The sequence below is a fragment of the Leifsonia sp. Ger2509 genome, from assembly GCF_055231915.1.
The window spans coordinates 2,715,274-2,945,959 of the sequence record NZ_JBUYVB010000003.1 but is presented as its reverse complement, the minus strand read 5'-3'; the positions used below and the strand labels follow the sequence as shown (position 1 = coordinate 2,945,959).

The 230,686-nt window shown below is 67.5% G+C and carries 174 protein-coding genes, 4 tRNA genes and 2 pseudogenes (2 of these 180 running past the window's edge); 78 read left to right on the top strand and 102 right to left on the bottom strand.

Annotated elements, in window-relative coordinates:
• The 7 genes from ACV7NN_RS14265 to ACV7NN_RS14235 all read right to left on the bottom strand — a co-directional run.
• Positions 1-871, bottom strand: partial view of a phage major capsid protein gene (locus tag ACV7NN_RS14265; protein WP_463350229.1) — the 5' portion only. 263 nt of this gene lie to the left of the window's left edge; only the first 871 of its 1,134 coding nucleotides appear in the window; the start codon lies at positions 869-871; its stop codon lies off the left edge, out of view.
• A gap of 259 nt (positions 872-1,130) precedes the next feature.
• Complete coding sequence (locus tag ACV7NN_RS14260) at positions 1,131-1,277, bottom strand: hypothetical protein (RefSeq protein WP_463350228.1); 147 nt, start codon at positions 1,275-1,277, stop codon at positions 1,131-1,133.
• Positions 1,274-1,612 (bottom strand): hypothetical protein, encoded by a 339-nt coding sequence (locus tag ACV7NN_RS14255; protein ID WP_463350227.1) that lies wholly within the window; start codon positions 1,610-1,612, stop codon positions 1,274-1,276. Before ACV7NN_RS14255 ends, ACV7NN_RS14260 begins: the two co-directional genes overlap by 4 nt.
• A 33-nt stretch (positions 1,613-1,645) precedes the next feature.
• Entirely contained in the window at positions 1,646-2,140 is a 495-nt protein-coding gene (locus tag ACV7NN_RS14250) for a helix-turn-helix domain-containing protein (protein ID WP_463350226.1), read from the bottom strand.
• Between the two features lie 127 nt (positions 2,141-2,267).
• On the bottom strand, positions 2,268-2,561 hold the full coding sequence (locus ACV7NN_RS14245; RefSeq protein WP_463350225.1) for a hypothetical protein: 294 nt from the start codon (positions 2,559-2,561) through the stop codon (positions 2,268-2,270).
• Positions 2,558-2,872 (bottom strand): hypothetical protein, encoded by a 315-nt coding sequence (locus tag ACV7NN_RS14240; protein ID WP_463350224.1) that lies wholly within the window; start codon positions 2,870-2,872, stop codon positions 2,558-2,560. The genes ACV7NN_RS14245 and ACV7NN_RS14240 overlap by 4 nt, the downstream gene beginning before the upstream one ends.
• On the bottom strand, positions 2,869-3,078 hold the full coding sequence (locus ACV7NN_RS14235; protein WP_463350223.1) for a helix-turn-helix transcriptional regulator: 210 nt from the start codon (positions 3,076-3,078) through the stop codon (positions 2,869-2,871). The genes ACV7NN_RS14240 and ACV7NN_RS14235 overlap by 4 nt, the downstream gene beginning before the upstream one ends.
• A 127-nt stretch (positions 3,079-3,205) precedes the next feature.
• Between ACV7NN_RS14235 and ACV7NN_RS14230 the strand changes: the two genes are divergently transcribed.
• Together ACV7NN_RS14230 and ACV7NN_RS14225 are read left to right on the top strand one after the other, a co-directional pair.
• On the top strand, positions 3,206-3,715 hold the full coding sequence (locus ACV7NN_RS14230) for a helix-turn-helix domain-containing protein (protein WP_463350222.1): 510 nt from the start codon (positions 3,206-3,208) through the stop codon (positions 3,713-3,715).
• Entirely contained in the window at positions 3,693-4,808 is a 1,116-nt protein-coding gene (locus ACV7NN_RS14225; RefSeq protein WP_463350221.1) for a tyrosine-type recombinase/integrase, read from the top strand. Before ACV7NN_RS14230 ends, ACV7NN_RS14225 begins: the two co-directional genes overlap by 23 nt.
• Before the next feature lie 57 nt (positions 4,809-4,865).
• Here ACV7NN_RS14225 and ACV7NN_RS14220 read toward each other — a convergent pair.
• A tRNA-Ser gene (locus ACV7NN_RS14220) sits at positions 4,866-4,955 on the bottom strand.
• Between the two features lie 112 nt (positions 4,956-5,067).
• On the opposite strand from ACV7NN_RS14220, the gene ACV7NN_RS14215 reads away from it, so the two are divergent.
• A complete protein-coding gene (locus tag ACV7NN_RS14215) occupies positions 5,068-5,820 on the top strand; it encodes an SGNH/GDSL hydrolase family protein (RefSeq protein ID WP_463350220.1) in 753 nt (250 codons plus the stop codon).
• Here ACV7NN_RS14215 and ACV7NN_RS14210 read toward each other — a convergent pair.
• Positions 5,817-6,743, bottom strand: a complete 927-nt coding sequence (locus ACV7NN_RS14210; protein WP_463350219.1) for an alpha/beta fold hydrolase — start codon at positions 6,741-6,743, stop codon at positions 5,817-5,819. The two genes, ACV7NN_RS14215 and ACV7NN_RS14210, sit on opposite strands and share 4 nt — an antisense overlap.
• 143 nt (positions 6,744-6,886) lie before the next feature.
• On the opposite strand from ACV7NN_RS14210, the gene radA reads away from it, so the two are divergent.
• The 4 genes from radA to ACV7NN_RS14190 all read left to right on the top strand — a co-directional run bounded on the left by radA (position 6,887) and on the right by ACV7NN_RS14190 (position 11,247).
• On the top strand, positions 6,887-8,248 hold the full coding sequence (gene radA / locus ACV7NN_RS14205; RefSeq protein ID WP_463350218.1) for a DNA repair protein RadA: 1,362 nt from the start codon (positions 6,887-6,889) through the stop codon (positions 8,246-8,248).
• Between the two features lie 136 nt (positions 8,249-8,384).
• Entirely contained in the window at positions 8,385-9,035 is a 651-nt protein-coding gene (locus ACV7NN_RS14200) for a GntR family transcriptional regulator (protein ID WP_463350217.1), read from the top strand.
• Positions 9,036-9,160: 125 nt separating this feature from the next.
• On the top strand, positions 9,161-9,409 hold the full coding sequence (locus tag ACV7NN_RS14195) for a hypothetical protein (protein WP_463350216.1): 249 nt from the start codon (positions 9,161-9,163) through the stop codon (positions 9,407-9,409).
• 323 nt (positions 9,410-9,732) lie between these two features.
• A complete protein-coding gene (locus tag ACV7NN_RS14190; protein ID WP_463350215.1) occupies positions 9,733-11,247 on the top strand; it encodes a carbohydrate-binding protein in 1,515 nt (504 codons plus the stop codon).
• A gap of 562 nt (positions 11,248-11,809) precedes the next feature.
• Here the strand turns inward: ACV7NN_RS14190 and ACV7NN_RS14185 are convergent.
• Both ACV7NN_RS14185 and ACV7NN_RS14180 read right to left on the bottom strand, forming a co-directional pair.
• A complete protein-coding gene (locus tag ACV7NN_RS14185; RefSeq protein WP_463350214.1) occupies positions 11,810-14,017 on the bottom strand; it encodes an Ig-like domain-containing protein in 2,208 nt (735 codons plus the stop codon).
• 43 nt (positions 14,018-14,060) lie between these two features.
• Positions 14,061-14,576: a DUF6993 domain-containing protein gene (locus ACV7NN_RS14180; RefSeq protein WP_463350213.1), complete on the bottom strand. Its 516-nt coding sequence runs from the start codon at positions 14,574-14,576 to the stop codon at positions 14,061-14,063.
• A 95-nt stretch (positions 14,577-14,671) separates the two neighbouring features.
• On the opposite strand from ACV7NN_RS14180, the gene ACV7NN_RS14175 reads away from it, so the two are divergent.
• The 5 genes from ACV7NN_RS14175 (at position 14,672) to ACV7NN_RS14155 (ending at position 19,481) form a co-directional block, all read left to right on the top strand.
• Entirely contained in the window at positions 14,672-15,463 is a 792-nt protein-coding gene (locus ACV7NN_RS14175) for a class E sortase (protein WP_463350212.1), read from the top strand.
• Positions 15,460-15,624, top strand: a complete 165-nt coding sequence (locus ACV7NN_RS14170) for a hypothetical protein (protein WP_463350211.1) — start codon at positions 15,460-15,462, stop codon at positions 15,622-15,624. The genes ACV7NN_RS14175 and ACV7NN_RS14170 overlap by 4 nt, the downstream gene beginning before the upstream one ends.
• Before the next feature lie 66 nt (positions 15,625-15,690).
• Positions 15,691-16,371: a GntR family transcriptional regulator gene (locus ACV7NN_RS14165; RefSeq protein WP_463350210.1), complete on the top strand. Its 681-nt coding sequence runs from the start codon at positions 15,691-15,693 to the stop codon at positions 16,369-16,371.
• Between the two features lie 213 nt (positions 16,372-16,584).
• Positions 16,585-18,741 carry a cell wall-binding repeat-containing protein gene (locus ACV7NN_RS14160; protein ID WP_463350209.1) on the top strand — a complete coding sequence of 719 codons (2,157 nt, stop codon included), beginning with the start codon at positions 16,585-16,587 and terminating at the stop codon, positions 18,739-18,741.
• Positions 18,742-18,824: 83 nt separating this feature from the next.
• Complete coding sequence (locus tag ACV7NN_RS14155) at positions 18,825-19,481, top strand: GntR family transcriptional regulator (RefSeq protein WP_463350208.1); 657 nt, start codon at positions 18,825-18,827, stop codon at positions 19,479-19,481.
• A 19-nt stretch (positions 19,482-19,500) separates the two neighbouring features.
• Here the strand turns inward: ACV7NN_RS14155 and ACV7NN_RS14150 are convergent, their stop codons facing one another.
• From ACV7NN_RS14150 to ACV7NN_RS14130, 5 genes are all read right to left on the bottom strand, one after another.
• Positions 19,501-21,303, bottom strand: coding sequence for a lipase family protein (locus ACV7NN_RS14150; protein WP_463350207.1), 1,803 nt, complete (start codon positions 21,301-21,303; stop codon positions 19,501-19,503).
• Between the two features lie 46 nt (positions 21,304-21,349).
• Complete coding sequence (locus ACV7NN_RS14145; protein ID WP_463350206.1) at positions 21,350-21,625, bottom strand: NINE protein; 276 nt, start codon at positions 21,623-21,625, stop codon at positions 21,350-21,352.
• A gap of 50 nt (positions 21,626-21,675) precedes the next feature.
• Positions 21,676-22,047, bottom strand: coding sequence for a hypothetical protein (locus ACV7NN_RS14140; RefSeq protein WP_463350205.1), 372 nt, complete (start codon positions 22,045-22,047; stop codon positions 21,676-21,678).
• Positions 22,048-22,127: 80 nt separating this feature from the next.
• Positions 22,128-25,349 carry a DUF5979 domain-containing protein gene (locus tag ACV7NN_RS14135; RefSeq protein WP_463350204.1) on the bottom strand — a complete coding sequence of 1,074 codons (3,222 nt, stop codon included), beginning with the start codon at positions 25,347-25,349 and terminating at the stop codon, positions 22,128-22,130.
• 233 nt (positions 25,350-25,582) lie between these two features.
• Positions 25,583-28,141, bottom strand: coding sequence for a helix-turn-helix transcriptional regulator (locus ACV7NN_RS14130; protein ID WP_463350203.1), 2,559 nt, complete (start codon positions 28,139-28,141; stop codon positions 25,583-25,585).
• A gap of 116 nt (positions 28,142-28,257) precedes the next feature.
• On the opposite strand from ACV7NN_RS14130, the gene ACV7NN_RS14125 reads away from it, so the two are divergent.
• The gene (locus ACV7NN_RS14125; protein ID WP_463350202.1) at positions 28,258-30,903 is read left to right on the top strand and encodes a DUF7507 domain-containing protein; all 2,646 of its coding nucleotides are present in this window, start codon (positions 28,258-28,260) and stop codon (positions 30,901-30,903) included.
• Here ACV7NN_RS14125 and ACV7NN_RS14120 read toward each other — a convergent pair.
• From ACV7NN_RS14120 to ACV7NN_RS14095, 6 genes are all read right to left on the bottom strand, one after another.
• Positions 30,900-32,225 carry a carbohydrate-binding protein gene (locus ACV7NN_RS14120; RefSeq protein WP_463350201.1) on the bottom strand — a complete coding sequence of 442 codons (1,326 nt, stop codon included), beginning with the start codon at positions 32,223-32,225 and terminating at the stop codon, positions 30,900-30,902. The genes ACV7NN_RS14125 and ACV7NN_RS14120 overlap by 4 nt on opposite strands.
• A 181-nt stretch (positions 32,226-32,406) precedes the next feature.
• The gene (locus ACV7NN_RS14115; RefSeq protein ID WP_463350200.1) at positions 32,407-33,171 is read right to left on the bottom strand and encodes an MBL fold metallo-hydrolase; all 765 of its coding nucleotides are present in this window, start codon (positions 33,169-33,171) and stop codon (positions 32,407-32,409) included.
• Positions 33,172-33,227: 56 nt separating this feature from the next.
• The gene (locus ACV7NN_RS14110) at positions 33,228-33,869 is read right to left on the bottom strand and encodes a hypothetical protein (RefSeq protein WP_463350199.1); all 642 of its coding nucleotides are present in this window, start codon (positions 33,867-33,869) and stop codon (positions 33,228-33,230) included.
• A 60-nt stretch (positions 33,870-33,929) separates the two neighbouring features.
• Positions 33,930-34,454: an amino-acid N-acetyltransferase gene (locus ACV7NN_RS14105; RefSeq protein ID WP_463350198.1), complete on the bottom strand. Its 525-nt coding sequence runs from the start codon at positions 34,452-34,454 to the stop codon at positions 33,930-33,932.
• An 81-nt stretch (positions 34,455-34,535) separates the two neighbouring features.
• Entirely contained in the window at positions 34,536-37,064 is a 2,529-nt protein-coding gene (locus ACV7NN_RS14100) for an ATP-dependent Clp protease ATP-binding subunit (RefSeq protein WP_463350197.1), read from the bottom strand.
• A 127-nt stretch (positions 37,065-37,191) separates the two neighbouring features.
• Positions 37,192-37,626 (bottom strand): hypothetical protein, encoded by a 435-nt coding sequence (locus ACV7NN_RS14095; protein ID WP_463350196.1) that lies wholly within the window; start codon positions 37,624-37,626, stop codon positions 37,192-37,194.
• Between the two features lie 54 nt (positions 37,627-37,680).
• On the opposite strand from ACV7NN_RS14095, the gene ACV7NN_RS14090 reads away from it, so the two are divergent.
• A complete protein-coding gene (locus ACV7NN_RS14090) occupies positions 37,681-38,664 on the top strand; it encodes a pirin family protein (protein ID WP_463350195.1) in 984 nt (327 codons plus the stop codon).
• Between the two features lie 67 nt (positions 38,665-38,731).
• Here the strand turns inward: ACV7NN_RS14090 and cls are convergent, their stop codons facing one another.
• Positions 38,732-40,195 (bottom strand): cardiolipin synthase, encoded by a 1,464-nt coding sequence (gene cls, locus ACV7NN_RS14085; protein ID WP_463350194.1) that lies wholly within the window; start codon positions 40,193-40,195, stop codon positions 38,732-38,734.
• 64 nt (positions 40,196-40,259) lie between these two features.
• On the bottom strand, positions 40,260-40,433 hold the full coding sequence (locus ACV7NN_RS14080; protein WP_463350193.1) for a hypothetical protein: 174 nt from the start codon (positions 40,431-40,433) through the stop codon (positions 40,260-40,262).
• Positions 40,434-40,485: 52 nt separating this feature from the next.
• On the opposite strand from ACV7NN_RS14080, the gene ACV7NN_RS14075 reads away from it, so the two are divergent.
• Positions 40,486-41,361: a cytochrome c oxidase assembly protein gene (locus ACV7NN_RS14075; RefSeq protein WP_463351301.1), complete on the top strand. Its 876-nt coding sequence runs from the start codon at positions 40,486-40,488 to the stop codon at positions 41,359-41,361.
• A gap of 198 nt (positions 41,362-41,559) precedes the next feature.
• Here ACV7NN_RS14075 and lysS read toward each other — a convergent pair whose 3' ends face one another.
• The 3 genes from lysS to ACV7NN_RS14060 form a co-directional block, all read right to left on the bottom strand.
• Positions 41,560-43,080, bottom strand: coding sequence for a lysine--tRNA ligase (gene lysS / locus ACV7NN_RS14070; RefSeq protein ID WP_463350192.1), 1,521 nt, complete (start codon positions 43,078-43,080; stop codon positions 41,560-41,562).
• A gap of 171 nt (positions 43,081-43,251) precedes the next feature.
• Entirely contained in the window at positions 43,252-44,127 is an 876-nt protein-coding gene (panC, locus tag ACV7NN_RS14065; RefSeq protein ID WP_463350191.1) for a pantoate--beta-alanine ligase, read from the bottom strand.
• Positions 44,128-44,190: 63 nt separating this feature from the next.
• Complete coding sequence (locus tag ACV7NN_RS14060; protein ID WP_463350190.1) at positions 44,191-45,249, bottom strand: alpha/beta fold hydrolase; 1,059 nt, start codon at positions 45,247-45,249, stop codon at positions 44,191-44,193.
• A gap of 159 nt (positions 45,250-45,408) precedes the next feature.
• Here ACV7NN_RS14060 and ACV7NN_RS14055 point away from each other — a divergent pair, with 159 nt between their 5' ends.
• Positions 45,409-46,158, top strand: coding sequence for a 3-hydroxybutyrate dehydrogenase (locus ACV7NN_RS14055; RefSeq protein ID WP_463350189.1), 750 nt, complete (start codon positions 45,409-45,411; stop codon positions 46,156-46,158).
• Positions 46,155-47,069, top strand: coding sequence for an alpha/beta fold hydrolase (locus ACV7NN_RS14050; RefSeq protein ID WP_463350188.1), 915 nt, complete (start codon positions 46,155-46,157; stop codon positions 47,067-47,069). Before ACV7NN_RS14055 ends, ACV7NN_RS14050 begins: the two co-directional genes overlap by 4 nt.
• Positions 47,070-47,119: 50 nt before the next feature.
• Here the strand turns inward: ACV7NN_RS14050 and ACV7NN_RS14045 are convergent, their stop codons facing one another.
• The 11 genes from ACV7NN_RS14045 to tilS form a co-directional block, all read right to left on the bottom strand.
• Positions 47,120-47,869 (bottom strand): Rossmann-like and DUF2520 domain-containing protein, encoded by a 750-nt coding sequence (locus ACV7NN_RS14045; protein WP_463350187.1) that lies wholly within the window; start codon positions 47,867-47,869, stop codon positions 47,120-47,122.
• Complete coding sequence (locus ACV7NN_RS14040; RefSeq protein ID WP_463350186.1) at positions 47,866-49,413, bottom strand: PH domain-containing protein; 1,548 nt, start codon at positions 49,411-49,413, stop codon at positions 47,866-47,868. Before ACV7NN_RS14040 ends, ACV7NN_RS14045 begins: the two co-directional genes overlap by 4 nt.
• Complete coding sequence (locus ACV7NN_RS14035; protein WP_463350185.1) at positions 49,410-49,895, bottom strand: PH domain-containing protein; 486 nt, start codon at positions 49,893-49,895, stop codon at positions 49,410-49,412. Before ACV7NN_RS14035 ends, ACV7NN_RS14040 begins: the two co-directional genes overlap by 4 nt.
• The gene (locus ACV7NN_RS14030; protein ID WP_463350184.1) at positions 49,879-50,358 is read right to left on the bottom strand and encodes a DUF3180 domain-containing protein; all 480 of its coding nucleotides are present in this window, start codon (positions 50,356-50,358) and stop codon (positions 49,879-49,881) included. The genes ACV7NN_RS14035 and ACV7NN_RS14030 overlap by 17 nt, the downstream gene beginning before the upstream one ends.
• Positions 50,355-50,981 carry a 2-amino-4-hydroxy-6-hydroxymethyldihydropteridine diphosphokinase gene (gene folK, locus ACV7NN_RS14025; RefSeq protein ID WP_463350183.1) on the bottom strand — a complete coding sequence of 209 codons (627 nt, stop codon included), beginning with the start codon at positions 50,979-50,981 and terminating at the stop codon, positions 50,355-50,357. The genes ACV7NN_RS14030 and folK overlap by 4 nt, the downstream gene beginning before the upstream one ends.
• Entirely contained in the window at positions 50,978-51,370 is a 393-nt protein-coding gene (gene folB / locus ACV7NN_RS14020; protein ID WP_463350182.1) for a dihydroneopterin aldolase, read from the bottom strand. The genes folK and folB overlap by 4 nt, the downstream gene beginning before the upstream one ends.
• Positions 51,363-52,154: a dihydropteroate synthase gene (gene folP / locus ACV7NN_RS14015; protein WP_463351300.1), complete on the bottom strand. Its 792-nt coding sequence runs from the start codon at positions 52,152-52,154 to the stop codon at positions 51,363-51,365. The genes folB and folP overlap by 8 nt, the downstream gene beginning before the upstream one ends.
• Before the next feature lie 11 nt (positions 52,155-52,165).
• On the bottom strand, positions 52,166-52,741 hold the full coding sequence (folE, locus tag ACV7NN_RS14010; protein WP_463350181.1) for a GTP cyclohydrolase I FolE: 576 nt from the start codon (positions 52,739-52,741) through the stop codon (positions 52,166-52,168).
• Between the two features lie 18 nt (positions 52,742-52,759).
• Complete coding sequence (gene ftsH, locus ACV7NN_RS14005; protein ID WP_463350180.1) at positions 52,760-54,763, bottom strand: ATP-dependent zinc metalloprotease FtsH; 2,004 nt, start codon at positions 54,761-54,763, stop codon at positions 52,760-52,762.
• A gap of 137 nt (positions 54,764-54,900) precedes the next feature.
• Positions 54,901-55,452: a hypoxanthine phosphoribosyltransferase gene (gene hpt, locus ACV7NN_RS14000; RefSeq protein WP_463350179.1), complete on the bottom strand. Its 552-nt coding sequence runs from the start codon at positions 55,450-55,452 to the stop codon at positions 54,901-54,903.
• Positions 55,453-55,481: 29 nt separating this feature from the next.
• Positions 55,482-56,546 carry a tRNA lysidine(34) synthetase TilS gene (gene tilS / locus ACV7NN_RS13995; RefSeq protein ID WP_463350178.1) on the bottom strand — a complete coding sequence of 355 codons (1,065 nt, stop codon included), beginning with the start codon at positions 56,544-56,546 and terminating at the stop codon, positions 55,482-55,484.
• Between the two features lie 45 nt (positions 56,547-56,591).
• Between tilS and ppa the strand changes: the two genes are divergently transcribed.
• Positions 56,592-57,086 (top strand): inorganic diphosphatase, encoded by a 495-nt coding sequence (gene ppa, locus ACV7NN_RS13990; RefSeq protein ID WP_463350177.1) that lies wholly within the window; start codon positions 56,592-56,594, stop codon positions 57,084-57,086.
• 120 nt (positions 57,087-57,206) lie between these two features.
• Here the strand turns inward: ppa and ACV7NN_RS13985 are convergent, their stop codons facing one another.
• From ACV7NN_RS13985 to ACV7NN_RS13970, 4 genes are all read right to left on the bottom strand, one after another.
• On the bottom strand, positions 57,207-57,737 hold the full coding sequence (locus tag ACV7NN_RS13985; RefSeq protein ID WP_463350176.1) for a hypothetical protein: 531 nt from the start codon (positions 57,735-57,737) through the stop codon (positions 57,207-57,209).
• Positions 57,738-57,748: 11 nt separating this feature from the next.
• Positions 57,749-59,734, bottom strand: coding sequence for a DUF6777 domain-containing protein (locus tag ACV7NN_RS13980; protein ID WP_463350175.1), 1,986 nt, complete (start codon positions 59,732-59,734; stop codon positions 57,749-57,751).
• A gap of 132 nt (positions 59,735-59,866) precedes the next feature.
• Positions 59,867-61,186: a C40 family peptidase gene (locus tag ACV7NN_RS13975; protein ID WP_463350174.1), complete on the bottom strand. Its 1,320-nt coding sequence runs from the start codon at positions 61,184-61,186 to the stop codon at positions 59,867-59,869.
• Entirely contained in the window at positions 61,179-62,447 is a 1,269-nt protein-coding gene (locus ACV7NN_RS13970) for a peptidoglycan DD-metalloendopeptidase family protein (protein ID WP_463350173.1), read from the bottom strand. The genes ACV7NN_RS13975 and ACV7NN_RS13970 overlap by 8 nt, the downstream gene beginning before the upstream one ends.
• A 295-nt stretch (positions 62,448-62,742) precedes the next feature.
• Between ACV7NN_RS13970 and ACV7NN_RS13965 the strand changes: the two genes are divergently transcribed.
• From ACV7NN_RS13965 to ACV7NN_RS13955, 3 genes are all read left to right on the top strand, one after another.
• Positions 62,743-62,818, top strand: a tRNA-Glu gene (locus ACV7NN_RS13965).
• A gap of 32 nt (positions 62,819-62,850) precedes the next feature.
• Positions 62,851-62,927: transfer RNA gene (locus ACV7NN_RS13960), tRNA-Asp, on the top strand.
• A 66-nt stretch (positions 62,928-62,993) separates the two neighbouring features.
• Positions 62,994-63,066: transfer RNA gene (locus ACV7NN_RS13955), tRNA-Phe, on the top strand.
• A gap of 77 nt (positions 63,067-63,143) precedes the next feature.
• On the opposite strand, the gene ACV7NN_RS13950 is transcribed toward ACV7NN_RS13955, so the two are convergent.
• The 11 genes from ACV7NN_RS13950 to ACV7NN_RS13900 form a co-directional block, all read right to left on the bottom strand.
• Positions 63,144-63,677 (bottom strand): site-specific integrase, encoded by a 534-nt coding sequence (locus ACV7NN_RS13950; RefSeq protein WP_463351299.1) that lies wholly within the window; start codon positions 63,675-63,677, stop codon positions 63,144-63,146.
• A 591-nt stretch (positions 63,678-64,268) separates the two neighbouring features.
• The gene (gene dmpG / locus ACV7NN_RS13945; RefSeq protein WP_463350172.1) at positions 64,269-65,282 is read right to left on the bottom strand and encodes a 4-hydroxy-2-oxovalerate aldolase; all 1,014 of its coding nucleotides are present in this window, start codon (positions 65,280-65,282) and stop codon (positions 64,269-64,271) included.
• Positions 65,279-66,229 carry an acetaldehyde dehydrogenase (acetylating) gene (locus ACV7NN_RS13940; RefSeq protein ID WP_463350171.1) on the bottom strand — a complete coding sequence of 317 codons (951 nt, stop codon included), beginning with the start codon at positions 66,227-66,229 and terminating at the stop codon, positions 65,279-65,281. The genes dmpG and ACV7NN_RS13940 overlap by 4 nt, the downstream gene beginning before the upstream one ends.
• 2 nt (positions 66,230-66,231) lie before the next feature.
• A complete protein-coding gene (locus ACV7NN_RS13935) occupies positions 66,232-66,645 on the bottom strand; it encodes a GNAT family protein (RefSeq protein WP_463350170.1) in 414 nt (137 codons plus the stop codon).
• Positions 66,645-67,484 carry an SDR family NAD(P)-dependent oxidoreductase gene (locus tag ACV7NN_RS13930; RefSeq protein WP_463350169.1) on the bottom strand — a complete coding sequence of 280 codons (840 nt, stop codon included), beginning with the start codon at positions 67,482-67,484 and terminating at the stop codon, positions 66,645-66,647. Before ACV7NN_RS13930 ends, ACV7NN_RS13935 begins: the two co-directional genes overlap by 1 nt.
• The gene (locus tag ACV7NN_RS13925; protein ID WP_463350168.1) at positions 67,481-68,341 is read right to left on the bottom strand and encodes an alpha/beta fold hydrolase; all 861 of its coding nucleotides are present in this window, start codon (positions 68,339-68,341) and stop codon (positions 67,481-67,483) included. Before ACV7NN_RS13925 ends, ACV7NN_RS13930 begins: the two co-directional genes overlap by 4 nt.
• A gap of 20 nt (positions 68,342-68,361) precedes the next feature.
• Positions 68,362-68,952 carry an aromatic-ring-hydroxylating dioxygenase subunit beta gene (locus ACV7NN_RS13920; RefSeq protein WP_463350167.1) on the bottom strand — a complete coding sequence of 197 codons (591 nt, stop codon included), beginning with the start codon at positions 68,950-68,952 and terminating at the stop codon, positions 68,362-68,364.
• 61 nt (positions 68,953-69,013) lie between these two features.
• On the bottom strand, positions 69,014-70,252 hold the full coding sequence (locus tag ACV7NN_RS13915; protein ID WP_463350166.1) for an NAD(P)/FAD-dependent oxidoreductase: 1,239 nt from the start codon (positions 70,250-70,252) through the stop codon (positions 69,014-69,016).
• Complete coding sequence (locus ACV7NN_RS13910) at positions 70,249-70,614, bottom strand: non-heme iron oxygenase ferredoxin subunit (protein WP_463350165.1); 366 nt, start codon at positions 70,612-70,614, stop codon at positions 70,249-70,251. Before ACV7NN_RS13910 ends, ACV7NN_RS13915 begins: the two co-directional genes overlap by 4 nt.
• Positions 70,611-71,972, bottom strand: coding sequence for an aromatic ring-hydroxylating oxygenase subunit alpha (locus tag ACV7NN_RS13905; protein ID WP_463350164.1), 1,362 nt, complete (start codon positions 71,970-71,972; stop codon positions 70,611-70,613). The genes ACV7NN_RS13910 and ACV7NN_RS13905 overlap by 4 nt, the downstream gene beginning before the upstream one ends.
• Before the next feature lie 16 nt (positions 71,973-71,988).
• Complete coding sequence (locus ACV7NN_RS13900) at positions 71,989-72,801, bottom strand: 2-keto-4-pentenoate hydratase (RefSeq protein ID WP_463350163.1); 813 nt, start codon at positions 72,799-72,801, stop codon at positions 71,989-71,991.
• Between the two features lie 121 nt (positions 72,802-72,922).
• Here ACV7NN_RS13900 and ACV7NN_RS13895 point away from each other — a divergent pair, with 121 nt between their 5' ends.
• On the top strand, positions 72,923-73,891 hold the full coding sequence (locus ACV7NN_RS13895; protein WP_463350162.1) for a zinc-binding dehydrogenase: 969 nt from the start codon (positions 72,923-72,925) through the stop codon (positions 73,889-73,891).
• Positions 73,892-73,901: 10 nt separating this feature from the next.
• Here ACV7NN_RS13895 and ACV7NN_RS13890 read toward each other — a convergent pair whose 3' ends face one another.
• The 3 genes and pseudogenes from ACV7NN_RS13890 to ACV7NN_RS13880 form a co-directional block, all read right to left on the bottom strand.
• Positions 73,902-74,843, bottom strand: coding sequence for a 3-carboxyethylcatechol 2,3-dioxygenase (locus tag ACV7NN_RS13890; protein WP_463350161.1), 942 nt, complete (start codon positions 74,841-74,843; stop codon positions 73,902-73,904).
• A 125-nt stretch (positions 74,844-74,968) separates the two neighbouring features.
• The gene (locus tag ACV7NN_RS13885) at positions 74,969-75,274 is read right to left on the bottom strand and encodes a hypothetical protein (protein ID WP_463351337.1); all 306 of its coding nucleotides are present in this window, start codon (positions 75,272-75,274) and stop codon (positions 74,969-74,971) included.
• Between the two features lie 78 nt (positions 75,275-75,352).
• Positions 75,353-75,529, bottom strand: a pseudogene (locus ACV7NN_RS13880) (helix-turn-helix domain-containing protein); the annotation flags it as partial.
• Between the two features lie 153 nt (positions 75,530-75,682).
• Between ACV7NN_RS13880 and ACV7NN_RS13875 the strand changes: the two are divergent.
• A complete protein-coding gene (locus tag ACV7NN_RS13875) occupies positions 75,683-76,477 on the top strand; it encodes an IclR family transcriptional regulator (RefSeq protein ID WP_463350160.1) in 795 nt (264 codons plus the stop codon).
• 29 nt (positions 76,478-76,506) lie between these two features.
• On the opposite strand, the gene ACV7NN_RS13870 is transcribed toward ACV7NN_RS13875, so the two are convergent.
• Complete coding sequence (locus ACV7NN_RS13870; protein WP_463350159.1) at positions 76,507-78,156, bottom strand: acyl-CoA synthetase; 1,650 nt, start codon at positions 78,154-78,156, stop codon at positions 76,507-76,509.
• 176 nt (positions 78,157-78,332) lie between these two features.
• Here ACV7NN_RS13870 and ACV7NN_RS13865 point away from each other — a divergent pair, with 176 nt between their 5' ends.
• The 8 genes from ACV7NN_RS13865 to ACV7NN_RS13830 all read left to right on the top strand — a co-directional run bounded on the left by ACV7NN_RS13865 (position 78,333) and on the right by ACV7NN_RS13830 (position 85,849).
• Positions 78,333-79,175, top strand: coding sequence for an alpha/beta fold hydrolase (locus ACV7NN_RS13865; protein ID WP_463350158.1), 843 nt, complete (start codon positions 78,333-78,335; stop codon positions 79,173-79,175).
• A gap of 131 nt (positions 79,176-79,306) precedes the next feature.
• Positions 79,307-81,037, top strand: coding sequence for a CocE/NonD family hydrolase (locus tag ACV7NN_RS13860; protein WP_463350157.1), 1,731 nt, complete (start codon positions 79,307-79,309; stop codon positions 81,035-81,037).
• A 32-nt stretch (positions 81,038-81,069) separates the two neighbouring features.
• Positions 81,070-81,744 (top strand): flavin reductase family protein, encoded by a 675-nt coding sequence (locus ACV7NN_RS13855; protein WP_463350156.1) that lies wholly within the window; start codon positions 81,070-81,072, stop codon positions 81,742-81,744.
• A gap of 918 nt (positions 81,745-82,662) precedes the next feature.
• Positions 82,663-83,709: an IS110 family RNA-guided transposase gene (locus tag ACV7NN_RS13850; RefSeq protein ID WP_463350155.1), complete on the top strand. Its 1,047-nt coding sequence runs from the start codon at positions 82,663-82,665 to the stop codon at positions 83,707-83,709.
• 87 nt (positions 83,710-83,796) lie between these two features.
• On the top strand, positions 83,797-84,150 hold the full coding sequence (locus tag ACV7NN_RS13845) for a hypothetical protein (RefSeq protein ID WP_463350154.1): 354 nt from the start codon (positions 83,797-83,799) through the stop codon (positions 84,148-84,150).
• Positions 84,151-84,324: 174 nt separating this feature from the next.
• A complete protein-coding gene (locus ACV7NN_RS13840) occupies positions 84,325-84,600 on the top strand; it encodes a hypothetical protein (protein WP_463350153.1) in 276 nt (91 codons plus the stop codon).
• A 161-nt stretch (positions 84,601-84,761) separates the two neighbouring features.
• Positions 84,762-85,232 (top strand): DUF2000 domain-containing protein, encoded by a 471-nt coding sequence (locus ACV7NN_RS13835; RefSeq protein WP_463350152.1) that lies wholly within the window; start codon positions 84,762-84,764, stop codon positions 85,230-85,232.
• A 293-nt stretch (positions 85,233-85,525) separates the two neighbouring features.
• The gene (locus tag ACV7NN_RS13830; protein ID WP_463350151.1) at positions 85,526-85,849 is read left to right on the top strand and encodes a hypothetical protein; all 324 of its coding nucleotides are present in this window, start codon (positions 85,526-85,528) and stop codon (positions 85,847-85,849) included.
• Between the two features lie 30 nt (positions 85,850-85,879).
• Here the strand turns inward: ACV7NN_RS13830 and ACV7NN_RS13825 are convergent, their stop codons facing one another.
• Both ACV7NN_RS13825 and ACV7NN_RS13820 read right to left on the bottom strand, forming a co-directional pair.
• Positions 85,880-86,506, bottom strand: coding sequence for a TMEM175 family protein (locus ACV7NN_RS13825; protein ID WP_463350150.1), 627 nt, complete (start codon positions 86,504-86,506; stop codon positions 85,880-85,882).
• 78 nt (positions 86,507-86,584) lie between these two features.
• A complete protein-coding gene (locus ACV7NN_RS13820) occupies positions 86,585-86,719 on the bottom strand; it encodes a CGNR zinc finger domain-containing protein (RefSeq protein WP_463350149.1) in 135 nt (44 codons plus the stop codon).
• Positions 86,720-86,889: 170 nt separating this feature from the next.
• On the opposite strand from ACV7NN_RS13820, the gene ACV7NN_RS13815 reads away from it, so the two are divergent.
• From ACV7NN_RS13815 to ACV7NN_RS13805, 3 genes are all read left to right on the top strand, one after another.
• Complete coding sequence (locus ACV7NN_RS13815; protein WP_463350148.1) at positions 86,890-87,384, top strand: Lrp/AsnC family transcriptional regulator; 495 nt, start codon at positions 86,890-86,892, stop codon at positions 87,382-87,384.
• A 406-nt stretch (positions 87,385-87,790) separates the two neighbouring features.
• Positions 87,791-88,756 (top strand): LCP family protein, encoded by a 966-nt coding sequence (locus tag ACV7NN_RS13810; RefSeq protein ID WP_463350147.1) that lies wholly within the window; start codon positions 87,791-87,793, stop codon positions 88,754-88,756.
• Between the two features lie 141 nt (positions 88,757-88,897).
• Positions 88,898-89,506 (top strand): dihydrofolate reductase family protein, encoded by a 609-nt coding sequence (locus tag ACV7NN_RS13805; RefSeq protein ID WP_463350146.1) that lies wholly within the window; start codon positions 88,898-88,900, stop codon positions 89,504-89,506.
• Between the two features lie 13 nt (positions 89,507-89,519).
• Here ACV7NN_RS13805 and ACV7NN_RS13800 read toward each other — a convergent pair whose 3' ends face one another.
• From ACV7NN_RS13800 to ACV7NN_RS13770, 7 genes are all read right to left on the bottom strand, one after another.
• Positions 89,520-90,455, bottom strand: coding sequence for an NAD-dependent epimerase/dehydratase family protein (locus ACV7NN_RS13800; protein ID WP_463350145.1), 936 nt, complete (start codon positions 90,453-90,455; stop codon positions 89,520-89,522).
• 89 nt (positions 90,456-90,544) lie between these two features.
• On the bottom strand, positions 90,545-90,832 hold the full coding sequence (locus ACV7NN_RS13795) for an epoxide hydrolase N-terminal domain-containing protein (protein ID WP_463350144.1): 288 nt from the start codon (positions 90,830-90,832) through the stop codon (positions 90,545-90,547).
• Positions 90,833-90,945: 113 nt separating this feature from the next.
• Positions 90,946-93,333: a 3-keto-alpha-glucoside-1,2-lyase-like domain-containing protein gene (locus ACV7NN_RS13790; RefSeq protein ID WP_463350143.1), complete on the bottom strand. Its 2,388-nt coding sequence runs from the start codon at positions 93,331-93,333 to the stop codon at positions 90,946-90,948.
• 12 nt (positions 93,334-93,345) lie between these two features.
• Positions 93,346-95,349: a glycoside hydrolase family 43 protein gene (locus tag ACV7NN_RS13785; RefSeq protein ID WP_463350142.1), complete on the bottom strand. Its 2,004-nt coding sequence runs from the start codon at positions 95,347-95,349 to the stop codon at positions 93,346-93,348.
• 1 nt (position 95,350) lies between these two features.
• Complete coding sequence (locus tag ACV7NN_RS13780; RefSeq protein ID WP_463350141.1) at positions 95,351-96,205, bottom strand: carbohydrate ABC transporter permease; 855 nt, start codon at positions 96,203-96,205, stop codon at positions 95,351-95,353.
• Positions 96,202-97,077 carry a carbohydrate ABC transporter permease gene (locus ACV7NN_RS13775; protein WP_463350140.1) on the bottom strand — a complete coding sequence of 292 codons (876 nt, stop codon included), beginning with the start codon at positions 97,075-97,077 and terminating at the stop codon, positions 96,202-96,204. The genes ACV7NN_RS13780 and ACV7NN_RS13775 overlap by 4 nt, the downstream gene beginning before the upstream one ends.
• Positions 97,078-97,198: 121 nt before the next feature.
• Complete coding sequence (locus ACV7NN_RS13770; RefSeq protein WP_463350139.1) at positions 97,199-98,506, bottom strand: ABC transporter substrate-binding protein; 1,308 nt, start codon at positions 98,504-98,506, stop codon at positions 97,199-97,201.
• Positions 98,507-98,673: 167 nt separating this feature from the next.
• Here ACV7NN_RS13770 and ACV7NN_RS13765 point away from each other — a divergent pair, with 167 nt between their 5' ends.
• Together ACV7NN_RS13765 and ACV7NN_RS13760 are read left to right on the top strand one after the other, a co-directional pair.
• Entirely contained in the window at positions 98,674-99,693 is a 1,020-nt protein-coding gene (locus ACV7NN_RS13765) for a LacI family DNA-binding transcriptional regulator (RefSeq protein WP_463350138.1), read from the top strand.
• Between the two features lie 42 nt (positions 99,694-99,735).
• Positions 99,736-101,574 (top strand): glycoside hydrolase family 2 TIM barrel-domain containing protein, encoded by a 1,839-nt coding sequence (locus ACV7NN_RS13760; protein WP_463350137.1) that lies wholly within the window; start codon positions 99,736-99,738, stop codon positions 101,572-101,574.
• A 115-nt stretch (positions 101,575-101,689) separates the two neighbouring features.
• Here the strand turns inward: ACV7NN_RS13760 and ACV7NN_RS13755 are convergent, their stop codons facing one another.
• Genes ACV7NN_RS13755 through ACV7NN_RS13745 form a run of 3 tightly spaced genes read right to left on the bottom strand, consistent with a single transcriptional unit; the run spans position 101,690 to position 104,040 of the window.
• On the bottom strand, positions 101,690-102,523 hold the full coding sequence (locus ACV7NN_RS13755) for a transporter substrate-binding domain-containing protein (RefSeq protein WP_463350136.1): 834 nt from the start codon (positions 102,521-102,523) through the stop codon (positions 101,690-101,692).
• A 51-nt stretch (positions 102,524-102,574) separates the two neighbouring features.
• Complete coding sequence (locus ACV7NN_RS13750; protein WP_463350135.1) at positions 102,575-103,375, bottom strand: amino acid ABC transporter ATP-binding protein; 801 nt, start codon at positions 103,373-103,375, stop codon at positions 102,575-102,577.
• A complete protein-coding gene (locus ACV7NN_RS13745) occupies positions 103,327-104,040 on the bottom strand; it encodes an amino acid ABC transporter permease (protein WP_463350134.1) in 714 nt (237 codons plus the stop codon). Before ACV7NN_RS13745 ends, ACV7NN_RS13750 begins: the two co-directional genes overlap by 49 nt.
• Positions 104,041-104,227: 187 nt before the next feature.
• Between ACV7NN_RS13745 and ACV7NN_RS13740 the strand changes: the two genes are divergently transcribed.
• From ACV7NN_RS13740 to ACV7NN_RS13705, 8 genes are all read left to right on the top strand, one after another.
• Positions 104,228-104,806, top strand: coding sequence for a helix-turn-helix domain-containing protein (locus ACV7NN_RS13740; protein WP_463350133.1), 579 nt, complete (start codon positions 104,228-104,230; stop codon positions 104,804-104,806).
• A gap of 110 nt (positions 104,807-104,916) precedes the next feature.
• Positions 104,917-105,873 (top strand): agmatinase, encoded by a 957-nt coding sequence (gene speB, locus ACV7NN_RS13735; RefSeq protein ID WP_463350132.1) that lies wholly within the window; start codon positions 104,917-104,919, stop codon positions 105,871-105,873.
• 2 nt (positions 105,874-105,875) lie between these two features.
• On the top strand, positions 105,876-107,501 hold the full coding sequence (locus ACV7NN_RS13730) for a thiamine pyrophosphate-binding protein (protein WP_463351298.1): 1,626 nt from the start codon (positions 105,876-105,878) through the stop codon (positions 107,499-107,501).
• A 40-nt stretch (positions 107,502-107,541) separates the two neighbouring features.
• Positions 107,542-109,038, top strand: a complete 1,497-nt coding sequence (locus ACV7NN_RS13725) for a sodium:solute symporter family protein (RefSeq protein ID WP_463350131.1) — start codon at positions 107,542-107,544, stop codon at positions 109,036-109,038.
• Positions 109,039-109,080: 42 nt separating this feature from the next.
• Positions 109,081-110,445, top strand: a complete 1,365-nt coding sequence (locus tag ACV7NN_RS13720; protein WP_463350130.1) for an NAD-dependent succinate-semialdehyde dehydrogenase — start codon at positions 109,081-109,083, stop codon at positions 110,443-110,445.
• 237 nt (positions 110,446-110,682) lie between these two features.
• Entirely contained in the window at positions 110,683-111,114 is a 432-nt protein-coding gene (locus tag ACV7NN_RS13715) for a hypothetical protein (RefSeq protein WP_463350129.1), read from the top strand.
• Positions 111,115-111,117: 3 nt separating this feature from the next.
• Positions 111,118-111,582: a GNAT family N-acetyltransferase gene (locus tag ACV7NN_RS13710; RefSeq protein WP_463350128.1), complete on the top strand. Its 465-nt coding sequence runs from the start codon at positions 111,118-111,120 to the stop codon at positions 111,580-111,582.
• Positions 111,583-111,605: 23 nt separating this feature from the next.
• Positions 111,606-111,920 (top strand): hypothetical protein, encoded by a 315-nt coding sequence (locus tag ACV7NN_RS13705; protein ID WP_463350127.1) that lies wholly within the window; start codon positions 111,606-111,608, stop codon positions 111,918-111,920.
• A 114-nt stretch (positions 111,921-112,034) separates the two neighbouring features.
• Here the strand turns inward: ACV7NN_RS13705 and ACV7NN_RS13700 are convergent, their stop codons facing one another.
• Genes ACV7NN_RS13700 through ACV7NN_RS13680 form a run of 5 tightly spaced genes read right to left on the bottom strand, consistent with a single transcriptional unit; the run spans position 112,035 to position 117,020 of the window.
• Positions 112,035-113,432 carry an APC family permease gene (locus ACV7NN_RS13700; RefSeq protein WP_463350126.1) on the bottom strand — a complete coding sequence of 466 codons (1,398 nt, stop codon included), beginning with the start codon at positions 113,430-113,432 and terminating at the stop codon, positions 112,035-112,037.
• A gap of 10 nt (positions 113,433-113,442) precedes the next feature.
• Positions 113,443-114,639 carry a redoxin domain-containing protein gene (locus ACV7NN_RS13695; RefSeq protein ID WP_463350125.1) on the bottom strand — a complete coding sequence of 399 codons (1,197 nt, stop codon included), beginning with the start codon at positions 114,637-114,639 and terminating at the stop codon, positions 113,443-113,445.
• Positions 114,636-115,490 carry a cytochrome c biogenesis CcdA family protein gene (locus ACV7NN_RS13690; protein WP_463350124.1) on the bottom strand — a complete coding sequence of 285 codons (855 nt, stop codon included), beginning with the start codon at positions 115,488-115,490 and terminating at the stop codon, positions 114,636-114,638. Before ACV7NN_RS13690 ends, ACV7NN_RS13695 begins: the two co-directional genes overlap by 4 nt.
• On the bottom strand, positions 115,487-116,536 hold the full coding sequence (locus ACV7NN_RS13685) for a cytochrome c oxidase assembly protein (protein ID WP_463350123.1): 1,050 nt from the start codon (positions 116,534-116,536) through the stop codon (positions 115,487-115,489). Before ACV7NN_RS13685 ends, ACV7NN_RS13690 begins: the two co-directional genes overlap by 4 nt.
• Complete coding sequence (locus ACV7NN_RS13680) at positions 116,526-117,020, bottom strand: MarR family winged helix-turn-helix transcriptional regulator (protein ID WP_463350122.1); 495 nt, start codon at positions 117,018-117,020, stop codon at positions 116,526-116,528. The genes ACV7NN_RS13685 and ACV7NN_RS13680 overlap by 11 nt, the downstream gene beginning before the upstream one ends.
• 93 nt (positions 117,021-117,113) lie before the next feature.
• On the opposite strand from ACV7NN_RS13680, the gene ACV7NN_RS13675 reads away from it, so the two are divergent.
• Together ACV7NN_RS13675 and ACV7NN_RS13670 are read left to right on the top strand one after the other, a co-directional pair.
• On the top strand, positions 117,114-118,298 hold the full coding sequence (locus ACV7NN_RS13675) for an FAD-dependent monooxygenase (protein ID WP_463350121.1): 1,185 nt from the start codon (positions 117,114-117,116) through the stop codon (positions 118,296-118,298).
• A 204-nt stretch (positions 118,299-118,502) separates the two neighbouring features.
• Positions 118,503-120,083: an alkaline phosphatase family protein gene (locus tag ACV7NN_RS13670; RefSeq protein ID WP_463350120.1), complete on the top strand. Its 1,581-nt coding sequence runs from the start codon at positions 118,503-118,505 to the stop codon at positions 120,081-120,083.
• 88 nt (positions 120,084-120,171) lie between these two features.
• On the opposite strand, the gene ACV7NN_RS13665 is transcribed toward ACV7NN_RS13670, so the two are convergent.
• Both ACV7NN_RS13665 and ACV7NN_RS13660 read right to left on the bottom strand, forming a co-directional pair.
• Positions 120,172-120,531: a hypothetical protein gene (locus ACV7NN_RS13665; protein ID WP_463350119.1), complete on the bottom strand. Its 360-nt coding sequence runs from the start codon at positions 120,529-120,531 to the stop codon at positions 120,172-120,174.
• A gap of 128 nt (positions 120,532-120,659) precedes the next feature.
• On the bottom strand, positions 120,660-123,515 hold the full coding sequence (locus tag ACV7NN_RS13660; protein ID WP_463350118.1) for an AAA family ATPase: 2,856 nt from the start codon (positions 123,513-123,515) through the stop codon (positions 120,660-120,662).
• A 174-nt stretch (positions 123,516-123,689) separates the two neighbouring features.
• Between ACV7NN_RS13660 and ACV7NN_RS13655 the strand changes: the two genes are divergently transcribed.
• Positions 123,690-124,598, top strand: a complete 909-nt coding sequence (locus tag ACV7NN_RS13655; protein WP_463350117.1) for an alpha/beta fold hydrolase — start codon at positions 123,690-123,692, stop codon at positions 124,596-124,598.
• Between the two features lie 153 nt (positions 124,599-124,751).
• Here ACV7NN_RS13655 and ACV7NN_RS13650 read toward each other — a convergent pair whose 3' ends face one another.
• Entirely contained in the window at positions 124,752-126,404 is a 1,653-nt protein-coding gene (locus ACV7NN_RS13650; RefSeq protein ID WP_463350116.1) for an FAD-dependent oxidoreductase, read from the bottom strand.
• A gap of 412 nt (positions 126,405-126,816) precedes the next feature.
• Between ACV7NN_RS13650 and ACV7NN_RS13645 the strand changes: the two genes are divergently transcribed.
• A complete protein-coding gene (locus ACV7NN_RS13645) occupies positions 126,817-127,092 on the top strand; it encodes a metal-sensitive transcriptional regulator (protein ID WP_463350115.1) in 276 nt (91 codons plus the stop codon).
• Positions 127,093-127,192: 100 nt separating this feature from the next.
• Here ACV7NN_RS13645 and ACV7NN_RS13640 read toward each other — a convergent pair whose 3' ends face one another.
• Positions 127,193-129,553: a LamG-like jellyroll fold domain-containing protein gene (locus ACV7NN_RS13640; RefSeq protein WP_463350114.1), complete on the bottom strand. Its 2,361-nt coding sequence runs from the start codon at positions 129,551-129,553 to the stop codon at positions 127,193-127,195.
• A 215-nt stretch (positions 129,554-129,768) separates the two neighbouring features.
• On the opposite strand from ACV7NN_RS13640, the gene ACV7NN_RS13635 reads away from it, so the two are divergent.
• Positions 129,769-130,980: a toxic anion resistance protein gene (locus tag ACV7NN_RS13635; protein WP_463350113.1), complete on the top strand. Its 1,212-nt coding sequence runs from the start codon at positions 129,769-129,771 to the stop codon at positions 130,978-130,980.
• 51 nt (positions 130,981-131,031) lie between these two features.
• Here the strand turns inward: ACV7NN_RS13635 and ACV7NN_RS13630 are convergent, their stop codons facing one another.
• On the bottom strand, positions 131,032-131,856 hold the full coding sequence (locus ACV7NN_RS13630) for a hypothetical protein (RefSeq protein WP_463350112.1): 825 nt from the start codon (positions 131,854-131,856) through the stop codon (positions 131,032-131,034).
• 182 nt (positions 131,857-132,038) lie between these two features.
• Positions 132,039-161,999, bottom strand: a complete 29,961-nt coding sequence (locus tag ACV7NN_RS13625; protein WP_463350111.1) for a beta strand repeat-containing protein — start codon at positions 161,997-161,999, stop codon at positions 132,039-132,041.
• A gap of 25 nt (positions 162,000-162,024) precedes the next feature.
• Between ACV7NN_RS13625 and ACV7NN_RS13620 the strand changes: the two genes are divergently transcribed.
• Entirely contained in the window at positions 162,025-162,726 is a 702-nt protein-coding gene (locus ACV7NN_RS13620; RefSeq protein WP_463350110.1) for a hypothetical protein, read from the top strand.
• 481 nt (positions 162,727-163,207) lie between these two features.
• On the opposite strand, the gene ACV7NN_RS13615 is transcribed toward ACV7NN_RS13620, so the two are convergent.
• Both ACV7NN_RS13615 and ACV7NN_RS13610 read right to left on the bottom strand, forming a co-directional pair.
• Positions 163,208-164,026, bottom strand: coding sequence for an alpha/beta fold hydrolase (locus ACV7NN_RS13615; protein WP_463350109.1), 819 nt, complete (start codon positions 164,024-164,026; stop codon positions 163,208-163,210).
• A 55-nt stretch (positions 164,027-164,081) separates the two neighbouring features.
• Positions 164,082-165,488, bottom strand: a complete 1,407-nt coding sequence (locus ACV7NN_RS13610; RefSeq protein WP_463350108.1) for an FAD-binding oxidoreductase — start codon at positions 165,486-165,488, stop codon at positions 164,082-164,084.
• A gap of 195 nt (positions 165,489-165,683) precedes the next feature.
• On the opposite strand from ACV7NN_RS13610, the gene ACV7NN_RS13605 reads away from it, so the two are divergent.
• Together ACV7NN_RS13605 and mgrA are read left to right on the top strand one after the other, a co-directional pair.
• Entirely contained in the window at positions 165,684-166,307 is a 624-nt protein-coding gene (locus ACV7NN_RS13605) for an SHOCT domain-containing protein (RefSeq protein WP_463350107.1), read from the top strand.
• 195 nt (positions 166,308-166,502) lie between these two features.
• On the top strand, positions 166,503-167,543 hold the full coding sequence (gene mgrA / locus ACV7NN_RS13600) for an L-glyceraldehyde 3-phosphate reductase (protein ID WP_463350106.1): 1,041 nt from the start codon (positions 166,503-166,505) through the stop codon (positions 167,541-167,543).
• Between the two features lie 319 nt (positions 167,544-167,862).
• Here mgrA and ACV7NN_RS13595 read toward each other — a convergent pair whose 3' ends face one another.
• Entirely contained in the window at positions 167,863-168,579 is a 717-nt protein-coding gene (locus ACV7NN_RS13595; protein ID WP_463350105.1) for an SOS response-associated peptidase, read from the bottom strand.
• Between the two features lie 110 nt (positions 168,580-168,689).
• Positions 168,690-169,787, bottom strand: coding sequence for a fatty acid desaturase family protein (locus tag ACV7NN_RS13590; RefSeq protein WP_463350104.1), 1,098 nt, complete (start codon positions 169,785-169,787; stop codon positions 168,690-168,692).
• 467 nt (positions 169,788-170,254) lie between these two features.
• On the opposite strand from ACV7NN_RS13590, the gene ACV7NN_RS13585 reads away from it, so the two are divergent.
• From ACV7NN_RS13585 to ACV7NN_RS13565, 5 genes are all read left to right on the top strand, one after another.
• Complete coding sequence (locus tag ACV7NN_RS13585; protein WP_463350103.1) at positions 170,255-171,766, top strand: sugar transferase; 1,512 nt, start codon at positions 170,255-170,257, stop codon at positions 171,764-171,766.
• A gap of 43 nt (positions 171,767-171,809) precedes the next feature.
• Positions 171,810-176,243: a PKD domain-containing protein gene (locus ACV7NN_RS13580; RefSeq protein ID WP_463350102.1), complete on the top strand. Its 4,434-nt coding sequence runs from the start codon at positions 171,810-171,812 to the stop codon at positions 176,241-176,243.
• A complete protein-coding gene (locus ACV7NN_RS13575; RefSeq protein WP_463350101.1) occupies positions 176,240-177,403 on the top strand; it encodes a glycosyltransferase in 1,164 nt (387 codons plus the stop codon). The genes ACV7NN_RS13580 and ACV7NN_RS13575 overlap by 4 nt, the downstream gene beginning before the upstream one ends.
• Positions 177,404-177,540: 137 nt before the next feature.
• Positions 177,541-178,917, top strand: coding sequence for a hypothetical protein (locus ACV7NN_RS13570; RefSeq protein WP_463350100.1), 1,377 nt, complete (start codon positions 177,541-177,543; stop codon positions 178,915-178,917).
• 62 nt (positions 178,918-178,979) lie between these two features.
• Positions 178,980-180,608: a tyrosine-protein kinase domain-containing protein gene (locus ACV7NN_RS13565; protein WP_463350099.1), complete on the top strand. Its 1,629-nt coding sequence runs from the start codon at positions 178,980-178,982 to the stop codon at positions 180,606-180,608.
• A gap of 27 nt (positions 180,609-180,635) precedes the next feature.
• On the opposite strand, the gene ACV7NN_RS13560 is transcribed toward ACV7NN_RS13565, so the two are convergent.
• From ACV7NN_RS13560 to ACV7NN_RS13545, 4 genes are all read right to left on the bottom strand, one after another.
• Complete coding sequence (locus ACV7NN_RS13560) at positions 180,636-181,331, bottom strand: hypothetical protein (RefSeq protein WP_463350098.1); 696 nt, start codon at positions 181,329-181,331, stop codon at positions 180,636-180,638.
• Positions 181,331-182,122, bottom strand: coding sequence for a CDP-alcohol phosphatidyltransferase family protein (locus ACV7NN_RS13555; protein ID WP_463350097.1), 792 nt, complete (start codon positions 182,120-182,122; stop codon positions 181,331-181,333). Before ACV7NN_RS13555 ends, ACV7NN_RS13560 begins: the two co-directional genes overlap by 1 nt.
• Positions 182,119-183,321 carry a DUF1972 domain-containing protein gene (locus ACV7NN_RS13550; protein ID WP_463351297.1) on the bottom strand — a complete coding sequence of 401 codons (1,203 nt, stop codon included), beginning with the start codon at positions 183,319-183,321 and terminating at the stop codon, positions 182,119-182,121. The genes ACV7NN_RS13555 and ACV7NN_RS13550 overlap by 4 nt, the downstream gene beginning before the upstream one ends.
• 163 nt (positions 183,322-183,484) lie before the next feature.
• Entirely contained in the window at positions 183,485-184,423 is a 939-nt protein-coding gene (locus tag ACV7NN_RS13545) for a glycosyltransferase family 2 protein (protein ID WP_463351296.1), read from the bottom strand.
• A 135-nt stretch (positions 184,424-184,558) separates the two neighbouring features.
• On the opposite strand from ACV7NN_RS13545, the gene ACV7NN_RS13540 reads away from it, so the two are divergent.
• Positions 184,559-185,542, top strand: coding sequence for a glycosyltransferase family 2 protein (locus tag ACV7NN_RS13540; RefSeq protein WP_463350096.1), 984 nt, complete (start codon positions 184,559-184,561; stop codon positions 185,540-185,542).
• 20 nt (positions 185,543-185,562) lie between these two features.
• Here the strand turns inward: ACV7NN_RS13540 and ACV7NN_RS13535 are convergent, their stop codons facing one another.
• Positions 185,563-186,588, bottom strand: coding sequence for a glycosyltransferase (locus ACV7NN_RS13535; protein ID WP_463350095.1), 1,026 nt, complete (start codon positions 186,586-186,588; stop codon positions 185,563-185,565).
• A 168-nt stretch (positions 186,589-186,756) separates the two neighbouring features.
• Between ACV7NN_RS13535 and ACV7NN_RS13530 the strand changes: the two genes are divergently transcribed.
• Together ACV7NN_RS13530 and ACV7NN_RS13525 are read left to right on the top strand one after the other, a co-directional pair.
• On the top strand, positions 186,757-187,911 hold the full coding sequence (locus tag ACV7NN_RS13530) for a glycosyltransferase family 4 protein (RefSeq protein ID WP_463350094.1): 1,155 nt from the start codon (positions 186,757-186,759) through the stop codon (positions 187,909-187,911).
• A 29-nt stretch (positions 187,912-187,940) separates the two neighbouring features.
• A complete protein-coding gene (locus ACV7NN_RS13525; protein ID WP_463350093.1) occupies positions 187,941-189,284 on the top strand; it encodes a lipopolysaccharide biosynthesis protein in 1,344 nt (447 codons plus the stop codon).
• On the opposite strand, the gene ACV7NN_RS13520 is transcribed toward ACV7NN_RS13525, so the two are convergent.
• Positions 189,266-191,881 (bottom strand): right-handed parallel beta-helix repeat-containing protein, encoded by a 2,616-nt coding sequence (locus ACV7NN_RS13520; RefSeq protein WP_463350092.1) that lies wholly within the window; start codon positions 191,879-191,881, stop codon positions 189,266-189,268. The genes ACV7NN_RS13525 and ACV7NN_RS13520 overlap by 19 nt on opposite strands.
• A gap of 359 nt (positions 191,882-192,240) precedes the next feature.
• Here ACV7NN_RS13520 and ACV7NN_RS13515 point away from each other — a divergent pair, with 359 nt between their 5' ends.
• From ACV7NN_RS13515 to ACV7NN_RS13505, 3 genes are all read left to right on the top strand, one after another.
• On the top strand, positions 192,241-192,822 hold the full coding sequence (locus tag ACV7NN_RS13515; protein WP_463350091.1) for an arsenate reductase/protein-tyrosine-phosphatase family protein: 582 nt from the start codon (positions 192,241-192,243) through the stop codon (positions 192,820-192,822).
• A gap of 80 nt (positions 192,823-192,902) precedes the next feature.
• Positions 192,903-193,352 carry an adenylyltransferase/cytidyltransferase family protein gene (locus ACV7NN_RS13510; protein WP_463350090.1) on the top strand — a complete coding sequence of 150 codons (450 nt, stop codon included), beginning with the start codon at positions 192,903-192,905 and terminating at the stop codon, positions 193,350-193,352.
• A 112-nt stretch (positions 193,353-193,464) separates the two neighbouring features.
• Positions 193,465-197,097, top strand: a complete 3,633-nt coding sequence (locus ACV7NN_RS13505; protein WP_463350089.1) for a fibronectin type III domain-containing protein — start codon at positions 193,465-193,467, stop codon at positions 197,095-197,097.
• Positions 197,098-197,105: 8 nt separating this feature from the next.
• Here ACV7NN_RS13505 and ACV7NN_RS13500 read toward each other — a convergent pair whose 3' ends face one another.
• Together ACV7NN_RS13500 and pip are read right to left on the bottom strand one after the other, a co-directional pair.
• Positions 197,106-198,293 carry an amidohydrolase gene (locus ACV7NN_RS13500; protein WP_463350088.1) on the bottom strand — a complete coding sequence of 396 codons (1,188 nt, stop codon included), beginning with the start codon at positions 198,291-198,293 and terminating at the stop codon, positions 197,106-197,108.
• A gap of 49 nt (positions 198,294-198,342) precedes the next feature.
• On the bottom strand, positions 198,343-199,302 hold the full coding sequence (gene pip / locus ACV7NN_RS13495) for a prolyl aminopeptidase (RefSeq protein ID WP_463350087.1): 960 nt from the start codon (positions 199,300-199,302) through the stop codon (positions 198,343-198,345).
• A 34-nt stretch (positions 199,303-199,336) separates the two neighbouring features.
• Here pip and ACV7NN_RS13490 point away from each other — a divergent pair, with 34 nt between their 5' ends.
• Positions 199,337-200,320, top strand: coding sequence for a malate dehydrogenase (locus ACV7NN_RS13490; protein WP_463350086.1), 984 nt, complete (start codon positions 199,337-199,339; stop codon positions 200,318-200,320).
• A gap of 90 nt (positions 200,321-200,410) precedes the next feature.
• Here ACV7NN_RS13490 and ACV7NN_RS13485 read toward each other — a convergent pair whose 3' ends face one another.
• Positions 200,411-202,513: an acyl-CoA dehydrogenase family protein gene (locus ACV7NN_RS13485; protein ID WP_463350085.1), complete on the bottom strand. Its 2,103-nt coding sequence runs from the start codon at positions 202,511-202,513 to the stop codon at positions 200,411-200,413.
• Positions 202,514-202,812: 299 nt separating this feature from the next.
• On the bottom strand, positions 202,813-203,277 hold the full coding sequence (locus ACV7NN_RS13480) for a DapH/DapD/GlmU-related protein (protein ID WP_463350084.1): 465 nt from the start codon (positions 203,275-203,277) through the stop codon (positions 202,813-202,815).
• A gap of 204 nt (positions 203,278-203,481) precedes the next feature.
• On the opposite strand from ACV7NN_RS13480, the gene ACV7NN_RS13475 reads away from it, so the two are divergent.
• The gene (locus ACV7NN_RS13475) at positions 203,482-204,072 is read left to right on the top strand and encodes a YdeI/OmpD-associated family protein (protein WP_463350083.1); all 591 of its coding nucleotides are present in this window, start codon (positions 203,482-203,484) and stop codon (positions 204,070-204,072) included.
• Positions 204,073-204,156: 84 nt separating this feature from the next.
• Here ACV7NN_RS13475 and ACV7NN_RS13470 read toward each other — a convergent pair.
• A pseudogene (locus ACV7NN_RS13470) lies at positions 204,157-205,979 on the bottom strand (glycoside hydrolase family 3 protein).
• Positions 205,980-206,096: 117 nt separating this feature from the next.
• Here ACV7NN_RS13470 and ACV7NN_RS13465 point away from each other — a divergent pair.
• Positions 206,097-207,377, top strand: coding sequence for a TetR/AcrR family transcriptional regulator (locus ACV7NN_RS13465; protein ID WP_463350082.1), 1,281 nt, complete (start codon positions 206,097-206,099; stop codon positions 207,375-207,377).
• A 34-nt stretch (positions 207,378-207,411) separates the two neighbouring features.
• Here the strand turns inward: ACV7NN_RS13465 and recQ are convergent, their stop codons facing one another.
• Positions 207,412-209,460, bottom strand: coding sequence for a DNA helicase RecQ (recQ, locus tag ACV7NN_RS13460; protein WP_463350081.1), 2,049 nt, complete (start codon positions 209,458-209,460; stop codon positions 207,412-207,414).
• A 108-nt stretch (positions 209,461-209,568) separates the two neighbouring features.
• Between recQ and ACV7NN_RS13455 the strand changes: the two genes are divergently transcribed.
• From ACV7NN_RS13455 to ACV7NN_RS13445, 3 genes are all read left to right on the top strand, one after another.
• Complete coding sequence (locus ACV7NN_RS13455; RefSeq protein WP_463350080.1) at positions 209,569-210,447, top strand: EamA family transporter; 879 nt, start codon at positions 209,569-209,571, stop codon at positions 210,445-210,447.
• A gap of 65 nt (positions 210,448-210,512) precedes the next feature.
• Positions 210,513-212,252, top strand: coding sequence for an MFS transporter (locus ACV7NN_RS13450; protein ID WP_463350079.1), 1,740 nt, complete (start codon positions 210,513-210,515; stop codon positions 212,250-212,252).
• The gene (locus tag ACV7NN_RS13445; RefSeq protein WP_463350078.1) at positions 212,236-212,766 is read left to right on the top strand and encodes a MarR family winged helix-turn-helix transcriptional regulator; all 531 of its coding nucleotides are present in this window, start codon (positions 212,236-212,238) and stop codon (positions 212,764-212,766) included. Before ACV7NN_RS13450 ends, ACV7NN_RS13445 begins: the two co-directional genes overlap by 17 nt.
• A gap of 137 nt (positions 212,767-212,903) precedes the next feature.
• Here the strand turns inward: ACV7NN_RS13445 and ACV7NN_RS13440 are convergent, their stop codons facing one another.
• Together ACV7NN_RS13440 and ACV7NN_RS13435 are read right to left on the bottom strand one after the other, a co-directional pair.
• On the bottom strand, positions 212,904-215,255 hold the full coding sequence (locus ACV7NN_RS13440) for a DEAD/DEAH box helicase (RefSeq protein WP_463350077.1): 2,352 nt from the start codon (positions 215,253-215,255) through the stop codon (positions 212,904-212,906).
• 221 nt (positions 215,256-215,476) lie between these two features.
• Positions 215,477-216,595: a low temperature requirement protein A gene (locus tag ACV7NN_RS13435; RefSeq protein ID WP_463350076.1), complete on the bottom strand. Its 1,119-nt coding sequence runs from the start codon at positions 216,593-216,595 to the stop codon at positions 215,477-215,479.
• 37 nt (positions 216,596-216,632) lie between these two features.
• On the opposite strand from ACV7NN_RS13435, the gene ACV7NN_RS13430 reads away from it, so the two are divergent.
• Entirely contained in the window at positions 216,633-217,109 is a 477-nt protein-coding gene (locus ACV7NN_RS13430; RefSeq protein WP_463350075.1) for a GNAT family N-acetyltransferase, read from the top strand.
• Between the two features lie 233 nt (positions 217,110-217,342).
• Here the strand turns inward: ACV7NN_RS13430 and ACV7NN_RS13425 are convergent, their stop codons facing one another.
• Entirely contained in the window at positions 217,343-218,140 is a 798-nt protein-coding gene (locus ACV7NN_RS13425) for an IclR family transcriptional regulator (protein WP_463350074.1), read from the bottom strand.
• 57 nt (positions 218,141-218,197) lie between these two features.
• Between ACV7NN_RS13425 and hutH the strand changes: the two genes are divergently transcribed.
• The 3 genes from hutH to hutI all read left to right on the top strand — a co-directional run bounded on the left by hutH (position 218,198) and on the right by hutI (position 222,686).
• A complete protein-coding gene (hutH, locus tag ACV7NN_RS13420; RefSeq protein WP_463350073.1) occupies positions 218,198-219,751 on the top strand; it encodes a histidine ammonia-lyase in 1,554 nt (517 codons plus the stop codon).
• A gap of 65 nt (positions 219,752-219,816) precedes the next feature.
• On the top strand, positions 219,817-221,472 hold the full coding sequence (gene hutU / locus ACV7NN_RS13415; RefSeq protein WP_463350072.1) for a urocanate hydratase: 1,656 nt from the start codon (positions 219,817-219,819) through the stop codon (positions 221,470-221,472).
• A 5-nt stretch (positions 221,473-221,477) separates the two neighbouring features.
• Positions 221,478-222,686, top strand: coding sequence for an imidazolonepropionase (gene hutI, locus ACV7NN_RS13410; RefSeq protein WP_463350071.1), 1,209 nt, complete (start codon positions 221,478-221,480; stop codon positions 222,684-222,686).
• 332 nt (positions 222,687-223,018) lie between these two features.
• On the opposite strand, the gene ACV7NN_RS13405 is transcribed toward hutI, so the two are convergent.
• Entirely contained in the window at positions 223,019-223,966 is a 948-nt protein-coding gene (locus tag ACV7NN_RS13405; RefSeq protein WP_463350070.1) for an arginase family protein, read from the bottom strand.
• Between the two features lie 158 nt (positions 223,967-224,124).
• Here ACV7NN_RS13405 and ACV7NN_RS13400 point away from each other — a divergent pair, with 158 nt between their 5' ends.
• The 5 genes from ACV7NN_RS13400 (at position 224,125) to ACV7NN_RS13380 (ending at position 227,796) form a co-directional block, all read left to right on the top strand.
• Complete coding sequence (locus ACV7NN_RS13400) at positions 224,125-224,472, top strand: hypothetical protein (protein WP_463350069.1); 348 nt, start codon at positions 224,125-224,127, stop codon at positions 224,470-224,472.
• Positions 224,473-224,581: 109 nt separating this feature from the next.
• Positions 224,582-224,995 carry a hypothetical protein gene (locus tag ACV7NN_RS13395; RefSeq protein ID WP_463350068.1) on the top strand — a complete coding sequence of 138 codons (414 nt, stop codon included), beginning with the start codon at positions 224,582-224,584 and terminating at the stop codon, positions 224,993-224,995.
• Positions 224,996-224,999: 4 nt separating this feature from the next.
• The gene (locus ACV7NN_RS13390) at positions 225,000-226,070 is read left to right on the top strand and encodes a peptidoglycan-binding protein (protein WP_463350067.1); all 1,071 of its coding nucleotides are present in this window, start codon (positions 225,000-225,002) and stop codon (positions 226,068-226,070) included.
• Positions 226,070-226,702, top strand: coding sequence for an ABC transporter ATP-binding protein (locus tag ACV7NN_RS13385; protein ID WP_463350066.1), 633 nt, complete (start codon positions 226,070-226,072; stop codon positions 226,700-226,702). The genes ACV7NN_RS13390 and ACV7NN_RS13385 overlap by 1 nt, the downstream gene beginning before the upstream one ends.
• Positions 226,699-227,796 carry an ABC transporter permease gene (locus tag ACV7NN_RS13380; protein WP_463350065.1) on the top strand — a complete coding sequence of 366 codons (1,098 nt, stop codon included), beginning with the start codon at positions 226,699-226,701 and terminating at the stop codon, positions 227,794-227,796. Before ACV7NN_RS13385 ends, ACV7NN_RS13380 begins: the two co-directional genes overlap by 4 nt.
• A gap of 38 nt (positions 227,797-227,834) precedes the next feature.
• Here the strand turns inward: ACV7NN_RS13380 and ACV7NN_RS13375 are convergent, their stop codons facing one another.
• Both ACV7NN_RS13375 and ACV7NN_RS13370 read right to left on the bottom strand, forming a co-directional pair.
• Positions 227,835-228,212 (bottom strand): VOC family protein, encoded by a 378-nt coding sequence (locus ACV7NN_RS13375; protein WP_463350064.1) that lies wholly within the window; start codon positions 228,210-228,212, stop codon positions 227,835-227,837.
• 90 nt (positions 228,213-228,302) lie between these two features.
• Positions 228,303-230,686, bottom strand: partial view of an efflux RND transporter permease subunit gene (locus ACV7NN_RS13370; RefSeq protein WP_463350063.1) — the 3' portion only. 910 nt of this gene lie beyond the right edge of the window; the window shows 2,384 of its 3,294 coding nt (coding positions 911-3,294); its start codon lies off the right edge, out of view; the stop codon is at positions 228,303-228,305.

The window sequence follows — 230,686 nt, the reverse complement described above, 5'->3', positions numbered from 1 at the left end:
GGTCCCAGTCCAGCTCTCCACCGGTGCCGTGGCGGGTGGTTTGCGCGACCTCGAAGTCGGTCGGGTTGACCGCGAACACGGCGGGCGGGATGGAGACGGACTGCAGGGCGGTGATGGCTTTCCGCAGGCCGGTCACCAGGTCCACCGCGCCGGTGACGACCTGGATGCCGGACAGGTTGTTGAGGCCGAGGAAGTGTTCACCGGTTCCGTCGCCGTTGATGATTTCGTTTTCGATGGCGGCCTGGACGGCGCTGGCCAACTCGGCGGTGAGGAACTGCTGCAGGTTGATCGAGTCCTGGAGGACGTATTTGTCGATGGGCTCGCTGAGGGTGGCGATCACTTTGAGACGGGAGTCTTGGGCGGTGACGGTGAACACGGATACCGGCTTGGCGGTGCCGGGGGCGACAACGCCAGCGTTCGGAGTCCTCACGGTCTCTTGCAAAAATGTGTAGTAAGGCGACTGCCGCTGGCTGGCGGGGATCGCGTCGAGGAGGTTGGTGGGTGCGCGACCGGCAAGCTGCACGACCGGCAGGAACTCGACGGCGACAACTTCGCTGCCGGGGGTGATGAACGCTTTCGCCTGCATGGCGGCGTATGCCTTGGCTGGTACCCGTCGCAGGGACAGATGCTTGGACCCGAATTCGGCGGGGCCGTCCAGGTCGGCACCGTCCGGGTACGCATTTGTCAGCTTGTGAATGATCGCGCCGGAACGTTCGGACGCTTTGATGGACTGGTCGAGGCCTGCCACCTGGTCGAGGAGGGTGGACGCCTGGGTCTGCTCCTGGTCGGTGAGGTCGCGGTCTTTGGCACCGTCGATGATGGCGGTGGCCTGGTCCAGAAGGACGGCTCTTTGTTCTTTCAACGTGGGCATGAGGGCTCCGAGGGGATGCGAAAACGACGCGCCAGGACTGGCGCTTGAATGTCGCTTCTGCTCGCCTTGGCCCACACCAGGTTCGCGGCCTGGTCAGGCTCCTCGAAGGGCGTCTGCTGCAGAGTGCTTCCGGCCTCGACTGCTGGGGTTCCTCGGCCTTGACCCTGCGATGGGTTCCTCGGCCTTGACCTGTGACAGCGGGAGGGATGCTCTCGTGCTACCTCGAAGAATACCCGGTGTTATGTCCTGGCGGAAGGGTTCACCGCAGCGGGTGCCACCGGGCGGCATTCCAGTCATCCGCGTGCTCCCGGGGCACCCACACCCATTCCACCGGCCTGCCGTCGTCGCCGTACGCCAACGGCACCTGCACCAGGTCGCCCGCTTCGTCGCCGCCCAGGAATGTCATCCGTCTTCGCCTTCCTCCTCGACGGCAACCATCCACTCCATCTCGGCCTCCACGTCGAGCAGGCCCCGCCGCAGCGTGTCCTGCCAGCCAGTGCCGTTCCCCGCCTCCAGGAGTGCGTAGCTGGCACCCACCTCGCGGGCCAACCATCCGATCAGCTCCCGGGCGTCACCTCCCGCCTTCATGTAGGCGCGGAGTAGGCGGTCAAACTTGCTCTCGTCCTCGGCGTCAGCGGCCAGCACGAGTTGCCCACCGATGTGTCCGACGAAGATTTGCTGCGGGTCGATTCCCCTCAGGTCCATCAGAATTCCTTCCGTGCAGTTCGTGCGCTCGCGCACGTTAAAAGATCATTAATCGTTCTCTTGTGTTCTTTAAAAGATCGGGTCCCGCTCTGGGACCCCTCCAGTCCCACTCTGGGACCCCTGGGGGTCCCGCTCTGGGACCCCTGGGGTCCCAGTCTTGGACCCTGGGAGGGTCCCGCTCTGGGACCCCTCGGGGAAGTTATCCACAGGCTCAGGGATGGCTTCCCATCCGTACTTCCCTCCCTTCCGGGCGCGCACCGGAAGAACGGAGGAGGGGATCGAAAGCGGGTCGTGGTCGGGCAGGCAGTACCGGTTCGAAAGCGGCCGTCCGGTGCCGTCTACCTCCCACGGCTCCACCACGATCAGCCCTGAGCCTTTCAGCCAGGCGACGGCGCGATGGACGGTCGACTCGCCCAGCTTCGTTGCGGCGCGGATCGCATCGACGGATGGCCACGCTCGATGCTCGTCCTCGTTGTAATAGTCCGCGATGATCACGAGCACGAACGCTTGAGATGGGGTCAGGTCCGGCCAGCCCTTCGCCCAGTTGATGGCGTCGATGCTCATCACCGCACCCCTTCCGCGATGTCGGCGGCCAGGGTTACGATGCTCATGCGAGCGTCCTGATCCGTCCGTGTGCTAGCGGTGCTGGTGGGCCCCTGTTCCTGACGGGGGCCTCCCGTCTGTCTGGGGCTCATCCGTCGCCCTCCCCAACCTCAACGCGTTTCCGTGCAGGCCAGGATGACGCGCGATGGGCGGGGCCCTCGACGGTGCGCCACAGGTTCGGACGCCGCTTCGGCAGCGTCGCCACCAGCGGAGCGCAGAGCAGGCAGGGCGGGTGCTCCAACCGCCCGAACCCGACCTGGTGGCCGGTGGCGAGTTGTGCGGCGCACGCGGCGCACAGCCCGAAGCGCATGGCGTTGTTCCTCGTGCGTTCCCGCTCTTCTGCCTGCCAGTAGGTTTCCGGTGCGTCGTGGAAACGGGTCATGAGGGACTGCCCGCCGATTCTGCTTCCCATTCCGCAGCGAGCTTGAGCAGCCCGTCCGCAACTCGTCGGAACCCTTCCGGGTTGATGGTGTCGCGCACGGTCGGCGACACACCTAGACAGCCTTCCGGCCAGACCTGCAGGAACCGGTGCCGTTGCGTTTCCGCGACCGTCAACAGCTCCATCGTGCGAACCGAGGTGGCGAACGCGCGCACCTCGTCCTCGGCGATTTCGCGCGGGCTCATTAAATGCTCGTTTGGGCGCTTCGCTCGTCCGCGCGCCACCCCCGCGAGATGTGCCAGTTCCCCGGTCATACGGCACCGTCGCGCGTGCTCGTGCGGCTTCGAGCGGCAAGCCACTCCTGCAGCTTGTCCTCCGGGTAGACGACCTTCTTGTGGCTGAGCTTGACGAACTCGGGGCCGGTGCCGTGGAAGCGGTGATCTGCCCAGTAACCGGGCGTGGTACCGGGAAGACGCTCGCAGAGTTCTTCCGGCGACAGGTAGACCAGCCTGATCGGCACAACGTCGATTGATGGCTGCTTTTCCAACATCGCAAAACCTCCCTTCTTTTAGAGCGAAACATCCGAATGGGGCCACCGTACGCGTTTGATTGGAGTTTGGCAATAATGAGGTGTACCGTTTGCGATTATGGAGAACAACTACGAAACGGCGGGAACTAGTGCAGTTGCTGCCGAACGACTTCGAGGCATCCGCAACGCCCAACGGGTGACCCTTCGCGAGGTGTCCGAACGGGTGACCGCGCTGGGCCACCCCCTGTCACTGACCGCCATCAGCAAGATCGAGAGCGGCGCGCGGCGGATGGATGTGGACGACCTCACCGCGTTGGCCGCCGCGCTCGGGGTGTCACCGATCAGCTTCCTGCTGCCTGCCGTCGATGCAGCAACGACGATCACCCTCACGGGCGCGGAGGGGCGCGCCGATTCCGTCTGGGCTTGGCTGGAAGCGCGGAGGCCTCCGGTTCCTGAGCCGAGCCATGACGAGACGTTGACGTTCATCCGCTACGCCCTGCCGGAGTGGCAACTGGAACCGTTCACGAACGCGCTGGAAGCGACGTGGACCATCGATCAGGGCATCGAAGAGTTCATCGAGCTTCTCAAGACCGAGGGAAAGAGCAATGGCAACGATCACCAGCTATGAGACGAAGACGGGCAAGCGCTACAAGGCCCGTTGGTATAACCCCGAAGGGCGTCGTGAGGAGAAGTGGGGGTTCACCACGAAGCGGGACGCCGACGACTTCGTTGCGCAGCAGCGCACCAGCATCGTGCGCGGCGACTACGTGGAAGCGAACGCAGGCCGGGTGACCGTGGCGCAGTTAGGTGCCGACTGGTTGGCCGCGCAAACCCGCCACAAGCCGTCCTACCGGCGTACCGTCGAAAGCACCTGGCGCATCCACGTCCTGCCGCGCTGGGGTGACGTGCAGATCGGTCGGATTCGGCACAGCGCCGTGCGGGATTGGATCGCGGACCTGAGCGAGGAGAAGAGCCCGTCAACGGTGCTGCGTGCCCACGGCATCCTGGCCGCGATCCTCGACAACGCGATGGCCGACCGGCTGCTGAGCAGCAACCCGTCACGCGGCTTGAAGAACCTTCCCCGGAAGGAGACGCACCGTCACCCGTACCTGACGCACGCGCAGGTTGAACTGCTGGCGAGTCACAGCAGGGACCATGCGACCCTGGTGCGTTTCCTCGCCTACACCGGCCTTCGCTGGGGTGAAGCGACGGGTCTGCGGGTGCAGGACTTGGACGCGCTGCGGCGCAGGGTGTTCGTGACGGAGAACGCGGTCGCGGTCGGCGGCGAAATCGTCACCGGCTCGCCAAAGAACCACGAGCTACGCTCCGTCCCCGTCCCGGCGTTCCTGATCGAGGAGTTGAGCCGCCTCTGCATCGGCAAGCGCCGCGACCAGCTCATCTTCGGCAACGGCACCGATCACGTGCGCAGCCCGGACAGCAGGCGCGGATGGTACGTGGCTGCCATCCGTGACGCGCAGCAGGTTGACCCGCTGCTCCCCCGCCTGACCTTGCACGACCTGCGGCACACTGCTGCGTCCCTGGCGGTCAGCGCTGGGGCGAACGTGAAGGCGGTGCAGCGCATGCTGGGCCACAAGAGCGCGGCGATGACCCTCGACGTGTACGCGGACCTGTTCGATGACGACCTGGACGCCGTGGGCAGCGCCCTCGACCTGGCACGCGCTGCAGCAAACAGGGGGCAAACAGGGGGCAAAGCCGTTTGACCGACATACGAAAGGCCCTACATCCCAGTGTTTATAAGGGATGTAGGGCCTTTGCTTTGGCGGTACCGGTGGGATTTGAACCCACGGTGGGCTTTCACCCACACAACTTTTCGAGAGTTGCACCTTCGGCCGCTCGGACACGGTACCGCCGACTACTGTACGCGAACAGGTGTCGGTCGCGCCAATTCTGGCCTCGACGTCCTCCCTGTGGATAACGGGGTCCGGGCTGCCGTAACGGCGATAAAGTCGTGGGGTGGGGATGAAGACGACAGCGGCGCTAGTTGGCGCGGGCGTATCCGCAACAGTCGTCGCCCTTCTCGCCTGGCTGGGGGTCCGCTGGGCGAGGGAGCGCCTCGACCGAAACCGCACTCGGCTGAGCGAGACCCTGCCGGTGCACTCGAAGTGGTGGCGCGAGCATTCTGAGACCGAGGGCGAGCTCCTCTATGTCGCGCTCGGCGACAGCGCGGCGCAAGGCATCGGTGCCACGGCTCCTCACAAGAGCTATGTCGGACTGATCGCCGATCATATCCGTGCGGTCACCGGTCGCACGGTGCGCGTCGTCAACCTGAGCGTGTCCGGAGCTACCGTGGGCACGGCAGTCGCCGAGCAACTCCCCCGGTTTCGTCGATTCGATCCCGACCTCGTGACGGTCTCGATCGGAGCCAACGACATCCCGACCTTCGAGCCGGACGCCTTCGAGGCGGACATCCGCCTCCTCCTGGATGCGCTCCCAACCGATGCGATCGTGGCGGACCTGCCCTGCTTCTATCTGCCACACAACGAGCGAAAGGTGGCAGTTGCGAACCGCATCCTTCGGGAGGCAGCTCAGGAACGCGATCTCACCGTGGTGCCGCTGCACGAGATGATGAAACGTCAAGGCCTGAAAGGCGTGCTCACCCAGTTCGCGAACGACCTCTTCCACCCGAACGACCACGGGTACCGCATCTGGGCGTCGGCATTCCTTCCGACGGTTACAGCCCGGATGCTCGAGAAGTTCCCCGAGCCCGCCTAGCCACCACGTTTCGTGCCAGGCGCAAGGTTCGACAGCACCCGATCCCAGGCCGGAATGATCACAAGATGGCCCCGGCCGGGAACCATCTCGACCCTGGAATCAGGGATTGCCCGCTGATACCAGGTGGCGTGGGCGTTGCCGGCAAGAACATCCGCCTGCCCATTCACGATCAAGGTCTTCGCTTGGACTGCGCCGACATCGAAACCCCATGGGCGAGCGGTGTAGCTCAGGATGTCCGCTGCGACACCGCGAGTGCCCTGGCGCACCGCATCCCGCATCATGCGTTCGAGCCGGTCCCGCGCCCCGGGAAGCCCGAGTACGTCACTGTCGATCTCGGACGCCCCCACCGCATCCAACGGCACCGACGCGTCAGGCGGCGCCTGAATCACCGCGCCGAGCTGCCCGTCGAGCATCTCGCCGAGTCGCGCGATGGCGTCGTCCGGCGCGTGCTTGGCGAGTTCATCGGATGTCGCCTGGAGCGCTGGCGGAATCCAGGGCACGAACTCGTTCGGGGCGGGCGTCGCGACGATCGCGACGCGATCGACCATCTCCGGATGCCGTGCCGCGACCGCAAGAGCGACCCGGCCACCCGCCGACCAGCCGGCGATCCCGACCGGCCCCGGATGCACGCCGATGGCACCCTCATCGCGTCGCAGGACGCGCAGGTACGCGGCGATGTCATCCGCATACTGGGCGATACTCGGCCACACCCCACCGGGAAGCGGGTCGGACGAGCCGTAACCCGGACGATCGAGGGCGACGACGCGTACATTGCGGGTGTTCGTGACCAAGGGATCGGGATCGAAGACCGACGAGCCGGGCGCAGAGTGACAGAACACGACCACGCGCTCTGCGTCGGCGTCACCGAAGGTGGATACACCGATCTTCCGGCCGGACGGCTCGGTGAAAGTGAGATTTGCCATGTCCTTCATTGTCCGCCTGGCGTACGACATCGGTAGTGGTCGTCCACAAGAACAGACTCGTATCGACTGTGCACAGTCGCGGCGTCGCGCGGCCCCGGTGACAGTGGTCGCGCTTACAGTGGTGAACGACCGAGGAGGCCTTTGTGGCAAGAGCTCAACTCAGCTACCGCTGCACCGAATGCGGGTGGACGACGGCGAAATGGGCGGGCCGCTGCAGCGAATGCCAGGAGTGGGGCACGGTCGTCGAAGCGGCAGCGGAAACGGGCATCCTTCGCGCCTTGAAGCCCGTGGCCATCAGCGACGCGAAGGCGGCACGCTCGATCATGGCCATTCCGACCAGCATCGTGCGCCACTGGCCGACGGGTATCGACGAGTTCGACCGGGTTCTCGGCGGCGGCATCGTGCCGGGCGCGGCGGTGCTGCTGAGCGGAGAGCCCGGTGTCGGCAAGTCGACGCTCCTGCTCGAAGTGGCGTCGAAGGCCGCGGTCCGGCAGTCCCGGGTCCTCTATGTCAGCGCAGAGGAGTCGGTCAATCAGGTCCGGCTCCGTGCCGAGCGAACGAACGCGATGCACGAGAACCTCTTCCTCGCCTCCGAGACCGACCTGGCCACCATCGTCGGCCAGATCGATGCCGTCGATCCGCAGCTGGTGATCGTCGACTCGGTGCAGACGGTCTCGAGTGCGAACGGCGAAGGCCTCGCCGGCGGAGTCAGCCAGGTGCGTGAAGTCGCGGCGACCCTCATCCGTGTCGCAAAAGACCGCAACCTGCCGGTGCTGCTCGTGGGTCATGTGACCAAAGACGGCTCCATTGCCGGCCCGCGGCTGCTCGAACACCTCGTCGACGTGGTCTGCCAGTTCGAAGGGGACAGGCAGACCAGCCTCCGTTTCGTGCGGGCACTCAAGAACAGGTTCGGGCCGACCGACGAAGTGGGCTGCTTCGAGATGACGGCCGACGGAATCGCTGAGGTCGCCGACCCGAGCGGTCTCTTCCTCAGTCGCGCGGCGACACCCGTCTCGGGAACCTGCGTCACGGTCGCGATGGAGGGGCGCCGGCCGCTGCCGGTCGAGATCCAGGCGCTCGTCGTGCGCACTACCGCGCCCAACCCGCGCCGCGTCACCAACGGGGTCGACTCGTCCCGCGTGGCGATGCTTCTCGCCATCCTCGAACGACGCGCGGGCATCAAAGTTAGTGACCAGGATGTCTACATCTCCACGGTCGGAGGCGTACGGCTCACCGAGCCCGCGGCCGACCTCGCCATCGCGATCGCCGTCGCGTCAGCGGTGCACGACCATCCGGTCGCCCATACGCTGGCCGCCTTCGGCGAGATCAGCCTCGCGGGAGAGATCCGGCCCGTCTCCCACAGCAAGCAGCGCGCAGCCGAAGCCAAGCGCCTGGGCTTCACCGCCCGCCTCGACGACGAAACCGCGACGATCATGCAGGCGCTCCGCCACGCGTTCCGCACCGGAGCGAACCGGCGCGACCGCGAACTCGACGCCGCCTTTTGAGCCTGCATCGGCTCACCTCGACGCAGCCTTGTGAACCTGCATCGGCTCAGCTCGACGCCGCGCCCGCGCCAACCTGTCCACGAAGCGATCGTTCGTTACGCTAGAACGATTCACAGCCTCAGATCCCCGGAGTGTCATGCCGATCCCTGTCAATGAAGGCGAGCCCCGTCAACGAGTCCTCCTCCGGGAGGTCGCACTCGAGCGCATCCACGACGCGATCATGGACGGAACGCTCCGGCCCGGCGAAGACCTTCGAGACGACGAGCTGCAGGCCTGGCTGGGCATCTCCCGCCGCCCGATCCGCGAAGCACTGCAAGAACTCGCGACCACCGGCCTCGTCGAGATGGTGCCCAACCGCTACACCCGCGTCGCCACACCCAAAGAAGAGGATGCGCTCACGGCGTACCACACGCTCGCGGTGATCCTCAGTGGAGTCGTGCGCCTCGCCATCCCCCTCCTCGACACCGCGACGAAGAAAGACCTCTCCCGCGAGCTCAAGACACTCGCGACAGCAGCGCGGAAGCGCGACTTCGACACCCTCGCCCAATCGACAGTCCCGATGTTCGGCACCTACATCACCAACTGCGGCAACCCGCAGCTCATCCGGATCTGCAACCAGACCATCGACGGGCTCTCCTTCAAACTGCGCGTCGAGCGTGCCGCCACCCTGATGGACTTCGACCACTTCGCGAACGACCTCGACGCCCTCCGTGAGGCAACCACGAAGGGCGACGGTGAGGCGGGCGCCCGCGCGGTGGAGCGGCTCTACCAACTCCCGCAGGGCTAGCCCCACCCGCGCAGCGACGGCGCCACTGCTACGAGCCGCTTCGAGACAACTCTCAGATCCAACATCTAACATATTGGTGTTCCACGCTACGTGCGGAAGACGACGGGACGAGATTGGACTCAGCAATGGAAAACGGCTTCATCTTCGAAAGGGCACTCGACATCCTCTTGCGTCAGACCGACTCGGTCGTCGAGCGCGCCGAACTGCTCGAAGCGATCATCACAGCCTTCACCGAGCACGCCGCCCGGACGACCCGCCCAGACGACGCGGAGATCCTGACGCTTACGCGGTTCAGGATGGGCGCAGTCGACTACCGCAACTGGGCTGCAAAAAATGACCGCGCGCGAGGCGATCACGCACGGGTGGCCGCCTAGCGACCGTGCCGATCCGCCCACACTGGACTCGCTGTCGATGATTCGACGGCGAGTTCGCCATTTGAGGGATGCGCCGATCGGCCAGCCTCGCGAGACACATACGTGCTGAGTGCGGAACGCGCAGATTCGCGGAAGAACCCCGTAGAGAGGGCTTCCCGTCCCCAACGATTGGTCCTGAGCGACTTATGCGCTTACGTACAACATTTGGGTGTTCCGAAGGCCGCATCGCGTGAATGGATGCGACGTGGTCGGAGGCCGCCCCCGATTCACAATCCGGAGCATCACCAGTGAAATCATCGAAATCAATCCATCGGGCGCTTGCTGTGACCGCGGCGATCGGCACGACCCTCGTGGGCGTCGCGTTCGCCGGCCCCGCAGCAAGCGCTGCGGAACCGTGTGCGCCCGCCTGGCAGAGCGGCGCCGTCTATCAGGGTGGCGACACCGCAAGCAGCGCCGGCCACAACTGGGCCTCGCAGTGGTGGACCACAGCCGACCCGACCGCCGCCAACGGTCCCCTCTACAGCGGCCAGCCCTGGCTGGACAAGGGCGAATGCAGCGGCGACGGGTCCACCACGCCCACCACTCCGACGAACCCCGGCACCACCGCCGACGCACCGGACTGGTCGGACAGCCGGGTCTACCTCGGCGGTGAAATCGTCAACTATGAAGGCGTGCTCTACCACGCCAACTGGTGGAGCCAGAATGAGGCGCCGAGCACCCACGCCGGCCCGGAAGGCTCCGGCAAGCCGTGGACGGTCGTCGGCGACAAGGCACCCGGCACCCCGACGCCGATCCCCGACACCGACAACGGCACCGACAACGGCACGGACAACGGCACTGACACGGGAACGGATGTCGGCACCGACACCGGCATCGACGTTGAGACCGGCGGCCCCGCAGGCGGGTTCATCTACAGCCCTTACAAGGACATCGGCATGGAGATGATGGACTGGACCAACCACCTGTTCGGCACGATCATGGATGGCAAGCAGATCCCTCTCGCCGGCCCCGGATCGTACGCGGAGAAGACGGGCACGAAGGCCTTCACACTCGCATTCGCGACCGGTGAATGCGGATCGGAGTCGTGGGGAGGCTACACGGGACCCGACATGCTCAACGGAATTGGGGAACTCCGAAAGGCGAACGTCGATTACATCATCTCCACGGGCGGCTCGAACGGCGCCTTCACCTGTTCCTCGCAGGCCGGGATGAATGACTTCATCAAGCGTTACTCCAGCCCGAACCTCGTCGGCATCGACTTCGACATCGAAGCAGGACAGTCGCCGGCGGACGTGGAGAACCTCGCGAACTTCGCAGCCGGTGCTGAGAAGGCGTACCCGAACCTGCGCTTCTCGTTCACATTGCAGTCTCTCGCCGCCAGCGATGGCTCCTACGGTGGACTGAACTGGGACACAGGTAAACCGACGATCGCGGCGATCAAGGCGAGCGGGCTGAAGAACTACACCGTCAACCTCATGACGATGGATTACACGACATCCGTTGCCGCCAACTGCGCGCTCCGCGCACCCGGCGAGTGCGACATGGGCCAGTCCGCGATCCAGGCGGTCAAGAACCTCGAGCACAACGAGCATATTCCGGCGAGCAAGATCGAGATCACCCCGATGATCGGCATCAACGATTCCCCGGATGAGATCACCTCGCTCGCGGACGTGGACACGATCACGGCATATGCGAAGTCAGCAGGCCTCGCAGGTGTCCACTTCTGGTCGGTCGATCGGGACACCCCCAGTCACAAATCGCACTCGGAATCCAATAGCAACAGCGTCGACATCGCCGCATTCGCATTCGGCAAACAGTTCGTGAAGGGGCTCAAGTAGCACCACGCTCGGCGCCACACGATCACGCGTGACGCCAAGAATCCGCGGGAATGCCCTGGACATCATCCGATGTCCAGGGCATTCCCTGTTTTCGGTGGACTACCCGCTCCTCACGTCGTCATCACGGGCCACACGAGCGTCTCCGAGCTCTGGTCGTAGGAAGCCCTCGCTCGGCACGTCGTCGACCATGGCGTGGGTAATCAGCGGTCGCGCCGACAGCGACAATGCCCCTGGCCTCTCGCCGGGGATCCCCTGGCGAACGATCCAGCCTTCGAGCCCGGAGGTGGCCGCGGTCCGGTGAAAGTGCCCCCTCCACGAGCTCGGCGTGGGCGAGGACTATCTGGATGCCGCCCGCCGCTGGACCGGCCGCGTGAGGTCGGCTTCGACGCCACACGCGCCAGAACGCGCGATCCGCACTGCGTCAGCGAGGATCATGATCACTCGCCAAGAGCTCGTCACCGCAGGGCGGCCGCACATACGGCCCGCGGATCCGATCGGGTACAGCAAAACTCCCCTCGACCCGATGATCGGTCCATCGGGTCGAGGGGAGTCTGTGCCGGAGCTACTTCGTGAACGTGAAGGTGTCCACGAGTGTCGGCTGCGCGCTGCCGGTCGGCGTCCACACGCCCGATCCGGGCTTGTCGCCGACGGTCCACCAGTTGTTCCGGTAGATCGTGCCCTCGTACCGGACGGCGTTCCCCGGAAGCAGGTAGACCGCCTTCGGATCCCAGGCGGCCGTGTTCACGATCGCCTCGTCGTACATCGCGACAACGACCGTCTGACCGGCGGTGAACGCGCTGCTCGCCGACGCCCTGTGCCACGACGCGCCACCATCGGTCGACCACATGTGGGCGGAGGTCAGTCCACTGATCGTGCGCGTAGTTTCGTCGACCGTGAGATCGTGCTCGCCCCCCGGCGAGAAGTGGAACGCGGCGATCGTGTCGGCGTTGGCGCTGCCGGCAGGCTTCCAGACGTCGGCCGTGCCCGGCTTGTCGCCGGAAGTCCACCAGGAATTCGTGTAGAGCTTCTCGTTGTACTCGACGAGCGCGCCCGGCAACATGAACGTTGCACTCGAGGTCCAGGGGACGCTCCTCAGGATGTCCTCGTCATACCGGGCGACGACGACGTCCTTCCAGCCAGGGAACAGGTCGTGCCCCGTCGCCCGATGCCAGGTCTTCTGACCGTCGACCGACCACATGTACTCCGGTGACAGGCCATCGATGGTGTTCCGGTCGTCGTCCGCTCGCAGCGTCGTACTGGGGAAGACGGCACCGGGGACGTCCGGCTCGATCGCGACATCCGGCTCGGTCGGAACATCCGGCTCAACCACGACATCCGGCACGCCCGGCACATCCGGCTCAACCACGACATCCGGCACGCCCGGCACATCCGGCTCGACCACAACGACAACGACCTGGATCGGCGTCGATGCGTTCCCGTCCTTGTCCGTGGCGATCACCGACAGGACCGCCCCGTTCGGCTGCTCTCGCGCGAACTCGACCGTGAACGCGCCCGCGGCATCGGCTTTCGCAGAGCCGACGATGGCGCCGGTGCGATCCTTCACCGTGATCGTGGATGCGGGCTGGGCTGTACCGGTCACCGTCGACCCGTCGCTCTCCAGCCCGGCCGGCGGCTGAGGTGCCTGCGTATTGCTTCGCGTGCTGACGTGGATCGTCGCCGTCGTCGCCGTGCGTTCGACCACGCTGATCGAGACTCCTCCGGTGGGCGAGGTGAAGGTCATGCCGGGGTCCCACCACGAGTGCCGGACCCCGTCCGCGCCGGCCGGCGCGGGTAGCAGCCAGGTTCCCTTGTACCTGTTGTCGTCTTCGCGCAGGATGCGGACGCCCCAGCCCTTCTGGTACCTGACGCCGTCGTAGCTGACGGTGTTGCCGGGCGCCTCGAAGGACGGCGTTCCGCTCTCGTAGCCGTCGGGCGTCGCGAGCTCGACCGTGTAAGTGCGGAGGGAGATGGGATCGGTGACCTGCACCGCGCGCTTGCCCGACAGGATGTCACGGGTCGAGATCGACACATCCCGCTGTGCGCTGCCGGTGACGCTGTCGTAGTCGCTCCGTGGGATGAACCCGAGGTCGATCGCGCGCGGCGTCGAGAGGTCCTTGAACGCTTTCGGCGTGCTCCAGGCCATCAGGTCCGCGCTGTCCTCGTATTCCTTGCTCGTGCAGGTGCCGCCCCGGGAGGTGAGCTCGCCATCCGCTGCGTTGTCGCCGCACAGCAGCAGGTTCGCGTGGTTGAGGCCGAGGTTGTGGCCTATTTCGTGCGCCCACACGCCACCGTGCCCGACTTCGCCTTCTTCGACGTGGAGCCAGGCCCCTTGTGCGCCTGTCGTGTCCATCATCGCGTGACCCGACGCCGAGCCCGCCGTGCACCCTGCTGCCACGAGGTAGAAGAAGTGATGGTTGGCCGCGGGCGTGAAGCCCGAGCCCGCTTCGGCCCGTGTCACAGCGGCCGTCTTCTGGGCTGTGGTCGCGCCGCATGTCGCCGGGCGGTCATCCCAGGTCAGCGATGAGAGCGTGAAGTTGACGAGCCCTCCGGACTGGTTCCGCCAGTAGTCGGCAACGCTCGCGAACTGTTCACGGATCTGCTTCTCCATGAGCGCCGTGTGCGCGGAGCCGCCGGTCGCCGTGGTGGCGACGATGCTGACGGGATGATCGGTCGTGGTCGGGCTCGCGGCGTCGGCGTCGATCGGGCCGGACACCGCGGCGAGCGCGATGGACCCGATGATCGCGGTTGCGATGGCAGGGCGGATTCTCATGGTGTTTCCTCGTGTGGTTCGTGTAAGCGTTGGTGCCCGCGGGCTACCAGTCGATCGGGCGCGTCTTTCCGACGAGGCACTGACCATGTGCAAGGGCCGGCGCAGCCATGCTGCGATAGCCGGCGGAGTCTTCGCCGTTCTGCCCGATCAGGCAGGTCTCCCCCAACTGCACCGAGAACTGGATCGAATTCGCTTGGAGGTCGATCGTCGTCCGGTCGGCGGTCAGTTGCATCGCATCCTTCGGGAAGCCGGCTGCGACCAGGCCGTCGACCAGGTCGCGCCCTCGTGCGTCCGGGTTGGCGGCCAGCACGGCGCGGTTCACCTGGTCGAAGAAGGGGAGGTTCTCGGCGGCGGTGCCGTCGGGGACCAGTCGGATGCTCGTCGCAGCGGGCGACGGCACCGCAGGCGCGCCAGTGCCGCGAGCAGCCGTCGGAACGGTCGTGCCCCCGACTCCCGCGCATCCCGTCACGACCGCTGCAATCACACTCGCGGCCGTGACGGCGATCGCGCTGCGGTGCAGCGTCTGTGTGAGCCGTCGTGGTCGGTGGGGGATTCGCATCGGGTCTCCGTCGGGCGCGGTCAGTCCGCTGGTAGGGGCTTGTGTGGGAGCGACCTTTAAGGCAACTCTCATATTGCAATGCAAACATATTACACGTGTCTGCTCATATCCAAAATGTTACGCATCAAGCTCCACCTCCACTCCGCCCACGCCGAAAACGACACCGCGCGAGTGTCAGCGGTGTCGCCGGCGAGCTCCTCGTCACGGTGGGCGTGCTGACCCTGCTCTTCTTCGGGTGGCAGACCTGGTGGAACAGCATGGTGCTCGCCGGCCAGCAGACGAACGCGGCCACGGCGTTGAGCCAGAAGTGGTTGGACGCCGCGAAGCACGAGACCGCCTCGCCACACGAGCAGACCACACCGCTCGAGATCCCGGTTCTGGCCGAACCGGCCGACTATGAGTCGTTCGCCGTCATCTATGCACCACGGCTGGGCGAGTCGTGGACACGGACCATCCGGCAGACTGTGGATACGGGGAAGGTCCTCAACAGCTACAAGGCCGGCGTCGGCCACTACAAAGGCACGCAGATGCCGGGCGACCTCGGCAACTTCGCCATCGCCGGACACGACAGCGGCTGGGGGAACACCTTCATCGACCTGTCGAAGCTGCGGCTCGGTGATCGCATCTACATCCAGACGAAGGACGGGTGGTACACCTACGTGTTCCGGAATCTCTCCTACGTGCAGCCCAACGCCATCGGTGTCGTCGGTCCGGTCCCCCAGGCGCCCGGCATGACCCCTTTCGACCGCCTGATGACGATCACCACATGCAATCCCCCCTTCCACGCAGGGGAACGACTCATCGCCTATACCGTTTTCGAGAAGTTCAGCCCGACGCTCGAGGTCCCCCCAGAGATCGCGGCCGCCGTCGCCGCGGAAGGAGCGTGACCGTGTACCGATTCCTGTGGTCGCTGATCCCCGGACCGATCGGGGTGAGACTTGCGATCGCGGCACTTGTGTCGTTGGCCGCGCTCTTCGCTCTCGTGACGTGGGCCTTTCCGTGGATCGACGGGATGCTCGGCACACAAGGAGGATCCGTCGGGCAGTAGCGCGCATGTCCCTTGAATATCAGATTCCTGTGTAACATGTAGGTCACCTGTGAATCTGGAGGGAACATGAGGCCGGGAACCGACCGCCGCATCCGACGGCAGCTGCTGAGCGACACCGTCTTCGACCGGCTGCTGCAGCAGATCCTCGACGGATCGCTCCCTGAGGGGACAAGACTCGACATCGCCGAGCTGACGGATGAATGGGGCGTCTCCCGGACCCCGCTGAGAGAGGCCCTCTCGCGACTGGCCGCACTGGGCTTCATCGACATGCGGCCCAATCGACCGACCCATGTCGCGTCCTGGAGCTGGAGCGACATGGCCGATCGGGTGCTGCTGGCGTCGTATCTCTGCAGGGCCGTTCTCACGGACGGCTGGTCTCCAACGTCCGAGGTGCGCACCACGGCTTCGGAGGGGATCCGCTCGTTGCAGGCCTGCGAGCGCGACTGCGCGCCCGGAGAGGACGCCTGCACGTGTGACGCAGAGACCTTCGTCACTATCGCCGAATCATTGTGTCTCTCGGCCGGAGCGCCGGCCATCCTCCACGCGGCCGTCGGCACGCTCGAGCCCCTTCGGGTCCTGTTCGCGGGCGCCCTCGACATTCCTTCGACCGATGCGGACCGTTCGACCAAGATCGCTGCCGCACTCAGCGCGATCGAGGCGGCGGAAACCGCCGAGGCGGCTCGTGATCTCGGATCGTTCGCTGCCGAGCTCGCCGAGGCGATCCGGGCCAAGGACGCAGCGGCTTAGCCGATCTCGACGCCCTCTCACCAAGCAGGCCGCCTGCGTCTACGCGTGACACAGAGACGACCGCGGTCCAGCCCGTAGAACCGGCTCGGCGCCGACGGAACTTGGGCCTCTGCGCACGTGCCGGCGCACCGCGGCTTCGTAAGCTGACCTCCGCTGCCCGTCGCAGTATCCCTTTTCAGCTCGATCCATCCAGGAGCCGAAGTGCCTTCACCTGTGTCACTCAAAACGAAGATGAGCCTCGTGGCGACCCTTGCTGTTGCAAGCGTGGTCATGACGGGGATTCCGGCGCAGGCCGCGGAGCCGGTCGTGGGTGAGCTGACGACCGTGGCGGCGAGCGCCGCGGACATGGATGCGCTCGCTCCCGACGCACCAGGCGCTCCGGAAACCGCGGCACCGTCTGCACCTGGCCGTGCAACGCCCGCGCCGGCTGCCGGTTCGGGACCGGATGCGACCGAACCCGACACGATCGAACCCGACGCGACCGAGCCCAACGCGCCCGACCCCACCGAGCCCGACGCCACCGAGCCCGACGCGACCGAGCCCGACGAGATCGACGAGGGCGGGCTCGTTCTCGACATCGCAACGGGAGAGCCCCTCCATCCGGGCGCCATGCAGCGCTCGCTCCCGCTCGGCTACACGCTGACGCCCCCTCTGGCCGCCAACGCGTACGCGTACACGGTCAAGCTCGTTGCATCGCCGAGCGCCGAGCACTACCGCTCGATCCTGAGCGGCATCGCCGCAGAACTCCGGGCGGCGGGCGTGGCCGACCTGACCATCCAGAGCGGCTACTCGCCGATGCCCCAGTTTCCGACGGACCACGAGCTGTATTTCGCTTCCGACGCCGCGGTCCCGTCGTTCTGCCCCGAGCACTCGGTCGGATGCGGTGCCAGCTATGCCCAGAACCAGCGAGCGAAGGGGACGGACAGCATCGCGCTCGCGGGCAAGGCGTGGGTCTTCCCCGCCGTCGACAAATACTCGGCGGACTATCAACGGCATGTCGTCGCTCACGAGATCGGGCACGCTCTCGGCCTGAGCCACAACCAGACCGAGATCGCCGGCCGCAAGCAGGTGATGCATGAATCCTCGTACCAGGCAGTGCAGTTCGGCGCGGGTGATCTGGCCGGTCTGGCCGTGCTGGGGCGCGACAATGCTCCGGTCGGCAAAGTCGAGTCGGTGACGCAGGACACGAGCGGCGACCTGCGCGTGACGGGATGGGCCTTCGACCCGGACCAGTCGACAGCATCGACGACGGTCGTCGCCGTGGACGGCGTCGTCGCATTCTCGGGGCCGACGACCGTCGAGCGGCGCGACATCAACCAGCAATACGGCCTGGCGAACTTCGGGCCCCGCGGCTTCGACATCACGGTGAAAGCCGCGAACGGGGTTCACGATGTGTGCGTCTCGGTCCGCGATTACCCACGCACGTCGTCCACAAGACTCTCCTGCACGAAGATCACCGTCACCGGGAGTCTCAGCGTCTCGCGGCTCTCGGGGCCCGATCGCTACGCAAGCGCGGTGGCAGTGTCGAAGAAGGCCTTCCCGGGCTCGGCGGATGTCGTGTATGTGGCATCCGGGGCAAGCTTCCCCGACGCGCTGGCCGCAGGCCCCGCGGCCGCCGAGCTGAGCGCACCGTTACTGCTGACCGCACCGACCGCCCTCCCCCGGGAGACGACGGACGAGGTCAAGCGCCTCCACCCGAAGCGGATCGTCGTCGCGGGCGGCACGGGAGTCGTCTCCGCCGCGGTCTTCGTGGCCCTCCAGCGCCTCGCCCCCGTCGTCGTCCGGGATGCGGGACAAGACCGCTACGCGACCTCCCGCGCGCTCATCAACCGCGCGTTCAGCACGTCGGCCGTCGCGTTCGTGGTCGACGGCCGCCTGTTCCCCGATGCGCTCGGCGCCGGAGCATCCTCCGCCGGCATCCGTGCACCCGTCGTCCTCGTCGACGGCGGTGCCGCAGCTGCGGACGCCGCGACGCTCTCCCTCCTGCGATCGCTGAAGGTGACGACCGTCGAGGTGGCCGGCGGAGCCGGCGCGGTGAGCGACGGTGTGGTGCGCTCGTTGACGGGGGCAGGGATGCGGGTCGAGCGCTGGTCGGCTGTCGACCGCTACGGCACGGCAGCGGCGGTGTCGGCCGGCCTCCATCCCCAGTCCGACACCGTGTACCTCGCGGCCGGGACCGACTTCCCCGACGGACTCTCCGTGGCACCCCTGGCCGCGCGATCCGGCTCCCCTCTGCTCCTGACCCGCACCGCGTGCATCCCTCCGGCTGTCATGCAGGAGATCGCGCGACTTCGGGCCACGAACCTGGTAATCGTCGGAGGAACCGGGGTCGTCTCGCCGGCGGTCGCTGCCCTCGCCGTCTGCCGATGAGTCGCACGGGGCGGCGGCAGGGCTGCGGCAGGGCTGGGGTATTATGTGGCCAAACGTTAGACGTAACATTTAGGAGTTCAGCGATGCCGGTACCTTCCAACGAGAACGCGCCGGCGCGGGTCCTCCTCCGCGACATGGTTCGCGACAAGGTCCGAGCGGCCATCATGGACGGCACGCTCCAGCCTGGCGAGATCCTGCACGACGACGAACTGCAGAAGTGGCTCGGCGTCTCGCGCACCCCGATCAGGGATGCCATGAGCGAGCTCGCCCGCATGGGCCTGGTCGAGACCTCCCCGAACCGTTTCACCCGCGTCGGCGATCGCTCGGCGTCCGAGGCCATCACCTCCATGAATGCGCTTGGCATCCTCCTGTCCGGGGCAGTGCGGCTCGCCGTGCCCCTGCTCGACGACGCCACCGTCGACCGGATCGCCTCCGAGATCGACGAGATCTGCGCTCTGCTCAACAGCGGCGACGAAGCAGCGACGCGCCCTCGAGCTGTCGACATGTTCTCCATCTACGTCGAGAACTGCGGCAACCCCCAGCTCATCCAGATCTGCAAGAACACGATCGACGGGCTCACCTTCAAGGCGCGAAGCGAAAGCATCTACACGCTGGTCGACACCGCCGCCGCCACGAAGGAGTTCCAGCGCCTGTCGGCTGCAACGCGCGCGAGAGACGTCATGGGAGCGGCGTCGGCCGTCGAGGCGATCTACCAGCTGCCTGCAACGAGCGGTCGCTGACCGGAAGGCGCACTCCGCACTATTCGTCGGTCGATCGGCACCCGGTCGCCACGCCCGCCCCTCTGAAGCGATCCGCGGTCCACGTCAGCAGCCCGGGGATGAGCGGGGAGTCCTTCTCAACGAGCGGCACGTGGTTCAGGCCCGCGTAGGTCCGATAATCGATGGATTCGCCCGCGGCGCAGGATTGCACGACGTACTCGTGCTGGGCCGACGGGACGACCAGCGAATCGTCGGAGCCCTGGGCGATCAGCACCGGAACGGTGACCGTCGGGGGTGGGATGTTCTGTTCCAGCCGCTTACCGAACGCCCCCGTGTTCGGGTCCTCGGCGAAGATCCGCGGGTCCCTGCTCAGACTGAGCGCGTTCAGCACCGACACGAGCGCACCCGGCTCCGCCAGGCATCGCTGCGACATGGCACGCACGGTCGCCTGGGCACCCGGGCGGATGTACTGCCGCCAGGTGACGTCCGGATAGTACGACGCGTACGCGGCGAAAGCGAACGAGGCGAAGATGCTGCCGCCGGTCACCTGGGGAAGACTGCCCACGAGGGCGGGTAGATTCGCTGCCGGCGCCAGCGCGGCGACGCCGGAGAGGCGCACATCCGGCGCATAGTCCTTCGCGAGCGCGCGGGTCCAGAGGGCTGCCCCGCCGCCCTGGGAGTGGCCCCAGACGACTGTCTCGTCCCCCACATCCGCCGCCGCCAGCTCTCGGGCGGCCCGCACGGCATCCAGCGACGCGTGAGCGCTGTCCACCCCGACGAGATATGGATGCGGGCCCGGCGTCCCGAGGCCGATGTAATCGGTTGCGACGAGCGCCCACCCGTGGTCGATGACATTCGGGAGCACGAACAGCGCACCCGACTCGAACGGATGCGGTAGCAGCGAGGGAGCGCAGTTCTGCGCGTACCCGGTCGTGCCGTGATTCCAGTCGATCACCGGCCACTGTCCGGACCCGGTACTGGGCACGACGACCAGAGCGCTCGCCGTCGCGGCGGTGCCATCGCCACGCGTCGTCGTGTAGAGGATGCGCCACCCGACGGCATTGGACGGTACATCGCGGGTGAACGGCTCAGATCGGATCAGTCGGCCGGGCGCACTCGGCACGTCCCGCGGTGCCGCGTAGAAGTCGTCGACGACCGGCGACCCCGACGAGATCGCGTAGCTGGCGAACCCGAGAGCGACCGCGGCCAGGACGGTCACGACCGCGACCGAGGTCGTCGCCCACCTCCGCAACGCGCCACGCGGCCGGTTCGACGGGTTCGCCGGGGTGGGGTGGATGGTCCGCCAGGCCAGCCGCACGGCACCGATGACCAGGCGCGCACCGAAGGCGATCGACACGATCAAGAGTGTGATGTCCGGCCAGAGCAGCGCAAGGACGCCGAACACGACGCCCGCGCCACCGAACGCCGCATCCGCGATCCGTGCGTCGATCGAGCGATCGGCGCCGAACGCGCGGGCGATCGAAAGCGCACCGCTGAGGACCAGCCCGACGCCGACGAACACGGCCACGAGGCGAACCGTCAACCCGGGGAAGACGAGGACGAAGACGCCGCCGGCGATCCACAGCGCGCTCATGGCGATGGCGGATCGACCGAAGCGACGAGACGCTCGGTCGGTCGACATCGCATCCATCAGGTCAAGGACGCCCGTCAGGACGAGGCCGGTCCCGACCAGCAGGGCCAGCACGCCCAGGGAGGTCGTCGGCCGGAAGAGGACCACCAACCCGAGCAGGAGCGTGACGGCCGCGATCGCGAGCCTCACCCCCGACGGCACTCTGCCCAGCAGGCGCTGGGCTGGATTTCGAACGGCACCCTTCTCGATCATGACTCCATCCTCGTTTCCGATTCAGGAGTCGCAAAACCCTCCCGGCCTAGGCGAGGCCGAGGCGCCGCACGACATTCGCACGGCGGACCTGACGCCGAAGGGTGACGAGGTCCACCAGGATGCCGATGCCGAACAACCCGAAGGTGACAAGCCAGAGGCAGCCGCGCTCGAAGTTGCGCAGGTAGAAGTGCTGGATGCCCGCGACACCGAACAGCGTGAGCAGTACCAGAAGGTAGGCTCGGGTCGTCGATTTCGGGTCCAGTTGTGGAAGGCCGCACCCCACAGAGTGTGGACCTACCGTTCCCTTGTCCATGGTTCGCATCAGGATCTCCTTGTCTCTTCGAGTCGATGGCGAGGCGACGTCGTCGCTCGCTAGGCGTGCCGACGGAATCGTTCGTCGAGTTCCATGCGGCGCACGCCGGCGTAGTAGGACTGTTGGGGCTGACCGCGGTGCCGTGCCCGGCGATCGGAGTCGAGGCTCGGTCGTTCGGTGCGTGGGCCGCGCCCGGCTGTGGTGGTCGCCGCGCGACGACCCGCGTCAGTCTGCGCAGAGGTCGGCCCGACAGCTGTCGGCGTGGTCTCCGCGCAGCGTTCGCGATCGTCACCCTTCGGATCGGTCGTGGTGTTGCTGGCACGTCGGCTGAGGAACAGGCCGAGAAGAATGAGCAGGTACGCTGCGGTGACCGGAACGCAGACAGCGAGCAGCTGAAGCGAAAGCGGCCATTGTGACGTGGCGAGGTTCATCGGTGTCCCTGTCGGTGAAGTGTGTGTGCGTGAGGCCCCGGCCCCGGGGGCCGGGGCCTCACGTCAGATGCTGCTTACGGTCAGTTGCTGCCGAAGCGGCGCTTGCGGATGACGAGCACCAGCCCGCCGAGCGCGATCAGAGCCGCTGCTGCCGCGAGGACGACGCTGATGTCGAGACCGGTGTGGGCCAGGACGATGGGCTCATCCGGCGTCTCGCCACCTGCACTCGGTGCGGCGGTGTTCGTGAGAACCACGTCAGCGCTCTCGTCACCGACGATGACCTGCGTCGTGGTGAAGTCGATGCCGTTCCAGACGACACCGGCGATCTGTGGGAGGTCGATCTCGGTGAGCTCGACCATCGTGCCGACCGGCAGGTCCTCGGGCCCGTTGACGGAGTTGCCGTCGGCGAGAACCGTGAGGGTGCCGGAGGTGGGCTCACCGTCGATCTCGTAGGCGTACTTCACCGTGAACTGCGTGTTCGGGTCCACCAGGCCGGAAGCCTGGCCGATGACCTTCTTCTGGACCGAGAAGGTGCCGAGCGCCGGGACCTCCGGGCCGACGCTCGAGTCGGCGGTGTTGGTGACGACGACCTGAGCGATGGTGTCCTTGGCGATCGTGATGTTCTTCGGGCTGAAGTCGATACCGTTCCACATGACGCCCTCGATCTTCGGAAGGTTGATCTCGGTGAACTCGATTTCAGTTCCGACCGGCAGGTTCTTGAGACCCTCCACGACGGTGCCGTCAGCGAGGACCGTGACCTTGCCCGACGTGGGGACGCCGTCGATCGTGTACACGTACTTCACCGTGAACGCGGTATCGGCGGGAACCAGCTCGGACGCCTCACCGACGACCTTCTTCTGCACCGAGAAGCCCCCCGTGGGGATCTCCTCAGCGTCAGCGGTGTTCGTCAGGACGACGGCGGTGACTGTGCCCTCGCCGATCGTGATCGCGCTGTTCTCGACCGTGATCGAGTCCACACTGAAGTCGATGCCGCCCCACACCACACCGGTGACCGGCGGAATGCCGACCTCGGTGAAGGTGACGACCGTGCCGGCAGGAAGTTCCTCCGGACCGTTCACGATCTCTCCGTTGGGCTTGACCGTCAGCGTTCCTGTGGTGGGCTCACCGTCGATCTCGTAGGCGTACTCCACCGTGAACGCGGTGTTCGGGTCGACCAGACCAGCTGCCGCACCATCCACCTTCTTCTGCACGGTGAAGCTTCCGGGCGCCGGAAGCTCAGGAGCTGCGTTCGGGTCGGCCGTGTTGGTCACGACGAGGATGGCGTTCGTGTTCTCGGCGATGGTGATGTTCTTCGGGCTGAAGTCGATACCGTTCCAGTTGACGCCCTCGATCTTCGGAAGATTGATCTCGGTGAACGTGAGTTCCGTTCCGACGGGCAGGTTCGGGCCGGTCACGGCCTCGCCGTCAGCGAGGAACTCGATGGTGTCCCACGTGGGCACGCCGTCGACCGTGTAGTCGTAGCGCACCGTGAAGACGGTGTCCGCCGGAACCTTGCCGGCAGCGTCACCGACGAGCTGTTTCTTCACCGAGAAGGTGCCGATGTGCTCGTCCTTGTCGGCGGTGTTCGTCACGGTGACCTCGACGGTCTTGTCCTTCTCGACGGTGATCTTGTCCGGGCTGAACGTGATTCCGTTCCACGCAACACCTTCGACCTGGGGGATACCGGTTTCGGTGAAGGTCACTTCCGTGCCGACCGGAAGCTCCGGCGACTCCGTGATGGTGCCGTCGGCGAGAACCGTGAGGTCGCTCGTGGTCGGAACGCCGTCGATCGTGTATGCGTACTCCACCGTGAACGCGGTGTTCGCCTCCACCTTGGTCGCAGCCTCACCGATGATCTTCTTCGTGAGCGAGAACTTTCCGGTGGGGACCTTTTCCGCGTCCGCCGTGTTCGTCACCACGACCGCCGTCGTCGTGCCGTCCCCGATCGTGATCGGGTTCTTGCTGAACTGGATGCCGTTCCACACGACACCGGTGAGCGGCGGGATGTCGTCCTCCGCGAAGGAGACGACCGTGCCGACCGGGAGGTTCTCCGGTCCGTTGACCGCCGTGCCGTCGGCCTTCACGAACATCGAGGACTCGGTGTGGACACCGTCGATGTCGTAGGAGTAATTCACCGTGAACGTGGTGTTCTTGTCCACCAGACCGGCAGCTTCACCGTCGAGGCGCTTCTCGACCGAGAAGCTCCCCGTCGGGATGACGGTGCACGATTTCCCGATCCACGGGTAGTTGTGGTGCTCGTTCTGGCCGCCGTTGTAGGTGAGGTTCCCGCCGACATGGATGCGCCCGTTCGTGCTGAGGTGCACGGTGGCGTCAGCGTGCGGAGCGAGCACGGAACCCAGGAACTGTCCGCCTTCAGCGAGATTCAGCGTGGGCGTGTCGACGAAGTTCCAGAGGATGCGCGACGCAGCGTTGCCGAAGTCGGGCGACTGGAGGTCATCGACCCGTTCGGCCCCGAAGTAGAAGCCCGTGGACTCGAGTGTCACGCTCTCCTTGCCGGTCACGTTGATCACGATGGGCACGCTCGGATCGGCAGGAAGACCCGTGAAGTGGAACTCCTTCGCCCCGTCGAGCTGGCTCGCTGGGATGGAGAACACCTGCCAGCCGGATGCCCCGCCCTCCGAGGTCAGAGTCGCGGCTTTGCCGGAAGGCGAAACGGAAACCGAAACGGTTCCGGTCGAGGCCAGTTTCGCGATGTCGGCGCTCGTGGCGTTCATCACCTTCTGGAAGTCGGCGTTCGGCGCGAGAGCTTCAGCCTTGCCCAGGTTCTGCGTCAGGCCGTGAGCGGGAGAGACGCTGCCTGTGGCGGTTCCACCGACGTTGACGAGGCCGCCACCGATCCCGAAGCCGAGCTCGAGCGTGGTCGGCGGAGTGACTCTGAGATCGCCACCCACGGCGAGCATCACGCTTCCGCCGGCCGGGGCGATCCCGGACCCGGCTCCGACGGCGCCGATGTTGAAGTAGTCCCTCGGCACGTCGAAAGTCGCGTCGCCCTGGACGACCATGAGCCCTTCGGCCTCGGCCGTGTCACCGGTGGCGAGGTAGTTGCCCCCGGCGAATACCGAGACATTGTTGTCGGTGTACCCCACCACGTTGCTGACGAGCGGCATCTCGCCGGGGTTGGGGCACGAGTCCACAATCTGGGACTTGCCGCCCTCGACGGCCGACGCGGGCGCGGCTTGCAGCCCGAGGGCCGCGACGCCGGTGAGGGAGAGCGCTGCGGCTGTTAGCGCGCCGATGGGTTTGCGGGCGCTCCAGAGCCGCTTCTTTTGGGGGATGCTCAATGCATTTTCCTTCGATCGTAGGGCCGCCGCGCCGTGCGCCGCTGAACCCTTTGTGTGTTGTAGCTGCCAGGTGGAGTGCTTCCGTCGGGTCGCGCGTGGCAGTTCCGGGGGCATGTTTTTATTTAACATGTCACACCCGTTGCGTAACATGTTAGCAGATCAATATGAGTGTGATATTCCAGAACAAAGGAGGCCGGCAACAACCGACCTCCTTCGTTGCACGGACCGAACGCTTATGCGCCGCCGAAGCGGGCGATGTCCTCGCGCCGCACCGCGCCGGTCTTCTTCCGGATGTTCCGCAGGTGCGTCTCGATGGTCCTGGTGCTGATCCCGAGGCGATCGGCGATATCGATGTTGCCGAGGTCCGCGGCGATGTAGCCGACGATCTCCGCCTCCCTCGACGTGAGCCCGAACCGGGTGGCACGATGGTCCGGCCCCAGGCGCTGGGCGTCCCGTGATTCAAGAAGGGCGCCGATCTCGACGCGAACCGCATCCGCCTCCGCGTTCCGGTCGCTGTCGCGATAGATCTTGACCGCGTTCGTCAGGCAACGGAGGGCTTCGTCCGAAGCATCGCGTCGCCGGAGCCTCCGGCCGATCGCGACGAGCGTGTCCGCGTCCCCCCGGTCGCTCGCCTCGAGCCCGGCGATGAAGTCGCCGTAGAGGTCTCCGCCGATCTCCTGCGCCCGGGCCCTGAATGTGCAGGCCGCGTCCGGGTCGAAGTCCGCGAGAATCGAGCGCATCGTGCATCCGTCTGCGGCCAGTTGATAACCGTTGTCCGCGAGCTCGACGGCCGCAGCCCGATACATCCTCGCGGCACGGGCGGCGTCACCGGATGCGGCCGCCGTGGCCGCGTCGACAACAGCTTCGTGGGCGAAAGGGAGTGCCGCACCCCGTCCCCGCAGGGCTGCCGCGTGTTCACGGAACACCTTGGCGGTCCGATCCCGACCCGTCTGGACCGAGACGAACGCGAGCAGCGACATGAGGGCGTGGTCCGGAGGAAACAGCAGGCATGACCCACTGATGTTCGCGCTCAGGGCCACGCGAGAGGCGGCGATCGCATCGTCGTATCGTCCGAGCGTCGCCAGCGCCATCACCGCCACGTACGAATGTCCTGTCAAGGCGATCCGCTCGTCGTCCGACACGCAGCGTGCAGCGTGAGACGTCGACCACTCCACCGCCTCATCCAGGCGGCCGCTGCCGAACAGCGCCAACCCGTACGCGACCTGGAGTTGGGTCGCGAGTACCGGCGACGGGTCACTCAGCCCGACATCGAGCAGCGGGAAGGCCTCTGTGGCCCGACTCGTGAGGATGTAGAGGTAGGCGAGCGCGAGGCGGGCGATATCCCCATTGGTGCCGATGCCGGACACCAGGGCGACCAGCGACCGTTCGTGCTCGGCACGGATTCCGGTCTGCTCCATCGTCAACGCGACCCCGATCGCATCCAGCGCGTTCCGGAACGGGTAGTCGTCGGCGCAGCCCTGAACGAGCGTCTCCAGGCAGGATGCGACGGGTTCCCCGTTCATGAGGCCCCATCGTGCGCGCAGATAGCGGAATGTCAGGTCGTCCCGCGGGTCGGATCCGTGCAGGTCCGTTCCGTCGAAGACGTGCCGCACGACTGCGTCTTCTGGCCCTCCGGCGATCTGCAGGTTCACGACCGCGTTCGCACTTGCGACCGAACGGGTCGTCCGCCACTCGAGGAACGCGGCCTCGAACCCCGCCTTGTGCGTGTCGGTGACCAACCGGGCGATGAGCGGCAACGCAGCGCTGTCATTCCCTCCACCGTTCAGAGACGGTGCGAGCCCCCGCGCTGTGCCTGCCTGACGACGAAGATCGCACGCTCCCTCCAGCGAGTTCACGATGCGCAGCCGGCGCGCGGTGACGGGCTGATGCTGAAAGTAGTCGGCGAGGCCGGGTGGTGTGATCGCGACGAGGATTCGTCCCTGGGCGGTGAAGACCGTCGCGACGTTGCGCCGCTCGAGTTCTTCGATGCCGGCTCCGCCCACCACATCCCGCGCGGTGTCCAGCTCGACGGTCCCCATGAGCGCGAGCATCTCGAGCGCTTCGACCGCCTGGGCGTCGAGGTCGTAGAGCAGGGACTCGTACACGACGTCGAGATCGTGCGACCAGAGATCGGGGGCGTCGACCCAGGCTTGCCCCGACTTCCTGATGCGCCCGGACTCGATGGCCGAGTCGGCGAGCGCCAGCGCGAGACCGGGATTACCGGCCGACTTGGTGTGGATGCGTCCACTCAGCGAGCGCGCCACCGAGCCATTCAGCCGGTCCACGAGGATGTCGTGGATGCCGTCGAGCGGCAGGTCACCGACGGTCAGCCGAGCAACGGGATGCGCGAACCGGGTGAGGGAGCGCTGGTCCTGGTCGCTTCCCACGCGTTTCCGCGAGACCACGATGATGGGCGTCCCCAGCGACTTGTGCATGAGTTCGATCACGCCCCACGATGCACCGTCGAGCCTGTCGCCGTCGTCGATGAGCACCGCCGAGGGTCCGGCGTCGCGCAGGCGTCCGACCAACCCGGCCGGGGACAGGGACTGCGCTCCGTTCGTTGTCCGCTCCGGCACGGCGAGGCGTACCGCTTCGAGCGGCAGCCGGTCACCGATTCCGCGTATCAGCACCACCTTCAGGCCGGCGCGCTGGAACAGCGTCTCCAGCCGGCCGAGCATGACAGATCGGCCGGACAGTCGCGGACCCACGATCTCGACGCTCATGCCGTTCATGGCGAAGCGAAACGCGTCGGCTGTCTCGCGCTCCCACAGGGGCGATTCTCGTTCTCTCACATCCAATATGTTACACACTAAGTTCTGCGTGTGACATTCTTCGAGAATTCTCATAAAGCGTGAAGTGCCTCTGGGACACAATATGAAAGACGCGATCAGGGTCCGATGGGGGTCTCATGAACTGGAAGCGAATGCTCGCGCTGACGGCGATTTCGGCCGTCTGCGGTGGGGTCCTCGCGGTCGGCGCTCTCGCCGGGCCCGCTCAGGCGATCCCGCCGTTCCCGATCATCGACGACACGAACGGCGCTCCAGGAACGTCCGATCCGAACTGGGCCAGCGTGATCACGGGCGCGGGCGCCACGGGCAACACCTACACGACGGATCAGTGGCTCCGCCTGACCAACGCCGGCGCCAACCAGGGCGCGAACATCCTCAACGACACCGCCTTCCCCTCGTCGACGGGGTTCGTCGTCGACTTCGACTATCGACAGGCGGGCGGGGCCACACAGTCCGGCAGCACCGGTGACGGGATGTCGATGTACCTGGTCGACGGAAGCTCCTCCGTCTCGGCAGGCGGCCTCGGGGGCGGGCTCGGATACGCCGGAAGCCAGACCGTGTGCGGAGTCGTCGGCGGTTACCTGGGCGTGGGACTCGACATCTTCGGCAACTACTCGGTGCCCAAGACCTTTGCGGACGGCGGCACCGCGAGTCCCAGTCGGTCCACCGTCGGGGTTCGGGGGTCAGGAACCCAGCCCTGTACCGACCCTGCCGTCGCGAACTACCCTTGGGCGGGAGGTACGGCGGTCCCGAATCTCTGGACGGGAAAGAGCGGGTCCCGGACCGATCCCGCCGTCGACCCGACGTCGCTCTACCGGCACGTCCGGGTGACCATCCTGCCCTCAGGCGGCGCCATCACCGTGACCGTCGACATCAGCCCGCTCGCGGAGAAGAGCCAACCCTTCGGCGCACTGAGCCAGGTCTTCTCGGTCGACCTGTCGAACACTCCCGGCCAGATCCCGCTGCCGCCTACGCTGAAACTCGGGTTCGGGGCTTCCACGGCCGGAGCGACCGACTACCACGACATCCGCGGAATCCGCGTCTCGGCCCTGACGGACGCCGCCCTGACGAAGTCGCTCTCGGCGTCGACACCGGGGAACCCGTCGCTGCCGGCGGGGATGTTCCTGCCCGGCGACGCGATCGCGTTCACACTCACCGCCAGCAACAACGGCCCGTCGGCGATCGGCAACCCGCCGACCGGTGTCGCGCGCGTCTTCGACGACCTGTCCGGTCTTCCGCTCAGTGGCATCGCGTGGACGTGCGCACCCAGTCCGGGCGCGACCTGCGTGACAGCGTCGGGGACGGGACCGGTGGTCTCTGCGGATTGGGCCGCCCCAGCAGGCGGGTCGGTGACGATCACCGTAACGGCGACGATCGTTTCCACGGCCACGCCGATCGTCTACACGAACAGGGCGGTCATCCCTACGGACTTCACCGACAACACCGTCGGCCCCAACGGCAGCCCCGTCCAGCAGGACAGTGGCGTGACCGACACGAACACCGCGAACAATTCGGCCACGGCGCAGTTCGCCGTCGCTGGACCGAAATTCACTCAGACCAAGTCGGTCAGCGCAACACGATTCGCGCCGGGCCAGCCTGTGACGTACACCGTCGACGTTCGGAACTCCGGGCTCGCCTCCGGGTCCGCCACGCTGAGCGACATCGTTCCGCCGTCCGTGACGGTCGACTCGGCGACCTGCACACCGGCAGGCTCAGCCGTCTGCACGGCGACTGCCGTGGGGAACACGGTGACCGGCACGATGACCATCCCCGGGACCTCCGGCTCGGTGCGATTCATCATCACCGGAACGGCGACGGCGGTCGGAACAGCGACGAACACAGCCACGATCACCCCGACTGACACGGACTGCGCAACCGGATGCGGTGGGGGAACCGCGACATCGCCGGCCGCGACCGTCGTTCCGACAGCGCTCACTCTGACGAAGACAGCGACGTCGGGTGGACTGCCGGTCGTCGCCCTTGAGGCCGGGATGGCTGTCCAGTATCACTATGTCGTGACGAACTCCGGCGCCTTCGAACTCGACGACGTCGCCGTCCAGGAGCTCGGCTTCACCGGCGCCGGCGCACTCTCGCCGGTGTCGTGCCCCCTCACTGCCCTTCAGCCGCACCAGTCCATGACCTGCACCGCCGACTACACAGTCGCTCAGGCCGATGTCGACGCCGCGACGTTCGAGAACAGCTCGCAGGCCGTCGGGCATGCTCCGAATTCGGCCGTCACGACCACCTCGAATGTGGCCGTTCTGCAGCTGCCGATTCCGGCCCATCCATCACTCGAGCTGACGAAGTCGAGCGAGGTCGTCGACGCGAACGGAACCGGAGCGACCGACGCGGGCGACGCCGTGACCTGGTCGTTCGTGCTCCGCAACACGGGGAACATCACCCTCTCCGACATCGCGGTTTCCGATCCCACCGCGGGCGCGATCGCCTGCGGGGCCACCACACTGGCACCGCAGGCGATCACCGAGTGCCGGTCGCTCCCCCACACCATCACGCTCGCCGATGCCGCGAACGGCGGCATCACGAACACCGCGACGGCGAGCGCCGTCGACGCGCGCGGTACCGCCATCGTCTCGAACGCGGCGACCGCATCCGTGACCATCGCAGCGCCGGCCGAGGCGGAGCTCGCGGCGACGGGGACCGACGCTGGTCCTGCCGCCGCGACCGCTCTGGTGGTCGTTGCAGCGGGAGCGTTCATCATCCGCCGCCGCCGCGCTTCCTCCTCGGCGGACTCCAGCCGGCGCTAGCCGATGGCCGTCCAGGGCTGGCCCGAGCCGTTTCCGCCCGAGTGCGATGCCGGATCGGCGGCGGTGACCCACCAGTTCGCCCGGTAGGTGACGCCGTGGTAGGTGACCCGGTCACCGGCCGTATAGATGGCACTCTGGCTCCATTCGCCCGCGGCCGGAGCGGGAAGCACCGGCGGCGCCGTGGGCTCCGTCGGCTCCGTCGTGGTAGGGGTGCCGGGCCCGTCCGGAGTCGCTCCGCTTCCGCCGGGCTCGGTTACGGTCACGTCCGGCGCCGATCCGCCGGTCTCGGGGGCAGGGGTGCTCGCGCCGGACGGAGTGCCGCAGGCGCCTTCGTCGATCCAGGGCTTGCCGCTGTACTTCGGACCGACCGCTGTCCGGGGATCGGCCACCGTCCACCACTGCGCCTCATAGTTGTGGCCTTCCCGGCTGACGGTATCCCCTCCGATATAGACCTTCCGCGCCTCCCAGGCGGTAGCGCACGCGTCCAGGTCCCCCGCCGGAGTCGTGGTGCCCGGAGTGCCCGGGTCGGGCGCGACGACCGGAGGCGCGGCGGGCGAACCGTAGTTTCCACGGGTCACCTGGATGCCGTCCGCGAGCTGTTCGGCAGAGTACGAAGCCTTTCCGACGCACTCGCCGTACTCGTGGGCGCGGGTCGTCGTCGATGCCAGGTTCAGGGATGTCCGGGGTGCTCCGACCCAGACGTCGATCTTCTGGATGCTTTCACAGCCCGGTCCCGGGTGGTTGTAGTTCTCGACGAATCCCACCTGACTGGCGCGAAGAAGTCCGCTGCCCGCGGGAACGGTGTATGTGCCGATCGTGGTCCGTACACCCGTGGTCGTGTCGACGATCGTTCCTGTCCACGTGTCGCGCCCGGCGCGACTGACCGTGATGTCGAACTCGTGCGAGTAGTCCGCGTCGAATTCGACGGAGCAACTCACTCCGGCGCCTCCGTCGGCACCCGGCGAGCAGTGGGCCGTGTCGGTGCTCGTGGTGCCGGAGATGAAGCTCGAGAAGGTGCCGTGCAACCGGGGCGTGCCGTTCTGGTCGGGCCTCGGCTGGATGCCCATATAACCGACGTCGCGCTGGTTCAGAAAGGTGAATTGGCGGGCGACGTAGGTGCCGGCCAGGTGAGCTGTGCTCGGTCCCAGTCGGGTCGGGAAGGTGATGTCTTCGAGTCCGGCAGCGGGCGCGCCGCTGATCGCCCAGTCGAAGCCGACATTTCCGCCGAACGTCTGTGCCTGCACAGGCTGGGCGGCGAGGCCGGTCGGTGTGAGCCCGATCAGGGCCCCGGCGACGAGCGCTGGGGTCGTGGCCCGTTTCATGATTTCTCCAGTCAGTTGGTTGGTTCATCGGGTACATTGAGGTACCAGATCTAAAATGTTACACATCATGTGTTTACGTATAGAACAGTACACCAGCATCGCGCACGCCGGATCCGTCGAGCCCGTCGCCGTTCTCGCCGTGCCGTGGTGATGGCACGGCGGATAGTCGCGCGCGTCTCGCTCAGAACGCGGGCGGAGTCCTTCGAGCATCCTCGACGAGTTCAGCCAGGGGATGCTGGATGACGGGACCGTGCCCGGGCAGAACGAGTCGCGCCTCCAGACGCTCGAGGATCGCCAGCGACTCGGAGGCTTGCGCCGGGTCGGCATGGAAGATCGACGGGAGCAGCTGGCCTCCCTCGTGGGGACTGGTCGGATGCGCGGTGACGAGCGCATCGCCGACGATCGCGGCGCCGTGAGCGGGCAGGTAGTAGACGGTGTGGCCCTGCGTGTGGCCGGGGACGCACACCGGCAGGAGGTCGACACCGATCGACTGGAGCAGCACCTCGCGCTCATCGGGAAGCGGTTCGACCGTCAGGACCGGTTCGGCGCGCTTCCCACCCGCGTGGACGGCGTGGAGTGTCCAGCTCGCGACCCCCCGCCGGTGGAGGTGCAGGAGCACATCGCGAAGACCCACCTGCTCAGTGATCTCGCGGCGCACGTTGGGGATCTCCGACGGACCTGCGAACACCCGGCAGCCGGATTCGCGCGCATACGCCGCCGCGTTCCCGATGTGGTCGCCGTGCCCGTGCGTGATCAGGATGGCGGCCAGCGCGGAGACCGGGTAGCCCACCTCAGCGAGGCTCGCGCGCACCGACGCCTCATCGCCCGGGTAACCGGTGTCGACGAGAACCGGCCCACGGGAGCCTTCGACGATGACCCAGTTGACGCTGGGCCCCTGGACGAAGTGCACGCCGGTATCCACCGTCTGGACGCGAAAGTCAGTCATCGTCCCGATCCTAAGCGACCTGAAGTTCTACACTCCACCGGCCGGACCGGCAACCGTTACTCCAGGATGAACTGCTTGGTCGCGGCCGAGGAGATCCCGTCGACCGCCGTCGACAGGTGATAGGAGGCCCCGCCGGCAGGCACGGGGTGGCGCTTCGCGCTGCAGGTCGCCGGATCGGAACGGGTGCGGTCCCAGGACAGCGGCGTCTGCGACTTCACCGTCTTGCCGGGCTGCAGAAGCACCTCCGCGTCGACTGCGCCGGTCTGGCAGTCCGTCGACTTCCAGTACACCTCGGTTCCGCTGGTGATCGTGAACACCTGGGCCTTGGTGCCTGCGTCGATCTTGCAGGCGTTCGGCCCGGTGTTCGTGATCGAGATCGACAGCTGCGGTAGTTCCGCGGCCCCGTAGCTGGTCTTGTCGGTGATCGCGGCGACGGTGATGTTCGCCGGCTTGCACGCCGCGCCGGTCGCGGTGGTCGGATCGGTCGGGATGGTCGTGCTCTTCGGGTCCGCCGTGTGGCGCGCAGCCGTGGTCGCGGTCGTCACCGGCGTGGTCGGCGCTCCGCTCGACGAACCGGGACGGATCACGATCAGGATGACGACGACGATGACCGCCAGGGCCGCCAGACCGACGACCAGCCGGCGGCGCCAATACACCTTGCTCGGCTGTGGGCCGACAGGATGTTTGAACGTCGACATGCTTTCAGGGTAACCACGCAGGCGCGGGATTCCGCGGCAAAACGCGGGACAGCCGGGTGTCTAGAGGTGTTTCAGCATCCGCGTGTTGCCGAGCGTGTTCGGCTTGACCCTGGCGAGATCCAGGAACTCGGCGACACCCTCGTCGTGGGAGCGCACCAGCTCGGCGTAGACCTCGGGATCGACCGTCTCGTCGCCCATGTCGACGAAGTCGTGCTTCGTGAAGAAACCGACCTCGAAGGTCAGGCAGAACAGTCGAGTGAGCCCCAGTTCGCGAGCGTCGTCCTCGAGCCGGGAGAGGAGCGCATGCCCGACGCCGGCGTGCAACCATTCGTCGGCGACGGCGAGGGTGCGCACCTCGCCGAGGTCCCGCCACATGACGTGCAGGGCGCCGCATCCGATGAGCGTCCCGTCCTCTGTCTCAGCGACCCGGAACTCTTGGACCGACTCGTAGAACACCACAGCATCCTTGCCCAGGAGGATGCGCCGCTGAACAAGCGGTTCGACGAGCGCCTGGATGGCCGTGACGTCGCTCGTGCGCGCCCGCCGCACCCGGATGGCCGTCGATGTCGTGGAGGTCGAAGTCACGCATCAAGCCTAGTGACCGTCGCGCACCCCTTAATGGAGAACGGGCCGCCCCGAGGGGACGGCCCGTTCTCTGACCTTCGACTACTCGCCGCTCACAGCGAGGTGGTCGGGCGTGATCGCTCCGGCACCGATGGCAGCGGTCGCGTTGATCCCCGCGCCGATCGGCTCCTTGTGCTGGGTCGTCGTGAACACGAACTCGCCGTCCTTGAAGTCGACGTGCACGTGGTCGCCCGCGTTCAGGTCGCCGTGCAGGATGCGCTCGCTGAGACGGTCCTCGATCTCGTGCTGCACCGCGCGACGCAGCGGCCGCGCGCCCAGCGACGGATCGAATCCGACCTCGATCAGGCGCTCCTTGGCGGCCAGAGCGAGCTCGATGGTCATGTCGCGGTCGAGCAGGCGGACCGACAGCCTCTTGATGAAGAGATCCACGATCTGCAGCAGCTCCGCCTTGTTGAGCTGCGGGAACACGATGATCTCGTCGACACGGTTGAGGAACTCGGGCTTGAAGTTCTTCTTCAGCTCGTCCTTGACCTTGCCCGCCATCCGGTCGTAGCCGGTCTGCGGGTCGCCCTCGACCTGGAACCCGACGGGGCCGCCGGTGATGTCCTTGGTGCCGAGGTTGGTGGTCATGATGATCACCGTGTTCTTGAAGTCGACGACGCGACCCTGTCCATCCGTCAGTCGTCCCTCCTCCAGGATCTGGAGCAGCGAGTTGAAGATGTCGGGGTGCGCCTTCTCGATCTCGTCGAACAGCACGACGCTGAACGGCTTGCGGCGCACCTTCTCGGTGAGCTGGCCACCCTCTTCGAAGCCGACGAACCCGGGAGGGGCGCCGAACAGCCGGGAGACCGTGTGCTTCTCGCCGTACTCGCTCATGTCGAGGGAGATCATGGCCGACTCGTCATCGAAGAGGAACTCGGCGAGCGCCTTGGCGAGCTCGGTCTTACCGACACCGGTCGGACCGGCGAAGATGAACGAACCGGACGGGCGCTTCGGGTCCTTCAGGCCGGCGCGCGTGCGGCGGATGGTCTTCGAGAGGGCCGCGATGGCCTCCTCCTGACCGATCACGCGCTCGTGGAGCGCCTTCTCCATGAACACCAGGCGGGCGGACTCCTCCTCGGTGAGCTTGAAGACGGGGATGCCGGTGGCCTGCGCGAGCACCTCGGCGATGAGACCCTCATCGACCTCGGCCGTCGTCTTGACGTCGCCGCTGCGCCACTGTTTCTCGAGACGGAGCCGCTCGCCGAGGAGGTTCTTCTCCTCGTCGCGGAGGCTCGCAGCCTTCTCGAAGTCCTGGTCCTCGATGGCCGCTTCCTTCTGCGAGCGCACCGCCGAGATCTTGTCGTCGAACTCACGCAGCTCGGGCGGCGCGGAGAGGATCGACAGGCGCAGCCGGGCGCCCGCCTCGTCGATCAGGTCGATCGCCTTGTCGGGGAGGAACCGGTCGCTGATGTAGCGGTCTGCGAGATTCGCCGCGGCCACGATGGCGCCGTCGGTGATGGACACCTTGTGGTGCGCCTCGTAGCGGTCGCGCAATCCCTTGAGGATGTTGATGGTATGGGGCAGCGAAGGCTCGGCGACCTGGATCGGCTGGAACCGGCGCTCGAGGGCCGCATCCTTCTCGAAGTGCTTGCGGTACTCGTCGAGCGTGGTCGCTCCGATGGTCTGCAGTTCACCGCGGGCCAGGAGCGGCTTCAGGATGCTCGCCGCGTCGATCGCGCCCTCTGCGGCACCCGCGCCCACCAGGGTGTGGATCTCGTCGATGAACGTGATGATGTCGCCGCGGGTGCGGATCTCCTTGGTGACCTTCTTCAGGCGCTCTTCGAAGTCGCCGCGGTAGCGCGAGCCCGCGATGAGGGAACCGAGGTCGAGCGTATAGAGCTGCTTGTCCTTCAGCGTCTCCGGCACGTCGCCGCGCACGATCGCCTGGGCGAGACCCTCGACGACGGCCGTCTTGCCGACGCCCGGCTCACCGATCAGTACAGGGTTGTTCTTGGAGCGGCGCGAGAGGATCTGCATGACCCGCTCGATCTCCTTCTCACGGCCGATCACGGGGTCGAGCTTGTTGTCGCGCGCTGCCTGTGTCAGGTTGCGGCCGAACTGGTCCAGGATCTGGCTGCCGGCCTGGGCTGCGGCCTGGTCGTTGCCGCCGACCTGCACCTGCTCCTTGCCCTGGTAGCCGCTGAGCAGCTGGATGACCTGCTGGCGCACGCGGTTGAGGTCTGCGCCGAGCTTGACGAGCACCTGCGCTGCGACACCTTCGCCCTCGCGGATGAGGCCGAGGAGGATGTGCTCGGTGCCGATGTAGTTGTGGCCGAGCTGCAGGGCTTCGCGCAGCGAGAGCTCGAGGACCTTCTTGGCGCGCGGGGTGAACGGGATGTGTCCGGTGGGCTGCTGCTGGCCCTGGCCGATGATGTCCTGGACCTGCTCGCGCACGGCATCGAGCGAGATACCGAGCGACTCGAGCGCTTTCGCGGCGACACCCTCACCCTCATGGATCAGCCCCAGCAGGATGTGCTCGGTGCCGATGTAGTTGTGGTTGAGCATCTTGGCCTCTTCCTGGGCCAGGACGACGACGCGACGTGCTCTGTCGGTGAATCTCTCGAACATGTTCTACTCCTCAAGCGCCTCGGCAGGGTCGGCGCCGTTACAAAGAGAGTAACCAGCGGAGGAGCGCAATACTGCCCCTGTTCGCCGTGGGCGTTAAGGGAGTCGGGATGCTCTCAGGCGGGGGACGTCAGCCGCGGATGCCCGGAAGCGTCAGCGTGGAGTCGGGCAGTTTGATGGTGACATCCGACGTCGTGGTGACGGAGCTCGGCGTCGCGAAGACCGTCGTGTGCGGCACGTAGTCGCGGGCGCAGACCCCGTCGCCGATCGGGGCCGGGGTCGCCTTCAGCTGGTTGCTCGCGATGGTCTCGACCGTCGCCACTTTCGGCGGGCAGGTCGAACTGCCGTAGAGCACGATCGCGAACTGGGCTCCGCTCTTCAGCCAGACCGCGTAGGCCGCGCCTCCCGCGCTGCTCGCCGGCGGGACCACGCCCTTCGGTTCGCCTTTGTAGTCGTCGACCGGATGCGAGACGCTGGTCGAGCATCCTGCGAGCGCGGCCAGCACGATCACTGCGCACGCGATGCCGAGGAGCGGGCGACGGCCGGTGCGCAGCGAGGTTGGCATGATGACATTCTAGGAAGCCGTGCCATGATCCGGCGCCGAACGTATGATGCTTGCGTGAGCAACCTGGAGCGGGATCCGGCCGAAGTCGTCGCGAGCGGAACAGTCACCCTCGACGACGCCCGTTCGATCGAAGTGCTTCTGCCGCGCGAGGTGCCGTTGGGCGGCCCGCGCGCGATGAATGTGCGGCGCACGCTTCCCCAGCGTCGGCGCTCCTTCATCGGCGGCTGGTGCTTCATCGACCACTACGGCCCCGAGGACGTCTCGGTGACGGGCGGGATGCGCGTTCCACCGCATCCGCACACCGGCCTGCAGACGGTGAGCTGGCTGTTCGCCGGCGAGATCGAGCACCGCGACAGCGTGGGGAGCCACGCGATGGTGCGCCCCGGCGAGCTGAACCTCATGACGGCCGGGCGGGGCATCAGCCACTCGGAGGTCTCGACCTCCGCGACGACGACGCTGCACGGGGTGCAGCTGTGGGTCGCTCTGCCGTCGGGGTCGCGCGATGTCGCGCCGTTCTTCGAGCACCACGTTCCCGAGCCGAAGCCGCTCGGAGAGGCGGTCGTGCGCACCTTCGTCGGGTCGCTCGCCGGAAGCAGCACCGAGGCGACGATGTTCAGCCCGCTTCTCGGGGCCCAGCTCGACCTGCCGGCCGGCGCGTCGGTGAGCGTGCCGCTGGGTCCGGCGTTCGAGCATGGTGTTCTGGTGGATGCTGGGCCGGTGGATGTGGCGGGCGAGACGATCGCGCCGTCCGAACTCGCGTACCTCGGCCCTGGCCTCTCGACGGTCGAACTGCGAGCCGGAGGGGCGGATGCGCGGGTCCTGCTGCTCGGCGGCGAACCGCTCGGAGAGCAGATCGTGATGTGGTGGAACTTCATAGGGCGGTCGCACGACGAGGTCGTGCAGTTCCGCGCCGAATGGCAGCGCGACGTGATCGACGGCGAGGATCCGGCGGGGCGGTTCGGCGCGATTCCCGGCTATCCGGGCACTTCACTGCCTGCACCCGAGCTGCCGACCGTGCGGCTCAAGCCGCGCAGCTGAGCGCCGCCCCACCAGTCCGGTCGCGCGCCCCCACTCACGCGATGTGCGTCGACAGCGAGGCGCTGGGCTACTGCAGGGCTGAGGTCAGCCGGGCGAGGTTGTCGAGCACGGTCGAGCGAAGGGGTTGCCGCTTCCATTCCTCGAGGGTGAGCTCCCGGCTGTTCGCGCGGTACCCGTCCTCGACCCTGCGCATCGACTCGACGAAGGCGCGGCCGCGCACCATCAGCGAGACCTCCATGTTCAGCAGGAACGACCGCATGTCCATGTTGCTGGAGCCGATGACCGCTACATCGTCATCGATCGAGAAGTGCTTTGCGTGCAGGATGTAGGGCTTCTTGTACATCCAGATGCGAACACCCGCTTTGAGCAGGGCCTCGTAGTACGAGCGCTGCGCATGGTAGACGAGAGCCTGGTCGCCGATCTCCGACACGAAGAGGTCGACCTTGAGTCCCCGCTGGGTGGCCGTGGTGACCGCAGTGAGCATCGCCTCGTCGGGAACGAAATAAGGACTCGTGATGACGATGCGCTCCTGCGCGTAGTACAGGAGCGCGAGGAACAGTTGCAGATTGTTGGCGCCCTCGAACCCGGGCCCGCTCGGCACGACCTGGCAATCCAGGTTGTCCGGCGACGGCTCGAGGGTGACCGGTTCGGTCTCGCGTTGGAGCAGCTCACCTGTCTCGCTGTACCAATCGGTGATGAAGATCGCATTCAGGCCCGCGACGATCGGCCCCTCGAGGCGCACGACCAGTTCCTGCCACTTGAGACCACGACGGATGTTCGACCGCTTGTTGTAGCTGCGATCGATCACGTTCTGCGACCCCATGAATCCGACGGCGCCGTCGACGATCAGGAGCTTGCGGTGATTGCGCAGGTCCGGTCGCTGGTATTTGCCCTTGAGAGGCTGAATCGGGAGCATCAACTGCCATTTGGCACCCATGGCGGTGAGCCGTTTGATCGTGTGCTTGTAGTCCCTGGTGCGCAGCGACGCGATGTGGTCGAGCATCACGCGGACCGTCACGCCCCGCTTGACCGCGGCTTCGAGCGCATCGAAGAACGGTGCGGTCGTGTGGTCGCACGACAGAATGTAGAACTCGCAGTGCACGAACCGCTTCGCCTTGTTGATCTGCTCGGTCATCAGGTCGAGCGATGCCTGGTAGTCGCCGTTCAGCGTCGCGGTGTTGCCCCCGACCAGAGGCATGGCACCGAGGTTGCGGTTGAGTTGGACGACGGACTCCAGCCACGGCGGCCACGGATGGTCGCGGCTGACCCGCTCCATTCCCTCAGTGGACTCGATGATGAAGTTGTTGATCTCCGCCTGCCTCTCACGGCGCTTCTTCGGGAGCTTGTAACTGCCGATGAGCAGGAAGAACAGCACGCCCAGGTACGGAATAAAGAAGATGGCGAGCAGCCACGCGGTCGCCGACGTGGGCTTGCGGTTGCGCGGAACGATGATGACTGCGATGACGCGGATGACGAAGTCGACGAAGAGAGCAAGTCCGACGACGATCGCGGTGAGGGTGCCGGCGTCCATTGGCGCTCATCCCCTCGCTCGCACAGTGACGCCCGGACCGGCGCTAACGCAACCGTATCGAACGCTAAGGCTTCTGGGGGAGCCCGCGGCGAGCGCGCTCCTCGGCCTCCATGCGAGCGTAGGCTTTACGTTCGGTGCGGTCAGCACGAACGATCGACCGCATCACGAGCCAGAAGAGCAGCCCCACGAGAATGGTCGGGGCAAGCGACCACACGATGCCGGTCCAGAGTTCGTCCATAACCCGATAATGGTATCGCGCACACCTGTGAACGGAGCCCCCGACGCCTCCCATCTCCACCTTCCTGACGACCTGGAAGTTCGACCCGGTCGCCTTCGCTGCGATCGTCGTCGCCGGAAGCCTCTACCTCGCAGCGGTCGTGTCGCTCCGCCTCCGCGGACATCGCTGGCCGCTGCGCCCCAGCCTCGGATTCTTCCTGCTGGGACTCGGCTCGTATGCCTGGGTCTGCTTCGGCTTCCTCGGTGCGTACAGCTCCGAGTTGCGGTGGGCGTTCACGACCCGGATAGCGCTGCTGCTCTTCGCTGTGCCCGGGCTGATCAGCCTCGGCAAGCCCATCGCGCTGACACGCGTCGTATTGAGCGGACTGCCGAGCAGGGTCGTCGACCGCATGCTCCGGTCCTGGCCGATCCGGTTGTTCGGCAACGCGATCTTCGCCCCGTTGTTCGCGTGCGCGGTCTTCCTGATCTTCCTCACGCCGATCGCGGCGGTACTGAGGGACAGCACCTGGTCGGAGTGGACGATCACGGTACTCGTCCCGCTCGCCGGAATGCTGATGGTGCTGCCGATGGCCACGCACAACATCATTCGGACGAGCCTGTTCATCACGGCCGAATTCCTCTTCGCGTTCGTGGAGCTGCTCCTCGACGCGGTACCCGGCATCCTGCTCCGCCTCAACGACACGGTGCTCGACCACGCGCCCACAATCGTCGGCCGGCTGCCGTTGTGGTTCCCCAACGCCCTGCACGACCAGCACCTCTCGGGCGACTTCCTCTGGTTCATCGCCGAGATCGCTGACGTGCCCGTGCTGATCATCCTGTTCATCCGCTGGTCGCAGAGCGACCGGCGCGAGGCGAAGAGTCTCGACGACCTCACCGACGAGCAGATGGAAGAGCTCACGCGCGAGCACCTGCGCGGCCCCCGCGTCTGAGGCGCCACCGCGCCCGCCGGCCCGTCGGCTAGCGGGCCTCCGGCCCGCCTCCGTTCGCTAATTCAGGAACCTCTGTTACTGGAGTGGCCGAATAGTCCGCGTGAATCGATTCAACGACGCCTGCGTTGCACTCTCGTCACAGAAGTTCCTGAATTGTGAAGGCGGAATAGAAGGGAAAAAGGGCCGAACGTCGGGCGGTCAGCCCTGCTTGACGAGAGGGAAGAGGATCGTCTCGCGGATGCCGAGGCCGGTGAGCGCCATGAGCAGGCGGTCGATGCCCATGCCGAGGCCACCGGTCGGAGGCATACCGAACTCGAGCGCCCTCAGGAACTCCTCGTCGAGGCGCATCGCCTCCACGTCGCCGGCAGCAGCGAGTTTCGCCTGCTCGATGAAACGCTCCCGCTGCACGACGGGATCGATGAGCTCGGAGTAGCCGGTCGCGAGCTCGAACCCGCGCACGTACAGGTCCCACTTCTCGACCACGCCCTCGCGCGAGCGGTGAGCGCGGACCAGCGGGCTGGTGTCGACGGGGAAGTCCATCACGAATGTCGGGCGCACGAGGCTGCCTTTCACGAAGTGCTCCCACAGCTCCTCGACGTACTTGCCGTGCAGAGGATGCTCTATCTCGATCCCTTCACGGGCGGCGATGGCGCGCAGGTCTTCCACAGGTGTCGCGGGCGTGATCTCTTCGCCGACGGCCTCTGAAAGGCTGTCATACATGCGAATCCGATCCCACTCACCACCCAGGTCGTACTCCGTGCCGTCGGCCCAGGTCACCGTATGCGACCCCGCGATGTCGAAGGCCGCGTTCTGCACGAGCGTCTGCGTGAGCTCGGCGATGACGTTGTAGTCGCCGTATGCCTCGTACGACTCGAGCATCGCGAACTCAGGCGAGTGCGTCGAGTCCGCACCTTCGTTCCTGAAGTTGCGGTTGATCTCGAAAACCCGGTCGATGCCGCCGACCACCGCGCGCTTCAGGTACAGCTCGGGAGCGATCCGCAGGAAGAGTTCCGTGTCGAAGGCGTTCGAGTGCGTGACGAACGGGCGTGCGGATGCGCCGCCGTGCATGACCTGCAGCATCGGAGTCTCGACTTCGATATAGCCGCGGTCGGCGAAGGTGCTGCGCAGGCTCGCGACGACCTTCGACCGGTTGACGACGTTGAGGCGTGCCTGGTCGCGAGCGATCAGGTCGAGGTAGCGGCTGCGGACGCGGCTCTCCTCGCTCAGCTCGTTGTGGAGGTTCGGGAGCGGCAGGATCGCTTTCGAGGCGATCGTCCACTCGCGGACCATGACGGACAGCTCACCGCGACGGCTGGAGAGGACCTCGCCCGAGACGAAGAGGTGGTCTCCGAGGTCGACGAGCTCCTTCCAGCGGGCGAGAGAGTCCTCGCCCACCTCGGCGAGGGAGACCATCACCTGGATACGCGTCCCGTCACCCGCCTGCAGGACTGCGAAGCACAGCTTGCCGGTGTTCCTGAGGTGCACGACCCGGCCCGCGATGCCGACGACGACCCCTGACGTTTCGTCCGCCTGCAGGTGGCCGAACTCGGCGCGCACGGCCGGAATGGTGTGCGACACGGGAACGGAGACAGGATAGGCGCCTCCCGCGGGAGATGCGGCCTCCTCGATCAGACGAGCGCGCTTGCCCAGACGGACCGCCTTCTGCTCGCTGACCTCGTCGTCAGAGAGTTCGGGTTCGTTCTGCTGGGTGTCCGTCATGGCTGTCTTTCGGTCGGCTGGGGTCGGATAGGAGTGTGGTGCAGTGTGGTGCAGTGTGGTGCAGTGTGGTGCAGTGCGGTGCAGTGCGGTTGCGGAGTGATGCGGAGGCTGTACTGAAGTCGAACGGGTGGCGGTGCAGGAGCGGTGCGGAGGCGAGAAGTGGCGACCCCCTCAGGCGAAGCTGATTCGCTCGTTGTCGATCAACCGGGTCGAACCGACACGCGCCGCGATCAACGCCATTGCCGGCCCGTGGTGCTCCTGCCCGACGGGGAGGAACGACTCCGGGTCGACGACGACGAGATAGTCCAGCTTAACCGCTGGCTCGGCGGCGATGACGGCACCAGCGGCGGCGAGCACCGCATCCGGGCCGTCGACGGCCGCAGCCGAACCGGCCGCGAGCGCGCGGGACAGTGCGACAGCGGCTGTGCGCGCGGCAGGGTCGAGGAAGCGGTTGCGGCTGGAGAGCGCAAGGCCATCCGACTCGCGCACCGTGTCGACGACCGCGATCGTGATCGGGAGGTCGAGGTCGCGGACCATCCGCCCGACGAGATGCACCTGTTGCCCATCCTTCTGTCCGAAGACAGCGACATCGGGAGAGACGATATGGAACAGTTTCGCCACCACGGTGAGCATCCCGTCGAAATGACCCGGCCGCGACGCACCCTCGTAGAGAGCTGTTACGGAACCCGCCGTGACACGGGTCTCGACGGAGCCGTACGGGTACATCTCATCGACCGTTGGGGCGAACACCAGGTCGGCGAGCCCTTCGAGGCGCTCGACGTCCGCATCGAGGCTCCGCGGGTACCGGTCGAGGTCCTCCCCCGGCCCGAACTGGAGCGGGTTCACGAAGATCGAGACGACGACGATCCCGCCGAGGTCCCGTGCCTGCCGCACAAGCTGAAGATGCCCGTCGTGCAGCGCGCCCATGGTCGGGACGAGCACGACGCGCGAGACCGGGGCGTCGGAGCTCCCCTCACGGTGGGCGAGCTCTCGGGCGGCAGCGATCCGCCGGCGCAGCCGGGCGATGGTGGTGACGACTTCTGGCATCAGGTTCCTTCCGGCCATCGCGCACCCGGCGGGTGCGCCACGAAGACGACCGGGCTTCCGATGCTACTCGCCGCCGGCAGCCTCGACCGTCGCCACCAGCGCATCCCGGAACGCCTCCGGGTGCTCCAGGTGAGGCGAGTGACCGCAGTTCTCGAGCACCAGCTCCTGGAACGCCCCGCCCGCAGCTGCATAGGCCTCGAAGACCGCCCGGGTCTGCGCGATCATCGGCTGCGCTGGAGCGACGTCCTCACCGGGCCACCCGGGGATCACCCCGAGCTGCCCGAGGTAGTTGAGGTCGAAGAACGACGTGTCGGAGACGATGAGGTCGTTCGCGCCGTGGATCCACGTGAGGGGAGGCTTGGGCTCGAGCTCGACGATGCCGCTCAGGTTCAGGTAACGCGGCGCCATCGTGTTCAGAACGCCGCGGGTCCCGGCCGCGAAACCCGGCCAGTTCTCCGATGGCACCCCGTCGCCCGGGTAGTTGTCCACACCCGTCGCCGTGGTCAGCATCGACTCGACCCAGATGTCCTCGTGCTCCGAGACGAACCCTGGAACCACATACGAGCTCGCATAGACCGACCGCGCCGACATCTCCGAATCGGAGCTCCGGTCGCCGCTCTCGAGGTGCGCCACGAAGTCCGGGTTCGCTCCGCCGCCGCCGCACCCGGCGTCGTCGTCCGTGAGCCGCGAACCGTCGAGCCTCGTCCCGCCGAATCCGTATGGGGAGACCGGCGACTGCAGGGTGAGGCTGCGCACCGGATGGTCGATCGCATACTGGAGCGCGACGCCGGCGCCCATGCTCCAGGCGACCACGTGTACAGACCCGAGGCCGAGCTCCGCGACGACACTCGCGACATCGTCGCTGAAATCGCGCAGGCCGCGGGTCGCGTCGACGGGCAGGATCTCCGAGTCGCCGAAGCCGCGGAGGTCGATCGCGAACACCCGCCAGTGCTCGGGAGTGGCGAGCATCGCATCCTGCCAGAACAGCGACGACGACACATTGCCGTGGAGGAACACGACGACCGGACCCCCGGAGTCCCGGTCGCCCGCCCGTTCGAGCACGTTCGCTCGCAGTCGCGGAGTCTGGACGCTCCCGGAGGTGATGCCGTCGATCAGTGTCATCGTGCTCTCCCAACGCAGGGTGTCCGGTGGCGCAGAGCGCCCAGGACGCGGGCCCTGGGCGACGACCGGGGCCCTCCTTGACGGCACCGGTGCTGGTGGTTAGCGTACCTGTTACCCGAGCCGTGGGCGAGGGGTGCGCGCACATCGGACGGAGTAGTCGTGAGTGCTGGTTTCAGCGGCCGCCGGGCCCTGGTCACAGGGGCGGCCAGCGGCATCGGAGAGGCGTGCGCCCGGGCGCTCGCCGAGCGCGGTGCGACAGTGGTGGTCGCCGACCTCGATGGCGCAGGCGCCGAACGGGTGGCCCGTGACATCGGCGGCGAACCGTGGCAGGTCGACCTCACCGACACGGCCTCGCTCGCCACCCTCGCGCTGGATGTGGACATCCTCGTGAACAACGCGGGGATACAGACTGTGAGCCCGATCGAGCAGTTCGATCCGGCCGCGTTCCACCGCATCCTCACCCTCATGCTGGAGGCCCCGTTCCTCCTGATCCGCGCAGCACTGCCGCACATGTACGACGAGGGCTTCGGCCGCATCGTCAACATTTCGTCGGTGCACGGGCTGCGCGCCTCGGAGTTCAAGTCGGCCTACGTCGCCGCGAAGCACGGACTCGAAGGCCTTTCCAAGGTGGCGGCACTCGAGGGGGCACCCCATGGGGTCACCAGCAACTGCGTGAGCCCCGGCTACGTGCGCACCCCGCTCGTCGAGAAGCAGATCGCCGACCAGGCCCGCCTGCACGGCATCCCCGAGTCCCAGGTGGTGAGCGACGTGATGCTGGTCAACAGCGCCATCAAGCGACTCGCCGAGCCGTCGGAAGTCGCATCCCTGGTGTGCTGGCTGGCAGGAGAGGATGCGTCCCTCGTGACCGGAGCCTCATACACGATGGACGGCGGATGGAGCGCGCGATGAGGTACAGAACGTTGGATGTCCCGGTCAGGGGCGGGATGCTGCGGGTCGGCGAGTGGGCCCCCGCGGACAAGGACGCACCCGTCGTCGTCGCAGCCCACGGCATCACCGCCTCGCACCTCGCGTGGGCGACGGTCGCGGATGCGCTCCCCGACGTGCGCCTCGTCGCCCCCGACCTGCGCGGCCGCGGCCGCAGCAACGGTCTCCCCGGCCCGTTCGGGATGGTGCAGCACGCCGAGGACCTGGCCGCCGTCAGCCGTCACCTCGGACTCGATCGCGCCCTGGTCGTCGGCCACTCGATGGGTGGCTTCGTCGCGCTCGCGGCGTCGCACCTGTACCCGGAACTCTTCAGCGGTCCGCTGCTGATCGACGGCGGTCTCCCGCTGCGCATCCCCGACGGCGTCACGGTCGACGAACTGATGGCGTCGACACTCGGCCCCGCCCTGGCGCGGCTGTCGATGACGTTTCCCGACCGCGCCAGTTACCTCGAGTTCTGGGGCCGGCATCCAGCGTTCGCTGCGAACTGGACGCAGGATGTAGTCGACTACGCCAACTACGACCTCGAAGGCACGGAACCGAACCTACGTCCGTCGACCTCCTATGACGCGGTCGCCGCCGATTCGGGCGACCAGTTCGGCGGCGGCGTCGTGGCCGAGTCGCTCGCGACCCTTACGCATCCGGTCCACCTGCTGGCAGCGCCGCGCGGCCTGCTCGGCGAGCCGCCGGGACTGTACGACCAGTCTGCGCGCGACCAGGCGAGTGTCGAGTATCCCTTCGTGCGGATCACCGAGGTCCCCGACGTCAACCACTACTCGATCGTGTTGAGTCCCGAGGGCGCTGAGGCAGTGGTCACCGCCGTGCGATCCGAACTGGCCGCGCTGGGCGATCCCGGCGCATCCGGCGCAGCCGACTGAGCCCGGCCCGGCGCATCCTGCTGAGGCCGCCCGGGCGCATCCGGCCGAACCTAGCCGAGCGGTTCCGGCCGATCGTCGTCCCCGTGAAGCAGCGCGGCGGGGTCGATGGACGGCGCGGATGCACGGGTCAGCGCGTTGTCGACCGTCGAACGCACCAGCGAGCTCAGGAACGAACCCGGATGCTCGAATCCGATGCCGCTGAGGATGCCGGTCGCCTGCTCCACGATCGCCCGCGAGAACGTGCTGGCCGTCGCGATCGCCTCGGCGTATGCGATTCTGTCCCCTTCGGCCACGACGACGGGCTCACCGCCCATCTCGACGACGAGTGCCTGACCGATCGGAAGGACCGGCGCGGGCGCGGTGACCGCGAAATACGTCTCCTGGAGTCGCGCGATGTCGAGGCTGGTCCCGGTGAACGCGAGCGCCGGATGCACGGCCAGCGGGATGGCGCCGGCCGCCGCCGCGGGCGCCAGCACATCCACTCCGAACCCGGGCGCCGTGTGCAGCACGATCTGACCGGGCTGCCAGCTGCCCGTTGCTGCTAGGCCCGCGACGAGCGACGGGAGCTCAGCGTCCGGCACCGCGAGGATGACGAGTTCGCTCCTCTCGACGATGGTCTGGATGTCCAGCACGGGTGCACCCGGAAGGATCGCATCCGCGCGTTCCCGGCTTCGCTCCGACACCGCCGAGATCCCGACGATGGCGTGGCCCGCACCCGCGAGCGCGGCACCGAGCACGGGACCGACCCGCCCGGCGCCGATGATGCCGATTCCGAGGCGTCCTGCGCGCCGCTCGATCATGACAGCTCCCCCGGTGCAGATTCGTTCCAGCGGTGGCTGCGGTCCGCTCTGGCCGAGGAGATCGCGCCGGCCGATACGGCGTCGAACAGTGCCAGACTCCTGTCGCGGTCGATCACAGCGAGTCGGGGCCGCACGGGTCCGGATACGGTGTGGAGCCTGGTCGACGCGAGGCCGAGCATCCGGTCGAGCGGTCCCTGGTACAGCTCGAGGCTCTGCAGCCGGGCAAGCGGCACGATCGCCAGGCTCCGCCAGAGGAACCCGCGACGCAGGAGCACCACGCCGTCCGTCAGCGCGTACCCGGTGCGCTGCCACGAGAGCGGACGGAGCCAGGCTGCGCGTCGTGGCGCTCCCACGAAGCCGTCCTGTCCGCGCGAGGTCATGCCCGCGATGACGAGTTCCCGGTGCGCCGGTGTGGCGAACTCCGGCAGGACGAGCGACAGCACGTGGGCGACGTCGTCGAGGTCGCCCACCGGCAGCATGGTCGTGTTCGGCTGCCCGGCCGCGCCCTTCTCTGTCGAGTGGCCCGCGGTGTCGATGCGGATCTGCCACCAGCCGAACGGACGCCAGAGAAGCGGCTGCGAGACGTCGACGGCGTGGATGCGCCCCGGCGGCAGGGTCTCGTTGCTGAGGCTGAACAGCCCGAAGCCCACGCGCACACCGTCGGGCGTCCCGGCGATGCTGTACCGCAGCGACTTCGTGAACCGCCTGATGTAGAAGCTGATCGAGCCGATGAGACCCGGAAGGACGACGAGGAGCAACCAGAGCCGCCCGGTCGCGGCTCCGGTGATCAGGCCTGCCCCGACGAGCAGCAGGAAAACGGTGAAGCCGCTGAGCACGATCGAGCCGATCAGCCGGAGCGGCGGGATGGCGACGACGGACTCGGGCGGCGCGAGGTCGGGATGAAGCTCCGGGGCCAGGAACTCGTTGACCCGGCGGTTCAGGATGTCCGCGACTCCCGCCGGCGCGGCCCCCTGCTGCACGCGCTCAGCCGACTTCGCACCCGACGCGAGGCGCAGGATGTCGCCGCGGAGTGCATCCGCCAGCTGCGACGACAGGTACGACAGCTGCACGTTCGCGTCGTGTCCGGCCACACTGACTTCGAGTTTCGCTGCACCGAAGACGCGCGCGATCACCGGCCTGACGACGTTGATGCCCTGGATGCGGTCGAGTCTCGCCTTGCGCTGCGTGCGGAACAGGATGCCGCTGCGCACCTCCACCGCGTCCTCGCTGATGCGGAAACTGTGCATGCGCCACGAGAGGTAGAACCCCCCGAGGCAGACGATGAGCACGACCGCAACACCCAACAACGCCCAGCCCTCTAGGCCGCGGTTGTAGATCTCATCGATGGGGTCGCCGCCCAGGTCGGGCGCGCCGATGAAGAAGCTCACCAGGCGCTCGCGCAGGTTCGACAGCACGACGCCGAGCACGGCGATGAACACGATGCCGCCCTTGAGCAGAGGAGTCGCGGGGTGCAGCCGGTGCCACTCGCCGTCCGTCAGCTGCTCGGCGGCGCGCTCCGCCGCGGTCAGCCGCTCGCCGCTCACAGCCCGGCCCGGCGGCTCTCCGCCAGCTCCACCAGCCGGTCGCGCAGGTCGGCCGCATCCATCTCGGGAAGCCCGGGGATCGAGACGTTCGTCGACGCGGCGGCGGTGACGAACTTCAGGTCGGCGAGGCCGAGAATGCGCCCCACCGGGCCGCGGTTGATGTCGATGAGCTGCATCCGCCCGTACGGCACCGAGACGAAGCGCTGGAACATGATGCCGCGACGGAACAGGAGGTCGTCGTCGCGCAGCTGGTAGCCGATCGCTCGGGCCCGGCGCGGCGCGATGATCAGCTGGATGACCGTGATGGCGACGATCGCGATGAGCGCGATCCATGCCCACGAGACGCCGGCGACCAGCCACAGGAACGTCGCAATGGCGCTCAGCACCAGTCCGCTCATGAGCGAACCGACGATGACGACCACCACGTATCGCGGCGCGACCCGCCGCCATTCACCGACCGCGAGGTCAAGACGCGCTGGCATGGTTCCCTTCCGGTTTCTTGTCGTCGTCCTCCGGCGGGAGCGTGCAGAGGTATTCGGCGACGAGGCCTGCGGCGAGCAGGATGGCGGCGCCGACCGTGGCGGCGACCGCCTGCAGGATGGCGTCGGATGCGGGCAGCACCGACCGGCTGAGCAGGTAGGCGAGCACACCGATGCCCGCTCCGGTCAGGAGCGCGCCGCTCAGGCTGCAGGCCTTGGCCAGTACGGCGATCCGCATGGCCCGGAACGGGTCGATCCTGGTGCGCACCTTGGCGTGGGTGGCCCTCCTGATCGGGATCGCGAACCCGATGACGATGGCCGCGATTGCCACGAGGGTGATGGGCAGCGACAGCGGCGGGATGAACACGGCCAGCCCGGCCGCGGACTCCCCCAGCTCCACGAGGAACCCGACGACGATACCCGCGACGCCGAGGCCGATGAGCGGCGTCGCACGTGTGCGTCTCACAGGGCACCCCCATCCTCGGTTTCGGCGCGGACCTGGCGCGCAGCGTCGATCCGCGCGGTCTCGTCGCGCACCCCATCCTCTGCAGCGTCGCTGACAGGATACGGCCGAATCTCGTCGCCGGCTGCGCCGAGGAGCAGGTCGATCCGCCCGTGTCCGACGAGCTCGGCATCCGGCTGGATGGCGTGCCACGGAGCGAGCACGAAGGCACGCTCCCACGCCCGCGGGTGCGGAAGAGTGAGTCGCTCATCGTCCAGCACGCGACCGTCGTAGTCGACGATGTCGATGTCGAGCGTCCGGTCGCCCCAGCGTTCCTCCCGAACGCGGCCGTGGCGGTCTTCGATTGTGTTCACCACGTCGAGAAGGTCGTGGGGCCCGAGTACGGTGTCGATCACGACGACGCCGTTCAGGTAGGCGGGGGCAGTGGCGTCGACACCGCTGGGCCGGAGGGCGGGCGTCTCGACCAGCGGCGACACCTGCTGGACGCGGATGCCGTCCTCGGCGTCGAGGTCGGCCACGGCCTCGCGGATGGTCGCTTCGCGATCCCCCAGGTTGCTTCCGAGCGCCAGAACGGCCGGCACCGAGGGGCGGAGTCGCTCGGGGCGCGGATGCTGCGGTGCGGTCATGCCCTGTCCCGCTCCCGCTCGATGGTCACGGACACGTCGGTGAACGGCACCTCGATGGGCGCGTTCGGCTTGTGCACGGTCACCCGCACAGCATCGACCGGCGGATGCGCGAGAACGACTCCCGCGATCCGTTCGGCGAGGGTCTCGAGAAGGTCGACCGGATCACGGCGGACGGCTTCGGCCACCTCGACGGCTAGCTCGCCGTAGTGGACGGTCGCCGCTACGTCGTCGGAGGTCGCGGCGCGAGTGAAGTCGAGCCACGCGGTCACATCGATCACGAAGTCCTGGCCCTGCTCGCGCTCGAAGTCGTACACGCCGTGGTTCGCGTGGACCCGCAGTCCGGTGAGGGTTATCGAGTCCGCTCGGTTCGCCGCATCGTGGCTAGTCATCTCGTCCAGCTTGCCATGCCTCGACCACGTCGAGCGCGAGGCGGGTGCCTGCGACATCGTGAACACGCACGCCCCACACGCCTGCCTGGGCGGCGAGCGCGCTGATCACGGCGGTCGGTCGGTCGCGATCCTGCGCCGGGGCGCCGTCAGGGAGGAGGGCACCGAGGAATCGCTTGCGGGATGCGCCGATCAGTACCGGAAAGCCGAGCGCGACGAACGCGTCCAGATTGCCGAGCACCTGCCAGTTGTGGACCGCCTTCTTCGAGAACCCGAGACCGGGGTCGATGATGAGCTTCGACGGGTCGACGCCTCGCCCGGTGAGGTCGTCGATGCGTGCGCGGAGCTCGGCGGCGACCTCTGCCACCGTGTCGTCATAGGTGGCCAGCGCATCCATCGCATCGCTCTGGCCGCGCCAGTGCATGACCACATAGCTGAGCCCGGTGTCGAGGACCGCTGCGGGCATCCCAGGGTCGGCGAGCCCGCCGGAGACGTCGTTGATGATCGCGGCGCCGGCATCCGCCGCTGCGCGGGCAGTGGATGCGTTCATCGTGTCGACGCTCACCGTGACGCCACGATCCGCGAGCTTGCGGATCACCGGGATGACGCGGGCCTGCTCCTCGGCGGGATCGACGCGCACCGCTCCGGGCCTCGTCGACTCCCCGCCCACGTCGATCAGGTCAGCCCCCTCCTCGACGAGCTGGAGCGCGTGGTCGACGGCCGCACCCGGCTCGAGGTAGAGCCCGCCGTCGCTGAACGAATCCGGCGTCACGTTGAGGACGCCCATGACGAGGGTGCTCACGCGACCCCGCGACCGATCAGTGCCAGCAGACCGGCCCGTTCGGCCGGGTCGGCGAGTTCACCACGGCTGGCAACCGTGACGGTCGTACTGTCGGTCTGCCGCACACCGCGGGTGGACACGCAACTGTGCTGCGCGTCGAGCACCACGAGCACTCCGCGGGCATCGAGCCCTTTGTGCAGGGTGTCAGCGATCTCCTCGGTGAGCCGCTCCTGCATCTGCGGGCGGGAGGCGAGAGCCTCGACGACGCGGGGGATGCGCCCCAGTCCGACCACGCGCTCGTTCGGCAGGTACGCGACATGCGCGACGCCGAGGAACGGCAGAAGGTGGTGCTCGCAGATCGAGCGGAAGGCGATGTCACGCAGCAGCACAGTCTCGGCGTCGTGACCTTCGAGGGGGACTCCCTCGCCGAGAAGCTCCGCGGCGTCCTGCCCGAGACCGGCGAAGAACTCCTCGTACGCGTCGGCGACGCGCGACGGGGTGGAGACGAGCCCGGCACGCGAAGGATCCTCGCCGATGGCGGCGAGGATCTCAGCGACGGCGGCCTCGATGCGCGTTCGATCGATTCCGGTCATGCGCACCCCAGCCCCGGCCTAGGCCGTGGCCGGCCGCGGCTTGCGAACAGGTGAGCGCTTCGGCTTCGACGGCGGCTCCGAGTCGATGCCACCGTCGACGGCACCAGCGTCGATCGGGGCCTTCGCCGGCATCGCGATCGGGGGAAGATCGGAGATCGGACGCTTGTCGCTGGAGAGCCACTGGGGGCGCTCCGGCAGCTTCACCACGTCGGCGAAGATCTCGGCGATCTGGTTGTGGTCGAGCGTCTCCTTCTCGAGGAGAGAAGCAGCGATCCGGTCGAGGATGGGACGGTTGTTGTTCAGGACCTCCCACGCTTCGTCGTGCGCCTTCTCGAGGAGTGCACGAACCTCGGCGTCGACGCGCTCGGCGATGCGCTCCGAATAGTCGCGCTGGTGACCCATGTCACGACCGAGGAACATCTCGCCCGAGGACTGGCCGAGCTTGACCGACCCGACCTCCGCGCTCATGCCGTACTCGGTGACCATCTTGCGGGCGATCGAGGTCGCCTTCTCGATGTCGTTGGAAGCGCCCGTGGTGGGGTCGTGGAACACGATCTCCTCCGCGACGCGCCCGCCCATGGCGTAGGCCAGTTGGTCGAGCAGCTCGTTGCGGGTGATCGAGTACTTGTCTTCGAGCGGAAGAACCATCGTGTAGCCGAGGGCGCGTCCACGCGGGAGGATCGTGATCTTCGTGACCGGGTCGGTGTAGCGCATCGCCGCAGCAGCGAGCGCGTGGCCGCCCTCGTGGTATGCGGTAATCAGCTTCTCCTGGTCCTTCATCACGCGGGTGCGCTTCTGGGGTCCGGCGATCACGCGGTCGACGGCTTCATCGAGCGCCCGGTTGTCGATCAGCTGCGCGTTGGAGCGCGCTGTCAGCAGCGCGGCCTCGTTGAGCACGTTCGCCAGGTCGGCGCCGGTGAAGCCCGGAGTCTTGCGGGCGAGGACTTCGAGGTCGACGCCTGCTGCGAGCGGCTTGCCGCGGCCGTGCACCTCGAGGATCTTCTTGCGGCCGTTGAGGTCGGGCGCGTCGACGCCGATCTGGCGGTCGAAGCGGCCGGGACGCAGCAGCGCGGGGTCGAGGATGTCCGGGCGGTTGGTCGCCGCGATCATGATGACGTTCGTCTTGACGTCGAAGCCGTCCATCTCGACCAGCAGCTGGTTCAGGGTCTGTTCGCGCTCGTCGTGCCCACCGCCGAGGCCCGCGCCACGGTGACGGCCGACAGCGTCGATCTCATCGACGAAGATGATGGCGGGGGAGTTCTCCTTGGCCTGCTGGAACAGGTCGCGAACTCGGCTCGCACCGACGCCGACGAACATCTCGACGAAGTCCGATCCGGAGATCGAGTAGAACGGAACGCCGGCCTCACCGGCCACGGCCCGCGCAAGCAGGGTTTTGCCCGTTCCGGGAGGGCCGTACAGCAGCACGCCCTTCGGGATGCGGGCGCCGACCGCCTGGAACTTGGCCGGCTCCTTGAGGAAGTCCTTGATCTCCTGCAGTTCTTCGATCGCCTCGTCGCTGCCGGCGACATCGTCGAACGTTACCTTCGGGCTCTCCTTCGAGACGAGCTTCGCCTTCGACTTGCCGAACTGCATGACCTTGTTTCCGCCGCCCTGCATACCGGAGAGCATGATCCAGAAGAACACGCCGATCAGCAGCACGGGCAGGAGGAAACCGAGAGCCGAGAGCAGCCAGTTCGGCTGCGGGACCTCGTCGTTGAAGCCCTTCGAGAGCTTCGCGTTGTCGACGGCCTGGACGACGTCGGCGCCACGCGGTGCGACGTAGTAGAACTGCACCTGGCTGCCCAGCGTCGGGTCAGGATTGGTGAGCGTCAGGTCGACGCGCTGCTCGCCGTCGACGATCTTGGCGCTTGCGACCTTGTCGTCCTGAAGAAGCTCGAGACCCTTCTGGGTCGAGACCTCCTTGAAGCCCGACATGGTGATGAAGCTCGAACCGATCCATACGATGATGACGGCCAGCACGATGTAGAGGATCGGGCCCCGGAAGATCTTCTTGACGTTCATGGTGGTGCAAGAGTATCGCTTCGGCGCTGAATGCCCGCTGCGTGTTCGCTTGGCGCGGACTTCGCTCGGAGGATCGCATCGCGATCCCGCGGTCCCAGCGCCGAGGCAGCTGTGCTGCCGAGGTCACATTTTGCGGATCAGGTGTAGACGCCCGGCGACAGGATTCCCACACCACGCAGGTTTCGGTACTTCTCGTCGTAGTCGAGCCCGTACCCGACCACGAACTGGTTGGGGATCTCGAACCCGACGTACTTCACGTTGATGTCCACCCGCGCCGCCTCCGGCTTGCGCAGCAGGGTGCAGATCTCGACGGATGCGGGACCGCGCGAGTTGAGGTTGGCGAGCAACCACGACAGGGTCAGCCCCGAGTCGATGATGTCTTCGACGATCAGCACCGTGCGGCCGCTGAGGTCGGTGTCGAGGTCTTTGAGGATGCGGACCACACCGCTCGACTGCGTGCCCGACCCGTACGAACTGACGGCCATCCAGTCCATCGTGACCGGGATCTTGAGCTCGCGTGCGAGGTCGGCCATCACCATGACCGCGCCCTTCAGCACGCCGACGAGCAGGACATCCGTACCGGTGTAGTCGGCCTCGATCGCGCGAGCGAGCTCGGCGATCCGGCTCTGGATCTGCTCCTCACTGATGAGAATCTCGGTCAGGTCGTCGGAAACGTCCGTGAGTTCCATGGAGCGGTGCGATCCTTTGGGTTCGTGGCCTATGCCGTAGTAAAGATGAGCAGCCCGTTCTGCCTGACAACTCTAACGCCTGGCAGGGTGAGAGCTTTCTGACCGTGCCAGTCCGTGATGAGCTCGGAGACGGCGAGCGTGTGCACGCGTTCGAGGGAGACGCCGAACTCGTTCGCGACGACCAGGCGGACGATGCGCTGGCGCAGTGCGGAAGGATCGGCGGCGAGGCCGCGCACATCCAGGGCGACCGCCCCATCCGCTGTCTGACTGGTGAGTTCAAGCGCCCACTCGAGGGCGAGGCCGTCGAGCGCATCCGAGTCCTCGCGCAGCTGCTCCGCCGTGCGGGCGAGCGCTTCGGCGACGCCCGGTCCGAGCTCGGCCTCCATGACGGGGAGCACCGTGCTGCGCACACGGACCCGGGTGAACGCGGTATCGGCGTTGTGCGGGTCCTCCCAGGGCACCAAGCCGCTGTCCGCGCAGAAGAGGCGCGTCGTCGCGCGGCGGATGCCGAGCAGCGGGCGCAGGTAGGGTCCGGTCTCCGTCGCCATCCCTCGCAGGCTCGTCGGCCCGGACCCGCGGGCCAGCCCGAGGAGCACCGTCTCGGCCTGGTCGTCGAGGGTGTGGGCGAGCAGGATGCGGCTGGCGCCGGTCTGCGCCAACGCCCGGTCGAACGCCGCGAAACGCGCCGCGCGCGCCGACGCTTCCGGGCCACCGGATGCGGTGACCTCCACCCGGCTGACGATCACGGGGTCGAGGTCGAGCGCTCTCGCCTGCGCGGCCGCAGCATCCGCCACGTCCGCAGAGCCGGCCTGGATGCCGTGGTCGACGATGACGGCGCCGGCGCGGAGGCCCATCCGCGGCGCTTCGAAGGCCGTCGCAGCGGCGAGCGCGAGCGAATCGGCTCCCCCGCTGAGCCCGACGAGGACGAGCGGGCCGAACCGTGGATCGTCAGACTCGGATGCCGCAGCATCCGGTCCTTCACCGTCGAGACCCACACCGTCGAGGCCGGTGAGCGCCTCGCGGACCGCGCGGCGGACGTCCGCGATGGGCGGGGTGAGTCTGGGTCTTCTTCCCGCTGAACCGCTGGCGTGCATCCACTAACGTTATTGGAGTCTTGTGAAACGAGGGAGAGAAAACTCATGGCCGAATACGACGTGATCGTCGAAATCCCGCGGGGGAGCCGCAACAAGTACGAGGTCGACCATGAGACAGGCCGCGTCTACCTCGACCGCGTGCTCTTCACGAGCTTCGTCTATCCGACCGACTACGGCTTCTTCGAGAACACGCTCGGGCTCGACGGCGACCCGGTCGACGTGCTCGTGCTGCTCGAGTACCCGGTCTTCCCGGGGGTCGGCGTGAAGGTGCGCCCCGTCGGCGTGCTCAACATGAGCGACGAGGCCGGAAGCGACGCGAAGGTCATCGCCGTTCCCTACAAGGACCCCCGCTGGCAGCACATCCAGGACATCGACGACGTGCCGCAGCAGACGCGCGACGAGATCCAGCACTTCTTCGAGCACTACAAGGACCTCGAGCCCGGCAAGTGGGTCAAGCTCGAGGCGTGGGGCAACGCGGCCGAGGCCGAGGCCATCGTCGAGGCGGGGATCGTGAAGCTCGCGGAAGAGGGCGGTCACTAGCCGCTGCTGCAGCCGTTGGACCTGCGACCGCACAGGATCTGAACGAGCGCCCGGGTTGCACCGTGGGCGGGGGTTCAGAACCTGTGCGGTCGACTCAGTTTGGGCCGCAGCGCATGCCGGTCAGCGGCGCAGAACCGACGGGCGGGGCAGGCCGATCTCTTCGAGCAGGTCGCCGAGCATCCTGTCGAGCTCACGGCCGGTCTGCGTGATCTTGTTGTTGTCGAAGCCGGCGAGTTGGGAACTTGGCTGATCGACGGACAACTGGGTGCGCCCGCGCCGGGTGACGTGCAGTTCGAGCCGGATCGGGGTGTAGAGCAGCGCTCCCGGATCGTTCCGGAACATCCGGGACATGGTCACGTAGTCGCCGATCAGGTAGCTGGCGCTCGGGATGTCCGCACCAGCGACCCGCATCACCGGCGTCGGATAGTGCCGCCAGAAGACCGCGAAGGTGTGGATGCCGTTGCCGGAGGACTCCTGCACGAAGCGTCGCCACTCGGCTCCCGAGTCGACGAGTTCACTGAACCGCCTCGCGTCGAGGGCCGGAACCTCCGCTTCGAAAGCACGCCGCAGAGTCTCGAACGGCACGTCGGCCTCGAGCTCGATCCGGTTCACCGACACGGGCACGATGCGTTCGGAAGCGTGAAAGGTCACCCTTCCATTCTCTAGTTACTCTGGCAGGCGGGCTGCACGAGTACGGCAGGCAGCAGGTGCTGGGTGCAGACGGTGTCGCGCGACTTGACGACCCAGGTGCCGTCGACCCACTCCCACAGGCCCGTTACCTCGTCCTGGCCGATGATGACCCCGCCTGTCGCCCACACGCCACTGCAGAGCGGGTGCTGGGCGACGGTGCCGCCAAGACCCGCCGCCGCCCGCGCTGCCTGTAACAGGGCGGCCTCGCACGGGGCGGATGCCGCTCCCGTCGGCGACGGGGTCGGGCTCGCGCCGGTGCTGCCGGAGTCAGGCACTGCCCCGTACGCGATCGCACCCATCGGACCGCTGATGCCTCCGACAGCCGTCCACGAGGCGCCGTCGGTGCTCGACATGATCCGCGAGCCGACCAGCGCGTGCATCGGGTTCGGCAGGTATGACTCCTCTGTCGCCGCCAACCACCGCCCCGCGCCGAACGCGACGGCCTCGGTCCGCTTCTGTTCCATTCCGGGCGCCACTGTGACCTGCCAGGTTCGACCATCGGTGCTCGAGTCGACGACGCCGTCGGTCGACACCGGGTCGAACGTGTTCGGGTCCGGTCTCGCGAAGGGATTCGCGTTGATGAGCCACCCGGCCGAGCCGTGCGAGATCTGCGCACTGTCCTGCGACATCAGTTCGGCGATGTCCTGCTCCGTCCAGCTCGTGCCGTCGGAGCTCGAGTAGAGCACGACCGGGGCCGCGCGGGAGACCGACGCCGACGCCATCCACCGGCCATTGCCGTAGGCCACCGAATTGAGCCCGGACAGGCCATATTTGGCCGTGCCGGTCACGGTCGCGACCGGGCTCCAGTCGGAGCCGTTGGGGCTCGAATAGACGATGCCCGCACCACCGGCATTTGATTGCACGGCAGTCGAGCCGGCAGGTGCGTCGCCGACCGCCACGAATTTGCCGCCGCCGAACGCCACTCCGTTCAGATGTCCCGGCACGCTCGCGACCTTCTTCCACGATCGCAGATCAGTGCTGGTCACGATGTCGGACTGCGGACCGTCGAAAACAGGCGGCAAGGAGACGGCCACCCACACGCCATCCCCCCAGGCGAGACCGGAGACGAGTTGGTGCGGGAGCAGCGCTGTCTCCGCCCACGTCGTGCCGTCGCCACTGACCGAGACGACCGTCTGGTCGACGATGCCCGTGTCGGTCGACGACGTGTACGACGATGCCGCCCAGACGGACGTGATCGCTCCGGTCGGTTGCGCGTAGACGGCTCCCGTCACGACGTCGACAAGGCTGAGCTGCTTCGCGCTGGCCCCCGCACGAACCCAGATCACACCGGTCGCCACATAGCCGGGCCAGGCGGTTCCCACCCTGTGGGCCGTGCGCAGGTCGACCAGTTGCGGTGGCGTGAGCGGGTTTCCGCAGTTGCATTTGACGCGCGGTGTACCGGTTGCATCCACCATCACTGCGGTGCCTGCTTGCAGGACCGAGAGAAGCGATGTCGCCGCTCCCTTGCTGTAGCCGTGGTTGCCGACCAGAGTGTCGTTGTTGAGGATGACCGGGGTCAGCGATGCGACGAAGTGCGGGATGTCTGCGACCCGGATTCCGAGGACACGTGCCCAGGCGGCGGCCTTGGCCGGATTGGCCCGCAGATACGTCACCAGCCGCTGCGGGTCGCAGACCTGGGCCTGGCCGCTCCCGCCGTACAGCCCGGGCGTCGTCCCCTGCGCGGCCGGCATTCGGGTGTCTTCGGCCACCGGGAGGGTCGCGCGCAGTTGGGCGCTCTTCTTTTTAACGCTGTCCGCTGTCGTCGGCGCTGTTCCCGCCACCGACTGGGTGAACGGGTTCGGACCCGGCTTGTTCGATGGGATGAGTGTGACCGAGGCGGCCGCGTTGCCGGAGGTCGCGACAAAGACCGTGACGACGGCGCCGACGAGCACCGCTGCTGCTGCGATCGCCACGACGATCCACCAGCGGCGGCGATGGGCGACAGGTTCGACGGTCACCAGCCCGGCCGAGCCTGTCGATGGGCGCACCCACTCGACACAGAACTGACATTAGCTCATTTATGCGACCAACGGGAGACGAGTGGTCACCCCGGCTCCGTGGTTCCCTTGGCGTGCGGCCCCCGGAGCGTCCTAGGCGCTCGGGCGGATCACCTGGTACCAGGGGCTGCCCCAGACCGACTGGATCTTGACGACGTCGCCCTCGGTCGGCGCCGCGATCATCATGCTGCCGCCGAGCGAAATGCCCACGTGGTAGAAGTTGCCGGGTCCGTCACCCCAGAAGATGAGGTCGCCGGCCTGCCGCTGGCTGAACGGCACGACCTGGCCCCGCGCGGCCCCGGTGAACCACTGGTTGTTCACCGAGTGCGAGCCGATGTAGACGCCTGCGTAGGCGTAGGCCTTCATCGTGAGGCCGGAGCAGTCGTAGCCGCCCGGGCCTTCTCCGCCGAAGATGTACGGCTTGCCCAGCTGCGCATAGGCGTAGTTGAGCGCGGTCTGAACGACGTTGCCGTTCGGAGGCGCGATAGTTCCACCGCCTCCTCCTCCGCCGCCACCCCCACCGCCACCGCCGTGGTTCTGGTGCTGCGCCGCCTGCGCTGCCTGCGCTGCCTGCGCAGCGAGCTCCTGCCGATGCCGGATCTCCGCCTGGCGCGCGGCCTCCTCAGCCGCTTTGCGCTTCGCCTCGCCCACGAGATAAGCGCTCTCGACCGCCGCCGACGTGTTCTTCAGCGTGGCGAGCTGGGCGATCAACTCGGTCGACTTGGTCTGCTGGGTCGCGAGTGCGGCCTGTGCCTTGGTCTGTGCAGCCTGCGCTGCGGCGAGGGCTGCACTCGCGGCCTCGGCGAGCTTCTCACGCTCCACCTTCGCGACGTTGGCCTGGTCGGTGAGCGCCGACGCTGTGTTCTTGTCCTTGGTCGCCTCGGCATAGACATCCTGCGACTGCTGCGTGAGCTTGCTCATCGTGCCGAGCTGGTAGAGCAGCTTGTCCGCCGTCGAGCCGTCTCCCCCGCCGTTCAGCAGCAGCTCCACGGTCGGGTCGCCGCCGCCACCCGTCTTCGCGAGATGCGAGGCGAGGAGGCCTGCGCGCATCTGCGACGTCTTCGCCTTTGCAGCCGCCGCATCCGCCTGTTTCTTGAGGTCGGCGGCCTTCGTCGTTGCCGCATCCAGAGCATCCTTCGCCTGGAAGTAGGCCTCCGCAGCCTTCTCGGAGTCGATGCGTGCCTGGTCGACGGCCGTCTGCAGCCCGGCGATGAGCTTCGTGATGTTGGCGATCATCGCCTGCTGCTGGGTGACGTTGGCCTTCGCCTGCTGCACGTCGTTCCACGACGGGTAGTTGTCGGCGAACGCCGGGGGTGCGATGATGCCGACGGATGCCGTGACGACACCCATCACGCCCGCGCTGATCGCGGTCACCGGCCGCACGCGCGGCCCTTTGTCGTTCTGACTAGCCAAGTGGCGCCTGCCTCTGTCTCATGAACGGGATCCCGTCGATCTTCACGCCGTTCACCCGGACTTCGTAGTGGAGGTGGCATCCGGTGGACGCCCCCGTTGTTCCGACGCGCGCGATCGGCTGGCCGGCCCCGACATGCTGGCCGACGCCGACGAGGATGCCCCCGTCGCGGATGTGCGCGTAGCCGGTGTCGATGCCGCCGCCCACGTCGATCCGGACGAAGTTGCCGTACGACCCCAGCGGCCCTGCGTAGATGACGGTCCCGTTGTGCGCTGCGTAGATGGGTGCGTTGCAGTACGCGCCGATGTCGATGCCGAGGTGGTAGGTGCTGCCGATACCACCCGGGGATGCACGCGGACCGAAGCCGTCGGTGATCGGGCCGGCCGCGGGAACGGCCCACCCCTGCGGACCGACGTAGCCGCCGGGGAGGCCGCCGGACCCGGCCGCGGCAGCCCGGCGCGCGGCCTCGGCGACACCGGCCTGGTAGCCGGCGACCGTCTTGACGACCTTGTTGTTCAGCGCAGCGAGCTGCGCCCGCATCACGATGATCTGCTTCTGCTGCTCGGCGAGTTTGTTCTGCGCCGCGACGGCAGCGGCTGCCGCGGCCTTCTGCGCGGCCACCGCGGCGATCCGGAGCTTGTCGCGTTCGGCGCGGGCGACCGCGGCGTCGTCGGCGAGCGCCTTCGCGGTGTTCTGGCTTGCCTTTGCCTGTTCGTAGATGCCGCTGGATCGCTCGACCAGCTTGGTCATGCTTCCGAGATCGGAGAGCAACTGCTCCGGACTCGTCTTCGAGGCGCCGTTACCGCTCAGGAAGAGGCTCGCGGTGAGGTCGCTGCCGCCGGTGCGGTAGAGCTGGGCCGCGAGCCGGCCCGCCTGGGTTGTCGCCGCTTCCGCTTTCGCCTTGCTAGCGTCGGCCTGCGCCTGGATGAGCTGCGCCTTGATGATGGCGTCGTCGAGTTTCGCCTCGGCCACCTGGAGTTCTTCGCCGCGCTTCTTCAGCTCGGCCTGGGTCGCCGCGACCTCCGACTTCAGTTGCGCGATCAGACTGTTGATCCTCGCGACCTGAACAGCAGTGGCCGAGGCGCTCGCCTTCGCGTTCTGCACATCCTGCCAGCTCGGGTAGCTCGTCGCGTAGGCGGGGGATGCGATGGAGCCGACCGCGATGATCGCGAAGATCGCGACGATCGCCGTTCTCACGCGCCAGCGGCGGCGCATGCGCGTCTGCTGCGTGGTGCCGTCGGATGCGGGTTCTGTGCGCTTCATCGTCCCTCGAACTCTGTCACTCGAATCCCATCTGTCACTCGAGTCACGTGAATCACGCAGTTAACAGTAACGAACGGGTAACATACGTCAACCCGCCCGCGGTCCACGCGTTGGCGACCCGCGAGAGGGCCGCCAGGCAGAATCTAACCCGGCCGCCGCACGATCATCCGGTGATTTCGCGCCCGTCGCGGGATTGGTGCGGTGCCGCATCCGGCCGGTTTGGCATTTCGCTGAGGAGTCCGTATGCTTGTGCGTCGGTAGTAATGCGGTGCGTGTGAGCGGATTGCAGGTGCTCGGCCCCATCGTTTAGCGGCCTAGGACGCCGCCCTTTCACGGCGGTAGCACGGGTTCGAATCCCGTTGGGGTCACCAACTACACGTACAATTGAATAGCTTCACATCGAGGCCCTGTAGCGCAGTTGGTTAGCGTGCCGCCCTGTCACGGCGGAGGTCGCGGGTTCAAGTCCCGTCAGGGTCGCCAAGGCGAGAAGCCCTTCCGCGAGGAAGGGCTTCTGCCTAGAAGGCCTCTTCCTCGAAGTCGGCTTTCGGCTCTGTAGCTCAGTTGGTAGAGCGTTCGACTGAAAATCGAAAGGTCACCGGATCGATGCCGGTCGGAGCCACTGCCCTACTCCCTAGCTTCTACATGGGAGTAGGGCTTTTTCATGCCCGCGCCAGTCCGCCCGATTCGGGCGTCTGACTACATTTCGACTACAACTGAATTCGGCGCATTGTCGTTCAATGCGATCGCAACAGCATCAAGGTCGTCATCGAAGAGGTCAGCGTAGACATCGAGAGTCATTGCTGCCGAGGCGTGTCCGAGCATGCGCTGCACAGCTTTGACGTTTGCTCCTGCTGACACTGCGAGCGACGCAGCCGTGTGCCGTAGCTCGTGAAGGGTCAGCCGAGGAAAGGTGTCGTCCTTTTCCATGCACCGCGCTACTGCGGCGTTGAAAGCTCGATTGCGATAATTCCCGGCGCGTAGGACGCCGCCATCGGCTCCTGTGAACACGGGCTCCTCAGGGTCCCGGCCGACGCATCGCTCCTCGAGTGGGATGGTCAAGAGCTCAGGGAACGGTACGGACCGCCGCTCGTGGTTCTTCGGTGTACCCCAGATGATCACGCCCCGCGGCTCAGAGACAGCTCGTACCACGTCGATCCGGCGACGGTCGAAGCCGATCCGGTTGATCCTCAGGCCTGCCATCTCTCCCCACCTCAGCCCCGTATAGGCCAGGAAGAGGACGACGTCGCCCTGACTTCCACACTCGTCCGCGAGGGCACGGACTTGGGCGTGCGGGTGCTACCGACGAACCTCGAGTCCCGAGCTTCCGATGGCACCGCAACACCCGACGGAGACGGGTCGATCGAGGGATGCGAACGGCACACGCGAGCCCGTGGCCCGCTATCTCCCGAGCTGCCGGCTGGGTCGACGCGTCCTAGGACCGATTTGGAGAGATTATCCCCTCGATTCGCGTGGGACCGGGAAATTTGCCGTGCTTCTCCAGTACACGCAACGCGATTTCCATCGCCCGCTGGGCTGGCATCCCTACTGGACGAACGTTGCTCGGAAGGCCCGTTGCGAGCCGCACCGTTGTTAAGGGATCTGAGTCGAGAGCCATAGATCTCCCTTTCTCCGCCGATAGCAGAGGTATGCGTCGATGCCGTCAGACTTCACGAAATACTTCCGGCTGTACTCGCGCGCCGGGCACGGATTCTGCTAGACCTCGCGATCGTCAAACGCGGCCACCGAATTCAGGGACGCGAGGTAGTTCGCAAGCGGGTTGGTGCGGCAGTCTCATGTCCACGCCGGCTAGCTCCATGCCGCCTATACGTCTGCGGCGACGAGAAGATCGAGCGCGACGTCCGTGATCATGTCTTCCTGGCCGCCGATCAACTTCCGATTTCCGACTTCGACGAGGATGTCCCTGGCGTCGAGCCCATACGTCACGGCTGCCCGCTCCGCGTGCCGGAGGAATGACGAGTAGACACCGGCGTAGCCGAGGGAGAGGGTCTCTCGGTCGACTTGGACGGGACGGTCGTGCAACGGTCGAACCAGGTCGTCCGCGGCGTCCTGCAGCTGGAAGACATCGGCATTCACGTCCCAGTCGAGCAGCTTCGCTACGGCAACGAAAGGTTCAATCGGCGTGTTGCCGGCGCCGGCCCCGGCGCCGGCGAGGGAGGCGTCAACCCGGTACGCGCCTTCCTCGACCGCGACAACGGAGTTCGCCACGGCAAGCGAGAGGTTCTGATGCGCATGGATTCCGATCTCTGTCTTGTCGCCGAGAATCTCCCGGTACGCCCGAATCCGGTCACGGACTCCATTCATGGTGAGCCGGCCGGCGGAGTCGGTGACGTACACGCAGTTCGCGCCGTACGACTCCATCAGCTTGGCCTGCTTGGCGAGCGATGCGGGATCGGACAGGTGCGCCATCATGAGGAATCCGGAGACATCCATCCCCCATTCGCGGGCTGTCTCGATGTGCTGCCTCGAAACATCCGCCTCCGTGCAGTGGGTCGCGACGCGTACAGAGCGGACCCCGAGATCGAACGCACGCCTCAGATCGTGGAGGGTGCCGATTCCTGGCAGGAGGAGTGCCGTGAGAACAGCGTTCTTCACCACCGCCGCAGCTGCTTCGATCCACTCCCAGTTGGTGTTGGATCCGGGCCCGTAGGTCAGTGAACTACCGGAGAGTCCGTCGCCGTGCGTCACCTCGATCGCGTCGACGCCCGCAGCGTCGAGTGCTGCCGCGATCGATGCGAGTCTTTCGGGGGTGATCCGGTGCCGGATCGCGTGCATCCCGTCTCGGAGAGTCACGTCCTGCAAGTAGATCTCGGTCACGCTGCCACCTCTGCTTTCGCCAATACGATGCGTTCGGCGGTGCGCAAGGCTGCCGACGTCATGATGTCCAGATTTCCCGCGTAGGCGGGAAGGTACATTGCCGCGCCCTCGACCTCGAGGAAGACGCTGACCCGGGTGTATCCGTCGGGACGGCGGCGCTCCTCGGGCACGAGGTCGTCGAAATCGCTCGTCTCGTCGGCGAACTGAACGGCTTGCTTGAGCCGATATCCGGGAACGTATTGAGCGACCTCGGCGATGCGCGCTTCGATTGCGGCCACGATCGCCGCTTTGGTCGCGTCGCTCGCAGGATCGATGAGTACCTGCACCGTGTCACGCATGATCATCGGCGGATCAGCCGGGTTGAGGATGATGATCGCCTTGCCCCGCGCGGCTCCTCCGACCTGCTCGATACCGGCGGACGTTGTCTCCGTGAACTCGTCGATATTGGCGCGTGTGCCTGGGCCTGCCGATTTCGACGCGATCGAGGCGACGATCTCCCCATAGTGAACGGGGACCACCGAACTGATCGCAGCGACCACGGGGATCGTTGCCTGGCCGCCGCAGGTGACCATGTTGACATCCTGCGCGTCGAGGTGCTCGTCGAGATTGACTGCCGGAACGACATAGGGGCCGATCGCGGCGGGAGTCAGATCGATCAGTGTCTTACCGAAGGGCAACAGTCTGTCCGCGTTGTGCTTGTGGGCGCCGGCGCTGGTCGCGTCGAAGACGATGCTGATCTCGTCGAACTGGGGACTTCTGATGAGGCCCTCGACCCCTTCGTGGGTCGTCTCGAAGCCGAGCCGCCCGGCGCGGGCCAGCCCGTCGGAGTCGGGATCGATTCCGACCATCACGCCCATCTCGAGAACGTCACTGAGACGCAACACCTTGAACATCAGGTCGGTGCCGATGTTCCCCGAGCCGACGATCGCGACCTTTGTCTTGCTCATGATTACTCCTTGATTGGGATGTCTTCGAGCGCATGAGGCTGGGAGATCACCCAGTCCGGCTCGGTTACCAGCAGCGAAAAGTTCCCGGAGCGGATCTCGACGTCGACCACGTAGCGGAACCCGGCGTCCTCCGCCCATCCGATCGCGGTGAGGTCGCCTTCAGGAACGGGAAGAACGATCCTGCGGCAGCGTGGATCCGCTTCGAGCACGTTCGCGGCGAAGATCCGGACGGCCTGGGGATCCACCATCCCGTCGATGCCGAGCTCCCGATCGTGGGTCCCCGCAGGATACGCGTCGACGAGTTCACCGCGTCGCGCATACCGCACACCGATTCGGGCCACGCCCGCACCCTCAGTCGTGACTTCTTCCGCGATCTCGGCCTCTTCAATAGGCCAATAGGTCGTAGCCGTCGCCATCACAGGTCGTCACCTCCCGCTGCCCGCACGAACCCGCGGACGCCGATTCCCCCATCGGCGTTGAGTATCGTGCCCGTCATGACGCTCGAGTTCTGGCGTGATGCGAGCAGCACGTAGGGTCCCGTCGAGTCGGCAGGGTCGACACTCGCGTCGTGAAGTGGAAGGAGCATATTGGGCCCGGAGTCTTCGTTCTTTTCGAAGGACTTCTCGATCGACCGCTCCGACAGGCCAAGAGATGACGGCCCCCTCAGGTCCGTTCGCAGCCCGCCGATGGCCACACCGTTCACGCGCACCTTCGGGGCGAGCTCGTAGGCGAGCTCGACCACGAGGCCGCGGCCCGCGTGTTTGCTCGCGGTGTAGATGGCGCCACCGCCGGCCGAGTAGAAGGATGAGTTCGACAATGTCATGACGACGTTGCCGCGGCTCTCGACCAGCGCCCGCCACGCGGCGGAGACCGTGAGCAGATAGCCCTTCACGTTGATCTCGAACACCTCGTCGAACATCGAACTCAACTCCGTGCCGGACAAACGGGTCACCGAGCGGTGATAGTCCCAGATACCGGCGTTGGGGACAAGGATGTCGAGCTTTCCGAAGCGTGCGGTCGTCGCCGCGACGGCGGCTTCCAGATCGGCGGATGACCGCACGTCACCGGCGATCGGGAGCACTCGGTCGCTGGCGGCCCCTGCCAGTTCGACGGTGGTCTGTAGTCGCTCGGCGTCGCGGCCGAACACGACAACACCGTTTGCACCTTCTTTGAGGAACCTCAGCGCAACGGCTTGGCCGATGCCCGAGCCTCCGCCGGTGATGAAGGCGACGTCGCCCTGGAGCCAGCCAGTCATTCAGTTTCTCCGAGGAAGTCGCCGACCAGCTGTTCGAATTCGCGCTTGCGCTCGACCTGCACCCAATGGCCGCAGCCCCCGAAGACGTGGAGTTGCACGTCGTCGATGTTGCTGAGCATGATCCACGCCCCGTCGAGGGTGATTGTCCGGTCATCCCGCCCCCAGACGAGGAGGGTCGGCGCGGTGACGCGGTCGAGGTCCTTCCAGAGCGGGTCCATTCCGCCTCGCTTCGCGAACGCAGCGTTGTAACGGTGGTAGAACGCGACATGGCTTTCATCGAGCGAAGCCTCATACCGCGCCTGGATGTTCGCGTCGTCGAACAGCCGGGGGTTCGCGACCATCGTTCGCACGAAGTCCTTCATTTTCGCGACGGAGGGACCTTCGCCGTTGAAGTAACGGAACATGGCCTTCTGGCCTTCGGTCGGGGTGGGTCCTGTGGGAAGCCAGCCGCCGCCGGGTGCCATGAGGACGAGCTTGCTGACGCGCGTCGGCTGCGCAATGGCCATAGAGAGCGCCGCCGCTCCGCCCAGCGAATTGCCGAGGAGGTGGAACCGGTCGATACCGAGGGTGTCGAGCACCTGGTAGATCGCATCGACCGTGATCGCCGTGATGCTGCGCTCGTCGAGGTCCTCCTGCGATGGGCGGTAGCTGGCGCCGAACCCGGGTTGATCCGGGAGGATCACCTGGAATCCACTGAAGGCATCGAGGTTGTCCCGATAGTTTGCCAGCGCGCTGGCGCCTGGGCCGCCGCCGTGCATCATCACGAGCGGTACCCCGCTCCCCGCAACGGTCACAGAGATATCGCCGAGTGTCGTTTTTACGATTCGGGTGTCGAATGCGGTCGCCGTGTCGGTCACCGGATTTCCTTTCGGGAGGATCAGAAGAATGTCGAGATGTTCTTGGTGAGAAGGACGTTCTGTTCCAGAAGGATCGTCCGCTTCACCAGCTCGAAGCCGTGTACGCCACCGATACGAAGGATGTCCGTGCGGCCGCCGGCATAGAGGTCGACCTCTGTCTGCAGACGGTTGCGATAGACCAGGAACGCGCTTCGCGCCTGCAGGAGGCCGTCACCTCGCTCGTGGACCGTGACGTTGGAGATGAGGTGGCGCGTGCGCGACGGCGGGTCCTCAGCCCAGGCCATGCCGGAGTCATACCGGCGGATCCGCCAGGCAAGCGACTCCTTCGTCTCGTCGTAGAACGCGGACTCTCCGGGCGCGGCCACCGAAAGCGCCTGCTGACGACGAACCCGGTTGCTCCGCGTCGGCGCCCAGTAGTGCAGGTCGTCAGCCAGCATCTCGAGCCAGTCCGCGAAGCGGCCGTCGTCGAGGAACTCGGCCTCGAGAAAGTAGAACTGCCCCACCTCGAAGTGTGTCTCGAGACTCGCGCGCTTGCCTTCCGCTTCGTCCGGTGCCGATGGCCCGACCGAAGTCGCACCGTTCAGGGTGGCCGGGTTCAGGTATTCGGACATGTGATCATCCCAGCTTGTTCGGGTGAGGGGCTCAATGTGCTGTTCCGGTCGTCGGCACGCGTCATCGCGCGGCCCTGAGCAGTGATCGGAGCGTGATCGACGGGTCGCCGAGTTCGGTCTCGATGAGGGGGATGCGCTGGTCGATCAGGCGACGAGCGGCCCGCACCGTGTTCGCATCGTCGATCGACGCAGCGCCGACAAGGAACCCGTCCTCCATGAGGAATACGGTCGGATGTTCTCCCGAATCCCGCACCACGACGGTGCCGGGTCCGGTCAGTCTCCCTGCGACTTCAAGGTGAATGCCGTGTCGATCCGACCAGAACCACGAGGCGCCGGCTTCGCGCGCAGGCAGGCCGAGCATGCCGGCCGCAGCCTCACGACCACCGATCTGCGCAGCTTCCCAATGCTCTGCCCTGCGCTCCAGGGAACCATCCGGGTTACGTCTGCGGGCGCTGTCGCCCGCGGCGAAGATGTTGGGAGCGGATGTTCGATGCTCGCTGTCGATGAGGATTCCGCCATCCACGTCCAGTCCGGCTGCCTGAGCGAGTTCCGTATTCGGCACGATGCCGACACCGACGACGACGACGTCGGCGGGGATTCGAACCCCGTCGGAGAGTACGACCTCGACAGCATCGTCCGATTGCGCCTCGATCGCGCTCACGCCCGCGTTGTACACGGCGATGCCGTTCTCCTCGTGCATGGCATGGAGGTGGGTGGCCATCAGTTCGCCCACCGCCGGAAGCAGCGGGAGCTCCATCGGATCCACGAGCGTGACTCTTGCGCCGTTGTGGAGCAGGGACGACGCCAGCTCGGCGCCGATCAGGCCTGCGCCGATCACGACCACGCGGTCGCTGAGCGAGACCATTCGACGCAGGCGGACGGCGTCGTCGTAGGTGCGAAGCACAGAAACCTGAGGGAGCTCGAAACCCGGGGTCGGCAGCCTTCTGGCCCGACCACCGGTGGCGATGAGGATCGTCTCTGCTGTGAGGACTTCGCCGCTTTCCAGCGCAACCGAACCCTCCACGGGGTCCAGGGCGGCCACGGGTGTCCCGTACCGCACCTCGACGGCCAGCTGAGCAAGCTCTTCCGCCGTTGCGAAGCGAAGCTTGTCGAGTGAGAAGTCGTTCTGAAAGAGCTCTTTGCTCAGCGGTGGTCGGTCGTAGAGTGCGTCCTCGGAATCGACGATCGTGATGCGGCCGTCATGGCCGAGCGCCCGAAGTTCTATTGCGGCGCTGAAGCCGGCGAGCCCGCCGCCGACGATGACGACGCGCCCCGCGTCCCTGCTGGGCGAAGTGGTCATGACCCGAGGCTCTCCGGCGACGGGACGACCAGGATGTCGTCTCCGTCGATGAGAACGCGATGGCAGGCGACGTTGCGCGTCGCGGGCATCGACAGGACCGAGCCGTCCTTCAGGCAGAACTTGCCGGCGTGGAGCGGACATTCCACGACGCCGTCCTCGATCCATCCGTCCGAAAGCGACGCTTTCTCGTGCGAGCACGTGTTATCGAGCGCGAAATACTCGCCCCCGTCGTTGAAGACAGCGATGTCGTCGACGGTGCCAGTGACGGCTGCATCGACCCGGATCGCTTCGCCGTCCTCGATATCGCCGACCTGGGCGACCACAATTCCGTCGACCACGGTCTGCTCCCCTGCGCTTATCATTTCTCTCCCTCGTGCCAGGCGGGCGTGTTCATCAGTTCCGCCCACCGCTTGTAAAATCTGCGTCCAGCCGCGTCGCTGTACAGCTCACTCGTCGACCCGCGATGCACGCCGTCATCGCGTTCACTACCGAGGCCCATCTGGTAGTTCAACGGCAGGGTGTTGGTTCGCCAGCCGCGCGAGATCGCCTGGATCTCGCTCCAGTTCTCGCCGTCGTCCTGCTCGAAGATTCCGCTCGGTCCGAACGTCCGCAGATTGTAGAGGCGCTGGGCCGTCCGGACCTCTTCAGGCATGTTCTTGTCGAGTACGGTCCACGCCCAGACCTCCATCTCGTCGGGGCCTTTCGGGTGCCACACCCGGATCGAGCCATTGACTGGAAGGTAGGAGAAGTTGGGAAACACTGTGGCGTGGCCAGTCGTCATCGGGCCCTCGACGCGCGCGTCGCCCAGGCGGCTCCGCAGATTCGCGTAGTCGTAATATTCGTGAACGGGCTGCGCGTCGAAGCGGCTGCGTGGGTGAGTAGGGAATCCCGCACCGTTGCCGCGCTCATCCGAATACTGGCGACCCGGCGTGTTCACGATCTCGGCCTTCGGCCCCCTGCCCGTCGGCGAGAGCACCATCAACGCGGACGCGTGCGACATGTTGACGTGGTACCAATCGGTGGCGAACTGCTCCGCTGCGAGCTTCCAGTTGCCCTTGAGCACCCACTTGGTGATTCCGCCGACGACCGTGGTGCCGTCCGAGTCGCGGTCGAGGAATGCCTCCATGTACCACTTCATGTCGCCGAGCTGTTCGAGCAGCGGAGGTGCCGACGGATTCCAGGTGGCGAAGATCAAGCCGAGGACCGTGTCCAGCTTGGCCACCTCGAGAAGACCCCAGTTCTCGCGATCCCAGGAGTCTGTGGGGTAGCCCGCTTCGTTCGGAACGCTGATGAGCCGGCCTTCGAGGTCGTACGACCAGCCGTGATACGTACAGGTGAATGCCTTCGTCGCACCGTAGTCGGCGCGGAGGACCCTCGCCCCACGGTGACGGCATGAATTCAGGAACGCCCTGATCTGCCGGTTCTTGTCGATCGTGACGATGATCGGGTCTTCGCCCATGAACGTTGTGAAGAAGTCCCCCGGCTTCTGGAGCTGGTCAACGTGTCCGAGGAAGAGCCAACTCGTCGCAAAGACCCGTGCCTGCTCCTGCTCGTAGATCCGATGATCGGTGAAGATCGCACGATCGATCAGGCCGTTCTCGGCGTCGACCAGCCCGGAGAAGTCGAAGGCAGGAGCAAAGCCCTGCGGTCGGCAGACGTCACCCGTGGGATAGGTCTGCCGTTCTCCTTCATGAGTGCTTGGCAGCTGGGTAATTGTCATGGTCCTGCTCTTTCAGTTACCGTGCGCCGCGAAATGCGACGCTCTTCAGCTCGGCTGGTTCGAATCCGTCAGCGACCGCAGTCCAGGTCGACCCCGGCGTCAGGGGAAGGGCCGCCGCGACTGCTCCGGCGAGGATGACCTGGCCCGGCTGAAACGACTGGCCGAATTGTCCGATCGCGTTGGCGAGCCATTCCAACGCCACCAGTGGGTCGCCCAAGACCGCCGACCCGAGTCCGGATGCCCGAACCTCGGCATCCTGCGTGAGCGCCAGCGACGAAGAGGGGAGCGAGTCGAAGAGCTCTGGAGAGGCATCGCGGAACGCGCCGCATACGATACGGGCCGAGGAGGCGTTGTCGGCGATGGTGTCCTCGAGGGCGATTTTCCAGTCGGCCACACGGGAGTCGATGATCTCGATGGCCACCGCGATACCGTCGATACTTCCGCGGAGTTCATCAGTGGTCGCTGAAGCCCCGACCGGTCTTCCGACGCGAAATGCGAATTCGGCTTCCAGTCGGGGCGCGATCAGCTCGGAGACGTCGAGGGAGCCCCCGTTCGGGATCACCATGGCGTCCGTGATCACGCCGAAGTCGGGCTGGTCGACACCGAGCTGCTGCTGCATGGCAACGGAGGTCAATCCGACTTTGTGGCCGGCCACGGTTTCGCCGGCCGCGCGTCTGCGGTCGATGTTGATCCGTTGGATACGGTAGGCGTCGTCGACGGTCAGGCCCCGGGCGGTCAAGGTTGGCGGCGCGATCGGCTCGCGCGACTCCGTGGCCTGCCAGAGGGCGGCCGCCAGATCGGTGTGGGTGTCAGTGAAGTCGTTGCGCACCAGCCGAGCAAAACACCCACCGTGCCGATTTGCGACCCGGTGTTCCAGTCTCCGGCACGCCAGGGTGCCATCATGTGAGGTGCAGGGCACGATCGGTAGAAATCACTCGGAAAGGACACCGATGCGCGCTGCGGTTGCGACCTCACAGAATGCCAATGATCCGCTCGCGGGGCTCGAACTCATGGATACTCCTGAGCCGACCGCGAAGGATGGATGGACTCGGATTCGCGTGCGGGCCGCGTCGTTGAACCCACACGACCTCTGGACCCTCCGCGGTGTGGGGCATCCGCCGGAGCGGATTCCGATCGTGCTCGGCTGCGACGCCGCCGGCACGACGGACGATGGACGGGACGTCATTGTCCATCCGGTGCTCGGTGATCCGGAACGTGGCGGCGGAGACATCACCCTGGATCCGGGCCGCGCTCTCCTTAGCGAGACCATCGACGGCTCGCTCGCGGATTATGTGCTCGTACCCGACGTCTCCGTCGTGCCGAAACCGACGTGGTTGTCCTTCGAGGAAGCGGCGGCACTCCCCGTTGCGTGGGGCACTGCCTACCGGATGCTCTTCACGCGCGTGCGCATCAAGCCAGGCGACCGCGTCCTCGTTCAGGGCGCCAACGGCGGTGTCGCCAGCGCGGCCATCAGCCTGGCCTCGGCGGCGGGCGCCCGCGTATACGCAACTGCGCGGACCGAGGCCAAACGCGAATACGCGCTCAGCTGCGGTGCTCACGCAGCCGTCGAGAGCGGGACGCGGCTTCCGGAACCTGTCGACGTCGTCATCGAAACGGTGGGCGCGGCCACCTGGAAGCATTCGCTTCGTTCCCTGCGGCCAGGTGGCACCGTCGTGATCGCCGGCGCCACCAGCGGTGCAATGCCTGAGGCCGACCTGTCCCGCATCTTCTACCACCAATTGAGCGTGATCGGCTCGACGGGATGCACGAGAGCAGAGTTCGAAGGCCTGCTCCGCATGCTGGAGACGACCGGTGTCCGGCCGCATCTGGACGAGGTCATCCCATTGGAAGACCTCAGGGCCGGCTACCAGCGACTCCTGGATGGGGATGTGCTGGGGAAACTGATCGTACGGATGTGAAGGAGGGACCTCAGCGAAGCCTCGCCGTGGTCACCGCGAATCCCGCGATCCACTCCTTGATCTCTTCGTAGTACCGGTAGTTCATCTCGTACGGGCCCTGCGCGCTCATCGCCGCGTACGCCGCGATCCAGGTGCGGACCTCGTGGGAGGAGTTGCCGGCCTGCCGGACGAAGAAATCGTTGGTCCACGGGTCGGTGTCGCTCACCTTGTTGCTGGCGAGGATGTCCAGGAGCTCGTTGTCCCACGCAGAGTTCAATGGCTGCATGAACGGAGCCTCGTCCCGCGCGAATGCCCGGGCGGCTTCGATCGTCCTGGCCTCGACCTTGGCGCGGCCCTCCGGAGTGATGTTCCTTCCATCGGTCAGCGCGGCTTGGGTGCGCTCGTTCGATCCGACGTAGCGCGGAACCGGGGGGTCGTGGGAGAGACCGCCCGATGCGATCACGATCGCGTTGCGGCCCGTCTTGAGAAGCGATCGACCAACGGCTTCGCCAAGTGCGCGGATCCGGCGAACCGGGTTGAGGGCGTATGCGACCGAGTTGATGAAGATCGGTACGACCGGGACATTCTCCAGGCCGCCGAAGAGGATGTCGAGCGGCTGTGAGAATCCGTGGTCGACGATCATCCGTTCGCTGATCGGAAGATCGACTCCGTCTCCCAGCACGTCCGCGTGCAGTTGCCAGGCGAGCTCGTGATCGACTGACAGCGGACCGCTCTTCGTACCGAAGTCGCCGATCGCTTCCGCTTTTCCGCCCAGGCAGAACGACGGCATCATGTCGTAGAAAAATCCGTTGTAGTGGTCCGGAGCGAAGATGACCGCGACGTCTGGCTGTACATCCGCGATGAAGTCGCGGGCGGCGCTGAACGCAGATTCAACTCGTCGGCGTGTCTCGGCCGGCGGTTCGACGAACTCCATCAGCGGTGAGTGCGACAGGCCGACAAGATTGATTGGCACGTGTAGCCTCCAGTTCAGATCGTTCACGGTGATCGAGTCGAACCTAGATGTTCAGGCCACTGCGATCGACCCGGCGTGCCGCTTCGTGGAACGCGCTGCTCTGCGGCGTACTTCCGATTTCCGCGCTAGAAGACCCGGCCACTGCCTGCCATCGACAACTGGGGCGACGTCGTGCAGACGAACAACAGCGCCTGAGGGGTCCGCGCCTCGAAGACATGCGCGGCGTCGGCGGGAAACCGGACGAAGTCGCCCTGGTCCGCGAGCACCGTGTCAGACACCGGTCCGATCCGCACCGTCCCTTCGAGCACGTAGCAATGGCGCAGAGCTCCCTGGCCGAGTCGTGCGCAGGCGAAAGCGCCCATTGAAGCCGTCAGGCGCAACGCGGCATTGACGACGTACCCTGACCCGAACGCCTGATCGAGATGTCGCACCTCTGCCCCGTTCTGAGGGTGCCAGCGGATGTCTCGACCGGAGTATCGCAAGATCTCGGTTCCCATCTCGGCGAGAAGTGCACGAATGCTGACATCCAGGGCGTCGGCGAGACGCTCGAGCGAGTCGACCGTCGGATTGCTCCGACCGCTCTCGATGGCGACAATCGTCTGTTTCGCAAGACCGGACCGCCTACTCAGCTCCCCCAGCGAGAACTCACGATCTGCTCGAAATTTCCGGAGATTACGCGCAATCACGTCGTTTGCAGCGATTATCGTGCCTCATTCCAATTCTGAACCATCGTCTGGTTCAGATTACCGCTCGCTTTGACCCGACGTCCCCTCGCGCGCGAAAATCAGGACGCGCCGGGTCGCCGGCACCTACCCGACATCGATGAGGATGACGACCGCATGAACGAGACTATGGCGAACACCCGCGACGACCGCACGGCTGTCGACAAGGCAGTGAGTGTGCTCAAGGCCTTCGGCCGCGACGCGCACCTTGGCGTCGGCGTGAGCGAACTCAGCCGTCGCGCCCAGCTGAGCAAGTCGACGACCTTCCGCGTGCTCGGCATGCTCGAGCGCAACGGGCTGGTGGAGCGTGCCGGCACGGCCTATCGGCTGGGTCGGATCGTCGACGAGCTCGGCGCCCAGAGCGATGCCGCGGTCCAGGATGAGGTGCGGGATCTGCTGACACCGTTCCTCGCCGAGCTGTACGTCCAGACGCATGCGACCGTGCAGCTCGGGATGCTGGTCGGTTCACACGTCGTCTATCTCAATAAGTTGGAGGGCACACAGCGCCTGCGAACACCCAGCAGGATCGGCGGGCGCATGCCTGCATATTGCACTGCGGTGGGCAAAGTACTTCTGGCCGCTGACCCCACAGCGACCGAAGCAGTGCTGCGCGGACCGCGCCACGCGTGGACAGCGAACACGATTCTCGACGAAGACGACTTCCTCCACGAGCTGGACCGAGTCCGGGCGTCGGGGATCGCGCACGATCGGGGAGAATCGCTCGCCACGCTCACCTGCATCGCGGTCCCGGTGCGCGGCGCAAACGGTCGGACCATTGCCGCGTTCTCGGTGTCGGGCGAGACCTCAAGATTCCAGCCCCTGCGCTATGAGAGCACGCTGCGCTCTGTCGCCTTTTCGGCGTCGCGCATGCTGGCTGCACAGTCGCGACGTGGCGACGCGGCCGTCGCCTGAGGCTAGCTGCCCGGTAGCGGCCTCGCGCGTCAGAGCTTGGGGCGCCGGCCCTGCCGATCGACCGGTACCCGGACCGCCTCTGTGAAGGGGGAAACATCGGTGCTTTCCTGCTGGGAAGCGTCGAGGTCGGCGATCATCGCCCGAATGAGCGGCTTGTCCAGCTTCCCAGCGCCGTTGCGGGGAATGGAGTTCTGTGCGACGAGTCGACTGGGCAGCTTGTATCGTGCGACCTTGCCGGTGAGGAACTCCCGCACCTCCTCGAGCGTCAGCGGCTCATCCTGGAATGCCACCACGGCACACACTGATTCACCCCATCGCTCATCCGGAACGCCGATGACTGCCACATCGGCGATGAGTGGGTGCCCGTTCAGAACGTTTTCGATCTCGGCGGGGTAGACGTTCTCACCTCCGGAAATGACCATGTCTTTGAGACGGTCGACAATGAAGAGGTATCCGTCATCGTCTGCGTAACCGAGGTCTCCGGTCCGAAACCACCCGTCGGGTGTGAAGACGGCCGCCGTGGCTTCGGGATTGTTCCAGTATCCTCGCGAGACGTTGGGTCCGCGGACCCAGAATTCCCCGGTGTGCGCTGAGTCGTCGATCGTCTCGAGCGTCGCAGGGTCGACGACCTTGACCTCGGAGTACGGCATGGCCACGCCGCACGAGCCGAGCTTGTCGGTCGTCCGGGATGCCTCGAGATAGGTTGCGAAGGGGGAGGTCTCGGTCAACCCCCACGCCTGCTGGATGAGGACCCCTTTCTCCGCCAAGCGGGCGATCAGCGCAGGGGGCACGGGTGCGCCCGCGGCGATCGTCGATCGGAGTGCGGAAAGATCGGCTGACGCGAACTCGGGCAGGCGCTGGATACCGGCGATCATCGCCGGGACCAGGAACATGCTGTTCACCCGATACTCGACCAGGTCGCGCAGTGCCTGTGCCGGCTCGAAGGCACGCCGCACGATGACCGTGCCACCGCGCGTGAGCGTGCGCAGGGTCAGTGCGTTGAGGCCGCCGATGTGAAACAGTGGGGCCGCAGCGAGATTCACATCGCCGAAGCGGGTGTCGACGGTCGAATCGACGTTGACCCAGTTCCACCAGAGGTTCCCGTGGGTGAGCATGACGCCCTTCGGCCTGCCCGTGGTACCGGACGTGTAGAGCAACGCGGCGAGGTCGTCGTCGAACTGTGGCGTGTGGGGGCCGACCGCGTCGACACTCGTTCGGAACGCGGAGAAGGACTCCCAGTCGCCGGTGATGCCGACGGGGGCGGTGACACTCGCGTCATCGTCGACGACCAGAGTGCGGCGGATCGCCAGCCCGTCGATGAAGCTGTCGTACTGCTGCGCGTGGGCTGGCTCGGCGACGAGGACGTCTGGCCGCGAGTCTTCGAGCACGGCGCGCGCTTCAGGCGGAGCGAGCCGGAAGTTGACCGGCACGAATGCCGCGCCGACCCAGATCGCCGCGAAATACGTCACGAAGAACGTGAGGCTGTTGTGCCCCGCGTACGCGACGCGGTCACCCGGACCGATGCCGTCGTCCCGCAGCGCCGCGGCGAACCTTCCGGCGGTGTCGTGGAGTTCCGCATAGCTCACTTCGCGCCCCTCGTACACGACGGCGATCATGTCACTGTGGTTCTTCGCGTGTCTGACGACTTGAGCGATCGCGCTGATGTCGACTTTCGTCACGGCTCGGTCTCCTCTTCGAGTGGGATGCGGCGTCCTTCGGGCAGTTCATCCAACAACACCGAACCCGCACGATCTGCGGTTCCGTTCTGCTGAATGGCACAGGAGAACCAGTCGTGCCGCCCGCCGGAACGTTCTCTCTACCCGGCGCATCGTCCGACTGGCAGATTGGAGCATTGATGAGCGACATCGACATTGTGACCGGTTCCGCCCGAATTCGCGGGCGGATGTGGGGAAGCGGGCCGCCCGTGCTGCTTGTGCATGGCTTTCCGCAGAACCAGTGTGCCTGGCACCGGGTGTGGCCCGCACTTGCGGAGAATCATACGGTCGTCGCCTGCGACCTGCGGGGTTATGGCGAGTCTCTTGCGTTCGACGACGACTACACGTTCCGAGCAATGGCTGCCGACCTTCATCAGGTCATGGTTGCGCTGGGCATGGAATCGTTCTCGGTCGTCGGACATGACCGAGGTGCCCGGGTCGCGCATCGAATGGCGCTCGACCACCCCGGCGCTGTGCGGTCCGTGACGCTCATCGACGTACTTCCCACTGAGATCGTCTGGCGAGACATGGATGTTGAGCTCGCGCGCGCGTACTGGCACTGGACCTTTCTGGCGCTGGAGAATGGTCTGCCTGAGCGGGCGATAGCGGCGGATCCGATCGCCTTCATCCACGCGTGCCTCGGAATCGGTGGAGGGTCAGGACGATTCGATACCGAGGCGATGCGCTCGTATGAGCTGGCCGCTGCTCGTCCCTCCGTGCAGCGAGCGTTCTGCCTGGATTACCGGGCGGCTGCCGGACCCGACCTCGAGATCGACCGGGAGCTGCCCACGCGCTCTGACGTTCCTGCGTTGGTGATCTGGGCCGCGCGGGGTCAGGTCGCCCGTCGCCACGATCCTGTCGCTGCGTGGACTCCGATCTTCCCGAACATCAAGGGTGCGGCGGTCGACTGCGGCCACTTCGTGCCCGAGGAGGCGCCCGAGCAGCTCATCCCGCTCATCGAGTCCTTCCTGGGGCGAGAATGACTTCACTGGCGTGTACCGCAGGACGGAACGGTCGATAGCCCTGCGCGGGCCGATCAGATTTCATCGGACCAGAATCGTCAGGTCGCCAACTGCACCTTCAGCTGACCCGCGACAGAGCCTAAGGACAAAAGATGCCAAAAACGTCATCGACCGCAACGTCTCCCCGGGCCACGCCCGACAACGCCGCTCCGACGAGGGGCCCGAAACTCTGGACGCGGGCACTGTGGTCCGCGCGTCGATTCGCGCCGGTGACGAACAAGTACACCAAACACGCGGTCCTGACGCCGATGTCGGACGGGGTCGAACTGCTGGCGGACCTGTATCAGCCGGATGGCGTGTCGACGCCGGCCACCATCATGATGCGGTCGCCCTACGGACGCGACGCGCTCCACGGGCTCAACGCCAGCTTCTTCGCCTCGCGCGGATACAACGTCTTCATCCAGTCCAGCCGTGGGACCGCCGGGTCAGGCGGTGAGTTCGCGCCGATGACCACAGAAGCCGACGACGCCCAGGACACGATCGCGTGGCTGCGCGAGCAGCCGTGGTTCGATGGCCGTCTGGTCACCTTCGGCGCCAGCTACCTCGGCTTCACCCAGTGGGCGCTCGCGGAGAACCCGCCCATCGAGCTGAAGGGGATGATCGTGGATGTCGGGCCGCACGACTTCGCTGAGGTCGCTTGGGGCCGCGGGGCGTTCGACCTCATGAACTTCCTCGGGTGGAGCGACCTCATGTCTCAGAGGGATGATGTCAAGCCGGGTCTCTACGGTCAGATCCAGGCCATGAAGCGAGATGAGGAAGGCCTGCGCACTCGTCTGGCGTCGTCTCCGCTCCGCGCCGCCACACCCGAACGTGTGCTGGCGAACGCGTCGTGGTACCTCGACTGGCTCGACCACCCCGACATCGACGATCCGTTCTGGAACGGCTACCGCCACAAGACCGGACTCGAGAACGTGACCTGCCCCGTCCTGCTCTCCGGAGGGTGGCAGGACCTCTTCCTGCGCCAGACACTTGCGCAGTGGCAGTCCCTCTCGGCGCGCGGCGTCGATCTCGAGGTCATCGTCGGGCCGTGGACCCACACCGATCTCGGGAGGTGGGCTCTTGACCCGCACTATCTGAACCGGTGCGTTCGGTGGCTTGATGCGCTCCTGGCCGGCGAGCGGCCGGTCGCGCACGTGGAGGCTTTCCAGGTGCAGATCGCCGGAGGCCGCAAGGAGTGGCGCGCCGTCGAGGGGTGGGCGCCGAAGTCCTCGCCCGTCCCGTTGCACCTGGGCGCCGGCGGAACCATGAGCACTGGCCCTGGCGCGGCCACTGGTGCGGCATCCTTCGTCTTCGACCCGTCGGACCCGACCCCGACCACCGGCGGCAACACGATGGCGGGCGACAACGGGTTCCGAGACAACAAGGAGGTCGAGGCGCGCGCCGACGTGCTGACGTTCACTACGCCGCCGCAGAAGAGCGACCTGGTGATCATCGGGCACCCCGTCTGTCACCTCGACATCGAATCCACTGACCCGGTGCACGACCTCTTCGTGCGGATCTGCGACGTCGATGAACGAGGTAAGTCGACGAACGTGGTCGACGAGATCGTGCGGTTCGACACCGACTCCTTCGCCGGCGGCGGACGGCACGAGGTGAGCGTGAAGCTGCAGGGCACCGCGTATCGCTTCCGGCGCGGGCACCGCATCCGTCTGCAGGTCAGTGGCGGCGCCTTCCCGCGATTCTCGGTGAATCAGGGTTCGGGTCCGTTCGCGGCCGACGGCACGGGCGCCCCGGTGACCCACACCATCTTCTTGGGCGATGGAGCATCACACGTGGTGCTGCCCACCGTGAGCACGGCTGTGCAGCCCGCACGGCTCAAATGACCAAGAGCACGACGCGCGCTTCGAAGGAGCCCATGTATTACGAGCCCGGAGTGACCCCGCACGGCCTTCCGCGTGACCCGTTCAAGTCGTGTGTCGTGCCACGCCCCATCGGCTGGATCTCAACGCGTAGCCGCGACGGGGTCGACAATCTGGCACCGTTCAGTCAGTTCACCAACGTCAGCTTCGACCCACCAATGGTGCTGTTCTCGGCGAACCAGACCACCGATGCTCGCCGCAAGGATACGGTGGTCAACGTCGAGCAGACAGGCCAGTTCGTTTGGAACATGGCGACGTGGGCGCAGCGCGAGGCGGTCAACATCTCGGGCGAGGAACTGCCGATCGAGGTGGATGAATTCCACCGTGCGGGGTTGCAGAAGGAAATGGCCACGCGCGTCGATGTGCCGATGGTCGCGGGGTCGCCGGTGCGGTTCGAGTGCGAGTATCTGAACACCGTCCGGTTGCCCGGAGGCGGAAATCAGGGCACTGTCGACGTTGTCTTCGCGCGGGTGGTAGGCGTCCACATCGATGACGACGCCCTCACCGAGGACGGACGGCTCGACGTTGTGCGGATCCGCCCGATCGCCCGGATGGGCTACTTCGAGTACACCTCGGTCGAGTCGGCGTTCGAGATGGTCATCCCCGGCGATGCGAGACTGCTCGCCGGGCTCGAAGGTTCGGCAGTGAAGAACCGCGCGCAATCAGCCTGACGGACAGGATCCCGTTTGCCGCGGCAGCGATGTCGATGCCTCCGTCGATCGGGAAGGGTGTCGAGGTCGCCCGTCATCGACCGCGGCACGCTGCGACAACTTCTGCAAAGTCATCGAGTGGACTCCGAAGCCTGTCCCGCTCTGCTCGATCGCCACTCCAGGTTCGCATTTCCTCACGACGCGCACGCGACGACGTCGTCACGCTCACTCGGATAAGGCTTGGGCACAGTGCCATCCTTCAGGCCGACCCTCCCGGGAGCCAGATCAGATGTCACCGATTCGTGCAGCAGACATGAGGAGCGGCGGAACGAGAAAGCTAAAGACAAGAGAGAGGGAGAACGAACGAAAAGAAGGTAGCGAAAGAGCTAATAAAAGAAGGTAGCGAAAGAGCTAATGCACGCAGGCACTTAAGTGGAAGGGCCTTCGAATTGCTCGGCCGCGGCGCATTGATCTAGCCCTGGTTGCACCATTGCTGGAGCCGCGAGCGGCGCTGTGCTTGCCGGGGTGTTGGTGTCCTTCCGCCGCCCGATCGTAGCTCCCTCCCGGACTTTCGCGGCATATCCTCCCTCCCCTGCGCTCCACTGCGGTATTCCACATCCCGGCACTGCGCCCCTCCCGCTCGCTCTCGATCACTCGCCGGAAAGGCACTCAAAACTCTAATGAGACCGGTTGGTCTGGGACCGGCTGGCAGACTGACGTCCAGTTCGGCGTCGCGTGACTCAACTCAAAAATGGCCCCTTGGGTGCCTTTCGATCGATCTGTCCGCGTGTCGAACTGGCGTCGGTTTGTCTGTTCCGATGGCTTATAGAAGGTCGTCCGCGGCCGGGTAACCGGCTTGTGTGACTCATTAGAGTTCCGCCTCGAAACGTCTCCAGACCGACGAACTGCATTGTTCGCCAATCGGAAGGGACCATCGAAGTGAGCTCCGTGGCTGATCACTATGACCACGTCGTCGGCGTTGACACGCACGCACGAACACACACTTATGCCGTGCTGGAAGCAGGAACCGGACGGCGACTCGACACGGCGACCTTTCCGACGACAGCGAACGGCCTGAGCCGAGCACTGGCTTGGATGCGGCGGCGCGCTCAGGGGCGCGTCCTCGTCGCGATCGAGGGCGCCAGTTCCTATGGGTCCAACCTCAGGCGAGCGCTGATTGCCGCTGGCGTCGACGTGTGCGACGTCCGACCGCCGAAGCGGGCGGCTCGCGCCCGCCGCGGCAAGTCGGACGAGATCGACGCCATTGCAGCAGCCCGGACCGCGCTTGCGTCCGAGGTCGAACGGCTCACGACCCCGCGATCGGACGGGCTGCGCGCGGCGCTGCGAGTGTTGCTGGTCGCCCGGCAGGCGATGGACAGCCGGCGAACCGAGGAGCGGAACGCGTTGACCGCTCTGTTGCGCAGCTTTGACCTTGGCATGGACGTCCGCAAGCCGCTTACCGACACTCAGGTCCGCGAAGTCGCCGGCTGGCGTCACCGGTCCTCCGATGATGCCGCGATGGTGACCATTCGGCAGGAAGCGCGTCGCCTCGCGGTCTCGGTCCAAGCCCTCACTTTTCAACTGGCGGAGAACCATGCTGCGTTGGCCGGTCACGTTCAGCAGCTTGCGCCCGGGTTGCAGCAGCTTCTCGGAGTCGGCGCCGTCACTGGAGCCATCCTGGTCACCGCCTATTCGCATCAGGGGCGTGTCCGCAGCGAGGCGGCGTTCGCCGCGCTGGCCGGGGCGTCACCGCTGGAGGCCTCGAGCGGGAACACGACCAGGCATCGGCTGAACCGACACGGTGATCGGCAGCTGAACCGGGCCTTGGATGTCATCGCTCGTGTCCGGTCGAGTTGCGACCCCGCCACCCGCGACTATCTGGCCAGACGGTTGGCGGAGGGCAAGAGCAAACGCGAGATCCGCCGCAGCCTGAAGCGTTATATCGCCCGGCAGCTGTTCCGTCACCTAAGCGCGGTCATGGCCTAACCCAGGCCAGCGGGCAGGATCCTCCGTCAGGTCGCACACGAGTTGCTTGCCGCTTCACCGCTAGGCTGCGTCCTCAGGGGGAAGTCGATGACCACCAGCTCCGCCGAGGAAGCAGACGCCCAGAGCGCGCGCCGTGAACGCCGTCAATACGCGTATTGGCTCTGGGCATCAATTCCCGTCGCCCTGATCATCGACGTCTGCCTGACGGGGCTGGCCGGGTTTACGTGGTGCGGCTTCAACACCTGCCATTACCCGTCCACCCCGACAGACCTGCGGATCAGCATCACTGCCACAATCCCGCTGCTGTTCGGTGTTTTCCTCGTGACGTTCCTAGCCGTCGTCCTACCGCCGTGGATACCCGGGTGGAAACGTCCGACGATCGCTGCGGTTGCTGGGCTGGTGGCGTTGGCTGCAGCATCGGCCAGCGTCTTCTCGCGCTAACCCGGAACGCGCCTCCGGCGTGCGGTCTTTCTAGGTCTTCTTTCCGATCCGACAGCCGATCATAGCGAGTTCCACCAGCTCCGTTCCCTCCGCTCCCCACACGTATCACGCCGGCACGGCAGACCAATTTGACACCGGCCCATAGAAGGGTCGATCGGCCAGGGAGTGATTGGGATGCGGGTATTCATCATCGACACAGGAACCAAGGCGCCGGAACTGCACGGCGGACTTCTCGGGGTGGAGGGCTCATTGAACCCGACTGCGGCGGAGAAGCAGGAGTGTGTGGAGGCGGTCAGCGAGTACGTGATGGAGGGGTGGGCGATCGCCGCTGATCCGAACACCCCGATCGGATTGCTGGCTGCGCTCACCGCCGAGGCTGCCTGGGTCCCGTTCGTCAATCTCACTCGGATCGATGGCGGAGCGGCCGAGTTGCAGGGGGCGCAGCTCTAAGCAAACCCACAGGCTTCGGAAATGCGTGCCGTTTGCGCGCATTAATCGAGTAATTTCGCCTAGATGCCGTACAACGTACGCCCGTGTCGTGCAATGAGGGTTGCTACCTCTAGAATTTCCGTGAACCTACGGACGAATGATTACGGGAGCACGAGGATAATATGGCCGCGAGCACAATTGGATTCGACCCCGAAGAGATCGACACCTCAGCGCCGACCCGATCGGCACGGTTGAAATGGGTTGTCGTGGTCAACGAGGCGATCCCGGCCGGTCGGGCAGTGAATGCTGCGGTCTGTGTCGCGGCCGCGACGTCAGATGCGGTAGGTGGTCTTCTTGGTGCTGCGGCAGTGGATGAGGCCGGTGTGGCCCACCCAGGGCTGCCATGGGCGGGATGCACCGTCCTGGTCGCCGACAACGACAAGCTGCTGACCATTCGCGCGAAGGCGCATAGCCGAGAGGACTTCTTCGTAGCCGATATGCCGGATGCGGCCCAGCAGACCCGCGTCTATGACGAGTATCTCGATGTGATGCGTACCAGCGACCCGAATGAGGTCACGTACTTGGCGGTGAGCTTGGTGGGCCCACGTAATCCGGTCGACAAGATCGTCAGTCGACTCGTCTTGATGCCATGACCGATATCGATTCGGAGCGACTAATTCGTGTGGTTTTCGGCCAGCCGAGTTTTTCCGAGCCTTGGCCTGGTTCGGCAGTTCGGTGTCGGCGTTGAACGCATCGATCTTGCCGCCGCGGCTCAGTACGAACTACAGTCGCAAACATGCCTGGTTTGCACGCGGGCTTTGTCACCGAGCGGGGTGTCGCGTTGCAGCTGCCCCTCCTTCACCGGTTGCTCCTCACCCGGCCACTGCCATCGGAGCTGGTGTGCTGATGCGAGTATCGGCTTGATACCCAAACCAACAAACCCCCGATGGGCGGGCGTGAAAAGGAGAGTGCAATGATGCGTCCCATTCAGTGGACAAACGTGTCGGCCACCGACGTCGAGCAGGCGATCGGCGAATACGAGCGGATGGGCGCGGACGCGTTCTTTCACCGGTTCGGGTTCGCCCCAACGACCACATACGACCTCGTGCGGGACGGGCAAACATATCCGCCGAAAGCGATTCTCGGCGCCGCGTATGAACTGGCGACCGGGGAGAAGTTGGCGTCCACGGATTTCGAGGGCGGCAAATCCGGTGCAGTGAAAGTGCTGACGAATTTAGGGTTCCGGGTTGAGCTCCGACAGCCCCGCTGAGCCCGGAGCGAACGCTCGGCGGTTCTGGTGCTACTCGTCGGGTTCGGCCGCGGGTTCGGCGTAGTCATGGGGTCTGTGGCGGTTCCAGGGTGCGGCGTCGGGTTGCAGGTGCAGGACGAGTGCGAGGCAGATGAACCCGAAGCCGGCCCAGGGTTGAACGAAGGCCAGTCCCGCGGCGACGGCGAACAGGCCGAAAGCGATCAGGGAGCGGCGCCGCACTTCCCGGTATTCGGCAGGGGTGAACTCGGCCGAGGTGCGCAGGATCTCGCGTTCGAAGAGGTTGTAGAAGCCGTCAGTGACCATGAACAGGATGGCGTAGACGATCACCGGGACCGGGGCGAGGCTGGTGCGCGCGATCCAGGCCGTAGCGAACGGCAGCAGCGACACGAAGAACAGGTGCCCGAAGTTCACCCAGACCAATCGCAACGTCGGCGTCTTCACGTAACCCATCAGGTAGTGGTGGTTGATCCAGATGATCGCGATGAACACATAGCTGACGACGTAGCTGATCACCGTGGGCCACAACGCGAGGAGCGCGGTGAACGTCGGGGACGCCGGAGGGTGGAGTTCGAGGACCATGATCGTGATAATCACCGCGAACACGGCGTCGGTGTAAGCGGAGAGCCGGGAGCCAGTACTCGGCCTCATCCTGGCCATTAGGGCCTCCTTCGCGTCCGCGTTCCATCACGGCTCTCACAGCGGTGCACGTGTCCTGGATGCATCAGCCGCGCCGTTTCAGCTCGTGCGGTGGTGGTGCTGGTGTCGGGCGACACGGATACGGTTTCCGCAGATGTTCGATGTACACCAGATCCGCCGGTTGTTCTCCGCTTTGCCGTTCAGCAAATCAACGGCGGGATTGAGCGCACGCATCAGCGTGTCGACAAGATCTAATGCTCACGGAGCAAATCTACCCATTATTGATCGCGAGGCCTCAAAACCGGAAACCGTGGTCTCATCGCCGCCATCGCGACACCGCAACTGTGAATACGTTCCGTACACGCGATAGATTGGCGCACGTCATAAGGAGAAAGAAGGCGTTTGTGGAGTTTGATTCGGTGGATCGTGCCCTCTTGCGCGAGTTGCAGGACGATGCGCGGCAAACCAACCGCGACCTCGCCGCAAAGGCCGGCGTCTCCCCGACAACCTCGCTTGAGCGAATCCGCCACCTCCGAGAACGTGGGGTCATCACCGGCTTCCATGCCGCAGTCGACCTCGACGCGGTCGGCCGTTCCGTTCAAGCCCTGATCTCCGTCCGGGTGCGGCCACCGTCCAGGCCCAACATCGAAGGTTTCCGCGAGTTCGCTTCCTCCCTGCCTGAAACGATTGGTCTGTTCGTTATCTCGGGAACCCACGACTTCCTCATCCACCTCGCCGTGCCAGACGTCGAAGCCGTCTACGCCTTTGTGATCGACCAGCTCACCGCTCGGGAAGAAGTAGCCGACGTGCAAACCACCCTGGTCTTCGAGCACGTTCAATCCAGCCACGTCGACCCACCCCAAGCCAATCACCCCCCTCGAGCACGCAAAGCGAACTGAAGACCGAGTTCCGGTAGCCCCATCGCCCGCGTGGTTCGAACAACCTCTCGATCAGCGGGATCTACGGTGTGCGTCGCTGAACGCTCCGGCGACAACACCAAGTCGTGGTGGTGATGACTCCTTCGAACTGGGGATCAAGCGGGGTACAAACGGTGTCCTCATTAATGAGGACATTTCGTCCGATTGAGCGTACAGTTTGTATTAGGTGAGGAATTCTCACTAAAGCTCCACCCTTCGATGGAGCCGAACAAAGCACCGGTTGCGTGTGCTGGAAACGGCCATCATGACTGCACACGCTGGACACGCGCATCCCCGCTCGGGCAGCGCGGGACCGGGAACCCGTCGGGTAGCCGGCTCCCGCCGCACCGGCGTTCGGAAGCACCGCCGGCATCCAATGCTGTTCCTCGTGATCGGTTCCCTGATCGGCGTCCTCGTGCTGACCGTCGGTGCGATCGTCGGCACCGGACTGTTCTATGCGGGGAGCGTCGTCACGAGGTTCGACTCCACGGTGACGCACATTCAGGATGCATTTCCTCCCGCAACGACGCGGCCGGTCCCGCTGCCCACGAACGCGATGAACATCCTGCTGCTGGGTTCGGACTCGCGCGGCGATCCGACGACGGTAGGAGCGACCGGTGTCTCCAACCAGCGATCCGACACGATGATGCTCGTGCACATCGATGCCGACCGGAAGAACGTCTACGTGATGTCGATCATGCGCGATCTGTGGGTGCCGATCCCCGGCAACGGTACCGCGAAGATCAACGCCGCCCTCGCGTGGGGCGGAACTCCGCTGACCATTCAGACCGTGGAGCAACTGCTGGGTACCAGGATCGACCACGTCGCCATCATCGACTTCCAGGGGCTCAAGGCCATGACAGACGCGCTCGGCGGTGTGGATGTGGACAGTCCGGTGGCGTTCACGACGGTCAAATCGCCACACCTCACCTTCAGGAAGGGGCTCAACCATCTCAACGGGACCGAGGCCCTGGCTTTCGCCCGCGAGCGCTACGCGTTCCCTACGGCCGACTACCAGCGCGTAGCGAACCAGCAGGCTCTCGTGCGGGCCATCACTGGCAAGCTGATGAGCCGTTCCACCCTCGCCAATCCGGAAGCAGTCAGCTCGTTCGTCGGTGCGATGGGGTCCTACCTCAGTGTGGACCCGCAATTCGATCTGCCGACCATCCTCGGGCTCGCGGCGAGCATGAGACTGGCCGGCGCCTCCAGCATCCACACCTTCACGATGCCGACCGCCGGCACAGGGACCTCGGCCGACGGACAGTCGATCGTCAATCTCGATCAGTCCTCGCTCCCGGCGCTGCGGGCGGCGCTGGCGCATGATGCGCTCGGAGCATTCGTCGCCGCCCACTGACGCGGCATCAGGTGCCAGACGGTTGCCCAGGCCGGCAGGATGAAGCACGATAGAACCCGATGCGGGGGCCAGGTCGCAAGGCCGAGCACCGTGATTCGCTTCGCCGTGAAACTGACTAGAGCCACCGCCTAGGAGACGCAGATGTCGAACACCACCTGCCATATGTCGATCTCGCTCGACGGGTTCGTCGCCGGTCCGGACCAAAGCCTGGAGAATCCACTAGGCCATGGGGGCATGGAACTGCACCGCTGGCATCTGGGTGACCCACGCTCCACCGAAGCCGACACGACAGCCAGCGACTGGCTGATGCGCCCACGCGGCGCCTACGTGATGGGGCGAAACATGTTCGGGCCCATCCGCGGTGAGTGGCGCGACGCCTGGGACGGATGGTGGGGACCCGAACCGCCTTACCATGCGCCCGTCTTCGTGCTCACTCACTACGCGCACGAGCCGATCGAGATGGAGGGCGGAACGACATTCCATTTCGTCACCGAGGGCTTCGACGCTGCCTACGCTCGGGCGCTCGATGCCGCCGACGGCAACGGCGTCGACATCGCCGGTGGCGCGTCGACAGTTCGGCAAGCACTCTCCGCCGGGGTGATCGATGAACTCACCCTCGACATCGCACCCGTGCTCCTCGGCAGCGGAGAGCGGTTGTTCGACGGCGTGGAGACCTTCGATTTCGAGCCCGCCGAGGTGCTGCACTCACCGCTCGTGACGCATATCCGTTACCGTCGAGCGATCACGTAGCAACCGCGGCACATTAGTCGCCGAGGCCAGTCCGAAACCCCTCGCGCCAGCTTGCGAAGCGCGGGGCCCATCCAAGTGAGGCCTTCGCCTTCGCATTCGACGAGCCGCGCGCTGTCGTCATCCACCGCACGCCGAACTCGCCGACCAGCGGACGGGCCACCCAAGCGGGTATGCGCATCGGCTTCCTCCCGCCTACGGCGCGGGCGAGTTCCGGTAGCCACTCCGCGACGGCGGCCGGATCGTCGTCGACGATGTTGTAGAGGCCGGCTGTCCCTCGCGTTGCGGCTGCGAAAGTTGCCGAGGCAGCGTCGTCTATATGGCAAAACGACCAGACCCCGGCACCACCGCCAACGATGGGCATCCGGCCTTTGCGAACGAGTTCGAGCATCTCCCCACCCGTGCCGAGCGACTGCGCGGGGCCGTACAACACTCCGTAGCGAAGGACGAGTCCTCCATCTGCCAACGTCACCGTTTCGGTGTGGGCGATCGCGGCGAGGGTTTGGCGTGACGCCGCCGCGGGATTCGGGTCGAGTGGATCCAGCTCCGACTTTACTCGGGCGCCGGCGTGCTCGTTCGTCCATCCGGTGAAGCTCTGCACGATGAAGCGGCTTGTTCCGGCCTCCTGCCCGGCGGCGAGCAGGGCATCCGTGGCGCGCGTACGCAACTCATTGGTGACCGTGAAGGATGCATCGAATCTCTTGAGGCTCATGCTGCCCGCGAGTGCCGTGAGCTCGTGAACGATGATGTCCGGCTGGGCATCGAGCACGCCTCGGCGGATGGAGTCCACATCCCGACCATCCATGACGACGCCGTGACCTCCCGCAGCATCGATCGGGCGCGCTCCCTCGAGAGAGCGGGAAGTGCCGGTGACCTCGTGACCTGCGGCGACGAAGAGGGGGACGAGCCGGGACCCGACGGCTCCCGTTGCGCCCGCGATGAATACCTTCATGTTGTTGCTCCTATCTGTTATCCCCTTCGACGGGTGACCCTGCCTGCTTGTGACAGACTGCGAACATGGATCTCGCGGGCGAAGCCGAGTCACTTCGTTCCCTGATGTTCTCGATCGCGTACCGGATGCTCGGCAGCGTCACCGACGCCGAGGATTAGCTCTCGCTCGAATCGTCGCCAGTCGTATTCTCGCTCCCAGTAGTCGATCAGCGACCTGGCATTCTTCAAGCGCACGCCTTGCGACCAGTCCGCGACAGTTTCCGGATTCGGCCACCGAGTTCTCGCCAGTCGCTGCTTCAAGTCCTCAATCTCGGAGTCGGAGATCGCGATGGTGAATGGGCGGACAAGTGTGGACGGTGCGGGCTTCGATGCGGTCATTGACTTCTCCTCCTGGACATCTGTTCACAGGGCAGAACTTGAGGCGGCCGCGCGACTCAATTGAGGGACGGGGCGCGGCGGCCGACTCGAACGACCGGCGCGCCCCGCGTCTGTCAGCCCTTCGTGACGGCAAACTCCTTGAAATCCGTGGCTGCAATCATCCCGCGGATGCCCGCAGCACCGGTCGTTGGGCATCCAACGTCGGTCACGGAGACCATCGCTTGGTCCCATGACGCCGTCGATTGCCCGGTCGCCGAGATTGTGCAGCCGGTTGCACGGAGAGTCACGTGGTACCAAGCGTTGAGCGCAACCCCACCCGGAACTGTCGTGTTCGCTAACGGCGTCCAGGTGGTTGTGTTCGCCTTGCCGAGGGACAATTGCGAGGACGTGCCATCAACTCCGACGAAGTATCCGTTGTAGAGGTCGGGACCGGTACCCGGCGAACTCACCCGCGCCATCACACCCCCGTTTCCATTCGGTGCAGTGAGGCTGGTCATCTTGACGTCAGATGACACTGTGTAGTTGTCCCCTGATGCGGGCGATGTCTGCTTGGGCCCATTTGTGCCGGTACCGGTCTGGCTCTGCGTTCCGGTCGCCCCGAGGGTCGACCATGTGCCGCCGTATGTGGTCCACCCTGTCGATGCCCCCGACGCCCAGCTGTCGCTGTATGTCGAGGCGGTGGATGCCGCGGCAGGTGTGACCTGGAAGTTCCGGAACGACGCTGAGGTGAGATGGCTCCGGACCCCTGCCTGCCCGGCAGCCAGACACCCGGCGTCCGTCGTCGAGACCGTGGTCGTCGCCGTCGAGTCGTCCCGTTTCAGGACCGCCGTGATAGTGCAACCGACAATCGTCGCCTGCAGGTGGTACCAGACTCCCGTCGAGACCCCGCCTGAAACGGCGGAAGATGTTAGCCCGGTCCAGTTGTAGTTCTGCCGTCCGATGAACACGTTGCCGAGCGTCTCGATGCCGACGTAATAGCCAGCGTGACTGTCCGCTCCGACGTCCGGGTTGGTTGTGCGAAGCAGCACACCCGCCTGGCCAGAGCTGTCTAGCCGCAGGTCGGTGGTAATGGTGACATCCGTCCAGCCAGTCGACCCGACGAGGGACTTCGGGCCGGATGATGTGCCGACCTGCGAGTAGACGCCGCCGCTCACCGACCACGAACCGCCGTATGTCGCCCACCCCATATCGTTGCCGGAGTCGAACGGCGCATACAGTGGCAGCGCCCCGATGGGGCCGACGCCGAACCGCACGTCGCAGCGCGTGGTCGACCCGCTGACGTAACGTGGCGTGACCATCATCACGGCCGTGCCCGACGCAGTGGGAACCATGCTCGGGCTGTAGTTTGCGCACTGCTTACCCGCCCCGTTGTTGTAGTCCCCGGTCGGGTCGATGGTGACCGGAGCCGAAACGATCTGCCAGTTGCCGACGCCGTTGTTCGTGTTCGTGAACACAACCCGGCCCGTCTCCGGCTTCACGACGGTCGTAGCGCCATCCAAGCCAGTCACGACTCGCTGGCCGGTGGCGATCAGTGTGCCGTTGGCGCCGCCTCCGGGTGTCCAGGTGAGTCCAGGAGTGTGAAGAAGCTGGCGCCCGTCGGCGGTCTGGATGAGCGTCCCTAGACTCGACGCCGTACCCCAGGATGCGCCGTCGGTAGACGATTTGAGGTACACCCGACAGGTCTGATCGGCGTTGCCGATCGCGTCCTTGCACAGCTCGTACGCCATGGCGTAGGTGCCGTTGCCGAGCTTGCGAACCACCGGCATGCCAGGGCGCGAGTTGCTGTCGCCGATCGCAACAGTATCCACCTGATTGCCCCATGTCCCGCCACCGTCCGAGGAAGTCACCATAACCAGCTTTTGGTAGTAGCCCGAAGCGCGCAGGCGCTCATCCGAGAAATGGCAGGCCAGCTTACCGTCGGCATTGAGGATGATCTCCGGCTCCCACAGCCCCGTGGCGACCCCGCTCGGGCTGCCAGACTTCGTCGCGCAGTTGCCGCGCTGGGTCCAGGTCACTCCGTAGTCGGTGCTCACGAACGTCTGCACTTCCTGGTATCCCCAGTTGACGTTGTCCCAGGCGTTGCCGGCTGCGACGATCGTGCCGGCTGCAAAGCCACCGCTGGCAACGGGCAGCTCGTACATCGAGCCGAAGTAGATTCCCCAGCCAGTCGTCGGCGAGTACAGGGTGCTGATAGCGGTCCATGTCGCACCGTTGTCGGTGCTGCGTTTGATCACCGAATGCGTTCGAACGCCGGTGTCATTCACGCTGTACATCACGAGCAAGTCGCCGCGCCTGCTGGTATCCGCGCTCGCCGCCAACCTGATGATGCGTGGGTAGTCGTTGTTCTCAACGCCCGTTCCTGAGCTCGGCGCCGCCACAACGGTGCCGGGCGATGCGGATGCGGGGGATGCGGTGAACACGACCTGCAACAGGAGCAGTATCGCGATCAGCGCTGCTCCGGGGAGCAGCGTTCGACGGTGCGGATGGGTGGAAGTTCTCATTGTGTTGACTCCTTAGTTATCCGGCGTTCGTCCCCCTGCAGCAAGCTCGAGTCGCTCGACATGCAGACGGGCGTTCGACGTGCGGATGCCGACCGAGCCTGCCGGATACGGCAGGGGGTCGTGCACGTCGAAGAGGCTCAGGCCGTCGAGTTCGACCGAAATGGCGCCTCCGTGCACGCGGAGGCGGAGCTGATGGGATGTCGATGGATCTACATCGAACGGGCGCGTCGCGAGCGCCCGTTCGTCGTAGGCGTGCCGGGCGAGTACGACGTGATCACGGTGCAACTGAACCGAGTATCCGAGTAGAAAGTTGATCCCGAGCCGGGTATCGTCTCCTTCTCCTCCCTCGGAGAGCTGCGTCGCCCGCAGGAGAAGATCGGCATGCGATACGTCGCCACCGAACGCGACCGAGACGGTCGCGTCGACCGTGAGGTCGTCCCAGGTGGCGTCGCCGAGCAGGCGCTTGCCGTAACCCTCGATCTCCTCGCCTTCGACGGATTCCGAGGTGCCGTCGGGCGCGGACATCACTGTAACCAGCGCGAGGGTGGGAGTGCCCTTGATCCCGTGTATGACGAGCTCCCCGTAATCCAGACGGAGGTCGACCGCCAGGTCTCCGGATTCGAAGTCGCCGGCGAGGTAGACACGCTGCGGACCGTCGCTTTGAACCTGCAACTCGTAGCTGATCTCCTCACCTGGACGCAGGCGGACTTCGTCGTAGGGCTGACCAGGGGCGCGGACGAGTTCGCCGCCGCTGCCCAGGGATGCCCAGAAGCGACCCGGCACCGGCTTGGGAGCGATATGTTCTGCGACGGCTGCGGTAGTCCGCGTCAGTGCAATGTGGCCGATATGAACGGGTGCCGCGCCCGTGGCGATGCCGAGGCGCTTCACGCCCGCGTCCCGCGCGACAAAAACCTCCCGCTCGTCGACCCAGACGCGCAACCTGTCATCCTGAATGATTTTCCAGCGATGCAGCGTCGCTTCAGCCACACCCTCGGGCAGGTGCACGAAATGATCGTCGAGTACGAGCCCGTGGCCAACGCCACTCAGGTTCAGTTCCGCCGTGAAGGTCTCGCCGAGTTCCACATTCCAGTGGGCGACCGCACCTTTCCCGAGGAGCAGTCCCGCACCATCGTGAGCTTCCACGTGCCCGTCGGAGACGGTCCAGCGGTCGACTCCCCCAGCGCGCCAGTCGCACCATTCGTCGGGCATCGAAGGCACTGCTGCCGACGTCGTCGGCCCGAGCACCTGCAGGCTGGACCCGCTCCACACCTGGCGATCGATGTTGAGATCGCGCGAGGCGTCGGCGTTCAGATTGTGGTAGGCGATGTACGTCGAGACGAGGTCCGGTCCGGAGACGCTGCTGCTGTGACCGAGTCCCACGCGGGGCCCGCTCGTGCTGATCAGGATCGGGTTGAGAGGATCGGCCCGGTACCCGGTCAGCGGATGGTCACTCCAGGCGGCATCAATGCGGTAGCCCGGGCTCAGGTAGTGGTTTCCGGTGAGGGTCATGGAGTACACGCCATCGCGCTTGCTGACGAATGGGCCCTCCGTCCACCCGTTCATGCGAATGCCAGTGAATACAGGTTCTCCGAACTCGGTCGGCGACGCCATCTCGCATCCCCAGATGCCCTCGTCGCCAGCCCAGTAGAAGTACCAGCGGCCGTCGTCGTCGATGAGCACGTTGCCATCGATCGCGTGCCCGACGTTCCCCGAGACGGGGACGAACGGACCGGTCGGCGACTCCGAACGCAGCACGAAATGGCCGTGCCCCGAGGGCGACATGTACATGAAGAAGGCCCCGTCTGCGTAGACGACCTCCGGGGCGAACGGCACGAGATCGGGAAAGACGTCCTCGGCGATCGTTGGCCCCTCGAGTTGCCATGTCACAAGGTCGTGGGAACTCCAGCACCGAACGTCAGGGTTCGTGCAGTACAAGTAGTATTTGCCGTCGTGGCGAAGCACGAACGGATCGGCGAAGTCGCCCGCGCGCGCGACGGGATTCTGGTAGGTCGCCATATCAGCCCTTGATCCCGCTGAAGGCGAACGAGTTGACGAAGTACTTTTGGGCGAGCGTGAAGAGGATTATCACCGGTAGTACGGCGATGATCGACGCTGTCATGACCATGGGGTAGTCGGTCTGCTCCGCGTGGAACGCGCTGAACGACGCGATCACTAGCTGCACGGTCGAATTCTGCGGCGAGTTTGTGAAGATGAGCGGCCCCAGGTAGTCGTTCCAGGTGGCCATGAAGACGATGATCACGTTGGCTGCGATCGCCGGCTTACAGAGAGGGAGGAAGATGCTCCAGTAGATACGGAAGAAGCCGGCGCCTTCGAGCTTGGCCGCCTCCAGAAGCTCGGTCGACAGGCCGAGCATGTACTGCCGCAGGAAGAAGATCATCGTCACGTTGCCGAGGAGGCCGGGGACTATCAGCGGGAGCAGGGTGTCGATCCAGCCGATCTGCGCGTAGATCAAGAATTGCGGGATGATCAGCACGACGATCGGCACCATGAGGGTCGCGAGCAACACGGCGAAGATGGCACCCTTGTGCGGGAACTCGAGTTTGGCGAACGCAAACGCTGCCATCGTCGACGAGAGAGTGCCGACGACCACGACCAGGGCGGTCACGATCAGGCTGTTGAGCAATCCAGTAGCGAGCGGTACAACGTGCCAGACATCGATGTAGTGCGCCCACTCGACCGGGTTGGGGATCCACTGGGGGGGATAGTCGAAGACCAACTTCGACTCTTTCAGTGAGGTCGACAACATCCACAGGAACGGGAGCACCATCGTGAGCGCGCCCAGAAGCATCAGGGTGAACGCGATGACGGTGCCCGTCCTCCGGACGGTGGTGTTCGTGCGAGCCACGGTCATTCTCCTTCGAAGACCCACCGGCGGGACAGCCGGAATTGGATGAGCGTCACGCCGAGAATCACGAGCGCGAAAAAGACAGCCGTGGCGGATGCGAGTCCGAGTTCGTTGGAGCCAAACGCCTTTTGCCAGATGTAGTAGGTGATGGTCGCAGCACTGTAGTCGCGTCCGCCGTCGGAGGTGAAAAGCTGCACTTCGACGAAGGTCTGTAGCGACCCGATGACTCCGATGATCGTCAGAAAGAAGATCGCGGGCGTCAGCATTGGCAGGGTGATCTGGAAGAACTGGCGGGGGGCGGAGGCGCCGTCGATCCGGGCCGCTTCGTAGTACGTCTCGGAGATGTTGTTGAGGCCGGCGAGGATGTAGATCGAGGTGATTCCGATCAACTTCCAGGCGATCATCAGGACGATCGTCGTCTTGATCCAGGCCGGGTCGCCCAGCCAGTCGGGGCCTTGGATTCCTATCAGCGCGAGTCCCTGATTGACGAGTCCGTACTGGTAGTTGAAGATCCATTTCCACAACACGACCAGCGCGACTATCGATGAGATGTACGGCAGGAAGAAGAGGATTCGAAAGACGCCGCTGCCGGGCGTTCCTCGGTGGACGCCGACCGCGAGCAGAATGCCGAAGAACAGGTAGAAGGGGATCGGGACCAACATCACCAAGGTATTGCCGGACGCGATCCAGAAGTATTTGTCGGTCAAGAATGCGGTGAAGTTGTCCAACCCGATGAAGTCCTGACGACCGCTGAGCCCGTTCCAGTTCGTGAATCCGGCATAGATCGCGATCCCGACAGGGATGATGCAGAACAGGATCACCTGAAGCGCGATGGGTGTGACGAAAGCGAGGCCCCACGCCGTTTCGTGTCGCCGCATCGATGATGCGCGCCTCTTCGTAGTCCTCATTGACAGGGGGCTCCCATTTTCAGATCGGCCGCAGGGTGAGGCGCGAGACTGTTTTGCCGGTCTCGCGCCCCACCATTGCGTTTGTCAGACCTTACTTGCCTTGTTGTGCGATGCCGTCGTCGAGCTGCTTCTGGATCTCGTCCTGGATGGATGCGGTGTATTGAGCCGCAGTCTTTTCACCCTTCCAGACACTGGCCACATTGGCGTTGAACGTGCCGAACCAGTCGCTGTTGTAGGTGTAGGTCTGCGTCGCACGGCGGCCGTAGTCCTCGATGATCCGGATGAATTCCTGCTTGTTCGCGGGCGCCTTATCCGTCTTCAAGTAGTTGTTCTTCGCCATGTCGACGAGGTTCGGGATGGCCTGCCCCTTGTCGATGTTGGTTTGCTGGGCATCCTTGTTGAAGGCCAGGAACGCGGCCAGGTTCGACGCGTCGCTCTTATCCTTGCTGGTGTTCGAGACCGCGAGGCCGATGCTGCCGTACCAGATCGCTTCCTTACCCGTTGCCGGGCTGACTGGCCACGGCATGATGTCCCAGTTGAACTTGGCGTCGTTCCACAGGCCGCCCTGGTTCCACGGACCGATTCCCATCATCGCGACCTTGCCGTCGACGAAGCGCTGGTAGTCCGGAAGCGCAGTCTGCTCTGCCGGGGTCGGAACGACGTGGTCCTTGAGGTTGAGATCGGCGACCCACTGCAGCGCATCCACGAATTTCGGGTCGGTGACGGTGACCTTCGTGTGGTTCGCGTTCAGCCAGTCGCCGCCGTTCGACCATACGGCGGATTCGACGGAGTACGGCGTGGAGCCATACACCTTGGCGGCACCGGTGCCGTGGGTCAGCTTCTTCGCGGCGGCTTCGAACTGGTCCCAGGTCCACGGGGCGTCGTCCGTCGGGGCTGTGATTCCTGCCGCGTCGAACAAGTCCTTGTTGTACGCGAGTGTGAACGGTCCGATGTCCTTGGGCAGTCCGTAGACGGCACCCTTGCCAGGTGACTTCCCGTCGTAACGGTACATGTCCAGCGCCTTCTTCCAGACGTTGTCGGCCTTGAACACTTCATTGTTCTTGACATAAGAACTGAGGTTGGCGATGAGGCCGGCATCGGCGTACGGCATCACCTTCTCTGGCTGCAAGTAGAAAACGTCGGGCGTCTTCTTGCTGGCGATCATGGTCTGGAGCTTTGTCGCGAAGTCAGTATCCGGAACCGTGATGTAGTCAACCTTCACGTGCGGGTACTTGTGCTCGTACTGCGAGATCATGGTCTTGAAAGCGGTGATCTCCTCGGGAGATCCCCAGCCCATGAACGTGATAGTTTTATCGCCCGCCGGCTGGGCGGCACTGCACCCGCTCAGCGCGAGGGCGGCGGCCGCTATGAGGGCGAACGCGGCGCTGCGTTTCTTCATGTCTGTCTCCTGGTGCCGCGAGCATCCTGTGCCGGTCTCCGCTGTTAGGCGGCGGCTCGGTCGTCGTCGACCGCTGGGTAGCTCGATTATTTGAGGACGCTAATCTATAGCGCTGTAAATGTCAAAGAACTCACACCATTTGGACTCGAGCTAATTATGCTGTCGTCATGACACTCGGAAGATCAGCAGGCGGCGTCCGCCTCCAGGACGTGGCAGATCTCGCCGGCGTCTCGATGAAGACCGTTTCGAATGTGGTGCATGACTATGAACATGTTTCCGAGGCGATGCGGGACAAGGTGCAGGCCGCGATCGACGCACTCGGCTACCGGCCAAACCTCACGGCAAGGCGCCTCGCTACTGGCAAGACGGGCATGATCGCCCTGGCCATCCCCGAAATCGATCAGTTCTACTTCGCCGAGTTAGGCCGCCATATCGGTGAAGAAGCTGCACGACATGGCTATCGAATCCTGGTCGAGCAGACGCTCAACGACGTCGAGGCCGAACGCGCCGTAATCAGGGACCGCGACGAGGGCCTGGTCGACGGGGTCATATTCCAGCCAGCGCGCATCGACACTCTCGAGATCGCTCGACTGCGCCCCGGAACGCCGCTCGTCCTTCTCGGAGAGGCCGCGAGGCCAGTCAACACGGACCATGTCATGATCGACAACACTCGGGCGGCGAGAGACGGTGTCGAGATGTTGCTAGGGCGCGGCCGCCGGCGCATCGCCTTCCTGGCCATGGTCCACGGGGACATCACCGAGTCCACGCACCTTCGGCTGCTCGGCTACCAAGAGGCTCTGCTCGCGGCTGGGGTTGGGCTCGATGCCCAACTCGTGCTGCAGAGCGAAGGGTTCGGTTTCGAAGACGGCGTGCGCGCGATTTCGTCCGCCATCGCTGCGGGTGTCGAGTTTGACGCTGTGCTCTGCCGCGACGACCTGTTCGCCATGGCGGCGCTTCGGGGGCTCGAGATTGCGGGACGCCGGGTGCCGGAGGATGTCGCGGTACTCGGCTGGGATGACACGGCGGTGGCTCGCTACAGCACGCCCTCGCTGTCTTCGGTGTCGCCCGACAAGCGGGCACTGGCTAGCGCCGCGTTCGCCCTGTTGGCGGATCGAATGCAGGGGTACGACGGTGCCGGGCGCCACGAGATCGTGGCACACTCGGTCATTGAACGCGCCACTACCTGATTCCTGCTTTACAGCGCTGCAAGGAAGCCATATGGTTCTTCCATGCGTGTTGAACCAAATTTGGCGGCGAGCGAGCGAGACGGAACCTACCCGCGACCGCAGCTCGTTCGCGACCGGTGGGCCGAACTCGGCGGGGTGTGGGAGTTTGAGTTCGACGACGCTGACGAGGGCCGCGAGCGCGGCTGGCACGCCGGCCAACCGCTCTCGCGCAGGATCATCGTCCCCTTCCCCCCGGAGTCCGAGGCCTCTGGTATAGGGGAGACCGGGTACCACCGCGTTCTGTGGTACCGGCGCACGGTCGCCGCGAGCGAGATCGTGGCGACCGGCCACGCTGCTGGACGCACGCTGCTTCTCCATTTCGGGGCCGTCGACTACCGGGCGGACGTGTGGGTGAACGGATTGCACATGATCCACCACGAAGGCGGCCACACCCCGTTCACGGCGACGGTTCCGCGGCCAGGGAATGGCTTCGAGATTGTCGTTCGCGTCGAAGACGACCCTCACGATCTCGGTCAGCCGCGCGGAAAGCAGGACTGGACCGAGCAGCGACACGTGGTCTGGTACGACCGCACGAGCGGCATCTGGCAGCCGGTCTGGCTCGAGTCCGTGCCCCGTGTGCACATCACGCACCTGGCGTGGCGACCGGACATCGTCCTAGCTGAGGCGGGACTGTCGATCGAGCTCTCCGACCGTCCCGCGCCCGGCACCAACGCGCGTGTCATCCTGCGCCTCGGTGGCAAACTGCTCGCCGATCAGACTTTGCACGTCTCGGAGTCCCGCGCGACCATGGTGGTCACCGTCGACGCGTTGCGCAACGGACAGGCGCACGAGGATGTGCTTTGGTCGCCAGAGCGGCCCACGCTCATCGATGCGACCGTAGAACTCGAAGTACCCGGGCAGGAGCGAGACACCGTCGCTTCCTACTTCGGTTTCCGCCAGATCGGCGAGGGCGCCGGGCGGTTCCTGCTCAACGATCGACCATACGACATCCGAGGCGTGCTCTCGCAAGGCTATTGGCCCCACTCACACCTCGCCGCTCCGGGGCCGGAGGCCCTGAGGGCGGAGGTCGAACTCATCCGTGAACTCGGCTTCACCACGGTGCGCGTCCATCAGAAGATCGAGGACCCTCGATTCCTCTACTGGACCGACCGCCTAGGCGTCCTGGTGTGGGAGGAAATGCCGAGCACGTACGAGTTCTCGTCCACAGCATCCGCCCGTCTTCTGGCGGAGTGGACTGAGGTGATCCGCCGCGATGCCTCGCATCCGAGCATCGCCGTCTGGGTGCCATTCAACGAGAGCTGGGGCGTTCAACACGTGGCGAAAGACACCTCACAACAGAGCCTGGTTCGCGCGATGTACCACCTGACGAAAGCACTCGATGCGTCACGGCTCGTCGTCTCTAACGATGGCTGGGAACACACGTGCTCCGACCTGCTGACCATCCACGACTACGAGAACGACCCGGTTCAGCTGCTCGCCTCGTACGGCACGGCGGATGCGCTGCGTGGCTGCCTGGACGAGATCGCCCCCAACGGACGACGGATGCTGGTTGGCACCGACGAGGAACGCACGCGCACCGCGGCACGGCCCGTCGTACTCAGCGAGTTTGGCGGTGTCAGCATCGAGCCGTCAGAGGAAGGCGCGTGGGGCTATCAGCTCGTCGAGTCGCGCGAGCACCTCGAACAACACCTCTTCAGCCTCTTCGCTGCGGTCCGCGGAACCGAGACCCTCGCTGGCTGGTGCTATACACAACTGACCGACACGGCGCAGGAAACCAATGGCCTCACCGACGAGCACCGCGTCCCCAAAATCCCTGTCGAACGTATCCGCGCGATCCTGCGGGGCGAGAACCATTTACGCGTGCCTGTCGATCAGCCATAGGGAGCTCGAAACCATTCCTCTGACACGACCGATACAGGCCGCCGATGACAAAGCCGGGCCGGTCCCCTCAAGGATCGGCCCGGCCATGGATTGTCGGGCTCGGTGATTCAGCCGCTCAGATCAGGTGCTGCGGGTCCAGTCCCCACTTGGTCGCGAGCTTCGCGCTGATGCCTGCGTCCCGGACGGCTTTGAGCGCATCGATGAGCTTCTTGTTGATCGGCGCACCCTTGTTCGTGTATGCACCGATGGTGTTGTCGGTCGGGTATGCGTTAGGAACGGCCTTGAGCTTGTCGCCGGTCTTCTTGATCACGTCCGAGGTGGAGACGTCCGTCTGGAACGCGGCATCCGCCTTGCCGTTGAGGAGGTTCTGGACCACGTCCACACCCGCGTCGGTGCCGAGAGGCTCGACCGGCTTGAGGTGAGCCGCGGCCAGCTGGTTCTGGAGATCCGTGAGCTTCGGCTCGTCAGCGGACCCCGTCTGGTAGGCGAGCGTCTTACCGGAGAGGTCGGTGAGCGTGTGGATGGAGTTGTCGTTCTTGTGAACGAGCAGGGCGTAACCGGTCTTGATGTACGGCACCGGGCTGGCGGCCGCGCTGCGCGCGTCAGTGACATACAGGGACGACCAGGCGACGTCGCATCTCTGTGCGTTGAGGGCGGGGATGATGCCCTTCAGGCTGACCTCGACCGGAACGAACTCGAGGTGCAGCTGCTTCGCTACAGCCTTCGCGAGATCTACGTCGAATCCGACCGGGTTGCTGGTGTCGGTGCCTTGGTAGTACTCCATCGGAGCGTAGGCGGCGTTCATACATACGGTGAGCTTGCCGGGAGAGACGACTCCCCCGGCTCCGGATGCGCCGCTGGCCGGCGTCGAACTGCAGCCGGCAAGAGCTGTGATGGCCAGAAGGGCGATCGCAGTCGCGGCCGTCGAGGTGCGGATGAATCTACTCATGGGTGCTCCAAGGGTTGGATGTGATTGGTTGGGTTGGGTGGGTGGTGCGTATCAGGAGACGTGCTTGAGATAACGGCGGGCTTCAGCGCTTTCGGGCGCGTCGAAGAATTGGTCGGGCGCGGCGACTTCGACGATGCGTCCGGCATCGAACAAGGCGACCTCGTCGGCCACGCGACGGGCGAATCGGGTCTCGTGGGTGACGACGACCATGGTCATCCCTTCGGCGGCAAGCGACTCCATGACCGCCAGGACCTCGCCCACCAGCTCCGGATCGAGCGCAGACGTCGGTTCGTCGAAGAGCATCACGCGTGGTTCCATGACGAGTGCACGGGCGATCGCGACCCGCTGTTGCTGGCCACCCGACAACTCGGCGGGATATTGCCCGGAACGTCCTGCCAATCCGACGCGTTCAAGCATCGCCATCGCCTTCTCTCGCGCGTCTCGTCTCGACATGTGAAGGGCAAGAGTCAGGCCGCTTGCGACGTTGTCGACGGCGGTCAGATGGTTGAACAAGTTGAATCGCTGGAACACCATCCCGATCTCGCGGCGCTCCTTTGCGATCATGCGTTCCGGAAGCGGCTTTCCACGCGGGTCGACCCCGAGGACCCGTCCGTCCAGCAGCACCGTGCCGCTGTCGGCCGGCTCCAGGACGTTCATCAATCGGAGGATGGTCGACTTTCCCGAGCCAGAGGCTCCGAGGATGACCTTGACCTGCCCCGCATCGACACGGAAGCTCACACCGCCGAGCACGTCCAGGTCTCCGTACCGCTTGTAGAGGTCGACGGCCTCGAGCACCGGCCGGTTCATGCGTACGCCCTGCGCGGCAGCAACGACTTCTTCGTAGATTTCCATTGGAATCGCCTTTCGAACATCCACTGGGCAGCCATGAGAAGACTCACGATGACCAGGTAATAGACAGCTGCGGCCGAATAGAACTCGGCGTAGCGGAAGGTCCGCGACACGAAGATCCCAGCGATGGTCATGAGCTCTTTCAAAGAGATGACGCTGGCGAGCGACGTGTATTTCAGGACCGCGATGAATTCGTTGCTCGTGGGAGGGATCGCGGTCCGAATCGCTTGGGGCATCACCACACGGAACAGAGTCCATGCCGGCGTTATCCCGAGGGCTCGAGCCGCCAAGGGCTGACCCTCCTCGACGGCTTGCATGGCCGATCGGAGAATCTCGGCCATGTATGCGGCTTCGACGATGGTCATTCCGATGAAGCACGCGAGGAAGGGGTTGAACCAGCTCTCTCGGAACGCCGGCCACAGCTGGGGAGCCGCATTCCACACGACGAGAAAGATCAACAGGGTCGGTATGGCGCGAAAGAACCATACGTAGACCATTCCGAATCCACGCGCCAGTCCATTCTTCGACTGCCGCGCAAGGGCGATGAGGAAGCCCAGTACCGTCGCCCCTGCCATCGAACAGATCGCGAGACTCAGGGCCACCCAGGCGCCGGTCAGGTAATCGGTCGAGAGCAACGCCGACCAAAAAATATTGGGGTCGAATCCCATAAGTCCACTCCGACTCTTCGTTGAACGTGTGAATCACGCGACGGGCAAGGTCCCGAAGAAAGTTTCTTCAGACGAATCCTTTGTTGCGTGTTGGACAGCATAGGTCGGGGCGCCCACTCCGTCAACCCCGGATCATTCCGGCGCCGAGCCAGCCTCGGTGGGCACCGGAAACCGCTACCGTTGACGCATGCGTTCCATGCCCCTTGATCCAGCCGTCCGTCGCCTGAGCGTCGGCCCGAGGCTCCGCGCGGCGCGAAAAGCACGACAGCTGACAATCGACGAAGTCGCGGCGGTCACCGGTCTCACCAAGGGATTCCTCTCACGGGTCGAGCGGGACGTGACCTCGCTCAGCGTGTCGTCGCTCATCACGTTGTGCGACGTGCTCTCCATTCCCGTCGGCTCGTTGTTCGAGGAGCCGGATGTGCAACTCGTCCGCGCCGGCTCCGGGCCGCGGATCAACCTGGGCGGCGTCGAGACGGAGGAACGCCTGCTCTCCCCGCGCTCCGAGGGGCGGGTGCAAGTGATCCGTTCGCTGATCGAGGGCGGCGGCCACGGTGGCGACGAGTTATACGCCGTGGCTGCGGATGTCGATGTGCTGCATGTGCTGCGGGGACAGGTCGAGGTGCGTTTCTCCGGTGAGGAATGGCAGCTCGGCCCGGGCGACACACTGACCTTCAGCGGTCGTGAGCCGCATACCTGGCGGGTGCTCAGCGAAGACGGCGCCGAAGTGATCTGGGTACTCGTCCCCGCACTCTGGAGCGCCTGACCACAGCCTGAGAACCTGCCTGGCAGGTTGCGACGGCGGTGGACCACGTATAGCCTTACGCGACACTAAAGTTTTTCTCTGAACAACTTTTCGCACCAAGGAGGCTGCAGATGGCATCGCCCGACGGACCAATCGACTCGTCCCGGATCCCGCGTTACGCGGGCCCGGCCGGATTCGCGAGACTGCCCCGCCTCGATCAGGTGGCACACGCCGACATCGTCGTCGCGGGCGTCCCCTTCGACTCCGGCGTCTCCTATCGTTCGGGCGCTCGCTTCGGACCGACCCACATCCGGGAGGCGTCTCGGCTGCTCCGGCCATACAACCCGGCCCTGGATGTGTCGCCCTTCGAGATCACGCAGGTCGCGGATGCGGGCGACATCGCCGCCAACCCGTTCAACATCGGCGAGGCGATCGAGACCATCCAGGCCGCCGCCTACGACCTCACGGCAGACGGGACGCGCCTGGTCACCCTCGGCGGAGACCACACCATCTCACTCCCGCTGCTGCGGGCGGCAGCGGAGCGGCACGGCCCCGTCGCCCTCCTCCACTTCGATGCGCACCTGGACACCTGGGACACCTACTTCGGCGCTGAGTACACCCACGGCACCCCGTTTCGACGAGCGTTCGAAGAAGGAATCATCGACACCGAGGCGCTGAGCCACGTCGGCACCCGCGGACCCCTCTACGGCAAGAAGGACCTCGAGGACGACCGCCGGTTCGGTTTCGGGATCGTCACCAGCGCGGACGTGTACCGGCAGGGCGTCGACGAAGTGGTCGCCAAGCTGCGCGACCGCATCGGCGACCGACCTCTGTACATCTCGATCGACGTGGATGTGATGGATCCGGCGCACGCGCCCGGTACCGGCACTCCAGAGGCGGGAGGGATCACCAGTCGTGAGTTGCTGGAGATCCTGCGCGGATTCGCGGGACTCAACCTGATCGGCGCAGACGTTGTCGAGGTTGCCCCCGCATACGACCACGCCGACATCACCGGTGTCGCCGCATCCCACCTCGCCTACGACCTCGTCTCGTTGCTCGCGCTGAACCACGAGTCGGCGACGTCGTGACCATGCGCACAGGCGGCGACGTCGTCGTCGAGACCCTCACCGCGCTGGGCGCGCGCTACGTCTTCGGTATCCCGGGGCAGCACGCGCTCGGTCTGTTCGACGCGCTGCGACGCAGCCCCCTCACCTTCGTCAGCTCGAGGGTGGAGAACAACTCAGCATTCGGCGCCGACGGCTACTCCCGGGTCACCGGCGACGTCGGGGTGCTGTTCCTCTCGACCGGTCCGGGCGCACTGACCTCCCTCGGCGCACTACAGGAGGCGTACTCCACCGGGGTTCCGCTCGTCGTCGTGGCGAGTCAGGTGCCCCGGCGCGGGCTCGGCGGCACGCGGAACGGACTGCTGCACCAGCTCGACGACCAGCAGGCGAGCGCACGGAACGTGACGAAGTCGACGGCCCTCGTCCGGGATGCCGCCCACCTGCCCGCCGCCCTGGCCGATGCGTGGGCGCTCGCGCAGGCGGCGCCCTCCGGGCCGACCTGGGTGGAGGTTCCGGAGGATGTGCTGCTCGGTCCGGCGGATGTTCCGCCCGTACTCAGCGCACCCGCCGCATCGATGCCGTCGCGCGCGCCGCGGGCTGAACTTGTGGCGGAGGCGGCTCGAATGCTTTCCGGCGCCCGCCGCCCGGTCATCCTGGCGGGCGGCGGGGTCCGTCGCTCCCCCGGCGGCCCGGATGCACTGCGCCGGCTCGCCGAGGCGCTCGACGCACCCGTCGTCTCTACCGTCGGCGGCAAGGGCGCCCTCGACTTCGCCCACCCGCTCTCAGCCGCATCCTGGATCGAGGACCGGCACACCACTGAACTGCTCGAGCAGGCCGATGTGCTGCTCGCTGCCGGCACTGCGATCGGCGAGGTGACCAGCAACTACTTCACATTCACCCCGGGTGGTCGCCTCATTCAGGTGGATGCCGACCCGCGAGTGCTCGGCTCCAACTATCCGAGCCTCGGCATCCCGGCCGACGCAGGGCTCGCACTCGGCGCCATCGCAGACGCACTCAGCGGCCACGACCCGGCGGAGACGGTCGAGCGGCCGGGCGCGCAGGTCGCCGCCGAACTCCGCTCGCGCGTCGAGGCTCGCCTCGCCGGCCAAGACAGGGACGCAGAGCGGAAGCTGATGGCCGATCTGCGCGCCGCCGTGCCGTCCGATGTGCACACGTTCTGGGACATGACGATCGCAGCCTACTGGGCGTGGTCGGCGTGGGACCCGCAGGACGGCGGGTTCCACTCCGCTCAAGGCTCGGGCGGGTTGGGATTCGCTTTCCCGGCTGCGCTAGCCGCGGCCGTCGGCTCCGGCCGACGCACGCTCGCAGTCAGCGGCGACGGCGGCGCCCTCTACTCGATCGCCGAGTTGGCGGCCGCTCGCCAGCACGACGCCGATGTCACCTGGCTGATCATCGATGACGGCGGCTACGGCATCCTCCGCGAGTACATGACCGAGGAGTTCGGCGAGGCGACAGCCACCGAGCTGGCCCGCCCGGATTTCGTCGACCTCGCCCGCTCGTTCGGCGTACCGGCTGAGCGCGTGGACGCGGACTCGGTCGGCGAGGCCGTCGCCGCGAGCTTCGAGCGCCGCGGTCCGCTCGTCCTGGTCCTTCCCGCTCTGCTGCGGATGTTCGCACCCACCCATCTCTGATCCACAACCCATACTCTCTCAACGCAAAGGAGCGTTTTTCATGGACATCGCCATCGTTGTCATCTACCTAGCCGCGATGGTCGGCTTCGGATTCTGGGGCCGCTCCAGAACGAAGAATTCGGCGGACTTTCTGGTCGCCGGTCGCCGGCTCGGCCCGACTCTCTATACGGGGACGATGGCAGCCGTCGTGCTCGGCGGCGCATCCACCGTGGGCGGCGTAGGCCTCGGCTACAAATTCGGCATCTCGGGCATGTGGTTGGTCATCGCCATCGCCGTCGGTCTGCTGCTGCTCAGCCTGCTCTTCGCCGGACGCATCCAGAAGCTGCGGGTCTACACCGTCGCCCAGATGCTGCACCTGCGCTACGGCGTCAATGCCACCAGCGCCTCCGGCATCGTGATGATGGCGTACACCCTCATGCTCTCCGTGACCTCGACCATCGCCTACGCAACGATCTTCAACGTGCTCTTCGGCACCGACCAGACAGTTTCGGTCATCATCGGCGGCGCGATCGTGATGCTGTACTCCTCCATCGGCGGCATGTGGTCGATCACGATCACCGACATGGTCCAGTTCATCCTGAAGACCATCGGAGTCTTCTTCCTCATGCTGCCATTCGCCTGGATCCACGCCGGCGGCTACGAAGGCATCGTGAAACGTGTCGGCGCTTCCCACTTCGCACTCGGTGCGATCGGCGCGGACACCATCGTGACCTTCTTCGTGGTGTACACGTTCGGAATGCTGATCGGGCAGGACATCTGGCAGCGCGTCTTTACTGCGCGCACGCCCCGCGTGGCCAAATGGGGTGGCACGACGGCAGCGCTCTATTGCGTGCTCTACGGCATCGCCGGCGCTCTGATCGGTACGGCGGCGGCCTCTTTCCTTCCGGACATCGCCAACAAGAACGACGTCTACGCCACGGTCGCCGAGACGATCCTGCCCGTCGGTGTGGCGGGTCTCGTGCTCGCCGCCGCGGTGGCCGCGATGATGTCGACCGCGTCAGGCGCCCTCATCGCTTCGGCCACGGTCGCGCGTGCAGACGTCGTCCCGCTGCTGCTGCGTCTCATCGGCCGCCGGCCGGCAGCGGTGTCCTCAGACAACCCCGAACACGACCTGCGCTCGAACCGTCTCTACGTCATCGTGCTCGGTGTGGTGGTGATCTGCATCGCCGCTCTGCTCAACGACGTCGTCGGCGCGCTGACGGTGGCGTACGACATCCTGGTCGGCGGTCTGCTCATCCCCATCCTCGGCGGTTTCGTCTGGCGGCGCGCAACCGGTGCGGGCGCACTCTGGGCCATGGGCACCGGAACGGTAGCCACACTCGCCACGATGATCGCGCTCGGCGACGTTCTGGCCAACCCGCCGATCTACGTTGGGCTGGCTGTCAGCCTGGTCGCGTACATCGTCGCCAGCCTGCTGTCCCCCCGCACGCCTGCCCCGGTCCTGCAACGCTGGGATGCGCGGCTCCGTGGGACCGCTGAGCCGGCCGCCGACGCGGAGATCAATGACCCGGACGCGGCCATCAATTCTCCGGCCTGACTCCGCCTCGAACACAACCTCGTCACGCAAAGGATCCCGTTCATGCAGTACGCAGTTACCAATCCCGCGACCGGTCAGACGGTTCGGACGTTCGATCCCATCAGCGACACCGGCCTCGAGGCGGCGATCGAAGGTGCCGATGACGCCTACCGGAACTGGGGACGCACGACCACCGTCGAGGAACGGGCCGCGCTGGTGCGCCGCGTGGGCGAGCTCCATGAGGAACGGAAAGGCGAGCTCGCGAGGATCATCGTCGAGGAGATGGGCAAGCCCATCGAGCAGGCCGTCGCCGAAGTGGAGTTCGCGGGAGCGATCTACAAGTACTACGCAGATCACTCGGCCGAATTCCTGAAAGACGAACCGATCACCCTGCTCGACGGCGAGGGCTCCGCGGTCGTCCGTCGTTCGGCGTTGGGCGTGCTGCTCGGCATCATGCCGTGGAACTTCCCCTACTACCAGGTCGCCCGGTTCGCCGCCCCGAATCTGATCATCGGTAACACGATCCTGCTCAAGCATGCAGAGCAGTGCCCGGAGTCGGCAGCGGCGATCGAGCGGATGTTCCTCGACGCCGGCTTCCTGCAGGGTTCGTATGTGAACATCTATGCGTCACACGATCAGATCGAGACGGTGATCGCCGACCCCAGGGTGCACGGGGTTTCGCTGACCGGCTCGGAGCGTGCCGGTGCCGCCGTGGCAGAGATCGCCGGCCGCAACCTGAAGAAGGTCGTTCTGGAACTGGGCGGCTCCGATCCGTTCATCCTCTTGTCGACGGCGGATCTGGATGCCACCGTGCAGGACGCGGTGGATGCGCGCCTGGACAACAGTGGCCAGTCATGCAACGCGGCCAAGCGATTCATCGTCGCCGACGACCTGTACGAGGACTTCCTGGCCAGGTTCACGGCCAGGCTCGCCGAGGTGGATGCCGGCGACCCGACCTCGCCAGGTTCGGCACTCGGGCCGCTTTCCTCGCTGCGGGCGGCGGAGGGGCTGGACGAGCAGGTTCAGCGCGCGGTCGCGAACGGTGCGACCCTGGTGCGTGGCGGCGGGCGCGATGGTGCGTTCTTCGAGACGACGGTGCTCACCGACGTGACGCCGGAGAACCCGGCGTCGAAAGAGGAGTTCTTCGGGCCTGTCGCCCAGGTGTTCCGGGCAAAGGACGAGGTGGATGCGATACGCATCGCCAACGACACCCCGTTCGGGCTGGGCTCCTACCTCTACACGACCGACCGCGAGCAGGCCATGCGAGTGGCCGACCAGATCGAGGCTGGCATGGTTTTCGTCAACGTCGTGCTCGCCGACGGCGCCGAACTACCGTTCGGCGGCGTGAAGCGCTCCGGTTCCGGTCGCGAGCTCGGCCGGTTCGGCGCCGACGAGTTCGTCAACAAGAAGCTCATCCGCATCGCCTAGGACGCTGGCTCATGTGGGGGTCGGTCATACCACGATCCAGCGGGCTGACCACTACGAGTGCCCCATGCGACGGCCGCCCCGCCGCGCCTCTGACCCATGAGACGCGTCCCAAGGGACTCACGGCGAGTGGCCGCCGGCTACGTTAACCCAATGTTATGTCAGGACATCTCTGACAATCGGTCCTGACACTTCTCCTCGATGTTCGAGGCGCAGCGTCAGTACCGATAGGTTCGCACCATGACCGACACTCCTGTCACCGGCCGGTTTCGGCCGAAGGTGCTGGTCGTTACCCTGACGATCGTCGTCGGTTTCGCGGGCTGCATCGCTTTGGCCTACGTGCTGCTGAACCCGGCGCCTCGAGGCCCGGTCCCCGGTGCCTTCGCGCCGATGTCGACGGTCGCCCACACGTACATCGAGGCCGCGAAACATCAGGACTGCGGAATGACCCGCGCGCTCACCACAGCCAACACCTGGGCGTGGTGCGACGACCCGCGACTGATCTCGTACAAGACGGTGAGCCGGGCGGGCGACGACGGGGAATGCATCGACTACATGATCACGATCACCGCAAGCAGCGACGGATCCATGGAGGCGGGCACCGAGCCGTGGTCGTTGTGTTTCCGGCAGACGAAGTCGGGGTGGCGGCTGTGGGACCAAGGTCAGGGCTAGACGGTGGGAATCGACGAATACGTGTCCATTCGGCGCGCCACGATCGACGATGCAACTGAATTGAGGCTCATCGCACGGGCCGCCTACATGAAGTACGTTCCGTTGATTGGACGCGAGCCGGCGCCGATGCTGGCCGACTACGCCGAGCTGATCGAAACGTGTCGGGTCTGGATCGTCGATCGTGCAGGTCAGCCGATCGGCTTCGTCGTGACGCGACATATGCCGGGATTCCTGCTTCTCGAGAACGTCGCTGTCGCACCTGACGCTCAGGGCGGTGGAATCGGCGCCTTACTGCTTGCGCGAGCAGAGCTCGACGCGATCGAGTCGCATCGCAGCGAGATCCGCCTATACACGAACGTGGCCATGACCGCGAACCTGGCCTACTATCCGCGGCATGGCTACGTCGAGACGCATCGGACTGTGGACGACGGCTACCAACGGGTCTTCTTCAGGAAGGCGCTTAGGTAATTGATGAATTCCACCGAGCGGGGTTGCAGAAGGAAATCGCCACGCGCGTAGATGTGCCGATGGTCGCGGGGTCGCCGGTGCGGTTCGAGTGCGAGTATCTGAACACCGTCCGGTTGCCCGGAGGCGGAAATCGGGGCACCGTCGACGTGGTCTTCGCGCGGGTGGTCGGCGTCCACATCGATGACGACGCTCTCACTGATGACGGACAGCTCGACGTCGTGCGGATCCGTCCGATCGCTCGGATGGGCTATTTCGAGTACACCTCGGTCGAGTCGGTGTTCGAGATGGTCTCCCCGGCGATGCGAGACTGCTCGCCGGGCTCGAGGGTTCGGCAGTGAAGAACCGCGCGCAATCGGCCTGACGGACAGGATCCCGTCGCACCCGAGAAACTCCCACCCGAGATCAGGGCGCTCCGTGTCGTCATCCCTGGCGCTGCTCCCCTCCCGTCGATCTCATGCGCCGACTGCCTCGTCGCTTTCGGCTGCAGCTTCCGCTTCGGCCTCCGCGGCAGCATTTCGGATTCCGCGCGGGCGACCACTGCGGACCCAGACGAAATAGAGAACGCCCGCGACGACGAGCGCCGCCACCAGACTGACAATGGGTGTCACTCGGGAGAGATTTGCGACCAACGTGAAGGCGACGACGATCGCGCCGACGACATTGAGGCAGAACGAGCCGATGCGCCGAGCGCGCCACGAGAAGACAGCCATGGCAAGCAGCCCGGAGAGGAAGCTGAGGAAGACGGACACCGCGTAGAAGAGAACCAGTTCTTGGTCGTTGCCCCCGGCGACCGCGGTAACGATCGCGGCGATGACAAGAAAGACGACGACGCCCCAGTACGGCGTGTGGTGGCGGTTCGTCCGGCCGAGAGGCGCGGGCAGGATCCCGGCCGGGTCACCCAGCGTCGACGGCCGGCGGGCCAAGGATTTCAACAGACCCGGGCCCGCTTGGAACGACGAACTGGCAGCTGACAGGAGCAGGAGCGCCGTCACGAGTTGGAACGCCGCGAAGAGTGGTTGCGGCGCCGCCACCCGTGCGAGTTCGGCGATCTGGGTCGACTCGGCCGGTGGGATGCCGACCTGGAGCCGGGTTGCTTCCCAGGCCAAGCCGAGGGTGATGGTTCCGACGATGGCGAGGGTGAGCCACAACGTGATCTGGCCGAAACGCCGGCGCCCATCATTGTCGAGCTGCCCGAGCTGCGCGATCGCCGACGATGGCGCCTCGACTCCCGTTGCGAGCGCCATCGCCACCGGGAACGCGAGCAGCACGGCCAACGGCGCCGAGCGCCCAGTAGTGTTCGTGATCGTCCCCGTCGGATGCGGACTCGCAAACAGGCCAAAGGCGAGAACCGCGACCGCGACCACGATGAAGGCGATCGTGAGGACGGCGAAGAGCAGCCGCCCGAGATGGCCGAACCATGTAAGGCCGCCGACGATGAGCACGAGCACAAGGGCAAGCGGGAGACGTAGCGGAGCCAGGGCCGGAAAGTACGCGATGATCGCCGACGCGCCCGCCGACACGCTGATCGCGATTGTCAGCACGAAATCGACGACGAGCGCCCCGATCGGGATGAACGCCCACCCGTCACCGAACGCCTCCCCCACGGCCGCCGACGCTCCGCCACCCTGCGGGTACCGGGCGATCAGTTGCCGGTAGTTCACGATCACCAACGCGATGATCGCCACGACCAGGGCCATCGTCGGGACGAGGAGCGCAAGGTCTCCGTGCAGTGCTCGCAGTGCAGCCTCAACCGCATACGCGACGGAGGAGACCGGGTCGGCCATCACCGCGAATGCGAACGCCAGCAGAAGCAACGGTCCGGACGAGAGCGAACGGCGGGTAGCGGTCACCCGGCTCACACTACCCAGTGCCGCCGCCCCCGACGAGAGACTGCAGCAGGTATCGGAGTTGTTCGGCGGTGAAGGCGCCGGCGTGCCGGATCACCACCGTTCCGTGCGGATCGAGAATCACCGTGTAAGGGAGTCCTGTTATCCGGTACCGGCCTGCGATCGTGCCCGATTCGTCCGAGGCGAGAGGGTGGCTGACCCCTGCCATCCCTGCGAATTCGCTGCCCGCAGCGGCGCTGTCCGATACGTCGACTCCGAGGAAGCGCACCTGATGGCCCAGCTGCGCATAGACACTTTGGATGGCGGGAAGCTCACCGACGCAGGCTGAACAGGTGCTCGCCCAGAAGTTCAGGACTGTGTAACGGCCAGGATCTTTGGGGACACCAAGGCGCGCCGCGCCGCGAAGCGAGGGAAGGACGAACGGTTGAGGGTCGCTTCCGATCGCGGCCGCTCCGGTGTTTGAGTCGACCGCGTCGGTGACGTGGCCGACAGTCCCCCGCTGACTGGTCGGAAGCAGGTCGACCGCCGTCTGAGCCATCGCCTGGCCGAACGCGGCTGTGTTCGCGGAATCGGTCCCGAACTCCCCGAGCTCTGATTCGTATCCGTGCGGGTTGATGAAGAAGATCTCCGTCCCATGAACCACAGACTTCTCTGAGTCGTTCTTCTCGATCGGCACTCCATATGCCAGTGCGACAGCGGCAAGACTCGAGGCGTCGCCGGTGTCGAATGACCAATTCGCGGCGTCACTCAACCCATGCTGATTCGTCCACAAACGCACCGACGCGACGTCGGGAGAATACGGATTGGCGTTGATCGAGACAAAGGCGACGTCTTTCACGCGAGCGCCGAGGACCTTGTTCGCCTGCACCACGTCTTGAGCGAGGAGCGTGCAGAGGTCCTTGCATTGGTCGTCATTGAAGGTCAACACGACCGCGCGACCGGCGAACGAGGCGAGATCGACGTGGCGACCGTGCTGATCGGTGAGCGAGAAGTTCGGGGCCCGGAGCAGCGGTTTCTCGAGCACATCCAGCTGGATCAGGGTTGCGGCCGCGGCGTCGACGCCTGGCACTGTTTGCGTCGTCGACGTCGCTGAACTGCTGTGCGGCACGAGAGCGTCGAACACGACGAATGTGAAAGCGATCAGCACCGTCACCGCTGCGGCGAGCCAGATCAGCCAACTTCGGCTCCGGCGACGCGTTTCAGATCTCATTCGATTCGTGTTCCCTTCATCCGGGTCGACGTACGGCGACCGATAGCGGCGGCGAGGAGCGCGGTCACGACGATGAGGACGAGTAGTCCCCCGATGACCAGGGGCGAAGAGTCCACAATGCCGCTGAGCCAGCCCTGTACGGCGTCCGGTACGACCGCCACGGCCGGTGCACGGGTCGGGGCGAACGCCACCTGGGACCAGTAGACGACGAGGTAGACACCGACAGCGAACATCAGGGTCGAACCGATCGTCGGCACGGCCCGCGAGAACCGGCCGAGAATGCGCACCGACTCGGCGCCGACCAGCGAGGCGACGACGCTTGCGCCGAGCACGAGCGCTCCCATGCCGAGAGAGTATGCGAGGAGGGCCTGGGCACCCGCTATGAGTCCTCCCCCGAACGACCCGGCGACACCCGACACGAACAGCGGAAGACCGCAACTCAACGAAGCGACCGCGTAGGCCACCCCGTATCCTGCGATGGCCACCAATCCCCGGCCTTCCTTGAATCGGATGGTCGGAACCGGCAACCGCACAGAGTGTCGCAGAACCCCGAGAAACCCGACCACAGCCATTGCGACTCCGAACGGGATCATGACGAACGGCGTCCACCCGCCGATCACGTGGAAGCCGGCCGCAAGTGGAAGCCCCACAAACAGAAAGACAGCGATGAACGCGACAGTCATCGTCACGCCGGCGAGAAGCGCCCGCCGCAGCCGGACACCGACTGTGCCCGCCTCCCCCTCGCCCAGGAAGAGCGCGAGATAGGCGGGCAGGAGCGGAAATCCGCAGGGATTGAGAGCCGCGACCAAGCCCAGGGTGAACGCATACACGACGGGTGACTGTATGTTCATCGCCCCGCCTCGGAGTCACGAGATGCAAGGTCGGCGAGGTAGGCGTTGTAGGCCTCCCGGTCCGCGTCACCGTTCGCATAAGCAGCACGGTCGGAGCGGCGCTCATGTCGGGTCTCGGCGGATTGCCACTGCATGAAGAGCACCCCCAGCACAACGAGGGTCGGCAGCTCGGTGAAAGCCCACGCGATGCCCCCACCGAGAATCTGGTCGCTGATCGGCGCAATGTTCCAGCCCGCGATGGGGATCGCATAGAAGTGCACGATCAATCCAACCGACATCATCACCACCACCCCGAAGAACGCGTGGAACGGCACAGTGACAACCAGTTCGAAGATCCGCTGCACCGGACGGCTCAGCTGACGAACCCCCTTGGATCCACGACGCGGCGACGGGTCGATGCCGAGCAGGCCCCAGAAATAGAGGAACCCGATCGCGAGGAAGTGCAGCAGCATCAGGTTGTGTCCCCACATCGTACCCATCAGGTAGTCGAAAGCCGGGGTGAAATAGAGCCCGTAGAGGCTCATCAGGAACAGTGCGACAGTGACGACCGGATGGGTGACTACGATCGCGAACCTGCTGTGCAGGAATCGGAGCAACAGCGAACGCAGGGAGGATTTCCTCTGCCCTGCGGGGAGAGCGCGAAGGGCCAGAGTGATGGGAGCACCGAGGACCAGGAAGATCGGCGCCAGCATCGAGAGCACCATGTGCTGCACCATGTGTGCGCTGAACAGCTCCATCCCATACCCGTCGATGCCTGTCGCCGTCATCGAGAGGATCACCACGACGCCGGCGGTCCACCAGATCATGCGGGCGCCAGGCCATCCATCCCCGCGCAGCCTCAACCGGATGACGCCCGCCGCATACAGTGCAAGCAGAACGATTGCCAGGAATGGGAGGATCGGAACCGGCTGCAGGTGGATCGCTGCCAACCGGGCGAAATCCGGGGGCTGCATCGGCATCCACATCATCCCGGTCATCGAGTGCACGGGTGACGTGCCGTCGCCCGTGGGCGACGACGCCAATAGCCGGAGCTGGTCAGAGACCAAGTGTGAGCAGGTCCTCCGGGGTGGGCTCGCCGGCCGCTTCCGAGAACAGGTCGAGAGCGGCCACGATGGACTGCTGCTGGTCGGGAGTCAGCGCCGACAGTATCGCGGCAACCTGCCGCCGTCGCTTCTCTGTCACGTGCCCGACGAGCTGTCTTCCATGGGCGGTCAAGTCGATGAGAACTTCGCGCCGGCTCTCCGGGCTCTCCTTGCGCGACACCCAGCCGTTGTCGCTCATCCGATCGATCGTTCGGCTGAACGTCGATGGCACGGCGCCGACCCGCGCAGCGAGGGCACCCATTCGCAGCGGCCCGGACCCGGCCAGAACGACCAGCACCCGAAACTGAGGGAGCGTGACCACGTCCAAGGCGTCTGCGACGGAACGGGCCACGATTCCGAGCAATGCCCGGGATGCTCGGAGCGTCGCCTCTGTCGCCTCGCTCGGAAAGCCCGACAGGTCGCCTTCAGGGTTCGGATGTTCGGTCATCAGCACTCCGTTTGATCAATGCATGTTTGCAACTGTTGCAATAGTACACATGAGGTGCATACTTGACTCACGACCAGCCAGAAGGACGAATCGATGAGAGCCATCGTTGTGGGTGCCGGCATCGCCGGCCTGGTGGCGGCCCGACAACTCGGACTCGCCGGCTGGGAGGTCGACGTGCTCGAGAAGTCGCCCGGCCCGCGCTCCGACGGCTACATGATGGACTTCTTCGGCCCCGGGGTCGCAGCATCTGAGCGCATCGGGCTCTACCAGCGGCTCGCCGAGGTCTCCTACCAGGTGACGTCCGCTGACTACGTCGACTCGAATGACCGGGTCATGTCGCGGCTCGACTACGACCAGTTCTCGCGAGCCGCAGGCGGCAGGGTCCTGAGCCTCATGCGTCCCGACATGGAGACGACCGCGCTCGCGGCACTCGACGATGTCCCGCCCGGTCGCGTTCGCGTGCACTACGACTCGGCGGTCACCCGAGCCTCGGAGGATTCGAGCGGCGCTTCTGTCGAGGTCGGAAGCGCGCAGGTCGTGGCCTACGACGGGGATGTTCTGATCGGTGCAGATGGAATCCATTCCGAGATCCGCGCTCAGCTCTTCGGCGCCGAGCCGGATTTCCTGCGCCCGCTGGGGATGCGGGCAGCCGCGTACATCGCCGAATCCGCCGAGTTGAACGCCCTCTTCAGCGGCAGGTTCGTGTTGACGGACAGCCTCGACCGGATGGCGGGAATGTACGGCCTGCGCGCGGGCATGGTCGCCGCGTTCCTCGTCTACCGCGACGACGTGACAATCAGCGGCGATCATCGCGCAGGCAGCCGCGAGCGGCTTCGCGAACACTTCAGTGGACTCGGCGACACCGTCGATCGGCTTCTGGCGTTGTGCCCCGAGAACCCCTATGACGACGTCGTCGCCCAGATCGTCATGCCCACCTGGCATCGCGAGCGCACGATACTTGTCGGGGATGCGTCCGGTGCCGTGTCACTTCTGGCCGGGCAGGGCGGCTCGCTCGCCATCGCGGGCGGGGCACTTCTCGGAGACGTGCTCGGTCCGGTCCCCTCTTTAGCTGATATCGGAAGTGCTCTGGCCGAATTCGAGACGAGGTGGCGACCGGTCGTGGAGGCGGCGCAGGTCTCGGGCAGGAAGGCCGCCGCATCCTTCCTCCCTTCGAAGAACTGGCAGCGACTCGCCCGGCGTTGGGTCATCCGCGCGGCCGGCCTCCCGATCATCGACCGCCTCGCCGCACAACAGATCGTAAAACGCATCGCGTCGTGATCGAGTGCGGGTCGCCGGGAGCGCGTGAACAAGGTGAGCTCGGCCCGCGACGACGCCAGCCTTCGCCCGCGGGGCCCAATGGCCACGAATCGTGAACTGCACTCACACTTGGCGTGCACAGAGGTGTTTCATAGGAGGCGGAACGTAGGCGGCCTCGCCTCAGGGGTGCCGCCTCAGCTCTCACATGATATGGAGGCAGTCCTTATGTTCAAACGCTTCATCGTTCTCGCCACGATCGCCGCATTCGCGATAGCCGGAACCGCGATCCCGTCCGGCGCCGCGCTTGCGGCTCCCGGCGGGTCGTCGAACGGGCATCCATCGACCATACCCGGAGGGTTCAAGCACCTCGTCGTGATCTACGAGGAGAACCACTCGTTCGACAACCTGTACGGCGGGTGGGGTTCGGTGAACGGCCACGCCGTCAACGGCACACAGAGCGTCGCCCAGGTCGCCCAGGACGGCACACCCTTCGGCTGTCTGCCGCAGGTCGACGTGAACCTGACGTCGCCGCCCCTCTCCTCCACGTGCACGGACGCGGCTCACGGCATCCCTGCGAGCCACTTCACGAATCACACGTTCACGATCGACGACTACATCTCGCCGACCGACACCACCTGTCCGCCGGCTGTGCCCGGCACGCCCTTCAAGCCGAATGGATGGCTCAAAGGAACCGGCGCGCCCGGTGGATGCACGAGAGACCTCGTCCACCGCTTCTACCAGGAGCAGTACCAGCAGGATGGCGGCAAGATGGACCGGTACACGACCGGTTCGGATGCCGTGGGCCTCACCCAGGGCCAGTACGCGACGACGCAACTGCCGATCTACCAGTATCTGCACTCGACCGGCGCTCCGAAGTACGTCATCGCCGACGACTTCTTCCAGGCGGCGTTCGGCGGCTCATTCCTCAACCACCAGTGGCTGATCGCGGCCCGCACTCCGTTGGACACGACCACTACGGTCAACAACTCGGTGCTCGACGCGAACGGGATGCCGACCAGCTACCCGCAATACACGGCCACGGGCCCGGTCAAGGACACGCAGTGGACCCAAGCGTGTGCCGGTGGCGGGAACGACTATGCGGCCGCGTGCGGCAACTTCGCTGTCAACACCATCCAGCCGTCCTCGGCCCCGCACGGAGGAGGAGCGCAACTGCCACTCATCGACGACACGAAGTACCCGAACATCGGCGACCGTATGACCGCTGCGGGGATCTCGTGGAACTGGTACGCGGGCGGTTGGAATGACGCCGTCGCTGGACACCCCGGTGTGAACTTCCAGTACCACCACCAGCCGTTCAACTACTTCGCCGCCTACGCTCCCGGACAGCCGGGAAGGGCGCATCTGCAGGACGAAACAGCGTTCATCGCCGCAGCGAAGAGCGGATCGCTTCCGACGGTCAGCTTCGTCAAGCCGTACGGTGACGAGAACGAGCACCCCGGATACGCGAGCGAGCCGGACGGCAGCGACCACCTCGTCGACCTGTTGAAGACCATCACGAGCGGGCCGGACGCCAAGAACACTCTGGTGGTCGTGACGTACGACGAATTCGGTGGGCAGGCTGACCACGTGGCGCCACCGGTCGTGGACAAGTGGGGGCCGGGGACCCGCGTGCCCGCCCTCCTCGTCAGCGCGAAGTTCGAGACATCCGGTGTCGATCACACGCAGTACGACACCACGTCGATCATGGCCACCATCGAGAAGGCGTTCCACCTCGCGCCGCTCGGCACGCGCGATGCGAAGGTGAACCCGCTGTTCACCGGGATCCGCACGGGTCTTGACGACTGAGTCCTGAAGTGAGCGGATGCCCTCGGCCGTCCAGTCGAGGGCATCCGCTCACCTATGTCCCGGGCGATCCCCTTGGAGGTCGCGCTAGTCATCGCCTCAATTCGCCGGCGGCGAAGAGCAGAGCGATCGCCGCGCTCGCGATGGCTGCGCGCCGCCGCTTCGCGTCGATCGCCGCCAATCCGACCATGCTCAGAGCATGGGCGATGTCGACAACGCCACCCGCCCGATGGAGTCGCCCTGCGCTCGCCGCCGTCAGGACGCCCTGCACGACATGCCTGACTCCGAGGATCCGGATGGTGATGCGTAGCCGTTTGTCGGTCGCCCGGCCGAGTGCCGCCCCCGAAACGACATCGGGAGAACCGAGTTCGAGAAGTCCGTAAAGCACCCGTAGCACTTCGAGGAACATCAGTGGGCGCCCCCGCTCTTCGACCTCATGACCGGACTTCATCCGGAATTCCACAATCTTCGAACATCGAATTCTCCTCGCAAAGAATCTTCTGAGCCGTGCCTTCCAAGCAAAGGCCTTGAAACGAGGAGCTTTCTAGGGGTTGACGGCGCGGTGGACGAGCCCAGTGTTCACTTCAGCACAGCGGGATCGGGTCGTGTTTGCGGAAGCCCTCCCAGTCGCTGACCGAACGGACTCGCCGCCGATGACCTCAGTTCTCGCCGTGTCGACACACCGAGCTTTGTGAATACTTTGCTGAGGTGCCATTCGACCGTTCGCGGGCTGAGGAAGAGCTGCGCTCCGATCTCCGGATTGCTCCGACCCTCTGCTGCCAGCCGAGCGATGAGTGCCTCCTGGGGTGTCAGCAGGTTCGAGGTGTCGGCCGAGCGCGCGCGAACCGTTTCGCCCGTCGCCGCGAGCTCGTTACGAGTTCGGTCCGCGAACCCCGTCATGCCCGCGTCGTCGAAGAACGCGAGAGCCAGGCGCAGCTGCTCGCGCGCGTCTCTCCGACGCCCGACGCGTCGCAACCATTCACCGTAGACAAGATGAGAGCGGGCGGTCGCGACGCCGACCTGAGCGCGTTCGAGGAGTACGCCTGCTTCCTCATACAACGCTTCGGCGCGCTCGTCCTCACAGAGCAGCGCACGACACTTGGCGAGGGTCCCGAGCGACCAGTCGGTGTTGCTGGCCAGTGCGATGTCGGCCAGCCGTGCCAGAGCGGCCTGGGCGCGCTGCGCCATTCCGCAGCGCACCGCTGCCTCGATGAGCTCCGGATACACCCACGTCGACAGTCCGACCTCGAGGGGATGCTCCGCAGCTTGCTCAGCCGAGGCCAGTGCCTCCTCGTAGCGCCCGTAGCTGTTCAGGAAGACAGCACTGATCAACTCCGTCCCCGTCACGAACAGCCCCTCCCCGCGCGCTGATACGTCGCGACTGCTCGACTCGAGGAGTGCACGAGCCTCGGATTCGCTGCCGCTCCAGGCTGCACGCAGGAACGCGATGTGCGGGCTGAGCGCCGTACCTGTCGCGGCCGCAACGGCGTCTGCCTCGGCCTGCAGAGCGAGCGCGGCCGCGAGGTCGCCGCTGAACAGCTCGACGGTGAATCGCTCGGTGAGGGCCATCGACAACATCGCGAGCGCCCCATTGGACCGCGCCAGCCGGACATTCCGGTCCGTCAACTCGAACCAGGCGGCGGAATCGCCGATGGCTCGCGCCGCGCGCGAAGCCGGCCAGAGCCATTGCAGCGCGTCCTCATCGGGCAACGCACCGTCTCTCATCGCCGTCACGGCGGACCGGAGTTTCAGGATGCCGTTCGCGTATCCGCTGGTGACGACCTTCGCCAGCCCATCCAAGAGCATCGTGCACGGCGACGCGGGATCGCCGGCGTCGGTGAAACGCGCGCCTTCGATCGCCCGAGCGACGTCTTCGACCGCGCCCCCGTCCCTCGCCATCCGGCCGGCGAACAGAGCCGCGGCGAACGCATCCAGATAGGTCGCGCGCGCCACCCGCGCGTCCAGCCGCTCGTATCTCCTCGCGGCGCGAAGCAGTAACGCGGGAGCTTCGCGCCCTCGCGCCGATGTGAAGGAGAATTCGGCCTTCAGCAACTCCGCCCGCGCGTCATCATGTTCGCTGAGGGGGCCGGCCACGGCTATCGCCAGCAGCGATGACACGCCATCGGAAGTTCCCCCCTGCAACCGCGCATTGGCCGCATCCAGCGCCCGACGCGCGCGCGGTCCCGGATCCGGACTGAGCTCCATCGCACGGGTGAGGAAAGCGCCGGCGGCTGCCCATCCGCCCCTGGCACGGGCACCCTCGGCGCAGCGCTCGAGCTCGTCGGCGATCGCCTCGTCGACACCGCTCGCCGCCTCCGCCCGATGCCAGGCGGCGTAGTCCGGATCAGCGGGGCCGAGCGACTCTGCGAGGAGCGCGTGCGTTCTCTTCCGGTCGCTCTCGGATGCTGCGCGATACGCTGCCGAGCGCATCAGCGGATGGCGGAACACGACATGCGCACCGACGTCGAGGAAGCCGGCATCCTGCGCCGGCACGACGGCGTCAGGTGGAATTCCCACCCGTTCGGCTGCCCTCCAGAGGAGCGCGGCGTCACCCGACGGGTCGGCGGCCGCAATCAGGATGAGCTGTCGTGTCGGTTCGGGCAGCCGCGCGAGGCGTCGCGCGAACTCCCGCTCCAGCCGACCGGTGAGGGGTCCGGGGTGTTCTGCCGAGACGGCTCCGAGCCCGCGCCATGACGTGTCGAGGTCGCGCGGGAGCTCGAGCAGGGCGAGTGGATTGCCATGAGCCTCATCGACGATGCGATCCCTTACTCGCTGGTCCAGGGGTCCCACCATCACCGAGTTCAACAGCGCGACCGCGTCTGCCTCAGCAAGACCTCGCAGTCGGAGCACCGGAAGCCCGTCGAACACCGGGGCCTCCTGCTGGTCCGCATCCTCGGTCGCATCCGTCGAGTCGGTCCGATCGCGGAGGACGAACACCATCGCGATCCGCTCAGCCGAGATCCGTCGCGCGACGAAGGTGAGCGCCTGTGCTGACGCGGTATCGATCCACTGGGCGTCGTCGATGGCACAGAGCAATGGCCGCTGCTCCGCCGCCTCGGCGAAGAGTCCGAGTACCGCGAGCCCGAGCAGGAACCGATCCGGGGCCACCCCGGTCCGCAGTCCGAACGCTGTGCCGAGCGCGTCCTGCTGAGGCTGAGGCAACCGCCCCATCCCGCCGAGGAACGGAACGCACAGTCGCTGGAGCACCGCGTAGGCCAGTTCGACCTCCGACTCGACGCCGGTCGCGCGCGTGATCGCGAAGCCGTCGGCTCGGTTCACGAGCTGATCGAGAAGGGCCGTCTTGCCGACACCGGGCTCACCACGCAGCACCAGCACCTCGCTGTGCCCCGACCCCGCGGCGGTCAGAAGCCCGTCGAGCTGTTCGCGCTCCTCACGCCTGCCCAGCAGCACGTGAGGAGATTCCTGACCCTCCATGGTCGATTCACCGCCCGATCCGATGGTACGGAAAAACGGCACGGGTGGGCAAGAGTGCGCCCTCCGGGGGATCCCGCCCGGGCATCGACCCGGGGGTTCCCCGGGCGCGAGCACACGCTGCGGCGACGAGCATTGCTGGCATCAACAACGAGATCTCTAGAAAGGGGATCGATCATGAACACCACAAGCACCACCGCTTCCGCCTCCACCGCCCGCTCGGCCTTCGGAATCGGAGTGGAACTCCACGACGGCTACGCCCGGGTCGGCGACGACATCACGCTGCACTACGTCGAGGCCGGCACCGGCCCGCTGGTGCTCCTCCTGCACGGCTTCCCGGACTTCTGGTTCGGCTGGCGCGAGCAGATCGCCCCGCTCGTGAACGCCGGGTACCGCGTCGTGGCACCCGACCTGCGCGGCTACAACCTCTCGTCCAAGCCGGAGGACTACGTCGACTACACCGCAGACAAGCCGGCCTTGGACATCAGCAGGCTCATCCCAGCACTCGGCAGCAAGACAGCCACCGTGATCGGCCACGACTGGGGCGGATCGATCGGCTGGAGCCTGGCGATGAACCACCCCGAGGTGGTCGAGCGGCTCGTCATCCTCAATGCGGCACACCCGCGCAAGCTGAACGAGGGGCTCAAGAGCCCACGGCAACTCGAGCGCAGCTGGTACTTCTTCTATTTCCAGCTGAAGGGCACCCCGGAACGGCACGCCGCGAAGAATGACTGGGCGTTCTTCGCCCGGTTCTTCCGCGACGCACAGCCGTCCTTCACGGATGAGGAACTGGACCAGTACCGCACGGCCTGGTCGCAGCCGGGCGCGGCGAAAGGAATGATCGACTACTACCGTGCGGCCGTGCGGTTGGGCTCGAAGCAGAAGGTGCTCACGATCGCTGCGCCCACCCTCGTGATCTGGGGGCAGCAGGACCGTTTTCTCGGCGCCGACCTGGCGGAACCGCACCCGGAGGACGTGCCGAACCTGGTCGCGGTCGAGCGCTTGGAGAACGCTTCGCACTGGGTGCACCACGACGAGGGCGAGCGGGTCAACGAACTGCTCATCGGCTTCCTCGCGGAGCACTGATCAGCCGCTGCCGGGATCGACGATCCCGTCGGCAGACCACCGAACGGCAAAGCGGGCGGTGCTTCGGCATCGCCCGCTTCGTGTTGACCCGTTCCTTTCATCCGCGTCGTGCGTCAACCGCGTCGTGCGCGCGCCGCACATAGCGGCGCGCCGTCACACACGTTCGAGCACCCCGTGGCGGCTCACGGTGCCCGCGGCCCAGGTGCGGTAGCCGCCGTCGAGGTTGACGACGTCGCGGCCGTGTTGCGAGAGGATGCGCGCGGCCGTGTGACCGCGCTGCCCGACCTCGCAGTGCACCACGAGCGGGCCAGGCGGCAACTCGGAGAGCCGCTCCCGGAGTTCGTCGACAGGGATATTGAGTGAGCCCGGAATCGAGCCCTCGGCATGCTCGTGCGGGGCTCGCACGTCGATGAGGGCCGCGCCCGAGTCGAGCACCGTCTCGAGCTCGTGCCATTGGATCGCACGTGTCGCCGCTTCGCGGAGGTTGTCGGCGACATAACCCAGCTGGTTCACGGGATCCTTGGCGGAACCGAACTGCGGTGCGTAGGCGAGTTCGAGTCGCGACAGGCCGGATGCGGTGATCCCGCCGGCCATTGCGACCGCGATGACGTCGATGCGCTTGTCGACACCTTCGCCGCCGACGACCTGGGCCCCAAGGATCATGTCGGTCGCCGGGTCGACGAGCAGCTTCATCGACATCGGCTGCGCACCCGGGTAGTAGGTGGCGTGCGAGGTCGGGTGGGTGTGGATGATGCGGTGGGCGCGGCCCGCGGCGACGAGTTGCCGCTCACTCCAGCCGACCTTGGCGGCGACCGTGTCGAAGACCTTCACGATGGCCGTGCCGAGCGCGGGCGTGGTGGGCTCGGAGCGACCGGCGATCGCATCCGCCACCGAGCGCCCGTGGCGGTTGGCGAGGCCGGCCATCGTGATCAGCGCATCGTCGCCCGACACGGCGTCGACTTTCTCGACGCCGTCCCCGACGGCATGGATGTAAGGGTCGCTGGTGCGATTGCCTCCGTCGACCGCGATCCCGCCCGTGGGACCGAGCCGCAGCCCAGCGGCGCGGGCGAGGTCGACATTCGGGACGACGCCGGACGCGTCGACGATGAAGGCGGCCCGCACCGTGCCACCGTCGTCGAGGAGCACCTCGCTCCCGACCACCCTGTCGATGGTGACCGACGTGCGCACGTCGACTCCGTGCCGCCGCAACTCTGCCTCCAAAGGAACCACCATCTCGGCGTCGAGCGGGCTGAGGATGTGCGGACCGCGTTGGACGAGCGTCACCCGTATACCCCGGCGCGCAAGGTTCTCGACGGCTTCGAGGCCGATGAAACCTCCTCCGACGACGAGCACGGTCGGGTCGTCGCCGGCCGCCTGCAGCAGCACGCCGATCGCGTCCACATCCTCGACGGTGCGGAGCGTACGTGTCGGGATGCCCCCGTGACCGGCCGCTTCGCGCGCTGACGCGCCGACGGCCAGGACGAGTTCGTCATAGGACTCGACGATCGATTCGCCACCGGCGAGGTCGAGCACCGTGACCGTGCGGCGGATCGGGTCGATGCCGATCACCTCGTGGCCGGTGCGCACATCCAACCGGAACCGCGCCGCCAGCGACGTCGGCGTCTGCAGCAGCAGCGCCGAGCGGTCGCGGATCACTCCGCCGACGTAGTACGGCAGCCCGCAATTCGCATACGAGACATAGGGACCACGCTCGAACACGACGATCTCGGCCGATTCATCCAGCCGGCGCAAGCGGGTCGCTGCCGACATCCCACCGGCGACACCGCCGACGATGACCGTCTTCATGATGGATTCCTTCCGGGAAGCTGGTTTTGTATACCCCCACCCGTATCGTACTATACCGGTAGGGGTATTCAGTTCGCCCCTCGAAAGGACACGTCATGTGCTACCCCGTCAACTGCAAGGTCTGCGGCAAGACCACCTGGGCCGGCTGCGGCCAACATGTCTGGGATGTGCGCAAGAGCGTGCGCGCAGACCAGTGGTGCAATGGCCACACTGCCGCCGAGGAGGCTGCCGCTTCTGGTGGCGGATTCTTCGGGCGCCTGTTCAGAAGAAGCTGATGGGCCAGGCGCATCCGCGACCCGGACGCGCGAACAGCGACAGCACCGCATTCGTGAACGACCCGCTATACCCTGGAGGGTACCCGGAGAACCATCCCGGAAGCGCCCTTGCAGCACCTCGGAGAAAGAAGGCCATCGTGCCCCAGAACGCGCCCGCCCCCGCCGACATCAAGCCGGTGCTCAACCGACTGCGCCGCGCGCAAGGACAATTGAACGCGGTCATCGCCGCCGTGGAGAACGGCGGAAAGTGTCGCGACGTCGTGATCCAGTTGTCGGCCGTCTCGAGCGCGCTCGACAAGGCCGGTTTCCAGATCATCTCCACGGCGATGCAGAAGTGCCTCACCGACTCGGACGACAATTCGGACCCCATGACCGTTGAAGAGCTGGAGAAACTCTTCATGACGCTCGCCTGACGGTCCCGGTTCCCCGTCGCCCGCCACCCCGCGCGTTCCGCGCCCGCTCGTCCGGGGCGGAGCATCCCGGACTGGCGGGTTTACGGCTGTGGCGACGGGATCAGTGCCCGGCGGCGTGCCACTGCGCGGCGATAGTGGCTGCGCTCAGAACGCTCGGGTAGATCGCGACCTGACCGATGGATCCGGTGAAGTACGGATTCGACGGCGCGCTCGACCATCCAGCGACGCTGTCGCCGCCGATCCTCCAGAATCCGACGAAGGCCTGGCCGGTCGTTACGTCGGGTCGGCTCGCGATGAGACTGCCGTCGATGAAGAGCTGCATGCCGTTTGCGCCGAGCGTGCCCGTGGCCTGATGCCATGCGCCGTTGTTGTAGGCGGCCGAGCTCTTGAGAGTCACGCCGTTGCGGGCGCCGAACAGGATGTGCCCGGTGTTGTCCATGTAGATGTGGCGGTCGAACGAGGTCGAGCCCCCGGTGTTCTGGTTTCCGTACCCGATGATCTTGCCGCCGGATGTCGTCGTGGTCTTGAACCAGGCCTGCACGCTGACAGTGTTGGGGCCCTGCGCTCGGCTCAGTGAGGCGATGAACCCGGTCGTCGATCCGTTGAAGGTCGAGGCTGTCGAGCCCGCGATCGGCCCTGCTGTGCCGTGACCTATTACGCTCGGCTCGGGGAGGTCGGTGAAGCCGCCATGGTCGAGGGCGGTCGGGCCGCTCGCCTCGCTGAGCGGCCAGTACGCGGATGCGCCCGCTGCGGTGACGGACGCGGCGTAGGCCCCCAGCGCGGCACCCGACACGGTGACGACGTTCGTGGTGCGCGTGTTCGTGTTGCCGAAGGCGTCGGTGACCACGACCTTGTACGTGTGCGTGGACCCGACGGCGAGACCGTTGTCGGTGAAGCCGACGCCTGGTCTCGTGTAGAAGTTCGAGTGCACGGTGGACTGGAAGATCGGCGTTGTGCCGGCGTCGCGGTAGACCTTGTAGGTCAGGTAGCCGTTGTCCAGGTCGTACGTCGCCGGCCACGCCACGCGCACCTGGCCCGGGAGTTCAGGGATCGCGACCGCGGTGAGCGGGATGCCCAGAGGGGCGACCTTGTTGGGCGCGATGGATGCGACGGCGAACCGCGCGAGCCCCTGCTGGGAGACGCCGTTCACCGACGGGAACTCGCCACCGTAGACCACGTAGGAACCGTTGCCGGCGACGCTCCAGGTCGCCTGGCCCTGGCCGGTGAAGGTCCCTTCCGTGAACGTGGGGAACCAGTCCAGCACAGAGGGCGCCCGGTTCCCTGCCCAGTTGTGGTAGCCGTACGGATCGGCGGTGATGGTGCCGGTCGCGGCCTTGCTGAACGCGACCGCATGGTGAACGGCTCGCGGGGTGGTCTCGGGGTATCCGCCGAGATTGCCGCAATAGTGAGGGTGGCCGGCGATATAGAGTTCCGGCCCCGGCGAGAACACGGAGTAGGTGTCACCGTGGCAGTCCTCGATCCAGATGACGGCCCCCGTCGCCGGGTCGGCCGAGAAACTGCCCTCGAGGTTGCCGGCACCGTTGCCGCCCAGGAAGTTGTATCCGGAGCCGTAGACCGCGGTCGGGGTCGCGTACAGGGAGGTGATGCTCGAATTCGTGCCACTGTCGTGCACGAGTTGGTTCGCTGCCCAGGGAAGTACCTGGGCCGTGCTCGCGTTCACGGCGCCGAGACCGATCGCCGCGACCCCTCCGAGTGTGGTGAAACGTCCGCCGACGATGAGCTTGGTTCCGTCCGTGGTCAGCGTGAGCGCGGTGACGGGAGCGTTCGCGTCGGCCCGCCAGGCGAGCGTCGATCCGTTCGCGGCGCTGACGGCGGAGAGATACAGCCGGGCGGCGCCGTTCACGGTCTGCGCGTACCCGCCCAGGTACACGGTGGTGTTGCTGGCGGCGACCGAGCGGATCTCACTGCCCATGATCGGCCGGAACGCGGGGATGATCGCTCCGGTCGAGGTGGAGAACACGGCTGCGCGGTAGTACGCGGCGCCGTTGATGGCGGTGAAGTCACCGACGACGTAGAGACGCGAACCGTCCGGCGATGCGGCGAGGTTGAGTGCTTGGGCGTTCAGGCTCGGCGCCCACGGGAGGAGTGCCCCGGTCGCGAGGTTGTAGGCCAGCACGTAGTTGCGGGTGACTGCGTTCACGCCGGGTGCCGAGCCGAAGGGTCGCGCCGTTGTGAAGTTGCCGGCCACATAGACCGTGTTGCCCACGACGACCTGCGACCACACCACACCGTTGATCTGCGGCGTCGGCAGGAGGTCGGCGCTCACCGTCGGCGGCGTGGCAGGATTCGTCGGGTCAGGCGGGGCAGTGTCGGCCAGCGCGGGCTGCGAGAGGAGTACTGCAGCCAGCGCGAGAGTGATCGCGGAAAGACCCGCCAGGCCGCGCAATCGTGATGACCTGCGAACCGGCGGACGTGCGCGTCTCACCAGAGACAGCACCATAAAAATGAGGTTACATCAGTTTGGGGCTGTCGCGCGAAGTAATTCGTGGCCTGCTGCTGAGCCGACCGGAGCTCCGCCCGGGACCTCAGCCGTTCGCGTCTGGTGCCGAGATGGCCCGTTCCGGCCGAGATGGCCCGGTGTAACGGGCATTCTCGGCCGTACCTGTCCATCTCGGCGCGATTACGCTTAGGTCAGGTGTGCGAGAGGGGATGCCGATGTCCGAGATCGACCTGAACCAGGCGGCGACGCCCGCGGAGCCGGAACCGAGTGCCGACATCGTGCTGACGCCACCGGCGGCGGTCCCGGAGCTGGCGAACGACCAGGCGGTCGGGATGATCGCCCTCGCACCGGAGAAGCGCGCGGAGCTCCAGAAGAAGGCAGACGAGTTCGTCGCCGGCCTGGCCGCCGAAGAGCCGGGCAGCCCCGAGTTCACACGCAGGGTCGACGACATCGCCCGGATGGGCGAGCACGAGATCCGGTCGTCGGCCGAGGTCTCCAACCGGATGCTCGAACGGCCATCGTCATCCCTCGCCTCGGCGCGCGGACGCGGGGCGCCCACCGACCCGCAGACCCAGGTCGCCCGGACGCTGCAGGACCTGCGCACGACGATCACCGATCTCGACCCCGGCCACGCGGACCTCGCCGGGCCCAAAGGCGTCCTCGGGCGCATCCCGGGCGGCCGCAAGCTCATGCACTACTTCGAACGCTACCAGCCGGCGCAGAAGCAGCTGGATGCGATCATCCGGGCGCTGATCTCCGGGCAGGACGAGCTGCTGAAGGACAACGCCGCCATCGAACACGAGCGCGCCAACCTGTGGACGGCGATGGGCAAGCTCGGTGAGTACGCCACGCTCGCTGCCGCCCTCGACGACGCCACCGCTGCCCGGGCCGCGGCACTGCGCGCGACGGACCCGAGGATGGCCGACGCACTGACCGCGGACGCCCTGTTCCCGATCCGCCAGCGCAGGCAGGACCTCACCACGCAGATCGCCGTGTCGGTGCAGGGCTATCTCGCGCTCGACGTCGTGCGCAAGAACAACCTCGAACTGATAAAAGGAGTGGAGCGCGCCAGGACGACCACGGTCGCGGCCCTCCGGACCGCCGTCATCGTCTCCCAGGCGCTCGCGAACCAACGGCTGGTGCTCGACCAGATCACAGCGCTCAACGACGCGACGAACGCGATGATCGACCGCACCGGCGAGCTCCTCAAGCAGCAGACGACGATGGTCCAGGAAGGGGCGGTGTCGACGGGCGTCAGCGTCGAAACCCTCCAACACGCGTTCGACACGGTGTTCGCGACGATGGATGCGATCGACGGCTACCGCGCGAAGGCGGTGGAGACGATGGCGGTGACCGTCGACGCCCTGGAGAAGCAGGTGGCGCGGTCGCGGAGCTACCTCGACCGCTCGCACTCCGCAGCGGACTGAGCGGACTGAACGGGGCGCCGGCTGAAAGCCGAGCGGTCCGCACGACGCCGGTCAGGAGAGGTCGAGTCGCGACGGAGCGAAACGGTCGGCCAGGAACCGGCCGTTGATCAGCAGGGCGGACGCATCGTGCTCGACCGCCGCATCCCGCATGTTCTTCGCCGCGCGTTCCAGCGCACTGAGCTGGGCGACCAGGGCCTGGCCCGGCGTCGTCCCATCGGGGAAGACGTGCTCGACCGCCCAGTCGGCGGGCAGGGACAAGTACGCACGCAGGGTGTCAGGCAGGTAGACCATCGCGGTAAGCCGCACAATCACCTCGGCCTCGCCCTGGCCGACGACCCGGGGAAGGGTGTCGGCGAGCAGTTCGGCGATGCGGCGAACGGACGCGACGGCCTCGGACGGCACACGACTTCCGAGCCGCGCGGGCAGTGTCAGCAGGTCGCCCTCGAGCGTGGACTCGCTGACCTTGATCTCCGAACCGGCCGGTTCGATGCCCAGCGTCTGCAGCGCGCGGGATCCGGCCGCGGAGTCGCCCGCCGCATCCGCAGCGAGCGCCGCCACCTGCCCGGCGAACGCCGTCAGCCATTCGCCGAGCGTCATCGGGTGCCGGGAGATCGTGGCGCCCTGGTAGACCCGCGACCATTCCGCCGTCCAGTGCGGCCCCGGCTCGTAGCCGAGCGTCAGCGATTCGTTCGTCCCGGTGAGGCGCACCTCGCTGACCACGCCGGGGCGACGGGCGATGCGGTCCGCCAGCGACCGCGTGCGCTCGACCGTGAGCACGCGCTCCATGATCTCGGCCGGAAGAGTGCGCGCGACGGACGCGATGAGATCCCTCAGGAAGGCCTGCGGGTCGGACTCGGCCGTGGCGGGTCCTGTCATCGCCGCGCCCCCTCCCTCGATCGCCCTCCCGCTCATCCAAGCACGTCGCGCCGCACCTGCTCCAGAGACGGCTGCGTGTTCCCGTCCGAGGGCGACCGCCGGCGATCGGATGCGCGCACGCGCCGAGAGGGCGGGTTCCGGTCGAGGGCGACCGGTGTGCGCGTCACCCTCGACCGGAAGGATCACCCTCGGGTGCGGGTGCGTCCGCCGCGGCGCCGCGCGCCCGCCAGCAGCAGTCCGAGCCCGAGCAGCAGAACGAGCATCCCACCAGCCAGTCCGCCGACGCCGAGCGTCGTCGAGCCCGTGGCGGCGAGGCCGCCTGCGCCGGTGCCTGTGCCCGTGGCGGTTCCCGTGCCGTTTCCGCCCCCATGCGGCGGAGTCACCGGAGGAGCGGGCGGCGGCACCGGCTTCGCCGGCGGCTGGTTCACGTACACGTTGCGGATGGGCGCGTGCTCGTAGGCGGGGTCGTCGCTTTCGCTGGAGTGGCTGATGGTCTCGACGATCGACCCGGGCGGGAACGTCGTGAAGCCCGGGTTGAGCCGGACGATGACCGTGTGGGCGCTGACATCTCCCGCCGCGACGGTGAGCACCACACTGTCGGCGAAGGTCACGCCGCCGTCGATGGAGATCTGCGCGTACGGAGCACCTCCGCCGAAAGCCGCGGAGAGCGTGATGAGTACCGGCGCCGTCGACGGGGTGGCCAGGCGGATGGTGTAGGTGTCGGTGGTCGGGCCACCCGGCTTCACGACTGTGCCTCCCGCCGACTCCGTGACGATGATCGCGGCGGTGGGCACGGCCGGCAGCGCGAGCGGGACGGCGACGAGCGGCGGCGGGTCCTCCCCGGGAAGGAGGAGCGGTGTGGGCGTCGGCACGGCCCCGGTGAAGAGCGCCAGCGTCGCCTTGGCGGCGAAATCGTGCATCGTGACGTGCAGTCCTTCGCCGGTCACACCGTTGATGTTGTTGACGAATCCGCCGAGGTTGTCGAACGCGGTGACCCGCACCGAGCTCGCGCCGACACCGCTGTCGATCGACACGGCACCGTTGGTGAAGTACGCCTTCGCCAGCGGGTGGCGGGCGACGGTGAAGCGGAAGAGGTCGTTGCCGGTCCCCGCCTCGATCCGCAGCTCCGCGAGGTTGTGGACGACGGTGAATGTGTCGTTGCCGGCGCCGCCGAAGATGGTGGTCGGGAAGCTGATCCCGTTGCTCAGCAGCCCGAGCCTGGTCGGGATCGTCGGGAACTGGTCCTCCGGGTGCACTGCCGGCGGCGTGCGCGGGATGTCGTAGAGCTGGCCGACGATGAACCGGTCGTTGCCCGCGCCGCCGTCGAGTGTGGTGATCGCGCTGTTGTCGTCGACCACGAACAGGTCGTTGCCACCAAGGCCGTTCACCGTGAGCCGGCTGTTGATGTGGTCGTCGTAGTTGATGCGCTCGGCGTCGAGGGTGGTGTGGAGGAGCGCTACAAACGCCGGCCCCTGTGCGCCGGGCTGGTCGGGGATGATCGAGGTGCCGCGCAGCAGGAACACGTCGGCGCCGTCGGATCCGTTCACGGTCAGGGTGTTGAGCCCGCCGCGCGGCCCCGAGTTCAGCACGTTGATCAGGTAGTCGTGGTTGAGCGGATCGACGCTCCCCCAGGTGGTGACCACGTAGCTGTTGTTGCCGGTCTCCCCGTCGAGCAGCAGCGAGTCGCGCACAGGCAGGCCGTTGTACACGTCACCGGATGCGTCGATGTGCGTCGTCGACATCGTCTGGAGGTGGTCGACGATGAACACGTCGTTGCCGTTGGGGATGCGTGCGATGCTCGTCGGGCCGCCGTAGACGTTCGTCTGGCCGCCGAGGAAGGTGTGGTCGAAGATGAAGGTGTCGACGCCGGTGCCGCCGAAGATGTTCGTCGGCTGCCCGGTAACTGTTCCCGCGAAATGCATCGTCGAGCCCACCGGGGCCGCCGGGTTCTGCAGGTACTCGCCGAGGATGGTGACCGTCGCGCCCTGGATGAGGCTGGTCGTCGCCGTCTCGAGATCGTTGCCGATGCGCAGCAGCACCGAGCCCAGCGCAACGATGCGACCCTCGGCGAGTGCTGTGGCACCGTCGAGGGTGCTCCCGCCGGCCAGCAGGTCGAGGCTCGCATCCGTGCGCCCTGCGACGAACGGGATGGTGAGGCGCACATCCCCGAAGACCGACTCAGCGCTCAGCACGTTCAGGGCACCCGTCGCCTCGGTGATGTAGATGTCGCCGTTCGGCGCAGGTACGCCGGGCAGCGCCTGGACGGTCCGGTCGGTGAGCGCGTAGAGGCGGCCACCGGCCGCAGCGTTCGTGTCGATGGTCAGGTCACTGAGCCCCGTGGCCGATGCGGCACCGATCGAGCCGTTGTGGGCGATCAGGTCGATGTTGACGCCGATCACCGTGGCGGCCATACCGTCGACGTTGTTGAGGATCGAACCGTTCAGGTCGATCAGCGCGACGTCGCCGGTGAACGAGTCGACCAGGTTCAGGAACAGGGCGCCGGTCGTCTGAACGAGGTAGACGCCGAGCGACGCGATCGCGAGCACCGAGCCTCGGGCCGCGTTGGACGAGTGGATCTCGAGGTAGTTGACTGCAGGGACCAGGAACCCGATGCCGCCGAAGAGGGCGAGCAGCGTGATCGTGTTGCCGGTGACGCGTGCCGAGCCGTCGGTGATGCCGCCGACGTCGAAGATGGATGCGCCCGCCGAGTCCGCGGCAATGAGGGTCACATCGCTGCCCGTCGAGGTGATCGTGCCGACCCTCAGGTCGCTGACCGTCTCGGTGTCGATGATCGAGCCGTTGGTGAAGAGGTCGATCTCGCCGGCCTGGTCGGTGGTCGAGAACGGCGTCGGCAGTTCGATGCCGGTCAGCGTTGCGTCCACGTTGGTGTGCGCGTCGATGTTGAGCACGGCACGCGCCGCGGTGTGGCGCACGGTGATGTCGTTGCCCGCGCTGAGGTCCTGGAACACGTAGGTGCTCGCGTACGGCAGGTTCGCGGTTCCGAAGGCGACGATCACCGGGTCGTTGTACACGAAGGGCCCCGCCGGGTCCGGGTGGAAGAAGATCTGGTATTGGCCGGTCGGCGCCACCGTGAGCGTGAACTGCGGCGGCTGGTAGACGTTCACCTGGATGAACGACGAGGTGAATGGCGGAAGGTCGTTGCCCTGCAGACTGTCACCGAGGACGAGGTCGATGTTGCGGCCCGCGTGCACGAGCGGGATGGTCGGGGTGAACGTCGTCGCCGGTCCGCGCAGTATCGACGTGATGTCGAGGACCACGTCATCGCGCGCATCCGCGATCAGCGACACGAACCGGGTCGGGTCGACGTTGTCGACGATGTAGTCGCTCTGCACCAGGACCACCGGGATCGGGATGCGCAGGCTGAACAGGCCGTGGATCAGGATGCCGATGGTGCCGTTGTCGGCGAGGATCACGAGGGTGTTGGTGACGATGAGGGGGCTGTCGGGACCGGCGAGGATGTCGCCGTGCTGGTTGTCGATGCGCGTCGAACCGATCGGGTTGTAGATGCGCCCGTCGATGACGAGCTGCGCGATCCCGTTGCCGGAGACCAGGAAGTTCTCGATGTCGATGGCGGTCGGAAGGAAGATCGGCTGTCCGATCGTGAAGAGGAACCCGGCGCTGTCCTGCACCTTGACGGTGATGGTCGCCGCCACGTTCGTCAGGTTGGCCACGCTGATGGCGTGCACGACCATTGAGCGGCTGGACGAGTTGTACAGCTTCACGAAGTCGAACGTGTTCTGGGCGGTGAAGGTGCCGTCCGTTCCCGAGATGACGCCGGCCGGCGGCGAGCCGCCCGCGAGCGAGTCGGGGATGTTCGCGAAGAAGATCGCCTGGGCGCCTCCCGTGTTGCTGATGTCCTGCACCTCGATGATGCGGCCGACGGGGATGGTCTGGCCGAGGCCGTAGGTGTTGCCGAGGTCGTCCTTGACGGTCACCGCGAACAGTTTCACGATCGTGCCGTTGGAGTCGACGACGAGCTGCGGATCGGCCGCATGGAGGAACACCGACGCGTGCCAGCTGATCACGCGACGCGCGTTCTCTGTGGTGCCTCCGTGCGATCCGCCGCCGTCGAACGCCGCGCCGTCCGAGTTCGTCGAGCGCGACCAGTTGGTGAGCAGCTGGAGCGCTTCGACGTCGAGGAGGGCGGTGCGGATGATCGACCCGGCATCCGCCGTCACGTTCGACTCGCTGTTGTACCCGATGTTCGATGTCGAGTTGGTGTCGCCGCCGAGGCAGCCGCAGTGCGCATCCGACGAGGCGATCAAGGTGATCGCGTTGTGCACGGCTTTCAGCGTGACCGTCTCGTAGCCGACGATCTTCACGTCGTGCTCGAGGTGCACGGTGGCGTTGCTGGTGACGTTCACGTTCGCGGTGGCATCGGATGCCGCGCCGAGGGCCCTCGCGTGCGTGTGGCTGTTGTTGTGGGCGTTCACGCTGTCGACGCTGGCGATGACGCTCACGTTGTCGGCGGTGAGGTGGGCACCCGGCTGCAGGTCGACCGTCGTGGTCATGCCGATGGTCAGGTTGCAGCTGGCCGGACCGTTGTCGCATTCGCCCGCGTGAGCATCCACGCCGAGTCCGCCGCCTTCTGCGCTGGTGCTCACGTTCCCGTTCGCGCCGGTGTGGGCGGAGACGCCGAGGTCGTTGCCTGCGACGATGGTGCCCGCGACGGTCGTGATCGTGCTGATGGTCATGGTGGCGCCCGCATCGGAGCTCACCCCAGCGCCCAGCCCTCCGGCGCTGGACTGGGAGAGCGCCTGGACCTGACCGAACGTGACCGGTGCGATGGTGACGTCGGCGCCGGCCGTGATCGTGGTTCCGCTGCCGACCGTCACCGTGGTGCTCGTGGTGGTGGACGCCTGGGCGGCCGCGCTGCCGATGGCGACGAGCCCGCCGCCGCCGTTGGCCGAGTCTGCGCTGACCCCGGCGTTCGAGTCGGTGGTGACGATGATCGAGCCGAGGGCGGTGATCGAGGTGTTCGCGCCTCCGATGGTCACGGTGACCACGGCCGTCTCGTCGGCGTTCGTGTTGGCGTGGCTGGAGCTGATGATCCCGCCGCCCGAACCGTTGACGGTCGCTGTCGAGAGCTGGCCGCCGCCCGCTGTGCTTCCACCGATGCCGACGGCCGACAGGGTCTGGGTGCCGCTTCCGGCGGAGGTGAGGTCGACCACGAGATCCTGCGGGCCGCTGCCTGCGCCGAGATCGACGGGCGCCGGGGTGAAGTTCCCGACGCCGACCACGCCGGTACCGTTGAGGGCGATCGGGACCCCGCCCGGCGTGGTGGCGAGCTGGAAGCTGCCGCTGGTGGCTCCGACGATGTAGTAGCGGCCGCCGTTGTCGAGACCCAGGATGGGCTGCTGGCCGGGCGCCCAGAATCCGTGCACCACCGCCCGACCGGCGTCGGAGCGGTCGGGGGTGAGGCCGATCGGGTTGACCGGGATGGGGTTGTTGCTGCCGTCGACACAGGTTCCGGTGGCGTCGCAGAGGTTCGCGGCCAGGCGGATCTGGTTGTTGTTGAGCACGATCACGAAGTAGGTGTGGCCGTTGACCAGGCCGCCGACCGGGTCGTTCGCGCCTTCGTAGACGACGGCTTGGCCGGTGCTGAAGCCGTGGCTCTGGATCGTGATCGTGTTGTCGTTCACGAACTGGAGGGCCGGCGGGTTGCCGGAGATGATCGGGTTGTTGCTCCCGTCGACCGCGATCTCGACCTGGTCGGTGGTGAACGGGTGGATCGGCGGCTGCGACGTGTAGGTGACCGCGTTGCCGTTGCTGTAGCCGTTCGCCACGCTGATCGTGTTCCCGCCGGTCACGTTCGACCCGGTGGCGTTGACGGGCGGCGTCGGGGTGCTCGCGTCGAAGAGCTGGATGCTCGACGCATCCACCACGTGCACGCGGTAGCGGTGACCGGAGACCAGGCCGGGAACCGCCGAGCCGCCCTGCGGGACGATGTAGATGACGAAGTCGCCTTCGTGCAGGTTGTGGCTGAGAGGCACGAAGTCGCTTCCGACCTGGGTGCCGAACTGGATGATGTCGGTTGCCGGGTCGATGTGCGTCCCGTCGAAGATCGATCCCAGCTGCACCGCGCTCGGGTTGACCACGATGACGTTGTACTGGGCGTTGTTGATCAGCCCGCCGACCGCGGTCCCGCCGTTGGTCGTGTACGTGACCGTGCCGCCGGTGGTGAAGGAGTGGGGCGCGGTGAGGGTGATCGTGTCCGTGCCGGTGTTCACGCCTCCGTTGGCGTCGAAGTCGCTGTGGTTCGGGCTGGGCGGTGCGGTGGTGTTCTGCTGGGCGCTGACGGTGATGGTGCCGCCCGCGAAGACCCGCGCCCCGGCCGCGATGGTGAGCGTGACGGTCGGGTTGGTGACGACCCTGGCGTTGTTGCTGCTGATGTTGAGCAGGATGCCGACCGAGGTGCTGAGCGCCGAGGAGATCGAAACCGGGTTGGAGGCGACCCCGATCGTGATGTTGCCGACGGTGGCGATGGGAGCGCCGGCCGAGGCGAAGTCGGTCTCCACCGTGGTCGTCGTGGTGGCGGTCGCACCGGCGCTCGAGATGGCGACGCCGGCGCCGCTGGTGTCGCTGATCAGCGCGGTGGACGTGTCGCCGCTGGTCGCCTGGACCGAGATGGATGCGGCACCCGGCGTGGTCGCTGTCGCTCCGTGGGCCGCTCCCAGCATCCGGGCGAACGTGCGGGCGTTGTCGGTGGCTGCCGGGTTGGCGCTGGAGACCGTACCGAGCCCGCCGTTGACGGAGCCGCCCTTCGCGGTGACTCCGTTGGTCGCGGTGGCGACGACGGCGACCGTCGCGCTCGGCGCGTTGAGGAGCGCCCCGGCGTCGATGTTCGCCTGGGTGACGGCGTTGCCGGTGATGAGCGCGACCGGTGACGAGGAGCCGACGGTGACGAGCCCGTAGTTGCGGGCGCCGGCGGTGGTGGCCGCGGAGTTGTTCGCGGTCGACTGGACGGTCAGGCCGGTGGCGCCGGTGAGGGTCCCGCCGAAGTCGGCGGAGGTCCCCGCGTCGATCCGCGCGGTCGGGAAGGTCAGTCCGGCGACGATGGCGCCGACCGAGAGGGTGTCGGTGGCCGCACTGACCGTGTCCGCCGAGGACGCGATGACGGATGCGAGGCCGGATGCCGCCAGTGCGCCGGTGCCGTAGTGGGCGGTGACGCCGGCCGAGTTCAGCAGTTCGGCATCGACCAGGGCTGCACTGAAGCCGGCGAGGCTGATGTTCAGCGCGTTCGCTACCGCGGTGACGGTGTTCGTCGCCGAAGCACCCACGGCGGCCCCGGTGGAGGCGAGCAGTGCGCCGTCCATCGACGCCGTCACCGGCGAGCCGATCGTAGCCTGCGCGAAGAAGATGCCGCCGCTGATCAGGCCGCCGCTGTTGCTCGCCACTTCGGCGTCGACCGAGGTGCCGCCCGGGGTCTGCGCGGAAACGGTGAACTGGCCGCCTGCGGTGATGCGGGCGCTCGCGGCGACGATCGCGGCGATCGCGGCGCTCGCGGTGACGTCGGCGTGCGCGACCACGCCGGTGATCCCGGCGATGCTGAAGTTGTCGACCTTCACGGTGGCGGCCGCCGTGTTGTGCCCGGTCGCCGTCACGGAGAAGGCGCCTGAGGTGGTGACGCCGCCGTCGAACTCGGCGCGGGTCGGGGCCGCGACGGTCGCCGTCGGCGAGAGCCCGGCCATCGCGATGGCGCCGACACTGATCTGGGACGGCTGCGAAGTCGCGCTGTCGACGCTGGTCGCCCGCAACAGCACGTCGCCGCTTCCCGCGTTGACGGTGGTGGCGCTGGAGTCGACGAGGGCGCGGACCGCGGCGGTCGAGGTGACCCGCGCGGTGGTGTCGCCGAACGCGCCGGTGATGAGGCCGACCGAGACGACCTTGGAGGTGGCGCTCGCCGCACTGGTCGCATCCGCTGTCACCCGGAGCCCCTGGCTGGTGATCGAGTCGGCCAGCTCCGCGCGGGTCTCGGCCGCGACGATCGCCGTGGCCGCGTTGGCCGCGCCGGTGTAGAGGCCGATGCTGGCGGCATCCGTCGAGACGGTCGCGTGGTTCGCGTTCGTGGCGGCGACGGTGACGGTGCCTGTGGAGGTCAGTGTTCCGCCGGAGACGATCGCGACGACCCCTGCGCTCTGCTGCACTTCGGCGTCGACGAGGGCGACGGTGACCCCGAACCCGCTGAGCCCGAAGCTCGTCGTCGCGGCGTTGGCCGTGCTGTCGCCGGCCGCCGAGACTGACACGGAGCCGGAGGAGAACACCGGGGCCCGGAGTTCGGCGGTCGTGGCGCCCGCGAGGATCGCGCTGGCCAGGAAGAACCCGGCGCTGATCAGCCCGCCGCCGCCGCTGGTGATGGTCGCCGCTGCGTAGTTCCCGTGGGTGCCGTCGGACACGATGGTCGCGGTGACCTGAACCGCGCCGAAGCTGCGGAGGCTCGCCGTCGCGCCCACGCTCGCGAGCACCTCCGCGCTCTGGGCCACCGTCGCGAGCGCGCTGGTGCCCTGGCCGCCGCCGACGAGGGTGATCCCGACCACGAAGGCTGTCGCCGTGGCCTGGTTCTGCCCCCTCGCGGTGACGGCGATCGATCCGGATGCGGACACAACGCCGTCGAGGTGGGCTTCGGTCGCTCCGGAGATCGTCGCGATCGGGAGCAGGAGGCTGAACCCGATGAGGGCGACGGTGACGCTCGGTGTGGTCGCGCTCGCGTGGTTCCGCGAGGTGGCGCCCACGGCGACGGCGCCGCCGCCCGCGACGCTGGCGGAGCTCGTGAACCGGGCGAACACGGTGCGCCCGGTGGTTGCCGTGGCCACGTTGATGCCCGCGGCGAACGCGCCGGTCGCCACACTGAGCGTCGACGCCGTCGGGGTGTTGGTGCCGTTCGCCTGGATGGAGGCCCCGCCGGAGAGCGTCGCGTGGCCGTTGTAGAGCGCGGTCGTGGTGCCGGTGATGGCTGCGACCGCGACGGCGCCGCTGATGCCGCCGCCGACCCCGACCGACACGGAGTAGGCCTGCACCGGCACTACGATCGTCGACTGCGCCACCTCGACGATCCCGCCTGCCGCGGTGAGCGATCCGATCGTGACGTTGCCGATCGTCGCCGTGGCGTCTCCGTTGACGAGTGCCACGGCGACCGAGGCGCCGGCGGCGACGAGGCCGATGCTGCCGCCGATGGCCAGCGGCGAGACGGTGCGGGTCCCGATGGCCTCGACGTCCACCGTGCCTCCGGCGGTCGGGATGACGGCGCCGTCGTCGATGTGCGCGTTCTGGGTTGCGTGGCTGGTGATCAGCACGACCTGGCCGGTGACGGCGACGACGCCGGCGACGCCGGCGAAGACGAGCCCGTTGTCGGTCTCGGTGAGGACCGCCTTGACGGTGACGTTGCCGCCGGAGGTGACCGAGGCACCGGTCTGGATGAAGGCCTCGACGTTGCTGGTGATGCCGAGGATGAGCACCGAGCCGCCGACGGCGACCGCGCCGCCCGCCGCCGTGCCCGCGAGCCCGTTCACGGAGAGGTTCTCCCCGGCATCGACGCTGACGCTTCCGCCCGCGACGATCACGGTGCCGGCGCCGACGGTGGCGACCGTGCCCTGCGGGACGGAGGCGTTGGAGAACTCCGCGCTGACGATGTTCGAGCTGGGCGCTGATCCGTGGACCGAGGTGTTCGCCGACCCGAGGGTGGGCTGCATCCGCCCGTTCGTGTTGTCGGACGTGTTGTGCAGGTTCGAGGTGCCGTCGAGGATGCCAGTGTAGCCGCCCGTTCCCGAGCCGTTCGCGTGGCCGCCGGCCTCGGTCGCCGCATCCGGTTTGCCCGACGACGGGCTGAGCGCATCCGTCGAGCCCTCCCACTGGCTGCCGGTCGTGTCGGCGACCGGGTCGAGGGTCGGGTGGGCGACCTTCGCGCCGTACCGCTTGCCGTCGGAGCCGGTGACCACGTCGCCCTGCGCGTAGGTGGCCGTCGACGACCACGTGCCGCGGTCCTGGCCGTACGAGCCCTCGTTGTACGAGCCGGTCGGGGCGGTTCCGACGCTCCACACCGAGACGGAGCCCGCGACGCCGACGAACCCGCCGCCGATGCTGACCGCGTAGGTCTGGATCTTCTTGATGGCGAGGGCGTAGAAGGCGACGTCCTTCGCCGCGTGGAGGGTGGCGGAGCCGCCGATGTATGCCTGGCTCGTGATGTCGGCGATGCCGATGTCGATGCCGCCTGCGACGCCGACGAACCCGGCGCCGAGGCCGCCGCCGATGGTGAAGGTCGTGACGTGGTCCGCGGCCGCGACGTTCACCGCCTGCTGCGAGCCGGCGCCCGCCTGCAGGTTGATGCGGGTGCGGTTGAGCGCGTTGCTGTCGATGAAGGCGAGGGTCGTCGCGTGCAGCAGTGTCACGTTGAGGCCGCCGGCGACGCCGACGAATCCGCCGCCGGCTGCCACGGCCATCCCGAACACGTTCTCGCTCGACCGGGCCTGGACGGCGAGGCCGTTGAAGGCGGAAAGGGTGCCGAACCCGCTGCTGCTGACCGTTCCGTCGTCGATGCCGGCGAGGGCAACCCCCGGCTGGTGGGCGAGCGCGTCGACCGAGCTGCCCGCGCCGATGAACGCCCGCGTGTCCTTGGTCAGCGAGGTGACGGCGACCCCGATGCCGACGCCGACCGCTCCTACGGCCGCGCCACCGGAGACGACCGTGATCTTCGTGGCGTCGGCCGCGGAGATCAACGCGTTGTTGCCTGCCGTGACCGTGACCCCGAGGCCGGTGTCGGTGTAGGTGTGGGTTGCCAGCACGATCACGCTGACCACACCGGCGACGCCGACCGCTCCGCCTGCGGCCGCGGCGGCGATGGCGGTGACCTGGTCGGATGCGTTCGCAGCGACGACCACATCGCGCACCGCGTTGACGACGGCGCCGGTTCCGATCACGGCGTCGGTGTTGAGGGTGACGATGCCGACCGCGGCGTTCGCGCCAACCCCGACGGCTCCGGCCGCGACCGAGGCGGCCACGATGAGGAGCTGGAAGGCGTTGCCCGCTCCGACGACCACGCTCTGCGCCGACGAGGCGCCGGCATTGTTCACGTTGACCTGGGCGATACGTCCGATGAACGCCGACGTGTTCGCCGTGACGACGTTGACACTGCCGCTGACCGAGACGCCGACGGTGCCGAAGCCGGCCGCGACACCGAACCCGCTGACGTCGTCGCTGTTGTTGGCGGTGACCGAGACCCCGTGGAAGCCGCCGGCCGAGTTCGGGACGATGATGTGCTCGCCGCTCACCGACGCGGCGTCTCCCGGAGGCTGGTCGCCCTGCTTCAGGATGCTGTGGGCCCGGTCCGTCCCAGCCGTCGCCGCGGTGAGGGTGATCGGGGTCTGCACTGCGCCGCTACAGGTGCTGCCGCCGGGGTTCGCGTGGCACGCGGAGTCGGCGAGTTCGATGGCGTGCGGGCCGACGACGATCGCGTAGTAGGTCCGGCCGTCGACGAGGCCGCCGATCGCGGTGCCTCCGCCGGCGCGGTAGACGACGGGGTCACCGGTGCTGACGGTGAGGTCGTACGGCAGGTTGATGACGTTGCCCGAGACATCCGCCGACGGGGTGAAGTACTGCCCGGGCGCCTGTGGCGTGGCCGCGTGGTCGGTCGCCATCAGCCGCTGGGACTCGCCGCCACGCACTGGCACGCCGAGCACGATCGCAGGTCCCCCCTGCGTCGCCGAGAGCTGCACCTCGTGCGCCGAGACGACGTGCACATAGTAGACGTTGCCCTGCACGAGCCCGGTGATCGGCGTGCCGCCGCCTGAGTCGTAGAGCACCTGCTGGCCCTCGGTGAAGCCGTGCGCGTAGCCGAGGTCGATGGTGCGCGCGTCGCCCTCGATGGCGGTCGACGGGGTGAAGCGCGTGTCGACCGGGGTCACCGTGTAGCCGCCGGTGTCGATGGTGAGGCCTGCGCCGTTGCCGAGCGCCCGCACCACCGAGTTGTCGCCGATGAACGAGCTGGTCGTCTTGGTGACGATCGGGACGGCGGCGGATGCACCGACGCCGACCTCGCCGCCGATCGCGATGCTGCCCGCGATGACGTTGAGGGTGAGCTGCTCGTTGGCCGAGATGCGGGCGCTGCCGCCGGCGAGGACCGTGGCGCGCGAGGTCGCGCAGCTGGTGGCGTTGACGGCCTGCGCGCCGCACACTTCGCCGACGTAGGCCTTCGTCACGATGGTGAACACCGACACGGCTGCGTTCAGAGCGACACCGACCGAGCCGCCGGCCGACACTCCCGCGGAGACCGAGATGACGTTCTCGTGCGAGGTCGCGTCGATGGTGACGGAACCGTTTGCCAGGACCGAGACCTGCGGGGCGATCCAGGCCTGGGTGTCCTTGGTGAGCAGTTCGACATCCGCACCCGCACCGATGCCGGCCGAGCCGCCGACGGCGAGCTGGCCGGCGACGCCCTTGATGGTCGTCGTGTCCGTCGCGCTGAGGGAGACGCCCTGGGTGGCGGAGGCGCCCGCGTTGTTGGAGTTGATCGTCGCGCCTCGGTCGATGTGGGCGTGCGTGACGTTGTTGAGCACATCCACGGTCGCGGATCCGGCGACGGCCGCGGAACCGCCGACCGTGCCGCCCACCGCGATGAGCGTCACATCCTCGTTCTGGGTCGCGCCGATCGTGAGGCCGGTCGCCCCCTTCGCCCAGATGTCGTCGCCTCCGGCGATCCAGGCGTCGACGATGCCGCTCCGAACGAGCACGGCGGAGGAGATGCCGACCCCTGCGCTGCCGCCGACACTCACCTGGCCGGCGTAGAGACCGATGTTGGAGGCGTCGTCCTGGGCCTGGATCGTGACGTTGCCGCCCGCGTGCACGACCGTCGCCTGGCGCGGCCCGCCGTCGATGTACGCCCGGGTTCCCGGCGAGCTGTCGCCCGGGTTGAGCACGAGGACGATGATCGAGCCGGTGACGCCGACGCTCTGCGAGGCCGACGCCCCGATCGCGACCTCGGTGAAGTCCTGCGGGTCGGTCGCGCGCAGCGTCACGTCTCCTCCGGCGGATGCGACCACAGACTTCCCGATGAACGCCCGGACATCCTTGTTGATGACCCCGACGATCACGCTGATTCCCACGCCGACGCTTCCGAGCGACAGCCCGAGCGACCCAGCGAGCTCGACCACGCGGATGTCGTCGGAGGCGGTGATCGAGATCGATTGCGCCGGCGACGGGGCCGCGCTCTGGTTCACGGAGGCGTTGTTCGCGATGTACGCCTGTGTCGTCAGGGTGAAGACGTCCACGATGAACGAGCCGCCGACCGCGACACCGCTCGTCCCCGCACCGCCCGCGACGGCGACCGAGGTGACGTCGGGCACCTTCACGCTCGGGATGATGCTGATGCCGAGCGGGCCGAGCGACGCCGAGGCGCTCAGCGAGATCGGGCCGCCCGCGTTGACCGTCGTCGGCTGCTGGATGTTCGAGTCGATGTAGGCGAACGTGTTCACGCTGAGAACGCTGACGGCGATCGCGGCACCGACACCCGAGCCGTCGAGGGAGAGTCCACCCGCCCCGGCGATGGTCTGCAGGCCCATGGGGTTGGAAGCGGCCAGGACCAGTGCGCCGGTGGCGGTGACTTTCGAGGCGGCGCCGATGAGCGCCGTGTTCCCGAAGCTGATGACCTGCACGGCGACGGAGCCCGCGACGCTGACGTCGCCGGCGCCGCCTGCGGCCGAGAGGCCCCAGGCGGTGAAGTCGTTCTCGGTCTGCGGCGGGGTGACCGCCTGGACCACGATGCTGCCGCCGGTGATCGTCGCGCCCACGCCGATCGATCCGCGGTTGACGATCGTCGCGACGTTGAGACCGATGCCGGCGCCGATGTTGTTGCTGTTGATCGCGGTGGATGTTCCGACCGACTTGGCCGTCGCGTCCGTCGCATTGGTCGCGCTGACCTGGATCGCACCGGATGCGCTGACGGTCAGCCCGTTCGCGATGCTCGCCGTGTTCGTGTCTGTGACGACGTTGACGCTGACCGCCGCGCCCACCCCGACCCCCTGGCCGGACGACTGGCCGGACTGGCCGCCGGACTCGCTGTTCGCGCCGCCGACGGCTCCGCCGGCCGACTGGTCGCCGGTCGGCAGGCGGCTCTCGTTGCCCGACGTGCTCGGGGTGTTCTGCACGCTGTCCTTGGCCTGGCCGTCCGAGCTGCCACCGGTGCCCGGCGTGGTGCCCTGGGCGCTGGCGGTGACGTCCGCGCTTCCGGCCGTCGTCGTGGTCGCGGTGAGCACGACCGACGTGCCGGAGATGTTCCGGACCAGGGCCGACGTCGTCGTGACAGTGAGCACGTTGACGGCGATGATCGCCCCGACGGCGACGCTGCTGCTCGCCGCTTTCGCGTCGCCGGTGATCGACGCCGAGCCGGTGTGGGTGGCGCTGAGGAGCACCGCGCCCGCCGCGGCGATCGTCCCGGTGCCCGGCGTGCCGATGCGGGCGAGCGTCGTGTTGACGACGATGTTGATGCCGACGGCCGGGCTGACGGCCACGCTGGAGCCGGCCGAGCCGGCGGTCACCATGGTGACGACGGGCTCCGCAGACGTGGCCCTCAAGGTCACGTTGCGTCCACCGGTGAGCGACGCCCCGTCCATCACCTCGGCGCGCGTGACGTTGGTCGTGAGCACGTTGATGGCGACCGATGCACCGACACCGACCGTCCCGCCACCGCCGATGGACGCATCCGCGAGCGCCTTCGCCGAGTCGGACCGCAGGTTCTGGGCGATCAGCGCGATGTCGCCGGTGCCCGCTGCGACGACCGCGCTGCCCGGGACGTACGCCTCGGTGTTGTCGGTCACGAGGTTCAGCGCGAGGGCTCCGGCGACGCCGACCTTCTTGGACCCGGCCCCTGCATCCGCCTCGACGGTGAAGGTGTGCGTCGTGTCCGCTCCGAGCGCGGTCATCGTGGCCTCGAGGTCGAAGCCGTTGGAGGTGACGTGGGTCCGTTCGCCGATGAACGAGCGGTTGGTGATCGTCACCAGGTTGAGGGCGACGGCCGCCCCGACGCCGACGTTGGTGGCCTTGACCGCTGTTCCGTCGGCCTTGACCGCGCCGTCCACGTTCTCCGAGCTGCGGAGACTGACCGCACCTCCCGCGACGAGCGTGAGGCCGTCGGGGAGGATCGAGGTGGCGGAGACATCGGCGATGTTGAGGGCGACGCCCGCGGCGACGGAGACCTTGCCGTCGGAGCTCGACGCCGACGGGTTCGCGCTCGCGCTCGAGCCGGATCCGCCGTTCGCCGTGTCGGTGCCGATCGCGTTGGTGCGCTCCTTCTGCGCCTGCCCGTCCACGCCGCCAGCCGGGGCGCCGCTGTCGCCCTGCTGCGGTGCACCGCTGGCGGATGCGCTGGCCGACGCTCCGTCGACCGACGACCCGGACGCGCCGAAGGCGATCGCGCCGGCGGCCGTGATGTTGCGGCCCGTCGTGCTCGACACCGTGTGCTTCACGAGGTTGAGCGCGAGGGCGACACCGATGGATGCGGTGGATCCGCCGGTCGCGACCGAACCCGCCGAGGTCACCGCTCCCGCCGTCTGGCTGGCGGTCGCGGCGAAGGAGCCGGTCAGCGTGATCGTCCCGTTCGCCGGGAGGGTGCCGATGCTCGCGGTCGTGGTGACGGTGGAGAGGGTGATCGCGACAGCGGGAGACACATCGACCTTGCCCCCGGACGCCCCCATCTTTGCATCCGTCGTGGCCAGGTCCCCTGCTGTCGCGGTGAGGGAGAAGTTGTGCGCACCGACCACGGTGATGCCGCTGTCGAGGACGGCGTTCGTCGTGTCGGTGATGAGGTTGAGGGCGACGGATGCGCCGACGCCGACGTTCGTGGCGGTCACGCCGCCGGGGGTCGGCTCTGCGGTCACCGTGCTGGTGGCCTTGCTCGCCGCGGTGACGGCGACGTCGCCGCCGGTGAGGGTGACGGTGCCGCCGAGCTCGGCCCGCGTGGCCTGGTTGACGATCGCGATGGCCACGGAGCCGGCGACCGAGATCTTGCCCTGCCCGGCACCGGCCACCGACTGCGCGCCGTAGGTGGAGGTCGTGTCGGCACCGTTCGGCGTCACGGTCGCGGAGACTGTGAGCGCGTGGGCCGTGATCGTGTCGCCCGCGGGCAGGATCGCCTGGTTGGTGACGTTCGCCAGGGTGAGCGCGACGCCCGCGCCGATGGTCGCCGTCGCGCCGTGCGAGGCCGAACCGTCCGCGGAGCTCGCCGCATCCGTGTTCGCACTCGAGGCGAGGGTCACGAGACCCCCCGCCGTCAGGGCGAGTCCCGGATGCTCGATCGTGGCCTTCGCGACGATGGTCGCGATGTCGATCCCGACCGCGGCCGCGACGTTGACTTTGCCGTCGGAGGTCGACGCGCTCGGCGACGCGGTCGACCCCGAGGTCTTGCCGCCGTTCGCGGCGCTCGTGGTGTCGGCGTTGGTGCGCTGCGTCTTGACCTGCTGGTCGACGCCGTCTCCGGCGCCGCCACCGCCCCCGGTGCCACCACCATTCGTGCTGTTCTCCGGAGCACCCGAGGCGGATGCGCTCGCTGCGGCGGCGGATGCGCTGATCCCGGATGCGCGCAGCGTGATCGCTCCGCCCGCGGCGATGCTCCGGGCCGTCGTCGCGGTCACTGTGTGGTTCGCGATCGTGAGGGCGACGCCCACCCCGATCGCCGCGGTCGAGCCGCCGGCGACGACAGCGCCCGCCGTCGAGGAGGCGCTGGCGTTCTGGGTGGCGCTGCCGCTGAACGAGCCGGTGAGGCTGATCGCCGTGCCGAGGGTGCCGACCCGTGCTGTCGTGGTCACGTTCGAGAGCGTGACCGCGACGGCGGGGGCGATGTCGACCTTGCCGCCGCTGGCACCCATCTTCGCTTCGGTGATCGCCGCGTCCCCGGCGGTCGCGCTCAGCGTGACGTTCGCGGCACCGGTGAGGCTGATCCCGTCGTCGAGGGTGGCTGTCGTGGTGTCGGTGATGAGGTTGAGGGCGACGGATGCGCCGACCCCGACGTTGGTCGTGACGACACCGCCCGCCGTCGGTTCCGCCTTCACCGTGCTGGCCGCGTTGCTCGCGGCGATGATGTTCGCGTCGCCGCCGGTGAGGACGACGATTCCGGCGACTTCGGCGGTCGTGGTCTGGTTGATGACCGCGAGGCCGAGGGAGCCGGCGACCGAGATCTTGCCGCCGCCCGCACCGCTGGTCGCCTGGGCTCCGTAGGTGGAGATCGCGTCTGCGCCGTTGGCAGTCTCTGTCGCCGACACTGTGAGGGCCTTCGCGTGGACCGTGTCGCCGGCCGGCAGCAGTGCCTGGTTGGTCACGTTCGCGAGAGTGATCGCGACCGCCGCACCGATCGTCGCGGTGGCTCCTTGCGACGCCGACCCGTCAGCGCTGGTGGCAGCATCCGTGTTCGCACTGGAAGCGAGCGTGACCAGCCCGCCGGAGGTGAGGGCGATTCCGGTACCTTCGATGGTCGCCTTCGAGACCGTCGTCGCCAGGTCGAGGGCGATCGCCGCGGCCACGTTCACCTTGCCGTCCGAGGTCGACGCACTGGGAGCGGTCGTCGACCCGGAGGTCTTGCCGCCGTTCGCCGAGCTGGTCGTGTCCGCGTTGCTGCGCTGGGTCTGCACCTGCTGGTCGACGCCACCACCGGCGCCCCCGCCGCCTCCGGTGCCACCGCCGTTCGTACTGTTCTCCGGAGCGCCCGATGCGGATGCGCTCGCTGCCGCAGCCGAAGCGGAGAGCCCCGAGGCCCTCAGCGTGATGTTGCCGGTCGCCGTGATGCTGCGGGCGGTGGTCGCCGTCACCGTGTGGTTCGCGATCGTCAGGGCCAGCCCGACGCCGACTGCCGCGGTCGCGCCGCCGGAGACGACAGCACCCGCGGTCGAAGAAGCGCTCGCGGTCTGCGTCGCGCTCGCGCTGAACGCACCGGTGAGGGTCAGGATGCCGTCTGTTCCGACGCGAGCCGTCGTGGTCACGTTCGAGAGCGTCACGGCCACCGCGGGTGCGATGTCGACTTTGCCGCCGCTCGCCCCCATCTTCGCCTCGGTGATGGCCGCATCCCCCGCGGTGGCACTGAGGCTGGTGTTCGCGGCGCCGGTGAGGGTCACGCCGTTGTCGATCGTTGCCGTCGTCGTGTCGGTGATCAGGTTCAGGGCGACGGATGCGCCCACGCCCACGTTCGTCGTGACGACGCCCCCTGCGGTGGGCTCGGCCTTGACGGTGCTGGCCGCGTTGCTCGCCGCCGTGATCGTCGCGTCGCCGCCGGTCAGGACGACCGGGCCCGCCAGCTCGGCGGTCGTGGCCTGGTTGATGACCGCGAGACCCAGCGACCCGGCGACCGAGATCTTGCCGCCGCCCGCCCCGCTCGTCGCCTGCGCTCCATAGGTCGAGGTGACGTCGCCGCCGTTCACCGTCTCCGTCGCCGAGACGGTCAGGGACTTCGCGTGGATGCTGTCCCCGGCTGGGAGCAAGGCCTGGTTGGTGACGTTCGCCAGGGTGATCGCGACCGCCGCACCGATCGTCGCCGTCGCGCCCTGCGAGGCGGAGCCGTCTGCGCTGGTTGCGCCATCCGTGTTGGCCGAGGACGCCAGGGTGACCAGGCCGCCGGAGGTGAGGGCGATGCCCGTGCCCTCGATGGTGGCCCTGGAGACGGTGGTCGCGAGGTCAAGGGCGATCGCGGCCGCGACGTTCACTTTGCCGTCGGACGTGGATGCGCTGGGAGCTGTGGTCGACCCGGAGGTCCTGCCGCCGTTCGCGGAACTGGTCGCATCGGCATTGGTGCGCTGCGTCTGCACCTGCTGGTCGACGCCACCACCGGCCCCGCCGCCACCTCCGGTGCCACCACCGTTCGTGCTGTTCTCCGGGGCACCCGACGCGGACGCGCTGGCGGCCGCGGCCGATGCTGAGACGCCCGAGGCTTTGAGCGTGATCGCTCCGCCCGCGGTGATGCTCCGGGCCGTCGTCGCGGTCACGGTGTGGTTCGCGATCGTCAGAGCCAGACCGACGCCGATCGCCGCGGTCGAGCCGCCGGCAACGACAGCACCCGCGGTCGACGATGCGCTGGCGTTCTGGGTGGCCGTCGCGCTGAAGGCTCCGGTCAGGGACAGGCCTGCTCCGAGGGTGCCGACGCGCGCTGTCGTGGTCACGTTCGAGAGCGTGACGGCGACGGCGGGGGCGATGTCTACCTTGCCGCCACTGGCACCCATCTTCGCTTCGGTAATCGCCGCGTCCCCGGCGGTCGCGCTCAGCGTCACGTTCGCCGCGCCGGTGAGGCTGATCCCGTCATCGAGGGTGGCTGTCGTGGTGTCGGTGATCAGGTTGAGGGCGACGGATGCACCGACCCCGACATTCGTCGTGACGACACCGCCCGCCGTCGGTTCCGCCTTCACCGTGCTGGCCGCGTTGCTCGCGGCGATGATGTTCGCGTCACCACCGGTGAGGACGACGATCCCGGCGACCTCACCGGTCGTGGTCTGGTTGATGACCGCCAGACCCAGCGACCCGGCGACCGAGATCTTGCCGCCACCCGCACCGCTGGTCGCCTGGGCGCCGTAGGTCGAGGTGACGTCCGCGCCGTCCACGGTCTCCGTGGCCGACACCGCGAGAGCCTTCGCATGGACCGAGTCGCCGGCCGGCAGAAGTGCCTGATTGGTCACGTTCGCGAGAGTGATCGCGACCGCCGCACCGATCGTCGCGGTGGCTCCTTGCGACGCCGACCCGTCCGCGCTGGTCGCCGCATCAGTGTTCGCCGACGATGCCAGGGTGACCGCTCCACCCGCGGTCAACGTGACGCCGGTGCCCTCGATCGTCGCCTTCGAGACGGTGGTCGCCAGATCGAGGGCCACCGCCGCCGCCACGTTGACCTTGCCATCCGAGGTCGACGCGCTGGGAGCCGTGGTCGAACCCGAGGTCTTGCCCCCGTTCGCCGAACTGGTCGAATCGGCGTTGCTCCGCTGCGTCTGCACCTGCTGGTCGACGCCACCACCCGCGCCACCGCCACCGCCGGTGCCCCCGCCGTTCGTGCTGTTCTCCGGGGCACCCGATGCGGATGCGCTGGCCGTCGCGGCCGAGGCGGAAATGCCGGACGCGATCAGCGAGACCGTCGTCCCAGCGCTGATGCTGCGCGCAGTCGTCGCGGTCACGGTGTGGTTCGCGATCGTCAGCGCGAGGCCGACGCCGATCGCAGCCGTCGATCCGCCGGACACCACCGCGCCCGCGGTCGAGGAGGCGCTCGCGTTCTGCGTCGCCGTGCCGGTGAACGCCCCGGTCAGGGTCATCGTGCCGTCGGTCCCGACCCGCATGGTCGTCGTCACGTTCGAGAGGGTGACCGCCACCGCGGGTGCGATGTCGACCTTGCCACCGGCGGCGCCCATCTTCGCCTCGGTGGTCGCTGCATCCGCTGCCGTCGCGCTGAGGCTGACGTTGCGAGCGCCGGTGAGGCTGATGCTGTTGTCGAGTGTGGCGGTCGTGGTGTCGGTGATCAGGTTCAGGGCGACGGATGCGCCCACGCCGACGCTCGTCGTGACGACACCACCCGCGGTCGGCTCGGCCTTCACCGTGCTCGTCGCGTTGCTCGCTGCGGTGATGGTCGCATCCCCGCCGTCGAGGACGATCGCGCCGCCGAGTTCCACGGTCGTCGTCTGGTTGATCACCGCGAGACCCAGCGACCCGGCCACCGAGATCTTGCCGCCACCGGCGCCGCTGGTCGCCTGGGCTCCGTAGGTCGACGTGACATCAGCGCCATTGACCGTCTCGGTCGCCGACACCGTCAGGGACTTCGCGTGGATCGAGTCGTCGGCCGGTAGCAGAGCCTGGTTGGTCACATTCGCGAGGGTGATCGCCACCGCAGCACCGATCGTCGCTGTCGCGCCCTGCGACGCCGACCCGTCAGCGCTGGTCGCGGCATCCGTGTTGGCCGACGAAGCCAAGGTCACCGATCCGCCCGCGGTCAACGTCAGGCCCGCGTTCTCGATCGTGGCCTTCGAAACGGTCGTCGCCAGGTCGAGGGCCACCGCCGCTGCGACGTTGACCTTGCCGTCCGAGGTCGACGCGCTCGGGGCCGTGGTCGAACCGGAGGTCTTCCCGCCGTTCGCGGAGCTGGTGGCATCGGCGTTGGTGCGCTGGGTCTGCACCTGCTGGTCGATGCCACCGCCAGCGCCGCCGCCACCTCCGGTGCCGCCACCGTTCGTGCTGTTCTCCGGCGCACCCGACGCCGACGCGCTCGCCGTCGCAGCCGACGCCGACAGTCCCGACGCTTTCAGGGTGATGTCGCCGGTCGCGGTGATGCTGCGCGCCGTGGTCGCGGTCACGGTGTGGTTCGCGATCGTCAGGGCCAGACCCACCCCGACCGCCGCGGTCGAACCACCAGAGACCACCGCACCGGCGGTCGACGACGCGCTCGCGTTCTGCGTCGCGCTGGCCGTGAAGGATCCGGTGACGGTCAGCGTCCCATCCGTCCCAGCGCGGGCGGTCGTCGTGACGTTGGAGAGGGTGACCGCGATGGCGGGGGCGATGTCGACCTTGCCGCCCGCCGCACCCATCTTCGCCTCGGTGACCGCCGCATCTGCCGCCGTCGCGCCCAGCGAGACGTTCGCCGCACCGGTGAGCGTCGCCGCGTTGTCGAGCGTCGCCGTCGTCGTATCGGTGATCAGGTTGAGGGCGACGGATGCTCCCACCCCCACGCTCGTCGTCACGACCCCACCCGCCGTGGGCTCGGCCTTCACCGTGCTCGCTGCGTCGCTGGCCGCGGTGATCGTCGCATCGCCGCCGGTCAGCGCGACCGCGCCGCCGACCTCCGCCGTCGTCGTCTGGTTGACGATCGCAAGACCCAGCGACCCGGCGACCGAGATCTTGCCGCCGCCTGCGCCGCTCGTCGCCTGCGCACCGTACGTGGAGGTCGTATCAGCGCCGTCGACAGTCTCGGTCGCCGACACCGTGAGCGACTTCGTGTGGACCGTGTCACCGGCCGGCAGCAGCGCCTGGTTCGTCACGTTCGCCAGCGTGATCGCGACAGCAGCACCGATCGTCGCCGTCGCCCCCTGCGACGCGGACCCGTCCGCGGTCGTGGCCGCATCCGTGTTGGCGCGCGAGGCGAGCGTGACCAGTCCACCCGCCGTGAGGACCACGCCCGTTCCGACCAGGGTCGCCCGCGACACCGTCGTCGCCAGGTCGAGGGCCACCGCCGCCGCGACGTTGAGCTTCCCGTCCGAGGTCGAGGCACTCGGGCTTGCCGTCGACCCGGACGAGGAGCCGCCATTCGCCGCGCTGGTCGCGTCGGCGTTGTCGCGTTGCGTCTGCACCTGCTGGTCGACGCCACCACCCGCGCCGCCACCGCCTCCGGTGCCCGTACCGGTCGCACCGTTCTCCGGCGCACCCGAGGCGGATGCGCTCGCGCCGGCGGAGGATCCGGAGACACCGGATGCGGTCAGGCTGATCGCGCCACCGGCCGTGATGCTGCGGGCGGTCGTCGCGGTCACGGTGTGGTTCGCGACGGTGAGCGCGAGGCCCACGCCGACCGCGGCCGTCGATCCGCCGGACACCACCGCGCCCGCCGTCGACGAGGCGCTCGCGTTCTGCGTCGCCGTTCCGGTGAACGCCCCTGTCAGGGTCATCGTGCCGTCCGTGCCGACCCGCATGCTCGTCGTCACGTTCGAGAGCGTGACGGCGATCGCCGGCGCGATGTCGACCTTGCCGCCCGCCGCGCCCATCTTCGCCTCGGTGACCGCCGCATCCGTGGACGCCGCTCCGAGCGTGACGTTCGCCGCGCCGGTCACGGTTGCGGCGTTCTCGAGAGCGGCCGTCGTCGTGTCGGTGACCAGGTTCAGGGCGACGGATGCGCCCACCCCGACGCTCGTCGTGACGACACCGCCTGCCGTCGGCTCCCCCTTCACGGTGCTTGCGACGTCGCCGGCCGCGGCGATCGTCGCAGTGCCCCCGGCCAGCACCACGGCACCCGCGCTGTCCGCGGTCGTGGTCTGGTTGATGATTCCGAGGGCCAGGGAGCCGGCGACCGAGATCTTGCCGCCGCCCGCACCGCTCGTCGCCTGCGCGCCGTAGGTCGAGACGGTGTCCGTTCCGTCGGGGGTCACGGTGGCCGAGATCGTCAGCGACTTCGCGTGGACGGTGTCGCCCGCCGGCAGCATCGCCCGGTTCGTGACGTTCGCGAGGGTGATTGCGATCGCTGCTCCGATCGTCGCCGTCGCTCCCTGCGACGCCGAGCCGTCCGCGGTGGTGGCCGCATCCGTATTGGCCGACGCGGCCAGCGTCACCAGCCCGCCGGCGGTCAGCGTCACACCGGTGCCGACGACAGTAGCGAGCGCGGCGACGGTGGCGAGGTCGAGCGCGACGGCCGCAGCCGCGTTGACCTTTCCATCGGAGGTCGAGGCACTCGGGCTTGCCGTCGACCCGCTCGATGCTCCACCGTTCGCCGCACTCGTCGCATCCGCGTTGTCGCGCTGCGCCTTCACCTGCTGGTCTACTCCGTCGCCCGCTCCCCCGCCGCCGCTGGTGCCGGTGCCCGCCGCGCCGTTCTCCGGAGCACCGGATGCGCTGGCGCTCGATGTCGCGGCGCTCGAGCTGGTTCCGGATGCTGTCAGAGCCAGCGCTCCGCCCGCGGTGATCGAGCGGGCGGTCGACGCGGTGACCGAGTGACCGGCGATCGTCAGGGCGAGGGCGATGCCCACGGCGGCCGTCGACCCGCCCGCGACGACAGCACCGGCCGTCGATGCCGCCGAGGCCGACTGCGTCGCGGTCGCTGTGAACGATCCGGTCACGCTCAGCAGCCCGCCCGCGCCTTGCGTGCCGAGAAGCACCGACGTCGTCACTGTGGACAGCGTGACGGCGACCGCGGGTGCGACGTCGACCTTGCCGCCGGTGACACCCATCTTCGATTCGGTCGTCGCCGTGTCGGTCGCGGTGGCCGTCACGACGGCGTTGGCCACGCCGGTCACGGCGGCGCCGTCGCCGAGGGCTGCCGTCGTGCGGTCGGTGACGATCGCGAGGGCGACGGAGGCGCCGACGCCGAGACTGGTCGTGGTGACCCCGCCGGGCGACGGCTCGGCTTTCACGGTGGTCGACGCGTTGGACGCTGCTGCGATCGCCAGGTCGCCGCCGGTGAGGTGCGCCGTTCCGGCGAGCGCCGCCGTCGTCGTCTGGTTGACGATGGTGAGTGCGACGGAGCCGGCGACCGAGATCTTGCCGCCGCCCGCACCGCTGGTCGCCTGTGCGCCGTAGGCCGATGCGGTGTCGGTTCCGTTCACGGTCTCGCCGGCCGAGACGGTCAATGCCTTCGCCGAGATCGTGTCGCCCGCGGGCAGCGCCGCCCGGTTGGTCACGTCGGCGAGGGTGACCGCGACCGCTGCGCCGATCGTCGCATCCGTTCCCTGGGACGCCGTGCCGTCAGCGCTGGTCGACGCATCCGTGTTCGCCGAGGAGGCGAGGGTGACCAGGCCGCCCGAGGTGAGGGTGAGCCCGGGGCTCTCTAGGGTGGCGCGCGAGGACGTGGTCGCGACGACGATGGCGACAGCAGCCGCCGCGTTGACCTTGCCGTCGGAGGTCGAGGCGCTCGGCGTCGCGGTCGAGCCGGATGAGGTTCCGCCGTTCGCCGCGCTCGTCGCGTCCGCGTTGGTGCGCTGGGTCTGCACCTGCTGGTCGACGCCGTTGCCGGCTCCTCCCCCTCCGCCGGTGCCGGTGCCGGTCGCCCCGTTCTCGGGTGCACCCCCGGCCGACGCGCTCGCCGACGCGGTACTCGCACTGGCCCCGGATGCGGAGAGCGTGATCGCGCCGGTCGCCGTGACGGATCGGGCGGTGGTCGCGGTCACCGTGTGGTTCGCGACGACGAGCGCCAGACCGATTCCGACGCCAGCAGTGCCGGCACCGACCACGGTGGCTCCGGCGGTGGATGCTGCGATCGCGGTCTGCGCGGCGGTCGCGCTGAGTGCACCGGTCAGGCCCAGGGCGGAGGCCGCCGTTCCCAGGCGGACGGTCGTCGTCACGGTGGACAGGGTCACCGCCACCGCGGGTACCACGGCGACCTTGCCGCCGGCCGCGCCCATCTTCGCTTCGGTCGCCGCCGTGTCCGTCGCGGTGGCGTTCAGAGTGACGGCGCCGGCACCGGTCACGATGGACCCGTCCGCGATGGTCGCGGTGGTCGTGTCGGTCACGAGGTCGAGGGCGACGGACGCGCCGACGCCGACGTTCCCCGCGGAGACGCCGGTTCCGTCGGCGGGATCGGCCTTCGATGTCGAGGCCAGCGCCGACGTCGCGCCGACCGAGAGGGCGCCGCCGCTGAGGGTCACGGCGCCTGCGACCTGGGCGAGCGTGGACTGGTTGGCGACCACGAGGCCGAACGAGCCCGCGACAGAGAGCTTCGCGTCGGAGGCCCCCGCCCCGCTCGTCGCCGTGGCCGAGTCGGTCGAGACCCGGTCGCCGGCGTTGTCGGTGACGCCCGCCGACACCGTGAGCGACTTCGCGGAGACGCTGTCGCCCGCGGGCAGCACGGCCTGGTCGGTCGCATTCACCAGGGTGATGGCGACGGCCGCACCGATGGTCGCGGTTCCGCCGTGGGCAGCCGAGCCGTTTGCCGTGGTCGCCGCGTCGGTGTTCGCCGACGCGGTCAGGCTGACGGCACCGGATGCGGTGAGGACGACGCCGGTGCCGACCACCGCGGCGCGCGAGACAGCCGTGACGATGACCAGCGCGACCGCCGCTGCGACGTTGATCTTGCCGTCGGCCGTCGATGCGCTCGGCGCCGCCGTCGACCCGGAGCCCTGCGCGCCGGACGAGGCGGCAGCCGCATCCGCGTTGGTCCGTGCTCCGCTGACCTGGTCGTCGACTCCGGACCCTGCCGCTCCGCCACCCTGGCCCTGGCCGGAGTCTGAGGGGTTCTGCGGCGCCCCGGACGCCGATGCGGTGGAGGCTGCGGTCGACGAGCCGATACCGGAGGCGGCCAGAGTGACGGCGGATGCAGTGATCGAACGGGCGACGGTCGCGGTCACCGTGTCGGAAGCGATGGTGAGCGCGAGACCGAGCCCGACCGCTCCGGAGCCTCCCGCGACGGCGCCGGTCGCGCTCGTCGACGCCGACGCGACCTGGGTCGCCACTGCGCTGAGGGCGCCGGTCAGTGTCAGCAGGGTCCCCGTGCCGACCCGGGCCGTGGTCGCAATGTTCGCGACGAGCACCGCCGCATACGGTGCGACAGCGACATTGGATGCCGAGGCGCCGCCGGTCGCTGTGACGCTCGCAGTGTCCGACGTGGTCGCGGCGAGGGTGGCATTGCGCGCCCCGGTGACGACCGAGCCGTCGCCGATCGACGCATCCGTCGTGTCGTTGACGATGCCGACCGCCGAGGAGGCGCCGATGCCGGTCGCCGGGGTCCCCGCGCCGCTGTCGGACATGAGGGCCTGCGTCGTGCTCGACACGTGCGACGACGCGGTCGCCGAGAGATCCGCGGTCCCGCCGGTGAACGTCACGGTGGGTGCGTGCCCTGCGCCCGAGAGGACGGCGGCGGATGTCGACAGTGCGACCGAAGAGACGGCCACCGAGCCTGCGACTCCGAGGCTTCCACCTCCGCCGGCCCCTGCCGTCGAGGTGGTGGTGAAGCGATCCGCGCTGTCTGCGACCCCTGCTGCGTTGGTGGGGTTCACTCCCGCGGAGAGCGTGAGGGCCTTCGCGTGGATGGTTGCCTGCGGCCCGACGTTCGCACGGATGGATGCGTCGGCCGCTGTGATGGCGATTGCTGCGGCGATGGTCGTCGAACCCGGTGGCGCGCGGGTGGATGGCGAGCCGGTCGCCGTCGAGGTGGCCGAGTCGTTGAGTGTCGCGGTGATGCTCACGACACCCGCTGTGATCGTCACGCCGTCGACGGAGGCGTCGGCCGCCGCCGTGTGCACGGTGAGCGCGAGGGCCGCAGCTGCCGAGACGGTACCGGCCGGTGTGCTCGGTTCGGGTGCCGGTGTCGATCCGCTGCCGCCGGTCCCGCCGGGGAGCGCGCCGCCGGTCGTCGGTGCCGCGTTGTTCGCGAAGGTCTTCGCGCCGGTGACCTGCGACCCCGGGGTGGGCTGGTTTCCGTCGCCGGGCGCGCCGGTGGCCGAAGCGGATGCGGTCGAGGTCGTGGCGGATGCACCGGTGGCGGTGAACGACGCGTTGCCCGCGGCGGTCAGATCCCGATGGGTCGTCGCCTGCACGAGGTGGTTGGCGAAGGTGAGCGCGATCGCGATGCCGACGGCCGCCCCGGCCGAGTTCACCTCGCCGGTCGCCGTCGTGGATGCCGACGCCCGCTCGTTCGCTGTCGCGGTGAAGGCCCCGGTGAGCACCAGGGGGGCTCCGGTTCCGACGCTCGCCGTCGTGGTCACGTTCGAGGTGGTGATCGCCACGACCGGCGCGATCGCGATGTCCGGCGACGAGACGCCGCCGTGCGCTTCGGTCGTCGCCGGTGCGATCGCCGACGAGGTGAGGGTGAGGTCGTGTGCGCCGGTCAGGACGGCGCCGTCCTGGAGTCCGGCGCTCGTCGTGTCGTTGAGGATGTTCAGGGCGACGGTGGCGCCGATCCCTGCCGTCTGCCCAGCGACCTGGCCGGGCAGTGCCTTGACGTCGCTGGTGTTGTCGGTGCTGGCTGCGATGCCGACGTTCCCGCCTCCCACCGACACCGCGCCGCCGGGCGCGACGCTCGCGGCCGTGTTCAGTGTGACCACATCGACCGCGAGCGAACCGGCGACGCCGACGCTCGACGCCCCGCCGGCTCCGGAGGTCGAGGTCGCTCCGAACGTGTTGGCCGCACCGGACGTCGGTTGCTGGGCCGCCGCATCCACCGTCACCTTCGGCGACGTGAAGGTCGCGTTGCCCACATACGACGTCGTGTCGAGGGCGGCGACCGTGACGGCCACCGCCGTGCCGACGCCCGCTGAGCTCCCGCCGACCGTGCTGCCGTCAGCGCTGCTGGTGGCGGTGCCGGACGATCCCGCGTGGACCGAGACCGGAGCCGAGCCCGCCGTCGGGCCGCTCGTGTTGGAGACGGCGATCACCAGGCCGCCGCCGGCCGGCGCGATGTAGGCGGTCGTGGTCTGGGAGAGGTTCGTGAACGCCAGCGCCCCCGCGATGCCGATGACGCCGCCCGGTGCGTTCGCGTAGCCGCTGGGGTGGGATCCGGTCGCGGTGCTGTCGCTCGGTGTGGAGTCGTTCTGCGTCGACCCACCGGGGCTGGCGGTGGCGACGCTGACGACCGTGCTGTTCGAGTCGGCCGCGACGACCAGGCTGCCCGCGTCGACGCCGCGGCTGCTGTGGCTGTCGATGTAGGCGGCCGTGTTGGTCGTCACCCGCGAGATCGCGATCCCCGCGCCGGCTGTGGCCGCGGTCGCGTCGCCGGTGGCCGTCACGTTGGTCGCGTTCTTCGCGATGACATACAGCACACCCGAGGCCGAGATCGTCGAGTCGTCGGAGACGTGGGTCACCGCGCTGGTGTCGATGCTCGCGGACGCGACCGCCGCATCCACGTTCGTCGACGCCCCCGTGCCCGTCGAGCTCACCGTTGCCTGCATCGCCGACGAGCTTCGCAGCGTGACGTCACCGGTCGCCTCCAGCAGGGACGATCCGATGACCGCGACCTGCGCTGACGACGACGCGCTCACGATGTTCACACCGGGGAGGGAACCGGCGCCGGGCGTCTGGGAAGCAGTCGCCTCCAGGTCGATGGATTTCGCGCGTATGGTCGCGCCGTTCACGGTGACGGACGCCGACGCCGGCGCAGTGCCGGTCTGGGTGTCCGTCGCATTCAGCAGTACGGTGCCCGCACCGCCGCCGCCACGCGTGTCGATCGTCACGCCGGAGTTCACGACGATCGTCGGTGCGTCGATCTCGAGGTTCACACCCGCGAGGATGAGGTCGCCGACGATCACGACCGTGACGCCGGTGGCGGTGTCGATGATCTTCAGCGAGCTCGTGGGGACCGTGAAACTCACCGTCTCCATCGCACCCGTGATGCTCTTCACCGTGATCTGTCCCGCGGCGCCGGGGCCCACCTGGAGGGTGTCGTTCGGGGTGGTGCCGGTGACGACCAGGTCGGTCGTCCCGTTCACCGTGATCGGTTCGAGGCCGCCATACGCGATGGTGTGGCCTTCGAAGGTGATCGTTCCGGACTGGCTGCCGCTCGGGATGCTCGTCACCCGCCCGCCAGCACCGTTCAGCACCAGCGTGTCGAAGCCGCCCGCCCCGCCGTCGAGACGACCGCTGATACTGCCGCCGTGCTGGAAGGTAAACGTGTCATGGTTGCCGGCTGCGCCCTGGAGGGTGCCGAACCCGGTGAACCGCTGGCCGGCGACCGTTCCTGTGTCGTGTCCGTCGATCGACCACGAGGCGTCCGCCGACGGGCCGACGATGGTGTTGCCGCTGCCGGTCGCAGAGATCGTGCGTGCGCCGGTGTAGTCGAGCGCGGCGATTCCGCCGCCGGTCACCGAACCCGAGCCTGCACCGGTGACCGACCAGCGGAGCTGATCGCCGATCACCGACAGGAGGTCCGCGCCACTGCCCGCGAACGAGACCGGAACCGAGATCGGTCCGGTCGAGGTGTCGAAGGTGAGGCTGACCACCTGGCCGCCGACGGTCGTCACCTGCAGGCCGAGAAGGGATGCGATCGGCCGCCGGGTCTCGACGCCGTTGTCGACGATCACCAGGTCGGTGCCGTCGATCCGCACCGTGATCGAGTGCGTACCGGACGCGGCGCCGGGAGTGTAGGTCCAGGACGACAGGGCGGCGGGGGTGGATGCGGGAGTCGTGGTGGAGGTGGTCGACGTCGAGGAGCCGGGTGCGCCGGGTGCGCCGGACGTCCCGGACGTCGGGTTCGCCGTCTCTGTCGGCGGGGGCGCCGGGGCGCTCGTCGGGTCGGTCGGTGCCGCGCCGGCGTCCGGGGAGGTGGCCGGCGTCGGGGCGGGGGCGGTGGTCGGCGTGGGAGCGGCGCTCGGCGTCGGAGCCGGGTCGGACGTCGCGGCCGGGGCGGGGTCGGGAGCCGGCGCGGGTGCCGGGGCCGGGTCGGACGGTGCCGCTGCGGGTGGCGGGTTCGCCGCGGGGTCGGCGGCCGGAGCCGCGCCCTGGTCAGGGGCCGCAGCCGGAGCCGGGTCGTCCGCCGGAAGTAGCGAGATGGTCGCCTGCATCCGGGCCGCTCCACGTCCTCCGGAGATGGTCACGGACCGGGGTGCCGCATCCGCCTGGGTCGACGTCGCGGGGTCCGAGGTCGGTGTCGGAGTCGGGGTCGGAGTCGGCGTGGGTGCCGGAGTCGGCGTGGGGGTCGGGGTCGGCGTGAGGGTGGGGGTCGGTGTCGGCGTGGGGGTCGGCGTCGGCGTCGGCGTGCTGCCGACCTGCGAAGGCCCGGTCGTGCCGGGTCCGCAGGTCAAGGTGCTGCTCGATGTCGAGGTACTGGACGAGCTCGTGACCGTGCCCGACCCGCTCGTCGTGGTCGGCGACGGGCTCGGCGTCGCTGTCGGTGTGTTCGACGAGCTGACGCAGTTCGTGCCGTGCGAAGCCTGGGAGCCACGAGCAGCCGCGGCCCGTGCTGCCGCGGCCTGCGCAGCGGCCTGTCGGGCGAGTTGCGCCTGCGCTGCGGCGATGATCGCGGCGAGCACGCGTGGGCTGATCGCGACCCGGCGGACGATCGTGGTCGTTCGCGTCGTGGTCCGCTGCGTGACCGGAGTCGTGACCTCGACCGTCTTCGGGATGACCGTCGGGGGACCTGCGACGGGCACGAGTTGCGGCGCCGTCGCGGTGCTGACCGCCGCGGGCTTCGCCGGAACGGACGCGTCGACCGCCGGTACGAAGACGACCGCCTGGGCGATGCCGAGGGCCAGGGCTGAGACGACTGCGACGGCACCCCAGAACCCGTGATGGCGTCGCGAGAGCGGAGCTTCCCCCTGGAGGTCGTCGGAGCGGTGTGACTTCGATTTCGGGGCGCGGTCGGGCTTGGTCTGGTGGACACTTGGTCCGGAATCCGGCCAAGCCATTGCGCACCCCCAATGCTGCCGAACAGCGCGGGTACCGCACCCTGATCAGGAACGAGCCCGTGTACTCAACCGAACGCTGCCGCCGAAGGGCGACCGAAACCGTGTGCACGAATTGGTGTGGTGTCGGCGGAGCTTATTCGTGAGAATCCCCTCCCACTGACAACTAAGCACCATAGGCCCGTTCAGGGGACAGGCGCAAGTAAATTGCATCCGACCACGAATCGGTGCGAAATCCCGCATAATCGGCGAAATCATGGCCATTCGCTGCGTCCAGCCCCTCATCTGACCCCACTTTTGGGGGTAGGAGATTGGTACCGCCCGCTACATGCCGTGACGGGCATGAAGGCGCTCGGCGCATCCCGCGATCAGAGCCTGCGGATGAAGTCCAGCGCGAGTTCGTTGAACCGGTCGGGCTGCTCCATGTTCGCCGCGTGACCGCAGTCGTCGATGACCACAGACGCGGCGAGCCTGTTCAGCGCGGCGGATGCGTCGGCGTGCTCGCACGGCCACAACTCGCTGTCGCGACCTGCCACGAACAGCGACGGCACGTCGAAGCCCGCGATGACGTCCCGCCAGTCCTGCACAGCATGGTCGTTCAGGAGGGCCAGCTCGGCCACGGTGTACGCGACCGGGACAGTGCGCGCGGGGTCGATCTGCATCGCCGTCATCATCCGGATCAGCCGTTCCCCGCGCTCAGCGGGCGGCGTGCCGCGCCCCGTCGGCGGCACTCCGCGCTCGAACATCGTGCCCATGACGGCACGGTCGTAGTCGTAGAACCCGAACGCCCAGTCATCGGTGTTCAGCATCTTCGGGGTCTGGTCGACGGTCACCGTTCCGGCGACGCGCTCCATTCCGAAGAGGCTCGCGTACGCCCAGATCGTGCTCGCTCCCTGCGAGCCTCCGATGAGGACCGCCTCCCGCAGGTCGAGCGCGACCAGGAGGTCGCCGAGGTCCTTGCCGTGGCGGGACATCCGCGCGCCGAACGACGGCGCTTCCGACGTTCCGTGGCCGCGACGGTCGAAGGCGAGAACCCGCAGTCCTGCGCCGGTCAGCGCATCCTGCTGCAGCACCCAGCTCGTCGCCGGCGCCTTGAATCCGGCGACCAGGATGACCGGGCGACCGACCGGATCCCCCGTCTCCGTGTAGTCGAGCCTCACTCCGTCGCTGGTGCTGATCGAGGGCATCCGAGCGCTCCTTATTTGTCTGTGGTGCCGGACTACTGGTGTGGCCGGCCGATGGTCAGGGCGATTCGGGAGCCGCAACCGGTGGTCCGGGAAACGCCTTGCCCGGGTTGAGGATGCCCTGCGGATCGAGCGCCTGCTTGATCGCTCGGTGCAGTTCGACGACGCGCGCTCCCAGCTCGCGCTCCGCACCGGCGAGCTTCAGCAGACCCACCCCGTGCTCGCCCGTGACCGTGCCGCCGAGGTCGAGGCAGTCCGCGACGATCCGGTCGAACGCAAGCTTCGCCCGCTCCTTCGCGGCGTCGTCACCGACCGGGGCGATGATCAGCGGATGCAGATTACCGTCACCGGCGTGCGCGATGTTCGCGATCACTACGTCGTGGTCGGCCGCAGTCGATTGGATGCGCGCCAGCATCTCCGGGACCGCCGCGCGCGGCACGCAGATGTCCTCGGTGAGCACCGGCCCCAGGCGTTCGAGCGCCGGGTACGCGAGCCTCCGAGCGAGGAAGAGCCGATCGACCTCGGCGGCGTCCGCGGCCCGTTCGATGCTCGTGCCGCCCGCCTCCGTGAACAGCCGCGCGATCTCGTCGGCGAGTTCGGCGCCCGCCTCACCCCGTTCATCCACTTTCGCCAGCAGCAATGTGTCGACGTCATCCGGAAGACCGATGCCCTGCCACTCGTCGACAGCGCGCAGGCAGGTGCGGTCGACCAGCTCGAGCGCGGACGGGATGATGCCGGCGCGCGAGACGAGGGCGACCGCATCCCCCGCCGACCGCAGCGAGGGGAAATAGCCGATCACCGCACGCTCCTCGCGGCCGGCGAGCGGAAGCAGCCTGAGCGTCACCTCGGTGACGATTCCGAGCGTGCCCTCGGAGCCGACCAGAAGGGCAGCGAGGTCGTAGCCGGCGACGCCCTTGGCGGTCGAGCGTCCGAGCCGCACGACGGAGCCGTCGGCGAGCACCACCGTCATGCCGAGCACATAGTCGCGGGTCACGCCGTACTTGACGCAGCAGATGCCGCCGGCGTTGGTGGCGACGTTGCCGCCGATCGTCGAGATGCGGTAGCTCGCCGGGTCGGGCGGGTACCACAGACCGTGGCTGGCGACCTCGGTGCGGAGTACGTCGTTGATCACGCCGGCCTGGGCGACCGCGAAGCGTTCGGCGGTGTTCACCTCGACGATCGCGGTCAGCTCCTCCAGCGAGAGGACGATCGAGTTCTCCACAGCATTGGCCCCTCCCGAGAGGCCGGTGCCCGCACCGCGTGGGACGACGTGGATGCTGTGCGCGGCCGCGAACGCGACCACCCTGGCGACGTCCTCCGTGCTGCGAGCGCGTACCACTGCCAAAGGCTGCACGTAGGCGGCCCATTCCGCGTCGTCGTGGCTGTACTCCTCCAGCATGCCGGCGTCGGTGACGACCTGGTCCGAATCGAGCAGTTCGCGGAGTTCGGAGACGATCGTCGACATCCTCTTATCTTGCACCCGCTGCCGCGCGCGGCTCGCGGCTCGCGCCTCGCGGCTCGCGCCTCCGGCGAGAGTGCCTGTTCCGGTCGAGCGTGACCGTTGCGCACGTCACTCTCGGCCGGAAGTGCCGCTCTCGCTCGGTGGAGGTCCGTGCGGGCTGCGTAGAGTGGCAGTCGAACCGGGACCGGAGGGATGACCGTGGCAGCAGACAAGAAGGCCCTCGCGAGCATCGAGCAGGTCCTGCACGACGGCGAATCCGTCACGGCGACCCTGCGGGTCGTCCTGGCCGTGTCGAACTCGAGCAACACCAATCCGTCCGGGTTGCTCGCCCTGACGGATGAACGGGTGATCTTCGCGGGCTGGGCGCGACGCAGGCTGACCATCGTCACGCATCCGCTCGACGACATCCGCTCGATCGAATTCGAGCGCGCCCTGATCGCGTCGTTCCTCCGCATCGGCACCGGGGACCCGGCCGCTCCGACGGTGACGACGTTCCGGCCCGACCCGGGACCTGCGCAGCGGTTCGTCGCGGCGGTGACCGCGGCAATGGCGCGGCACACCGGCGCCGAGGATTCGGTGGCGTCGGAATCGCCCTCCGCCTCGGCAAGCGTGCCCGACGCGTCGTCTGCCGGCGCCTCCGCGAGCGTGCCCGACGCGTCGCCTGGCGGCGCCTCCGCGCACACCGTGCCCGCGACGCCATCCGCCTTCCCCAACCCCTCCTCGACCGCCGATGCCCTCGTCAGGATCGCGGACCTCCACGACCGCGGAGCCCTCACCGACGAGGAGTTCGCCACGGCCAAGGCGAAGATCATCGGCGGCTGACGCGCCCAGCCGAGTTCGGTTGACGCAATTGGCCGGCGCATCCTGCCCCCTCGCGGCCGATCGCGTCAACCGAGCCGCCCCGACGCCGCACTCATCGACGCGAGCGCTGAATCGGATCGCGCGACACTGTTGGACAGAGACGCTCTGGCGCGCGAATGTAAGAGGTAACCGCGCCCCGAAACGAGGAACCCTGTCGTGACCTACCAGCCCGAGCCCACCCGCTACGACCGCATGCAGTACCGCCGCACCGGCCGGTCCGGCCTCGACCTGCCCGCCCTGTCGCTCGGCCTCTGGCACAACTTCGGCGACGACCGGCCGTACGAGACGCAGCGCGCGATCGTCCGCCGTGCCTTCGACCTCGGCATCACCCACTTCGACCTCGCGAACAATTACGGGCCGCCCTATGGCTCCGCCGAGAGCAACTTCGGCCGTCTCGTGGCCGACGACCTGCGTCCGTTCCGCGACGAGATCGTCGTCTCGTCGAAGGCCGGCTGGGACATGTGGCCCGGACCCTACGGACAGGGCGGCGGCGGTCGCAAGTACATGCTGGCGAGCCTCGACCAGTCGCTCGGCCGCCTCGGCCTGGACTACGTCGACATCTTCTATTCGCACCGGCCCGACCCGAGTACCCCCCTCGAAGAGACCATGACGGCGCTCGACACGGCGGTGCGGTCCGGCAAGGCCCTCTATGTCGGCATCTCGTCGTACAGCGCGGACGACACCCGACGCGCGGCGGCGATCCTCGCGGACCTCGGTACTCCTCTGCTCATCCACCAGCCCTCCTACTCGATGCTCAACCGCTGGGTCGAGACCGAGGGCCTCCTTGACGCCGCCGGCGAGCTCGGGGTCGGCGTCATCGGCTTCACCGCGCTCGCGCAGGGGATGCTCACCGGCAAGTACCTCGACGGCATCCCCGCCGGCTCCCGCGCGGCCGAGAACACCTCGCTCGACCGCTCGATGCTGTCGGATGACGCATTGGAGCACATCCGCGCCCTCGACGCGATCGCGCGCGACCGGGGCCAGTCGCTCGCCCAGCTCGCACTCGCCTGGGCGCTGCGGGATGCGCGGGTCACGTCGCTCGTCACCGGCGCGAGCAGCGTCGCCCAGCTCGAGCAGAACGTCGGCGCACTCGACCGCCTCGACTTCACCACCGACGAGCTCGCGGCCATCGACGAGCACGCAGTGGACACCGGAGTGGACCTCTGGGCGTCCGCGCGCCGCGGCCAACTCGGCTGATACCACCGGACGCGCCCGCTGTCATCCCCTAGATGTCCGCGGACCGCCCACCGTACTGTCGTACCAGCGCGCCGGATGCAGCACCCTGGGGGCCGCGGATCACGGACGGCGGGTGAGTTCCCGGCGCGTGTGGGGCGAGTCCCGGGTGGCGTGGTCTGGTCGACCCGCCCACCCGGGTACTCGGCACCGGCGCAACGAGTCGGACGGCTGAGTCCGGCCGTCACCCCGCGCTGCGGCGGTGGCCATCGTCGCCGACTGCGGCCGCCGGTCGTCCTACTCTCTCAGCGGTCGTCGGCTCCGTCGTCGGTCGTCGCCGTCGTCAGCCCGCGTCGCGGATCGGCCGGATGAGGTCGGGGCTGTCGCCGGTCACCGGACCGACTTCGTCGAAGACCAGCTGCTCGGCCACCGTCACCGCCGCACGCACCGCCTCATCGAGGAGTGCCTGGTCGCCGACGACGGTCGGGTCGATCCAGTGGTCCCACAGTTCGCGCGGCAGGGGCACGGGGTTGCGGTCGTGGATGTGCTCGAGCGTCTTCACCGCATCCGACGTGAGGATGGTCGTGGTCAGGTGCCAACGGTCGTCGTCACCGCGCTCCTTGGCCGGGTCGGCCCACCAGGCGTAGAGGCCGGCGAAGCCCATGAGCTCGCCGTCGGCCGAGTGGATGAAGTACGGCGTCTTCTTCTTCGTCTCGGGGTCGGTCTGCCACTCGTAGTACCCGATCGCCGGGACGATCGCCCGCTTCGAGGCGACGGATGCTTTGAACATCGGCTTCTCGGCGGCCGACTCGGCGCGTGCGTTGAAGGTCGGCACCTTCGTCTTCAGCTCTTTGGACCACGACGGCACCAGCGACCAGCGCGCCAGTTCGAGTCGTCGCACCGGCGGCTCGTCGCCCTTCTTGCTCTCGAGCAGGATCGGCACCGGGTCGGTCGGGCTGATGTTGTAGCTCGGACGCCAGTCGCGGAAGTCGCCGCCCTCGGCCACGAACTCCTGGATCAGGTCGTCGGTCTCTTTGTCCATCGCGAAACGCCCGCACATGGTGACAGGCTAACGCCAGCCACCGACGCGGACGATCTGTCGAGTCCGGGAAAAGTCCGCGCGATTCACAAGAATCCGCGGACTTTTCCCGGGCTCGACCGCGAGGAGCGTCAGCGGCGGCGGAACTCTCCGGCAGCGGGACAGTCGAACGGGTCGCGCGCCGACAGGCCGACGCGGTTGAGGTAGCGCACCACGATGCCGTACGACTTCGGGAGCGTCGTCTCGGTGTAGACGATGTTCTCCGTGGCGCAGTGCTCCCTGACGATCGCGGCGGCCTTCCGCAGGTGCGGCCGCGGCATGTTCGGGAACAGGTGGTGCTCGATCTGGTAGTTGAGGCCGCCCATGAAGGTCGACATCCCGGTGCCCCGGATGTTGCGCGAGGTGAGCACCTGCTTGCTCAGGAAGTCGACCTTGACGCCGGCTTCGATGATCGGCATGCCCTTGTGGTTGGGGGCGAAGGATGCGCCCATGTAGACCCCGAAGACCGCCAGCTGCACGCCGATGAAGGCGAACGCCATGCCGAGGGGGAGGAAGGTGAAGATGGCCCCGAAATAGATCGCGAAGCGGAGCGCGATGAACACGATCTCGCGGGCGCGGCCGTCGACCTTGTCCTTGCCGAAGAGGGTACGGAACGAGAGCGCGTGGAGGTTGAAGCCCTCGAGCAGCAGCAGCGGGAAGAAGAAGTAGCCCTGGCGCTTCGTGATCGCACGGACGATCCCGCGTGCCTTCTTGGCATCCTCTTCGAGGAACGAGATCGTGTCGACGCTGATGTCGGGGTCTTTGCCGACCGTGTTGGGGTTCGCGTGGTGGCGGCTGTGCTTCGTCATCCACCACGAGTAGCTGATGCCGACGACGGCGGTCGCGAGCAGCCGGCCCGCCCGATCGTTCGCGGGCCCGGAGGCCAGCACCTGGCGGTGCGACGCCTCGTGCGCCAGGAAGGCGAACTGGGTGAAGATCACGCCGAGCGCGGCGGCGATGAGCAGCTGGAACCAGCTGTCGCCGAGCAGCACGAAACCGGTCGTGGCTCCGGCGAGCGCCGCGACGAGGATGCCGAAGACCGTCACGTAGAAGTATGGAGTCCTCCGCAGCAGCCCGTGATCGCGCACCGTGTTCAGCAGTGTCGAGTAGGTGTTGGTCACGCTCGGCGTCGAGTCGATGCGTTTGACCGTGCGACGCACCGGTCCCAGGGTTGCAGTGAGTGCCGTCATAGCCAGCCTTCGTCGGATCGACTTCCCAGCCGGCGTTCTCGGACAGACGTCCGCAGATGGCCTCAGCATACGTGTGGGTGCTGATGGAACGCTGCGAATCGACCGGCGAGATGTCAAAAAAGTGCTGTCCCCCTTTCGGGGGAACCCACAGACTCGGAAAAACGATGTAATCTCATTTTTGTGAATAGGTGAGAAACAATCAGTTTTGTTCGCGGTCTCTCTCACCTGTCACAAGCCCGAAGATCGCCTGTACACCCGACACGCAGGGACACTCTCGTGAATGCGCTCACCCGAGGTCGAGTCACTCGACCGTCGCCCGACACCCGAACCTTCGTGGTGCTCGGCGGGCAGGAAGCGCTGAGGGTGACCCCCCTGGACGGAGCCGGCGGCAACAAAGCCGTTCGAGACCACGGCTTTCCCCCAGTTGCCGTCGACTCCCCCGAGACCGGGCCCGGGCGGTGGACCGCATGACCGTCCTCAAGCCACGTCTCTCCTTCCACAACCACGCGCGCGCCACTGTGATGCACACACCGTTCCGCCCGGACGTGGTCCGGACGAGCGAGCGCGCGTGGGCCCGGAGCTACCGGCTGCGCCTCCTCGTCACCGACACGGTGATCATCGTCACCTTCTGCTTCGGTTCGATGTTCCTGCGCTTCGGCTTCGATGACACCCACGCGCTCGTCGGCGGCTACCGCACCGACTACCTCGCCATCGCCGTGCTCATCTCGCTCGTCTGGATGTTCACCCTCGCCGCGTACCACACGCGCGACTCACGGGTCGTCGGCATCGGCGTCACCGAATACCGTCGCGTCGTCAGCGCCAGTGCGATCACCTTCGGGCTCCTCGCCATGGTCTTCCTGGTCGCGAAGGTCGACATCGCCCGCGGCTACTTCGTGCTCGCCCTGCCCGTCGGGGTGCTCGGCGTGCTCACCAGCAGGTGGCTGTGGCGCAAATGGCTCATCCACCAGAGGATGTTCGGCCACTACCTTTCGCGCGCCCTCGTCGTGGGTGGCGGCGACGACGTCGAATACGTCGTGCGCCAGATCGACCAGAAGTCGGGAGCCGCGTACCACGTGGTCGGCGCATCCGTCGACGACCCGAGTCGCCCTGTCGCCTTTCCGGCTCAGGATGTCCCGGTGGTGTCAGACCTCACCGGCGTCGCGGAGGCGGCGGCGAGCCTCAACGCGGACACGGTCATCGTCGCCGGCCAGCCCCAGGGCGGCAGCGACTACATCCGCTCGCTCGCCTGGCAGCTCGAGGGGACGGCGACCGAGCTGGTCCTCGCATCCCGCCTCGTGGACGTCGCTGGACCGCGCATCCATTTCCGGCCCGTGGAGGGCCTTCCGCTCATCCATGTGGAGATTCCGCAGTTCGAAGGCGGCAAGCACGTCCTGAAGCGCGCCCTCGACGTGGCCACCTCCGGCTTCGCACTCCTCATCCTTTCGCCCCTGTTCCTCGTCGTCGCGCTCCTGGTGCGCCTCGACAGCGAAGGGCCTGCACTGTTCCGCCAGGAGCGGGTCGGCCGCAACGGAGAGACGTTCACGATGTTCAAGTTCCGCTCGATGGTCGTCACGGCCGAAACGGATCTCGAGAAGCTGAAGGCACAGGATGACGGCAACGGGGTCCTGTTCAAGATGAAGAACGACCCGCGCGTCACGCGCGTGGGCCGCGTGCTGCGCAAGTACTCGATCGACGAGTTCCCGCAGCTGTGGAACGTCTTCGTGGGGGATATGAGCCTCGTCGGGCCGCGGCCGCCGCTGCCCGTCGAAGTCCGCGAATACGAACGGCATGTTCACCGGAGGCTCTACATCAAGCCGGGCCTCACCGGCATGTGGCAGGTCAACGGACGCTCCGATCTCTCCTGGGAGGAGAGCGTGCGACTCGACCTCTACTACGTCGAGAACTGGTCCCTGACGGGGGACCTCATGATCATGTGGCGCACCGTGAAGGTGCTCACTCACCCTGTGGGGGCGTACTGATGCCCTCCTTCTGTTACCCGACCAGCACGAACACGAGGTTGTCATGAGCATCGCAGCTATCACCCGCGCCCGCGCCATCGCCGTCGTCACAGCCATCGGCCTGATCTTCGGAGGTGCTCTCGCCGTCCAACCGGCGTTCGCGGATTCTGCTCCACCCAACCCCTCCGATCCCTCGACGCCGACGACCGTCAGTGACGACGTGCTGCCGACGCCGCAGATCAACGGCGTCGCGTGGGCGCAGGTGGTCGTCGGTAACACGGTGTACGTGGCCGGAAGCTTCACGACGGCGCGGCCGGCGGGTTCCGCCCCCGGCGTGAACACTGTGGCGCGGAACAACCTCCTCGCTTACGACATCACCACCGGCGTCCTGAACCCGACGTTCGCCCCGAACCTGAACGCCCAGGCGCTCACGATCGCCGCATCGCCTGATGGCTCGCGCATCTACGTCGGCGGCGACTTCACGACGATCGACGGCAAGGGCGCCTACCGGCTCGCCGCATTCTCGACGGCGACCGGGGCCATGGTCAGCACCTTCAAGCCGATCATGGGCAGTGAGGTCCGGGCCGTGACCGCCACCAACACGGCGGTCTGGGCCGGAGGCACCTTCACGACCGTGAACGGCGCCTCGCGGATGCGCTTCGCCGCGGTGAGCGCGACCGACGGCTCCACCCTGCCGTTCGTCGCCGATGTCAACGACGCGGTCAACGCCGTGACGGTCACGACAGACGGTGCGCGCGTGGTGGTCGGCGGCCGCTTCAACACCATCAACGGGGCCTCCAACATCGGGCTCGGGATGGTCGACTCCAGCACCGGCAGCGTCCTGCCGTTCGCGGCCAACCAGTCGGTGCAGGACTCCGGATCGCAGGCGGCCATCGTGTCGCTGACGGCGACCAGCGATCGCATCTACGGTTCCGGCTACGTCTTCGGTGCCGGCGGCAACCTGGAAGGCATCTTCGCGGCGGATCCGAACACCGGCTCGATCATCTGGATCGAGGACTGCCACGGTGACACCTACTCGGTGTTCCCCCACGGCGACGCGGTCTATCAGGCCGGCCACTCGCACTACTGCGGCAACATCGGCGGCTTCCCGCAGACGAACCCGTGGACGATGCACCATTCCCTCGCCTACAGCAAGGCCGTGACCGGCACCATCAGCCACGACCCGTACGGTTACCACGACTGGTTCGGAAACCCGTCGCCTTCGCTGCTCGACTGGTTCCCGACCTGGCAGAACGGCAACTACACGAGCGCCGGCCAGGCAGGCTGGAGCGTCGCGGGCAACGCGAACTACCTCGTCTACGGCGGAGAGTTCCCCTCGGTGAACGGCGTGCAGACCCAGGGTCTCGCACGGTTCGCGAACCCGAACATCGCACCGAACAAGGTGGGTCCGGCCGGTGTGCCGCTGACTCCGACAGCTGTCTCGTTCGCGTCGGGGCAGGCGCGGGTGAGCTTCGCGGCGACGTATGACGCCGACAACGGCTACCTGACCTACAAGGTGTACCGCGACGCGGGAACGAGCCCGGTCTACACGACGACCGTGCACTCGAACTTCTACACGCGCCCGTTGATCGGCTTCATCGACACAGGGCTCACACCCGGTACGACGCACGTCTACCATGTGAAGGTCTTCGACCCGTTCAATAACACGAACTCCCGCGACACGAACTCGGTGGTCATCGCGAGCGGATCCGCCGCGGGCTCGACGTACTCGGATGCGATCACCGCATCGAACGCGACCTCGTCGTACCCCTTCGACGAAGCAAGCGGCACGGCGGTCTACGACCACATCGGCTTCAATGACCTGGTCGCCAACGCCAACGTCACCCGCGGAGCCGCAGGTCCCGTGAGCGGCGTCAACGCCACGACCTTCGACGGGGCAGCCGGCGTGGCAGTGACGCAGACGGCCATCCCCGGCCCGAACACGTTCACGGCCGAGGCCTGGTTCCGCACGACGACCACGAGCGGCGGAAAGATCCTGGGCTTCGGTGACCAGAACTCCGCACTGTCGAACAGCTACGACCGCCACGTCTACATGGACAACTCCGGAAAGATCTGGTTCGGTGTCTACCCGGGCGGCGTGCAGACGCTGACCAGCACCAAGTCGTACAACGACGGCAACTGGCACCAGGTGGTCGCCTCGCTCGGCCCGAACGGCATGGTGCTCTACATGGACGGCAAGCAGGTCGCGGCCCGTGGAGACGTCACCTTCGGCCAGGGCTACAGCGGGTACTGGAAGGTCGGCGGCGACAACCTGAACGGATGGCCGTCGCAGCCGTCGAGCCCATACTTCAAGGGCGACATCGGCCAGGTCTCGATGTACTCGACGGTGCTCACCCGCACCGACGTGCTGAACCACTGGGTCGCATCCGGGCGTGTCTCACCGTTCCCGCCGGCACCGACCGACGCATACGGCAACGCCATCTACAAGGCGAACCCGGACATCTACTGGCGGCTCTCCGACAGCGGCAACACCGCTGCCGACTCCGGCCCGCTGGGCAACAACGGGACGTTCTCCGGCCGGGCACAAACGCAGGGCCTCACAGGAGCGGTCGCAGGCACGACCGACACGTCGACCCGGTTCAACGCGACCAGCAATGGCCAGAGCGGTACCGTGCTTGCCAGCAGCGCGCAGTTCTCGAACCCGACGACGTATTCACTCGAGCTCTGGTTCAAGACGACCACCCACACCGGCGGCAAGCTGATCGGCTTCGGTAGCAACCAGACCGGGCTCTCCAGCAACTACGACCGCCACGTCTACATGCAGGACAACGGGCAGCTGGTGTTCGGCGTGTGGACAGGGCAGACCAACACCATCACGTCATCGAGCGCCTACAACGACGGCAACTGGCACTACGTGGTCGCCTCGCAGGCCGGCGACGGCATGAAGATGTACGTCGACGGCGCCCTGGTGGGCACGAACGGCCAGAGCGGCCAGCAGGCGTACAGCGGCTACTGGCGGGTCGGCGGTGACAACACCTGGGGTTCGACCGGCCCGTACTTCGCCGGCACGCTCGACGAGGTCGCGGTCTACTCGAGTGAGCTCTCGGCCACCGATGTCACGAACCACTATTCGCTGGGAACGTCCGGCACGGTTCCGAACCAGCCGCCGACCGCGTCGTTCACCTCGAGCGCCGCAGGGCTGAACGCCAGCTTCGACGGCACCGGCTCGACCGACCCCGAGGGACCGATCGCGTCGTACTCGTGGAACTTCGGTGACAGCTCGGCTCTGAGCGCCGATCCGACTCCGAACCACACCTTCGCCTCCACGGGCACCTACCAGGTGACCCTGACGGTGACGGACGGCAGCGGTGCGACGAACTCCGTGACGAACCCGATCACGGTGACGGACACCCCGCCGGTGGCGGCCTTCACCTCGACACCGACGAACCTGAACGTCGCGTTCGACTCGTCGGGATCGGGTGACCCGGACGGCACGATCGCCTCGTACGCATGGGACTTCGGGGATGGCGGCACCGACACGGTGGCGAACCCCTCCCACACGTACGCAGCGGGCGGCACCTACCACGTGAGCCTCACGGTCACCGACAACAGCGGCACGCCCACCACGGTGACGCATGACGTGACGGTGTCCCCGGTGAACCAGCCGCCGGTCGCCTCCTTCACCGCGACGCCGACGAACCTCTCGGTCGCCGTCGACGCATCCGCCTCCACCGATGACGGCACCATCACCGGCTACGCGTGGAACTGGGGTGACGGCACGGCGGCGGGCTCCGGCAAGACGACGAGCCACACCTACGCCGGCACCGGGACCTACACGATCACCCTGACCGTGACGGACAACGGAAACCTCACCAACAGCACGACGAAGCAGGTGTCGGTCACCGCGCCGAATAACGCTCTCGCCCAGGACGCCTTCGGGCGGACGGTGAGCGGCGGATGGGGCACCGGCGACATCGGCGGGACGTGGACGCTCTCGGGCGGCGCGACCAACTTCAGCGTCTCCGGCGGAACCGGCCAGCAGGTCGTCGCCGCAGGGTCGACGAAGACGGCGACGCTCGGCTCGGTGAGCGCGACGAGTACCGACACGACGGTCACGGTCTCGACGGACACTGTTCCCACCGGCGGCGGCACCTACATCGGCGCCGCGGGCAGGGTGGTCGGGTCCACCGACTACTCCGCACGGGTGTGGATCAAGGCGACGGGCGCCATGACTCTCCAGCTGATGCAGAGCGGCACGGTCCTGTCGAGCTACAACGTGCCGACGCTGACGTACACCGCGGGGATGCAGCTGAACCTGCACCTCCAGGTGTTCGGCACCTCGCCCACCACCATCCGCGCGAAGGTGTGGCCCACCGGCCAGACCGAGCCCTCGGCATGGCAGCTGAGCGCGAGCGACAGTACGGCGGCACTCCAGGTGGCCGGTAGCGTGAACCTCCGGACCTACACCTCGAGCACCTCCAGCGTCACCCCGGTGACCACGCGGTTCAGCAGCTACACCGTGAACCCCGGCCCGTGACGACGACCAAGCGGCCAAGCGCACGCGTTCTCGTGGCGCATCCGAGTGCGGAGCTCTACGGCTCCGACCGGGTGCTCCTCGAGAGCGCGAGCGCCCTGGTCGACGGTGGCTGGGAGGTCGTGGTCACCGTGCCCTGCGAGGGCCCGCTGATCAACGAGCTGCAGGTCCGCGGGGCACGGGTGGAGATCTGCGAGACACCCGTGCTTCGCAAGACCGTGAAGAGCCTTCCGGGCATGCTCCGGTTCGCAGGCGGCTCCGTCAGGGGTGCCGTCCAGGGCCTGGCCCTGATGCGCCGCGAACGGCCTTCGCTGCTCTATGTCAACACCATGACGATTCCGCTGTGGAGCGTGCTGGGCCGGCTGCGCCGGATTCCGGTGGTGACCCACGTGCACGAGGGCGAGGCCACCGCCTCCGTCCTGGTCCGGCGCGTGCTCGCCCTCCCCCTCTTCCTCTCCCAGGCGATCATCGCGAACAGCAGGTTCAGTGCCGGCGTGGTGACGGATGCGTTCGGTTCCCTCGGGCGCAGGATGCAGGTCGTGTACAACGCGGTGCCAGGACCTCCCGAGCGCTCTCCTGCGCGGAGGAAGATCGACGGCGACCTGCGGATCACATACGTGGGGCGGCTCTCCCCGCGCAAAGGTGTCGACGTCGCGATCGACGCGCTCGCGGAACTGGATCGGCGTGGGATCCCCGCCCATCTCAACCTCGTCGGCGCCGTCTTCCCCGGTTACGAGTGGTACGAGAACGACCTGCGGAAACAGGTCAAGGACAAAGCACTGGACACGCGTGTGTGCTTCGAGGGCTTCCAGCCCTCGGTATGGGAGTACCTGGCCGGCGGCGACGTCGTCCTCGTCCCGTCGCGCGTGGACGAACCGTTCGGGAACACTGCGGTCGAGGGCATCCTTTCCGGTCGCCCCGTGATCGCCAGTGCGACGAGCGGTCTGCTGGAAGCGACGGCGGGCTACGCGTCGGCCACGACCGTCACCCCAGGCGACTCCACCTCCCTGGCCGACGCGCTCGAGGACGCCATTGCGAACTGGGAGAGCTGTTCGGGCTCTGCCGGCAGCGATGCCCTCGAGGCTGAGAGGCGGCACAGCCCCCATGCGTACAGACAACGGATCCGAGCGATCGTCTCCGCGCTCGCACCGCGTGCCCACTGACCGTGTCGCGAAGCGCATCCGCTCGCTAGCATGGGATCCACGCGGCTCGGCCGTCAGGCCCGGTCGCGTTCGCACACCGACCCTGTGCGATTCGTCCCTGCGCGGCTCGCACGCCGAGAGGGGGTGCTGAGAGCACCATGCACCTGACCTCGCCTGCGCTTCCGACCTCGGTCTTCTCCATATCCGGAGACGCCGCCGACCGAATTCTGCCCTTCGCCATCGGCCTCACGCTCGCCGCACTCGGCTTCTTCGTGCTGCGCCGGTCGCCACGGCTGGCCGTCGGTCTCTGGATCTGCGTCGTGTGCTTCGTGCCGATCTGGTTCGGTTTCGGCATCGGCTTCAACGGCAACTACTACCTGCAGCCGCAGGCGGCGGCCGCGCTGCTCGTGATCGCAGCGCTCATTCCCATCCACGGATTTCGGCTGAGCCTCGCCGATGCGCTCGTCGCCCTCCTGATCGTGGTCGGGTTCATCTCGCTCCTGGCGGGGAGCGCGGGCATCGCTCTCAGCACCCTCTTCTCCATCGTGACGTACTTCGTCATCGGGTACGTGTTCGGGCGTTTTGCGCCCCTGAGCGTCGACCTCCGCTGGCTCTATGGCGCAGTCGGCGTCGCGTTCACCATCGTCGCCGTTCTCGCGCTGGGCGAGTGGGTCCTGAACTGGAACCCGTTCGTGCAGATCCACGTCGGCAACAACATGTACTCCATCTGGGGATCGCTCCAGATGCGCGGTGGGCAAGTGCGAGCGGAGGGGGCGTTCGGCCATTCGATCGCGCTGGGGGCGAGCCTCGCCCTCGCCATTCCCCTGACCCTCGGGTCGCGGTTCCGGTTCTGGCTGCGCGGCTCCATGGTCCTCGTGATGCTCGGTGCGACCGTCGTCACCTTCAGCAGGATCGGGATGATCACCGCCCTGCTGGGGCTCGTCCTGTCGATCGTCTTCCTGCGAGGCGCGATCCCGGCGCGCGGCAGGGTGGCACTGGTATCGACCCTCGTCGCGCTCTCGGCGATCCTGCTTCCCGTCGTCGCCACGGTGTTCGACGACGCAGGGACGGAAGCGAGCAACAGTGCGACCTATCGCTCCGACCTTCTGTCGCTCCTCGGGAGCATGAACCTGCTCGGCGTCGCGAGCTCGGCGCGCAAGGACCCGAGCGGCGCGGTCTACTTCGGCAACTTCCACTCCATCGACAGCCAGCTGATCCTCACGGGGCTCGCCAGCGGGCTCGTCGCGCTGGGCGCGATCGTCGCGTTCCTTGCCGCCGCAGTCGTGCTCGTGCTGCGAGGAAAGGCGACCGCCGCCACGATCGCCGTCGTGGCGCAGATCCCCGCTTTCGCGACGGTCGCGCTCATCACCCAGTACTCCATCTTCGCCTGGTTCGTGATCGGCGTCGCAGCGACCAGCCAGATCGCGGCACGTCAGGCACCCCCTGACGTTCCGGACGTCACGTCGGAGCGGCCCGCGCGCCGAAACGCACGAACAGAACGCATTCCACGAGAGACGACGGGGGCGACGACATGACACACAGCTCGAGCGCGCTCGAATCTCAGCTCCGCACATCCGACCCTGTGAGAGGCACCGCAATGAAAACGCACCAGTACCTGGGCACGTTCCGCCGATTCTGGTGGGTGGTGCTGATCATGACGATGGTGGGCACGTTCTGCGGGGTCGCCCTCTCCCAGATCGCGACCCCCCTCTACACGGCGACATCCAGCATGTACTTCGCCCTCAACTTCGGCGGGACGGCGATCGACCTCAACCAGGGGTCGACCTACACGCAGAGCCAGATGCTCTCGTTCGCCCAGATCGCGCAGTCGCCTCTCGTCCTCAACCCGGTCATCGACGAGTTGAACCTGAACACCACCGCGGCGGAGCTGTCGAACGCCATCGGCGTCAGCACCCCTCAGAACACGGCGATCCTCGAGCTGTCGGTCACAGACCCGAACCCGCAGAAGGCGGCGGACATCTCGAACGCCATCGCGGCGAGCCTCGGCGCGACGGTCTCGCAGATCGCCCCCAAGGGCGCCAACGACTCCACGACGGTGTCTGCCCGCACGATCCAGCACGCGACGGTTCCGCTGACCCCGTCGTCGCCCAACCTCCGGCTCAACGTCGTCGCGGGTCTCGTCCTCGGCCTCATCCTCGGATTCCTGATCCTGGTGCTCAAGGAGCTTCTCGACACGCGCATCCACAACGCGGAAGCAGCGACAGAAGTCGCCGGCGTCCCCCTGCTCGGATCGATCCAGCGCGAACCCCGCAGGGCCGTCGGCCCCGTCCTCGCACGCGACCCGTTGTCGAACGCTGCGGAGAACTTCCGGCAGCTGCGATCGAACCTCGGGTTCGTCGCGCTCGACTCGAAAACCTTCGGGTTCGTCGTCACGTCGTCGATCCCCGGGGAGGGGAAATCGCTGATCGCCACCAACCTGGCGATGGCCTACGCAGAGAGCGACCAGCGCGTGCTGCTGATCGACGCGGACCTGCGCCGTCCGATGATCGCGAAGTACACCGGCCTCGTCGGCAGTGCGGGCCTCACCTCGCTGCTCGTCGGCCGCGCGTCGCTCGAGGACGTGGTCCAGCGCTGGGGCACCGGCCACCTCGACGTCCTGACCAGTGGCCCGATCCCGCCGAACCCGAGCGAACTGCTCTCCTCACGGGCGATGGCCGAGCTCCTGGCGTCGGTCTTGAAGGACTACGACGTCGTGATCGTCGACACCGCGCCCACGGTCGCGGCGGCTGATGCGTCGATCCTGGCCAGGCTCGTCGACGGCGCGGTCGTCATCGTCGACCGCACGTCCGCCCACCGGGCGCAGCTGGCCCAGGCCATGGACTCGCTGGAGAAGTCGGGCGTGAGCGTCCTCGGGCTGGTTCTCAACCGGGTACCTCCCCGCAAAGACCGCCACGCTTACTACACGGCTATCGAAGAGCCCAAGCCGAAGCGCTCCTTCGCACTCGGCCGCAACTGGGGCGGCCGATCGATCGCTGCGGGCGGCGTGCCGACCGGCGGTGAGCGCCCGGAGAAGCACAGCCATGCCGACGTCGATCCGGGTGCCCGCGCCCAGGCCGACCCTGGCACCCCGGCTCACTCGGATGCCGACGCCGAATCGGATGGCCGCAGCGATCCGGATGCGCGCACCGAGTCCGACGCCGACGGTGGGGCCAACGTCGGACCGGATGCCCGCACGAGCGCGGGCGCGCCTGCCGGCTCGCGCTGAGGCGGCGGGCGCCTGCCGGCTCCTCGATCAGTGGAAGACGACGAGCGGGGAACCGGCCGCGTCGCTGAGTGTGATCACGAGCGGGTCGCGGCCGTCGGTGGGCATCGCGAAGATATAGGTCGCGTTGGCCGAGCCGCCGAGCTTGAGCGTTCCGTGGAACGGTTTCACCGCTGAGTCCGTCGTGATCGGAATCCCCGGGGTAGCAGCCTTGCCGTAATACGCGTTGACGGAGACCGCGTCGAGCGAGAAGGCGGAGGCCCCGCTGTTCGTGAGGTGCAGCACCACCTTCACCGCCGGCCCGCCGACTTCGCCGGCCTGCGACGCGGTCGCGGTGACGGAGCTGAGCGAGCTGATGCTCGCCAGGAGCCCCTTGGGAGTCGTGGCGACGGCCGTCGTCGCGACCGATTTCGCGACCGGCTGGCCGAACCTCGGATCGGCTTTGCCGGAGCCTGCATTGGGCGTGGTCTTCGGTCCGGGTACCGCCGGCCCGGACGCGGCAGGTGACGGCGCGGCAGACTGTGTCGCCGATGGGTGGGCGACCGGCGCTGCTGCTCCCGGCAGTTGCGGGCCATTGTTCGCGGCGCCGTGCACACCGGCGACGATGAGACCGCCGATGACTAGGGCCGCCACGACCGCGCCTCCTGCGAACAACAGGATGCGCCTGCGCACCCCCGTGTCAGCGTTCGCGTGGTCCGGGGAACTCACTGCGTGGGTCCTGGTCATCATCGACCTCCATCGATCGTGTCGGGCGTCGCTACAGGCGACCGGAGTTCGCGGAACCATTTCACGGACGCGAGAAGCAGGAAGACCGTGGTCGCCGCGAAGATCACGGTATAGACCACGAGGAAGAGGGGAAGGGCGCCGAGCAGCACGAAGGAGATGCAGAGCACGCCGTAGTCCATCGGCAGCACGGCGACGGCGCGCAGCCACGAGGGGCGACCCGGGAGGTCTTCGGCCAGCGAACGCACGCCGCGCTGGCGGCGCAGCTGCTCGGTCAGGATCATGCCGAAGAAGAGGACAGCGGACACGACGGTGAAGGCGATCGGCACCAACAGCCACCAGACCGGCACCACCGCGAACCGGAAGAAGCCGACGGCGAGCGCGAGGGGCATCGCCGAGACCTTCAGCGCATCCACCATGTGGTCGAGCCATTCGCCGGCCGGGCTACTGAGCCCCGTGAACCGTGAGACCTGGCCATCGGCGGAGTCCCACGCGTAGCCGATGAGCAGGAGGACGGCCACCGCGATTCCGGATGCCCAGGTGGGTGGCAGCAGCACGAGCAGCGCGATCGCGGTGAAGGTGAAGATGGCGCTGACACCGGTGACGGCGTTGGGCGTGAGCCCGAGCCGGATCGCGATCGCCGCCAGGACCCGGCCGATCCGCCGGTTGATGTAGCGCGAATATGCGGGAGCACTGCGCGCAGCCGGTTTCTGCGCTGCAGCGAGCTGGTGGAGGACATCGCGGAATCCGTGATCCCGGGGCTGCGCGTCCGCAGCGAAGTCGTTGCCGGTCATGAGCGCTCCGCCTCGGATGGTTCGAGTCTCGACATCGCGGGCGTGGCCGGGTGCCGCGCGACGTGGCCGCGACGCGGCCGAACGAGTTCGCGCGAGGCGAGGCCCTGCGCGAGCCGCTCGTAGGAGTCCGCCACCACATCCCAGTCGTAGGCCGCCGCTCGCGCCCCGGCGAGCTCCGCGCGGCGGCGCACCACCTCGGGGGCCGCCTCGGCGCCGTCGAGAAGGATCGCCAGGGAATGCGGATCGGCGAAGTACTGGCCCGCCTCACCGAGGACCTCACGGTTGAAGCCGACATCGAATGCCATCGTGGAGGTGCTCGCTCCGATCGCGCGAAGCAGGGACGGGTTGGTCCCTCCGACCGAGTGGCCGTGAAGGTAGCTGTAGGCGCCGGCGTAGAGCTGGTCGAGCAGCTCCTGGTCCCAGACCGCGCCGAGGAAGCGCACCCGGCCGTCCGCGAGTGCCTTGACGTCCCGCGTGTAGGCATCCGAATAAGGCGCCGACCCGACCACGACGAGCGGCCGCCCAGCGGTGCTGCGCGTGTAGCCGTCGACGATCAGGTCGACGTGGTTCTCGGGTTCGAACCTGGCCACCACGAGATAGTACTCTCCGGGCGCCAGCCCGAGTTCAGCGAGGCGATCGGCGTCCTTCCCGATTCGCGGGGCGCCGTACGAGATGAGCTGGGTGTCGGCGTCGAACTCGCTGCGGTAGTACTCGCGGATGCCGTCCGCGTCGGCGATCAGCGCATCCGACCAGCGCACCGCTGTCGTCTCCGCCCACCGGTAGTAGGTGCGGCCGGCGCGACCCCATTTGGCCCGCTGCCATTCGAGGCCGTCCACGTGGGTCGCGACCGGGATGCGCGCCGCCCGGATGGCCGGAAGGTAGGGCGCGTTCGCCGCGTTGAAGACGATCGCGGCATCGGTCCGGCGCGCCATCAGGTGCGCGACCGACAGTCCCGTGTGGCTGAGTGTCTCGAGCGAGCGGCGTTTGAGCGCAGGCCGGTAGACGAGTTCCATGCCGTTGTACCGCGCGGGCGTGTCGGGGTTGTCCGCGCTACGGCGGCAGTAGACCCGGATGCGGTGGCCGCGTGCGGCGAGCCGGGTGCCGACCTCTTCGATGCAGGTCTCGAATCCGCCGTATCGCGCCGGGACTCCGCGCGTGCCGACGAGAGCGATGCTGAGACTGGTGCCCCCACCACTCATCGGGTTCTCGCTCTCGTTCGGCACGGTGCGACGGGTCGACCGGGTGCCGTCACCCCGCCGGCGTGAGACCGTGCCGATGGGGAGTAGTCACTGCGGGTGCACCAGGGTCGGGTCGCTGTTGCAGTGACAGTCTATGCCGAGAAATCCTCATCTGTCGTCCCCCTCATCCGGGGGGTGTGCCGCCACCCCGCTCGCGGGACGCGCGCAGACCGTCGCGAACACCGCGAACCGCCGCCCGAAGGGGCGTCCACGACTGGAGCAGCTGGCGCCTCCCGCCCTGGAGCAGCACCTCGTACGCGATCGGGATGCTCGACCTCCTCCACCGTGCGACCGTCGCGCGATCGAGATTCCGGGCGGCGAAGACGAGCCGGTTCCGGATGTTGAAGTAGTAGTACAGGCCGGACTTCGGCGCTCCCCAGGCCTCCAGGCCCTCCCCCTGCGTGCCGCCCTCGGCGTGCACCGCCTCCACGCCCGAACACACGACCAGCCGCCCGCCCGCACGCCGCACCCGGTACGACAGCTCCACGTCCTCCCAGTAGAGGAAGTACCCGCGCCCGAAGCCGCCGACGCGATCCCAGAGCGTGCGAGAGACCAGGAGGCAGGCGCCGCTCAACCACGGCTCGAGGTCGGAGGCGGGGAACTCCGGCCGGCGCCGCGCCGACGTGATGCGGCCGTCTGCGAGGTGCACGTCGGCACCGTCGAACCACACCGAGCCGTCGGGGCGCAGAATGCGCGGGGCCACCAGAGCGAGCGGGTCGGCCTCCACGACGGCCAGCAGGCTCTCGACCGCGGCGGCGCCGATCACGGCGTCGGGATTGAGCAGCAGGAAGGCCGTCGCGCCGAGCTCCGCCGCGCGGGCGACCCCCGCGTTCATGCCGCGCCCGAAGCCGAGATTCCGCGGCGGTGCGACGAGCTCCCAGCCTTCGGCGCGCGCGAGCCGGCCCACGCTCTCCCGTTCCGCCGCATCCGAGAGATTGTCGACGACGACCACCCTGGCCCCGGACAGCGTCCGTGCGAGCGGCGCCAGGTTGGCTTGCAGCAGGCCGGTCGAGCGGAAGTTCACGACGACGATCGCGAGCTCACTGAACCGCGCATTTCCCATCGCACTCACCGCCCCCGCCTCGAGACCTGCAGAACTGCAGGATATCGAGGCGGGGGCTGTCACGTCACCTGCGCACCGCACGACACTGTCGGGCTGTCGCTGGCGCGCATCCGGCCGGTGTGTGACTATGGCCGCATGGCAGACGACGAGCGCATCGCCGTGACGATCGCGGTTCCGACGTTCCGGCGCGCCGACGACCTGCGCGAGCTCCTCCCCCTGCTGCGCGACCACGCCCGCCAGGTGTCGGCGGAGCCCGGCGGCCCGTTCGACGTCGACATCCTCGTCGTCGACAACGACCCGGATCGCTCGGGCGAACCGGCCGTCGCCGAGCAGCCGGCGGGCTCGATCCGCTATGTCGTCGAACCCCACCCCGGGATCGCCGCCGTGCGCAATCGCGCCCTCGACGAGGCCAAGGGCTCCCGCCTCCTCGCCTTCATCGACGACGACGAGCGCCCGCACGACCGCTGGCTCGCGTACCTGCTCGACACCTGGCTCGGGTCCCGTCCGGCCGCGGTGTCGGGCCGGGTCGTCGCCGCGTTCGAGGCCGAACTCGACCCCTGGATCGCCGCCGGCCGGTTCTTCACCCGGCGATCCCTGCCGACCGGAACCGTCCTCGACGTCGCCGCGGCGGGCAATGTGCTGCTCGACCTCGACCAGGTGCGCGCGAGCGGAGTGAGGTTTGCGCTCGACCTCGGCTTGAGCGGCGGCGAGGACACCCTGTTCAGCCGCCAGCTCGCGCGGGCGGGATTCCGGATGCTCTGGTGCGACGAGTCGGTCATCACCGACATGGTGCCCCGCAGCCGCATGACCCGTCGGTGGGTGCTGCGCCGCGCCTGGAGCCACGGGAACTCCGCGGCCGTGGTCGAGGTGCGGCTCGCGCAGAGTCCGCTCGCACGGGGCGTTGCGCGGATCCGGAGCACGGTACGCGGCGTCCTGCGCATCGTGGGAGGCCTCCTGCGGACGGCCTGGGGCGGCCTGGCCCGCTCCGCACGTCACCAGGCGCGCGGTCTTCGTGCGGTCTGCCGGGGCGCGGGCATGATCTGGGGCGCTTGGGGCGGCGTCTACCAGGAGTACTCGCGCGGCGAGGCTGTGGGTGCGGAGTTGCTCGCCGACAGCTGAACGTCGGAGCGCGGCGCTCCTCAGGCCCCGGCCCCGCGCACGAGCCTGCGGGCCGTGCGATAGGCGTCGAGGTGCGCCAGGCCCGAAGCCTTCCAGTCGCGTCGTGAGAGGTCGGGCGACGCCGGGCGTCCCTCCGCCGTGGCGCGCCTGACCGCGTCCGTCAGCGCCCCCGGGGTGAGGGGCGCGGGGAAACGGAGGACCCATTCGTCGCCCACCTCCGCGGCGAGCGCGGCCGTCGCCTCGTTGTCGGGCACGAGCACCGGCCTATCGAGCGAGAGCGCCGTCAGCACGCTGCCCGAGTTGTGCATCTCGCGGTAGGGGAGCACGATCAGCTGCGCCTCGGTGACGAGTGCCACGAGCTCGGCATCGCTGAGCTGGCCGAGCGCCACGGCGACGCGCGGGTCGGCCGCGGCGAGCGACAGGATGCGTTCGGCCAGCTCCGGGGTGGATGGGCGCCCCCCGACACTCAGGGACAGCGTCGCGTCGTCGACGCCGGCGAAGACCTCGATCAGGTCGTCGACCGCCTTGTAGCGACGGATCAGCCCGAAGTAGCCGATCCGCCCGGGCACCGCCGCCTGGCGCGGATGGCGCGCGAACCAGTCGCGGTAGTCGCCGTGGAGGATCGTGACCGAGGCGGAGCCGTCTGTCGCGGGAGTCGCCGGATTGAGGTTGATCCGCAGCGTCGTCCGGCGATCGAACCACCGGAGCAGCACCACCTCACGCCGGGTGATGCCCTGCGGGATCTCGAGGTTGTGCATCGTGCGGACGATCGGGATGCGGGCGATGCGGAGCCGGAGCACGAGCGCGATCGTGAGCGCCTGCCGGACGAGCTTCTTGAGGGGCGAGTGGCCGGACACGAGGATCTCTGGCCAGTGCGCGTGGAAAACGTCGTAGCGGCCGAGCAGCGCGCGCCGCCACGTGAACGTGCGGACCTCGATGCCGGGAGTGGCGGCCAGTGCATCGCGCAGCATCGCGGTGTACGCGTTCGTGTCGGGGCGAGGCTCGGGAAACGACTGCTGCACGACGAGCCGATCGCTTCCCCTCATGAGCGATCAGACTAGCCCACGCGCCGCTGGCAGCGTCTTTTCCGCGCCGCCCCCAGAATGGGTGAGGAAACCTCGTTTTTCACAGGGATTCGCACTATGATTCAGGCACGCAAGCGCTCGCCCGACCCGAGACGATCACGCTGCCCGAGCATTCCCGAGGACGGACCCGTGCCGAAAGAGCACCCGGTGCTGCACCACGAGCACGTGCGCCTGTACGACCAGGTGCGCACGGCTCATCTCGAGCGCGCCCACGTGTTGGAGCCCGCAGCCATCGTCTACCGCAGCAGACGGTACGACTTCGACCAGGACTTCGCGACGGGGCTCGAACTCGTCGAGGCCGGCCCCCTGAGCGCCTTCCGGCTGTTCCTCCGATCACCGGTGACCGTCCTCGAGATCAACGAGCCCCTCTACCTGCCCGGCCTCCCCAGCACGGCCCTAGCGCTGGTGGCCACCGGCCTGCGGAGTGTCGTGACCCGCACGCGCCCGCTCGTGGTCACGTACGCGATCGAGGACCTCAGCCCCTTCGCCGCACGACCCCCGCGACTGCGCACCCGGCTGCGCCGCAAGGCCGAACGGATGCTCGCCCGAGCGGTCTGGGCCCGCAGCGATCGCGTCGTGTTCGGCACGAGCGCCGCGCTCGAGCTCTACAGGAACGTACTGGGTGCGCCCTGGCACGCCGACACCAGCCTCATCGAAGCGCTCCCGTCCCCCTGCGACTGCGAGGAGCCGGCCGAGAGCCGCGATCCGCTCCACGTCCTGTTCGTCGGCGCCTTCACCGAGCGCAAGGGGTTCGACCGCCTGCTCGAGGCCTGGCCGCTGGTGCGGGATGCGCGCCCCGGAAGCCGCCTTTCGCTGGTGGGGCAGGGGCCGATGCTGCCGGATGCGCTGACGGCGACCGCTGCGGACCCGTCGATCACCGTCCTGACCGACCCACCCCGGCCCGTCATCCACAGCACCATGCGAACGGCGCACGTCCTGGTCCTCCCGTCGGTGCGGCTGCCGCGCTGGCGCGAACAGATCGGGCTTCCGATCGTCGAAGGCCTGGCGCACGGCTGCGAGATCGTGACCACGACCGAGACGGGGATCGCGGACTGGCTGGCCGACAATGGGCATCGCACGCTCGGCCCGGGATGGACCCCCGCCGACCTCGCCGGCGCGATCGTGGAGGCGATCGACGCATCCCGCGACCCGGAGGCGATCCTCGCGGACCTGCCCGCGGTGGACGGGCGGATCGCGGCTGATCGCTGGCTCTTCCCCAGCGAGGAGACGTCCGGCACGCCCCGCGCCGACGCAGCGCCGGTCCATGCGGAGCCACTGCCATGAGTGGCCGTCGCCTCTTCAGGCGCGGCGGGATGATCCACCTCGTCGGCTCCACGGCCGCAGTAAAAGTCGTGGTGATGGGAATCTCCGGGCTGATCGGAATCTTCAACGCGCGCCTCATCATCCAGAACTTCGGCACCGACGCCTACGCGCAGTACGGGCTGCTCGCCGCGCTGCCCGCACTCCTGCCATTCGCCGACCTGGGCATCGCCGCCGTCGTGATCAACGCCGTCGCCGGATCGCGGGAGCCACGAAGCGACGAATACGTGCAGCGCGCGATCCTCACGGCCTTCCGCATCCTGATCGCATCCGGGGCCATCATCATCGGGATCGGCATCGTCATCTCCGTGGGCGGCTGGTGGCCACTGCTGCTCGGCCAGGGTCTGATGCCGAACGGGGGCAGCCTTGCGGCGTTCCTCTGCCTGGCCACCTTCGGTCTCGTGCTGCCGCTGACCATCGGGTCGCGCATCCTCATCGGCCTCGGCCGCACCTCCACGCAGGTGGCGAGCCAGGCGATCGTCGCCCCGATCATGTTCCTGTCGCTCGCGACCCTCGTCGCGGTCGGAGCGCCCGCTGGAAGCCTGATCGCCGTCCTCTCCTACATCGCGAACGGCGCGGCATCCCTGCTGTGCCTCATCGTCGCGGCCCGCCTCCTGCGCCCCCAGGTGACGCAGGCGCTGCGTCAGGTTCCCCACATCCGCAGGTCCCCCGGGGTGCCTGCCATCGGTGTCGCGTGGCCCATGCTGGTGCAGATGATCGCGCTCCCGATCGCGATGCAGACCGATCGCCTGCTGCTCAGCCACCTCACGCACGGCACCGAGCTCGCCCAGTACAACCTCGCATCGCAGCTCTTCGGTCTGGTGCTGGCGACCATCGCCGCCGCCGGTCTCGCCTTCTGGCCGATCTACGCGAAGGCGCGCGCCGAGAAGCGCGTCGAGTCGCCATTGCTCCCCACCATCTGGTTCGCCGCCGGCGGCCTCGCCCTCAGCCTGGTGCTCGCAGCACTGGCGCCGTGGATCACCCACTTCATCGCGGGCGGTCAGCTCACCCTCGACCCGTGGCTGGTCGGCGGCTTCGTGGCGTTCGTCGCCCTTCAGGCGGCGAAGTATCCCGCGGGGATGTACCTCACCGACAAGCGCGGGCTCACGTTCCAGGTGTGGCCGATCCTCGTGAGCGTTCCGATCAATCTCGCACTCTCGTGGTGGCTCATCACCCCCTTCGGAGCGGGCGGCCCGATCATCGGATCAGCGATCAGCGTCCTGCTGTGCCAGGCCATCCCGAACTTCTGGTACGTGCAACGCGACCTCGCCCGCCGACGTGAAGATCAGCGGAGCGAGGTCGCGCAAGGGCACGAGGTCTACCAGGCGCCGAGGTGAACCTCTCCTGTCGGCCGGCCCGTCGCCTGTGCGACGGTCGCAGGGATCGCTTGAGCGATCGAGGCGGGCTGGCCCTGGCCGGAAGCACCCTGGACCAGGACGCTGTGCGCTTCCTGTCCCGTGGCCGCCGTGAACGGAGCGAGGGTGTTGTAGACCGAGGGGTTTCCCGGTCCGTTCGACCACGTGGCGAACCACGTCGGAGCCGTGGCGCTCGGCCGCGCGTAGACGTTGTGGTCGGAGTTGATCCTCATCTGCGCGCCCGAGAGAAGGTGCGCAGCGTCCGCGTTGCAGAACAGGCAGTTGGCCGTCGGTGCGGACATCACGTTGTTCCTGACGGTGACCGGGCCAGTGATCCAGGTCATCGTCGGGTCGGGGAATGCCTGCCTCGGGTCATGACCGGCGTCATTCGGGTTGGAGGCCCGACGGGAGTCAGCCCCGATCTCGAGGTTCTTCGCGTTACCGGTCAGCGTGTTGTTCCAGATGTTCACGTCGCTGACGTTGTCGATCTTGATGCCGTCGTTGCCGTTGCCGGTCGCGACGTTGTTCGCGATGAGCGTCTTCGCGGAGATCTCGAGCACGATGCCGTTCTTGTCGTTGCCGACGGTGTCGTTGTTCGTGATCGTCGTGTTGTACGTCGACTCGTCCATCCAGATGCCCTGGCCGAAGTTGCGCAGTGCGGCACTGTTCGTCACCGTCACGCCGCGTGACCGGGTCACCTTGATTCCACCCGAGACGGGCGAGGAGTTGAAGTGCTCGGCGTTGTTGCCCGCGACGAGCAGACCGGACACGTACAGGTTGTCCGCGGAGTTCGCCTGGACACCCAGCAGCCCGTTGCGGGCCGAGGTGACGTTGCGCAGGGTGACGTTCGATCCACCGATCGACATGCCCCCGGTCGCGTTGTCGAGGATCGCGACGTTCTCGACCGTGAAGTTGCCCTTCCAGTCGGTCACCGCGCCCATGTCGGGAACGGACGGCGCGTAGCCCTTGACTCCGAAGCCACGGAGCGTCACTCCGGCGCTTCCGATGCTGATCGCCTTGACCAGCGAGCTGGCGCGCACCGACTTGCCGGCGGGGTTGGTCCCCGTGTAGAGCGTGTGCGCTGCGGTGTCGTAGTAGAAGGTTCCCGCGGCCACCTGGCTGCGGCCGGCCACCTGCTGCTGGGCGACTCCGCCGATCCAGAGCTGGTCGGGGTGCGCGGCCATCGGGTACGCCGGGTTGATCCACTGCCAGTTGGCGACGGTGCTGTCCGGCGCGCCACGGCTGAACGTGGGGCTCGAATCGAACACGTGGTTCCAGCCGGTCGCGGCCCAGGCGGCGCCGGACTGCTGCCAGTTGCTGACCGCCTCGGTGCCGTCGAGCCAGACGGCCTCGTGCGGGTATGCCTGCACGGTGAGCTGCTTGCTGATGGTCACCGACTCGTGGTAGCTGCCGGCGCGAAGCACGACCGTGCCACCGGCGGGTGCCTTGTCGACCGCGTGCTGGAGGGTCTTGTACGGCGAGGACTGGCTTCCGTTCCCGGTGGTGTCCGATCCGCTCGGTGCGGCGAAGACCGCTCCTGCCGGAACGGCGTAGCTCGTCGAACCGATCGCCGCGGCTCCGGTCGCCTTGCGCGTGCCTGCCATGTTGATCGAGGGGTCGCCCGCAGTCGGCACAGTCGGCGTGGCCGGCGGCGTGACGGGCTGTGTCGGGGTGACGGGCGTCGTCGGGGCGGCCGGGGTCGTCGGGGCCGGGGTCGGGGTGGGCTTCGGCGTCGGCGTAGTCGTCGCCGGCGGCGTCGGCGTACCTGCGGCCACCTGCTTCAGCGAGTAGGCCGTGACGTTGTCGAAGGACACGGGAACCGCGCTGCTCTTCGCCGATACGTAGGTCCAGAGTCCGACTGCGCCGGAGCCGGCCAGTCGGCTCGCGCTCGAATCGGTTGCCGTCAGCTGCCAGGCCGGCGTGGCCTGCGAGGCGAACCAGGCCTTGGCGCTGGCGTCCACAGTGCTGGTGCCGGTCACGCGGAAGTCGATCGTGACCTTCTGGCCTGCGGTCGCGCCCTGTGCGACGATCTTCTCGCCGGCGATCGTGGCCTGGTTGGCGGTGGAACCGTTGACGCGGATGATCGACAGGACGACCTGCGCCTTCGTGTTGACACGGAATCGCGCCTGGTAATAGGAGCCGTTGGCGCTCCGCAGCTGCACGCCGGCGAAGACGCCGTTCCCAGCGGTGGGAAGGGCCGGCACCGAGACGGTGGTCGAGACGTCGGCATCCGTCGCGGCGGCGGAGGGGAGGGATGCGCTCAGCGAGGCTCCGGGACTCGGAACGGCGGCGACGCCGACGGAACCATTGGCCGAGAAGGACTTCGGGCTCGTCACGGAGTACGCGCCGCCGATCGTGGCGGCGCCCCAGCCGTTCTGCTGGGTCCGCGTGAAGGCGTCGGAGACGATCTGCTTGTCGTTCGCGTAGGCGGGGGCCGCTGTCGCAGCGAGGGCCGGGAGGCCGAGGGCGGCGAGCGCGACGACCGTCGTACCGGCAGCTATGCCGATTCCGAGTTTGCGCGATTTCTTAGAACGATGAGTGGGGGTCGGGGGTAGGCGGTGAGCGGGCTGACGTGCCATATGCGTGTCTGTCCAATGCTGTCGTCGTATCGGGGGGTGACAGTAGGAGGTGAGACCAAAACAACTACTGAATTTCTGCAGGCGACGCTAGCAGAGGTTCAGGTTATGACGCGAACTCAAACTAATTAGTTTATCGAATGTCAAGGGATTCTCAATAACGATTCCGCCCCCAATTCGGGGGCAGTGCCATCACGAAAACCGCTGGTAACCAGTGATTCGGTTAATTGTTACCTGACGCACAGTATTTCGCGTCCCCCTATCAGAGGGGCGTTCCGCCGCGCCGATGTCCACGCCGAAACTCTCAGGCTGCTCGCAGTTTGGAATGGCTCGCGCGCAGCCGCGTCGGCCAGAATAGCGGGATGCCCGACTCGAGCTTTCACATCCTGGTGGTGTGCACCGGCAACATCTGCCGATCGCCGGCGGCAGCCGCTCTGCTGCACGCGAAGCTCGCCGCCGACACGCGCTTCGCGACGGGCTCGGCGGGGACGCGCGCGATGACCGGCTCGACGATCTCTGCGCCGATGGGCGCGCTGCTTCTGGAGCGCGGCATCCGCAGTGGGGGTTTCGTGGCCCGGCAGGCGACGCCTGCGTTGCTCGCTGCGTCGGATCTCATCCTCACGGCCACGCGCGAGCAGCGCGCCTGGGTGACCACGCACGAACCCCGCGCTCTGCGCCGCGCCTTCACGCTGGCCGAGTTCGCCGAGGCCGCGGCCGGGCATCCCGATCCCGCGTCCCTCACTGCGCGAGAGCTCGTCGCGTGGGTGGCGCACCACCGGCCGAGCGCGCTGGCGGCGAGTCGCGGATCCGTGACACGACGCGGACACGCCGAGGGCGACATCCCCGACCCCTACGGCCGCGGCGACGCCGCCTATGCCGCTTCCCTGGCTCGGATCGCACCCCTCACGGCCGCAATTTCGCAGGTACTCCTCACGACGAGATGACCGGTTGCCTCCTAAGGGGTGACAAATTCTCACTTAAGTACCAGAATAGGTGAGGAAATCTCAACCGGGAAGGTGGGCCCGTGACCCGACGAGTCGGCTATGCGGCAGGAGCGTTCGATCTGTTCCACATCGGACACCTCAACATCCTCAAACACGCGAAGAGCGAGTGCGATTACCTGATCGCCGGCGTCGTCTCCGACGAGATGCTGCGCCTCACCAAAGGCATCGACCCCGTGGTACCGCTCGCCGAGCGCCTGGCGATCGTCAGCAGCATCGATTTCGTCGACGAGGCGATCGCCGAGACGGTGCCCGACAAACTCGAGACGTGGCGCGCGCTCCGCTTCGACGTCTTCTTCAAGGGTGACGACTGGCGCGGAACGGAGAAGGGGATGCGGCTCGAACGCGAATTCGCGGCCGTCGGCGTCGAGGTCGTGTACTTTCCGTACACGATGACCACCTCGAGCACGGTCCTGCGTCGTGCCATCGACGCTCTCGCTTCGACGGCGTCGCCGCGCTCCGCGCAGGCCTGACCCCGGGCGCCCGCCGCGCCCCACCCCTCCCTCGACCCCTTCAAGGGCCTCCGCAGTCGAGTTTGTCTCATTTTCTATGGACGGCCGCGACAGTGCGGCGGTACATTGAGGGGTGGCTGCCACCCGAAAGCCCGAAAACCCACGCGTGCCGCGCGCGCTCGTGGCCGCGCTGACGCTGACCGCAGGCGCTGTGCTCGGTTTCGGCGGGAGCCTTCCGGCGATCGCCCAGTCGTCGACCGGACTCCGCCCGGCCGCCGTCGCCGCGCCCCTGCCGTCCGGAACCTACTGCCAGGGTCCGCAGGCCACTCAGCCCGCATCCGGACCGACGAAAGTCATGGTGATCGATCTCGAGAACGAATCGTCGTCGGCGATCAGCGGGTCACCGGACGCACCGTTCGAGAACGGGACACTGGCCCGGCAGTGCGGGAACTTCTCGGCGACTGCCATGCACAGCACCACCCACCCGTCCGAAGGGAACTACTTCGCCGAAGTCTCCGGCCTCAACCCGGCGATCAACGCGGGCGCAGACGCGCAGGCCCGGTTCGGGCTCTCCGACTGTCCACCCGACGCGACCTGGCCGGTCTGCAGCACCTACGGCAGCGGTCACTTCCCCAGCACCACGCCGTCCCTCTTCTCCCAGGTCGAACAGACCATCGGGACCGCCGGCTGGAAGACCTACGCCGACGACATGCCGTCCGCCTGCTCCAAGAACGACGGCGGCGTCTACGCTCGCACCGCATCCACGACCTATTCGAAGTACGTGACCAAGCACAACCCGGGCGTGTTCTGGGACGGGATCGCGTGCGCTGCCAACGACATCCCCTCCGGTGACTGGCCCAACCAGCAGGGCACCCTGTACTCGGATGTGGCGGGCGGGAGCCTTCCCGCATTCAGCTTCGTCGTGCCGAACGAGATCGAGAACGGGCACGACCCGGTCGCGGTCGGAGGTGTGACGATCGCGGGAGGCCACAGTCAGATCGCGAACATCGACAACTACCTCGCGAGCTTCCTGTCGATGATCCAGAGCGGCTCCGACTACCAGAGCGGCAACCTCGTCGTGATGGTCACGTTCGATGAGGGCACGATCGTCGGGAACATCCCCGGCGAGGGCACAGTCGGCGAGAACTGCGCCGACCCGAACATCAGTGCGCTGGCCACGTCGTGCCAGGTGCAGACCTGGATCATGGGGCGCTATGTTCCGAGCTACACGTACGGGTCGTACATGAACCAGTTCGGCCTGCTCGCGGCGACCGAGCGCATCCTCGGGCTACCGGCCCTCCTCGGGCACGCAGCGGACTCCTCGACGCCGGACATCGTGAACGGCACCACCGCGAATCCGAACCCGTTCAACCTGATGCCGAACGGGGCTCCGCCGCCTCCGACCGTTCCAGGAGCGCCGAGCGGCATCGTCGTCACCGCAGGGAACGGACAGCTCGGCCTGTCCTGGACGGCCCCGGGCTCGACGGGCGGCTCGCCGATCACGGACTACGTCGTCCAGGATCGAGTGACCGGCCAGAGCACCTGGCAGACCGTGCCCGACCAGAACTCGAACGCGACGACGGCGACGATCACCGGTCTCACGAACGGAACGGGCTACGACGTCCAGGTCAGTGCGGTGAACTCCGTCGGCACGGGCGCGCCCAGCGCCGTCGCGACCGGCACACCGACGGCCGGAACGGGTCCGCCACCCGAGCTGTTGCCGGATCCTGGGTTTGAGGCCGGGATGGGCGGCTGGAAACCGTTCATCATCGGCAACTTCGCCACCGTGTCGACGCCGGTGCACTCGGGCACCCACGCCCTCCAGATCACCTCGTCCAGCGCCACCTACAACCAGGTCGGCATGACCCAGAACACCGTCGTCGCCAACAGCGTCGCCGGCAAAAGCTACACCGCCTCCTGCTGGGTCCTCGCCTCCAACGCGAACCTCAACATGAAGATCCAGTTCATCGAGTACAACCAGGCCTTCACCGCGCACACCCTGCTCCAGTCGACCCTCATCAGCAAACTCACCCCCGGCGTGTGGACCCAGATCTCCGTCAGCTCGACCGCCCTCGCCAACGGCGAACGGATGATCCCCCAGATCTACTCCGCCAACCAGACCTCCGCCAGCGGCACCATCATCTACGACGACTGCTCCGTCACCGCCGGCGTGACCGCGCCTCCCGTCGTCCCGCCCAGTGCGCCCACCGCGGTCACCGCGGTCGGCGGCAACGGGACCGCGACGGTCTCGTTCGGCGCACCGGCCTCGAACGGAGGCGCACCGGTCACCGGCTACACGGTCACCGCCAGCCCGGGTGGTGCATCGGTCAACACCACCGCGAGCCCCGCTGTGTTGACCGGCCTGACGAACGGGACCGCGTACACGTTCACTGCGACGGCGACCAACAGCGCTGGGGTCGGGACCGCCTCCGCCGCGAGCAACAGCGTGACGCCGGCCGGTCCGCCCGGGACTCCCACGGCTCTCACCGCCACCGGCGGCGAGAGCTCGGTCGCCCTCACGTGGACCGCCCCCTCGGCGAACGGATCGCCGATCACGAACTACGTCGTGCAGTACAGCCTGTCCGGGGCGGCCGACTGGACGACATTCCCGACGCCCGCGACGCCCGCGACCAGCGCGACGGTGACGGGATTGACGGACGGCACGAGCTACGACTTCCAAGTGTCGGCCGTCAATGCGCAGGGCACCGGTGTGCCGTCCGCGCTCGCGGCCGCCACCCCCGCGCCGACCGCTCCCGGGGCGCCGACCATCGGTACGGCGACCGCCGGGGACGGCACCGCGTCCGTCACGTTCACTCCTCCGTCGTCGACCGGGGGCGCCCCCATCCAGCAGTACACGGTCACGTCGGCACCGGGCGGGATCACGGCGACCGGTACCGCAAGCCCGATCGTCGTGAGCGGGCTGACGAACGGGACGAGCTATACCCTCACCGTCACCGCGACGAACAGTGCCGGAACGAGCGCACCATCTGCCGCATCCAACACTGTCGTGCCGGCGCCGGTCATCGTGCCGGTCGCTCCGTCGGCGCCGCAGAACGTCACCGCCACCGGTGGGACCGGGATGGCCGTGGTCTCCTTCACGCCGCCGGCCAGTGACGGAGGCGCCCCGATCACGGGCTACACCGTCACCTCGAGCCCCGGAGGGTTCAGCGCCACCGGGCCGTCAAGTCCGCTGATGGTGATCGGACTGACCAACGGGACGACCTACACCTTCACCGTCACTGCGACCAACAGCGCCGGGACGAGCGCGCCGTCAGCACCGTCGGCTCCGGTCTCCGCAAAGCAGGAGCTGTTGCCGGATCCCGGTTTCGAGGCCGGGATGGGCGGCTGGAAACCGTTCATCATCGGCAACTTCGCCACCGTGTCGACGCCGGTGCACTCGGGCACCCACGCCCTCCAGATCACCTCGTCCAGCGCCACCTACAACCAGGTCGGCATGACCCAGAACACCGTCGTCGCCAACAGCGTCGCCGGCAAAAGCTACACCGCCTCCTGCTGGGTCCTCGCCTCCAACGCGAACCTCAACATGAAGATCCAGTTCATCGAGTACAACCAGGCCTTCACCGCGCACACCCTGCTCCAGTCGACCCTCATCAGCAAACTCACCCCCGGCGTGTGGACCCAGATCTCCGTCAGCTCGACCGCCCTCGCCAACGGCGAACGGATGATCCCCCAGATCTACTCCGCCAACCAGACCTCCGCCAGCGGCACCGTCACCTACGACGACTGCTCCGTCTTCGCAGGCTGAGCGGGCGGTCAGTCCACGACGACCACCCCGCCGGCGACCACCAGCGCGCGTGCCGGCGCCTCGACGAGCGCCTCCTGCACGGTCGCCGCATCGACCAGCACGACATCCGCCACCGCCCCGACCACGAGGTCCTGAACCGGTCGCCCGACGAACCCGGCGGCCGAGCTGCTCGCGATCCGCACCGCGGCCTCCAGGTCTCCGTCGCGCCGCCACCCGGCGAGCTGCGCCAGCCGCGTCGCGAGCCGCAGCATGTCGCCGTCACCGTACGGCCCCCACAGGTCGCGGATGCCGTCGGTTCCGAGACCGACGGGCACGCCCGCATCCCGCAACCCGGTCAGCGGGAGTCGCGGCGCGTTCACCGGCGCGACCGTCGTGATCGTGATCCCGGCACCCGCGACCGCCTCGATCAACGCCCTTTGCCGGGCGGGCGCCACGTCGCCGATCGCGAAACCGTGGGCGATGTTCACGCGGCCCGCCAGCCCGAGCGCCCGCGTGCGCTCGACGATCAGCTCGAACTGGAAGGCCCCGAGCTCTCCACCGTCGTGCAGGTGGATGTCGAGGCCCACCCCGCGCCGGTCGGCGATCCCGAAGAGCGCGTTGAGCTGACCGACGGGGTCGCGGTCGATGGATGCGGGATCGAGGCCGCCGACGTGGTCCGCGCCTTCCGCCGCCGCGCGGTCGAGCAGGTCCAGCACGCCGGGACGCCGGAGCACGCCGTCCTGCGGGAACGCGACGATCTCCAGCCCGAGCGGCAGGCCCATCCCCGCGACCGCATCTCGCACGCACTGGATGCCGTCGAGCCCGACCCCGAGGTCGACATCGACATGCGAGCGGAACGCCGTGGTTCCCTGCGCGACCATCTTCCGCAGGATCGCGGTGGTCCGCTCGCGGCTCGGGATGCCCAGCTCGTCCCGGTGCGCCCGCTCGTGGTCGATGCGCCCCTGCGTCGTCGCCTCGCCGCCGTACGACACCCACGGGAGGCCCAGCCAGCTCTTGTCGAGGTGCGCGTGCGCGTTGATGAAGCCGGGGAGCGCGAGGAGCCCGCGGCCGTCGAGAAATTCGGTGTCCGGTGCGCCGGTGAACGCGCGCGGATCGTCATCGTGCGGGGAGAGGGAGGTGATGCGCCCGACCGCCATGCGTACGTCGACGGCCGGACCGCCCCAGGGCCGGACGTTCCTGAGCACCGTCTCGGGCATCCGCCACCTCCTGTTCGGAACCGTCTCCACAGGAAATGCTACGGCGGCCCTACTTGTCGGCGAAGCGGTCCGTCGCCTTGATCAGCGCGTGGAGGATGCCCGGCTCGTCGAACGCGTGCCCGGCATCGTCGATCATCCGCAGGTCGGCTTCCGGCCACGCCTTGTGCAGGTCCCAGGCGGTCATCGGCGGCGTGCACACGTCGTAGCGACCCTGCACGATCACGCCCGGGATGCCCGCCAGCTTGCCGGCGTTGCGGATCAGCTGCCCTTCCTCGAACCACCCGCCGTGCGTGAAGTAGTGGTTCTCGATGCGCGCGAACGCCACCGCGTACGTCTCCTCGGTGAATTCCTCGACCAGCTCCGGCCGGGGCCGCAGGGTGATGGTCGACGACTCCCAGCGCGACCAGGCCACCGCCGCGGGGCCGTGCACGGCAGGGTCCGGATCGTTCAGCAGGCGGCTGTAGGCACGGATGAGGTGGCCGCGATCGACCACGGGCACAGGTTCCAGGAACCCCTCCCACAGGTCGGGGAAGAGTGCTGCGGCACCACCTTCGTAGAACCATTCCAGCTCGGCGACCCTCAGCGTGAAGATGCCGCGGAGGATGAGCTCGGTCACCCGCTCGGGATGGGTCTCGGCGTAGGCGAGGGCGAGCGTGCTCCCCCAGGACCCGCCGAAGACCTGCCACTTCTCCACACCGAGCTGTTCGCGCAGGCGCTCCATATCGGCGACGAGATGCCAGGTCGTGTTCGCGCTGAGGTCCGCCTCCGGGTCGCTGGCGTGCGGCAGACTCTTGCCGCAGCCGCGCTGATCGAAGAGGAGGATGCGGTACTTCTCCGGGTCGAACAGGCGGCGCTGGTTCGGGTTGGTCCCGCCGCCCGGTCCTCCGTGCAGGAACACGACCGGCTTGCCGTCCGGGTTGCCGCTGGTCTCCCAGTACACCTGCTGCCCGTCACCGACGTCGAGAAGGCCGGAGTCGTATGGCTCGATCTCGGGATAGAAGGTTCGCATGGCCAGAGCATAGGGCCAGTCATAGGCTGGACGGATGAGCACCACACCAGTCAACGTCACCGTTACGGGAGCCGGGGGGCAGATCGGTTACGCCCTGCTGTTCCGCGCCGCATCCGGCCAGCTGCTCGGACGGGACACACCCGTCAACCTCCGCCTGCTCGAGATCCCCCAGGGCCGGGCGGCCGCCGAGGGCACGGCGCTCGAACTCGAGGACGGGGCTTTTCCGCTCGTCCACAGCGTGACCGTGACCGAAGACGCGCGGACGGCCTTCGACGCTGTGAACATCGCACTGCTGGTCGGTGCCAGACCCCGCAGCGCCGGCATGGAACGCGCGGACCTCCTGGAGGCCAACGGGCGCATCTTCGGTCCGCAGGGCGAGGCGATCAACGCGGGCGCCGCATCCGACGTCCGCGTGCTGGTCGTGGGCAACCCGGCCAACACGAACGCGCTCATCGCCAGCGCGCACGCCCCCGACGTCCCGGCGTCGCGGTTCACGGCGATGACGCGGCTCGACCACAACCGGGCGGTCGCACAGCTGGCGGCCAAGCTCCAGGTGCGGGTCTCCGCCATCGACGGCGTGATCATATGGGGCAACCACTCGGCCAGCCAGTATCCGGACATCAGCCACGCGACGGTGAACGGGGAGCCGGTGACCGACCTCGTCGACGAGGCCTGGCTGGCGAACGAGTTCATCCCGCGGGTCGCGAAACGCGGTGCGGAGATCATCGAGGTGCGCGGGTCCTCGAGCGCGGCCTCGGCGGCGAGCGCGGCGATCGACCACGTGCACGACTGGGTCAACGGAACGGGCGAGCGCTGGACCTCGGCCGGAGTCGTCTCCGACGGCTCGTACGGGGTGCCCGAGGGACTGATCTCGTCGTACCCGGTGCGGTCGGCCGGCGGCGAGTGGGAGATCGTGCCCGGCCTCGGGATCGACGCGTTCTCGCGGGGCCGCATCGACGCATCCGTCGCCGAGCTCGTGGAGGAGCGCGAGGCGGTGCGCGCCCTCGGCCTCATCTGACAGCGCGTCTGAGTCGGCGCACACGTACTGAACAGGCGCACAGGTTGCATCCTGTGCGCCTGTTCAGAACATGGGCCTAACGCGCACCCGCTAGCGCTTCTTCGTCTTGAGCGACTTCTCCTCGACGGGCGCGTCGCCGGATGCGCGCAGCTCCGCGTAGTACGCCCGCGCCTCGTCCTGGCGCTCGGCCTCCGCCCCGCTCGCGATCTTCGCACGCACCAGCTCCGGCCCGTAGCCGAACGCGTCGACGAGGTCGACGGCGTGCGGGCGGATGCGCGTGATCAGCCGGTCGATGTAGGCGGTCACCGCCTGGGCCCGCTGCGGCGCCAACCGGCCGTGGATGACGTACCAGGCGAGGTGCTTCTCGATCAGCCCGAACCCGAACAGGTCGCGCAGCCAGGTGAGCACCTGCCGCGTGCCGGAGTCGGGTGCCTGCTCGAGAGCATCCGTGAACGCCTCCCACTGGAGAAGCTCGGCATGGGCGCGCGCGGCTTCGATCAGCTCGTTCTGCTGCGAATTGAACAGGTCGGCCGCGGCCTTCTTCGGCAGTTTGTCCGCCGAACGCAGGCGCCCCGCGATCTCTGAGACCATGGTCGCCACCCGGCCGGTGAGCAGTTCGCGCTGGGTGGCCGGCTCCTGCAGCCAGTTGACCGAGCGTGCGGTCGAGCCGAAGTCCTTCACCGTCTGGGCCACGCTGCGCAGGCCAGTGCCGTGGTAGGCGCGACCGGCGGCCTGGGTCACGACGTACCGGGCGAGCGCACCGGCGTCCGCCTTGGCGAACTTGCGGCTGAAGTCGGTGAGGAGCCGCTTCGCGACGAGCTGGAGCAGGACGTTGTTGTCGCCTTCGAAGGTGACGTACACGTCGAGGTCCGAGCGCAGCGAGGTGAGCCGGTTCTCGGTCAGGAAGCCTGCACCGCCGCAGGCCTCGCGGCACTCCTGCAGGGTGTCGAGGGCGTGCCATGTCGAGAGCGGCTTCAGCGCGGCCGCGATGGTCTCGAGGTCCTGGCGGTCGGCATCCGTGTCCGCTCGCCCGCTGAACACGTCGTCGAACTTCTGCAGGAACACCTCGTGTGCGAAGCTCGCGGCGTACGTCGTCGCCAGCAGCGGGAAGAGCCGGCGCTGGTGCCTCTGGTAGTCGAGGATGACCTCTTCGTCGGTGTCGCTGCCTGCCGTGAACTGGCGGCGCTGGCTGCCGTAGGTGATCGCGATCTTGAGGCCGATCTTCGCCGCGGCCACAGCCGACCCGTCGAGCGACACACGCCCCTGCACCAGGGTGCCGAGCATGGTGAAGAACCGGCGCCCCGGGCTGTCGATGGACGACGTGTACGTGCCGTCCTCGGCGACGTCGCCGTACTTGTTGAGCAGGTCGGTGCGGGGGATGCGCACGCCGCTGAAGTGGAGCCGGCCGTTGTCGATGCCGTTCAGGCCGCCCTTGAGGCCGTCGTCCTCACCGCCGATGCCCGGCAGGAACTCGCCGTCGGCGTCGCGGATCGGCACGTAGAACGCGTGCACGCCATGGGTGACGCCCTTCGTGATCAGCTGCGCGAACACCACGGCGGCCCTGCCGTCGTTGGCCGCATTGCCGAGGTAGTCCTTCCAGGCAGCGCGGAACGGGGTGTTGATGACGAACTCCTGCGTCTCCGGGTCGTAGGTCGCCGTCGTGCCGACACTCGCGACATCCGATCCGTGACCGGTCTCCGTCATCGCGAACGCGCCGGGCACCTCGAGGCTCATGATGCCGGGCAGGTACTTCTTGTGGTGGTACTCGGTGCCGAGCTGCATGACGGCGGAACCGAACAGGCCCCACTGCACCCCGGACTTGATCTGGAGCGACGGGTCGGCCGCGACCAGCTCCTCGAAGCCGGCGATGTTACCGCCATTGTCCTCCCGGCCACCGACGCTCTTCGGGAACGCGCGGTGCACCTGCCCGTTCTCGACCAGGAGCTTCAGCTGCTCGAAGGTGCGCGCCCGCTGGTCTGCGAGGCTGAGCCCTTCGACCTTCTGCATCTCGGGGCGGCTGGCGAGCGCTCGCGACGACAGACGGGCCTCCGCCCAGGTGCCGAGCAGCTGGCGTCCGAGCTTCTCGACGTCGACGCGCGTGGCCGCCGATCCGATCTGTTCCGGGGTGGTACTGGCAGCGGGTTCGATGCCGGCGTCGGCCTTGGCGGGGGTGCGCGTGATGGTGTCAACCATGAGTTCCTCTTCGGTCTCGAGCAGTCTTCGTCCACCGTATGTCGGGGCTCGTCCAACGCGAAGTCGTCGGTGCACCGCCTACAAAACGGGTGCGGATGCTCGCCGACAGCACTGTGGGAAAGCCACAGTTGTGCCACCCGATCCTCTGCTTGACTCCACAAAGGCGCGAGGTCGATACGGCTCGCGGCCCTCGGGTGAGCACCCGGATGCAGCGAAAGGTGCGAGAAGTGGCATTCCGAACGTTCGGAGACCACATCTCGCACCCTTCGGGGGCGCCGCGTCGGGCGGGAGCTGCGCTGTTAGGCGGCTCGCCGCGTGCGCAGGGACTCGCTGTGGGCGACTGCCGCCCGTGCAGCCTTCGCCGCCCGCGCCTTCGCTGCTCCCTTGAGCTCCATCACCGCGCCGGGTGCGACCAGCTGGTCGCGCTCGACGCGGACGCCGTTGCCGACCATCGCATCCGCGCCGATCTTGGTGTTGCTTCCGATGCGGACGCCGCTGCCGACGACGCATCCTTCGCCGATGTGCACGTTCGATCCCACGAATGTGCGGTCACCGACGGTCGCTCCTTTGTCGATCCAGCTGCCAGCGCCGATCCAGCTGTCGAGGCCGACACGCGCGTGCGCTTCCACGTACGCGGTCGCGTCGACGAAAGCCGACTCGGCAACGCGTGCCGACGGCGAGACGAGGCCGCGCCCGTTGGCGTGCCTCTTGTACTTGATGATGGCGCCGGTCTCATCCTCGAGCTCTTCGATCATTCGTGCCATGCCATCCTCCTTCGAGTTCGAGACGATCTACTACAACGTGGTAAACACACGTTGACCCTTTAAGATTCCCTGATCCGGCTGTGGTTCGCTTGCTCGTCGGCTGCGAGTTGCTTGGGTGCGCGGATGGCGCGTCGGTGGTGACTGGGATACTCGGGTGAAGACACATTCAGTACTCGCGGAACCGACACGGCGCAAGGGGGCGGCATGGATGAGCGGGAGATCCTGTACGTGGACACCGTCGCCGAATGGGCGGCCTGGCTCGATGCGCACCACGCCGACACCGACGGCGTCCGCCTCGCCATCCTGAAGAAGAGCGCCGGCGGAACGGCGGCCTACGGCGAGTTCCTCGACGTGGCGCTCTGCTACGGCTGGATCGACGGACGCCGCAATTCACTGGACGACAGCCGCTTCCTGCAGCTGTTCACGCCGCGCACGAAGACGAGCATCTGGTCGGTGCGCAACCGCGAGCACGTCGACCGGTTGACGGAGACCGGAGCGATGAAGGCCGCCGGACTGGCCGAGGTCGAGCGGGCGAAAGCAGACGGGCGCTGGGAGTCGGCGTACGCACCGCAATCGACCGCGGACATCCCCGACGACCTTGCGGCCGCGCTGGCGACGAACCCCGAGGCGGCGGCCTTCTTCGCCACCCTGTCGAGCCAGAACCGCTACTCGATCCTGTTCCGGATCATGAACGTCAAGCGCGCAGAGACGCGTGCCCGCAAGGTCGGCGAGTACGTCGACATGCTCTCCCGGCACGAGACCATCTACCCGCAGGCTGCTCCCGAGAAACGGTGAACGGTGAGGTGTGCATCCAACACGCCGTGCGTGGGGATGCGCACCTCACCGTTCGAGTTCGGTTCCGGTGGGGTTCCGGTGAGGCTAGTACCTCAGACCGTGACCGAAGGGGAACAGCGGGTCGGCCGTGTCGAAGGGGACGTCCGGACGCCTCGCGCGCACCGCATCCATCGACGACGGCAGCTCCATCGGCAGGGAACCCTGCGGCGACGCTACGCCGAACAGCACGTCGAGGACAGCCGCTGAGCTGGCGCCGAAGTCGCCGACGATCGCCGCGACGTCGTCGACGAACGGCGTGAGGATGGCGGGCCGGTCGAGGAAGACGTCCACGACGGTCGGCACGGTCGCCGCGAGAGCCCGCAGCTCGTCGACCTTCTCCTGCGGGAAGTCGAGCGATCCGGCGTGGAAGAAGTTCTCGAAGGAGGTCGCACGCTGCTCGAACGGAGCACCGATGCGCACGACGGCGAATCCGCCTCCTCAGGCGTCTCGACGACGGTCCCGTATTCACTGGCGACCGCGGCGTCGACGCCATGCAGGTAGAGCTTGATCCCGCGCGCCAGCGGCAGGACCGGCGTCCCGGCGCCTGCGACGACCCGGTTGGTCAGGAGGGTGAAGGATGCGCGCTGCGCCGCCTCCCCCGCCGCACGGAACTCCGGGTTGCCGACGACCGCCTCGGCGCGCTCGACGTCGACGAACGGCTGGTCGAACAGGCCGAGTACGAACTTCTCTCGCAGCAGGCGCCGGGCTGACTCGTCGATGCGCTCCTCGGTGACCTCGCCGCTGCGGACGAGGTCGACGAGCAGGTCGGTAAGGGATTCGCCGCCGAACTGGTCGGCGCCCGCCTCGAGGACCTTCACCATCCGCTCACGGGTCGACAAGTGCTCGACACCCCACGCGCGCGCGGGGAACGCCTGGCCCATGATGTCGGCGTCGCTGAGCAGGCCCCAGTCGGTGCAGACGATTCCGTCGAAGTGGTAGCGCTCGCGAAGCAGGCCGGTGATGACCGACTTGTTGAAGCCGAAACCGACCTCCTCGTACTCGGTTCCGATCGGCATTCCGTAGTAGGGCATGATCTGGCTGCCGCCGGCCGCGAACGCCGCCTCGAACGGCTTCAGGTGGTACTCGAAGTTGTGACCGGGGTAGACCTGTTCGCGGCCGTACTCGAAGTGCGGGTCCTCGCCGTCCTTCTGCGGGCCGCCTCCGGGGAAGTGCTTCGACATCGTGGCGACAGAATCCGGGCCCAGCTCGGAGCCCTGGAAACCGCGGATGTAGGCGGCTCCGAGCTTCGAGGTGAGTTCGGCATCCTCACCGAACGTCGCCACCTGGCGGGCCCAGCGCGACTCCGTGGCGAGGTCGATCTGCGGGTGGAGCGCGACGCGCAGGCCGACCGCGGTGTACTCCTGGCGGGCGATGTCGCCGAACTGCTCGACGAGCTTCTCGTCGCCGATCGCGGCGAGGCCGAGCGGCTCCGGCCACTGCGAGAACGGGCCGGCGAGCATCGCGGTGCCCGGGTTCTCGCTGAACGAGTGTCGCGGGTCCGTGGAGAGCGTCACCGGGATGCCGAGGCGGGTGGATGCGGCGAGCTCCTGGAGCCGGTTGTGCCATTCGGCCATCCGGGTGGCGCTGGCTGCGGCGCCGAAGACGTTGAAGTGCGTCATGTGGCGTCCCTCGACCATGTCGCTCGTCGGCGCGATGCCGAACATGGCATCGCCTTCGGAGAGCGCGCCGTCTTCGCCGATGGTGATCATCGTCTGGAAGAAGAGGCCGGCCTTCTCTTCGGGCGTCATCTGCCCGAGCAGGTTCTCCACGCGCTGCTCGACGGGAAGCGAGGCGTCGCGGAAGGTGGGGTCGACGGGGCCGATCACGGCTGCGTCGGACGTTGTGATCGTGTTCGACGACTCTGTCATGAGGTGGGTTCCTTTCCCGGGAGTCAACATCGGCTCGCCGGTAGCCTACGTCAGAAATCAACCGAGTGGTAACATTTGTCTGTCAGTGTGGCTGGAGCCGCCGTGGAGGGAGCCCCCGTGGATTCACCGGGCACGGTCGCTCGCCGGCGTCGATACGCCAACGGGCTCGCCCGCCGCGAAGCGATCCTCGACGCGGCCAATGCACTCGCCCGCGAAGTCGGGCTCAGCGGGGTCTCGTTGCGCGAGCTCGCCGTCCGGGCCGGCATCTCGCATCCGGGCCTGCTCCGGCATTTCGCGTCGACCGACGAGGTCCTGTTCGCATTGCTCGACCGGCACGAGCGCGCGAATGAAGCGTGGGTCGAGGAGGCGGGCCTTCTCGGCTCCGGAGGCCCTCTCATGTTCGTCGAACTCGCTCGCCACAACGCGAGCGTCCCCGGCTACGTGGAGCTCTTCGCGACGCTGGCCGGCGAGGCCTCGAGCCCGTCGCATCCCGCGCATGAGCGCTTCGCCCGCCGCTACGAACTGTTTCGCGAACGCGCGGCGGAGCAGGTCGCGCGCGCGGCGGATGCGGGACTGATAACCGCGGAGATCTCAGCGCGCGATGACGCAATCCGGGTCGCGGCGGCATGGGACGGCCTGCAGCTGCAGTCGCTCTATGACCCCGTGATCGAGGTTCCGGAGCTGCTCAGCGGGCATCTGGCGTGGCTGACGGGGGCTCCCCCGCCCACCTTCGAGGCGCTCGGGCGCGCGTGCGCGCTGCCCGTGGAGGGCGTCGGTGAGGTCGGTACCGAGCCGGACGCACCCGACAGTTTCGGCAGGTCGCGCGGCTACGCGGTCGGGCGCGCGCGGCGCGACGAGATCGTGGACGAGGCGATGCGCCTGTTCGCGGCCGGCGGCTTCCGCGGCACCAGCCTGCACGACATCGCGGACCGCGTCGGCATCTCGAAGGCGACGCTGCTCCACCATTTCGGCTCGAAGGACAACCTTCTCATCGCCGTGCTGCGCCGCCGGGATGAGCGCGCGCCGGGCGGCCTGCCGTCACCCGCCGTCGCTCCGCTCGATCTTGCGGCCGCGCTCACCGTGGGAGCTCGCCGGAATTCGCGCGAGCCCGGGCTCGTCGAGTTGTATTCGGTTCTGTCTGCGGAGTCGGTCGCCCCCGACCATCCGGGCCACGTGTTCTTCCGTGACCGTTTCCGCGGCGGACGGGCCTACTTCACGGCGATGTTCGCCGCATTGGAGGCGGATGGCCGGCTGCGGCCGGGCGCCGACCCCGCATTCGAGGCGACCTGGCTTCTCGCGCTCTGGGACGGCCTGCAGCTGCAGTGGCTCTACGACCCGGCCGCGGTGGATGTGGCCGCCCAGCTCGCCGGGCACCTCGAGCAGGTCATCACCGGCTGAACCGGCTGAGCGGAGTCTGCTGACGCGTCCCGGCTCAGCGCGCGGCCGCCGCCGAGCCCGCGACGACCTCCAGGAGCGCTTCGCCGTATGCTTCGCGCTTCTTGGCGCCGATGCCGGTGATGCCGTCGAGGTCGTCGAGCGTGGTCGGACGCTCGGTCGCGACGGCACGCAGGGTCGCGTCGCCGAAGACGATGTATGCAGGTACCGACTGCTCCCGCGCCTGTTCGGCGCGCCAGCTTCGAAGCGCCTCGAAGAGTTCGACGTCGTTCTCTGCGAGCTCGCCCGAAGCTGTCGCCTTGCGCACGCTGCGGGATGCGCGCTCCGGTCGTTCCGGTTCGCGACGGAGGATCACGGTGCGTTCGCCGCCCAGCACTTCTGCGCCGCCCTGGGTCAGCGCCAGCGTGCCGTACTCACCCTCGGTCTTGAGCAGCTCTTGCGCGAGGAGCTGCCGCACGACACCGCGCCACTGGCTCTCACTGAGGTCGGCTCCGATGCCCCACGTGGCGAGGGTGTCGTGGGAGAACTGCGTGACCCGAGGAGTCTGCTTGCCGCGCAGAATGTCGATGAGGTGGCCGGCGCCGTAGCGCTGATTGCGCTCGCGCTGCAGGCGAACGACCGTCGAGAGCAGCTTCTGCGCCGGGACCGTTCCGTCCCAGCTCTCGGGCGGCGTGAGGCAGGTGTCGCAGTTCCCGCACGGTTCGGAGCGCTGCCCGAAGTAGCCGAGCAGGTTGACCCGGCGGCATTGCACCGTCTCGCACAGTGCCAGCATCGCGTCGAGATGCGACGTCAGCTTGCGCCGGTGCGCCAGATCGCCGGGCGAGTCGTCGATCATCCGGCGCTGCTGGACGACGTCGTTCAGCCCGTAGGCGAGCCAGGCCGTCGACGGGAGGCCGTCACGGCCGGCACGTCCGGTCTCCTGGTAGTAGCCTTCGACCGATTTGGGCAGGTCGATGTGGGCGACGAATCGTACGTCCGGCTTATCGATGCCCATGCCGAACGCGATCGTGGCGACGACGATCACGCCGTCTTCACGCAGGAACCGCGCCTGCGTCCGCGCGCGCGTCGCGGCGTCGAGTCCGGCGTGGTACGGCACCGCCTTGAGCCCGCGTGCGCTCAGGAACTCGGCTGTGCGCTCGACGGTGTTGCGCGAGAGGCCGTAGACGATCCCCGCGTCTCCCGGGTGCTCTGCGGTGATGAAATCGAGGAGCTGCGCGCGCACCTCGGCCTTGGGCACGATGCGGTACTGGATGTTCGGGCGATCGAAGTCGGCCACGAACTGGGCGGCGTTCTGCAGCTGGAGGCGCGAGGTGATCTCGGCGTGGGTCGCTTCGGTCGCGGTCGCGGTAAGGGCGATGCGCGGCACCTCGGGCCACCGGTCGGCGAGCTCGGAGAGCGCCAGGTAGTCCGGACGGAAATCGTGGCCCCACTGCGACACACAGTGCGCTTCGTCGATCGCGAAGAGCGCGATCGTTCCACGCTCGAGAAAGCGCTTGGTCGCCTCCGACGACAGCCGCTCGGGTGCGACATAGAGGATGTCGAGCTCGCCGGAGAGGTAGGCGCGCTCGACCCTCGAGCGCTCGGCCGAATCCTGGGTCGAGTTGAGGAAGGCCGCCCGCACGCCGTTCGCGAGAAGCGCGTCGACCTGGTCCTGCATCAGTGCGATCAGCGGCGAGACGACCACGCCGGTTCCCTCGCGCACCAGGGACGGGATCTGGTAACAGAGGCTCTTGCCGCCGCCGGTGGGCATCAGCACGACCGCGTCGCCGCCGCCGATCAGCTGCTCGATGATCGCGCCCTGCTGGCCGCGGAAGCTCTCGTACCCGAAGACGGTGTGGAGCGCCTCGGCCGCCGTCGCGTACTGCGGTGGAGTCGCGCGCGCACGCGACAGCGCGGACTGCGGACCGGGACCCGAGCCCGCCACAGCGGCGCCGAAGCCCGGCTCGAAGGCAGGCTCGAAGGCAGGCTCGAATGCCGGCTCGTAGGCCGGGTCGAACGGCGGCTCGGAGGGGTCGTACGGAGGCTCGAACTCCGGCGGGGCATCACTGTCGTCGGGTTCCCACGGCAGTTCGGCGTTCCAGCTCATTGGTCGATCGTAACCGGAGCATCCGACGCCCCGGGCACCGATCCCGCGATCTGTGGATGACTGCGGAAGCTCCGGGCAGCGTCCGTGGCCCACGATAGGCTCGGCCCGATGTTCACCCCGATCCTCGGTCTCCTCGGAGCGCTGGTCTACGGTTCCGCCGACTTCCTCGGTGGGCTCGCTGCCAAGCGCATCAGCGCCGTGCGCGCGGCCGGCCTCTCCGCGCTCTCGGGGCTCGTCCTCCTGCTGGTCCCACTCGCCTTCCTCGGCGCGAACTGGAGCGCATCCGCCGTCCTGTGGGGCGCACTCTCCGGGGTGGCCGGGGCCATCGCGCTCTCGCTGCTCTACGCGTGCCTGGCGATCGGCCCCATGAGCATCCTCTCGCCGCTCACCGCGGTCGTCTCCGCGATCGTGCCGCTCACCTGGGGCGTGCTCCACGGCGAGCGCTTCGCACCGCTCGGCTGGGTCGGTCTCTGCCTCGCGCTGGTCGCCGTCGTGCTTGTCGGCTTCATCCCCGAGCGCGGCGCGGTCCGCCCCCGGCCCCGTGGCCTCGTCATGGGAGTCGGCGCCGGCGCCTTCATCGGCGCGTTCGTCATCCTGATCGATCTCACCCCCGACGACTCCGGCCTCGCTCCTCTCGTCGTCAACAGGGCCGTGAACGCCTCGATCATGTTCGCCACGGTCGGCGTCATCTGGCTCGCCTCCCGCAGGAGGAGGCGGCTCCCGGATGCGCGCATCCGGACCCAGGGCGGCTGGCGTCCCGGCCTCCCGTTCGCGATCGCCGCCGGTGCGGTGGACGCCTGCGCCAACATCCTGCTGCTCGTCGGCCTCCGGATCGGCAACCTGAGCGTGATGTCTGTGCTCACGGCGCTCTATCCGGCCGGCACGATCGTCCTCGCGGCGATCGTGCTGAAGGAGCGCATCGCCCCGGTGCAGTGGGTGGGCCTCGTGCTGGCGCTGGCCGCCACCGGGATGCTCGCCGCGGCCTGAAGAGAATATAGTTACTTCACGTAGAGCAACTATTTTCCTGACGCATGTGAACTCGGAGCTTTTTCGTGTCAACCCGCACCCGTACCGGCATTTTCAACAAGGACCACCCGCACTACCGCTGGGTAGCACTGAGCAACACCACACTCGGGATGCTGATGGCGACGGTGAACGCCTCGATCGTCCTCATCTCCCTCCCCGCGATCTTCAAAGGCATCGGGCTCGACCCGCTCCAACCGGGCAATGTGAGCTACCTGCTCTGGATGCTCATGGGCTACATGCTCGTCACCGCCGTCCTCGTCGTCACCTTCGGACGCCTCGGGGACCAGTACGGCCGCGTGCGCATCTACAACCTCGGCTTCGTGATCTTCACGGTCGCCGCGATCGCGCTCTCGCTCGTTCCGTTCACCGGCGGTCCTGGAGCCATGTGGCTGATCGTGTGGCGGTTCATCCAAGGCGTCGGCGGCGCAATGCTGTTCGCGAACTCGACCGCGATCCTGACGGATGCCTTCCCCACCAACAAGCGCGGGTTCGCCCTCGGGCTCAACCAGGTCGCCGCCATCGCGGGAAGCTTCATCGGCCTCATCGTCGGCGGCGTGCTGGCGGCCTACGACTGGCGTGCGGTGTTCTTCGTCAGCGTGCCGATCGGCATCATCGGAACCATCTGGTCGTACAAGTCCCTGCACGAGGTGGGCACCCGCAACCCCGGCCGCATCGACTGGCTCGGAAACGCGACGTTCGGCATCGGCCTCGTCGCCCTCCTGACCGGCATCACCTACGGCATCCAGCCCTACGGCGACAGTTCGACCGGCTGGGGCAACCCGTGGGTGATCGGGTCGATCGTCGGCGGCATCATCCTGCTCGTAGCGTTCGTCTACCTGGAGCTGCGCGTGCCGTCGCCGATGTTCAACATGCGCTTGTTCCGCATCCGTTCCTTCTCCAGCGGCATCTTCGCCGGGCTCCTCGCCGCCATCGGGCGAGGCGGCCTGCAGTTCATGCTGATCATCTGGCTGCAGGGCATCTGGCTTCCGCTGCACGGGTTCTCGTACCAGGACACCCCGCTCTGGGCCGGTATCTACCTGCTTCCGATCACCGTCGGCTTCCTCATCGCCGGCCCCGTCTCGGGCGCGCTCTCCGACCGGTACGGGGCGCGCGGCTTCGCCACGGTCGGACTCCTGATCGTCGCGGCCACCTTCATCGCCCTCCTGCTCATCCCGGTCAACTTCGAGTACTGGCAGTTCGCGATCATCACCGGCCTGAACGGCATCGGGTCCGGTCTGTTCAGCTCGCCGAACCGCACCTCGATCATGAACAGTGTGCCGCCGGGCGAACGCGGGTCCGCATCCGGGATGGCGGGAGCCGCCCTCAACGCCGGCAGCTCGCTGTCGATCGGCATCTTCTTCTCGCTCATGGTCGCCGGGCTCTCCGCGGCACTCCCCTCGGCGCTCACCAACGGCCTGACCGCGCACGGCGTCCCTGACACGGTGGCCACTGCCGTCGGGCAGACGCCGCCGGTCGGAAGCCTGTTCGCAGCGTTCCTCGGCTACAACCCGATCCAGAGCATCCTGCAGCCCACCGGAGCGCTCGACAAACTGTCGCCGGCGAACATCCAGGCCCTCACCGGCCACGAGTTCTTCCCACAGCTCATCTCCGGGCCCTTCCATGACGGCCTCGTCGTCGTATTCGTTGCAGCGGCCGCCATGTCCGTCATCGCGGCGATCGCGTCGTTCATGGGTGGCGCGAAGTATGTTCATGAGGAGAAGGTCGTCGAGCGGAAAGTCGAAGAAGCCAGTGCGAGCAGGGCATAGCAGTGACACGGGCACGCTGACCGACGCCGGCGCCCGTGAGGCGACGAGCGGCGGTCTGACCGACGCTGGCGCCCATGAGGCGGCGTTCACCGACGACGATCTCGCCGGGCGCCTGGCGCTCGCGATCGGGCGCCTGAACCGACGGATGCGCTCATCCACCGGCGGCCTCAGCCATGGCCAGCTCTCCGCCCTGTCGACCATCGCGCGCAAGGGACCGTTGCGGCCGAGCGAGCTCGCGGCGATCGAGATCGTCGCGGCGCCCACGATCACCCGCGTCGTCGCCGACCTCGAGGCGCGCGGCCTCGTGCAGCGACAGCCGGACACGGATGACCGGCGCTCGGTGTTCGTGGCCGCGACCGATGCCGGGGTCGAACTGCTCCTGCGTGCCCGCTCCGACCGGGCGCGGACGGTCGCGGCGCTGCTCGCCGAGCGAACGCCGGATGAGGTGGACGCCATCCGCGCCGCCCTGACCGCCCTCGAGGCGGCCGCGAACATCGACCCGACCGACAGCTGACCCGCCGTCGCGGCGGAGCGAGTGGTCGCTAACCGCCCTTCCCAGCGCGGAAATCGGTCGGTTCGTGCCGACTCGATCGCGCGCGAGCACGCGAAAGGGCCCCTCCGGATGGGAGGGGCCCTTTCTGCGACGTGCGGTTAGACCTGCGCGAGGTCGGTGATCACCTGGTCGCCGGGGATGGCGGAGACGAACTCCGCCTCGATCTCGGCGCGCTCGAGCAGGTCGTCCATACGGCGACGGCGCTGCTTCGGGATGAGCGTCACGACAGTGCCCTGCTTGCCGGCGCGGCCGGTGCGGCCCGACCGGTGCAAGTACGTCTTGTACTCGTCGGGAGCATCCGCCTGGATGACCAGGTCGATGTCGTCGACATGGATGCCGCGGGCTGCGACATCCGTTGCCACCAGCACGTTGACCCGGCCGCTCGTGAGCTGCGCGAGGTTGCGGGTGCGGCGCGACTGGTTCAGGTCGCCGTGGAGGCTGACGGCCGGGATGCCCGCGTCGTCGAGCTGGTCGGCGAGCTGCTCAGCGAACGCACGGGTGCGGGCGAAGACGAGCGTCTTGCCCTCACGGTCGGCGAGCTGCTCGATGATCGCGCCCTTGTCGCGGTGCTCGATGACGAGCACGCGGTGGTCGATGGTCGAGGAGGCCTGGTCTTCACCGGCGACCTCGTGAACCGCGGGCTCCGTGAGGAACTCGTCGACGAGCTGGGCGACACCCTTGTCGAGGGTGGCCGAGAAGAGCAGCTTCTGGCCGCCGTCGGAGGTCTCGCGCAGGATGCGCTGAACCGGCTCGAGGAAGCCGAGGTCGCACATGTGGTCGGCCTCGTCGAGCACAGTGACGACGACCTCGCTGAGGTCGAGCCTGCCCTGGTCGATGAGGTCCTCGATGCGGCCCGGAGTGCCGATCACGATGTCGACGCCGCGCTGCAGCGCGCCCACCTGGCGGTTCTGGGGGACACCGCCGTAGATCTGGGTCGTGAACAGACCGACGCTGCGGGCGATCGGCTGTACGGTGCGGTCGATCTGCAGCGCGAGCTCACGGGTCGGCGCCAGGATGAGCGCGCGAGGCTTGCGACCCATCTGGCGCTTTCCGCCGGACTTGCCCTGCTCGGTCCACATGACCATCAGCCGCTCGACGAGAGGTGCGCCGAACGCGATGGTCTTGCCGGAGCCTGTGCGTCCGCGGCCGAGCACATCCTTGCCCACGAGCACATCGGGGATGGTCGCAGCCTGGATCGGGAACGGGGATGCGGCGCCCAGCTCTTCGAGTGCACGCACGATGTTGCCACCGAGGCCCAGGTCGCCGAAGGTCACGCCTTCGACGTCGCCGGCCTGGATGGCTTCGGCCTCGAGACGCTCGAGAACGACGTCGTCGTTCGGGGTGAAGCGGGCCTTGTCATCGCGGCTCGGGTAGAACTTCGAGTCGCTGCCCTCGCGGCGCGGACGGTCGTCGCCGAAGTCGCGACGCGGTGCGCGGTCCTTGTCGAAGCTGCGCTGCGGGCGGTCGCCGTACGCGGGGCGCTCCGTGCGCTGCGGGCGGTCGCCGTACGCGGGACGCTCCGTGCGCCGCGGGCGGTCGCCATACGCGGGACGCTCGGTCCGCTGCGGACGGTCGCCATACGCGGGACGCTCGGTCCGCTGCGGACGGTCGCCGTCGAAGGAGCGACGCGGACGCTCGTTGTCGAAGTCGCGGCGCGGTGCCCGGTCGCTGGTAGCAGGACGGTCCGAACGCTGCGGGCGGTCACCATAAGCGGGACGCTCGGTCCGCTGGGCGCGGTCACCATAAGCCGGACGCTCGGTCCGCTGGGCGCGGTCACCATAAGCCAGACGCTCGGTCCGCTGGGCGCGGTCACCATAAGCCAGACGCTCGGTCCGCTGGGCGCGGTCACCATAAGCCGGACGCTCGGTCCGCTGGGCGCGGTCACCATAAGCCGGACGCTCGGTCCGCTGGGCGCGGTCACCATAAGCCGGACGCTCGGTCCGCTGGGCGCGGTCACCATAAGCCGGACGCTCGGTCCGCTGGGCGCGGTCACCATAAGCCGGACGCTCGGTCCGCTGGGCGCGGTCACCATAAGCCGGACGCTCGGTCCGCTGGGCGCGGTCACCATAAGCCGGACGCTCGGTCCGCTGCGGACGGTCACCATAAGCCGGACGCTCGGTCCGCTGCGGACGGTCACCATAAGCCGGACGCTCGGTCCGCTGCGGACGGTCACCATAAGCCGGACGCTCGGTGCGCGCACCGCGCGGCTCCCAGTTGGATCCCTTGGCGCGCGGTTCCCAGTTGGGACGCTCGCTGCGACCGGCCGACGGGCGGCCTTCGGCGCGCGCGGCACGCTCGTCGGCGTTCCAGCGCTGCTTCTTGGGGGCGCCCTCTTCTGCGGGGCGGTACCCGCGGTGCCCGGGGCTGCGGCTGCCCGTTTTCGGGCCGCCCTTGCGGGCACCGTCGCGGGGGACGAAGTTCTTGTTCTGCGGTTTCTTGAAGTTGGCCATAGAGGTATTCCTGGGTTGTCTTGAGTGCATGACTGACCGCACGACGATTCGTCGTGGTCATAAGAAACCCGGGCAAGTCTTTGGCCGGGACCGTTCACATACAGTGATCATTCGCCCGCCGTTTGGCGGTGAAACCGGCCCACCTGACTTACAAACCCATCCGCGTACAACCGCGGTGTCAAGAGCCGACCTCCCTACATTACCGGATGCTGCCTGTGAAGTCACGGTGACGTGCGTGAAACCCGCCTCCATTCGAGCACGATGACCCCGGCGATGACGACCAGCAGCGCGAGCAACTGCCACGCGACCGGCACGACGAGGCCGAGAAGGATGGTCACCACGGCGAGCCCCGCCCCTCCATAGCGCAGCGCGGCCGGGCCGAGCGCGAGCTCCTGGCGGTACCGCGCATCCCCCACCAGATACAGCGCGACACCTGCGCCGAGCAGGATCGCTCCCGGTGCGGATGCGACGGCGAAGACGTCGCCGATGGTCAGCTTCACCCCGGCCGCGAACAGGACGAGGCCGAAGATCATCACGTAGTGGTCCAGTGCGAAGGCGGTGAGCGCGAGGTAGGCCCGCTGCTGCGTCGGCCTTCCGGTCATGCTTTCTCCGGCGCGTTCGTCGTCACCCGTGAAATAGCACCACCAGAGCGCGGCGACCACCCCGACGCAGAGCACCGTCCCGACGAGGACCGCGAGCCCGAACGTGTGGCGCCCCGCCCCGACGCCGACTGAGACGATGGACTCGCCGAACGCGATGATCATCAGCAGGCCGTGCCGTTCGACGAAATGCGACGCGCCGATGTCGAAGCCGACGGGCCCGCTGGTGAACGACGTCGACACGAGGACGAGGATGGCGAGGCAGAAGAGGATCCAGTCCGCCGGCCCCGTGACGAATCCCGCGACGATCAGGAGGATCGCCCCGCCCGCGTTGAATGGAAGGACGCGCAGCATCGAGCGCGCGGATCCCGGCGCCCCGAACCTGGCGAAAAGGCCGAAGTGGAGCAGGACGATCGCGAGGTAGGCGAAACCGAACAGGATCCCGCCGGATCCGAACGCATCCGGGATCGCGACCGCGAGCAGCAGGAAAGCGATCATGGCCCCGACCAGCCCGATGCGCAGGCCGGGCCCGCCCTCACCGGACTGGTTGGTCAGCCAGGCGAACGCGTCGTACATCCACCACACCACCGCCATGGTGAGTGCCGCCTGCGCGACGCCTGCGCCGGTCGGATGCGCGACCACGATCTCCGTGACCTGCGTGATCGTGAAGACGAACACCAGGTCGAACAGGAGTTCCACCGAAGAGACGCGTTCGGCGGCGCGTTCGAGGCGTTGGGCCATGCAGCGAGCGTACCGGCGGCGCGGCTATCGTTGTCGGGTGACTGTGAGCATCGCGATCGAGCCGCCGCGCAACCCCGAGGTCGAGCACCTGCTGCGCCTCGGCGACGAATACGCCTTCTCGCTGTACCCGCCGGACAGTTGCTACCTTCTCGACGTGAGTGAGCTCGAACAGCCCGGCGTCACGGTCTTCGTGGGCAGGGACTCCGCCGGGCAAGCGCTCGGGATGGCGGCCCTGGTCGAAAAGGCCGACGGCACTGCGGAACTGAAGCGGATGTTCGTGCACGAGGATGCGCGCGGCCAGGGCCTCGCATCCGCCCTCATGGACAGCCTCGAGTCGTCCGCTGCCCACGCCGGCGTCCGGACGATCCAGCTGGAGACCGGCCCGCTGCAGCACGCCGCGATCGCACTGTACGAGAAGCGCGGCTATGCGCGCATCCCCAACTTCGGCCCCTACGTCGGCGACGAGTTCAGCATCTGCTACGCGAAGCCACTCGCCACGCCCGTCGCGCGCTAGCCTGCGGATCCCGCGCCCACTTTCTGCACCCGTGCCCATGGTGCAACGTGTGCGCCCGTTCGGAACCTGTGCGCGGGCGGCTCAACTGTGCGCGGGCAGCTTCTCGCTCCCGAGGACGCTCGCCGCACCAGGTGTTTCTCGCCGCACTAGCTCCACCTTGTGCGGTCAGACCAAACTAGTGCGGCGAGACCCGCGATGCGCACCGCCGAGACGCGCCGTCCGGGATACCAGACTCAGACGGGCAGACCGCGGATGCGCCGCGACAGCTCCGCCGCCGCCTCCGTGATCTGGGCCGCGAGTCCCGCCCACTCCTCGTGCGGGATGCTCTCGCTCGGAAAGGTGATCGCGATCCCCGCCGCGGGCCATCCGGCGTGGTCCCGCACCGACACCGCAACGGATGCGAATCCCGGCGTGACCTCGCCATCCTCGGTCGCGAATCCCTCCGCCCGCACTCGCTCGAGGATGCGCTTCAGCGCGCCGTACGTGTGCGGCTCGCCGCCGACCCGGTCGACGAACGCCGCCGCATCCGGATACAGCGCACGTACCTGCCCCGCCGGCAGGGTCGCGAGGAGCGCCCGCCCGCTCGCCGTGAGGTGGCTGGGCAGCCGCACCCCCACATCCGTCACCAGCCGCGGGCGACGCGGCGCCCGCTCCTCCACGATGTAGACGACGTCGCGTCCGTGGAGCACCGCGAGATGCCCGGACTCTCCGATGCAATCGACCAGTCCGGCGAGGATGGGGCGCCCGAGCCGGCTGAGCGGTTCCTGCCGTGAGAAGGCCGAGCTGAGCTCGTAGGAGCGCACGCCGAGCCCGTACCGCCGGGCCTCCGGCAGGTGCAGGACGAACCCGTGATCGACGAGCACGGCAAGCAGGTGGTAGACCGTCGACCGCGGAAGGTCGAGGGATGCGGCGATCGTGGCGGCGGGTACCGGCCCGCGCTGAGCCGCGAGAAAGCTGAGCACCTGGAGCGTGTTCTCGGCTGCGGGCACTTTCGAGCTTCCGGCCACGCCGACCTCCCGTCTGGAATTCAAGACACCGAGCAGTGTAACGGCATTGTGACCGCCACCGCCGTGGTGTGGGATCGAAGCATGACCACCATCACGTCCGTGGACCGCGTCTTCGTCGGCGCCGGCCCCCTCACCATCGCGGATGTCGTCGCCGTCGCGCGCCACGACGCTCACGTCGAACTCGACCCCGCAGCCCTCGACGCGGTCGAAGCCTCCCGCGCCATCATCGAAGCCCTCGCCGACGACACCGAACCGCACTACGGTATCTCGACCGGTTTCGGCGCGCTCGCGACCACGTTCATCCCGTCCGACCGCCGTGCCCAGCTGCAGGCGAGCCTCGTGCGCTCGCACGCCGCGGGCTCCGGTCCCGAGGTGGAGCGCGAGGTCGTCCGCGCCCTCATGCTGCTGCGTCTGTCGACCCTGATGACCGGCCGCACCGGCGCGCGCCGCACCACGGTCGAGACCTACGCCGCTCTCCTGAACGCCGACATCACGCCGGTCGTGCGCGAGTACGGGTCGCTCGGATGCTCCGGCGACCTCGCCCCGCTCGCCCACTGCGCCCTCGCCGCGATGGGCGAAGGCCAGGTGCGGGTGGCCGGCGACCTCGTTGACGCGGCGGATGCGCTCGCTGCTGCGGGCTTCCACCCCCTCCGCCTCGCCGAGAAGGAGGGCCTCGCGCTCATCAACGGCACCGACGGGATGCTCGGGATGCTCGCGCTCGCCACCCACGACCTCGCCGCGCTGCTGACCACGGCGGACATCGCCGCGGGCATGAGCGTCGAAGCGCTCATGGGCACGGATGCGGTTTTCGCAGACGACCTGCAGCGGTTGCGGCCGCAGCAGGGGCAGGCCCTCTCCGCAGCCAACCTGCGTGCTGTGCTCTCCGGCTCCCCCATCGTCGCCAGCCACAAGGGCCCGGAGTGCACGAGGGTGCAGGATGCGTACTCCCTCCGCTGCGCACCCCAGGTGCACGGCGCCGCGCGCGACACCCTCGGCCACGCCGAGCTCGTCGCCGGCCGCGAGCTCGCCTCCGCGGTCGACAACCCCGTGCTGACCGTCGACGGACGTGTCGAATCGAACGGCAACTTCCACGGGGCTCCCGTCGCCTACGTGCTCGACTTCCTCGCGATCGTCGTGGCCGACGTCGCCAGCATGTCCGAGCGCCGCACCGACCGCTTCCTCGACCCGGCCCGCAACCAGGGTCTCACGCCGTTCCTCGCCCACGAGGTCGGCGTCGACTCGGGCCTCATGATCGCCCAGTACACCGCGGCCGGCATCGTGTCCGAGCTCAAACGCCTCGCTTCGCCCGCATCCGTCGACTCCATCCCCTCCTCGGCGATGCAGGAAGACCACGTCTCGATGGGATGGGCCGCAGCCCGCAAGCTGCGCCGCAGCCTCGACGGCCTCGGCCGCGTCCTCGCGATCGAGATCATGACGGCCGCCCGGGGTGCCGAGCTTCGCGCGCCGCTGGCCCCGGGCCCCGCGACCGGCGCCGTCCTCGCCGCCGTCCGCGAGGTCGCGGCGGGCCCCGGCCCCGACCGCTACCTCTCGCCCGAGATCGAAGCCGTCGTGGCGCTCGTCCAGGAGGGGCGCATCCTCGCCGCCGCCGAAGGCGTCACGGGTCCGCTGAACTGACCCTGAACCCACTTCCATCCACCCGGGCGCGACCCGGCCACCCCACCCGTTCGAAGGAGCACACCATGTCGGGACCCCGTGAGGTCCGCGCGCCGCGCGGCACCACTCTCACCGCCAAGTCGTGGCAGACGGAGGGTCCCCTCCGCATGCTGATGAACAACCTCGACCCCGAGGTCGCCGAGCGCCCGGACGACCTCGTCGTCTACGGCGGCACCGGCAAGGCGGCGCGCAACTGGGATGCGTACGACGCGATCATCCGCACACTCACGACGCTCGAACCCGACGAGACGCTGCTCGTGCAGTCCGGCAAGCCGGTCGGCGTCTTCCGCACGCACGAGTGGGCGCCGCGCGTGCTCATCGCAAACTCCAACCTCGTCGGGGACTGGGCGACGTGGCCCGAGTTCCGCCGCCTCGAAGCGCTCGGGCTGACCATGTACGGGCAGATGACCGCCGGATCGTGGATCTACATCGGCACGCAGGGCATCCTTCAGGGCACGTACGAGACGTTCGCCGCGATCGCCGCGAAGCGGTTTGGGGGAACGCTCGCGGGCACCCTGACGCTGACCGGCGGCGCGGGCGGGATGGGCGGGGCACAGCCCCTCGCCGTCACCATGAACGAGGGTGTCGTACTCATCGTCGACGTCGACGTCACACGGCTCCAGCGCCGGGTCGACCACGGCTACCTCGACGAGCTCACGGACGACATCGACGACGCCATCGCGCGGGTGCTCGCCGCGAAGGCGGAGCGACGCCCGCTCAGCGTCGGCCTCGTCGGCAACGCGGCGACCGTCTTCCCCGAGCTGCTCGCGCGTGGCGTCGCGATCGACATCGTCACCGACCAGACCAGTGCGCACGACCCGCTCAGCTACCTGCCGGAAGGCATCTCGGTGGCCGACTGGCACGAGGCCGCGGCCGCAGACCCCGAGGGGTTCACCCTGCGCTCCCGCGCCTCGATGGCGAAGCACGTGAAGGCCATGGTCGAGTTCCAGGACGCAGGCGCCGAAGTCTTCGACTACGGCAACTCGATCCGTGCGGAGGCGCAGCTCGGCGGGTACGACCGGGCGTTCGAATTCCCCGGGTTCGTGCCCGCGTACATCCGCCCGCTCTTCGCCGAAGGCAAGGGCCCGTTCCGCTGGGCGGCGCTCTCCGGCGACCCGGCGGACATCGCCGCGACCGACCGCGCGATCCTCGAACTGTTCCCGAACGACGAGCATCTGCGGCGCTGGATAACGCAGGCGAGCGAGAAGGTCCACTTCGAGGGACTGCCCGCGCGTATCTGCTGGCTCGGTTACAAGGAGCGGCACCTCGCCGGCCTCAAGTTCAACGAGATGGTCGCGAGCGGCGAGCTGAGCGCCCCGGTCGTCATCGGCCGCGACCACCTCGACTCCGGCTCCGTCGCGTCGCCCTACCGCGAGACCGAGGCGATGGCCGACGGGTCCGACGCGATCGCCGACTGGCCTCTCCTCAACGCCCTGCTCAACACCGCGTCGGGCGCGACCTGGGTGTCCATCCACCACGGTGGCGGCGTCGGGATCGGCCGGTCCATCCACGCCGGGCAGGTGGTCGTCGCCGACGGCACCCCGCTCGCCGCCGAGAAGATCGAACGCGTGCTCACCAACGACCCAGGCACCGGCGTCATGCGTCACGTCGACGCGGGCTACGAACGCGCGGCCGAGGTGGCGCGGGAGCGCGGCCTCCGCGTACCGATGATGGAAGACTGAGCCGCGTGACCCGCGAACTCCTCACCGGCATCGGCCAGCTCGTCACGAACGCGCCTGCCGATCCCGATGCCACCGGTGTCGACCGGCTGGGTCTGGTGGCGGATGCGGCGGTGCTGATCGAGGACGGCCGCATCGCTTGGGCAGGTCGCGCATCCGACGCCTTCGCGGCGACCGGGATCGGCGATGCGCCGGATGACGAGGTCGTCACCGACCTCGGCGGGGCGACCGTCATCCCGGGGTTCGTGGACTCCCACAGTCACCTGGTGTTCGCTGGGGACCGGTCGGCGGAGTTCGAGGCGCGGATGTCCGGCGTGGCCTACACCGCGGGCGGGATCCGCAGCACGGTCGCGGCGACCCGCGCGGCCAGCGATGAGGAGCTGCGCGGACGCGTGCGGAGGTTCATCCGCGAACTGCACCGCCAGGGCACGACGACCGTCGAGATCAAGAGCGGCTACGGGCTGAGCGTGCACGACGAGGAGCGACTCGTCGCGATCGCCGCATCCGTGACCGACGAGGTCACCTTCCTCGGCGCGCACGTCGTGCCGGTCGACTACGCAGCCGACCCCGACGCGTACGTGGACCTCGTCACCGGGCCGATGCTCGACGCCTGCGCGCCGCACGCCCGCTGGATCGACGTCTTCTGCGAAACCGGAGCCTTCACCGTGGAGCAGTCGCGGCGCGTGCTCGAAGCCGGTGCCGCCCGGGGGCTCGGCGTGCGCGTGCACGCGAGCCAGCTCGCGCCGGGCGACGGAGTCCGGCTCGCCGTATCGCTCGGTGCTGCGAGCGTGGACCACTGCACCTACCTGACGGAAGCGGACATTGCGGCGCTGGCCGGGTCATCCACCGTTGCCACGCTGCTGCCGGGAGTCGAGTTCTCGACCCGTCAGCCGTATCCGGATGCACGCCGCCTGCTCGACGCGGGCGTCACCGTGGCGATCGCGTGCGACTGCAATCCCGGCTCGTCGTTCACGTCGTCGATGCCGTTCTGCATCGCCGTCGCCGTGCGTGACATGGGGATGACGCCGGCCGAGGCGCTGTGGGCGGCGACCGCGGGCGGCGCGGCTGCGCTGCGGCGGACGGATGTGGGACGCGTGGCGGTCGGGGCGCGGGCGGACCTCGCTGCGCTCGCTGCGCCGTCGTATGTGCACCTGGCGTACCGGCCAGGTGTGCCGCTCGTCGAAGCCACGTGGAAGGACGGCGTGCGCGTCGCGTAGTTCGCGGCACTGCGGCCGCGGCGCCGAGAGTCGCCTTTCCGGCCGAGAGTGCCCGGTGTGCAGGGCTATCTCGGCCGGAACGGCGACTCTCGGTGGCGCGCTGGGCTGTCTCGTCCGGGAGTTGGCCCGCTCGAGTTCGGTGTCGCCGAGGGCGGCACCCTGCAACGAGCGCGGGATGTCCCTCCGTGACGAGCGTGGCACCTCCGGTCGAGCGTGACCGGCGCGCCGGGCGGTCTCGTCCGGACGTGACCCTCTCGTCTGGTCGAGCGTGACCCGCGCACCGGGCAGTCTCGTCCGGACGTGACCCTCTCGGCCAGCGGGCCCGAGTCGCCTCAGCGCGCGGCGAGCCCGGCGGCGAACTCGAGCACGCAGAGCGCGGTGAGGCGTACTGTGCGGCCGTCGGGAGCATCCGCCGTCGCATCGACCTCGGCGAGGTCGAGCGACCGCACGGACGGATGCGCGCCCGCCGCACGCGCCGCCTTACGCAGTTCGTAGGCCGAGATTCCGCCTGGCACAGAGGCCGGGCATCCGGGAGCGACCGACCGGTCGCAGACATCCACATCCAGGTCGACGTGGATGGGACCGCCCGCACCCCCGGCGATCTCGAAGGCCTCGGCCATCACATCCTCGATCGGTCGTCGGTGCAGCTCGTCGCGATGGATGATCGTAATGCCCAGGTCGCGGGCACGAGCGGAATACTCGGCCGAGTTCGCGAAATCCGCGATGCCGACCTGCACGATGCGGCGACCATCCAGCCCCGCCTCGACCAACCGTCGCACGGGCGACCCGTTGCTGACGCCGTCGCGCAGGTCGTGATGGGCGTCGAGCGTGACGAGGCCCGCGGTTTCGAGGGCGACGCCCCACGCGCCGAGCGCCGCGGGCACGGTGAGTGCGTTGTCGCCACCGAGCGCGACGACCGCCGTCGAGCGCGCTACTGCATCCGCCATCGCTGCGATCGCACGCGCCTCGCCGTCGGGGCCGTCGGGCTCCTCCACGTCACCGGCATCGACGATGACGAGGTCGGAGAAGGCGCGGCCGGAGTCGCCCGAGCGCGCGCTGCCGGCGGCGCGGTCGGGCGTGACATAAGCGGTGTAGTAGCGGAGCGCGGCTCGGACAGCGGACGGAGTCTCGCCGGCGCCGGTCTGCGAGAGCGAGGTGCGCCAGGTCGGGATGCCGAGCAGCGTCAGATCGAACCGCGCGTCCGCGGGGAAGTCGTCGGGAGCCGGCCAATCGCCGGTGCGGGGCCAGAGCGGGTCGACGGAGAGCGGGCGCGGGGTCACGCTGTCGAGGCTAGCAAGCGCGGCGCGCCACAGGAACGGCGCCCGCATCGACCCTGTCTGGGATGACGGACGCTGAATAATGTGTTTGTACCCTAGGTAATTAGGCGGGTAGTGTCGACCTATCCACAACGAATGTCATTTAGGAAGGACGAACATCGATGAACAGCCGAAGGAAGTCAGGAATCGTCGCTCTCGGAGTTCTAAGCGGGCTCGCCATCGCCTTGGCCGGCCTGGCACCCGCACAGGCCGCCGACAAGGCAATCGGCGCGCTCTCCTGCACTCAGCTCAGGGAGATCCACAGCGTCTCACGCTCAAGCGGTACAGTCACCCATCAGATCTACGGTGCCAAACAATTCGGCTCCATGTGGGAAGGCACGAACAGCATCACTGCGGGATATTCGGCCAACGTAACCAACTGGAACATCCACCATTGGCTGTACAAGGACATGAAAGGTGGCAAAGTCTTCGGAAGCCAGGTGTCGTCCGCGAATGGGCAGTGCGAGTGATCTGCTGATGAGGATGACATCGGCAGTTTCGCTCGCGGGAGCAGCTGCCCTCGCGGTCATGCTCCTCTCCGGCTGCTCCGCGGCGACCAACCCTCGACCGAGCGGCCACGTGAGCGACCTGAAAAAACGGTTCCCTGAACAGATCGATCTGGCACGCGCGCGGGCGGCATGTTTGACGGACAAGGGCTGGGGGGTGACCGTTACGCCAGAGGGCGCGATCAGCATCGATCTGTCGGATGGTCAGGCGGAACCTTACATGCGGGACGACCAAACCTGCCTGAACGAACTCGGAATCGACCCCAACGCTGCGACACCCGAGTGGGTGATCGAAGAGGCATATGCCCAGCATGTGGACGGTGCACGTTGCCTGAGAAAGCTGGGCTACCAGATAGCACCGGCACCGAGCATTGCGACCTTCACGGACACGTATGGCACTGATCCGTGGTGGCCGTGGGACGAGGTTCCTCGTGAAGAACAGCAGAACGCCGAGAAGCGATGCCCCACACCGCCCCCAACATATTGAGCGAATGAAGAGCTTCTTGAGGCTTCGGCGACACAGACAGTTGCCCGCGATCGGTTGCTTCGCGGTTGCATTGGTGGCCGCTGGCTGGGCCGCCGAAGCTGTCTTCGCCCCGACGTCCGATCGTGCCCCCGTGCCCACCCACGCACATGCGACAGTCGTCGAGGGAACCGTTACGGGCATGATCCGCATCCGCGTGAGCGCCACGTGGGAGAGGGAATTGGTCGGAACCAACCACCTAGTTGGCGTCGTCACCAGTATCGATGTGACGGCTGACGCCCCCAGTCGAGCCGGCGCCATCCTTTACCGGGTCGATCAGCGCCCGGTCTTCGTCGCGCAAGGCCGGGTTCCGGCTTATCGGCAGCTCGCACGCGAGGATCATGGCGATGACGTTCGCCAACTCCAAGAGATGCTGTCCGAGCTCGGCCACTATTCGGGGGCAATCGATGGCCGATTCGGCACGGCAACCGAACGAGCAATCCGCGAATGGCAGGTACACAACAACCTGCCGGCGACGGGAATGGTCGAACTCGGAGAAATCCTCTTCGTGCCGACGCTCCCGGCGCGGCTCGAAGTGGACCCCAATGCCATCCGGCGCGGAGTCAGTCTCAGTGGAGATGAACCATCAGTTTTCGCACTATCCGATCAGCCGACTTTCAGCGCCACCTTGACGCCCACTCAGTCCACGAGAATCCGAGCGGGGACTCCTGTCACGATTGATGCCGGTCGGGATCAGCAGTGGAGTGCCGTGATCGGCGGACCGCTCGCCCGGGATGATGGCACCTTCGCGGTGGCCCTCCGCGGAGTGGAAGGTGACACAATCTGCGAGGACTGCGGCGACGCTGTTTCCGCTGAACTCACCGCACAGTTCGAGGCCGACGCCGTGACAACGCCCGCGACAACAGGGCTGGTCGTTCCGCTGGGGGCCATTCGCACGCTTGCCGACGGTCGAACGGTCGTCATCGACAATCGCGATCGCACTCGAACCATCACCGTTGTCGCCTCCGCCCAGGGCCAGGCTGTCGTCACCGGGGTTGCGGCTGGCACCCGCGTGCGTCTCCCATCTGGTCCCGGCTGATGATTGAGGTCCGTGGGCTGCATTTCGCCTTCCGACGCTCTTCGCCGCTGTTCGAGGGGCTGGACCTCCGGTTCGACTCTGGCGAACTCGTAGCGATCAGCGGCGAATCCGGCCGGGGAAAGTCGACGCTCCTCTATATCCTCGGCCTCATGCTCCGACCCTCGGCTGGCTGCATCAAGGTCCACGGACTCGATACTTCACATCACCGAGACTCCGAGCTCGCTCGCCTACGGGCCGAGGAGTTCGGCTTTCTCTTCCAGGACTCTGCGCTGGACCCGTCACGCACTGTTCTCGACAACGTGGTCGAGGGCGCCCTCTACCGGCGGCAGAAACGACGGACCGCTATCCCCGAGGCTCTTGATCTACTGCTGGAATTCTGTGCCCGCGTGGATCCTGCTTCGAAACCTGGCCAGCTCTCGGGAGGACAGGCTCAACGAATTGCGCTGTGCCGCGCGCTCCTGTCATCGCCGTCGGTCATCCTGGCCGACGAGCCGACTGGCAACCTCGACGCGACCTCGGCTGCGGCAGTCATCGACGGCCTTGGTCGCCGCGCCGCCAACGGCGCGACCGTCATCATTGCGACGCATGACCCAAACGTTGTCGCTCGCTGCGACCGCGAGGTGAAGTTGTGAATGCGTCGCTGATCCCCTCCATCGTTCGCGAAGCCCTCGCGGCCTCCTGGGGACGTCTCGTGCCAACCATTCTCTGCATCGTCGTCATCGCGGCTGGCGCTGCGACTGTCCTCGCGACTACGGGCCGCGCTGTCGGTGCCCAGCGCGGCGTCCTCGAGACACTTGATGAGGCGGGCACTCGCTCGATCCTCGTCAAGGCTCCGGTAAGCGCTGGGATCGATTCGCAATTCATCGAGAGAATTCGCGGACTTGACGGCATCGATTGGGCTGGTGCCTTCGGCCCGGCATACGACGTTCACAACGTCAAGATCGACGGCGGTGCCGCCGTTGCGTCGCGGTCCGTTTGGACGAACGACTTTCAACAACTCGCCATCCGGCCGAACGTGGCTGTATCGGCGGGCTGGGCGACACACGCCGCGCTTAAGACCCTGGGGCTCGTGGAGGGTTCAGGAACCGTTACCAGCGATGGGGGACCCGAATTCGGCATTGCAGGCGCGTGGGTCGCACCCGATTTCCTTGCCCAACTCGGCCCGACCGTGCTGATTCCGACACCCACGACGAATCCCGGACCGATTACCCTCTCGGTTGTGGTCGTAGACCGGCCCGAGCATGTGGCCGAACTCGCTCGCACGATCACTTCCCTCATCAGCGCTCCGGACCCTTCCTCGGTGACCGTCACAACGTCGGCGGAACTCGCGGGACTCCGCACATCCGTCGATACGCGGCTCGGCGAATTCGGGGCAGGGCTCCTCGTGCTCACTTTTACCGCCACCGCTGCCCTCATCACAGCGATGTTGAGCAGCCTGGTTCTGATGAGACGGAAGGATTTCGGTCGACGACGCGCGCTTGGGGCCACGAGAGGCTACATCGTCGGGTTGCTCACACTGCAGACCACCCTCTTCGGTCTGGCCGGTGTATTACTTGGAACTGGAGTAGCACTCGCCTCATTGACGCTGGCAGGCGAGCCGATACCCGATGCTGACTTCGTCGCAGGAGTGTGCATCCTGACTATCGCTGTAGGGGTGGCCGCGACACTGCCGCCGGCAGTCTTGGCCGCGAACTGTGAACCGATCAGGGAACTGAGAGTGCCTTAATCCGCGAGCTCAGGTCCATCGAGGTCCTCATCGGGCACTCACGGATCGTGGCGCGGCTCGTGGCTGACCAGGCCGACCGTGTTCCCCTCACTGTCGCGGATGAACGCCATCCACTCGTCCGTCCCGGCCGGCCCAAGAGTGTCGTCGGTGTGGGTGAAGATCACGTGCGGTTCCCCGGTGATCTCCACGCCATCCGCACGCAGTTCCTCGACACGGGAATGCACGTCGTCGACCTGCAGGTAGACGAGGGCAGACGGAGCTGCCTGCTCGAGCAGAAGGCGGCCGATGCCGACGTTGAAGAACAGCAGGCCGGGCGGGTCGAAGCGGGCAGCGGGTGGACCGCCGAGGAGACGCCCATAGAACGCGGCGGCCCTGTCGAGGTCGTCGGCATGCTGTGCGACCTGAATGATCTCCACGCGGGCCCGCCTTTCCTGGGTGACCCCAGTATTCAGCGGAAAGGCCGCCCACGCTAGAGCGAAGGGCGGCCATTCACGCTTGTCGGTCGGCTAGGAGACGGGCTCGGGCTCGGGCTCGGTGACCTCGTCGCCGCGCGCGCCGGGCTCGTCGGAGGGGACCGCATCCGGAACCGCCTTCGCGGCGCGCCGCGCCGTGCGACGGTCGCGGGCGCCCTCGACCAGGTTGTACAAGGTCGGCAGCACGACGAGGGTCAGCAGCGTCGAGGAGATCAGACCGCCGATCACGACGATCGCGAGCGGCTGCGAGATGAAGCCGCCGTGGCCGGTGAACCCGATGGCCATGGGGAGGAGGGCGAAGATCGTCGCGAGGGCCGTCATCAGGATGGGGCGCAGACGGCGCGATGCGCCGTGCAACACTGCATCCGGAACCGACCGCCCACGACGACGGTACTGGTTGACGAGGTCGACGAGCACGATCGCGTTCGTCACGACGATTCCGATGAGCATCAGCACGCCGATCAGCGATGCCACCCCGAGCGGGATCCCGGAGATGATCTGCAGGATGATCGCACCGGTGGCCGCGAACGGAACGGAGACGAGCAGCAGGAGCGGCTGGCGCAGCGACCGGAACGTCGCCACCATGACGATGTAGACGATCAGGAGGGCTGCCAGCAGCGCGATCCCGAGCTGCGAGAACGCGTCGGACTGGCTGGCCGTGACGCCGCCGACCTTCGCCGTCGCACCGGAGGGCAGGTCGGTGTTCTTCAGAGCCTTCTGCACATCCGCGTTCGCCGTCGACAGGTTGTCGGTGCCGGGCGTCGCCGTCACCGTCGCACTGCGGAGGCCTCGCTCGGTCGTGACTGTCGCGGGGCCGTTCGTCTGCGCGACGGACGCGAGCGTGTTCAGCGCGACGGGACCCGCTGCGGTGGGGATCTTCAGCGCCGAGAGCGCCGCGACCGTGGTCGGCGGGTTGTCGGACTGGATGTAGAGCTGCAGGGACGCGTTGTCGATCGCGACGGTACCGACCGTCGTCGGCTGCATCGCCTGGGACACGATCGTGCCCACCGCGACCTCGCTGAGGCCGGCCTGTGCCGCCTTCGTACGGTCCACCTTCACAGCGACGTACGGGAGCGAAGCGCTCAGGTTGTCGGACGTCTGCTTGATCGAGTCGAGCTTCTTCAGCGAGGCGACGATCGCATCCGTCGACGTCTGGAGGTCCTCGTTCGTCGATGCCGTGATGTCGACCTCGATGTCGTTGGATGCGCCGAACCCGCTCGACGACGAAACGGTGATGTCGCCCTGGTCGGTGATCTTCGACAGCTCCGACTCGACCGTGTTCTGCAGCGCTGCCTGGTCGGCGTTCGGGTCGGTGGTGACCGAGAAGGTGATGCTCCCGCCGCCGCCGGTGAACGCGTCGCGCAGCGAGCTTCCGGTCGAGCCGATCGACAGCTGCACCGTCTTGATGCCCTTGGTGTCGAGCAGTTTCTGCTCGACGACCTTCGCCGCGTCGTCCTGCGCCTGGAGGCTGGTGCCCGGCGGGAGCGTCTGGGAGATCGTGAGGGTGTTCTGCCCGGTCGAGCCGAGGAAGTTCGTCTTCATCAGCGGGGTCAGCAGGATCGTGCCGATGAGCACCACGAGCGCCAAGGCGATGGTCGTCTTCGAGTACTTGAGGGTCCACCGGATGATCGGCAGGTAGCCCTTCTGCAACCGCGACGGATGCTCGAGCTCATCCTCGCCGGGCGCGCCGCCCTCATCCTCTGACAGCACGATGACCTCGTGTTTGCTGCCCTTCGGAGGCCTCAGGAACCAGTACGCGAGCACGGGGACGATCGTCAGCGCGACGAGGAGCGACGACAGGAGGGCGATCGTCACCGTGAGGGCGAACGGCCGGAACAGCTCGCCGGTCACATCGCCGACGAACGCGATCGGCAGGAACACCGCCACGGTGGTGATCGTGGATGCGGTGATCGCGCCGGCGACCTCCCGCACGGCACGCACGATGGTCACCGCCCGGTCCGCCCCGTGGACCATCTGGCGCTTGATGTTCTCGATGACGACGATGGAGTCGTCGACCACACGCCCGATGGCGATCGTCAGTGCGCCCAGGGTGATGATGTTGAGCGTGTAGCCGGTCGCCTGCAAGCCGATGAACGTGATGAGCACGCTTGTCGGGATCGAGATCGCTGTGACGAGTGTCGCCCGGACGGAGAGCAGGAAGACGAGGATCACGAGCACGGCGAAGAAGAGGCCGAGCAGGCCCTCTTCGGTGAGCGAGTTGATGGACTGCTCGATGAACGGTGCCTGGTCGAAGACGACCGTGATCTTGGCGTTCGAGCCAAGCTTGGCTTCGAGATCGGAGACGAGGGCGTTGACACCCTTCGACACCTCGACGGTGTTCGCGGACGGGAGCTTGGTGACGGCGATCGTGAGCGCGGGCTTGCCGTCGACGCGCGAGATCGAGGTGGTCGGGTCAT

What these genes read in the sequence shown, in the direction of transcription:
- ACV7NN_RS13585 (WP_463350103.1), top strand. Translation starts at nt 170,255, where the DNA reads ATGACCGTCCTCAAGCCACGTCTCTCCTTCCACAACCACGCGCGCGCC.
- ACV7NN_RS13835 (WP_463350152.1), top strand. Translation starts at nt 84,762, where the DNA reads ATGGCCGCGAGCACAATTGGATTCGACCCCGAAGAGATCGACACCTCA.
- ACV7NN_RS13860 (WP_463350157.1), top strand. Translation starts at nt 79,307, where the DNA reads ATGCCAAAAACGTCATCGACCGCAACGTCTCCCCGGGCCACGCCCGAC.
- ACV7NN_RS14200 (WP_463350217.1), top strand. Translation starts at nt 8,385, where the DNA reads ATGCCGATCCCTGTCAATGAAGGCGAGCCCCGTCAACGAGTCCTCCTC.
- ACV7NN_RS13560 (WP_463350098.1), bottom strand. Translation starts at nt 181,331, where the DNA reads ATGACCAGGACCCACGCAGTGAGTTCCCCGGACCACGCGAACGCTGAC.
- ACV7NN_RS13920 (WP_463350167.1), bottom strand. Translation starts at nt 68,952, where the DNA reads ATGTCCGAATACCTGAACCCGGCCACCCTGAACGGTGCGACTTCGGTC.
- ACV7NN_RS13750 (WP_463350135.1), bottom strand. Translation starts at nt 103,375, where the DNA reads ATGGAAATCTACGAAGAAGTCGTTGCTGCCGCGCAGGGCGTACGCATG.
- ACV7NN_RS13935 (WP_463350170.1), bottom strand. Translation starts at nt 66,645, where the DNA reads ATGGCGACGGCTACGACCTATTGGCCTATTGAAGAGGCCGAGATCGCG.
- ACV7NN_RS13795 (WP_463350144.1), bottom strand. Translation starts at nt 90,832, where the DNA reads ATGACCGCATCGAAGCCCGCACCGTCCACACTTGTCCGCCCATTCACC.
- ACV7NN_RS14240 (WP_463350224.1), bottom strand. Translation starts at nt 2,872, where the DNA reads ATGACCGGGGAACTGGCACATCTCGCGGGGGTGGCGCGCGGACGAGCG.
- ACV7NN_RS13665 (WP_463350119.1), bottom strand. Translation starts at nt 120,531, where the DNA reads ATGAAGTCCGGTCATGAGGTCGAAGAGCGGGGGCGCCCACTGATGTTC.
- ACV7NN_RS13720 (WP_463350130.1), top strand. Translation starts at nt 109,081, where the DNA reads ATGCAGTACGCAGTTACCAATCCCGCGACCGGTCAGACGGTTCGGACG.
- folP (WP_463351300.1), bottom strand. Translation starts at nt 52,154, where the DNA reads ATGGGCGTCCTCAACGTGACGCCGGATTCGTTCAGCGACGGCGGGCTC.
- ACV7NN_RS14260 (WP_463350228.1), bottom strand. Translation starts at nt 1,277, where the DNA reads ATGACATTCCTGGGCGGCGACGAAGCGGGCGACCTGGTGCAGGTGCCG.
- ACV7NN_RS13655 (WP_463350117.1), top strand. Translation starts at nt 123,690, where the DNA reads ATGAACACCACAAGCACCACCGCTTCCGCCTCCACCGCCCGCTCGGCC.
- ACV7NN_RS13535 (WP_463350095.1), bottom strand. Translation starts at nt 186,588, where the DNA reads ATGAGGGGAAGCGATCGGCTCGTCGTGCAGCAGTCGTTTCCCGAGCCT.
- ACV7NN_RS13615 (WP_463350109.1), bottom strand. Translation starts at nt 164,026, where the DNA reads ATGCCCTCGATCAGCACCAGCGACGGAGTGAGGCTCGACTACACGGAG.
- ACV7NN_RS14035 (WP_463350185.1), bottom strand. Translation starts at nt 49,895, where the DNA reads ATGCCAGCGCGTCTTGACCTCGCGGTCGGTGAATGGCGGCGGGTCGCG.
- ACV7NN_RS14195 (WP_463350216.1), top strand. Translation starts at nt 9,161, where the DNA reads ATGGAAAACGGCTTCATCTTCGAAAGGGCACTCGACATCCTCTTGCGT.
- ACV7NN_RS13540 (WP_463350096.1), top strand. Translation starts at nt 184,559, where the DNA reads ATGGCAGACGACGAGCGCATCGCCGTGACGATCGCGGTTCCGACGTTC.
- ACV7NN_RS13625 (WP_463350111.1), bottom strand. Translation starts at nt 161,999, where the DNA reads ATGCAGGCGACCATCTCGCTACTTCCGGCGGACGACCCGGCTCCGGCT.
- ACV7NN_RS13385 (WP_463350066.1), top strand. Translation starts at nt 226,070, where the DNA reads ATGATTGAGGTCCGTGGGCTGCATTTCGCCTTCCGACGCTCTTCGCCG.
- ACV7NN_RS13855 (WP_463350156.1), top strand. Translation starts at nt 81,070, where the DNA reads ATGTATTACGAGCCCGGAGTGACCCCGCACGGCCTTCCGCGTGACCCG.
- ACV7NN_RS13800 (WP_463350145.1), bottom strand. Translation starts at nt 90,455, where the DNA reads ATGAAGGTATTCATCGCGGGCGCAACGGGAGCCGTCGGGTCCCGGCTC.
- lysS (WP_463350192.1), bottom strand. Translation starts at nt 43,080, where the DNA reads ATGACGGACACCCAGCAGAACGAACCCGAACTCTCTGACGACGAGGTC.
- ACV7NN_RS13675 (WP_463350121.1), top strand. Translation starts at nt 117,114, where the DNA reads ATGAGAGCCATCGTTGTGGGTGCCGGCATCGCCGGCCTGGTGGCGGCC.
- ACV7NN_RS13695 (WP_463350125.1), bottom strand. Translation starts at nt 114,639, where the DNA reads ATGAGATCTGAAACGCGTCGCCGGAGCCGAAGTTGGCTGATCTGGCTC.
- ACV7NN_RS13805 (WP_463350146.1), top strand. Translation starts at nt 88,898, where the DNA reads ATGTCGAACACCACCTGCCATATGTCGATCTCGCTCGACGGGTTCGTC.
- ACV7NN_RS14140 (WP_463350205.1), bottom strand. Translation starts at nt 22,047, where the DNA reads ATGAACCTCGCCACGTCACAATGGCCGCTTTCGCTTCAGCTGCTCGCT.
- panC (WP_463350191.1), bottom strand. Translation starts at nt 44,127, where the DNA reads ATGCCAGAAGTCGTCACCACCATCGCCCGGCTGCGCCGGCGGATCGCT.
- folB (WP_463350182.1), bottom strand. Translation starts at nt 51,370, where the DNA reads ATGACTAGCCACGATGCGGCGAACCGAGCGGACTCGATAACCCTCACC.
- ACV7NN_RS13440 (WP_463350077.1), bottom strand. Translation starts at nt 215,255, where the DNA reads ATGGCCAACTTCAAGAAACCGCAGAACAAGAACTTCGTCCCCCGCGAC.
- ACV7NN_RS13760 (WP_463350137.1), top strand. Translation starts at nt 99,736, where the DNA reads ATGCGTGTTGAACCAAATTTGGCGGCGAGCGAGCGAGACGGAACCTAC.
- ACV7NN_RS13500 (WP_463350088.1), bottom strand. Translation starts at nt 198,293, where the DNA reads ATGCCCGAGACGGTGCTCAGGAACGTCCGGCCCTGGGGCGGTCCGGCC.
- ACV7NN_RS14230 (WP_463350222.1), top strand. Translation starts at nt 3,206, where the DNA reads ATGGAGAACAACTACGAAACGGCGGGAACTAGTGCAGTTGCTGCCGAA.
- ACV7NN_RS13895 (WP_463350162.1), top strand. Translation starts at nt 72,923, where the DNA reads ATGCGCGCTGCGGTTGCGACCTCACAGAATGCCAATGATCCGCTCGCG.
- ACV7NN_RS13690 (WP_463350124.1), bottom strand. Translation starts at nt 115,490, where the DNA reads ATGAACATACAGTCACCCGTCGTGTATGCGTTCACCCTGGGCTTGGTC.
- hpt (WP_463350179.1), bottom strand. Translation starts at nt 55,452, where the DNA reads ATGGAACTCACGGACGTTTCCGACGACCTGACCGAGATTCTCATCAGT.
- ACV7NN_RS13400 (WP_463350069.1), top strand. Translation starts at nt 224,125, where the DNA reads ATGAACAGCCGAAGGAAGTCAGGAATCGTCGCTCTCGGAGTTCTAAGC.
- ACV7NN_RS13840 (WP_463350153.1), top strand. Translation starts at nt 84,325, where the DNA reads ATGCGGGTATTCATCATCGACACAGGAACCAAGGCGCCGGAACTGCAC.
- hutH (WP_463350073.1), top strand. Translation starts at nt 218,198, where the DNA reads ATGACCACCATCACGTCCGTGGACCGCGTCTTCGTCGGCGCCGGCCCC.
- ACV7NN_RS13970 (WP_463350173.1), bottom strand. Translation starts at nt 62,447, where the DNA reads ATGAAGCGCACAGAACCCGCATCCGACGGCACCACGCAGCAGACGCGC.
- ACV7NN_RS13525 (WP_463350093.1), top strand. Translation starts at nt 187,941, where the DNA reads ATGATCCACCTCGTCGGCTCCACGGCCGCAGTAAAAGTCGTGGTGATG.
- ACV7NN_RS13930 (WP_463350169.1), bottom strand. Translation starts at nt 67,484, where the DNA reads ATGACTGGCTGGCTCCAGGGCGACGTCGCCTTCATCACCGGCGGAGGC.
- ACV7NN_RS14155 (WP_463350208.1), top strand. Translation starts at nt 18,825, where the DNA reads ATGCCGGTACCTTCCAACGAGAACGCGCCGGCGCGGGTCCTCCTCCGC.
- ACV7NN_RS13940 (WP_463350171.1), bottom strand. Translation starts at nt 66,229, where the DNA reads ATGAGCAAGACAAAGGTCGCGATCGTCGGCTCGGGGAACATCGGCACC.
- pip (WP_463350087.1), bottom strand. Translation starts at nt 199,302, where the DNA reads ATGCGAACCTTCTATCCCGAGATCGAGCCATACGACTCCGGCCTTCTC.
- ACV7NN_RS13730 (WP_463351298.1), top strand. Translation starts at nt 105,876, where the DNA reads ATGCGCACAGGCGGCGACGTCGTCGTCGAGACCCTCACCGCGCTGGGC.
- ppa (WP_463350177.1), top strand. Translation starts at nt 56,592, where the DNA reads ATGGCCGAATACGACGTGATCGTCGAAATCCCGCGGGGGAGCCGCAAC.
- ACV7NN_RS13660 (WP_463350118.1), bottom strand. Translation starts at nt 123,515, where the DNA reads ATGGAGGGTCAGGAATCTCCTCACGTGCTGCTGGGCAGGCGTGAGGAG.
- ACV7NN_RS13475 (WP_463350083.1), top strand. Translation starts at nt 203,482, where the DNA reads ATGGATGAGCGGGAGATCCTGTACGTGGACACCGTCGCCGAATGGGCG.
- ACV7NN_RS13480 (WP_463350084.1), bottom strand. Translation starts at nt 203,277, where the DNA reads ATGGCACGAATGATCGAAGAGCTCGAGGATGAGACCGGCGCCATCATC.
- ACV7NN_RS13725 (WP_463350131.1), top strand. Translation starts at nt 107,542, where the DNA reads ATGGACATCGCCATCGTTGTCATCTACCTAGCCGCGATGGTCGGCTTC.
- ACV7NN_RS13515 (WP_463350091.1), top strand. Translation starts at nt 192,241, where the DNA reads ATGCCCGACTCGAGCTTTCACATCCTGGTGGTGTGCACCGGCAACATC.
- ACV7NN_RS13745 (WP_463350134.1), bottom strand. Translation starts at nt 104,040, where the DNA reads ATGGGATTCGACCCCAATATTTTTTGGTCGGCGTTGCTCTCGACCGAT.
- ACV7NN_RS13485 (WP_463350085.1), bottom strand. Translation starts at nt 202,513, where the DNA reads ATGGTTGACACCATCACGCGCACCCCCGCCAAGGCCGACGCCGGCATC.
- ACV7NN_RS13790 (WP_463350143.1), bottom strand. Translation starts at nt 93,333, where the DNA reads ATGAGAACTTCCACCCATCCGCACCGTCGAACGCTGCTCCCCGGAGCA.
- ACV7NN_RS14165 (WP_463350210.1), top strand. Translation starts at nt 15,691, where the DNA reads ATGAGGCCGGGAACCGACCGCCGCATCCGACGGCAGCTGCTGAGCGAC.
- ACV7NN_RS13595 (WP_463350105.1), bottom strand. Translation starts at nt 168,579, where the DNA reads ATGTGCGGGCGTTTCGCGATGGACAAAGAGACCGACGACCTGATCCAG.
- ACV7NN_RS13545 (WP_463351296.1), bottom strand. Translation starts at nt 184,423, where the DNA reads ATGGGAAATGCGCGGTTCAGTGAGCTCGCGATCGTCGTCGTGAACTTC.
- ACV7NN_RS13755 (WP_463350136.1), bottom strand. Translation starts at nt 102,523, where the DNA reads ATGAGTAGATTCATCCGCACCTCGACGGCCGCGACTGCGATCGCCCTT.
- ACV7NN_RS13820 (WP_463350149.1), bottom strand. Translation starts at nt 86,719, where the DNA reads ATGCGTGCGCTCAATCCCGCCGTTGATTTGCTGAACGGCAAAGCGGAG.
- ACV7NN_RS13580 (WP_463350102.1), top strand. Translation starts at nt 171,810, where the DNA reads ATGAGCATCGCAGCTATCACCCGCGCCCGCGCCATCGCCGTCGTCACA.
- ACV7NN_RS13740 (WP_463350133.1), top strand. Translation starts at nt 104,228, where the DNA reads ATGCGTTCCATGCCCCTTGATCCAGCCGTCCGTCGCCTGAGCGTCGGC.
- ACV7NN_RS14145 (WP_463350206.1), bottom strand. Translation starts at nt 21,625, where the DNA reads ATGCGAACCATGGACAAGGGAACGGTAGGTCCACACTCTGTGGGGTGC.
- ACV7NN_RS13715 (WP_463350129.1), top strand. Translation starts at nt 110,683, where the DNA reads ATGACCGACACTCCTGTCACCGGCCGGTTTCGGCCGAAGGTGCTGGTC.
- ACV7NN_RS14180 (WP_463350213.1), bottom strand. Translation starts at nt 14,576, where the DNA reads ATGCGAATCCCCCACCGACCACGACGGCTCACACAGACGCTGCACCGC.
- cls (WP_463350194.1), bottom strand. Translation starts at nt 40,195, where the DNA reads ATGGACGCCGGCACCCTCACCGCGATCGTCGTCGGACTTGCTCTCTTC.
- ACV7NN_RS14095 (WP_463350196.1), bottom strand. Translation starts at nt 37,626, where the DNA reads ATGCCAACCTCGCTGCGCACCGGCCGTCGCCCGCTCCTCGGCATCGCG.
- ACV7NN_RS13565 (WP_463350099.1), top strand. Translation starts at nt 178,980, where the DNA reads ATGAAAACGCACCAGTACCTGGGCACGTTCCGCCGATTCTGGTGGGTG.
- ACV7NN_RS13775 (WP_463350140.1), bottom strand. Translation starts at nt 97,077, where the DNA reads ATGCGGCGACACGAAACGGCGTGGGGCCTCGCTTTCGTCACACCCATC.
- ACV7NN_RS14215 (WP_463350220.1), top strand. Translation starts at nt 5,068, where the DNA reads ATGAAGACGACAGCGGCGCTAGTTGGCGCGGGCGTATCCGCAACAGTC.
- ACV7NN_RS13785 (WP_463350142.1), bottom strand. Translation starts at nt 95,349, where the DNA reads ATGGCGACCTACCAGAATCCCGTCGCGCGCGCGGGCGACTTCGCCGAT.
- ACV7NN_RS13780 (WP_463350141.1), bottom strand. Translation starts at nt 96,205, where the DNA reads ATGACCGTGGCTCGCACGAACACCACCGTCCGGAGGACGGGCACCGTC.
- ACV7NN_RS13910 (WP_463350165.1), bottom strand. Translation starts at nt 70,614, where the DNA reads ATGATAAGCGCAGGGGAGCAGACCGTGGTCGACGGAATTGTGGTCGCC.
- ACV7NN_RS13620 (WP_463350110.1), top strand. Translation starts at nt 162,025, where the DNA reads ATGGTCACGGACCGGGGTGCCGCATCCGCCTGGGTCGACGTCGCGGGG.
- ACV7NN_RS13520 (WP_463350092.1), bottom strand. Translation starts at nt 191,881, where the DNA reads ATGGCACGTCAGCCCGCTCACCGCCTACCCCCGACCCCCACTCATCGT.
- ACV7NN_RS13435 (WP_463350076.1), bottom strand. Translation starts at nt 216,595, where the DNA reads ATGGCCCAACGCCTCGAACGCGCCGCCGAACGCGTCTCTTCGGTGGAA.
- ACV7NN_RS13770 (WP_463350139.1), bottom strand. Translation starts at nt 98,506, where the DNA reads ATGAAGAAACGCAGCGCCGCGTTCGCCCTCATAGCGGCCGCCGCCCTC.
- ACV7NN_RS14250 (WP_463350226.1), bottom strand. Translation starts at nt 2,140, where the DNA reads ATGAGCATCGACGCCATCAACTGGGCGAAGGGCTGGCCGGACCTGACC.
- ACV7NN_RS13590 (WP_463350104.1), bottom strand. Translation starts at nt 169,787, where the DNA reads ATGACGGCACTCACTGCAACCCTGGGACCGGTGCGTCGCACGGTCAAA.
- ACV7NN_RS13550 (WP_463351297.1), bottom strand. Translation starts at nt 183,321, where the DNA reads ATGAGTGGTGGGGGCACCAGTCTCAGCATCGCTCTCGTCGGCACGCGC.
- ACV7NN_RS14100 (WP_463350197.1), bottom strand. Translation starts at nt 37,064, where the DNA reads ATGTTCGAGAGATTCACCGACAGAGCACGTCGCGTCGTCGTCCTGGCC.
- ftsH (WP_463350180.1), bottom strand. Translation starts at nt 54,763, where the DNA reads ATGAACGTCAAGAAGATCTTCCGGGGCCCGATCCTCTACATCGTGCTG.
- ACV7NN_RS14185 (WP_463350214.1), bottom strand. Translation starts at nt 14,017, where the DNA reads ATGAGAATCCGCCCTGCCATCGCAACCGCGATCATCGGGTCCATCGCG.
- ACV7NN_RS13650 (WP_463350116.1), bottom strand. Translation starts at nt 126,404, where the DNA reads ATGAAGACGGTCATCGTCGGCGGTGTCGCCGGTGGGATGTCGGCAGCG.
- folK (WP_463350183.1), bottom strand. Translation starts at nt 50,981, where the DNA reads ATGACCGCACCGCAGCATCCGCGCCCCGAGCGACTCCGCCCCTCGGTG.
- tilS (WP_463350178.1), bottom strand. Translation starts at nt 56,546, where the DNA reads ATGCACGCCAGCGGTTCAGCGGGAAGAAGACCCAGACTCACCCCGCCC.
- ACV7NN_RS13670 (WP_463350120.1), top strand. Translation starts at nt 118,503, where the DNA reads ATGTTCAAACGCTTCATCGTTCTCGCCACGATCGCCGCATTCGCGATA.
- ACV7NN_RS14080 (WP_463350193.1), bottom strand. Translation starts at nt 40,433, where the DNA reads ATGGACGAACTCTGGACCGGCATCGTGTGGTCGCTTGCCCCGACCATT.
- ACV7NN_RS14060 (WP_463350190.1), bottom strand. Translation starts at nt 45,249, where the DNA reads ATGACACTGATCGACGGCATCACCTCCGGGAGCGTCCAGACTCCGCGA.
- ACV7NN_RS14245 (WP_463350225.1), bottom strand. Translation starts at nt 2,561, where the DNA reads ATGACCCGTTTCCACGACGCACCGGAAACCTACTGGCAGGCAGAAGAG.
- hutU (WP_463350072.1), top strand. Translation starts at nt 219,817, where the DNA reads ATGTCGGGACCCCGTGAGGTCCGCGCGCCGCGCGGCACCACTCTCACC.
- ACV7NN_RS14110 (WP_463350199.1), bottom strand. Translation starts at nt 33,869, where the DNA reads ATGTCGACGTTCAAACATCCTGTCGGCCCACAGCCGAGCAAGGTGTAT.
- ACV7NN_RS13610 (WP_463350108.1), bottom strand. Translation starts at nt 165,488, where the DNA reads ATGTCGACGATCGTCTCCGAACTCCGCGAACTGCTCGATTCGGACCAG.
- ACV7NN_RS13905 (WP_463350164.1), bottom strand. Translation starts at nt 71,972, where the DNA reads ATGACAATTACCCAGCTGCCAAGCACTCATGAAGGAGAACGGCAGACC.
- ACV7NN_RS14045 (WP_463350187.1), bottom strand. Translation starts at nt 47,869, where the DNA reads ATGATCGAGCGGCGCGCAGGACGCCTCGGAATCGGCATCATCGGCGCC.
- ACV7NN_RS13640 (WP_463350114.1), bottom strand. Translation starts at nt 129,553, where the DNA reads ATGGTGCTGTCTCTGGTGAGACGCGCACGTCCGCCGGTTCGCAGGTCA.
- ACV7NN_RS13865 (WP_463350158.1), top strand. Translation starts at nt 78,333, where the DNA reads ATGAGCGACATCGACATTGTGACCGGTTCCGCCCGAATTCGCGGGCGG.
- ACV7NN_RS14115 (WP_463350200.1), bottom strand. Translation starts at nt 33,171, where the DNA reads ATGACTGACTTTCGCGTCCAGACGGTGGATACCGGCGTGCACTTCGTC.
- ACV7NN_RS13845 (WP_463350154.1), top strand. Translation starts at nt 83,797, where the DNA reads ATGACCACCAGCTCCGCCGAGGAAGCAGACGCCCAGAGCGCGCGCCGT.
- ACV7NN_RS14125 (WP_463350202.1), top strand. Translation starts at nt 28,258, where the DNA reads ATGAACTGGAAGCGAATGCTCGCGCTGACGGCGATTTCGGCCGTCTGC.
- folE (WP_463350181.1), bottom strand. Translation starts at nt 52,741, where the DNA reads ATGACCGGAATCGATCGAACGCGCATCGAGGCCGCCGTCGCTGAGATC.
- ACV7NN_RS14050 (WP_463350188.1), top strand. Translation starts at nt 46,155, where the DNA reads ATGAGGTACAGAACGTTGGATGTCCCGGTCAGGGGCGGGATGCTGCGG.
- ACV7NN_RS13390 (WP_463350067.1), top strand. Translation starts at nt 225,000, where the DNA reads ATGAAGAGCTTCTTGAGGCTTCGGCGACACAGACAGTTGCCCGCGATC.
- ACV7NN_RS13875 (WP_463350160.1), top strand. Translation starts at nt 75,683, where the DNA reads ATGAACGAGACTATGGCGAACACCCGCGACGACCGCACGGCTGTCGAC.
- ACV7NN_RS13630 (WP_463350112.1), bottom strand. Translation starts at nt 131,856, where the DNA reads ATGACAGGACCCGCCACGGCCGAGTCCGACCCGCAGGCCTTCCTGAGG.
- ACV7NN_RS14150 (WP_463350207.1), bottom strand. Translation starts at nt 21,303, where the DNA reads ATGATCGAGAAGGGTGCCGTTCGAAATCCAGCCCAGCGCCTGCTGGGC.
- ACV7NN_RS14120 (WP_463350201.1), bottom strand. Translation starts at nt 32,225, where the DNA reads ATGAAACGGGCCACGACCCCAGCGCTCGTCGCCGGGGCCCTGATCGGG.
- ACV7NN_RS13825 (WP_463350150.1), bottom strand. Translation starts at nt 86,506, where the DNA reads ATGGCCAGGATGAGGCCGAGTACTGGCTCCCGGCTCTCCGCTTACACC.
- recQ (WP_463350081.1), bottom strand. Translation starts at nt 209,460, where the DNA reads ATGAGCTGGAACGCCGAACTGCCGTGGGAACCCGACGACAGTGATGCC.
- ACV7NN_RS13830 (WP_463350151.1), top strand. Translation starts at nt 85,526, where the DNA reads ATGGGCGGGCGTGAAAAGGAGAGTGCAATGATGCGTCCCATTCAGTGG.
- ACV7NN_RS13570 (WP_463350100.1), top strand. Translation starts at nt 177,541, where the DNA reads ATGCACCTGACCTCGCCTGCGCTTCCGACCTCGGTCTTCTCCATATCC.
- ACV7NN_RS13555 (WP_463350097.1), bottom strand. Translation starts at nt 182,122, where the DNA reads ATGACCGGCAACGACTTCGCTGCGGACGCGCAGCCCCGGGATCACGGA.
- ACV7NN_RS13680 (WP_463350122.1), bottom strand. Translation starts at nt 117,020, where the DNA reads ATGACCGAACATCCGAACCCTGAAGGCGACCTGTCGGGCTTTCCGAGC.
- ACV7NN_RS14210 (WP_463350219.1), bottom strand. Translation starts at nt 6,743, where the DNA reads ATGGCAAATCTCACTTTCACCGAGCCGTCCGGCCGGAAGATCGGTGTA.
- ACV7NN_RS14225 (WP_463350221.1), top strand. Translation starts at nt 3,693, where the DNA reads ATGGCAACGATCACCAGCTATGAGACGAAGACGGGCAAGCGCTACAAG.
- ACV7NN_RS13765 (WP_463350138.1), top strand. Translation starts at nt 98,674, where the DNA reads ATGACACTCGGAAGATCAGCAGGCGGCGTCCGCCTCCAGGACGTGGCA.
- ACV7NN_RS13915 (WP_463350166.1), bottom strand. Translation starts at nt 70,252, where the DNA reads ATGACCACTTCGCCCAGCAGGGACGCGGGGCGCGTCGTCATCGTCGGC.
- ACV7NN_RS13635 (WP_463350113.1), top strand. Translation starts at nt 129,769, where the DNA reads ATGTCCGAGATCGACCTGAACCAGGCGGCGACGCCCGCGGAGCCGGAA.
- ACV7NN_RS13455 (WP_463350080.1), top strand. Translation starts at nt 209,569, where the DNA reads ATGTTCACCCCGATCCTCGGTCTCCTCGGAGCGCTGGTCTACGGTTCC.
- speB (WP_463350132.1), top strand. Translation starts at nt 104,917, where the DNA reads ATGGCATCGCCCGACGGACCAATCGACTCGTCCCGGATCCCGCGTTAC.
- ACV7NN_RS13490 (WP_463350086.1), top strand. Translation starts at nt 199,337, where the DNA reads ATGAGCACCACACCAGTCAACGTCACCGTTACGGGAGCCGGGGGGCAG.